The 225,878-nt window shown below is 75.3% G+C and carries 210 protein-coding genes, 1 other RNA gene and 2 pseudogenes (1 of these 213 running past the window's edge); 81 read left to right on the top strand and 132 right to left on the bottom strand.

The window, feature by feature from the left end; genetic code table 11:
- Both WHI96_RS10945 and WHI96_RS10940 read right to left on the bottom strand, forming a co-directional pair.
- A protein-coding gene (locus WHI96_RS10945) for an ABC transporter permease (protein WP_345649673.1) crosses the window boundary here: on the bottom strand, positions 1-99 show its 5' end (the start). 669 nt of this gene lie to the left of the window's left edge; the window shows 99 of its 768 coding nt (coding positions 1-99); its start codon is at positions 97-99; its stop codon lies beyond the left edge, outside the window.
- Complete coding sequence (locus tag WHI96_RS10940) at positions 96-1,121, bottom strand: ABC transporter substrate-binding protein (protein ID WP_345649670.1); 1,026 nt, start codon at positions 1,119-1,121, stop codon at positions 96-98. The genes WHI96_RS10945 and WHI96_RS10940 overlap by 4 nt, the downstream gene beginning before the upstream one ends.
- Before the next feature lie 332 nt (positions 1,122-1,453).
- Between WHI96_RS10940 and WHI96_RS10935 the strand changes: the two genes are divergently transcribed.
- On the top strand, positions 1,454-2,176 hold the full coding sequence (locus WHI96_RS10935) for a hypothetical protein (RefSeq protein WP_345649668.1): 723 nt from the start codon (positions 1,454-1,456) through the stop codon (positions 2,174-2,176).
- A 6-nt stretch (positions 2,177-2,182) separates the two neighbouring features.
- Here WHI96_RS10935 and WHI96_RS10930 read toward each other — a convergent pair whose 3' ends face one another.
- Positions 2,183-2,608, bottom strand: coding sequence for a hypothetical protein (locus tag WHI96_RS10930; protein ID WP_345649666.1), 426 nt, complete (start codon positions 2,606-2,608; stop codon positions 2,183-2,185).
- Between the two features lie 118 nt (positions 2,609-2,726).
- On the opposite strand from WHI96_RS10930, the gene WHI96_RS10925 reads away from it, so the two are divergent.
- Positions 2,727-4,430: a choline dehydrogenase gene (locus WHI96_RS10925; protein ID WP_345649662.1), complete on the top strand. Its 1,704-nt coding sequence runs from the start codon at positions 2,727-2,729 to the stop codon at positions 4,428-4,430.
- Between the two features lie 91 nt (positions 4,431-4,521).
- Here WHI96_RS10925 and WHI96_RS10920 read toward each other — a convergent pair whose 3' ends face one another.
- Positions 4,522-4,707: a DUF7455 domain-containing protein gene (locus tag WHI96_RS10920; protein ID WP_345649660.1), complete on the bottom strand. Its 186-nt coding sequence runs from the start codon at positions 4,705-4,707 to the stop codon at positions 4,522-4,524.
- A gap of 362 nt (positions 4,708-5,069) precedes the next feature.
- On the opposite strand from WHI96_RS10920, the gene WHI96_RS10915 reads away from it, so the two are divergent.
- Positions 5,070-5,936 (top strand): EamA family transporter, encoded by an 867-nt coding sequence (locus tag WHI96_RS10915; protein WP_345649759.1) that lies wholly within the window; start codon positions 5,070-5,072, stop codon positions 5,934-5,936.
- Positions 5,937-6,201: 265 nt separating this feature from the next.
- Here WHI96_RS10915 and WHI96_RS10910 read toward each other — a convergent pair whose 3' ends face one another.
- Both WHI96_RS10910 and WHI96_RS10905 read right to left on the bottom strand, forming a co-directional pair.
- The gene (locus WHI96_RS10910; protein WP_345649658.1) at positions 6,202-7,929 is read right to left on the bottom strand and encodes a DEAD/DEAH box helicase; all 1,728 of its coding nucleotides are present in this window, start codon (positions 7,927-7,929) and stop codon (positions 6,202-6,204) included.
- Between the two features lie 167 nt (positions 7,930-8,096).
- On the bottom strand, positions 8,097-8,738 hold the full coding sequence (locus WHI96_RS10905) for a class I SAM-dependent methyltransferase (protein WP_345649655.1): 642 nt from the start codon (positions 8,736-8,738) through the stop codon (positions 8,097-8,099).
- Between the two features lie 114 nt (positions 8,739-8,852).
- Here WHI96_RS10905 and WHI96_RS10900 point away from each other — a divergent pair, with 114 nt between their 5' ends.
- From WHI96_RS10900 to WHI96_RS10890, 3 genes are all read left to right on the top strand, one after another.
- Complete coding sequence (locus WHI96_RS10900; protein WP_345649652.1) at positions 8,853-10,652, top strand: polyhydroxyalkanoate synthase family protein; 1,800 nt, start codon at positions 8,853-8,855, stop codon at positions 10,650-10,652.
- 75 nt (positions 10,653-10,727) lie between these two features.
- On the top strand, positions 10,728-11,573 hold the full coding sequence (locus WHI96_RS10895) for an alpha/beta fold hydrolase (protein WP_345649649.1): 846 nt from the start codon (positions 10,728-10,730) through the stop codon (positions 11,571-11,573).
- A 58-nt stretch (positions 11,574-11,631) separates the two neighbouring features.
- On the top strand, positions 11,632-12,192 hold the full coding sequence (locus WHI96_RS10890; RefSeq protein WP_345649646.1) for a GNAT family N-acetyltransferase: 561 nt from the start codon (positions 11,632-11,634) through the stop codon (positions 12,190-12,192).
- Positions 12,193-12,198: 6 nt separating this feature from the next.
- On the opposite strand, the gene WHI96_RS10885 is transcribed toward WHI96_RS10890, so the two are convergent.
- From WHI96_RS10885 to WHI96_RS10875, 3 genes are read right to left on the bottom strand one after another with little or no spacing between them, the layout of a single operon-like run.
- Positions 12,199-12,453, bottom strand: a complete 255-nt coding sequence (locus tag WHI96_RS10885; protein WP_062404655.1) for a DUF3039 domain-containing protein — start codon at positions 12,451-12,453, stop codon at positions 12,199-12,201.
- A gap of 26 nt (positions 12,454-12,479) precedes the next feature.
- Positions 12,480-12,878, bottom strand: coding sequence for a DUF3099 domain-containing protein (locus WHI96_RS10880; protein WP_345649642.1), 399 nt, complete (start codon positions 12,876-12,878; stop codon positions 12,480-12,482).
- Positions 12,871-13,770 (bottom strand): alpha/beta fold hydrolase, encoded by a 900-nt coding sequence (locus tag WHI96_RS10875; RefSeq protein WP_345649639.1) that lies wholly within the window; start codon positions 13,768-13,770, stop codon positions 12,871-12,873. The genes WHI96_RS10880 and WHI96_RS10875 overlap by 8 nt, the downstream gene beginning before the upstream one ends.
- Before the next feature lie 40 nt (positions 13,771-13,810).
- Between WHI96_RS10875 and WHI96_RS10870 the strand changes: the two genes are divergently transcribed.
- Entirely contained in the window at positions 13,811-15,556 is a 1,746-nt protein-coding gene (locus WHI96_RS10870) for a GNAT family N-acetyltransferase (RefSeq protein ID WP_345649636.1), read from the top strand.
- Positions 15,557-15,581: 25 nt separating this feature from the next.
- Here the strand turns inward: WHI96_RS10870 and WHI96_RS10865 are convergent, their stop codons facing one another.
- From WHI96_RS10865 to WHI96_RS10855, 3 genes are read right to left on the bottom strand one after another with little or no spacing between them, the layout of a single operon-like run.
- Positions 15,582-16,772 (bottom strand): AMP nucleosidase, encoded by a 1,191-nt coding sequence (locus tag WHI96_RS10865; RefSeq protein ID WP_345649633.1) that lies wholly within the window; start codon positions 16,770-16,772, stop codon positions 15,582-15,584.
- Positions 16,769-17,176 carry an ArsR/SmtB family transcription factor gene (locus WHI96_RS10860; RefSeq protein ID WP_062402532.1) on the bottom strand — a complete coding sequence of 136 codons (408 nt, stop codon included), beginning with the start codon at positions 17,174-17,176 and terminating at the stop codon, positions 16,769-16,771. The genes WHI96_RS10865 and WHI96_RS10860 overlap by 4 nt, the downstream gene beginning before the upstream one ends.
- Before the next feature lie 27 nt (positions 17,177-17,203).
- A complete protein-coding gene (locus tag WHI96_RS10855; protein ID WP_251786297.1) occupies positions 17,204-17,794 on the bottom strand; it encodes an HhH-GPD-type base excision DNA repair protein in 591 nt (196 codons plus the stop codon).
- Positions 17,795-17,804: 10 nt separating this feature from the next.
- Here WHI96_RS10855 and WHI96_RS10850 point away from each other — a divergent pair, with 10 nt between their 5' ends.
- The 3 genes from WHI96_RS10850 (at position 17,805) to WHI96_RS10840 (ending at position 20,197) form a co-directional block, all read left to right on the top strand.
- Positions 17,805-19,385, top strand: coding sequence for a DUF7782 domain-containing protein (locus WHI96_RS10850; RefSeq protein ID WP_345649626.1), 1,581 nt, complete (start codon positions 17,805-17,807; stop codon positions 19,383-19,385).
- A complete protein-coding gene (dtd, locus tag WHI96_RS10845; RefSeq protein ID WP_345649623.1) occupies positions 19,382-19,843 on the top strand; it encodes a D-aminoacyl-tRNA deacylase in 462 nt (153 codons plus the stop codon). Before WHI96_RS10850 ends, dtd begins: the two co-directional genes overlap by 4 nt.
- Before the next feature lie 69 nt (positions 19,844-19,912).
- Positions 19,913-20,197, top strand: coding sequence for a YggT family protein (locus WHI96_RS10840; protein ID WP_345649620.1), 285 nt, complete (start codon positions 19,913-19,915; stop codon positions 20,195-20,197).
- A 12-nt stretch (positions 20,198-20,209) separates the two neighbouring features.
- Here WHI96_RS10840 and WHI96_RS10835 read toward each other — a convergent pair whose 3' ends face one another.
- The 4 genes from WHI96_RS10835 to WHI96_RS10820 form a co-directional block, all read right to left on the bottom strand.
- Positions 20,210-21,520 (bottom strand): patatin-like phospholipase family protein, encoded by a 1,311-nt coding sequence (locus tag WHI96_RS10835; RefSeq protein ID WP_345649617.1) that lies wholly within the window; start codon positions 21,518-21,520, stop codon positions 20,210-20,212.
- Between the two features lie 102 nt (positions 21,521-21,622).
- On the bottom strand, positions 21,623-21,985 hold the full coding sequence (locus tag WHI96_RS10830) for a hypothetical protein (RefSeq protein ID WP_345649615.1): 363 nt from the start codon (positions 21,983-21,985) through the stop codon (positions 21,623-21,625).
- 108 nt (positions 21,986-22,093) lie between these two features.
- Positions 22,094-22,591 carry a helix-turn-helix domain-containing protein gene (locus WHI96_RS10825; protein ID WP_345649613.1) on the bottom strand — a complete coding sequence of 166 codons (498 nt, stop codon included), beginning with the start codon at positions 22,589-22,591 and terminating at the stop codon, positions 22,094-22,096.
- 219 nt (positions 22,592-22,810) lie between these two features.
- Positions 22,811-24,601, bottom strand: a complete 1,791-nt coding sequence (locus tag WHI96_RS10820; protein ID WP_345649610.1) for a PHA/PHB synthase family protein — start codon at positions 24,599-24,601, stop codon at positions 22,811-22,813.
- A 336-nt stretch (positions 24,602-24,937) separates the two neighbouring features.
- Between WHI96_RS10820 and WHI96_RS10815 the strand changes: the two genes are divergently transcribed.
- The 4 genes from WHI96_RS10815 (at position 24,938) to WHI96_RS10800 (ending at position 28,917) form a co-directional block, all read left to right on the top strand.
- Positions 24,938-26,224 (top strand): alpha/beta fold hydrolase, encoded by a 1,287-nt coding sequence (locus WHI96_RS10815; RefSeq protein WP_345649607.1) that lies wholly within the window; start codon positions 24,938-24,940, stop codon positions 26,222-26,224.
- 203 nt (positions 26,225-26,427) lie between these two features.
- Positions 26,428-27,576 (top strand): sigma-70 family RNA polymerase sigma factor, encoded by a 1,149-nt coding sequence (locus WHI96_RS10810; RefSeq protein ID WP_345649604.1) that lies wholly within the window; start codon positions 26,428-26,430, stop codon positions 27,574-27,576.
- Positions 27,577-27,832: 256 nt separating this feature from the next.
- On the top strand, positions 27,833-28,375 hold the full coding sequence (locus tag WHI96_RS10805) for a flavin reductase family protein (protein WP_345649601.1): 543 nt from the start codon (positions 27,833-27,835) through the stop codon (positions 28,373-28,375).
- Positions 28,372-28,917 (top strand): NAD(P)H-dependent oxidoreductase, encoded by a 546-nt coding sequence (locus WHI96_RS10800; protein WP_345649596.1) that lies wholly within the window; start codon positions 28,372-28,374, stop codon positions 28,915-28,917. Before WHI96_RS10805 ends, WHI96_RS10800 begins: the two co-directional genes overlap by 4 nt.
- Positions 28,918-28,969: 52 nt before the next feature.
- On the opposite strand, the gene WHI96_RS10795 is transcribed toward WHI96_RS10800, so the two are convergent.
- The 4 genes from WHI96_RS10795 to WHI96_RS10780 all read right to left on the bottom strand — a co-directional run bounded on the left by WHI96_RS10795 (position 28,970) and on the right by WHI96_RS10780 (position 32,702).
- On the bottom strand, positions 28,970-29,326 hold the full coding sequence (locus WHI96_RS10795) for a hypothetical protein (protein ID WP_345649593.1): 357 nt from the start codon (positions 29,324-29,326) through the stop codon (positions 28,970-28,972).
- Between the two features lie 333 nt (positions 29,327-29,659).
- Entirely contained in the window at positions 29,660-30,334 is a 675-nt protein-coding gene (locus tag WHI96_RS10790) for an HAD family hydrolase (protein ID WP_345649590.1), read from the bottom strand.
- An 86-nt stretch (positions 30,335-30,420) separates the two neighbouring features.
- Positions 30,421-30,969 carry a GNAT family N-acetyltransferase gene (locus WHI96_RS10785; RefSeq protein WP_345649587.1) on the bottom strand — a complete coding sequence of 183 codons (549 nt, stop codon included), beginning with the start codon at positions 30,967-30,969 and terminating at the stop codon, positions 30,421-30,423.
- Positions 30,970-31,004: 35 nt separating this feature from the next.
- Positions 31,005-32,702: an L-lactate permease gene (locus tag WHI96_RS10780; RefSeq protein WP_345649584.1), complete on the bottom strand. Its 1,698-nt coding sequence runs from the start codon at positions 32,700-32,702 to the stop codon at positions 31,005-31,007.
- A gap of 178 nt (positions 32,703-32,880) precedes the next feature.
- On the opposite strand from WHI96_RS10780, the gene WHI96_RS10775 reads away from it, so the two are divergent.
- Together WHI96_RS10775 and WHI96_RS10770 are read left to right on the top strand one after the other, a co-directional pair.
- The gene (locus WHI96_RS10775) at positions 32,881-34,095 is read left to right on the top strand and encodes a cytochrome P450 (RefSeq protein ID WP_345649581.1); all 1,215 of its coding nucleotides are present in this window, start codon (positions 32,881-32,883) and stop codon (positions 34,093-34,095) included.
- Positions 34,096-34,117: 22 nt separating this feature from the next.
- On the top strand, positions 34,118-34,738 hold the full coding sequence (locus tag WHI96_RS10770; protein WP_345649578.1) for a TetR/AcrR family transcriptional regulator: 621 nt from the start codon (positions 34,118-34,120) through the stop codon (positions 34,736-34,738).
- A gap of 120 nt (positions 34,739-34,858) precedes the next feature.
- Here the strand turns inward: WHI96_RS10770 and WHI96_RS10765 are convergent, their stop codons facing one another.
- Together WHI96_RS10765 and htpG are read right to left on the bottom strand one after the other, a co-directional pair.
- Complete coding sequence (locus WHI96_RS10765) at positions 34,859-35,905, bottom strand: ABC transporter substrate-binding protein (protein WP_345649575.1); 1,047 nt, start codon at positions 35,903-35,905, stop codon at positions 34,859-34,861.
- 81 nt (positions 35,906-35,986) lie between these two features.
- A complete protein-coding gene (gene htpG / locus WHI96_RS10760; RefSeq protein ID WP_345649756.1) occupies positions 35,987-37,867 on the bottom strand; it encodes a molecular chaperone HtpG in 1,881 nt (626 codons plus the stop codon).
- A gap of 224 nt (positions 37,868-38,091) precedes the next feature.
- Between htpG and WHI96_RS10755 the strand changes: the two genes are divergently transcribed.
- A complete protein-coding gene (locus WHI96_RS10755) occupies positions 38,092-38,460 on the top strand; it encodes a hypothetical protein (protein ID WP_345649572.1) in 369 nt (122 codons plus the stop codon).
- 95 nt (positions 38,461-38,555) lie between these two features.
- Positions 38,556-40,862 carry a protein translocase subunit SecD gene (secD, locus tag WHI96_RS10750; protein ID WP_345649570.1) on the top strand — a complete coding sequence of 769 codons (2,307 nt, stop codon included), beginning with the start codon at positions 38,556-38,558 and terminating at the stop codon, positions 40,860-40,862.
- Positions 40,863-40,873: 11 nt separating this feature from the next.
- Here the strand turns inward: secD and WHI96_RS10745 are convergent, their stop codons facing one another.
- The 3 genes from WHI96_RS10745 to WHI96_RS10735 all read right to left on the bottom strand — a co-directional run bounded on the left by WHI96_RS10745 (position 40,874) and on the right by WHI96_RS10735 (position 42,893).
- Positions 40,874-41,350 (bottom strand): hypothetical protein, encoded by a 477-nt coding sequence (locus WHI96_RS10745; RefSeq protein WP_345649568.1) that lies wholly within the window; start codon positions 41,348-41,350, stop codon positions 40,874-40,876.
- Positions 41,351-41,414: 64 nt separating this feature from the next.
- Positions 41,415-41,924: a hypothetical protein gene (locus WHI96_RS10740; RefSeq protein WP_345649566.1), complete on the bottom strand. Its 510-nt coding sequence runs from the start codon at positions 41,922-41,924 to the stop codon at positions 41,415-41,417.
- A gap of 51 nt (positions 41,925-41,975) precedes the next feature.
- Complete coding sequence (locus tag WHI96_RS10735; RefSeq protein WP_345649563.1) at positions 41,976-42,893, bottom strand: LysR family transcriptional regulator; 918 nt, start codon at positions 42,891-42,893, stop codon at positions 41,976-41,978.
- Between the two features lie 87 nt (positions 42,894-42,980).
- Between WHI96_RS10735 and WHI96_RS10730 the strand changes: the two genes are divergently transcribed.
- On the top strand, positions 42,981-43,394 hold the full coding sequence (locus WHI96_RS10730) for a VOC family protein (protein ID WP_208820245.1): 414 nt from the start codon (positions 42,981-42,983) through the stop codon (positions 43,392-43,394).
- Positions 43,395-43,410: 16 nt separating this feature from the next.
- On the opposite strand, the gene WHI96_RS10725 is transcribed toward WHI96_RS10730, so the two are convergent.
- Entirely contained in the window at positions 43,411-44,115 is a 705-nt protein-coding gene (locus tag WHI96_RS10725) for a hypothetical protein (RefSeq protein ID WP_345649558.1), read from the bottom strand.
- Between the two features lie 62 nt (positions 44,116-44,177).
- Entirely contained in the window at positions 44,178-44,771 is a 594-nt protein-coding gene (locus WHI96_RS10720) for a DinB family protein (protein WP_345649556.1), read from the bottom strand.
- Between the two features lie 49 nt (positions 44,772-44,820).
- Between WHI96_RS10720 and WHI96_RS10715 the strand changes: the two genes are divergently transcribed.
- Positions 44,821-45,309: a LysE family translocator gene (locus WHI96_RS10715; protein ID WP_345649553.1), complete on the top strand. Its 489-nt coding sequence runs from the start codon at positions 44,821-44,823 to the stop codon at positions 45,307-45,309.
- A 28-nt stretch (positions 45,310-45,337) separates the two neighbouring features.
- On the opposite strand, the gene rnpB is transcribed toward WHI96_RS10715, so the two are convergent.
- From rnpB to WHI96_RS10700, 3 genes are all read right to left on the bottom strand, one after another.
- Positions 45,338-45,740, bottom strand: an RNA gene (gene rnpB / locus WHI96_RS10710) — RNase P RNA component class A.
- A gap of 19 nt (positions 45,741-45,759) precedes the next feature.
- The gene (locus tag WHI96_RS10705) at positions 45,760-47,049 is read right to left on the bottom strand and encodes an NAD(P)/FAD-dependent oxidoreductase (protein WP_345649550.1); all 1,290 of its coding nucleotides are present in this window, start codon (positions 47,047-47,049) and stop codon (positions 45,760-45,762) included.
- A 76-nt stretch (positions 47,050-47,125) separates the two neighbouring features.
- Entirely contained in the window at positions 47,126-48,589 is a 1,464-nt protein-coding gene (locus WHI96_RS10700; RefSeq protein WP_345649547.1) for a protein adenylyltransferase SelO, read from the bottom strand.
- Positions 48,590-48,663: 74 nt separating this feature from the next.
- Here WHI96_RS10700 and WHI96_RS10695 point away from each other — a divergent pair, with 74 nt between their 5' ends.
- Positions 48,664-49,428, top strand: a complete 765-nt coding sequence (locus WHI96_RS10695) for a sulfite exporter TauE/SafE family protein (protein WP_345649544.1) — start codon at positions 48,664-48,666, stop codon at positions 49,426-49,428.
- Complete coding sequence (locus WHI96_RS10690; RefSeq protein WP_345649541.1) at positions 49,425-50,681, top strand: SLC13 family permease; 1,257 nt, start codon at positions 49,425-49,427, stop codon at positions 50,679-50,681. The genes WHI96_RS10695 and WHI96_RS10690 overlap by 4 nt, the downstream gene beginning before the upstream one ends.
- Positions 50,682-50,751: 70 nt before the next feature.
- On the opposite strand, the gene WHI96_RS10685 is transcribed toward WHI96_RS10690, so the two are convergent.
- From WHI96_RS10685 to cobC, 5 genes are all read right to left on the bottom strand, one after another.
- Positions 50,752-50,919: a hypothetical protein gene (locus WHI96_RS10685; RefSeq protein ID WP_020622575.1), complete on the bottom strand. Its 168-nt coding sequence runs from the start codon at positions 50,917-50,919 to the stop codon at positions 50,752-50,754.
- Positions 50,920-51,106: 187 nt separating this feature from the next.
- Positions 51,107-52,285 carry a bifunctional RNase H/acid phosphatase gene (locus WHI96_RS10680; RefSeq protein ID WP_345649536.1) on the bottom strand — a complete coding sequence of 393 codons (1,179 nt, stop codon included), beginning with the start codon at positions 52,283-52,285 and terminating at the stop codon, positions 51,107-51,109.
- Positions 52,255-52,980 (bottom strand): zinc ribbon domain-containing protein, encoded by a 726-nt coding sequence (locus WHI96_RS10675; RefSeq protein WP_345649533.1) that lies wholly within the window; start codon positions 52,978-52,980, stop codon positions 52,255-52,257. The genes WHI96_RS10680 and WHI96_RS10675 overlap by 31 nt, the downstream gene beginning before the upstream one ends.
- Entirely contained in the window at positions 52,977-54,104 is a 1,128-nt protein-coding gene (locus WHI96_RS10670; protein ID WP_425571660.1) for a Nif3-like dinuclear metal center hexameric protein, read from the bottom strand. The genes WHI96_RS10675 and WHI96_RS10670 overlap by 4 nt, the downstream gene beginning before the upstream one ends.
- A gap of 56 nt (positions 54,105-54,160) precedes the next feature.
- Positions 54,161-55,252 (bottom strand): Rv2231c family histidinol phosphate aminotransferase CobC, encoded by a 1,092-nt coding sequence (cobC, locus tag WHI96_RS10665; RefSeq protein WP_345649527.1) that lies wholly within the window; start codon positions 55,250-55,252, stop codon positions 54,161-54,163.
- 107 nt (positions 55,253-55,359) lie between these two features.
- On the opposite strand from cobC, the gene WHI96_RS10660 reads away from it, so the two are divergent.
- Together WHI96_RS10660 and WHI96_RS10655 are read left to right on the top strand one after the other, a co-directional pair.
- Positions 55,360-55,818: a low molecular weight protein-tyrosine-phosphatase gene (locus tag WHI96_RS10660; RefSeq protein WP_345649524.1), complete on the top strand. Its 459-nt coding sequence runs from the start codon at positions 55,360-55,362 to the stop codon at positions 55,816-55,818.
- Positions 55,815-56,672 carry a fructosamine kinase family protein gene (locus WHI96_RS10655; protein WP_345649521.1) on the top strand — a complete coding sequence of 286 codons (858 nt, stop codon included), beginning with the start codon at positions 55,815-55,817 and terminating at the stop codon, positions 56,670-56,672. The genes WHI96_RS10660 and WHI96_RS10655 overlap by 4 nt, the downstream gene beginning before the upstream one ends.
- 10 nt (positions 56,673-56,682) lie before the next feature.
- Here WHI96_RS10655 and WHI96_RS10650 read toward each other — a convergent pair whose 3' ends face one another.
- On the bottom strand, positions 56,683-57,960 hold the full coding sequence (locus tag WHI96_RS10650; RefSeq protein WP_345649518.1) for a class I SAM-dependent methyltransferase: 1,278 nt from the start codon (positions 57,958-57,960) through the stop codon (positions 56,683-56,685).
- Positions 57,961-57,995: 35 nt separating this feature from the next.
- Positions 57,996-59,360, bottom strand: coding sequence for an FAD-binding oxidoreductase (locus tag WHI96_RS10645; protein ID WP_345649515.1), 1,365 nt, complete (start codon positions 59,358-59,360; stop codon positions 57,996-57,998).
- Between the two features lie 120 nt (positions 59,361-59,480).
- On the opposite strand from WHI96_RS10645, the gene WHI96_RS10640 reads away from it, so the two are divergent.
- Positions 59,481-60,185, top strand: a complete 705-nt coding sequence (locus tag WHI96_RS10640; protein WP_345649513.1) for a dienelactone hydrolase family protein — start codon at positions 59,481-59,483, stop codon at positions 60,183-60,185.
- 4 nt (positions 60,186-60,189) lie between these two features.
- On the opposite strand, the gene WHI96_RS10635 is transcribed toward WHI96_RS10640, so the two are convergent.
- From WHI96_RS10635 to WHI96_RS10610, 6 genes are all read right to left on the bottom strand, one after another.
- Positions 60,190-61,176 (bottom strand): aldo/keto reductase, encoded by a 987-nt coding sequence (locus WHI96_RS10635; protein WP_345649511.1) that lies wholly within the window; start codon positions 61,174-61,176, stop codon positions 60,190-60,192.
- A gap of 49 nt (positions 61,177-61,225) precedes the next feature.
- Positions 61,226-62,728, bottom strand: a complete 1,503-nt coding sequence (locus tag WHI96_RS10630; RefSeq protein ID WP_345649753.1) for an AbgT family transporter — start codon at positions 62,726-62,728, stop codon at positions 61,226-61,228.
- A 50-nt stretch (positions 62,729-62,778) separates the two neighbouring features.
- Positions 62,779-63,804, bottom strand: a complete 1,026-nt coding sequence (locus WHI96_RS10625; RefSeq protein ID WP_345649509.1) for a CE1 family esterase — start codon at positions 63,802-63,804, stop codon at positions 62,779-62,781.
- A gap of 319 nt (positions 63,805-64,123) precedes the next feature.
- Positions 64,124-64,888, bottom strand: coding sequence for a creatininase family protein (locus tag WHI96_RS10620; protein WP_345649506.1), 765 nt, complete (start codon positions 64,886-64,888; stop codon positions 64,124-64,126).
- A complete protein-coding gene (locus tag WHI96_RS10615) occupies positions 64,885-65,547 on the bottom strand; it encodes a FadR/GntR family transcriptional regulator (RefSeq protein ID WP_345649503.1) in 663 nt (220 codons plus the stop codon). The genes WHI96_RS10620 and WHI96_RS10615 overlap by 4 nt, the downstream gene beginning before the upstream one ends.
- 393 nt (positions 65,548-65,940) lie before the next feature.
- A complete protein-coding gene (locus WHI96_RS10610) occupies positions 65,941-67,047 on the bottom strand; it encodes an alpha/beta fold hydrolase (protein WP_345649500.1) in 1,107 nt (368 codons plus the stop codon).
- A gap of 84 nt (positions 67,048-67,131) precedes the next feature.
- On the opposite strand from WHI96_RS10610, the gene WHI96_RS10605 reads away from it, so the two are divergent.
- Complete coding sequence (locus WHI96_RS10605; RefSeq protein WP_345649750.1) at positions 67,132-68,280, top strand: acyl-CoA dehydrogenase family protein; 1,149 nt, start codon at positions 67,132-67,134, stop codon at positions 68,278-68,280.
- Here the strand turns inward: WHI96_RS10605 and WHI96_RS10600 are convergent.
- The 4 genes from WHI96_RS10600 to WHI96_RS10585 are packed head-to-tail and all read right to left on the bottom strand — an operon-like array spanning position 68,270 to position 72,540.
- Positions 68,270-69,493, bottom strand: coding sequence for a trans-sulfuration enzyme family protein (locus WHI96_RS10600; protein ID WP_345649497.1), 1,224 nt, complete (start codon positions 69,491-69,493; stop codon positions 68,270-68,272). The genes WHI96_RS10605 and WHI96_RS10600 overlap by 11 nt on opposite strands.
- A gap of 7 nt (positions 69,494-69,500) precedes the next feature.
- Positions 69,501-70,397 carry an ABC transporter ATP-binding protein gene (locus WHI96_RS10595; protein WP_345649494.1) on the bottom strand — a complete coding sequence of 299 codons (897 nt, stop codon included), beginning with the start codon at positions 70,395-70,397 and terminating at the stop codon, positions 69,501-69,503.
- Complete coding sequence (locus WHI96_RS10590) at positions 70,394-71,497, bottom strand: FecCD family ABC transporter permease (RefSeq protein WP_345649491.1); 1,104 nt, start codon at positions 71,495-71,497, stop codon at positions 70,394-70,396. The genes WHI96_RS10595 and WHI96_RS10590 overlap by 4 nt, the downstream gene beginning before the upstream one ends.
- Entirely contained in the window at positions 71,494-72,540 is a 1,047-nt protein-coding gene (locus tag WHI96_RS10585) for a FecCD family ABC transporter permease (RefSeq protein ID WP_345649747.1), read from the bottom strand. The genes WHI96_RS10590 and WHI96_RS10585 overlap by 4 nt, the downstream gene beginning before the upstream one ends.
- Before the next feature lie 139 nt (positions 72,541-72,679).
- Here WHI96_RS10585 and WHI96_RS10580 point away from each other — a divergent pair, with 139 nt between their 5' ends.
- From WHI96_RS10580 to ligD (WHI96_RS10505), 16 genes are all read left to right on the top strand, one after another.
- Positions 72,680-73,402, top strand: coding sequence for a dihydrofolate reductase family protein (locus WHI96_RS10580; RefSeq protein ID WP_345649488.1), 723 nt, complete (start codon positions 72,680-72,682; stop codon positions 73,400-73,402).
- 98 nt (positions 73,403-73,500) lie between these two features.
- Positions 73,501-73,995, top strand: a complete 495-nt coding sequence (locus WHI96_RS10575) for an Asp23/Gls24 family envelope stress response protein (RefSeq protein ID WP_345649485.1) — start codon at positions 73,501-73,503, stop codon at positions 73,993-73,995.
- Between the two features lie 2 nt (positions 73,996-73,997).
- Positions 73,998-74,378: a hypothetical protein gene (locus WHI96_RS10570; protein WP_345649482.1), complete on the top strand. Its 381-nt coding sequence runs from the start codon at positions 73,998-74,000 to the stop codon at positions 74,376-74,378.
- A gap of 18 nt (positions 74,379-74,396) precedes the next feature.
- Positions 74,397-74,744: a hypothetical protein gene (locus WHI96_RS10565; RefSeq protein ID WP_345649479.1), complete on the top strand. Its 348-nt coding sequence runs from the start codon at positions 74,397-74,399 to the stop codon at positions 74,742-74,744.
- Positions 74,741-74,917 (top strand): hypothetical protein, encoded by a 177-nt coding sequence (locus tag WHI96_RS10560; protein ID WP_345649476.1) that lies wholly within the window; start codon positions 74,741-74,743, stop codon positions 74,915-74,917. Before WHI96_RS10565 ends, WHI96_RS10560 begins: the two co-directional genes overlap by 4 nt.
- Positions 74,914-75,342, top strand: coding sequence for a hypothetical protein (locus tag WHI96_RS10555; RefSeq protein ID WP_345649473.1), 429 nt, complete (start codon positions 74,914-74,916; stop codon positions 75,340-75,342). The genes WHI96_RS10560 and WHI96_RS10555 overlap by 4 nt, the downstream gene beginning before the upstream one ends.
- 43 nt (positions 75,343-75,385) lie before the next feature.
- Positions 75,386-75,934: a DUF6286 domain-containing protein gene (locus WHI96_RS10550; RefSeq protein WP_345649471.1), complete on the top strand. Its 549-nt coding sequence runs from the start codon at positions 75,386-75,388 to the stop codon at positions 75,932-75,934.
- On the top strand, positions 75,934-76,611 hold the full coding sequence (locus tag WHI96_RS10545; protein WP_345649469.1) for an alkaline shock response membrane anchor protein AmaP: 678 nt from the start codon (positions 75,934-75,936) through the stop codon (positions 76,609-76,611). The genes WHI96_RS10550 and WHI96_RS10545 overlap by 1 nt, the downstream gene beginning before the upstream one ends.
- 67 nt (positions 76,612-76,678) lie before the next feature.
- On the top strand, positions 76,679-77,431 hold the full coding sequence (locus tag WHI96_RS10540) for a 3-hydroxybutyrate dehydrogenase (RefSeq protein ID WP_345649467.1): 753 nt from the start codon (positions 76,679-76,681) through the stop codon (positions 77,429-77,431).
- A 51-nt stretch (positions 77,432-77,482) separates the two neighbouring features.
- Entirely contained in the window at positions 77,483-79,063 is a 1,581-nt protein-coding gene (locus WHI96_RS10535; RefSeq protein ID WP_345649463.1) for an alpha/beta hydrolase, read from the top strand.
- Between the two features lie 409 nt (positions 79,064-79,472).
- On the top strand, positions 79,473-80,156 hold the full coding sequence (locus WHI96_RS10530; RefSeq protein WP_224386546.1) for an ABC transporter permease: 684 nt from the start codon (positions 79,473-79,475) through the stop codon (positions 80,154-80,156).
- Positions 80,149-81,222 (top strand): ABC transporter ATP-binding protein, encoded by a 1,074-nt coding sequence (locus WHI96_RS10525; RefSeq protein ID WP_425571657.1) that lies wholly within the window; start codon positions 80,149-80,151, stop codon positions 81,220-81,222. The genes WHI96_RS10530 and WHI96_RS10525 overlap by 8 nt, the downstream gene beginning before the upstream one ends.
- Positions 81,219-82,025, top strand: coding sequence for an ABC transporter permease (locus WHI96_RS10520; protein ID WP_345649455.1), 807 nt, complete (start codon positions 81,219-81,221; stop codon positions 82,023-82,025). The genes WHI96_RS10525 and WHI96_RS10520 overlap by 4 nt, the downstream gene beginning before the upstream one ends.
- 53 nt (positions 82,026-82,078) lie before the next feature.
- Positions 82,079-83,050: a glycine betaine ABC transporter substrate-binding protein gene (locus WHI96_RS10515; RefSeq protein ID WP_345649452.1), complete on the top strand. Its 972-nt coding sequence runs from the start codon at positions 82,079-82,081 to the stop codon at positions 83,048-83,050.
- 162 nt (positions 83,051-83,212) lie between these two features.
- Positions 83,213-84,187, top strand: coding sequence for a glycine betaine ABC transporter substrate-binding protein (locus WHI96_RS10510; protein ID WP_345649449.1), 975 nt, complete (start codon positions 83,213-83,215; stop codon positions 84,185-84,187).
- A 3-nt stretch (positions 84,188-84,190) separates the two neighbouring features.
- On the top strand, positions 84,191-85,153 hold the full coding sequence (gene ligD / locus WHI96_RS10505) for a non-homologous end-joining DNA ligase LigD (protein WP_345649446.1): 963 nt from the start codon (positions 84,191-84,193) through the stop codon (positions 85,151-85,153).
- A gap of 57 nt (positions 85,154-85,210) precedes the next feature.
- On the opposite strand, the gene WHI96_RS10500 is transcribed toward ligD (WHI96_RS10505), so the two are convergent.
- The gene (locus WHI96_RS10500) at positions 85,211-85,405 is read right to left on the bottom strand and encodes a hypothetical protein (protein ID WP_345649443.1); all 195 of its coding nucleotides are present in this window, start codon (positions 85,403-85,405) and stop codon (positions 85,211-85,213) included.
- 71 nt (positions 85,406-85,476) lie between these two features.
- Positions 85,477-86,271 carry a hypothetical protein gene (locus WHI96_RS10495; RefSeq protein ID WP_349302367.1) on the bottom strand — a complete coding sequence of 265 codons (795 nt, stop codon included), beginning with the start codon at positions 86,269-86,271 and terminating at the stop codon, positions 85,477-85,479.
- A 189-nt stretch (positions 86,272-86,460) separates the two neighbouring features.
- Here WHI96_RS10495 and WHI96_RS10490 point away from each other — a divergent pair, with 189 nt between their 5' ends.
- From WHI96_RS10490 to WHI96_RS10480, 3 genes are read left to right on the top strand one after another with little or no spacing between them, the layout of a single operon-like run.
- A complete protein-coding gene (locus WHI96_RS10490; protein WP_345649437.1) occupies positions 86,461-87,057 on the top strand; it encodes a hypothetical protein in 597 nt (198 codons plus the stop codon).
- A 7-nt stretch (positions 87,058-87,064) separates the two neighbouring features.
- On the top strand, positions 87,065-88,246 hold the full coding sequence (locus tag WHI96_RS10485) for a sensor histidine kinase (RefSeq protein WP_345649435.1): 1,182 nt from the start codon (positions 87,065-87,067) through the stop codon (positions 88,244-88,246).
- The gene (locus tag WHI96_RS10480) at positions 88,243-88,917 is read left to right on the top strand and encodes a response regulator transcription factor (RefSeq protein ID WP_226356316.1); all 675 of its coding nucleotides are present in this window, start codon (positions 88,243-88,245) and stop codon (positions 88,915-88,917) included. Before WHI96_RS10485 ends, WHI96_RS10480 begins: the two co-directional genes overlap by 4 nt.
- Before the next feature lie 6 nt (positions 88,918-88,923).
- Here WHI96_RS10480 and ligD (WHI96_RS10475) read toward each other — a convergent pair whose 3' ends face one another.
- Positions 88,924-89,931 (bottom strand): non-homologous end-joining DNA ligase, encoded by a 1,008-nt coding sequence (ligD, locus tag WHI96_RS10475; protein WP_345649741.1) that lies wholly within the window; start codon positions 89,929-89,931, stop codon positions 88,924-88,926.
- 57 nt (positions 89,932-89,988) lie between these two features.
- Here ligD (WHI96_RS10475) and WHI96_RS10470 point away from each other — a divergent pair, with 57 nt between their 5' ends.
- Both WHI96_RS10470 and msrB read left to right on the top strand, forming a co-directional pair.
- Positions 89,989-90,270 carry a hypothetical protein gene (locus WHI96_RS10470; protein WP_345649429.1) on the top strand — a complete coding sequence of 94 codons (282 nt, stop codon included), beginning with the start codon at positions 89,989-89,991 and terminating at the stop codon, positions 90,268-90,270.
- 42 nt (positions 90,271-90,312) lie between these two features.
- Entirely contained in the window at positions 90,313-90,762 is a 450-nt protein-coding gene (gene msrB / locus WHI96_RS10465; protein WP_345649426.1) for a peptide-methionine (R)-S-oxide reductase MsrB, read from the top strand.
- Positions 90,763-90,871: 109 nt separating this feature from the next.
- Here msrB and hemQ read toward each other — a convergent pair whose 3' ends face one another.
- Genes hemQ through hemE form a run of 3 tightly spaced genes read right to left on the bottom strand, consistent with a single transcriptional unit; the run spans position 90,872 to position 94,284 of the window.
- The gene (gene hemQ / locus WHI96_RS10460) at positions 90,872-91,567 is read right to left on the bottom strand and encodes a hydrogen peroxide-dependent heme synthase (protein WP_345649423.1); all 696 of its coding nucleotides are present in this window, start codon (positions 91,565-91,567) and stop codon (positions 90,872-90,874) included.
- 33 nt (positions 91,568-91,600) lie between these two features.
- Positions 91,601-93,193 (bottom strand): protoporphyrinogen oxidase, encoded by a 1,593-nt coding sequence (gene hemG, locus WHI96_RS10455; RefSeq protein ID WP_349302366.1) that lies wholly within the window; start codon positions 93,191-93,193, stop codon positions 91,601-91,603.
- Positions 93,190-94,284: a uroporphyrinogen decarboxylase gene (hemE, locus tag WHI96_RS10450; protein WP_345649417.1), complete on the bottom strand. Its 1,095-nt coding sequence runs from the start codon at positions 94,282-94,284 to the stop codon at positions 93,190-93,192. The genes hemG and hemE overlap by 4 nt, the downstream gene beginning before the upstream one ends.
- A 95-nt stretch (positions 94,285-94,379) precedes the next feature.
- Between hemE and WHI96_RS10445 the strand changes: the two genes are divergently transcribed.
- The 3 genes from WHI96_RS10445 to WHI96_RS10435 all read left to right on the top strand — a co-directional run bounded on the left by WHI96_RS10445 (position 94,380) and on the right by WHI96_RS10435 (position 97,247).
- Positions 94,380-95,000, top strand: coding sequence for a DUF3000 domain-containing protein (locus WHI96_RS10445; protein WP_100880307.1), 621 nt, complete (start codon positions 94,380-94,382; stop codon positions 94,998-95,000).
- A 325-nt stretch (positions 95,001-95,325) separates the two neighbouring features.
- Positions 95,326-95,979, top strand: coding sequence for a LuxR C-terminal-related transcriptional regulator (locus WHI96_RS10440; RefSeq protein ID WP_033199956.1), 654 nt, complete (start codon positions 95,326-95,328; stop codon positions 95,977-95,979).
- A gap of 86 nt (positions 95,980-96,065) precedes the next feature.
- Complete coding sequence (locus tag WHI96_RS10435; protein WP_345649733.1) at positions 96,066-97,247, top strand: HRDC domain-containing protein; 1,182 nt, start codon at positions 96,066-96,068, stop codon at positions 97,245-97,247.
- 98 nt (positions 97,248-97,345) lie between these two features.
- Here WHI96_RS10435 and WHI96_RS10430 read toward each other — a convergent pair whose 3' ends face one another.
- From WHI96_RS10430 to dxs, 3 genes are read right to left on the bottom strand one after another with little or no spacing between them, the layout of a single operon-like run.
- Positions 97,346-98,512: a sensor histidine kinase gene (locus WHI96_RS10430; protein ID WP_345649412.1), complete on the bottom strand. Its 1,167-nt coding sequence runs from the start codon at positions 98,510-98,512 to the stop codon at positions 97,346-97,348.
- A gap of 4 nt (positions 98,513-98,516) precedes the next feature.
- Positions 98,517-99,194: a response regulator transcription factor gene (locus WHI96_RS10425; RefSeq protein WP_043278510.1), complete on the bottom strand. Its 678-nt coding sequence runs from the start codon at positions 99,192-99,194 to the stop codon at positions 98,517-98,519.
- Positions 99,194-101,134 carry a 1-deoxy-D-xylulose-5-phosphate synthase gene (dxs, locus tag WHI96_RS10420; protein WP_345649405.1) on the bottom strand — a complete coding sequence of 647 codons (1,941 nt, stop codon included), beginning with the start codon at positions 101,132-101,134 and terminating at the stop codon, positions 99,194-99,196. The genes WHI96_RS10425 and dxs overlap by 1 nt, the downstream gene beginning before the upstream one ends.
- 669 nt (positions 101,135-101,803) lie before the next feature.
- Between dxs and WHI96_RS10415 the strand changes: the two genes are divergently transcribed.
- Entirely contained in the window at positions 101,804-103,183 is a 1,380-nt protein-coding gene (locus WHI96_RS10415) for a GGDEF domain-containing protein (RefSeq protein ID WP_345649402.1), read from the top strand.
- A gap of 198 nt (positions 103,184-103,381) precedes the next feature.
- On the opposite strand, the gene WHI96_RS10410 is transcribed toward WHI96_RS10415, so the two are convergent.
- From WHI96_RS10410 to WHI96_RS10395, 4 genes are all read right to left on the bottom strand, one after another.
- Positions 103,382-104,692 (bottom strand): GGDEF domain-containing protein, encoded by a 1,311-nt coding sequence (locus WHI96_RS10410; protein WP_345649399.1) that lies wholly within the window; start codon positions 104,690-104,692, stop codon positions 103,382-103,384.
- Between the two features lie 208 nt (positions 104,693-104,900).
- Positions 104,901-106,217 (bottom strand): MFS transporter, encoded by a 1,317-nt coding sequence (locus WHI96_RS10405; RefSeq protein WP_345649397.1) that lies wholly within the window; start codon positions 106,215-106,217, stop codon positions 104,901-104,903.
- A 291-nt stretch (positions 106,218-106,508) separates the two neighbouring features.
- On the bottom strand, positions 106,509-107,105 hold the full coding sequence (locus tag WHI96_RS10400; RefSeq protein WP_345649395.1) for a histidine phosphatase family protein: 597 nt from the start codon (positions 107,103-107,105) through the stop codon (positions 106,509-106,511).
- A 4-nt stretch (positions 107,106-107,109) separates the two neighbouring features.
- Positions 107,110-107,535 carry an HIT family protein gene (locus WHI96_RS10395; RefSeq protein WP_345649393.1) on the bottom strand — a complete coding sequence of 142 codons (426 nt, stop codon included), beginning with the start codon at positions 107,533-107,535 and terminating at the stop codon, positions 107,110-107,112.
- Positions 107,536-107,614: 79 nt separating this feature from the next.
- Between WHI96_RS10395 and WHI96_RS10390 the strand changes: the two genes are divergently transcribed.
- The 3 genes from WHI96_RS10390 to treY all read left to right on the top strand — a co-directional run bounded on the left by WHI96_RS10390 (position 107,615) and on the right by treY (position 112,790).
- Positions 107,615-108,082: a PPOX class F420-dependent oxidoreductase gene (locus WHI96_RS10390; RefSeq protein WP_345649391.1), complete on the top strand. Its 468-nt coding sequence runs from the start codon at positions 107,615-107,617 to the stop codon at positions 108,080-108,082.
- 169 nt (positions 108,083-108,251) lie between these two features.
- Positions 108,252-110,420 (top strand): glycogen debranching protein GlgX, encoded by a 2,169-nt coding sequence (gene glgX, locus WHI96_RS10385; RefSeq protein ID WP_345649389.1) that lies wholly within the window; start codon positions 108,252-108,254, stop codon positions 110,418-110,420.
- Between the two features lie 3 nt (positions 110,421-110,423).
- The gene (gene treY, locus WHI96_RS10380) at positions 110,424-112,790 is read left to right on the top strand and encodes a malto-oligosyltrehalose synthase (RefSeq protein WP_345649387.1); all 2,367 of its coding nucleotides are present in this window, start codon (positions 110,424-110,426) and stop codon (positions 112,788-112,790) included.
- Between the two features lie 58 nt (positions 112,791-112,848).
- On the opposite strand, the gene WHI96_RS10375 is transcribed toward treY, so the two are convergent.
- A complete protein-coding gene (locus tag WHI96_RS10375) occupies positions 112,849-113,301 on the bottom strand; it encodes a DUF5709 domain-containing protein (RefSeq protein WP_345649385.1) in 453 nt (150 codons plus the stop codon).
- An 83-nt stretch (positions 113,302-113,384) separates the two neighbouring features.
- Between WHI96_RS10375 and treZ the strand changes: the two genes are divergently transcribed.
- A complete protein-coding gene (gene treZ / locus WHI96_RS10370) occupies positions 113,385-115,130 on the top strand; it encodes a malto-oligosyltrehalose trehalohydrolase (RefSeq protein ID WP_345649383.1) in 1,746 nt (581 codons plus the stop codon).
- Here the strand turns inward: treZ and WHI96_RS10365 are convergent.
- Positions 115,123-116,397, bottom strand: a complete 1,275-nt coding sequence (locus WHI96_RS10365) for an XRE family transcriptional regulator (protein ID WP_345649381.1) — start codon at positions 116,395-116,397, stop codon at positions 115,123-115,125. The two genes, treZ and WHI96_RS10365, sit on opposite strands and share 8 nt — an antisense overlap.
- A gap of 916 nt (positions 116,398-117,313) precedes the next feature.
- Positions 117,314-118,300 carry a malate dehydrogenase gene (locus WHI96_RS10360; RefSeq protein ID WP_345649379.1) on the bottom strand — a complete coding sequence of 329 codons (987 nt, stop codon included), beginning with the start codon at positions 118,298-118,300 and terminating at the stop codon, positions 117,314-117,316.
- 99 nt (positions 118,301-118,399) lie between these two features.
- Here WHI96_RS10360 and WHI96_RS10355 point away from each other — a divergent pair, with 99 nt between their 5' ends.
- From WHI96_RS10355 to WHI96_RS10345, 3 genes are all read left to right on the top strand, one after another.
- Positions 118,400-119,641 (top strand): DUF418 domain-containing protein, encoded by a 1,242-nt coding sequence (locus WHI96_RS10355; RefSeq protein WP_345649377.1) that lies wholly within the window; start codon positions 118,400-118,402, stop codon positions 119,639-119,641.
- A 112-nt stretch (positions 119,642-119,753) separates the two neighbouring features.
- Positions 119,754-120,233 (top strand): hypothetical protein, encoded by a 480-nt coding sequence (locus WHI96_RS10350; protein WP_345649375.1) that lies wholly within the window; start codon positions 119,754-119,756, stop codon positions 120,231-120,233.
- A gap of 610 nt (positions 120,234-120,843) precedes the next feature.
- Positions 120,844-121,068, top strand: a complete 225-nt coding sequence (locus tag WHI96_RS10345; RefSeq protein WP_345649373.1) for a hypothetical protein — start codon at positions 120,844-120,846, stop codon at positions 121,066-121,068.
- Positions 121,069-121,386: 318 nt separating this feature from the next.
- On the opposite strand, the gene WHI96_RS10340 is transcribed toward WHI96_RS10345, so the two are convergent.
- The 5 genes and pseudogenes from WHI96_RS10340 to pyk all read right to left on the bottom strand — a co-directional run bounded on the left by WHI96_RS10340 (position 121,387) and on the right by pyk (position 126,292).
- Positions 121,387-121,866, bottom strand: a complete 480-nt coding sequence (locus WHI96_RS10340; RefSeq protein WP_345649371.1) for a CoA-binding protein — start codon at positions 121,864-121,866, stop codon at positions 121,387-121,389.
- Positions 121,863-123,199, bottom strand: a pseudogene (locus WHI96_RS10335) (O-acetylhomoserine aminocarboxypropyltransferase/cysteine synthase family protein). The gene WHI96_RS10340 and the pseudogene WHI96_RS10335 overlap by 4 nt, the downstream one beginning before the upstream one ends.
- Before the next feature lie 18 nt (positions 123,200-123,217).
- Positions 123,218-123,928, bottom strand: a complete 711-nt coding sequence (locus WHI96_RS10330) for a dienelactone hydrolase family protein (RefSeq protein ID WP_345649369.1) — start codon at positions 123,926-123,928, stop codon at positions 123,218-123,220.
- Positions 123,925-124,842, bottom strand: a complete 918-nt coding sequence (locus WHI96_RS10325) for an acyl-CoA thioesterase (RefSeq protein ID WP_345649366.1) — start codon at positions 124,840-124,842, stop codon at positions 123,925-123,927. Before WHI96_RS10325 ends, WHI96_RS10330 begins: the two co-directional genes overlap by 4 nt.
- Before the next feature lie 25 nt (positions 124,843-124,867).
- The gene (pyk, locus tag WHI96_RS10320) at positions 124,868-126,292 is read right to left on the bottom strand and encodes a pyruvate kinase (protein WP_345649363.1); all 1,425 of its coding nucleotides are present in this window, start codon (positions 126,290-126,292) and stop codon (positions 124,868-124,870) included.
- Between the two features lie 110 nt (positions 126,293-126,402).
- Between pyk and WHI96_RS10315 the strand changes: the two genes are divergently transcribed.
- The gene (locus WHI96_RS10315; RefSeq protein ID WP_345649361.1) at positions 126,403-126,753 is read left to right on the top strand and encodes a VanZ family protein; all 351 of its coding nucleotides are present in this window, start codon (positions 126,403-126,405) and stop codon (positions 126,751-126,753) included.
- A 55-nt stretch (positions 126,754-126,808) separates the two neighbouring features.
- On the opposite strand, the gene WHI96_RS10310 is transcribed toward WHI96_RS10315, so the two are convergent.
- The 6 genes from WHI96_RS10310 to WHI96_RS10285 all read right to left on the bottom strand — a co-directional run bounded on the left by WHI96_RS10310 (position 126,809) and on the right by WHI96_RS10285 (position 132,883).
- On the bottom strand, positions 126,809-127,840 hold the full coding sequence (locus WHI96_RS10310) for a M28 family peptidase (RefSeq protein ID WP_345649358.1): 1,032 nt from the start codon (positions 127,838-127,840) through the stop codon (positions 126,809-126,811).
- Positions 127,841-128,118: 278 nt separating this feature from the next.
- Positions 128,119-128,757 carry a DUF2461 domain-containing protein gene (locus WHI96_RS10305; protein ID WP_345649355.1) on the bottom strand — a complete coding sequence of 213 codons (639 nt, stop codon included), beginning with the start codon at positions 128,755-128,757 and terminating at the stop codon, positions 128,119-128,121.
- The gene (gene lgt, locus WHI96_RS10300; protein ID WP_345649352.1) at positions 128,754-129,695 is read right to left on the bottom strand and encodes a prolipoprotein diacylglyceryl transferase; all 942 of its coding nucleotides are present in this window, start codon (positions 129,693-129,695) and stop codon (positions 128,754-128,756) included. The genes WHI96_RS10305 and lgt overlap by 4 nt, the downstream gene beginning before the upstream one ends.
- Positions 129,696-129,697: 2 nt before the next feature.
- Entirely contained in the window at positions 129,698-130,567 is an 870-nt protein-coding gene (trpC, locus tag WHI96_RS10295) for an indole-3-glycerol phosphate synthase TrpC (protein WP_345649349.1), read from the bottom strand.
- A gap of 49 nt (positions 130,568-130,616) precedes the next feature.
- A complete protein-coding gene (locus tag WHI96_RS10290; RefSeq protein WP_345649346.1) occupies positions 130,617-131,267 on the bottom strand; it encodes a Trp biosynthesis-associated membrane protein in 651 nt (216 codons plus the stop codon).
- The gene (locus tag WHI96_RS10285) at positions 131,264-132,883 is read right to left on the bottom strand and encodes an anthranilate synthase component I (RefSeq protein WP_345649343.1); all 1,620 of its coding nucleotides are present in this window, start codon (positions 132,881-132,883) and stop codon (positions 131,264-131,266) included. Before WHI96_RS10285 ends, WHI96_RS10290 begins: the two co-directional genes overlap by 4 nt.
- 57 nt (positions 132,884-132,940) lie before the next feature.
- Here WHI96_RS10285 and WHI96_RS10280 point away from each other — a divergent pair, with 57 nt between their 5' ends.
- The gene (locus WHI96_RS10280; protein WP_345649341.1) at positions 132,941-133,588 is read left to right on the top strand and encodes a TetR/AcrR family transcriptional regulator; all 648 of its coding nucleotides are present in this window, start codon (positions 132,941-132,943) and stop codon (positions 133,586-133,588) included.
- On the opposite strand, the gene WHI96_RS10275 is transcribed toward WHI96_RS10280, so the two are convergent.
- Positions 133,546-134,214 (bottom strand): response regulator, encoded by a 669-nt coding sequence (locus WHI96_RS10275; RefSeq protein ID WP_345649339.1) that lies wholly within the window; start codon positions 134,212-134,214, stop codon positions 133,546-133,548. The two genes, WHI96_RS10280 and WHI96_RS10275, sit on opposite strands and share 43 nt — an antisense overlap.
- A 192-nt stretch (positions 134,215-134,406) precedes the next feature.
- Between WHI96_RS10275 and WHI96_RS10270 the strand changes: the two genes are divergently transcribed.
- Entirely contained in the window at positions 134,407-135,324 is a 918-nt protein-coding gene (locus WHI96_RS10270; RefSeq protein WP_345649336.1) for an oxygenase MpaB family protein, read from the top strand.
- Positions 135,325-135,342: 18 nt separating this feature from the next.
- Here WHI96_RS10270 and WHI96_RS10265 read toward each other — a convergent pair whose 3' ends face one another.
- Genes WHI96_RS10265 through priA form a run of 4 tightly spaced genes read right to left on the bottom strand, consistent with a single transcriptional unit; the run spans position 135,343 to position 137,468 of the window.
- The gene (locus tag WHI96_RS10265) at positions 135,343-135,540 is read right to left on the bottom strand and encodes a hypothetical protein (RefSeq protein WP_345649333.1); all 198 of its coding nucleotides are present in this window, start codon (positions 135,538-135,540) and stop codon (positions 135,343-135,345) included.
- Between the two features lie 43 nt (positions 135,541-135,583).
- Entirely contained in the window at positions 135,584-135,949 is a 366-nt protein-coding gene (gene hisI / locus WHI96_RS10260) for a phosphoribosyl-AMP cyclohydrolase (RefSeq protein ID WP_345649330.1), read from the bottom strand.
- Positions 135,946-136,719, bottom strand: a complete 774-nt coding sequence (gene hisF / locus WHI96_RS10255) for an imidazole glycerol phosphate synthase subunit HisF (protein ID WP_345649327.1) — start codon at positions 136,717-136,719, stop codon at positions 135,946-135,948. The genes hisI and hisF overlap by 4 nt, the downstream gene beginning before the upstream one ends.
- Positions 136,719-137,468 carry a bifunctional 1-(5-phosphoribosyl)-5-((5-phosphoribosylamino)methylideneamino)imidazole-4-carboxamide isomerase/phosphoribosylanthranilate isomerase PriA gene (gene priA / locus WHI96_RS10250; protein ID WP_345649324.1) on the bottom strand — a complete coding sequence of 250 codons (750 nt, stop codon included), beginning with the start codon at positions 137,466-137,468 and terminating at the stop codon, positions 136,719-136,721. The genes hisF and priA overlap by 1 nt, the downstream gene beginning before the upstream one ends.
- Positions 137,469-137,505: 37 nt before the next feature.
- On the opposite strand from priA, the gene WHI96_RS10245 reads away from it, so the two are divergent.
- Genes WHI96_RS10245 through WHI96_RS10235 form a run of 3 tightly spaced genes read left to right on the top strand, consistent with a single transcriptional unit; the run spans position 137,506 to position 139,961 of the window.
- On the top strand, positions 137,506-138,288 hold the full coding sequence (locus WHI96_RS10245; protein ID WP_345649321.1) for a DNA-formamidopyrimidine glycosylase family protein: 783 nt from the start codon (positions 137,506-137,508) through the stop codon (positions 138,286-138,288).
- Between the two features lie 37 nt (positions 138,289-138,325).
- Positions 138,326-139,033, top strand: coding sequence for an SDR family NAD(P)-dependent oxidoreductase (locus WHI96_RS10240; RefSeq protein ID WP_345649317.1), 708 nt, complete (start codon positions 138,326-138,328; stop codon positions 139,031-139,033).
- A 55-nt stretch (positions 139,034-139,088) separates the two neighbouring features.
- On the top strand, positions 139,089-139,961 hold the full coding sequence (locus WHI96_RS10235) for a DUF1707 SHOCT-like domain-containing protein (RefSeq protein ID WP_345649314.1): 873 nt from the start codon (positions 139,089-139,091) through the stop codon (positions 139,959-139,961).
- 13 nt (positions 139,962-139,974) lie between these two features.
- On the opposite strand, the gene hisH is transcribed toward WHI96_RS10235, so the two are convergent.
- From hisH to hisD, 7 genes and pseudogenes are all read right to left on the bottom strand, one after another.
- Entirely contained in the window at positions 139,975-140,610 is a 636-nt protein-coding gene (hisH, locus tag WHI96_RS10230; protein WP_345649311.1) for an imidazole glycerol phosphate synthase subunit HisH, read from the bottom strand.
- A 113-nt stretch (positions 140,611-140,723) separates the two neighbouring features.
- Entirely contained in the window at positions 140,724-142,163 is a 1,440-nt protein-coding gene (locus WHI96_RS10225) for a hypothetical protein (RefSeq protein ID WP_349302365.1), read from the bottom strand.
- 480 nt (positions 142,164-142,643) lie between these two features.
- A pseudogene (locus tag WHI96_RS27835) lies at positions 142,644-142,883 on the bottom strand (MmyB family transcriptional regulator); the annotation flags it as partial.
- A gap of 442 nt (positions 142,884-143,325) precedes the next feature.
- Positions 143,326-144,378, bottom strand: a complete 1,053-nt coding sequence (locus WHI96_RS10220; RefSeq protein ID WP_345649306.1) for an LLM class flavin-dependent oxidoreductase — start codon at positions 144,376-144,378, stop codon at positions 143,326-143,328.
- 36 nt (positions 144,379-144,414) lie between these two features.
- Positions 144,415-145,014 (bottom strand): imidazoleglycerol-phosphate dehydratase HisB, encoded by a 600-nt coding sequence (gene hisB / locus WHI96_RS10215; protein ID WP_345649303.1) that lies wholly within the window; start codon positions 145,012-145,014, stop codon positions 144,415-144,417.
- A complete protein-coding gene (locus WHI96_RS10210; protein ID WP_345649301.1) occupies positions 145,011-146,132 on the bottom strand; it encodes a histidinol-phosphate transaminase in 1,122 nt (373 codons plus the stop codon). The genes hisB and WHI96_RS10210 overlap by 4 nt, the downstream gene beginning before the upstream one ends.
- Positions 146,129-147,454, bottom strand: a complete 1,326-nt coding sequence (gene hisD, locus WHI96_RS10205) for a histidinol dehydrogenase (protein ID WP_345649298.1) — start codon at positions 147,452-147,454, stop codon at positions 146,129-146,131. The genes WHI96_RS10210 and hisD overlap by 4 nt, the downstream gene beginning before the upstream one ends.
- A 93-nt stretch (positions 147,455-147,547) precedes the next feature.
- Between hisD and WHI96_RS10200 the strand changes: the two genes are divergently transcribed.
- Entirely contained in the window at positions 147,548-148,738 is a 1,191-nt protein-coding gene (locus tag WHI96_RS10200) for a winged helix DNA-binding domain-containing protein (protein ID WP_345649295.1), read from the top strand.
- A gap of 79 nt (positions 148,739-148,817) precedes the next feature.
- Here WHI96_RS10200 and nadC read toward each other — a convergent pair whose 3' ends face one another.
- Genes nadC through nadA form a run of 3 tightly spaced genes read right to left on the bottom strand, consistent with a single transcriptional unit; the run spans position 148,818 to position 152,286 of the window.
- Positions 148,818-149,705: a carboxylating nicotinate-nucleotide diphosphorylase gene (gene nadC, locus WHI96_RS10195; protein ID WP_345649292.1), complete on the bottom strand. Its 888-nt coding sequence runs from the start codon at positions 149,703-149,705 to the stop codon at positions 148,818-148,820.
- Positions 149,702-151,291: an L-aspartate oxidase gene (locus WHI96_RS10190; RefSeq protein WP_345649289.1), complete on the bottom strand. Its 1,590-nt coding sequence runs from the start codon at positions 151,289-151,291 to the stop codon at positions 149,702-149,704. The genes nadC and WHI96_RS10190 overlap by 4 nt, the downstream gene beginning before the upstream one ends.
- Positions 151,288-152,286 (bottom strand): quinolinate synthase NadA, encoded by a 999-nt coding sequence (gene nadA, locus WHI96_RS10185; protein ID WP_345649286.1) that lies wholly within the window; start codon positions 152,284-152,286, stop codon positions 151,288-151,290. Before nadA ends, WHI96_RS10190 begins: the two co-directional genes overlap by 4 nt.
- 166 nt (positions 152,287-152,452) lie before the next feature.
- On the opposite strand from nadA, the gene WHI96_RS10180 reads away from it, so the two are divergent.
- Positions 152,453-153,163: an NUDIX hydrolase gene (locus WHI96_RS10180; protein WP_425571656.1), complete on the top strand. Its 711-nt coding sequence runs from the start codon at positions 152,453-152,455 to the stop codon at positions 153,161-153,163.
- A 13-nt stretch (positions 153,164-153,176) separates the two neighbouring features.
- Positions 153,177-153,848 (top strand): LON peptidase substrate-binding domain-containing protein, encoded by a 672-nt coding sequence (locus tag WHI96_RS10175; protein WP_345649727.1) that lies wholly within the window; start codon positions 153,177-153,179, stop codon positions 153,846-153,848.
- Between the two features lie 2 nt (positions 153,849-153,850).
- On the opposite strand, the gene WHI96_RS10170 is transcribed toward WHI96_RS10175, so the two are convergent.
- Together WHI96_RS10170 and WHI96_RS10165 are read right to left on the bottom strand one after the other, a co-directional pair.
- A complete protein-coding gene (locus WHI96_RS10170; RefSeq protein WP_345649283.1) occupies positions 153,851-155,479 on the bottom strand; it encodes an ABC-F family ATP-binding cassette domain-containing protein in 1,629 nt (542 codons plus the stop codon).
- Positions 155,480-155,606: 127 nt separating this feature from the next.
- Positions 155,607-156,167, bottom strand: a complete 561-nt coding sequence (locus WHI96_RS10165) for a type II toxin-antitoxin system PemK/MazF family toxin (RefSeq protein ID WP_345649280.1) — start codon at positions 156,165-156,167, stop codon at positions 155,607-155,609.
- An 81-nt stretch (positions 156,168-156,248) separates the two neighbouring features.
- On the opposite strand from WHI96_RS10165, the gene WHI96_RS10160 reads away from it, so the two are divergent.
- Positions 156,249-157,286 (top strand): zinc-dependent alcohol dehydrogenase family protein, encoded by a 1,038-nt coding sequence (locus tag WHI96_RS10160; RefSeq protein ID WP_345649277.1) that lies wholly within the window; start codon positions 156,249-156,251, stop codon positions 157,284-157,286.
- 179 nt (positions 157,287-157,465) lie between these two features.
- On the opposite strand, the gene bsaP is transcribed toward WHI96_RS10160, so the two are convergent.
- The 6 genes from bsaP to WHI96_RS10130 all read right to left on the bottom strand — a co-directional run bounded on the left by bsaP (position 157,466) and on the right by WHI96_RS10130 (position 162,417).
- The gene (gene bsaP, locus WHI96_RS10155; RefSeq protein WP_345649274.1) at positions 157,466-157,699 is read right to left on the bottom strand and encodes a biotin synthase auxiliary protein BsaP; all 234 of its coding nucleotides are present in this window, start codon (positions 157,697-157,699) and stop codon (positions 157,466-157,468) included.
- Complete coding sequence (gene bioB / locus WHI96_RS10150; protein WP_345649271.1) at positions 157,696-158,703, bottom strand: biotin synthase BioB; 1,008 nt, start codon at positions 158,701-158,703, stop codon at positions 157,696-157,698. Before bioB ends, bsaP begins: the two co-directional genes overlap by 4 nt.
- A complete protein-coding gene (gene bioD, locus WHI96_RS10145) occupies positions 158,700-159,404 on the bottom strand; it encodes a dethiobiotin synthase (protein WP_345649268.1) in 705 nt (234 codons plus the stop codon). The genes bioB and bioD overlap by 4 nt, the downstream gene beginning before the upstream one ends.
- Entirely contained in the window at positions 159,401-160,582 is a 1,182-nt protein-coding gene (locus WHI96_RS10140; RefSeq protein ID WP_345649266.1) for an 8-amino-7-oxononanoate synthase, read from the bottom strand. The genes bioD and WHI96_RS10140 overlap by 4 nt, the downstream gene beginning before the upstream one ends.
- Before the next feature lie 72 nt (positions 160,583-160,654).
- On the bottom strand, positions 160,655-161,044 hold the full coding sequence (locus WHI96_RS10135) for a thioredoxin family protein (RefSeq protein ID WP_345649263.1): 390 nt from the start codon (positions 161,042-161,044) through the stop codon (positions 160,655-160,657).
- A gap of 431 nt (positions 161,045-161,475) precedes the next feature.
- Complete coding sequence (locus WHI96_RS10130) at positions 161,476-162,417, bottom strand: GlxA family transcriptional regulator (RefSeq protein WP_344869347.1); 942 nt, start codon at positions 162,415-162,417, stop codon at positions 161,476-161,478.
- A 107-nt stretch (positions 162,418-162,524) separates the two neighbouring features.
- On the opposite strand from WHI96_RS10130, the gene WHI96_RS10125 reads away from it, so the two are divergent.
- Entirely contained in the window at positions 162,525-162,836 is a 312-nt protein-coding gene (locus tag WHI96_RS10125; RefSeq protein ID WP_154076176.1) for a putative quinol monooxygenase, read from the top strand.
- Positions 162,837-163,612: 776 nt separating this feature from the next.
- On the top strand, positions 163,613-164,938 hold the full coding sequence (locus tag WHI96_RS10120) for an ISL3-like element ISPfr2 family transposase (protein ID WP_345649253.1): 1,326 nt from the start codon (positions 163,613-163,615) through the stop codon (positions 164,936-164,938).
- Between the two features lie 23 nt (positions 164,939-164,961).
- On the opposite strand, the gene WHI96_RS10115 is transcribed toward WHI96_RS10120, so the two are convergent.
- Both WHI96_RS10115 and WHI96_RS10110 read right to left on the bottom strand, forming a co-directional pair.
- Entirely contained in the window at positions 164,962-167,274 is a 2,313-nt protein-coding gene (locus WHI96_RS10115; RefSeq protein WP_345649250.1) for a SulP family inorganic anion transporter, read from the bottom strand.
- 279 nt (positions 167,275-167,553) lie between these two features.
- The gene (locus WHI96_RS10110; RefSeq protein ID WP_425571659.1) at positions 167,554-168,777 is read right to left on the bottom strand and encodes an adenosylmethionine--8-amino-7-oxononanoate transaminase; all 1,224 of its coding nucleotides are present in this window, start codon (positions 168,775-168,777) and stop codon (positions 167,554-167,556) included.
- Between the two features lie 155 nt (positions 168,778-168,932).
- Between WHI96_RS10110 and WHI96_RS10105 the strand changes: the two genes are divergently transcribed.
- A complete protein-coding gene (locus WHI96_RS10105) occupies positions 168,933-169,871 on the top strand; it encodes a PaaX family transcriptional regulator (RefSeq protein WP_345649247.1) in 939 nt (312 codons plus the stop codon).
- Between the two features lie 433 nt (positions 169,872-170,304).
- Here WHI96_RS10105 and dnaE read toward each other — a convergent pair whose 3' ends face one another.
- Positions 170,305-173,853, bottom strand: coding sequence for a DNA polymerase III subunit alpha (gene dnaE / locus WHI96_RS10100; protein ID WP_345649244.1), 3,549 nt, complete (start codon positions 173,851-173,853; stop codon positions 170,305-170,307).
- A 344-nt stretch (positions 173,854-174,197) separates the two neighbouring features.
- On the opposite strand from dnaE, the gene WHI96_RS10095 reads away from it, so the two are divergent.
- A complete protein-coding gene (locus WHI96_RS10095) occupies positions 174,198-174,824 on the top strand; it encodes an HAD-IA family hydrolase (protein WP_345649241.1) in 627 nt (208 codons plus the stop codon).
- 374 nt (positions 174,825-175,198) lie between these two features.
- Here WHI96_RS10095 and WHI96_RS10090 read toward each other — a convergent pair whose 3' ends face one another.
- From WHI96_RS10090 to WHI96_RS10070, 5 genes are read right to left on the bottom strand one after another with little or no spacing between them, the layout of a single operon-like run.
- Entirely contained in the window at positions 175,199-175,921 is a 723-nt protein-coding gene (locus WHI96_RS10090; protein ID WP_349302364.1) for a hypothetical protein, read from the bottom strand.
- The gene (locus WHI96_RS10085) at positions 175,918-176,832 is read right to left on the bottom strand and encodes an RluA family pseudouridine synthase (RefSeq protein WP_345650580.1); all 915 of its coding nucleotides are present in this window, start codon (positions 176,830-176,832) and stop codon (positions 175,918-175,920) included. Before WHI96_RS10085 ends, WHI96_RS10090 begins: the two co-directional genes overlap by 4 nt.
- A gap of 10 nt (positions 176,833-176,842) precedes the next feature.
- Positions 176,843-177,391 (bottom strand): signal peptidase II, encoded by a 549-nt coding sequence (lspA, locus tag WHI96_RS10080; protein ID WP_345650577.1) that lies wholly within the window; start codon positions 177,389-177,391, stop codon positions 176,843-176,845.
- Positions 177,392-177,434: 43 nt separating this feature from the next.
- Positions 177,435-178,928, bottom strand: a complete 1,494-nt coding sequence (locus WHI96_RS10075) for a potassium/proton antiporter (protein WP_345650574.1) — start codon at positions 178,926-178,928, stop codon at positions 177,435-177,437.
- Positions 178,929-178,941: 13 nt separating this feature from the next.
- The gene (locus WHI96_RS10070; RefSeq protein ID WP_345650572.1) at positions 178,942-179,751 is read right to left on the bottom strand and encodes a class I SAM-dependent methyltransferase; all 810 of its coding nucleotides are present in this window, start codon (positions 179,749-179,751) and stop codon (positions 178,942-178,944) included.
- A gap of 66 nt (positions 179,752-179,817) precedes the next feature.
- Here WHI96_RS10070 and WHI96_RS10065 point away from each other — a divergent pair, with 66 nt between their 5' ends.
- Positions 179,818-180,432: a hypothetical protein gene (locus tag WHI96_RS10065; protein ID WP_345650569.1), complete on the top strand. Its 615-nt coding sequence runs from the start codon at positions 179,818-179,820 to the stop codon at positions 180,430-180,432.
- 23 nt (positions 180,433-180,455) lie between these two features.
- On the opposite strand, the gene ileS is transcribed toward WHI96_RS10065, so the two are convergent.
- From ileS to mraZ, 20 genes are all read right to left on the bottom strand, one after another.
- The gene (gene ileS, locus WHI96_RS10060; protein WP_345650563.1) at positions 180,456-183,641 is read right to left on the bottom strand and encodes an isoleucine--tRNA ligase; all 3,186 of its coding nucleotides are present in this window, start codon (positions 183,639-183,641) and stop codon (positions 180,456-180,458) included.
- 267 nt (positions 183,642-183,908) lie between these two features.
- Positions 183,909-185,486: a hypothetical protein gene (locus WHI96_RS10055; RefSeq protein WP_345650560.1), complete on the bottom strand. Its 1,578-nt coding sequence runs from the start codon at positions 185,484-185,486 to the stop codon at positions 183,909-183,911.
- 87 nt (positions 185,487-185,573) lie between these two features.
- Positions 185,574-186,428, bottom strand: coding sequence for a DivIVA-like cell division protein Wag31 (gene wag31 / locus WHI96_RS10050; protein ID WP_345650557.1), 855 nt, complete (start codon positions 186,426-186,428; stop codon positions 185,574-185,576).
- Positions 186,429-186,475: 47 nt separating this feature from the next.
- Complete coding sequence (locus WHI96_RS10045) at positions 186,476-186,772, bottom strand: YggT family protein (protein ID WP_373324230.1); 297 nt, start codon at positions 186,770-186,772, stop codon at positions 186,476-186,478.
- A gap of 3 nt (positions 186,773-186,775) precedes the next feature.
- Positions 186,776-187,525, bottom strand: coding sequence for a cell division protein SepF (locus WHI96_RS10040; RefSeq protein ID WP_345650554.1), 750 nt, complete (start codon positions 187,523-187,525; stop codon positions 186,776-186,778).
- Positions 187,526-187,653: 128 nt separating this feature from the next.
- On the bottom strand, positions 187,654-188,412 hold the full coding sequence (locus tag WHI96_RS10035) for a YggS family pyridoxal phosphate-dependent enzyme (RefSeq protein ID WP_425571671.1): 759 nt from the start codon (positions 188,410-188,412) through the stop codon (positions 187,654-187,656).
- A 64-nt stretch (positions 188,413-188,476) separates the two neighbouring features.
- Entirely contained in the window at positions 188,477-189,259 is a 783-nt protein-coding gene (pgeF, locus tag WHI96_RS10030) for a peptidoglycan editing factor PgeF (protein ID WP_345650550.1), read from the bottom strand.
- 5 nt (positions 189,260-189,264) lie between these two features.
- Positions 189,265-190,671 (bottom strand): cell division protein FtsZ, encoded by a 1,407-nt coding sequence (gene ftsZ, locus WHI96_RS10025; RefSeq protein WP_345650548.1) that lies wholly within the window; start codon positions 190,669-190,671, stop codon positions 189,265-189,267.
- Positions 190,672-190,895: 224 nt separating this feature from the next.
- Complete coding sequence (locus tag WHI96_RS10020; RefSeq protein WP_345650545.1) at positions 190,896-191,930, bottom strand: cell division protein FtsQ/DivIB; 1,035 nt, start codon at positions 191,928-191,930, stop codon at positions 190,896-190,898.
- Positions 191,931-191,964: 34 nt separating this feature from the next.
- The gene (gene murC / locus WHI96_RS10015) at positions 191,965-193,329 is read right to left on the bottom strand and encodes a UDP-N-acetylmuramate--L-alanine ligase (protein ID WP_425571673.1); all 1,365 of its coding nucleotides are present in this window, start codon (positions 193,327-193,329) and stop codon (positions 191,965-191,967) included.
- A gap of 47 nt (positions 193,330-193,376) precedes the next feature.
- A complete protein-coding gene (gene murG, locus WHI96_RS10010) occupies positions 193,377-194,453 on the bottom strand; it encodes an undecaprenyldiphospho-muramoylpentapeptide beta-N-acetylglucosaminyltransferase (RefSeq protein WP_345650583.1) in 1,077 nt (358 codons plus the stop codon).
- Positions 194,454-196,979: 2,526 nt separating this feature from the next.
- Positions 196,980-198,260 carry a putative lipid II flippase FtsW gene (gene ftsW / locus WHI96_RS10005; protein WP_345650539.1) on the bottom strand — a complete coding sequence of 427 codons (1,281 nt, stop codon included), beginning with the start codon at positions 198,258-198,260 and terminating at the stop codon, positions 196,980-196,982.
- The gene (gene murD / locus WHI96_RS10000; RefSeq protein WP_345650537.1) at positions 198,257-199,675 is read right to left on the bottom strand and encodes a UDP-N-acetylmuramoyl-L-alanine--D-glutamate ligase; all 1,419 of its coding nucleotides are present in this window, start codon (positions 199,673-199,675) and stop codon (positions 198,257-198,259) included. The genes ftsW and murD overlap by 4 nt, the downstream gene beginning before the upstream one ends.
- On the bottom strand, positions 199,672-200,742 hold the full coding sequence (mraY, locus tag WHI96_RS09995; protein ID WP_062404548.1) for a phospho-N-acetylmuramoyl-pentapeptide-transferase: 1,071 nt from the start codon (positions 200,740-200,742) through the stop codon (positions 199,672-199,674). Before mraY ends, murD begins: the two co-directional genes overlap by 4 nt.
- Positions 200,739-202,184, bottom strand: coding sequence for a UDP-N-acetylmuramoyl-tripeptide--D-alanyl-D-alanine ligase (locus WHI96_RS09990; protein WP_345650534.1), 1,446 nt, complete (start codon positions 202,182-202,184; stop codon positions 200,739-200,741). Before WHI96_RS09990 ends, mraY begins: the two co-directional genes overlap by 4 nt.
- 94 nt (positions 202,185-202,278) lie before the next feature.
- Positions 202,279-203,889, bottom strand: coding sequence for a UDP-N-acetylmuramoyl-L-alanyl-D-glutamate--2,6-diaminopimelate ligase (locus WHI96_RS09985; RefSeq protein WP_345650531.1), 1,611 nt, complete (start codon positions 203,887-203,889; stop codon positions 202,279-202,281).
- Positions 203,890-204,257: 368 nt separating this feature from the next.
- Positions 204,258-206,084: a peptidoglycan D,D-transpeptidase FtsI family protein gene (locus tag WHI96_RS09980; RefSeq protein ID WP_345650528.1), complete on the bottom strand. Its 1,827-nt coding sequence runs from the start codon at positions 206,082-206,084 to the stop codon at positions 204,258-204,260.
- Positions 206,084-206,770, bottom strand: a complete 687-nt coding sequence (ftsL, locus tag WHI96_RS09975; protein WP_345650526.1) for a cell division protein FtsL — start codon at positions 206,768-206,770, stop codon at positions 206,084-206,086. The genes WHI96_RS09980 and ftsL overlap by 1 nt, the downstream gene beginning before the upstream one ends.
- Before the next feature lie 64 nt (positions 206,771-206,834).
- Positions 206,835-207,833: a 16S rRNA (cytosine(1402)-N(4))-methyltransferase RsmH gene (gene rsmH, locus WHI96_RS09970; RefSeq protein ID WP_345650524.1), complete on the bottom strand. Its 999-nt coding sequence runs from the start codon at positions 207,831-207,833 to the stop codon at positions 206,835-206,837.
- Positions 207,834-208,225: 392 nt separating this feature from the next.
- Positions 208,226-208,657 (bottom strand): division/cell wall cluster transcriptional repressor MraZ, encoded by a 432-nt coding sequence (gene mraZ / locus WHI96_RS09965; RefSeq protein ID WP_043276508.1) that lies wholly within the window; start codon positions 208,655-208,657, stop codon positions 208,226-208,228.
- A 662-nt stretch (positions 208,658-209,319) separates the two neighbouring features.
- On the opposite strand from mraZ, the gene WHI96_RS09960 reads away from it, so the two are divergent.
- From WHI96_RS09960 to WHI96_RS09950, 3 genes are read left to right on the top strand one after another with little or no spacing between them, the layout of a single operon-like run.
- A complete protein-coding gene (locus WHI96_RS09960; protein ID WP_345650521.1) occupies positions 209,320-210,273 on the top strand; it encodes an AAA family ATPase in 954 nt (317 codons plus the stop codon).
- 1 nt (position 210,274) lies between these two features.
- Complete coding sequence (locus WHI96_RS09955; protein WP_345650518.1) at positions 210,275-211,627, top strand: DUF58 domain-containing protein; 1,353 nt, start codon at positions 210,275-210,277, stop codon at positions 211,625-211,627.
- The gene (locus WHI96_RS09950; protein WP_345650514.1) at positions 211,624-213,975 is read left to right on the top strand and encodes a transglutaminase TgpA family protein; all 2,352 of its coding nucleotides are present in this window, start codon (positions 211,624-211,626) and stop codon (positions 213,973-213,975) included. Before WHI96_RS09955 ends, WHI96_RS09950 begins: the two co-directional genes overlap by 4 nt.
- A gap of 398 nt (positions 213,976-214,373) precedes the next feature.
- Here WHI96_RS09950 and WHI96_RS09945 read toward each other — a convergent pair whose 3' ends face one another.
- Together WHI96_RS09945 and WHI96_RS09940 are read right to left on the bottom strand one after the other, a co-directional pair.
- Complete coding sequence (locus WHI96_RS09945) at positions 214,374-214,784, bottom strand: SCO2097 family morphological protein (RefSeq protein ID WP_020623751.1); 411 nt, start codon at positions 214,782-214,784, stop codon at positions 214,374-214,376.
- 312 nt (positions 214,785-215,096) lie between these two features.
- Entirely contained in the window at positions 215,097-215,855 is a 759-nt protein-coding gene (locus WHI96_RS09940; protein WP_345650507.1) for a class I SAM-dependent methyltransferase, read from the bottom strand.
- Positions 215,856-215,983: 128 nt separating this feature from the next.
- On the opposite strand from WHI96_RS09940, the gene WHI96_RS09935 reads away from it, so the two are divergent.
- Positions 215,984-216,814, top strand: a complete 831-nt coding sequence (locus tag WHI96_RS09935) for a ParA family protein (protein WP_073573930.1) — start codon at positions 215,984-215,986, stop codon at positions 216,812-216,814.
- A 95-nt stretch (positions 216,815-216,909) separates the two neighbouring features.
- Here WHI96_RS09935 and WHI96_RS09930 read toward each other — a convergent pair whose 3' ends face one another.
- Complete coding sequence (locus WHI96_RS09930; RefSeq protein ID WP_345650505.1) at positions 216,910-217,677, bottom strand: SAV_6107 family HEPN domain-containing protein; 768 nt, start codon at positions 217,675-217,677, stop codon at positions 216,910-216,912.
- Positions 217,678-217,719: 42 nt separating this feature from the next.
- Positions 217,720-218,046, bottom strand: a complete 327-nt coding sequence (locus WHI96_RS09925; RefSeq protein WP_308819801.1) for a hypothetical protein — start codon at positions 218,044-218,046, stop codon at positions 217,720-217,722.
- Between the two features lie 319 nt (positions 218,047-218,365).
- Between WHI96_RS09925 and WHI96_RS09920 the strand changes: the two genes are divergently transcribed.
- Both WHI96_RS09920 and WHI96_RS09915 read left to right on the top strand, forming a co-directional pair.
- Positions 218,366-218,977: a GNAT family N-acetyltransferase gene (locus tag WHI96_RS09920; RefSeq protein WP_345650497.1), complete on the top strand. Its 612-nt coding sequence runs from the start codon at positions 218,366-218,368 to the stop codon at positions 218,975-218,977.
- A gap of 37 nt (positions 218,978-219,014) precedes the next feature.
- On the top strand, positions 219,015-219,695 hold the full coding sequence (locus WHI96_RS09915) for an LppM family (lipo)protein (RefSeq protein WP_345650495.1): 681 nt from the start codon (positions 219,015-219,017) through the stop codon (positions 219,693-219,695).
- A gap of 366 nt (positions 219,696-220,061) precedes the next feature.
- On the opposite strand, the gene WHI96_RS09910 is transcribed toward WHI96_RS09915, so the two are convergent.
- The 3 genes from WHI96_RS09910 to WHI96_RS09900 all read right to left on the bottom strand — a co-directional run bounded on the left by WHI96_RS09910 (position 220,062) and on the right by WHI96_RS09900 (position 222,722).
- A complete protein-coding gene (locus tag WHI96_RS09910; protein ID WP_345650493.1) occupies positions 220,062-220,682 on the bottom strand; it encodes a DedA family protein in 621 nt (206 codons plus the stop codon).
- A 79-nt stretch (positions 220,683-220,761) separates the two neighbouring features.
- On the bottom strand, positions 220,762-222,000 hold the full coding sequence (locus tag WHI96_RS09905) for an LCP family protein (protein WP_345650491.1): 1,239 nt from the start codon (positions 221,998-222,000) through the stop codon (positions 220,762-220,764).
- Between the two features lie 371 nt (positions 222,001-222,371).
- Positions 222,372-222,722, bottom strand: a complete 351-nt coding sequence (locus WHI96_RS09900; protein WP_345647497.1) for an ArsR/SmtB family transcription factor — start codon at positions 222,720-222,722, stop codon at positions 222,372-222,374.
- An 86-nt stretch (positions 222,723-222,808) separates the two neighbouring features.
- Between WHI96_RS09900 and mgtA the strand changes: the two genes are divergently transcribed.
- Positions 222,809-225,544, top strand: a complete 2,736-nt coding sequence (mgtA, locus tag WHI96_RS09895; protein ID WP_345647494.1) for a magnesium-translocating P-type ATPase — start codon at positions 222,809-222,811, stop codon at positions 225,542-225,544.
- The gene (gene tatA / locus WHI96_RS09890; RefSeq protein ID WP_345647492.1) at positions 225,541-225,789 is read left to right on the top strand and encodes a twin-arginine translocase TatA/TatE family subunit; all 249 of its coding nucleotides are present in this window, start codon (positions 225,541-225,543) and stop codon (positions 225,787-225,789) included. The genes mgtA and tatA overlap by 4 nt, the downstream gene beginning before the upstream one ends.
- Positions 225,790-225,878: the final 89 nt, after the last annotated feature.

Here is a 225,878-nt window from a genome sequence, read left to right as displayed (position 1 = left end):
CAGCACCTGGGGGCGGGCGCCGGCGACGGTGACCGCGACCTGCCAGGCGACCAGCAGGGCGGTGACCAGCGCGGCGGCCGGCCACAGCCGGCGGGTCACGGTGCCAGGTAGTCGTTGGTGAACCAGGTCGAGAAGTCCGGCTTCTGCCGCACCGGGGCGCCGTCCGGCCCCGCGACGGTGCCCGTGTCGTAGAGGAACCCGGAGAACCCGGCCCACCGCTGCGGGGTCTGGAACCCGACACGGCCCTGCGCGTCGCGCAGGAAGCGCTCGCCGAGCATCTGTGCGCCCCGGTCGACCAGCGCGTCGGAGGTGAACGCGCCGGGGTTGGCCTCCTTGAGCATCCGGGCCGCGGTCGCCGGGTCCTGCGCGGCCAGCGCGTAGCCCTTCTGGACGGCCTGCACGAACGCGCGGGCCCGGTCGGGGTTGTCGCGCAGCCAGGTCGAGTTGCCCAGCAGCAGCACGTTGTAGGAGTCCGGGAAGCCGTAGTCGGTGTAGCGGAAGGTGCGGATCGGCTCGCCGCGCAGCTGCGCCTCGATGCCCTCGACGTTGACGAACGGCTCGGTGAAGTCGGCCTGACCGGAGTACAGCGCCTCGTAGGCGGCGGTGCTGAGGACCTCGGTGCGGAACTCGCCGCGCCCGCCGTCGGCACGGATCACGGCCTGCATCTTCTGGTTCTCACCGGGCCCGCCGAACCCGGCGTAGATCTTGCCGTCGAGGTCGCGCGGGGACCGGAGGTCGGTGCGGTCGGCGCGCACCGCGATCTCGGTCGCCCAGTGCTGCAGGATCGCCATGACCGAGGTGATGTCGGCGCCCGCGGCCTTCGAGAACGTGAACGAGTCCTGGAAGCCGATGCCGAAGTCGGCCGCCCCGGAGTCGACGAGGGTGTCCGGCGAGGTCTGGTTGTAGGGCAGGAACTCGACGTCGAGGCCGGCGTCGCGGAAGTAGCCCGCCTGCTGGGCGGCGAACAGCCCGATGTGGTTGGTGTTCGGCGTCCAGTCCAGCGCGACGCGGATCGGCCCGCCCCCGGCGGAGCCGCCGGAGCCGTCGCCCGCGGCGCAGCCGGACAGGGCCAGCGCGAGCGCCAGCGCGACGGCGAGCGGACGGAGAGCACGTGACAGCACGGAGCGGCCTCCCTACGCCGGTGTGACCCGGATCAGGTTCGAACGGTCGGCGGCCGGTCCTGCCGCCCTCTCAGCCTCGGTGCGCGGGCTCCCGCGGTACGTCCGTGAACCTTACGCGGCCCGCCCGGTCCTGCCGGGGCGACGTCCGTCGCACCGGGGCCGGCCGGACACCGGCGGTCACCGGAGCCTCCGGTTCCGTCACCTGCGGTGATCGTCGGGCGGGCCGGGCGAGCCGCCGTCCGCGGCGGCGACCACGATCGTTATCCTCGCCACCACACCCGCGACGCTGTGTCACGAACCCCCGCTCGCGGGAGCTGACGCGGAAGGACGAGATGGCGGCCTCGCTCTGGACCTCCGGCACGACCGGGCGCCCGACGCCCGACCCGGCGCCCGCCCTGGTGCGGGTCGCGTTGCAGGCCGGCGCCACCTCCGTCGCGCACGCCGACGTCGCCGCGATGCTGTCCGGGATCTGCGTCGCGGTGGTGCCCGCCGCCCGGGTCGGGGGCGCGGCGCTGCTGCTGCGCGAGCCCGCCGACCCCCGCGACCCCGAGGCCCGGCGGGTGTTCGGGTCCGACACCGCCGCCCTGCGCCTGGGTGAGCTGCAGCGCCGGGCCGACGCCGGTCCGGGCCCCGCCGCCGAGCGCGGCGACCGCGCGCTGACCACCCCGGACCTGACCCGGTCCGGGCCGCCCGAGCTGGCCGCCGCCGCGGCCGACTGCGGCCTGGTCCGCTCGCTGTCGGTGCCGGTCCCGGTCGCCGGGCGGACCGCGGGCGCCCTGCAGCTGTTCGCCCGGGGCGGGCCCGACGACCCGCTCGGCGAGCGGCTGGTCGTCGCGCTGGCGCCGGTGGTCACCGCGCTGGCGGCCCGGCTCGCCGACGTCCGCGAGCTCGCCCGGCTGCAGCTGCGCGCCGCGCGCCCGGCGGTGCCGGAGCAGCCCGACGCGATCGACCGCACCGCGCTGATCCCGGCGGCCCGCCGCTCCCCCGTGGTGCCGGTGGCGCCGCGGGTTCCCGCCCAGCGGCAGGCGCGACACCGCCGGCACGACCAGGGCTGACCCGGGTCAGGACTCCGGCCGGTCCTCGCGGGCCGCGCACCGTTCGAGGAGCTGCTGGTGTTCCTGCAGGTAGGCCGACACGCGCTGGCGGCTGACCCCGAACAGCCTGCCGATCCCGGCGATCGTCTCGCCCTCCCCGTGCAGCGCGACGGCCTCCTCGCGGCGGAAGCGGCCGCCGACGGCGCCCAGCCCGTCGAGGGTGCGGGTGAGGGTCTCCACGATCAGCGGCCGCGCCTCGCGCGGGACGATCGCCCGCCAGCTCAGCCCCTGTGACCGCAGCTCCTGCAGCTCGGCCACCCGTTCGCGGGCCGAGGACAGCTCGGCGACCGACGCCTCCAGCTGGGCGGCGAGGGCGGTCAGCGCGGCGTCGGCGTCGTCCGCGGAACCGTCGCGGAGGTCCGCTCCGTCGTTCGCACGCTCGGTCGTCGTCACACCATCGAGCCTACGGGGGCGGCGGCGACGGCCGGTGGGTGCGGCGTACCGTGATCCACGCAAGGGGGGTTGCTCCCTCGAACAGGGCAATCCCGACAGTGGGTGTGGAGGGCGCGCAATGGGCCGGTACGACGTCGTCATCGTCGGCGGGGGATCCGCGGGGGCGGTGCTGGCCGCCCGGCTCACCGAGGATCCCACGCGCCGGGTGCTGATGCTCGAGGCGGGTCGCCCCGACCACCGCTGGGACCCGATCATCCGGATGCCCGCCGCGCTGTCCAAGGCGTGGGGCAACCCGCGCTACGACTGGTGCTACGTCACCGAGCCCGAGGCCGGTCTGGCCGGGCGCCGGATCGCCGTCCCGCGCGGGAAGGTCCTCGGCGGCAGCAGCAGCATCAACGGCATGGTCTACCAGCGGGCCCATCCGGGCGACTACGACCGCTGGTCCCGCCTGCCCGGCTGCGAGCAGTGGAGCTCGGCGCACCTGCTTCCCTACTTCCGCCGCCTGGAGCGGCGGGTCTCCGAGCACGGCACCCCGCTGCCCGGCGGCGGGCACGGCCCGCAGGTCCTCGAGCGCGCCCCGGCCGCGGGCCCGCTGAACGCGGCGTTCCTGGCCGCGGCGCAGCAGGCCGGGCACGCCCTGCTCGACTCGACGAACGGCCCGGTCCAGGAGGGCTTCTCCCGCACCGAGCGCACGATCTCGCGCGGGCGCCGCTTCTCGGCCACCGACGCCTGGCTGCACCCGGTCGCCGCCTCGCGGCCCAACCTGACCGTCCACACCGGCGCGCTGGTCCGGGCGCTGCGCACCGACGCCCGCGGCACCCGGGTCATCGGCGTCCGCTACCGCGCCGCCGACGGCACCATCCGCGACGTCGACGCCCGCGAGACCCTGCTCGCCGCCGGCTCCATCGCGACCCCGCAGCTGCTGCAGGTCTCCGGGTTCGGCGACCCGGAGCACCTCGCGCAGATCGGGGTCGAGACCCGGGTGGCGCTGCCCGGGGTCGGCGCGAACCTCCAGGACCACCTCGCCGTCCACCTGCAGAACGCGTGCTCGCAGCCGATCTCGCTGGCCCCGCACCGGGCCCCGCACCGGCTCCCCGCCGCCGCGGCGCGCTGGCTCGTCTCCGGGACCGGGATCGGGGCGAGCAACCATTTCGAGATCGGCGGGTTCGCCTCCACCTCGATGGCCGGGGGCATCCCGGACGTGATGATGCTGTTCGCGCCGGTCGCGATGCGCTTCGCCCCGGACGTCCCGCCGGTCGGGCACGGCTACGAGATGCACGTGTCGGTGATGGCGGGCGACGTCCGCGGGAGCGTGCGGGCGGTGTCCCGCGACACCGCGGTCCCGCCGCGGCTGGTGCAGAACTACCTGGTCACCGACGGGGACCGGCGCCGCTGGGTGGAGGCGATCGGGCTGGCCCGGGAGATCCTGGCCCAGCCCGCCTTCGCCGACCTCGACGCCGGGGAGACCTTTCCCGGCCCGGGTGTGCGCAGCGACGAGGAGATCCTGGACTGGGTGTCCCGGCGCGCCCAGAACGGCCTGCACCCGACCAGCACCGCGCGGATGGGCACCGACGCCGACGCCGTCGTGGACCCGTCGACGCTGCGCGTGCACGGCACCGAGGGCCTGCGGGTCGTCGACGCGTCGATCTTCCCCGACGTGCCCAACGCCAACACCTACGGCCCGGTGGTGATGGTGGCCGAGCGGGCCGCCGACATCGTCACCGGCGCCACCCCGCTGCCCGCCGACCCGGCGCCGTCACGACCGGCCGGGGCGCACGGGGCCCCGGGCACCGGTCCGGACCCGCTCGCACCGGTGTCCTGAGCACCCCTGACACGTCGAACGGGGCGGGGATCCGATCGGATCCCCGCCCCGTTCGCGGGTCTGTGTGGGGGCGCGGGTGGCGCCCCGGGTGTCACTCCCCGGACTGCACCTGCACCCCGGACTCACGCAGCTTGGCGGCGTGGGCGTTGCCGTGGTGGTTGCAGAACAGGAGTTCCCCACCGGAGGGCAGGATCGCGCGCACCTTGGCAGCCGCACCGCAGCGGTCGCAACGGTCGGCAAGGGTCAGTTCGGGCCGGGTCAGCGTTTCGGGCTGCATAGCGGTCTCCCTCCGTCGCGGCGGCGGGCTTCGGGCGCTCGCCGCCGTATCACTGTGACGACCGCACGAGCGGTTCGCCCACACCTGTACAGACGCTCGAGGCCCCTGTACGTGTTCCCGGGATGCGTCGCGACGTCCGTCACGTGTGGCGTGCGCCGCACGGTTCGGTGGCGCCGCGATGTACCCGCGGTGACCGATTGCGTATGAAGTTGACTGCGTGTGAATCATGCGGGCAACTCGGCCGGCGTGCAAGCGCGCCACGGTAAATACAGTGTGTCGCGGACTACCGTGGCCGGGTGAGTGCCCGCCCGTCCCCCGACCGTGTCCCCGCTCCGCTGCTGTTCCTGGCCGGTGGCACCTCGATGTACGTGGGGGCCGCCCTGGCCGTCGGGCTGTTCGACCGGCTCGCGCCGGCGGCGGTGGCCGAGCTGCGGCTGATCGGGGCGGCCCTGGTCCTGCTCACGTGGCGGCGCCCCGGCCGCGACGCCTGGCGCGGCGTCCGGCTACTCCGGGCGGGGGCGTTCGGGCTGGCCACGGCCCTGATGAACGTCGCGTACTACGAGGCGATCGCCCGGCTGCCGCTGGGCACCGCCGTGGCCATCGAGTTCACCGGCCCGGTCCTGGTCGCGGCGCTGGCGTCGCGCCGGTTCCGGGACGTCGGCGCGGTCGGCCTGGCCGCGGCGGGCGTGCTCCTGATCGCCGACGTCCGCTGGTCCGGCAGCCCGGCCGGGGTGCTGTGGGCGCTGGGCGCGGCGGCGATGTGGGCCGCCTACATCCTGCTCGGCAAGCGGGTCGCGCGCGCCGGGTCCGGCATCGACGACCTCGCGACCGGGTTCACCGTGGCGGCGGTCGTGCTGGTCCCGCTGCTGTTCACCGGCGGTGCGGGCGCCGCGACCGGGTTCGGCGCGGCGAACCTGGCGCCGCTCGCCGATCCGGCGGTGCTGGGCCTGTCCGTCGGGCTGGGTGTGCTCAGCTCGGTGGTCCCCTACGTGCTGGACCAGGTCGTGCTGCGCCGGGTCGGCCAGGCCCGGTTCGCGGTCCTGCTGGCCCTGCTGCCGGCCACCGCGGCGCTGGTCGGGCTCGTCGTGCTGGGGCAGCTGCCGGGGACGCTGGAGGCGGTCGGGATCGGCCTGGTGGTCCTCGCCGTGGCCCTGCGGTCCCGCGACGGCGACGACGTCCCCGTCCCCGTCCCCGTCACGTCCGCCCGGGATCGGGCCGCCCCGTCCTGACCACCCCGGTGGCGCGACGGCCGCACGGTGATCCGCACTTCGCGCGCCGATCCGCAGTCCGCGCGCTGATCCGCAGCCCGCGCGTGTCCGGACGCACGCGCCGGGCGGATCAGCGCGCGCGGAACGGATCACCCCGTGCCCGGCCGCGCCGTCGCCGCCGTGGCGCTGCGGTCCCGCGACGGCGACGAGCCGCCCCCACCGCCCCCGCACGGCCGCGTCGCCCACACCGGTCCGGCGGCGCCGTGGCGGCCCGCCGGAGCGGCGCTCAGCGCCAGGAACGCAGGGTCGCGATCCGCTCCTCGAGCTGCTCGATGGTCGCCATCGCCACCGGCGGGCCGCCGCAGTGCGCCCGCAGCTCGTTGTGGATCTTCCCGTGCGGCTTGCGGGTCTTGTGGTTGTGCAACGCGACCAGGGTGTTGAGCTCCTTGCGCAGCGTCTGCAGCCGTTCCCGCACGCTCTGCCCGCGCTCGGCGGCCGGTGGCGGGGTGGGCTCGGTCGCCGGGGTGGCGCGGGCCTGGGCGCCGGTGCGCGGCGAGCCCTTCGCGATCCAGTCGGCCTGCCGCTGGGACAGCAGGGTGCGCACCTGGTCGGGCTCCAGCAGCCCGGGCAGCCCGAGGTAGTCCTCCTCGTCGGCGGAGTAGGTGGCGCCCTCGTAGATGAGCTGGTCCAGCTCGGCGTCGGCGCCGAGGGAGGTGAACGCCTGCTCCTGCTCGCCGGGCTCGTCCTCGACCTTGTTGGCCTCGTTCAGCTCGGCGTCGTTCCAGACCTCCTCGGGCCGCTGCGGCTTGCCGAGGACGTGGTCGCGCTGGGCCTCCAGCTCGCTGGCCAGGCCGAGCAGGACCGGGACGCTGGGGACGAACACCGACGCGGTCTCGCCCTGCCGCCGCGACCGCACGAACCGCCCGATGGCCTGGGCGAAGTACAGCGGGGTCGAGGCGCTCGTGGCGTAGACGCCGACGGCGAGGCGCGGCACGTCGACGCCCTCGGACACCATCCGGACCGCGACCATCCAGCGCTCGGTGGAGCGGGAGAACTCCGCGATCCGGTCCGAGCCGCCCGCCTCGTCGGACAGGACGACCGCGGGCCGCACACCGGTGATGCCCTGCAGCAGCGCGGCGTAGGCGCGTGCCGCTGTCTGGTCGGTGGCGATGACCAGGCCGCCCGCGTCGGGCATGCCGCCGTCGCGGTGGCTCTGCAGGCGCCGGTCGGCCGCGGCGAGCACCGCCGGCATCCAGTCCCCCGAGGGGTCCAGCGCGGTCCGCCAGGCCATCGCGGTCTGCTCGCGGGTCAGCGGCTCCCCCAGCCGGGCCGAGATCTCCTCGCCCGCGCTGGTGCGCCAGTTGGAGGTACCGGAGTAGGCCAGGAAGACGACCGGCCGGACCACGTTGTCGGCGAGTGCCTCGGCGTAGCCGTACTGGTGGTCGGCCCGGCTGCGCGGGGCGCCCTCGGCGTCGGGGACGTACTCGACGAACGGGATCGGGTTGTCGTCGGAGCGGAACGGCGTACCGGTCAGGGCGAGCCGGCGGGCGGCGGGCTCGAACGCCTCGTAGACGCCCTCGCCCCAGCTCTTCGCGTCGCCGGCGTGGTGGATCTCGTCGAGGATCACCAGCATCCGTCGGTTCTCGGTGCGGTTGCGGTGCAGCATCGGGTGCGCGGCGACGCCGGCGTAGGTGATGGCGATGCCCTGGTAGTCCCGCGAGGTGCCACCCGCGGAGTTGCGGAACTCGGGGTCGAGGGCGAGCCCCGCGGCCGCGGCGGACTCGGCCCACTGGTACTTCAGGTGCTCGGTCGGGGTGACGACGGTGATCGCGTCGACGACCCGGTCGCGCAGCAGCTCCGACGCGACGCGCAGGGCGAAGGTCGTCTTGCCCGCGCCCGGGGTCGCGACGGCGAGGAAGTCCCGCGGCGAGGTCGCGAGATAGCGGGCGAGCGCGCTGCGCTGCCAGGCGCGCAGCGGGCGGGTCTCGGGCGACACGAGCTGGGTCTGCGACACACGTCTCCCCTGGTCCGTGGGTCGTTCCCGGGTGGGAACCGGCGGGCCCCCGCGGTCCGCGCGTCGACGCCGACCCGGCTGCCGGGGCGCGGATCAGGGTAGCCCGGTGCCGCCGCGTCGCCGCCCGGTGGGCGGGCCCGCGGGCGCCGCGGGGGCGACGGTCCAGGTCAGCCGCGGGGCGGCCGCGGGCGGCGCGCGGTGAGGACGAACGCGGGCGGGACGTTGGCGAGCACCGCGCGGCCGTGCACGACCTCCTCGAAGGCCGCGGCGAGCCGCCGACGGAGCCGTCGGGCGGGCGGCAGGGCCCGGGTCACCGAGTAGCCGAACTGGGTCAGGGCGCCGTCGGGGTGCAGGCAGCCGGCGACGACGTCGGTCAGCCACGGCTCGTCGCGCGGGTAGGCCGCCCACGGCAGCCCGGAGACGACGACGTCGGCGCGGGCGAGCCCGCGGTCGGCGAGCAGCGCGGGCAGCTCGGCCGCGTCGGCGACGGCGACGTCGAGCCCGGGGTGGCGGACCCGCAGCAGCGCGGCCAGGCGCGGGTTCAGCTCGACGGCCAGGTGGTGGCCGCGGCCGCCGAGCCGCTCGGCGATGACGTCGGTGAACGCCCCGGTGCCCGGCCCCAGCTCGACGACGACCGGATCCCCGGTCGCGGGGACCGGTGCGGTGGCGGCGCGGGCCAGTGCCCGGGAGCTCGGCAGCGCCGACGCCGTGCGCAGCGGGTCGCGCAGGAACTCCCGCAGGAACGCACCCGTCCCGGCCGGGGACGCCTGCGGTGCCGGGGGCGGGGTGGACGGTGCGGCGGTGCTCATCGGGCTCCGGGGTCTCGTGCGGCGCGACCGGGTCACCGTGCCGGTCCGGTCCGAACGCCGCCCGACGACGGGGTGAACGCGCCACGACCGACGGCGGTGGGGATGATGGAGGCGATGAGCGAGCGCGACCGTCCCCCAGCCGACGCCGGCCCCCTCGCCCTGCCCGCCGCGGGGCTGCGGCTGGCGGCCGCGGTGTCCGCCCGGCCGCTGCTGCTCCTGCGCCGCGGCGGCGGCTGGGTCGCCGAGCTGGGCCGGGTCGGGCTGGGCCGCTCCGCCCTGGCCCCGGACGTGCCGGCCGGGCCGCTCCCGCCGGTGGCGCGGTGCGCGGCCCAGGTGCTGCTCGCGACGACCGGGGCGGTCGCCGGGCTGCTCGACGACGCCGTCGCGGGCCCCGACGTGCCCCTGCCCGCCGCGGACGCCGAGCGGCTGCGCGCGGCCCTCGCGGGGCTGACCGCCCTGCTGCTGCCCGGCGCGGGCCCGCTCATGGTCACCGGATCGGACGGGGACGGTGCCACCGACGGCACCGATCGCCACCGAGGTGACGATCGTGGCCGGGGCGCCTCGGACGCGCCGGAGAGCACCGGTCCCGTCCCGGACGACGATCACGGTCGGGTCGCCCTCGGGACCGCAGGCGCCCCGGACCCCCCGGCCGCGGCCGAGGTCGCCGACCGGGTCTTCACACAACCCGGCGCCGACACCCCCTCGGTTCCCTTCGACACCGGCGCCCGCGACGCCCGGGGCGGCCCCGTCCCCGGCCGCGACGTCGCCGCCACGCCCGGCGCGGTCGTCCTGCGCACCCCGATGTTCGAACTGCTGCAGTACCTGCCGCGGACCGAGAAGGTGCGCGACACCCCGGTGCTGGTCGTCCCGCCGCTGGTGCACCGCTACTGGCTGGCCGACCTCGCGCCCGGGTACTCGCTGGTCGAGCACCTGCTCGGGAAGGGCCTGCAGGTGTTCGCGCTGTCCTGGCGCCCGGCGGGCCCCGCCGACTCCGACCGCGACCTCGACGCGCACGCCGCCGCCGTCCTCGACGCCGTCGACGCCTGCGGGCGCATCACCCGTGCCCCGCGGGTGTCGCTGCTGGGCGTGCGCACCGGCGGGTTGCTGGCCGCGGCGGTGCAGGCCCACCAGGCCGCGATCGGGCTCGACGACCGGGTCGCCGCCGTCGCCTACCTGGCGACCGTCCTCGACCAGTCCGACGCGCTGCCCGGCTTCGCCCCCGACCCGGCGACCGTCGCCGAGACCGCGGGCCTGGCCGCCCGCGACGGCGTCCTCGACGGCGCGACGGCGGTACGGGCGTGGGCGTGGCGGCGCGGCCCGGACCGGGTGCTGCCGTGGGCGGTGCCGCACGGTGGCGGGACCGCCGACCTGGACGGACGCGCCGCGCGGGCGATGCGGGCCTGGGTGGCCGACCTGCTGCCGCTGCCCGCCGGGCTGCACACCGACCTCGCCGCGCTGGCCGCGGCCTCCGGCGACGGCACGGACCCGGACCGTCCCGACGTCCGGGTCCTCGGCACCCCCGTCCGGTTCGCCGAGCTGCGTCGCGACAGCTACCTCGTCGCCGCCGACGACGACCCGGTGCAGCCCTGGACGGGCGGGTACCGCACCGCGCAGCGCCTCGGCGGCGGCTGCCGGCTCGTCCTGGCCCCCGGCGACCAGGCGGGCGCGCTGATCGCGCCGCCGTCGGTGGCGACCGGGTTCCGCGCGGCTCCCTGCTCCACCGGCGACGGCGTGGCGCAGCGCTGGCGGGCCGGGGCCGAGGCCGTCGAGGGCTCCTGGTGGGACGACCTGGCCTCCTGGCTGGTCGAGCGGTCCGGCACGACGCGCGACGCGCCACCGGAGCTGGGCGGACGCCGCCTTCGTCCGCTGTTCCCCGCGCCGGGGACCTATCTGGGCGAGCCCGCCCTCGTCTGAGGGTGGGGTCCGGGATCGTCACACCCGGGCTTCCGGCACCCCACCGCCCGGCCGCGGCACCTACTCTCGGCGGTGATGACCACTTCCAGCTCACGGCCCGTCGGCGGCGCCGGCCTCGAGGAGCACGACGTGCTCGTCGGCGGCCGTGCCCTGCGCGTCGTGCGACGCCCCGCGTCCGGCCCGGGCCCCCGCCGCACCCCGCTGCTGCTGTGCAACGGCATCGGGGCAGCCACCGACGTGCTCGACCCGCTGGTCGAGGCGCTGCCCGCGGACCTCGACGTCATCCGGTTCGACCCGCCGGGCATCGGTGGGTCGGCGGTGCCGCGGATGCCGTACCACCTGACGTGGATGGCGCACCGGCTCGGGCAGGTGCTGACGAAGCTGGGCGTGCGGGAGGCCGACGTCCTGGGGTTCTCCTGGGGCGGGATGCTGGCCCAGCAGCTGGCGATCAGCCGTCGCCGCCGGGTGCGCAAGCTCGTGCTGGCCGCGACCGGGCCGGGGGCACTGATGATCCCCGCGTCGCCGCGGGTGATGGCGGTCATGACCTCGCCGAAGCGCCACCAGGACCCGTCCTACGTCGACGCCGTCGCCGCCCGCATCTACGGCGGCTCGCTGCGCGACCACCCGGAACGGGCCGCGGAGGCGCTCGGCGCGGGGGCCCGGCGCGGCCCGATGCGCGGCTACTACTACCAGCTGATGGCGCTCTCGGGGTGGACCAGCCTGCCGCTGCTGCCGTCGATCACCGCGGACACCCTCATCCTCGCCGGCGACGACGACCCGATCGTCCCGCGCGGCAACGCCACCATGCTGCACCGCGGGATCCACCGCTCCCGGATCAGCCGCTACCCGGGCGGCCACCTGGAGCTGCTGCTCGACCCGGAGCCGTTCGCCGCGGAGATCGACGCCTTCCTGCGGTCCTGACCCGCCACCGTGCGCCCCCGGCCGAGCGGGACCGCTCGGGTGGACGCACGATGGCCGGGTGGCGCCTCCCGCACGGACGACCGGTGAACGCACGACGCCCGTACGCCCGACCCGGGACGCCGTCCTGCGCCCGTGGCGCGGCCCGGCGGACTCGGCCGCACTGGCCGCGCTCGACGACGGCGCCCCGGGCATCGGCGTCGCCGCCGGACCGGAGTGGCACGACGACGCCGCGGCCGACCCGGCGCGGCTGCACCTGCTCCTGGAACGCCCGGGCGAGCCCGGCCCGGCGGGCTACGTCGTGCTGGCCGCACCACGCGGCCCGGAACCGGGCGTCGAGCTGCACCGGCTCGTGGTCCACCCCGACCGGCGCGGCACCGGGGCCGGACGGGCCCTGCTCGGTGCCGCCCTCGCCGTCGCCGGGGTGCCCGGTGCGACCGGCGACATCCCGGACGGGCCGCCCTGGGCGGGCCCGGGACGGCTGTGGCTCGAGGTGGCCGCGGACAACGTCGCGGCGCTGGCGCTCTACCGGTCGGCCGGGATGGTCACCGAGACCGTGCTGCGCACGGTGCCCGGCGACCCGTCCTCCACCCCGCTGCGGCTGCTGCTCGCGCGGGGCTGAGGGGTCTCACTCCCCGTCGCCGCCACCCGGGGGGAGCCCCTCGAAGATCTCCTTGCACTGCGGGCAGACCGGCGACCCGGGCTTGGGCGACTTGGTCACCGGGAAGGTCTCGCCGCACAGCGCGACGACCATGTTCCCCAGGACCGCGCTCTCGGCGATCCGGTCCTTCTTGACGTAGTGGAACATGTCCGGCCGGTCGTCACCGGTCTTGTCGGTGGTCTCCGGCCGGGTGTCGACCTCGGGCAGCGTCGTCGTGGACATGGCGCCCATGATGCCCGAGAGCGACCTCAGGGCGGGGAGGCGGTGCCGCCTCCTGTGGTCCCCGTGGGCTGCTCGTCGTCGGTGGTGGGCCGGGGGCCGGCGGGATCGTCGCCACCCTGGTCGATCACCTGGTGCGGACGGGCCTCGATGGCCCGGTGGTGCTGCCGGTGCCGGTGGGGCGTCTCCGCCTTACGCGGCAGCCGGTCGTTCGCGATCAGCACCGCGATCCACGGCAACGGCACCGAGATCGCGAGCAGGGTCACCGCGACCCACGGGATCTGGTAGAAGACGCCGGCGAGGATCATGCACGGGATCCGCATGCCCATCGTCCACTTGTAGCGCCGCTTGCGGATCTCCAGTTCCTCTTCGTAGGACATCTGCGCGTCCGTGATGAGAACGGGGTCCTCGCGTCGCTGGTCAGCCACTGTCGAACCACCTCCCTTTCCATGGTGACACCCCTACGCGATCCCCGCGCGGGCGCCCGCCGGTCACCTCGCGCACATCGGCGGGCCCGCGGTCGACGGTGGGGTCGAGCGTCTCCCAGCGGCGCAGCCGCGCGGCAAGCAACCGCGACCACCAGACGACGTCGTCGGGGGTCGCCGCGATCGACAGCCCGGCCGCGGGCAGCCGCTCCCGCAGGGTCTGCGCGGTGGACTCCGGATGCCCCGGATCCCCGGTCCAGGCCAGTACCTGCACCGGCACCGTGATCCGCTCCAGCTCCTCCGGTGCGGGGAGGTCGGTGACGGCCGCGCCGCGCAGGATCGCCGGGAGCAGCTCGGCGCGCACGTCGGGCTCGGTCCGGGGGCGGCCCCGGGCGGCCGGGGGCAGGTCCGCGTCGTCGGCTCCGGCGTCGAGCGCCGCGACGCCGTCGGCCTCCACGGCCGTCGCGGACCGCTCGTAGTCGCGGGACCGGGCGCGACGGGTGCCCCAGGCGGTCGGCGGCAGCATCAGGGTGAGGCTGGCGAACCGGCCCGGGTCGGCCAGCGCGGCGTGCAGCAGCGTCCCGGCGCCCATCGACGGCCCGACCCCGTGCACCCGCTCCCCCGGTACGACGTGGTCGAGCAGCCCCAGCAGGTCCCGGGCCAGCGCGGGCCACCGGTAGTCCGCGGGGTCGGTGGTCCCCCCGGAGCGGCCGTGGCCGCGCGCGTCGTAGCGCAGCAGCCGGACCCCCTCGACCCGGGAGGCGATGTCGAGCCGCATCCGGGCCTCGCGGCGGCGGCTGGAGGTGAGGCCGTGCAGCGCCACCACCGCCGGACCGCCGGGGGTGTCGCGGACGTCGAAGTCCAGTGTCGCCCCGGCGATCCCGAACGTGGCCATGCGTGACGCCTCCCGATCTTCGTCGGCCTAGGTTATGTCCATGCGGTTGACGAGCGTGACGCACCTGCGCCTGCCCTACGGGACGCTGCTCGGCTACGACGTCGCCGTCGGCCGGACCGGGCACCCGGTCCCGGTCTCGTTCGACCAGCGCCGCCACGTCGGCCGCGGGGACCGGCCGGGCTCGTGGATGGCGATCACCTGCCGGCTGCCCGCGGTGGACCTCGACGCGCTGGCCGGGGCCTGGCTGGCGGTGCTGCGCCGGCACGGGACGCTGCGCACGGTCTTCTCCCCTGGCCCGGACGGTCCCCGGCTGCACGAGGTGGACCTGCGTCCCGGCCGCTGGGTCACCCACCCGGTCGCGCCCGGCCAGGCCGTCGACGACGCCGTCCGCCGGATGCTCGACGAGCGCTGCACCCCCTACGCGGCGCCGTCGCACCGGCTCTGCGTGATCCTCACCGCGGACCGGCCGACGCTCGTCGTGGCCGCCGACCACGCCCACGTGGACATGTGGTCGCTGCTGGTGGTCCTGCGCGACCTCGTGCAGGGCCTGGGCGGGACGCTGCCGCCCGGGACCGTGCGCCCCTTCGCCGAGCACACCGCCGCCCTGGCCGGCCGGGAGCCCGCGCCCGACGAGGTCCGGCAGCGCTGGGCCGAGATCCTGGCCGCGGGCGGCGACGTGATGCCCCGCTTCCCGCTGCCGCTGGGCGAGCTCACCCCCGCTCCCCCGGAGCGCGTCGAGGTGCGTGACGTGCTCGGCGTCGACGACTGCGCGCTGTTCGAGCGCCGGGCCCGCCGGTCCGGGGTCTCGACGCTGGCCCTGGTCACCTCGGTCATGACCCGCACCACCCGGGAGCTGGCGCACGCCCCGCTGCGCGCGGTGTTCCCCGTGCACAGCCGCTACGACGACCGCTGGCACGGCTCGGTCGGCTGGTTCATCACCAACGCGGTGATCGACGCGCGCGACCCGGATCCGCGGGCCTGCGCCGACGCCGTCCGCGAGGCCGTGCGGCTCGGCTCCTGGCCGCTCGACGACGTGCTGGCCCCGTGGGGCGGGATGCCCGAGGCGCCCGGCATGTTCGCGATCTCCTGGCTGGACCTGCGACGGCTGCCGGTGCGCATCGACCACGCCGGGCTGGACGCGCAGTACGTCAGCTCGGCGGGCGACGCCGACGGCGTGATGGTGTGGTTCATCCTCGACGAGGCGGGTCTGCACCTGCGCTGCCGCTACCCCGACACCGACGAGGCGCGGGAGAACGTCGGCGCCTGGCTGGACCGGGTCGTCGACGGCGTCCGGTCCAGCGCCCACCCGGCGGGCGCGGACGTCGTGCTGGCCGGGGACCGGCTCGTCGTCGACCGGGCCACCCGGGCCGACGTCGCGGCGGTCGTCGCGCTGCTGTCGGGTTCCGGGGACGCCGACGCCGACGACGACGACCCGGACCTGGCGCCCTACGAGGAGGCCTTCGACGCCCTGGACCGCGACCCCGGCCGGTTCCTCGCGGTCGCCCGCGCCGGCGACGGCCGGGTGGTCGCGACCGTGCAGCTCACGATCCTGCCCGGGCCCGCCCTGCGCGGCGCGACCCGGCTGCAGGTCGAGGGGCTGCGGGTCGCCGTCGGGTGGCGACGGCGCGGGGTCGGCTCGGCGCTGGTGGAGTGGGCGCACGAGCACGGGCGGGCCCGCGGCGCCGTCCTGGCGCGGGCCGGGGACACCGCCGGGGACGGGCCGCACCGGTTCCTGGCGCGGCTGGGCTACGAGCCCGACCGGGCCGGGTACACGCGGCCGCTCTGACCCCCGCCGTCGCCCGGGCCGTCGGTCAGGCGCCGTCGGGCCCGTTGCCGAGCAGCGGCTCGTCGGCGGAGCGGACCTCGGAGCCGGGCAGGCCGTCGGGGTGCTCGGCGCGGACCCGGTCCAGCGCGTCCAGCGCGATCCCGAGGTGCTTGCGCTTGCTCGCCTCGTAGAACGCCCGCGCGCCGCCGGCCAGCTTGGGCTCGGCGTGCAGCGGCTTGTCCGACACGCACAGCAGGGTCGCGTTCGGGATCCGGTAGCGGAACCCGTTGGCGGCGATCGTCGCGGACTCCATGTCCACCGCCACGGCGCGGGCCAGCCGCATCCGGTGCAGCGTCGCGGCCTGGTTGAACTCCCAGTTGCGGTTGTCGGTGGTGTGCACGACCCCCGGCCGCCAGGTCGCCTCGGCCGCGCCGAGCGCGTCCATCAGGTAGCCGTTGAGCCGGATGCTCGGGATGACCGGCACGTCGGCCGGGAGCACCTCGTCGAGCACGTGGTCGGCCCGCTGGTAGGCGGTGGCCAGCACGAAGTCGCCCAGCTCCTGGCGGTTCCGCAGGCCCCCGCAGTGCCCGATCATGATCATGGTGTCCGGGCGGAGCACGGCGAGGTGGTCGGTGACGGTCTTGGCGTTGGCCGGGCCCACGCCGATGTTCACCAGGGTCACGCCGTCGCCGTCGGCGCCCGGGTGGTGGTAGGCGGGCATCTGGACGCCGGCGCGGTCGGGCCGCTCGGCGTCGGGGAAGCGCTCCAGGAACGACTCGACGTGCATCGCGTAGTTGGTGAACAGCACGTGCCGCTGGAAGGACTCGGCGGGGGTGCCGGTGTAGTGCGAGAGGCGGTCCAGCGAGAGCGCCATGCGCTCCGGGCCGAACAGGAACAGCTTCTTGACCCGCAGGTCGAAGCGGTCCTCGTCGAGCGCGGCGAAGAACTCCGGGTCGGTGAACGCCCGGGCCGGGCGGGCCGCGCGGGCGGTGACGGTGGCCCCGGCGGCGAGCAGGCCGCGCAGCTCCCGGTGCAGGTAGCGGCGGATCGCGCACGGCCGGGCGAACTCCCCGGAGATGCGCGGGTTGTGCGTCGACCAGGGGCGCACGACCTCGAGCTCGGGGTACCAGCCGTCGTCGTAGACCGACTGGAGGGCGTCGAGCAGCCGGGCGATCTCGTGGTCGACCTTCTCGGCCGGGACCGGCGGACGGACCTGTTCGATCATCGCGGGCGTCACGACGCGTCCCCGTCGTCGGCGCCGTGCGCATGCAGCGCGCCCGGGGCGACGGCGACCGCCGACACGATCTCCAGCACGCGGCGGGCGAGCCCGTCGGTCAGCCGGTAGCGGACCAGCCGCCCCTCGCGGTGGGCGGTGACCATGCCGTGCGCGCGCAGCAGGCGCAGCGCGTGCGAGACGGCCGAGTCGCTCATCCCGACGGCGACGGCGAGGTCGGAGACGCAGAGGTCCCCGGCGTGCTGCAGCGCGAGCAGCAGCGACAGGCGGTTGACCTCGCCCAGGACGTCCAGGACGGTCGCGACCTCGGCCACCTTGGTGGCGTCGGCGAGCACCGCGACGGCGTCGCAGACCTGGTCCGGGTCGATCACGCGTGCGCCGGCGAGCGCCTCCGGAACCTTGTGCACGCCTGTGATGCTAGCCCTGTCGGCGGATCACTTCGCCGCAGCGGCCTTCTTCTCGCGCGCCGCGGCCTTGATCGCCTTCTTCGTGTCGCGCACCTCGAGCAGGGTCCGGGAGTCGACGACGTCGGCCGCGGAGAGCCGGGTGCCGTCGGCGCCGTAGTCCCCGGCGGCCTCCCGCCAGCCGTCCGGGGTGACCCCGTACTGCTTGCCGAGGATCGCGACGAAGATCTTCGCCTTCTGCTCGCCGTAGCCGGGCAGCGCCTTGAGCCTGCGCAGCACCTCGCGCCCGTCGGGGTCGTCGCGGGTCCAGATCGCGGCCGGGTCCCCGTCCCAGTCCTCGACGATCGCGCGGCACATCTCCTGCACCCGCCTGGCCATGGAGCCGCCGTAGCGGTGGATGGCGGGCGGGGTGGTGGCCAGCGCCGCGAACCCCTCGGGGTCGTGGTCGGCGATGACGCGCACGTCGAGCCCGCCGAGGCGCTCGTGCAGCTTCAGCGGGCCGCGGAACGCGACCTCCATCTGGATCTGCTGGTCGAGCAGCATGCCGATCAGCAGCGCGAGGGGCTCGCGTTCCAGCAGCGCGTCGGCCTCCGGTTCCTGGGCGATGCAGATCCCGCTCATGCCGCACAGGATGGCACGCGACAATGGGCGGGTGCTCCCCCATCTCGACGCCGGTGACATCGAACGCGTCCGCGGCTGCCTGCTCGACGCCGGCTACACCCCGGACGGTGTGCGCGCCCTGTTGGGCCGCTCCGCGCACGACGCACTGACCCGCGGCGAGCCGGAGCCCGCGGCCCGGGCCAGCCGCGACGGCGGGGAGCTCGGCACCCTGGTGCGGCTGTTCCTGCTGGAGGACACCGAGCCCGAGCCGGCGGTGACCGCGGCGCTCGGCGACCTGGACCCGCTGCTGGCGGGCCGGATCCTGCGCCGCACCCCGGAGGGCATCCGGGCCGCGCTGGACGTGCGCCCCTACGGCGAGGGCCCCGGCGCCGACGGCGAGCCGGGCACCGACTGGTGGGTGGTGTCCGACATCGACACCCCGGCCGCGCGGCAGGACCGCGAGCACGTCACCGGCGTCGGCGGGGCGTCGCTGACGCTGGCCGCGGCGACCGTCCGCCGCCCGGTCGGCACCCTGCTCGACCTGGGCACCGGCTGCGGGGTGCAGGCGCTGCACGGCTCCCGGCACGCGCTGCGGGTCACCGCGACCGACGTGCTGCCGCGCGCGCTGGCGCTGGCCCGGCTGTCGCTGGGGCTGTCCGGGGTGGAGGTCGACCTGCGCGAGGGCCCGTGGTTCGCCCCGGTGGCCGGGGAGCGCTTCGACCAGGTGGTGTCCAACCCGCCGTTCGTGCCGGGCCCGCCGCGGGTGGACTACGTCTACCGCGACTCCGGTGCCGCCGGGGACTCCGCGCTGGCCGCGCTGCTGGGCGAGCTGCCCGGCCTGCTCAACCCGGGCGGGGTCGCGCAGCTGCTGGGGTCGTGGCTGCACGTGCGCGGCGAGGACTGGCCGGACCGGGTGCGGTCCTGGCTGCCCGACGGCGTCGACGCCTGGGTCCTGCAGCGTGAGGTCGTCGACCCGGGCCTGCACGTCGGCACCTGGCAGCGCGACGCCGGGCTGGTCCCGGGCTCGCGGGCGGCCCGGGGGCAGGCCGGGACCTGGCTGGACTGGATGGCCGCCGAGCGGGTGGAGGGGGTCGGGTTCGGGTTCCTCATGCTGCGCCGCACCGACAGCGAGCCGACCGTCGTGATCGAGGACCTGCCCGGCGAGCTGGGCGAGGGCCTGGGCCGGGAGATGACCGGCTGGCTGGACCGGGTGGACTGGCTGCGCGCCCACACCCGCGACGAGGACCTGCTCGGCGCACGGCTGCTGCTCGCCCCGGAGACGGTGCTGGAGTCGGCCTCGTCGGTCGACCCGGACGGCGGCTGGGCCGAGCTGTCGACGACCGTGCGCCGCTGGGGCGGCCCCGGCTGGGAGCACCCCGTCGACGCCCCGGCCGCGGCGCTGCTGGCCGGCTGCCGCGGCGACCTGCCGCTGTCCGAGCTGCTGGCGCTGCTGTCCTACGCCCACGACCTGCCGGTCGACGCGCTGGTCGCGGCGACGCTGCCCGCGGTGCGGGAGTTCGTCCGGCACGGCCTGCTCCAGCCGGTCCACGGCTGGCCGCACCCGGTGCCCGCGCGGACCGCGGCCGCGTCGCCGTCCGGGCCGGTCGGGTGAGGGCCGTCGTCGCCCGCGTGCGGCGGGCGTCGGTGACGGTCGAGGCGCCCGACGGCACACCGCCGCGGGTGTCCGGGGAGATCGGGCCCGGGCTGCTGGTGCTGCTCGGCGTGCACGCCGACGACGTCGGCACCGACCCCGCCGCGACCGCGCGGAAGGTCGACACGATGGCCCGCAAGCTGCACGAGCTGCGCATCCTGCGCGACGAGCTCTCGTGCGCGGACTCCGGCGCCCCGCTGCTCGTGGTGAGCCAGTTCACCCTGTACGGCGAGACCCGCAGGGGACGCAGGCCGTCCTGGTCGGCGGCGGCCCGCCCGCAGGACGCCGGGCCGGTCGTCGACGCGGTGGTGGCCGCGCTGCGCGGACGCGGCGCCACCGTCGGGACCGGGGAGTTCGGCGCGCGGATGGCCGTGGAGTCGGTCAACGACGGCCCGTTCACGGTCCTGGTCGAGGCCTGAGGCCGGTACCGGGCCCAGGTCTCAGCCGTCTCTCACCGGACTCTCAGCCGGAAAGGGGACGATGGGGACATGGTCGCCTCCCTGCTGTCCTGGCTGTTGGGCCTGTTCCAGCTCGTGCTGGTCGCCCGGGTCGTCGTGGACTGGATCGACGTGCTCGGCTCCGGACGCGGCGGCGCCGTGCTCGACACCGCCCGCCGCATCACCCACGGCCTGACCGAGCCGGTCGTCGCCCCGATCCGCCGGCGCGTCCAGCCGGTCCGGATGGGCGCGGTCGGGCTCGACCTGTCGGTGCTGATCGTGTTCGTGGCCGTGCTGCTGGCACGCCTGGTCGTGGTGCCGCTGATCCCGTTCTGATCCCGCCGGCCGTCAGCGGGCCGGGCCGAGCCGCAGCGCGGTGACCCGGCCGTCCTCGTCGAGGCCGGCCTCGGCCAGCCCGTCGGCGACGACGCCGTCGCGGCGCACCCGCACGGCCCACTCCGCGGTGTCGCGGGCGACCTGCTTGCGGGTCGGGTCGACGGTGAACTCCCCGTCGAGCAGCTCGCCGAGGTGGGCGAGCAGCGGCACCGGGGACGGTCGCTCCCGGAACGGGGCGGTCGAGGTCAGGGTCGCGTCCGGGGTGACGGCGGCGGCGACCGCGGCCGGGTCGGCGTCGCGCACGGCCCGCTCGAAGGCCAGCGCGCCGAGGAACCGGTCGGCCGCGGCGGCGCCCCGGCGCTGCAGGTGGTCGAGGAAGGCGACGTCGCGGTCGATCTTGGAGGCGGCACCGAGCAGCCGGGACCGCACCGTGCTGGCCGGCATCTCCAGCACCCGGACGGTCACCTGCCGGTAGCCCGAGTCCGGGCCGAGGCTCCCGTCGGCGAGCAGCCGGTCGATGGTCTCGATGAACCCGAGCTCCTGGTTGAGCGACAGGTTGCCGGCCAGTGCGTTGCGCCGGTCGGCGATCTCGATCGGGCTGCGCGGCTCGCTGTCGGTCTCCGACGGGTTGATCTGCACGACCCACAGCTCGTCGGGGTCGGTGTCGAGCAGGTCGCGGGTGGGCGGGTTCTGCGAGAACAGCCCGTCCCAGTAGACGCCGCCCGCGGTGTGCACCGCGCGGAACAGGGTGGGGATCGCGGCCGAGGCGAGCACGGTCTCGGCGGTCAGGGTGTCGGTGCGGCTGGAGAACGCCCGGAACTTCCCCGTCAGCACGTCGACGGCGCCGAGCAGCAGCAGCGGCGCGGTACCCGCCGGGTCCGGACCGATGGCGGCGAAGTCCACGTGCCGGGAGACCAGGTCGAGGAACTGGCGGGTGCCGTCGAACGGGCGCGGCACCAGGTACGGGGTGCCCGCCGGGACGAGCCCGAGCCCCTGCAGCGCACCCGCCGTCACCACGCCCAGGTTGGTGAGGCGTTCCAGCGGGGTGCGGGCGGCGTTGTCGGCCCAGAACTCCTCCAGTGCCCTCGCCGCGGCCTCGCGCCGGTCGGGGGACTGTCCGTCGCGCAGCCGGTCCCAGGCGACGAGTGCGCAGATCGCACCGCCGGAGGTGCCCGAGATCGCGACGACCTCGGCCGGGTCCTCGGTGGATCCGAGGACGTCCGAGCGCAGCAGCCGAGCCAGGACGCCCGCGGTGAACGCGGTGTGGCTGCCACCGCCCTGGCAGGCGATCGCGATGCGGCGGGGCCGGGTGCGGGGACTCATGCCGCCACCCTCGCGCGGACCGGTGGGTAGGGACAGCGCGACCCGGTCACACACGACGACGGCCCCCACCCGTTCCCGGGTGGGGGCCGTCGTCGGACGGGGTCACTTGCCTGCGGTGCTCCGGGTGGGGCGCGCGGTCTTCTCCGCGGCGGCCTCGGTGCTGCGCCCGGCGTGCTCGGTCACGGCCTCGGCGGCCTTGGTCGCCTGCTCGGTGACCTGGTCGAACACCGAGGTGCCCGCGCCCACGACCGTGCGGGCGAACTCGCGCTGGTGGCCGAGCACCTGCTCGTAGAAGTCGAAGGCGCGCTCGACGGCGGCGCCCGCGTCGGGCAGCTGCGGGCGGTCACCGGCGCCGAACTGGCGGGCCAGGCCGCTCGCGGCCTCGGTCCACCCGCGGACGGACTCGGTGACGAGGTCCTGGCCGCGCTTGGCGATGTCGACGAACTGCTCGGTGGAGGCGGTCATCGGTATTTCCCTCCCGGGAGATGGTTCTCGGTGTGGACGGGGTGCGGACGAGCACCCCGGCATGCCAAGAAAACTACGCACTCCCGTTAAGTATGTCAAGCACGATGCTCAGTCCCGCTGCACGAAGCTCCGGTACACCCCCAGCAGAGCCGACTTCTGCTCGTCGGACAGCCGCGCGTCGGCCTCGATCGCGGCCTCGACACCCGGCGGCGGCACGGCCGCGGGAGCGGCCTCCTCGGCCGGATCGGCGTCGCCGGCGGTGTCCGGGTCGCCGACCGACCAGCCTGCCCGGCTGAGCATCTGGTCGGTGTTGAGGTGCAGCGCGTCGGCGATCGAGCGCAGCACCTTCAGCGACGGCTGGTGCAGCCCCCGCTCGACCTGGCTGAGGTAGGCGTTGGACACCTTGGTCATCGCCGCCATCTCGCGCAGCGAGAGCTTGGCCATCTGCCGCTGCGCCCGGATGAACCCACCCAGGGCGTTCACCTGCGCACTCCAGGCGTCCTCGGCGGCCCGACGGCCGTTCTCGCGCAGCTCGTCGGCGGCGGTCTCCCCGGCGCTGTGCGGCCGGCTCCCGCCGTGCGTGCGGGCCTCCCCCGCGCGGCTCACGGCGTCACCGCCCGGAGGGGCCCGCGCGGCGGTCGCCGGCGCGCGGGCACAGAACGTACGCGGTCCATGGCGTCGCATTCTCCCCGCCGGACGGCGGTTGCGCACGCATCCGATGCCGTATCGACAGTGGACAGAGCCGACCACTGTCCATCGTGGACACAGGTCCGACCCGGTGACCAGCGGTGATCACCGGGTCGGATCCGGGGTCCGCGTGGTGGATCAGCCCCGCAACACGTAACGGCCGGGGGCGGGCTCCAGCGGCGGGTGCGCGTCCGACCCGATCCTCTTCGGCGCCGCGACCTCCTTGCCCGCGCGCTCGGCGATCCACGGCGTCCAGTCCTCCCACCAGGAGGCCTTGCGCTCGGTGGCGTCGTCGCGCCAGTCCTCGGCGCGGGCCGGGAGTTCGCCGCTCTCGCCGAACCAGTGACGCGACTTCGGCGACGGCGGGTTGACCACGCCGGCGATGTGCCCGGAGTTCGACAGCACGAAGCGCACGGTACCGCCGATCTTCGACGCCCCGGTGTAGACCGACTTCCAGGGCGCGATGTGGTCGGACTCCGCGGTGACGATGTAGCTGTCGGGCCGGATGTCGGCCACGTCGAGCCGCTCCCCCGCGAGCTCCAGCTTGCCCTCGGCGAAGCGGTTCTCCAGGTACAGCGTGCGCAGGTACTCGGTCTGCATCGCGGCCGGCATGCGGGTGGAGTCGGAGTTCCAGGTCAGCATGTCGAACGGCTTCGGGTCCTCGCCGAGCATCCAGTCGTTGACGACGTAGTTCCAGACCAGGTCGGTGGACCGCAGCAGGTCGAAGGTCGTCTTCATGCTGGTGGCGGGCAGGTACCCGTCCTTGCGCATGCTCCGCTCGAGCCGGTTGACCGTCTTCTCGTCGGTGAACACGCCCAGCTGGCCCGGGCCGGAGTAGTCGAGCAGCGTGTTCATCAGGGTGAGCGAGTTGACGCGCTGGTCGCCCTTGGCCTCCAGCCACGCCGTCATCGCCGCGGACAGCGCGCCGCCCAGGCAGAGCCCGGCGACGTTGACCTTCTGCCGGCCGGTGATCTCGCGGACGACCTCCAGGGCCGTGACCGGGCCCTCCTGCAGGTAGTCGCTCATCGTCACGTCGGCCAGCGACGAGTCCGGGTTGCGGTAGCTGATCATGAAGACGGTGTGGCCGTGCTGCACCGCCCACTCCACCAGCGACCTCTGCGGCGCGAGGTCCATGATGTAGTACTTGTTGATCCACGGCGGGCTCATGAGCAGCGGGACCTCGTGGACCTTGTCGGTCTGCGGCTCGTACTGGATGAGCTCGATCAGCCGGTTGCGGAAGACCACCTGGCCCGGTGTGACCGCGAGGTCCTTGCCCACCTGGAAGGCGCCGGGGGTGACCTGGCTCGGCATCCCGTGGTTCTGCACGGCGTCGCGCAGGATGTTGCGCGCGCCCCGCACGATGTTCAGCCCGCCGGTCTCGACGATCTTCTTCGGCCAGGCCGGGTTGGTGAGGACCGCGTTCGGCGGGGCCAGCGCCTCGACGATCTGGCCGACGAGCCAGTCCAGCTTGCGGCGCGCGGTCGGCGAGACACGGGCGGCCTGCGACAGTTCGGTCAGCCGGTCGGCGATCAGGGTGTGCTCCTGGCGGGCCAGGTAGTACCAGGCGTTCCCCTCCCAGGCCGGGTCGGCGTAGCGCTTGTCCTTCTCCGGCAGCGACGCCGGACCGGTGGTCGTCCCGCCGACGGCGCGCGCGGCCGCGGCGGACACCGCCCTGGCCGAGTCGACGCCGAAGCCCAGCCCGGTGCGCAGCACCGCGCCGGGCCGGGTGACCAGCGAGCGGGCCGCCTCGCCGAGCGCCCCGCCGAAGCCGACCGGGTCGACCTTCGCGGCGAGCCCCGCGGGGCTGGCGAGCTCGCGCAGGTCGCGCACGAGACCCGCCGCCTGCCGTCGCAGCACCTCCGCGGCCTGGTTCGACGCGGCGGCGCTGCCGTTCTCGGACTCGGGCTGGGGTACGGGCTGCGTGGTCACTGTTCGTCACTCCTGACGGCCGGTTCGGTCTCCGTGGCAGGGGTTCCCGTGGTCCCACAGGGAACGGGAGGCGCAACGGGATGGAGACATGGTGACCGCGTACTCGCCGGTAGGCAGCCCCGGATTGTTGTAAGGCCTCTCACCTGCGCTAAGCGAAGCAAGCACTACTCAAGAGTAGGTCTGCGCTTGCTTGACATACCGATCACGCTTTACCGTCGTGTAACCCGGACAGCCGCCGGTCAGCAGAGTTGATGGGAGAGGCCCATGAGCACGGCGACCACCCGACGGTCCGCACCCCCCAGGGCGCAGGGACCGCATGCCCTTCCCGAGACTCCCGTGGCCGCGGCCACCGGGAGCGACGACCGGCCGGACCCCCTCCGGTACCTCGTGTCCTACAACGCCCGGAACCTGACCAAAGTGGTGGCCGAGGTCGGCCGCGCCACCGGCGCCTACTGGATCGACGCGGTCCAGCGGGTCGCCCGGCCCGGCGACGCCGCCCGACGCGGGCTGCTGTGGATCTCGGCGATGGCCGACCGGCGCGAGCCGACCTGGCACCTGGCCAACGAGGTCGTGCTGTCGACGCCGTTCGCGTCGCTGCGCGACTTCACCGCCGCCGAGCACCGCGACGACGACGTGGTCCCGACCCTGGTGCTGCCGCCCCAGGCCGGGCACTCGTCCACCGTCGTGGACTACTCGCCGCAGCAGAGCCAGATCGCGATGATCCGCGCCTCGGGCCTGACGAAGGTCTACGCGCTGGACTGGCGGCCCGCGACGACCGCGACGAAGAACGTCACGATCACCGACTACCTCGAGGTGATCGACCGGTCCATCCGGCGGATGGGCGGGAGGGCCAACCTGGTGGGCGACTGCCAGGGCGGCTGGCTGGCGACGATCTACGCCGCGCTGCACCCGGACCGGGTCAACACCCTGACCCTGGCCGGGGCCCCGATCGACTTCCACGCCGGCGAGTCGGTGATCGCCGCCTCGACCCGGCTGATGGCGGGGACGATGGGGATGGCGCCCTACAAGGCGCTGGTCGCCGCGGGCGGCGGCAACATGCCGGGCTCGGCGGTCCTGTCGAACTTCATCTCGATCCAGCCGCAGTCGGAGATCTCACGGCAGCTGCAGCTGCTGGAGAACATCGACGACCCCACCCACGTCGAGCGCTACCGGGTGTTCGAGGACTGGTTCAAGTACACCCAGGACATCCCCGGCACGTTCTACCTGTGGCTGGTGGAGAACCTGTTCTGGAAGAACCGGCTGATCAACGGCACGCTCACCGTCGACGGCCGGACCGTCGACATGGGGGCGATCGACTGCCCGCTGCTGCTGCTGGCGGGCTCCGCGGACCACATCACCCCTGCCCCGCAGCTGTTCGCCGCGGCGGAGAAGGTCGGGACCCCGGCCGCGGACGTCACCTACCGGACGGCGACCGCGGGCCACCTGGGGCTGTTCATGGGCCGCGACGCGCTGCGCCACGACTGGCCGGTGCTGATGGAGGCCGTCTACGGCCACTCGGTGCCGGGGAAGAAGGACACCGGGGCCGGCAAGGCGTCGCGGCGGCGCAGCAGCGTCCGCGCGGTGGCCGACCCGCGGGACACCCCCCGGGTGCCCGCACCCTGACCGGCTCGCCCGGACTGGTCGCTCTCTAAGAGGACCCTGAGAGAACCGCAACTGCATGTGACCGAGGACACGGCCCCGCAGGCACATTTCCCGGCCTGCGGGGCCGCGTCGTGGGAACGATCCCCGGAACGGATGCGTTGACCCCGTACAGGGCAAGCGGCGAGGCCCATCAATCGCCCGCCGCAGCCCGAGCAGGGGAGGAAATGCACATGACGGTGACCACGACCGCTCCGGCCGTACCCGGCCCGCGCCTCACGACCGAGGCCCCCGCTCGCGCCACCGTGTCGTCGTCCGGCGCGAAGCGGACCGCCCCCCAGGTCGCTCGCAGCTCCCGCCGTCGCACCGACGGCGACGGAGGCACCGCACTGGACACCACCGTACCCGGTGCCGCGGCCGCCGTGGCGGAGGATCTCGACGCCCAGAGCCCCGCCGCGGACCTGGTGCGCGTCTACCTCAACGGCATCGGCAAGACCGCGCTGCTGACCGCGGCGCAGGAGGTCGAGCTGGCCCGTCGCATCGAGGCCGGCGTGTTCGCCCAGCACCGGCTGGACACCGCCGCCGCCGACGGCACGCTCGACGGGCTGGACCTGCAGTACCGCCGCGACCTGCGCGCGGTCGTCCGCGACGGGCTGCTGGCCAAGAACCACCTGCTGGAGGCGAACCTCCGCCTGGTGGTCTCGCTGGCCAAGCGCTACACCGGGCGCGGGATGCCGCTGCTGGACCTGATCCAGGAGGGCAACCTGGGCCTGATCCGCGCGGTGGAGAAGTTCGACTACACCAAGGGCTTCAAGTTCTCGACCTACGCGACCTGGTGGATCCGGCAGGCCATCACGCGGGGCATGGCCGACCAGGCCCGCACCATCCGGCTGCCCGTGCACCTGGTGGAGCAGGTCAACAAGCTGGCCCGGATCAAGCGGGACATGCACCAGCGCCAGGGCCGCGAGCCGAGCGAGGCCGAGCTGGCGGCCGAGTCGGGCATCCCGGAGCACAAGATCCAGGACCTGCTCGACCACGCCCGCGACCCGGTGAGCCTGGACATGCCGGTCGGATCCGAGGAGGAGGCACCGCTCGGTGACTTCATCGAGGACGCCGAGGCGACCGACGCCGAGAACACCGTGATCTCGAGCCTGCTGCACGACGACCTCCGCCGGGTGCTGTCCACCCTGGAGGACCGCGAGCAGAAGGTCATCCGGATGCGCTTCGGCCTCGACGACGGCCAGCCGCACACACTCGACCAGATCGGGCGCGCCTTCAAGCTCTCCCGCGAGCGGGTGCGCCAGATCGAGCGCGAGGTCATGTCGAAGCTGCGGGTCGGCGAGCGCGCCGACAAGCTGCGCGCCTACGCGAGCTGACCCGGGCCGGCCGGGCGTCCCCCCACCCGGCCCCGGTGAAGGACGGCCGGCGGAGCGATCGCTCCGCCGGCCGTTGCCGTCTCGGGCACCCCGGGGCTCCCCACGAGTTCGGGGTGCACGGCACGGGGATGTCTACCGGATCGATTCCGGACCCGATACGGCGACACGGTCCCCGACCGCGTCGGACCGCGGTGGCGCGTGCCACCCCCGGCCGTGATCGTTGTCCCGCGCGGCGCGGCGCGCCTACAGTCGGGTCATGTCCCGCTCCTCCACCGGACCGGCCGTGGGCGCGCACTCCGACGCCCCGGTGACCCCCTCGGTGACCCCGGAGACCATGCGCGACGTTCTGGGCGCCTTCGCGTCCGGCGTCGTCGTGGTGACCGCGATCGGTCCGGACGGGCCGATCGGGTTCACCTGTCAGTCCTTCGCCTCGCTGTCGCTGGACCCGCCGCTGGTGAGCTTCGCGCCCTCGCGCGGGTCCTCGACCTGGCCGCGCATCCGCGAGGTGGGCCGGTTCTGCGTGAACGTGCTGGCCGCCGACCACGAGCACCACAGCGCCGGGTTCGCCCGCTCCGGGGTCGACAAGTTCGCCGGGGTGTCCTGGGCGGCGGCGCCGTCGGGCTCGCCGGTCCTCGACGGCGTCGGCGCCTGGGCCGACTGCACCCTGTGGAACGAGTACGACGGGGGCGACCACACGATCGTCGCCGCCAGGGTCGACGCGCTCGGCGCGGACCCGGAACGGCTGCCGCTGCTGTTCCATCGCGGCACCTACGCCCTCACCCCGCGGGCCGCGTCGTGAGCGGCACCGCGGGCCGGATCATCGGGGTCGTGGCCGGACCGGAGCCGGGCGGGCGCACGGCGGCCGCCGTCGCCGGGATCCTCGCCGGAACCGGGGCCGACACCGCGCTGATCGAGCTGTCGCAGACCCCCGTCGCCGAGATCACCGCGGCCTTCTCCGACGCCGACGCCGTCGTGTTCGGCAGCCCGGTCTACCGGGCCGGGCACACGGCGTCGCTGCGGGCGCTGCTGGAGGCCACCGAGCGCGGGAGGTGGGGCGAGAAGACCGCCCCGCTCCAGGGCAAGGCGGCCGCGGTCGTGCTGACCGGCGCGAGCGGGCACCACTTCCTCGCCGTCGACGGGCTCCGGTCGGTGCTGGCCGGGTTCTTCGCGGTCCAGGTCCTCTCCCCCGGGCTCTACCTCGACCACTCCGGCTACGTGGACCGCAACACCCTGACCGAGCAGTCCGCGGAGCTCGCCGCGGCGCACGGGCGGGCACTGGCCGACCTGACCGCGGCGGTGCGGGGCTCCGAGGCGCTGCGCGCGATCACGCCCGTCGTCTGAGGCGGCACCGGGCGGCCGCGGGCCAGGGCGTCGGCGGCCCGCTCCCGCGCCCTCACGCGGCGGCCAGTGCGCGCAGGGCGGCCTCGGCGCCGTCGACGGGTGAGGTGTTGAACGCGATCACCGAGTCCGGGGCGTGCCGGTGCACCAGGTTCACCACCCGCTCGAACAGCACCAGGCACTCCGGGGGCGTGCGGAGCCCGCCTCCGACGAGCACGCAGTCGTAGCGGCGGGCGGTGAGCGCCGCGGTGATCCGCGCCGGCTCGCCGTCCGGGCCGACGAGGACCTCGGTCGCCTCGATCCCGGCCGCGCGGTAGGCGTCGCGGCCCCGTTCCAGGGCGGCGAGCACGGGTGCCGGGTCGTACCCGGGGATCCGCGCCGGATCGAAGCCGATCACCAGCAGTGTCGTCACGAGACCGCACGCTGCTCGTCACGGCACCGGCCGTCAACCCTGCGGCGCCGGTGCCGGGGTGCGCACGGCCGAGCGGGCGCAGGCCGGCGCGACGAGTGCGCCGAGCAGGCTGGACGCGGTCGCGACCAGGACGCGACGTGCCGGCCCGCCGGCGGCACCGGCACCGGCACGTCGCCCGCCGGTGCGGCCGGCACCGAGGTCACCCTGACGGCGGCGGCGCCCGGGTGGCGGACGGTGTCGTCGATGCCGCTGCCGGTACCCGCCCGGTGACCCGTTCGCTGGTCCGCGGTGAGCAGCCCGGGTGGGCTGCGATCGGGGCCGGGGGTCGGCGACTCAGCTGGGGAGGCCGAGCAGCGCGGGCAGGTCCGCGACCGAGTCGATGACGGCGTCCGCGCCCGCCGCGCGCAGCCGCGGCTCGCCGTGCGCCCCGCCCCGCACCCCGACGGCGAGCCCCGCCCCCGCCCGGACGGCGGCGTCGATGTCGGCGGTGGCGTCGCCGGCCACCGCGACCCGGGCGGGCTCGGTCCCGGCGCGCCGGGCGGCGGCGTGGAGCAGGTCGGGCTCGGGCAGGCCGCGGCCGTCGACGTCGGCGGGCGACAGGACCATGTCCGCGCGCTCGCCGAACCCCAGTGCCGCCACCAGCCGGTCCCGCAGTTCGGGTTCGAAACCGCAGGTCAGGGCTACGCTGAGACCGCCGTCGCGGAGCGCGTCGAGCGTGTCGGCGGCACCCGGGACCGGCCGGACGCGCCCTGCGTCCAGCGCGGCGTGCAGGTGCTCGGCGAACGCGGAGTGCGCGCGGCGGGCGCGGTACATGTCGCCGTCGAGCAGCTCGCCCAGCACCGACATGACCGGGCGGTCCATCGTCGCGCGGGCCTGCCGGTGCAGCGCGGGGTAGCAGGGACCGTCGACGCGGACCCCGGCGGCGCGCAGGCCCGCCCGCAGTCCGGCGAGCACGAGCCCGTCGTCGACCATCGTCGTCCCCGCCAGGTCGAGCACCGCCAGTTGCACAGGGGAACTCCACCGGCGCCGGGTTGCGATCACCCGACCCCGGGGCGACATCCGGGTGAACCGGCCGCGTCACTCCGGGGCGGGCGTCACCACAGCTCGCCGTCGCGCCAGTCGCAGACCAGCGCGCGGGCCGGATCGAGCGGCGCGTCGACGGGCAGGACGTGCACGGCGCCGCGCTCGTCCGGGGTGTCGACGACGCCGTCCGGGGTGAGCGCGGCCAGCGGCCCGGACCAGCGCCGCCAGCCGTGCCTGCGGTAGAGCCGGGCGGCGCGGTCGGCGGCGCCGAGGGCCCCGAGCCGGAAGCCACCGCGCACGATCCGGTCCACCTCGGCCATGAGCAGCCCGCCGAGCCCGCCGCCCTGCCTCCCGGGACGTACGGCGACGGCCTCGACGTAGCCGGTCCGGAGCGCGACACCGCCGTGCAGCACCCGCCGCGCGACGACGGCGGCGTGCCCGACCGGCTCGTGCGGCGGGCCGGCCAGGACGTGCACCCCGCCCAGGGCGTGGTCGAACGAGGTGTCGTCGAACCCGCCGGTCCCGTCGGCGCCGGCGGGGAAGGCGGCGTCGAGCAGGGCACGCAGGGCGCGGAGCCCGTCCGGCCCGAGATCGGCGGTGGGCAGGACGGTGAGACGCACTCCGGTGATCCTTCCGCAGTGCCCGGCGGTGCGCCCTAGAAGGTCGGGAGCATCCATCCGAGCACCGGGGTCGACTGCAGGAACACCAGCACGCACAGCACCGCGAGCAGCCCGACGCTCCACAGGATCGTCCGCCGGAACAGTTCGGACTCCCGGCCCGCGATGCCCACGGCCGTCGCCGCGATGGTGAGGTTCTGCGGGCTGATCATCTTCCCGACGACGCCGCCGGAGGTGTTCGCCGCGACCATCAGGTGCGGGTCCAGGCCCGCCCGCTCGGCCGCGGTCTGCTGCAGCGTCGCGAACAGGGCGTTGGCCGAGGTGTCCGAGCCGGTGACCGCGGTGCCGAGCCAGCCGAGGATCGGCGACAGGAAGGCGAAGGCCGCACCGGTCCCGGCGATCCAGGTGCCGATGGAGATCGTCTGCCCGGACAGGTTCATCACGTAGGCCAGCGCGAGGACGGTGGCCACGGTGAGGAAGGCGAACCGCAGCTTGTACGCGGTGGCGGCGAACTCCCGGACCGCCGTCGCGGGCGAGAGCCGGTACATCACCGCGACGCCGATGCCGCAGATCAGCAGCAGCGAGCCGGGCGAGGACAGCCACTGGAAGCTGTAGGTCGTGGTCGACACCGGGTCCCCGGACGCGCCGAGGACCTGTCCGTCCAGCCCCGGCCAGCCGATCTTGAGGTCGGTGCCGGCCAGGAAGGTCGACACCGGGCCGACCAGCTTCGCCACCGAGAACACCACGATGATCAGCAGGTACGGCGCGAAGGCCATGAACAGCCTGCCGACCGACAGCGCCTGCGAGCGCTCGGCGAGGGTGCGCTGCTCGGTCGCGACGGACCCGCCGCCGTCGCCGCCCGGGTCCTCGACGGGCGCGTCGGCGGTGCGCTCGATGCGCAGCGTCTCCATCGCCTCGGCGCCGCCGCGCGGCTGCCAGAAGCGCAGCAGGACCACGCCGGCGGCCAGCCCGGCCAGCGAGGCGACGATGTCGGTGAGCTCGACCGACAGGTAGGTGGCGGCCAGCCACTGGGCGACGGCGAACGCGAGCCCGATGACGAGTGCGACCGGCCAGACCTGGCGCACCCCGCGCTTCCCGTCGACGAGCAGCACCAGCAGCGTCGGGACGACGAACGCGAGGACCGGGGTCTGGTGGCCGACCACGGCACCGATCTCGTTGTACGGGATCCCGGTGAGGGTGCCCGCGGTGATGATCGGGGTGCCGACCGCGCCGAACGCGACCGGGGCGGTGTTGGCCAGCAGCACGACGACCGCCGCCCGGACCGGGGAGAACCCGAGCGCCATCAGCATGACGCCGGTGATCGCCACCGGGGCGCCGAACCCGGCGAGGGCCTCGAGCAGCCCGCCGAAGCAGAACGCGATGATGATCGCCTGCACCCGGGGGTCGTCGGAGATGAGCCCGAACGCGGCGCGCAGGTCCTCGAACCGGCCCGCGGCCACGGTGAGCTGGTAGAGCCAGATCGCGGTGAAGACGATCCACATGATCGGGAACAGGCCGAACACCGCTCCCTCGGTGGCCGAGAGCAGCGCCAGGTGCACCGGCATCCCGAAGGCCGTCACCGCGACCACGACCGCGACGACGAGCGCGGCCAGCCCGGCCCAGTGCGCCTTCCAGCGCAGGGCACCCAGCGTCACGAAGATCGCCACCAGCGGGAGCAGTGCGACGAGCGCGGACAGCCAGACGCTGCCGAGCGGTTCGGGATCTTGCTGGAACACGGGTCCACCCCGGGAGTCGTCGCCGATGACGGTCGCAGCCTGTCACGGTTCGCCCGGATTCACCGGTTCGGCGGTCATCCGGGGCGTACCGGACAGGACGCCCGAAACGAGAGCACACTGTCGTTTGAGCGGTTACCGTGGAGTGCGACGCGCCCGCGACCCTCCGGAGGCCAGCACCATGACCGACACCGCCACGGACTTCACGCTCCCGCTGCACATGCGCCGCGACCGGTTCCTGCCCGACGCCGAGCTGGAGCGCATCCGCGACTCCGGCGACGTCCCGCGGGTGCGGACCGCCTTCGGCGCCGAGGCCTACCTCGTCACCCGCTACGACGACGTGCGGCACGTGCTCGGCGACGCCGCAACCTACTCCAACGCCGGGAGCGCCGAGCTGACCCGCCCGGACGCACCGCCGCTGTCGGAGCGCGAGCAGGAGCAGATGCGGGCCGGCCAGCTGCTGCTGCAGGACCCGCCGGAGCACACCCGTCTGCGCCGCTTCCTCACCCGCGAGTTCACCCAGCGCCGGATGGCCCGCCTGGAGCCGCGGATCACCGAGATCGTCGACACCCACCTCGACGCGCTGGAGGCCGCCGGGCCGGGTGCCGACCTGGTCCCCCTGTTCGCCCTGCCGGTGCCGTCGATGGTCATCTGCGAGCTGCTCGGGGTGCCCTACACCGACCGCGACGAGTTCACCGCCCGCTCGACGCGCCTGCTCGACGTGTCCCTGCCCGCCCGGGAGCGCCTGGCCGTGGGCCGGGAGAACCGCGCCTACATGTCCCGGCTCGTCGATGCGGCGCTGGTCGACCCGGGCGAGGACATCCTCGGCATGCTGATCCGCGAGCACGGCGAGGAGATCGGCCACGACGAGCTGGTCGGGATCGCGTCGCTGCTGCTGATCGCCGGGCACGAGACGACGTCGAACATGCTGTCGCTGGGCACCCTGGCGCTGCTGGAGGACCCGGGGCAGGCCGCGCTGCTGCGCGGCGACCCCGAGCTGGCCCGGCCCGCCGTGGAGGAGCTGCTCCGGTGGCTGTCGATCGTGCACACCGGAGTGGTCCGGGTGACGACGACCGACACCGTCCTGCGCGACACCCCGATCCCGGCGCGGTCGCTGGTGATGTGCTCCCTGCCCACGGCCAACCGCGACACCGGGTCCGGGTTCGACGACCCCGCCCGCCTCGACCTCACCCGCGGCGCGGCCGGGCACGTCGCGTTCGGGCACGGCGTGCACCACTGCCTCGGCGCCCCGCTGGCCCGGATGGAGATGGCGACGGCGTTCCCCGCCCTGCTCCGCCGCTTCCCCACGCTCGCCCCGGCCGGGCCGGTCCCGCCCGAGGCCTTCCGGGCCTACCACTTCGTCTACGGCATGCACACGCTGCCGGTGACCTGGTGAGTCCGGGCGATACCGTGCAGTGATGACCGCTTCGTCGCTCGACGGCTCCCCGGCGGGCCGTCCGCTGCGCGCCGACGCCGCCCGCAACCACCGCCGGATCGTCGACACGGCGGCCGCGGCGTTCGAGTCCGACGGAGCGGACGTCCCGCTGGAGGAGATCGCGCGCCGGGCCGGGGTCGGCGTCGCGACGCTGTACCGCCGGTTCCGGACCCGCGACGTGCTGGTGCGGGCGGTGCTGGACCAGGTGTTCGTCGCCGAGATCGAGCCGACGGCGGCCGCCGGGGACGGCGACCCCTGGGCCGACCTGGCAGGGTCGCTGGGCCGGGCGGTGGAGGCGATCGCCGGACGGCGGACGATCCTGCAGCTGGCCCGCGAGACCGGTGCGTTCGACGTCGAGTCCGCCGAGCGCTACGGCCGGACGCTGACCCGGCTGCTGGACCGGGCGCGCGACGCGGGCGCGGTGCGCCCGGAGCTCACCCCGCGGGACCTGTCGGCGGTGCTGGTCATGGCGCTGGCCGTCGCCGAGGGGTCGGACGCGGCGGAGACGGCGTCGGGCGAGGACCGCGCCCGCTATCTGGCGCTGCTGCTCGACGGGCTGCGGCCGGGCAACCCGCCGCTGCCCCCGGGCTCCGAGGAGCACTAGCAACGATCGGGGCACGGTCGCTGTCGCGGGCGGCGCGGACCCGCTACGGTTCCGGTCGTCCGCTCGGCAACGGCGCCGGGCGGATCCGTACTCCTCCCCCGACCCGCCCGTCGCCGGGACTCAGCCGCCGAACCGGTCGGGGTGCAGCCGCCGGGCGAGCGTCGCGACCGCGTCGGCGTTGCGGATGCCGGGGCTGACCTCGGCGAAGGTCGTGGTGAACACCTTCCCGTGGCGGACCGCGGGGACCGTCGCCAGCGCCGGGTCGTTGCGCAGCCGCTCGGCCAGCGGCTCCGCACCCTCCGGGCCGATGTCGCGCCCGCAGCAGGCCGGGATCACGATCACGTCCGGGCTCGCCGCGACGATGCCCTCCAGGGACACGGTGCGCTGCCGGCCGGCGATGGTGTCGAACGCCTGCCGCCCGCCCGCGGCCTCGACGATCGTCGTCGCGACGTCACCGGTGCCGAAGACCCGCAGCTCACCGGTGCTGCCCGGGGAGTTCAGCATCGCCACCCGCGGACGGTCGGTGACACCGTCGAGCCGGCCGGCGACGTCGTCGAGGGTGCTGCGCATGCCGGCGACGACCTGAGCGGCCCGGTCCTCGGCGCCCAGCAGCCGCCCGAGGTCGGTGAGGTCGCGCTCGACCCCGGCGAAGGACACGTCGTTGTCGCCGATGCTCTGCTGGTTGCCGCCGTCGGCGGTCGGGCAGTAGGCGCTGAACAGGAAGGTCTCCGTGCCGGTGGCGCCGAGCTCGGCGCGGGTGCCGAGGCCCTCCCGGGTGAAGGCGCCGGTGAAGCCGGAGACGACCAGGTCCGGGGCGACCCGCAGCACCTCCTCGCGCGACGGGTATTCCTCGGGCCAGTAGTCCTGCGGCCGGAAGTCCGGGTCGAGCTGTGCCGGCAGCGGGTTGTCCAGGTAGGCCGCGCCGACCAGCCGGTCCCCCGCTCCGAGCGCGAGGACGGCCTCGATGCCGTTCTGGAACATCGCGACGACCCGCTCCGGGCGCTGCACGGGCACGTCGACGCCGCAGTTGACGACCGCGTCCGCCGCGGGGTCCGTGCCGTGGTCGCCGTGCCCGGCGGGTGCCGTGACCGGGTCACCCGCGCCGCACCCCGCGAGGAGCACCAGTCCGGCGAGCAGTGGCGCCCAGCGGCGCGGGTTCCCGATCACCGCGACAGCATAGCCACGACACCTGAGTGGTTCTTCAGATGTGCGGCTCTCGTCACGGCACGGTCCCCGCGCCGCCCGGCGTCAGAGCGCGTGCTGCAGGCGTTCCGCGAGCAGCCCCACGAACCGGGACGGGTCGGCGAGCTCGCCGCCCTCGGCCAGCAGCGCCATCCCGTGCAGCAGCTCGACGGTGCCGCTCTCGTCCTTCCCCGCGGCGCGGGCGTCGCGCAGCCCGGTGACCAGCGGGTGCGACGGGTTGAGCTCGAGGATCCGCTTCACCTTCGGCGGCTCCTGCCCCATCGCCCGGTACATCTTCTCCAGGGTCGGGGTCATGTCGAACTCGTCGCCGACGAGGACGGCCGGGGAGGTGGTGAGGCGGGTGGAGAGCCGCACCTCCTTGACGTCGGAGGTCAGGACCTCGGCCATCCAGGTGCAGAGGTCGGCGAACTCGGTCTGCTTCGCCGCCGCCTCCTCCTTCTCCTCGTCGGTCTGCAGGTCCACCTGGCCCTTGGCGATGGAACGCAGCGGGGTGCCGTCGAACCCGTCGACGGCGTCGACCCACACCTCGTCGACCGGGTCGGTCAACAGAAGGACCTCGTAGCCCTTGTCCCGGAACGCCTCCATGTGCGGGGAGGCCTCGATCGCGGTCCGCGAGTCCCCGGTCATGTAGTAGATCGCGTCCTGGCCCTCGCGCATCCGCTCCTTGTAGGCGGCGAGCGAGGTCGGCGCGTCCGCGTCGTGGGTGGTCGCGAACGCCGAGACCCCGAGGATGGTGTCGCGGTTGTCGGCGTCGGACAGCAGGCCCTCCTTGAGCGCCCGGCCGCACTGCTCCCAGAAGGTCGCGTACTTCTCCGGCTCGTTGTCGCGCAGCGAGCCGAGCACCGACAGCACCTTCCTCACCAGGCGCCTGCGGATCGCCGAGATCTGGCGGTCCTGCTGGAGGATCTCCCGCGACACGTTCAGCGAGAGGTCCGCGGCGTCGACGACGCCCTTGACGAACCGCAGGTACTCGGGGACGAGCGCCTCGCAGTCGTCCATGATGAACACGCGCCGGACGTAGAGCTGGACGCCGCGGCGGGCGTCGCGCAGGTAGAGGTCCATCGGCGCGACCTTCGGCAGGAACAGCAGCGCCTGGTACTCGAAGGTGCCCTCGGCGGCGAGCCGGATCGTCTCCAGCGGCTCCTGCCAGTCGTGGCTGACGTGCCGGTAGAACTCGGCGTACTCCTCCTCGGTCACGTCCTTCTGCGGGCGGGCCCACAGCGCCTTCATCGAGTTCAGCGTCTCGGGGCCGGTCTCGGATTCCGGCTCCGACCCGGACTCCGGTTCCGCCGCCTCGGCCGCCATGCGGACCGGCCAGGTGATGAAGTCGGAGTAGGTCTTCACGATGCGGCGCAGCACCGCGGGGTCGGCGTAGTCGTGCAGCTGGTCCTCGGCGTCGGACGCCTTGAGGTGCAGGGTGACCGCGGTGCCCTGCGGGGCGTCGGCGACCGGCTCGATCGTGTAGGTGCCCTCGCCGTCGGAGCTCCACCGCACGCCCTCGCCCGCGCCTGCCTTGCGGGTCACGAGCTCGACGCGGTCGGCGACCATGAACGAGGAGTAGAAGCCGACGCCGAACTGGCCGATCAGCTCCTGGCGGGCGTCGTCGCCGGCCTCCCGGAGCGTCGCGAGGAGCTCCGCGGTGCCCGACCGCGCGATGGTGCCGATCAGGTCGACGACCTCGTCGCGGGTCATCCCGATGCCGTTGTCGCGGACGGTGAGGGTGCGCGCCCCGGCGTCCGGCACGAGCTCGACGTGCAGGTCCTCGGTGTCGGCGCCCAGGTCCTTGTCCTGGTAGGCGGCGAGGCGGAGCTTGTCCAGCGCGTCGGAGGCGTTGGAGATCAGCTCGCGCAGGAAGACGTCCTTGTTCGAGTAGATCGAGTGGATCATCAACCGCAGCAGCTGCCGGGCCTCGGCCTGGAACTCGATCGTCTCGCCGCCGGTCGGCCTGCCGCCGGTCTCCGCGGAGTCGGTCTTCTGGCTGGTCGACGGATCCGTGCTCACGTCAGTCGTCCTCTCGGGTCTTCGCGGGGTGGTGCGGTCGCGATTGTGCCGAACCGGGACGGCCCCGCGACCTCCAGCCCGCCCCCTGCGCCGTCGCGGTGACCGGTACCGTCGCCGCAGGAAACCCCCGAACCGGACGGATCACCCTCGTGCGCACGACCCGCAGCCCGGCCCGCCGCCTCGTCGCGGTGCTGCTGCTGTCGCTGGTCGCCGCACTCGCCCCGATCGCCGGGTCGCTGACCGCCGAGGCCGTCCCAGCGACGGCGGCGGCCTCGGTCGGGCAGGACGTCGCGCCCGCCGAGGCGCCCCGGCCCGCGCTGCTGGGGCGCTCCGCCCACGACGGTCCGGTCGCCCCGGACGGGGCCTGCCGCCCCGGGCCCGTCCTGGACGTGCTGGTCCTCGACGCCGCCGGGCTCGGGCACGACGCGCCCGCGCCCGTCGACGACCGGACGACGGCCGCCGCCCCGGAGCCCGGGACCGGCGCGGACATCGGGTCCCGGGGGCCTCCGCGGGCCTGACCGGACGACCCCAGCGGTCGCCACCGCCCGCCACTCCCCCGCACCACCCCGCCGTGCCCCGGTCCCGACCGGGGTGCCCGCCGCCGAGGATCCCTGTGAAGCCACGCCCCGTGCTCTGGCGGGCGCTCATCGCGCTCGCCGTGCTCGCCCTGTCCTCCGTCGTCGCGCTCACCACCGCCCCCACGCTGGGCCTGGACCTGCGCGGCGGTACCCAGATCGTCCTGGAGACCCGCGACACCCCCGAGGTCGCCGCCGACGGCGAGGCCACCGACCGCGTGCTGGAGGTGCTGCGCGGACGCATCGACGGGCTCGGTGTCGCCGAGCCCAGCCTGGCCCGGTCCGGAGAGAACCGGATCATCGTCGAGCTCCCCGGGCTGACCGACCCCGCCGAGGCCGCGGAGACCCTCGGCCGCACCGCGCAGCTCACGATGCACCCCGTCCTCGGGGTCGGCGACCCCGCTGCCGGGGGCGCCCCCGGCCTCGACGAGCAGGGCCGGCCGCTGCAGCTCGGCCCCGCCGCGCTGTCCGGCGACCTGGTCGGTTCCGCGATGTCGACGCCCAACCCGCAGGGCGTCGGGCACGTCGTGAACATCGACTTCGACGGTGAGGGCCCCGCCCGTTGGCAGGCCCTCACCGGCCAGGCGGCGTGCGCCCCGATCGGCGATCCGCAGCGGCGCGTCGCGATCGTGCTCGACCAGCAGGTCATCTCCTCCCCGCAGGTCACCGAGCAGACCGCGTGCAACGTCGGCCAGATCGGCGGGCAGACCCAGATCAGCGGCAACTTCTCCCCCGAGCAGGCCTCCGAGCTGGCCGTGCTGATCGAGGGCGGCGCCCTCCCGCTGCCCGTGGAGATCATCGAGCAGCGGACCGTCGGCCCGACCCTGGGTGCGGACGCGATCTCCGCGAGCGCCTGGGCCGCGATCATCGGCTCCGCGCTGGCCGGGGCGTTCCTCATCGTGGTGTACCGGCTCGTCGGGCTCGTCGCCGTCGTCGCGCTCGGCGGGTACGCACTCGTCGCCTACTCGGTGCAGACCGGGCTCGGTGCCACGCTGACGCTGCCCGGCCTGGCCGCGTTCGTCCTGGCGGTCGGCATGGCCGTCGACGCGAACGTGCTGATCGCCGAACGTTCCCGTGAGGAGTACGCGGCGAAGCCGCGCCTGGAACGCGCCTCGGAGATGGGCTACGCGAACTCGCTGTCCGCCGTCGGCGACGTCGCCGTGACCTCGCTGCTCGCCGCCGTGCTGCTGTTCGGGCTCGCCTCGGGCCCGGTCCGCGGGTTCGGCGTCACGCTGGTCATCGGTGTGGTCGTGTCGCTGTTCTCGGCGCTGGTGCTGTCGCGGCTGCTCACCCTCGCCGTCCTCACGATCCCCGCGGTGAAGCGCAGGCCGAGGATCACCGGTATCACCGAGATCGGCCCGGTCCGGCGCAGGCTCGAGGCGAGCGACCCCGGGTTCCTGCGGCGGTCGGCGCGCTATCTCGCCGTCGCCGGGGTCGTCGTGGTCGTGATGGTGTCCGGGCTGTTCGTGCGCGGCCTGGAACTCGGTGTCGAGTTCACCGGCGGCCGGCTGGTCGAGTTCACGACGTCGAACCCGGTGAGCGTGGAGCAGGTCCGCGACGCCGTCGGCACCACCGGGATCGGCGGACTCACCGTCACCGAGACCGGCGACGGCGCGGTCGCGCTGCGCTCCGGCGAGCTCACCGACGCCCAGGTCGGACAGCTGCGCGAGGTCGTCGGCGCGGCGGGCGGCGGCGCGGAGGTGCTGCGCGACGAGCTCATCGGCCCCAGCCTCGGGGCCGAGCTGGCCCGCGGCGGCATCATCGCGCTGGGTGTCGCGCTCGCCGCGCAGTTCCTCTACCTGGCGTTCCGGTTCCGGTGGACGCTCGGTGCCGGTGCGGTCGCGGCGCTGCTGACCAACGTGCTCGTGGTGGTCGGGGTGTTCGCCTGGACCGGGCGCACCGCCGACGGCGTGTTCCTCGCGGCGCTGCTCACCGTCATCGGCTACTCGGTCAACGACACCGTGGTCGTGTTCGACCGCGTGCGCGAGCACTGGGCACGCAACGCGAAGGTGCCGTTCCACAGGGTCGTGGGGTCGGCGGTGCTCTCGACGCTGCCGCGGACGGTCAACACCGGCATCTCGACGCTGACGATCCTGGTCGTGCTGCTGTTCCTCGGCGGGGCGACCCTCGGGGACTTCGCGCTGGCGCTGATCGTGGGCATCGTGGTCGGGACGGTGTCGACGATCGTCGTCGCCGGGCCGGTGTCGATCCTGCTGCAGCAGCGCTGGACCGGACCCGCGCCGCGGACCTCCGGAGCGAAGCAGCCGGTCGGCAAGGCGGGACGGCGGCACCCCTCGAAGGCCGACCGCGCACGGCGCCGCGCCGGCGACGGCGCCGTCGTCTGAGTGCGCGTGGCTCACGTGCGGTCCCCGAGGTCGAGGCGTTCGCCGCAGCGGTCGATCCCGGCGCGGATCATCGCGCCGTAGCCGTCGTCGGGCAGCGCCCCCACCCGGTCCCGGGCCCGGGTCAGGTGGTGGCGCGCCCGGTCGTCGTCGCCGAGGCGGCGGTGCACGTCGGCGAGGTTGAGGTGCAGCGACGGCAGGAACCCGCCGACGCTCAGCGACGCGTGGTGGCGCTGCGCCCGTTCGTCGGTCAGCTCGTCGGCGGCGGCCAGGGCGCGCTCGTCCCACAGCAGCTCGGCGTGCGGGTCGTCCTGCACGTCGGCGGCGTAGTGGGCCAGCGTGCACCGGTGGAACGGGTCGCCGTCGGCGGTCACCTGCTCCCACAGGGCGTCGAACCGGGCGCGGGCCCCGGACCGGTCACCGGCACGGCCCGCCTCGACGGCGGCGCCGACGGCGTCCATGACGGGGTCTGCGGTGGCGGGCCGGTCCACGGGGACCTCCGATGCTCGGGGGTGGGTCGGCACGCATGCTGCACCGGACCCCCGACAGTTCCGCTCAGCCGCGCGGCAGCTCCCGCCAGCGCGCCTCGACCGCGCGCCACTCGCGGTCCAGCCGTCCCGCCGCCCGTGCGCGGCCGGCGACACCGGCGGCCGCGTACACCGCCACCAGGCCGAACCCGCCGACGACCAGCACCGTCGCCGAGCGCAGGATCCCGGCCGTCCGGACCTCGGTCGGGTGCTCCGGGGCGGCCGGGTCACCGTCGGGGCCGACCCACAGCCCGACCGTCCGGCCGGGGGCGACCCGCCCGCCGACGGTCACCGTGGCGGTCCGCACGACGCCGCGGTCGTCGGTCCAGCCGACGTCGACGGGCCCCGGTCCCGCGGTCGTCCCGAGCACGGTCGCGCTCACCCGGGTGGTCCCGGCCGCCCGGGCGGCGGCGGTCTCGGCGGCGTCGCCGACCGCGATCGCCAGCAGCAGGAGCAGTCCGGCCGCGACGGGCACGACGACCCGCCGGAGCCCGGTCAGGGCCCGCTCGACACCGTCGGGCTCGTCGGTGGGGTTCACGGGTCGAGGGTCGGCCCGTCCGGCCCACCGGACAATGCGGAAGTTCCGCTCTCAGCCTTCGGCTGTGACAGAGACGGCGTGGATGTGGTCCGCGAGCGCCAGCACCGCGGGCCATCCCGGCGAGCTCGGCTCCAGGGCCGCGCCCCGGCACAGCGACAGCCTGCGCCGGGCCCACGGCTCCCCCAGCGCGACCACCTGCAGACGCCCGGCGCGGGCCGGGACGGCGGCCGCGCGCCGGGGCACGACGGCGATCCCGGCGCCCGCCTCGGCCAGCGCGACCACCGTGCCCAGGTCCGCGGCGCGGGTGCGGTACCGCGGCGCGAGCCCGGCGTCGGCCGCCTGCGCGTCGAGCGAGAGCTGCAGCGGCGACGACGCGGCCAGCCCCACCATCGGGTGCTCGGCCGCCTCGGCGAACGCGATCGTGTCCCGGCCGTCGAGCACACCCTGCCCGGCGCCGACGACGACCAGCGAGTCGTCGCACAGCGGCTCCGCCCGCAGCCCCTGCCCGGCGGCCACGTGGTCGAGCACGATCCCCAGGTCCGCTCCGCCGTCGGCGAGGGTGCGGGCGGTCTCGACACTGCGCCGCAGGGTGACGTCGACGTCGGAGTGCGGCCGGGCCAGCAGGAACGCCGTCACCGCGCGCGGCACGAGGTCGTGCATCGCCGAGCTCCCGGCGAGCAGCGACAGCGGCGCGCTCGCCGGCCGGGAGTAGGAGGCGATCGCGCCGTCGAGGCGCGCCGCCCGGTCGAGGACCTCGCGGGCGTGCCGGGCCAGTGCCCGCCCGGCCGGGGTGGTGCGGACCCCGCGCCGCTCCCGGACCAGCAGCCCGACCCCCGCGTGGCGTTCCAGGGCGCGGACCCGTGCGCTCGCCGACGGCAGGCTCAGGTTGGCCCGCGCGGCACCGCCGGTGATGGACCCCTCGGCGACGACGTGCAGGAACAGCCGCAGGTCGGTGAAGTCGTACTGCACCCGTCGAGCCTATGGCAGATCCGTACTCCGGGTCGACACGTCCGATGCGGACGGACGCTGTCCGCATCGGGGGCCAGGATCGTCGCCGTGACCCCGACCCTGCAGATCGCGTTCGACGCCGCCGACCCGCACGCCCTCGCGCGGTTCTGGGCGGCCGCCCTCGGCTACGAGGTGGAGGACCACACCGCGGTCGTCGACGGCCTGCTGGCCGCCGGCCACCTCGGCGAGGCCGACGTGCTCGTCGACGGCGACCGCCGCGGATTCCGCGACGTCGCCACCGCCCGCGGACCGGGGCCGCGGCTGTTCGTGCAGCGGGTGCCGGAGCCGAAGTCGGCCAAGAACCGGGTGCACCTGGACCTGCAGGTCGGCCCGGAGGAGGCGCCCGCGGAGGTGGAGCGACTGGTCGCGCTCGGCGCCCGGGTGCTGTGGACGACGGCCGACCGCGGCCCGGTCACCACCACCCTGTGCGACCCCGAGGGCAACGAGTTCTGCGTGACCTGAGATCGCCGCGACCGGCTCAGCCGGGCTCGAAGTCGTAGGTCCGCCCGCCGACCCGGAGCAGGTCGACGGCCGAGACCAGCCCGGCGTCGCCGCCGCCCTGGTTGAACCCGGCGGCGTAGGCGGTCATGTCCGGGTACGCGGCCACAATGTCGGACAGCGTGCGCTGCTCGCCGCCGTCGCGACACTGCCGGTGGGCGTCGACCCGGCCGATCTGCCGGGTCGTGCAGAAGATGCCGGACCCGACGTCGTAACGGGTCCAGGTGCCGGCCGGTGCGCGGTCGGGCAGGTAGGTGAGGACGTGCAGGTCGCCGGCCTCCAGGGTGCCGCCGTCCACGTCGACGGCGATCACGAACGACGGCATCGCCCCGCTCGACGACGACGGGTCGCGGTAGGCCCAGTAGCTCGCGTCGGTGAACCGGGACAGCGGCCCGGCGACCTCGTCGGTGACGTACTGGCGCTTGTCCCCGTCGCCCGGGGTGCGCAGCTCGAGGGCGCCGCTTCCGCCGTCGGGCGGGGCGCCGTGGCGGGCGGTGAACCCGCGGCTGCCGGAACCCTCGTCGAGGGTCCCGGCGAACCGGTTCGACGCCGCCGGGGTGACGGTCACCCGCCCCGAGGGGGCGAACGGGCCGACCGCGACGGCGGGCTGCAGCGAGGCGAGCCCCACGAGCGCGACGACGGCCGCGGCCGTGGCGGTCAGTCCGTTCCGTCGTCCTCGACGCATCCGTCCTCCCCGAGCCGATCGTGGAGATCAACGACCGGGCACGCCCGGGGATACCGCCCGCCTCAGGCCAGCAGGGTGCCCGGCGCCGCCTCGTAGGGCTGGAAGAAGTCGTTGGCGGGCGCCCCGGCGAGGGTGAGCACCAGCGCGGGCACCGCGACGCCGTCGATCTGCTCGCGGAGGATGTCGGCGTGCCCCGCGTGCCGGGCGAACTCCTCGACCAGGTGCACCAGGTAGAAGCGGGCGTGGATCGGGCGCGCGTCGTGGATCCCGTGCCAGGGGGCGGGCGGGGCGGTCGAGTCGCCGGCCGGGTCGGTCTTCGCGACGGTGGCGAGCAGCTCGGCCCGGGCCCGGTCGAACTCCTCGACGGTCGCGGCGACGGTCTCGTCGTCGCCGACGGTGAAGCTCCCGGTGAACTGCGCGAACGCGGCCGCGTCGAGCGGCTGCTCGGTGACGTCGCTCGTCAGCCGGTCCACCGCGCCGCGCATGCAGTAGGAGGCGTGCTTGACCAGGCCACCGACGGACAGCGCGCTGCGGCACGGGGTCGCACGGGCCTGTTCCTCGGTGAGACCGAGGAGCGCGGAGCGGATCGCCGTGAGCTGTTGGTCGATGTAGTTCAGGAGGCCGGTGATCTCGTCGTGGCGAGCGGGTGCGTACATGGTGTCCTCCGGGTGCGCGGGAGCGGCTCGAGGACGACTGTGCCGCCCGATGCGGTCAGGTCCGGTCCTCGACGGCCGGGCTCTCGGCGCTGTTCGTCGCCGTCCCCGCCGCCCACACCGCGGTGAAGATCGCGGGGCGCTCTACCTCGCCTGGCTCGCCCGGGGCATGCTGCGCCCCCGCGGCACGTCGCCGTTCGAGGCCCGCGACCTCGCACCCGAGCGTGACCGGCGCCTGTGCGGTATGGGACTGCTCACGAACCTGCTGAACCCGAAGATCGCCCTGATGTACGCGGCGCTGCTGCCGCAGTTCGTCGACCCCGCCGACGGCGCCACCGGGAGCCGGCTCCTGCAGCTCGGGTCGGTCCAGATCGCCGTCGCGGTGACCGTCAACGGGCTGATCGTCCTCACCGCCGCGTCCGTGTCCGGGTTCCCGGCCGCGCGGCCGCGGGCGATGAAGGTCCAGCGGCGGGTCGCCGGCACCGTGCTCGGCGGGTTCGCCGTCAGGACCGCGCTCAGCCCGGGGCCGGCGACGACCTGACCCGGCACGGTGCGCAGACCGAGGGGTGCGGACGAGTCGGTCTGTAAGCCGGATCCTGTTCCCGGGCACCTCGCGGTGCTCCGTTCGGCGACCATCCATCTCGGCCTGCCGTCGCCGGCAGGCTCCAGCGGTCCACCCGCAGGCTCGGGCGGGCAGCCCTCGAACGCCTGCGCAGCCGTACACGTACGGCCTCTCGACCTTGCTCCGGGTGGGGTTTACCGAGCCACCCCGGTCACCCGGGGTGCTGGTGGTCTCTTACACCACCGTTTCACCCTTACCCCGCGGCTCCGGGGAGCCGCGTGGCGGTCTGTTCTCTGTGGCACTGTCCCGCGGGTCGCCCCGGGTTGCCGTTGACAACCACCCTGCCCTGTGGAGTCCGGACTTTCCTCGGCGGGACCCGGAGGCCCCGCCGCGGCCGCCCGACCGACTCGTCCGCACCGACGAGGGTAGTCAGGAGGCGGCGGTGCGCCGCAGGAGGGTCGCCAACTCCTCCCGGGTGGGCCCGGCGGCGGGGGCGGGGCGCCAGCCACCGGCGTAGACGGCGTGGGCGAGCGGCTCGACAGTGTCGAGGCTCGCCGGACCGGCCAGCATCGCGAGATAGGGCCCGAGCGCGGCCCCGATCCGGCCGTCGACCTCGGCGGCCGCCATGATCAGGGGCGACGGCAACGGGCCGGTGAGGTCCACGTCGCCGCCCGCCCAGGCCCGGCGGGCGTGGTCGTCGGACCGCACGTGGTCCTCCACCCAGGGGCGCATCTCGGCGTCGCACCAGGCCCCGAAACCGCCGATCTCGCCGGTGTCGATGCGCCGCAGCAGCTCGCGGCACTGCATCATCGTGGTGGCGAGGCCGCGGCCGAACATCGGTGTCGTGGTGCAGACGGCGTCGCCGACGAGCACCAGCCCGTCGACGTCGGGCTGGGAGCGGTAGTGGTTGTACAGCCGCCCGCCGGGCAGCACCGGGGTGATCGGGACGGCCCGCCCGGGGTCGGTCCACGCGTCGAGCCCGGGGATCGCCCGGCAGGCCGCGTCGAAGACGGCCTCGTGCCGCAGCTCCCGTAGGCTCCCGGCCGGCCGGACCAGCAGCACCGAGAACACACCGGCCTCGTGCCGGAAGACGATGACCTGGTAGCCGTCGAGGTCGGCCTGCCAGGCCAGCGGGTTGGTCATCGGGCCGGGGTCGGCCGGGTCGTGCAGCCGGTACTGGCGGCTGACGTAGGCCGCACCGGTGTCGCCCTCCACGGCCGGGCCGCCGGTGAGGTCGCGGGTGGCCCGGCCGGACCGTCCGGAGGCGTCGACCACCAGGTCCACCGGCTCTCCCACCCCGTCGACGACGAGGCCGCGGGCCCGGCCGCCGGAGACGGCCACCCCGTCGACGTGCCCGCGGCGGATCTCCAGGCCCGGCTCGCGGGTGGCGACGTCGCGCAGCGCCCGTTCGAACGTCGCGCGGCGCGACCGCATCCCCCCGGTCATCCGGCGGCCGTCCGGGAGGACGAACACGATCGGTTCCGCGCCGGCGGCGACCCACGCCGCGTGGGCCTCGGGCAGCTCGGCGAGCAGCCCCTCCCCCACCTGGGGACGGACCCCGTGCGGGTGGTGGAACTGCATCACCCCGCGGCGTGCCCACGTCCCGTCGGGGTCCGGGCCGGTGTCCCGGTCCACGGCGAGGACGGCGTGCCCGCGCCGCGCGAGCGTCGCGCCGAGGAACAGCCCGGCCGGGCCCGTACCGATGATGCCGATCCGCATGGTGGCCTCCGCGCGCCGTGGGCGCCGCCCAGGGTGCACCCGGATCCGGGCGGAGTCCATCGCCCGGATGCCGGGGTCAGGTCCCGCAGAACGTCGTGAACGGCGGCGAGTCCGGCCCGGCGGGCCGGGCGTAGCGCTCGTAGCCCTCGCGCTCGGTGAACGGGTCGGCCAGGACCTGCAGCAGCCACTGCACCGGTTCGAGGTCGCCGTCGACGACCGCGGCCCCCAGCGCCTCCTCGACCAGGTGGTTGCGCGGCACGTACACCGGGTTGACCCGGTCCATCGCGCCGGCGTCCGGGCCGGCGGCCCGCCAGGACTCCAGCCACGGGTCGAACGCGGCCGGGTCGGACAGCAGCGCCCGGACCGGGCCGGCGTCGCCGCGGGCGGCGTCGGAGAGCCGCCGGAAGAACAGCGTGTGGTCCGGCTTCTGCGCCTCCAGCAGCGCGAACAGGTCGGTGAGCAGCTCGGGGGTGCCGACGCCGATCTTGGCGAGGTACCCGCGGTCGCGGGCGGCGAGGTACAGGTCGGCGAAACCCCTGAGCTCCCCGGTGGCCAGGGCCACCGCCTCCTGCTGGTCCTCGGCGAGCAGCGGGAGCAGCGCCTCGCCGAAGCGGGCGAGGTTCCACTGCGCGATGCCGGGCTGGTTGCCGTAGGCGTAGCGTCCGCCCGAGTCGATCGAGGAGTACCAGGTCGTCGGGTCGTGGGCGTCGAGGAACGCGCACGGGCCGTAGTCGATGGTCTCGCCGGAGATCGTCATGTTGTCGGTGTTCATGACGCCGTGGACGAACCCGATCTGCATCCACCGCGCGACCAGCTCGGCCTGGGCGGTGATCACCGCGCGGTAGAGCTCGAGCGCCGAGGACGCCTGCGGGTGGTGCCGGGCGATCGCGTACTCCGCGAGCCGGCGCAGCACGTCGACCTCGCCCGTCGCGGAGCCGCTGCGCGATCCGCCTGCGCTACTCGCGGCGGCGAACTGGAACGTCCCGACCCGCAGGTGGGACGACGCGGTGCGGGCGAGCACGGCGCCCGGCTCCGGACCGCGGTCGCGCAGCACGTGCTCGCCGGTCGCGGTAACCGCGAGCGAGCGCGTGGAGGGCACCCCGAGCGCGTGCATCGCCTCGGAGATCACGTACTCGCGCAGCATCGGGCCGAGCGGGGCCTTCCCGTCGCCGCCGCGGGCGAACGGGGTGCGCCCGGAGCCCTTGAGGTGCAGGTCGCGGCGGGCGCCGTCGGGGGTGACGAGCTCGCCGACGAGCAGCGCCCGGCCGTCGCCGAGGCGCGGCGAGTAGTTGCCGAACTGGTGCCCGGCGTACGCCTGCGCGACGGTCGTCGCCGAGTCGGGCACGGTCGTGCCGGTGAGCAGCGCGACGCCCTCGGGGGTGCGCAGCTGCGCCGGGTCGAGGCCCAGCTCACCGGCCAGGGACTCGTTGAGCAGCACCAGCCGCGCGGCCGGCGCCGGGGCGGCCTGCCAGGGCAGGTAGAGCCCGTCCAGGTCGCGGACGAAGGTGTTCTCGAACGCGATCTCGGTGGCAGCGGTCATGGGTTCCAGGCTACGGACCCGCAGGGTCGGCCGCCGGGGACGACCGCGGCGTTGCACCGGGATACCGTCCGGTGGTGATCGACCCCTCCCAGCCGTGGGCGCTGGTGTTCCTGCTGGTGGCCGGGCTGCTCGCGGGTGCGGTGAACGCCGTCGCGGGCGGCGGGTCGCTGCTGGTGTTCCCGGCGCTGCTCGGGGTGGGGTTCCCGCCGCTGGCGGCGAACGTCACCAACTCGGTCGCCCAGTGGCCGGGCTACGCCGGGCTGGTGCTCGGGGCCCGCCGCGAGCTGCCCGGGCAGGGCGGACGGATCGCGGTGACCGCGGTCGCCGCGGCACTGGGCGGCGGAGTGGGCTGCACCCTGCTGCTGGTGCTGCCCGGCAGCGTGTTCGACGCCGTGGTGCCCGTCCTGGTGATCCTGGCCAGCCTGACGATGGCGGTCGGGCCGTGGCTCAAGCGCCGGATCGGCGACCCGGCCGACCGGGGGCGGGACCGCACCCCGGCGCTGCTGGCCGCGATGTTCCTCGCCGCGGTCTACGGCGGCTACTTCGGCGGGGCCCTGGGCGTGGTGCTGATCTCGACACTGTCGCTGTTCGCCCACGACGAGCTGCGCAGGCTCAACGCGCTCAAGGGCGTGCTGTCGCTGGTCGTCGCGACGGTGACGGTCGTCGTGTTCGCCCTCGGCGCCCCGGTCGACCGGCTCGCCGTCGCGCTGCTCGCCCCGACCACGCTGGTCGGCGGCTACGTCGGCGCCCTGGTCGCGCGGCGGATGCCGGAGACCCTGCTGCGCTGGGCCGTGGTCCTGCTGGGCCTGGCCGTCGGCGTCGCGCTGCTGTTCACGTGAGCCTCCTGCTGGCGGTCGCGCTGCTGGCCGCGGTCCTGGCCGCCGCGACGCTGCGTCCGTTCGGGCTGCCCGAGGCCGTGGTCGCGGTCCCGGCGGCGCTGGTCGCCGTCGCCGCCGGGCTGGTGACCCCGGCCGGGGCGTGGACCGAGATCGGCGAGCTCGCCCCGACCGTCGGGTTCCTCGCCGCGATCCTGCTGCTCGGGCACCTCGCCGACGCCGAGGGCGTGTTCCGCTGGCTGGGCGCGCGGCTGGCGACGGCGTCGGCCGGGTCCCCGCGACGGCTGCTGGTCGCCGTCTTCGCCGCAGCGGCCGGGACGACCGCGGTGCTGAGCCTGGACGCGACGGTGGTCCTGCTGACCCCGGTCGTGCTGGCGACGGCGGCCCGTCTCGGGGTGGCGTCGCGGCCGCACTCGTTCGCCTGCGCGCACCTGTCGAACTCGGCGTCGGGGCTGCTGCCGGTGTCGAACCTGACGAACCTGCTGGCGTTCTCGGCGTCGGGGGTGGGGTTCCTGACCTTCGCCGGGCTGATGGTCGGACCGTGGGTGGCGGTGATCGTCGTCGAGTACCTGGTGCTGCGGTGGGTGTTCCGGCGCGACCTCGCCGCGGCGCCGGAGCCCGCCCCGGCCGATCCCGCGGTGCCCGCCCCGGCGGCACCGGTCGTCGCGCTGGCGGTGCTCGGGCTGACCCTGGCCGGGTTCGCGGTGGCCTCCCCACTGGGCGTCGAACCGGGCTGGGTCGCCGCGGCCGGGGCCACGGTGCCGGCGGTGCGGGCGCTGGTGCGGCGCGAGACCGGGCCGCTGCGCCTGGTCGCCGCGGCCTCCCCCGGGTTCTGCCTGTTCGTGCTGGCCCTGGGCGTGGTCGTCGCCGGGCTCAGTGCGCAGGGGCTGTCCGGCTGGATCGGTGCGCTGCTGCCCGCCACCCCGGACCTGACCGGGCTGCTGGTCACCGCGGCCGTCGCGGCGGTGCTGGCGAACCTGGTGAACAACCTGCCCGCGACGCTGGTGCTGCTCACCGCGCTCGGCCCGGCCGCGCACCCCGGGCTGGTGCTGGCGATGCTGCTGGGCGTCAACATCGGGCCGAACCTGACCTACGCCGGGTCGCTCGCGACGCTGCTGTGGCGGCGCATCGCCACCGGCCACGGCGACCCGCCCCAGCTCGGCACGTTCCTGCGGCTGGGGGCGCTTACCGTCCCGCTGGGCCTGCTCGCCGCGACGACCGCGCTCTGGGCCGCGCTCGCGGTGCTGCCGCAGTAGCGGCACGGCCCGGACAGCACGACGGCCCCGCCCGGAAGGGGCGGGGCCGGTCGCGGACGGTGGGCAGGGATCAGAACTCGTGGGCCATGTCGTGGCCGAGGTCGGTGTCCGGGTCCATCTCGCGGGCCGGGACACCCATCGGGCGTGAGCTGCCGCGCCGCTGCTGGGGCAGCCGCGCGATCACCTTCATCTCGTGTGCCAGGTCGTAGCCGTAGTCGTGCTCGTGGATCTGCGACATCGCTGTCCTCACCGTCTCCCTGTTCCCCGCCGACACCGAGACTGTCGTTCACGCTCCGTAGGTTGACCACCCCGTACGGTGCACGCGAAGCATCGCTCAGGTGAGGAACGGGGACAACTGTCCGGAGTCGACACCGCCCGATCGGGTCAGGACGGTATCGATCCAGCAGGCGGTGACGGACCGGTGGCTACCGGACGTCGTCCAGGTACGAGGTCTCGTTGACCAGACGCACCGAGGCGCCCCCGTCGGGGTAGAAGTCGGCGATGTTGAGGCAGGCCAGGTCCAGGTGCATGCGGTAGAGCACCGCGTCGCCGGCGCCGAGCGCGGTGCGGAGCAGCATCTTGATCGGCGTGACGTGGCTGACCAGGACCACCGTCCGCCCGGCGAACTCCTCGACGATCCGGGCACGCTCGGCCTCGACCCGCTCCCCCACCGCGCGGAAGCTCTCGCCGCCCGGCGGTTCGACGTCGGCGGAGCCGAGCCAGCGGCCGTGCAGCTCGGGGTCGCGCTCGCGGGCCTCGGTGAAGGTGAGGCCCTCCCAGCCGCCGAAGTCGGTCTCGATCAGGCCGTCGCGGACCTCCAGGTCCGCCCCGGTCGTCTCGGCGACGGCGGCCGCGGTCTGGCGGGCCCGGCGCAGCGGCGAGGACAGCACCACGGCCGGCTCGACGCCCTGGCCCGACAGCCGCGTCGCCAGCGCGCGGGCCGCGGCGGCGGCCTGCTTCTGGCCCAGCTCGGTCAGCTCGGGGTCGCCGTGGCCGGAGTAGCGGCGCTCGACCGACAGCTCGGTCTGGCCGTGGCGCAGCAGGATCAGCCGCGTCGGGGAGCCCGCCTGGCCGGTCCACGCGGCCGCGGCGGCCGCGGAGTCCGTCGACGCGGTCGCCTCCGCGGGCGGCTTCGGCGCCGGTCCCGCCGCCCCGGACGGGTCCAGGGTGGGGCTCGACTCCCCGTCCATCGCGCGGTTGGCGAGCGCGTCGGCGCGGGCGTTGTCCTTGCGCGGGATCCACACGAAGGTGACCGCGTCGAAGTCCGCCGCCAGCTCGCGGGCGGTGTCGGCGAGCTCCTGCAGCGGCGGGTGCTTGATCTTCCAGCGCCCGCTCATCTGCTCGACGACGAGCTTGGAGTCCATCCGGGCCTCGACCTCGGTGGCCCCCAGGTCGCGGGCGGCCCTCAGCCCGGCGATCAGGCCGCGGTACTCGGCGACGTTGTTGGTGGTGGTCCCGAGGCCGTCGTAGACCTCACCGAGCACCTGGCGGGCGCCGGCGTCGAGCACGACCGCGCCGTAGCCGGCGGGCCCGGGGTTGCCGCGGGAGCCGCCGTCCGCCTCGACGACCAGCTTCACCTGCCACGCACCAGGATCGCGCCGCACTCCTCGCAGTGGACGACCTCGTCGGCGGCCGCCGTGCGGACCTGCCCGAGGAAGGTCCGGTCGAGCTCGAGCCGGCAGGCGCCGCAGCGGGACTCGCTCAGCTGCCCGGCCGCGACCCGGCCGCCGGCGCGGATGCGCTCGTAGTCGGCGAGCAGGTCCGCGGGCAGCGCGGCGACGACCTCGGTGCGGGCGCGGTCGCGCCCGGCGCGGGTGGCGTCGATGTCGCCCTCGGCGGACTCGCGCTTGGCGGTCACCTCGCCGACCGCGGTCTCGGCCTCGGACAGCTCGCCGCGGGCGTGGTCGAGCTCGATGCCCACGGCCTCGCGCTCCTCCATGATCCCCAGCTGCTCGTCCTCCAGGACGCCCTGGCGGCGGGCGAGGGTGTCGAGCTCGTGCTGCAGCTCGGTGGCCTGCTTGGCGGAGATGCCCGAGCCGGCGAGCAGGGTGTGGTCGCGCTCGGTGCGGGCACGGACGCCGTCGATGTCGCGTTCGAGCCGGGCGATGTCGCGGTCGAGGTCACCGGCGCGGGTCTCGGCGCGGACCAGGGCGTCGCGCGCCGCACGGACCCGCTGCTCGGCCTCGTCCAGCTGCGCGAGCTCGGGCAGCGTCGAGCGCCGGTGGGTGAGCCGGCCGATCTCGGCGTCCACCTCGGCCAGCGTCACCAGCTTCGCCTGCGCGGTGGGATCGGCCTTCATGCACTCGCCTCCGGTTGTCCTGCTGTCGTGTCGGAACCGCGGCTCGGGGCGGCGGTGGTCCAGGGGTCGGTACGGGCCCGCGAGACCGCGACCGAGACGCTACCTGCGAGGGCCTCGGCCACGACCCCGGCCGCCTGCCCGCACCACGGCCACTCCGAGGCCCAGTGGGCGACGTCGACCAGCGCGGGGGTCGGGCCACCGGGACCGGTCCCGGCGAGCGCGTGCTCGGAGGCGGGGTGGTGGCGCAGGTCGGCGGTGACGAACGCATCGACGCCGGCCCGGGCGGCGGAGTCCAGGGCCGAGTCCCCGGCACCGCCGCAGACCGCGACCCGGCGGATCGGGCGCTCCGGGTCCCCGGCACCGCGCACCCCCCATGCGGTGGCGGGCAGCGCCGCGGCGACCCGGCGGGTGAACGCCGCGAACGGCTCGGCGCCGGCGAGCTCGCCGACCCGGCCCAGCCCCAGCGACGACGGCAGCGGCGCCATCTCGAGCAGGTCGAAGGCCGGTTCCTCGTAGGGGTGCGCGGCCCGCAGCGCGGCGACGACGTCGCGGCGCCGCGACCGCGGCAGCACCATCTCCAGCCGGGTCTCCGCGACGCGCTCCAGGCGGCCGACCGATCCGATGACCGGGGCGGCGCCGTCGAGGGGCCGGAACTGGCCGGTCCCGGCGGTGGCGAACGAGCAGTGCGAGTAGTTGCCGATCGCGCCGGCACCGGCCTCGGACAGGGCGGTGTGCACGGCGGCGATGGACGGGCCGACCGGTACGAAGGTGACGATCTTGTCCAGGGCCGGGCCGGGTTCCGGTTCCAGCGGGCCGGACACGGTCAGCCCGAGTGCGGCGGCGAGCGCGTCGGAGACGCCCGGGTCGGCGACGTCGGCGTTGGTGTGCGCGGTGAACAGCGCGACCCCGGCGCGGATCAGCCGGTGCAGCAGGGCACCCTTGGGGGTGTCGGCGCCGACCCCGTGCACCCCGCGCAGCAGCAGCGGATGGTGGGTGACCAGCAGCTGGGCGCCGGAGGAGATCGCCTCGTCGACGGTCTCCGGGGTGGGGTCGACGGCGAACAGCACCCGGGAGACGGTGTCGTCGGGGTCGCCGCAGACCAGGCCGACCGCGTCCCAGTCCATGGCGAGCCGGGGCGGGTAGGCGGCGTCGAGGGCGGCGACGACGTCGCGCAGCGTGCTCACGCCGACACCGCCAGCCGGCGCAGCACCGCGTCGAGGGACTCGACGAGGCGGCGGACCGTCTCCGGCGGGCGGACCGCGACGCGCAGATGGTCGGGCCCGAGACCGGGGAAGGTGTCGCCGCGGCGCACCGCGATCCCGGCCTCGCGCAGCATGCGCCGCACCGCCTCGCCGGTGCCGTCGGGCAGGTGCAGCAGCAGGTACGGGGCGGGCCCAGCCGAGACGCCGACGCCGTCGATGCCCGACAGCGCCGCGGCCATGGAGACGCGGTGCGCGGCGAGCCCGCGGGCCTTCCGGTCCGCGGCGGAGACCGCGTCGGGCTCGCAGCAGGCGATGACCGCCTCCAGGGCGGGGGTGGAGACCGGCCACGGCGGGCGGCTCGCGGCGAGCCGGGCCAGCAGCTCGGGGGCGCCGAGCGCGTAGCCGGCGCGCAGCCCGGCCAGTGCCCAGGTCTTGGTCAGCGAGCGGAACACCAGCAGGCCGGGCACGCCCGCGTCGCCGGCGAGGGTCTCCGGCTCGCCGGGGACGGCGTCGGCGAACGCCTCGTCGACGAGCAGGGTCCGCCCCGGGCGGGCGAGCGAGCGCAGCGCGGCGGCCGGGTGCAGCACCCCGGTGGGGTTCGTCGGGTTCCCGACGACGACGAGGTCGGCCTCCTCGGGCACCGCGGCCGGGTCGAGCGCGTGCCCGGTCGCGGCGTCGGTCAGCACCCGCACCACGTCCACCCCGCCGCCGCGCAGCGCGGCCTCCGGCTCGGTGAACCCGGGGTGCACGACGGCGGCGAGCCGGGGGCGCAGCGTCGGGAGCAGCGCGAAGCCCTCCGCGCTGCCCGCGAGCACCAGCACCTCGTCCGCGTCGCGACCGTGCCGCGCCGCGACGGTGGCGCGGGCGCGGGCGTCGTGGTCGGCGCGCGGGTAGCGGCCGAGTCCGTCCAGGGTCGCGACGAGCCGGTCCCGCAGCCAGGGCGGGGGGCCGTCGCCGATCACGTTGACGGCGAAGTCGACGAGCCCGTCGGCGGCCTCGGCGTCGCCGTGGTGCCGCAGGTCGTGCCCGCCCGCGTGATCCGTCCCGGCCGCATGGTGATCGAACGGCATCGGGACACCCTACGGCGCGCACCGGTGCGCGGTGGACAATGGCCCGGCCACCCACCCGAGGCGTCAGGGTCGACGTCGGTGCCCCCGCTCCCCGGAGGAACGTCGCAGTGAACGTCGTCTTCGTCTGTACCGGCAACATCTGCCGGTCCCCGATCGCCGAGAAGATCCTGGCCGCCGAGGTCGAGGCCGCCGGGCTGGCCGACCGGGTGCGGGTGACCAGCGCCGGGACCGGTCACTGGCACATCGGGCAGCCGATGGACTCCCGCGCCGCCCAGGTGCTGGCCGAGCACGGCTACGACACCGCCCACAGCGCCCGGCAGGTCGACTCGGAGATCCTCTCCGCGGACCTGCTGGTGGCGCTGGACATGGGGCACCTGCGGACCCTCGAGCAGTCGGTGCCCGATCCCAGGCGGGTCCGGCTGCTGCGCTCGTTCGACCCGGCTGCCCCCGCGGGCGCCGAGGTGCCCGACCCCTACTACGGCGGCCCGGACGGGTTCGCCGAGGTCCACGCCATGATCGCCGCGGCGGTGCCCGGCCTGGTCGAGCACGTCACCCGGAACGCATGAGGGACCGCGTCGCCCGGCTGACCGGCCGCGCGGTGCGGGAGGGGCCGGCCGGGCACCCGCCGCGCGCGACCCTGGACGACGGCACCGTCGTCGTGGTCAAGGACTCCTCGGCCGACCCGGGGGCGGCCACCGCCGAGGCCGCGGGGCTGCGCTGGATCGCGGTGCCGGGCGGTCCGCCGGTCCCGCGCGTGCTGGGCGCCGACGACGCGCTCCTGGTCACCGGGCTCGTCGCCCCCGGCCGGGCGACGCCGGCCGCCGCGGAGCGGTTCGGCCGGGAGCTGGCGACGCTGCACGCCGCCGGGGCCGACGCGTTCGGTGCCCCGCCGCCGGGCGGGCCGGCGCGGGCGTGGATCGGGCACACGCGGATGGAGAACCGTCCGCACGACGGACCGTGGGGCGACTGGTTCGCCGCCGACCGCGTGCTGCCCTACCTGCGGGCCGCCCGGGACCGCGGCGCCCTCGACCCGGCCGGGGCCGCCTCCGTCGACGACGTGTGCGGGCGGATCGGCGTCCTGGCCGGGCCGGACGAGCCGCCGGCCCGGCTGCACGGCGACCTGTGGTCGGGCAACGTGCTCTGGGGTCCGCGCGGCGACGGGGACGGGGACGGCGCCGCGTGGCTGATCGACCCGGCCGCGCACGGCGGGCACCGCGAGACCGACCTCGCGATGCTGGACCTGTTCGGGCTGCCGCACCTCGACGTCGTCCTCGCCGCCTACGACGAGCACTCCCCGCTCGCCGACGGGTGGCGCGAGCGGGTCGACCTGCACCAGCTGTTCCCGCTGCTGGTGCACGCCGTGCTGTTCGGGGGCGGGTACGGCGCGCGGGCCGTCGCGGCCGCGCACCGTCTCCGCTGATCCCCCGGTCTCAGTACGCCCCGTGCTCCCCGCGCAGCGGGAACCCGGCGGCGCCGCCGTCGGCGAGCTTCACCCCCAGCACCTGGTGGAGCTGGATGTTGTTCAGCTCGAAGCCCAGCCGGCACGCGGCCATGTAGAGCCGCCACACCCGGGCCCGGCCGACACCGACCTCGGCGACGGCGTCGGTCCAGTTGCGCTCCAGGTTCGCACCCCAGTCCCGCAGCGTCATGGCGTAGTGCTCGCGCAGGTTCTCCTCGTGCCGGATCTCGAACCCGGCCTCGTTCATCGCGTCCACCAGCGCCGCGACCGGCTCCAGCTCCCCGTCGGGGAACACGTAGCGGTGGATGAACGGGTCGGTGTGGCGGTGGTCGGGCCGGTGCGGCTGGGTGATGCAGTGGTTCAGCATCCGCCCGCCCGGCCGGAGCTTGGCGTACATCGACGCGAAGTAGGAGTCCAGGTTGGCCTTGCCGATGTGCTCGGTGAGGCCGATGGAGGACACCGCGTCGTAGACGCCGTCGGGGACGTCGCGGTAGTCGAGGTGGCGCACCTCGGCCAGCTCGGACAGCCCCTCGCGGGCGATCGCCTCCTGCGCCCAGGCGGCCTGCTCCTTGGACAGGGTCACCCCGAGCGCGCGGACGCCGTGCTCGCGGGCGGCGTGGCGGACCATGCCGCCCCAGCCGCAGCCGACGTCGAGCAGGCGCCTCCCCGGCTTCAGGTCCAGCTTGGTCGCGACGAGCGAGTACTTGGCGGCCTGCGCGGTCTCCAGCGACGCGTCGGCGTCGGGGTAGGCCGCGCAGGTGTAGGTCATCGACGGTCCGAGCACGAACTCGTAGAACCGGTTGGACACGTCGTAGTGGTGCGAGATGGCCTGCGAGTCGCGCCGCTTGGAGTGCAGCAGCCCCTTGGGGCGCGCCTCCAGGTCGGGCGGCGGCATCCGGTGCTCGCGCCAGTAGGGCAGCAGCCGCCGCGCGAGCCACAGCTGCTCCCGTCGCGGGATCGAGTGCAGCGTCACCTCCGACATTGCGCGCAGCGCGGTGTGGAGGTCCCCGTCGACGTCGATCTCCTCGGTGACGTAGGCCCGGGCCAGCCCGAGCGAGCCGGGGGCGCTCACCAGCCGGGCCAGTGCCCGGGGCGAGTTCACCCGCAACGTGACCGGGGCGTCGTCGGGTCCCGCCCGTGACCCGTCGAACGCCTCCACCCGCAGCTCACGCGCGGAGCCCAGGACGTGGGACAGGATCCCCGCCACCGGCTCGATCGTCGTGGTCCGCCGCTCCAGCACTCCTGTCATCGCCGATCCCTCCCCAGTCGATCCCCGCGATGCCCTCAGCGGCCGGTGACCTTCCGGAACAGGTCGGCTGCCCGACCGTCCGGGTCGTACCGCTGCTTCACCGCCCGGTAGGCCGCACCGTTGTAGTGCGCCCAGAACTCGTCCTCGCCGTAGTGCACGGTCGAGTACAGCGACTTGTGCCCGCCCAGGTCGGCGACGCACTCCTCGATCAGCCGGTTGTGTGCCCACCGGTCGCCCGGTTTCTCCGCCACCGACGACCAGAACCCGACGTTGACGTAGAGCCGGCCCGGCTCCATCGGGTAGAGCGGCCAGGTCCGCTCGCCGCGCAGCTGCAGCGGGCAGAGCCAGACCGGCTCGATCGGGATCTCCCGGTGGAAGAACTCCAGGAACTCCGGGAGCCGCTCGACGGGAATCTCGACGTCCTGCACGACCATCTCCTCGGCCGTCCCGCCGAGGGCCTCGCGGACCCGGTTCGACGCGCCGTGGCGCTGGTCGAGGGCGACGAGGCGGCGGTAGACGTCCGAGCGGCGCCAGCGGCGCGGCCAGAACCGGCGCACCGCCGGGTGCTGCACGCCGAACGCCCGCGAGCACCAGAACCAGTCGGTGTCCCAGCGCCACAGGTAGTCGTGCACGGTGAGGTGGTCGACCGGGCGGCGCTGCAGCGACCGGTAGAACACCTCCTGGCCGGTGTAGTCGGAGATCCGCGCGCCCGGCATCGGGGCGTCGACGAACTCGCCGGTGGTCAGGTACTGCTCGTCGGGTCCGAACACGACGCCGTCGAGGAAGTCGACCTCCCCCGCGGCGACGAACCGCTCGATCGCCGCCGACGCGGCGGACGCGCTCGCGTACCGGTGGTGGGTGAGCTTCACGAACGGCTTCACCGGGGCCAGCTCGACGACCAGGCGGACCGCGTAGCCGAGCGTCCCGTAGGAGTTGGGGAAGGCCGCGAACAGGTCGGCGTGCTCGCCGTCGGGGGTCACGTGCAGCAGCTCCCCGGCCGGGGTGAGCACGTCCATCTCCAGCACCGACTCGTGCGGCAGCCCGGCGCGGAACGACGTCGACTCGACCCCGAGACCGGTGACCGCTCCCCCGAGGGTGATCGTCTTGAGCTGCGGGACGACCAGCGGCATCAGCCCGTGGACGAGGGTGGCGTCCACGATGGTCTCGTAGGTCGCCATCCCCTGGACCTCCGCGGTGCGGCGACCGGGGTCCACTCCGAGCACACCGTCCAGGGCGGAGGTGTCGAGGCGGCGCGCGGCGGCACCGGTGTCGCGGTCACCGAACCGGAACAGGTTCGACGACGGCTTCCCCAGCTGGACGGCGCCGGCGCCGGTTCGCGCCCGGCGCAGGGCTTCCACCGCGGCGTCGTGCGCGGTTCGGGTGGCGGTCCCGGCGGACATGACCGCGACGATAGACCCATATCGTTTGCGAGGCTCATGATTAACGGAGGGTCCTCCGTCACACGCTGCAACGATCTTCCCGGCGGGCGGCACCGGCACCGTCGTGATGTCATCGCGCGCGTGGCACACACCAACGAGAACCCCGCGCAGAACGTCACCTTCCCCTCCGGCGACGGCACCGCGCACGGCTACCTGGCCCTCCCGGAGTCCGGGTCCGGGCCCGGCCTGATCGTCATCCAGGAGTGGTGGGGCCTGACCGACCACATCGTGGCTGTCACGAACCGGTTCGCCGCCGAGGGCTTCGTCGCGCTGGCGCCCGACCTCTACGGCGGTCGGACCACCCACGACTCCGACGAGGCCGGGGCGCTCATGGGCGAACTGCCCGTGAACGGCGCGGCGACCGACCTGGCCGGGGCCGTGGAGTTCCTGCTCGGGCGCGACGACGTCACCTCCTCCGCCGTCGGTGCGGTCGGCTTCTGCATGGGCGGCGGCTTCGTGCTGGTCCTCGCCGCGCAGCAGGGCGACAAGGTCGCGGCCGCGGTGCCGTTCTACGGCGTGCTCAAGGAGGACTACCCGTCGTTCGCGGACCTGACCGCGGCCGTGCAGGGCCACTTCGGGTCCGAGGACACCATGGCCCCGCCGGACGCGGTGGAGGCACTCGCCGACCGCATCCGGGCCGAGTCCGGCACCCGTCCCGAGTTCCTGCAGTACCCGGCCGGGCACGCCTTCTTCAACGACGAGAACCACCTGGGGACCTACGACGTCGAGCAGGCCGAGATCGCGTGGGCCCGCGCGACGCAGTTCCTGCGCGAGCACGTCAAGTAGCGGCTCAGCGGGAGCGCAGCAGCTCCCGGGCCACGGCGGGCAGCGTGGCGGGTCCGGTCCGCAGCCGGACCCGCTGCGCGGCCGCGGTGAGGCCGACGTACTCGTCGGAGGTCAGCGCGATGTCGGCCGCGGCCACGTTGGACTCCAGCTGCGCCACGCTCGACGCACCGGGGATGGCCACCGTGTTCGGGTGGGACACCACCCACGCCAGCGCGACCTGCGACGGCGTCGCGTCGTGCGCGGAGGCGACGTCGCGCAGGGCGTCGGTGAGCGGGGCCAGCGCGGCCAGGTTCTCCGGCAGCCACTCCGGCTTGCTGCGGCGCACCGCGTTCGTGGGCCGGTGGCCCGCGTCGTAGCGGCCGGTGAGCAGGCCCTGGGCGAGCGGGCTGTAGGCCATCACGATGCGGCCGTGCGCGGCGGCGTGCGGGACCAGCGCCGCGACGGGCCGCCGGCGCAGGAGGCTGAACTCGACCTGGTTGGACAGCACGGGTCCGCCCAGCGCCTCCTCCGCGGCCCGCCAGCGGTCCAGCGTGTACGACGAGACGCCGGCGTCGCGGACCAGCCCGGTCCGCTGCAGCTCGGCCATCCCGCGCATCGCCGAGGCGTCGCCGACCAGCGGGTGCGGCTTGTGCACCTGGTAGAGGTCGATCTCGGTCACCCCGAGCCGGGCGGCGGAGGCGGCCGCGCGCCGGCGCAGCACCGGACCCAGGGGCAGGACCGGGAAGAACTTCGTCGCGATCACGACGTCGTCGCGCCACCCGGGGCCGCCGCAGGCGCGCAGCGCGTCGCCGAGGATCCGTTCGCTGCGCAGCGGGCCGTAGAGCTCCGCGGTGTCGAACACGGTGACGCCCAGCTCACGGGCGCGGGCGACGATCCGCCCGGCCTCCAGCGCGTCGCCGTAGCCCCACTCGCTCGTGCCGAACTGCCAGGTGCCCAGGCCGATCACCGACCAGCGTCGTGGACCGGGACCGGGGCCGTCGAGGTAGCGCACCTGCGCCAGTGTCCCCGACCGCCCCGGTCCCCGCCCCGCGTCCGTCCCCTCAGCGGACCGGGGCCCCCGGGCCCAGCGGGATCCCCAGTGCCCACCAGGCGAAGAACAGCAGCGTCCAGACCACCGTCATGGCGACGGCCAGCGGCAGCGTGTACGACGCGAGCGTCCCGATGCCCGCATCCTTGCGGTAGCGCTGCAGGAACCCCAGCGCCATCACGAAGTACGGGCTCATCGGGGTGATCGCCGTCGAGCCGGAGTCGGCGATCCGGAACAGCGCCTGGGTGGTCTCCGGCGGCACCTCGACCAGCATCAGCATCGGCACGATCACCGGCGCCGCGATCGACCACATCGCCGTCCCGCTGGTGACCATCACGTTCACCACGGTGAGCACGGCCAGCACCATCAGGAACACGACCGGGATCGGGACACCGGTGGTGCGCAGCGCGTCCGCGGCGACGACCGCGAGCACGTCCCCGACACGGGTCCAGTCGAAGTAGGCCAGGAACTGGGCGATCGCGAAGAACAGCGCCAGCACCGGGGCCATCTGCCGGATCCCGTCGGCCATCAGCTTCGGGACGTCGGCGGCGGTGGTGATCGTCCCGACCGCGCGGCCGAAGACCGTGCCGAGCAGGCCGAACAGCAGCGCGATGACCGCACCGATGCCCTCGACCAGCGGGGACTCGACGACCGAGCCGTTCTCGCCGCGCAGCGGGGACCACTCCGGGGCCATGACCGCGACGAGCAGGACGGCGCAGCCGAGCAGGACCCAGCCGGCGCGGCGCAGTCCGGTCCGCTCGGCCGGGGACAGGCTCAGCCCGGCGAGGTCATCGGAGACGGCAGGGTCCGGGGCATGAGGGTCCGGGGGGTCGGGGTCCAGGTCGGGCCGCTCGGCCAGGACGACCCGGGTGACCAGCGTGATCACCAGGGCGAGCACGACCGACGAGGCGATGGTGAAGAACCAGTTGCCGACCGGGGTCACCACGACCGCCGGGTCGACGATCCGGGCCGCCGCGGTGGTGATGCCGGCGAAGATCGCGTCGTTCGGGGTGGGGACCGGGCTGGCGTCGTAGCCGGAGGCGATGGCGGTGTAGGCGACGACGATCCCGAGGATCGGCGAGCGCCCGACCGCGCGGAACGCGAGCCCGCCCAGCGGCACCAGGATCACGTACGCCGCGGCCGACGCGACGTGCGCGACGGTCCCGGCGAACGCGACCGCGAACACCACCAGCGACGCGGGCACCCGGGCGACCCCGGCCCGCATGGCCGCGGCGAGCAGCCCGCTGCGCTCGGCGACCGCGACGCCCATGATCACCGTGACGATGGTGGCCATCGGCGGGAACTGCGCGAAGTTGTCGATCATCGACGAGACGGCCATCGCGAGGCCGTCGCCGGAGAGCAGGTTCCGCACCGCGACGGGCTCGCCGTCGGGTGCGACGACCGCGACGCCCGCCGCCGCCAGCCCGGCGCTGACCACGGCGAGGATCGCCGACAGCACCCAGAACAGCCAGAACGGGTGCGGCAGCGCGTTCCCGACCCGTTCGACGACGGCCATCGCCCGCACCAGCCGGGGCAGCTCCCGGTCCTGGGTGGCGGCGGGCGTGCTCACCGCGGTCCCCCGAGGCCGAAGAAGTCCCCGACCAGCGCGGTGGCGCGGACCGTCTGCGTGGTGGCGCCGCCGCCGGAGTAGGCGGTCGCGCCCGGCCAGGTGTGGCCGCCGCCGTCGACGGCGACGTGCTGCACCCGGGCCCCGTCGCGGCAGCCGCGCCAGGTCGCGATGGTCACGTCGGGCTCGATCCGGCGGGTCTGCGGGCGGGCACGGCAGCCGTCGCGGGCGACCCACTCGGCGACCTTCGCCGGGATCGCGGGCAGGCCGCGGTCGGCGTCGCCGGTGTAGGGGATGGTCGCGTCGCCGGTGCCGTGCACGAACAGCGCCGGGACCGGACGGCCGGGCCGGCACGGCGGTTCGCCGTCGCGGTAGTAGGCGCCCGCGACCGGGGCGATCGCGGCGATCCGGTCGGACATCCGGCAGGCCAGGATCTCGGTGAAGCCGCCGCCGTTGGACTTGCCGGTGGCGAAGACCCGGCCGGGGTCGACGCAGAGGCCGGCCTCGAGGTCGTCGAGGAGGTCACCGGTGAAGGCGACGTCGTCGACGCTCGGCGCCGAGTACGGGGCGCCCTGCCAGGAGCGCTTGCCCTCGCCGCCGGGGACCCCGTCGGGGTAGGCGACGACGGCGGGCAGCCCGGACAGGCCGGAGAAGTCCTCGGTGGTGGCGCCGTCGTTGCCGCGGCCGTGGAAGACCAGGACGACCGGGGTGGGCCGGTCGGGGCGGTAGCCGTCGGGCAGGTGGACCCGCACGGTGCGGGCCAGGCCGCCGCTGTCCACGGTGCGGACGGCGGTGGTGCCCGGTGCCTGCGGTGGGGTGACGCCGCAGCCGGGGCTCCGCGCTCCGGCCGGGCCGCCCGCCGGTCCGGCGGCCGCGCCGGGGACGGCAGGTCCGGCGGGTGCGTCGGAACCGGCGGGTCCGGCCGGCGCCCCGGACGCGGCCGGGACCACGGCGGCGTCGGACGGTGTCGGGGCGACGGCGGCGCCGGTGGTCAGAGCGGCCGCGGCCAGGCAGGCCGCCGCCACGGCACGCAGGCGGCGTCCCCCGGGACGTCGCGTCGGGCCCACGGTCGGGCGTCCCGGAACGGACGGTGTCGCTGCGGACGATGTCGCTGCGGACGATCTCGGTGCGGACGATCTCGGTGCGGACGATCTCGGTGCGGACGATCTCGGTGCGGACGATCTCGGTGCGGACGATCTCGGTGCGGACATGGGGTTCCCTTCGGACGGCGTCGTCGACGGCCGGTGCTGTCGCCCCGCCCGGGTCGCGGGCAGGGTCGTGCGACGGGGCACCGGGTGGCGCCACCGCGGGAGTGCTGTGGGTCCGTGCGGGTCGGAGGGGGCGTCAGGCCGTGAGCCAGGCCGTCACGAAGTCGGTGATCCGCTCGACGATCGCGGCGATGATCGCCTCGCCGTGCTCCGGATCGGCCCGGCGGGGGTCGCCGAGGACCCCGTTGCCGGACAGGCGGTCGTAGGGCGCGGTGAGCGCCGGACCGCCGCGTCGCCGGGCCAGTGCGCCGAAGGCGTCGAGCTCGGCGAGCCGGGTGGTCCCGGCCGCGAGCCGGTCGGTGCGCACCAGGTGCGGTGCGACGGCGAGCATCTGCGCCGTCTCGGCCTGCCCGCTGTGCCCGCTGACCTCGGGCGGCCCGGCCGCGGCGACGACGTCGGCGGCCAGCGGCGTGAGCGGGCTCCGGGCGAACTGCAGGTCCGGACGGGCCGCGAGGAGGTCCTGCGCGACCGTCGCGAGGGTGGCGTCGTTCCCGCCGTGCCCCGTGACCACGCAGATCCGGCGCCAGCCGTGCCGGTACAGGCCGTCGACGTACTCGCGCACGAGCGTGGCGAACGTCGTGGTGGTCAGGCTGACCGTTCCGGCGAACGCCAGGTGGTGCGGTGACACCCCGACCGGCAACGACGGCCCGACGACCGCGGTGCCGCCCAGCGCCTCCGCGACCCGGTCGCAGACCGCCTCGGCGCGGATCAGGTCCGTCGCGAGCGGCAGCCCCGGCCCGTGCTGTTCGAAGGCCCCGGCCGGCAGCAGTACGACCGGGCTGTCGACGACGGCGGCCGCGGCCTCGACCGTCGTCATCTCCCCCAGGCGCCGGGTGCTCACGCGCCCACCGCCGTGGCGATCGAGGCGAGGTGCTCGCGACACAGCCGCTCGGCCAGGTCAGGGTCGCCCCCGCGGACGGCGTCGAGCAGTGCGACGTGCTCGGCATGGTCGCGCTCGCGGTCGTCGTAGCGGTGCCGGATCTCGACCTGGTCGTGCGCACGGACGTGCAGCAGCGCCTCCACCGTCTCCCGGAGCAGCGCGTTGCCGCTGGTCGCGGCCAGTGCGACGTGGAAGTGGACGGCCGGACGGAGGTCACCGACCGGCGGGTGCAGGGCGTTGGTGACGCTCTCCGCGAGCATCGCCAGCCCCGCGGCGTCGCGCTCCCGGGCCGCGGCGGCCGCGATCGGCGGCTCCAGGACGAGCCGGGCGCGGATCAGCTCGTGCACGCCGTCGGGGGTCCGGGACGGCCGGTGCGGGTTGGCGAGCAGCCGCCGCCCGACCCCGGCGCCGACGTAGGTGCCCGAGCCGTGCCGGAACTCGACCGCGCCGGTGGCCTCCAGACGTCGCAGCGCCTCGCGGACGGTCGGGGTGGTGACCTCGAACCGTCGCGCCAGGTCGCGGGAGGACGCGAGCTGGTCCCCCGGGCCGAGGTTCCCGGTCCGGATGATGTCCATGATGTCGTCGGCCAGGCGCTCCGACAGCGTCTCCCCTGCGGTCATAAAGTGACTAAATCACTTAGAGACCTGGGCGGTCAACCCTCCCGTGATCTCACCCCGCCACCTCCCCACCCTGGTGATCGCGAGTCCGCGCGGTGATCCGTCGCTCGCGTGCGTCCGGACGCACGCGGACAGCGGATCACCGCGCGCACCGTGGATCACCGCGCGCACCGTGGATCACCGCAGCCTCATCCCGCCGCCTCACCGCACCGCCTCACCGCACCGGTGATCGCGAGCCCGCGCGCTGATCCGTCACTCGCGCGCGTCCGGACGCTCGCGCCCAGCGGATCACCGCGCGAACTCGCGATCACCGTGCGTTCGGGGCTGGGGACGGTCAGGCGCCGTCGGCGGCGGACGAACCGGGCCGCTCGAGCGGCAGCGGGCGGGGCGGGCCGGTCAGGCCCCGGCGGCGACGGTCGGGCCGTCGGCGTCGTCGGGGGTGTCCGCGGCGGCGTCCCAGTCGGCCAGGGCCCGGTCGAGCTCGGGCCAGGTCGTGTCCCGGGCCCGGCGCCCGGTCAGCACGCCCAGGTGCCCGCCCGGCGACGTCGTGAACCGCACCTCCGGGCTGCCGGTCAGCAGCGGCACCCCGGCGCGCACCGCCCGCAGCGGGGCGATGACGTCGTCCCGCCCCGCGACGACGAGCACCGGCACGTCGACCTCGGCCAGCTCCACGTCGCGCCCGCCCAGGCGCAGCCCGCCGCTCGCGAGGTCGTTGCTGCGCAGGAGCAGGTGGAAGATCTGCCCGAACACCCGGCCCGGGTAGCCGTGCATGTTGCCCATCAGGTGGTCGACGGCCTCGATCTGGGCCAGGCAGTCCCGGTCGTCGATCCGCGACGCGATCGCCAGCGGCCTGGTGACGAGCTTGTCCACCGCGGTCAGCTGGAACGCCCAGCTCACCATCGGCGCCGGGAAGCTGCCGACGCCCCGGTAGATCGAGGAGATCAGCCGGCCACCGGTGATCTGCGCGAGCGGCCGGATGGGCGCCACCAGCGGCACCCGGGAGATGTCGACCGGGGTCCCGATCGCGACGACCGAGCGCACCGGCAGCGGGTCGCGGGCCTGCACGGCTGCGGCCACGGTCAGCAGGGCGAAGATCCCGCCGAGCGACCACGCGACGAGGTGCACCTCCTCACCGGTCTCCTCGGCGACCCGGCGGACCATGTCCGGCAGCAGCTCGTCCACCCAGCTCTCGATGCCCAGGGTGCGGTCGGAGAACGACTTGGGGCCGTAGTCGACCAGGTAGACGGTCCGGCCCTGCTGCAGCAGGTGCTCGACCAGGGAGCAGCCGCGGCGCAGGTCGTAGGCGAAGTCGGGGGCGCCCAGCGGCGGCACGAGCAGCACCGGGGCACCGCCGGAGGGGTCGACGCCGGACAGCGGGCGGTACCGGAACAGGATCCCCTGCGGGGAGCCGACCACCGCGTCGCGCGGCATCCGGCGCAGGTCGGCGAGGTGACCGACCACGGCCCGGTCCCACACGTTGGCGGCGGCGTCCACGAGATCCACGGCCGCACCCTACCGGCACGCGCGGGTCACCGACGGCCCGTGAGGACGACCGGAGTTACCGACGGGTATGTGAGACTGCCGACCATGCAGCGCGACATCTTCGACGACGAACACGACGCGTTCCGCGACCTGTGCCGGACCTTCATCGCGAAGGAGGTCACCCCGCACCACGAGCAGTGGGAGGAGGACGGCCAGGTCGACCGGGCGGTCTGGACCGCGGCGGGGGCCGCCGGCCTGCTCGGCACCGCGGTCCCCGAGGAGTACGGCGGCGGCGGGGTCGACGACTTCCGCTACAACGCGATCCTGGCCGAGGAGATCGTCGCCGCCGGGGCCAGCGGGATCGGCTTCCCGCTGCACAACGACGTCGTGCAGCCCTACCTGCTGCGGCTGTGCACCGACGAGCAGAAGCAGCGCTGGCTGCCCGGCTTCTGTTCCGGCGAGCTGATCACCGCGATCGCCATGACCGAGCCCGGCACCGGCTCGGACCTGCAGGGCATCGCCACCAACGCCAGGCAGGACGCGAACGGCGACTGGATCCTCAACGGCTCCAAGACCTTCATCACCAACGGCATCCTCGCCGACCTGGTGGTCGTCGTCGCCAAGACCGACCCGGACGCCAAGCACCTCGGCTTCACCCTGTTCGTGGTGGAGCGCGGGATGGAGGGCTTCGAGCGCGGCCGCCGCCTGAAGAAGGTCGGCATGAAGGCCCAGGACACCGCGGAGCTGAGCTTCACCGACGTCCGGGTGCCCGACGCCAACCGGCTCGGCGAGGTCGGCCAGGGCTTCATCTACCTCATGCAGAACCTCGCCCAGGAGCGGCTGTCGATCGCCGTCGCCTCGGTGGCCGGCGCCGAGGCCGCGGTGGCGATGACGCTGGAGTACACCAAGGAGCGCAAGGCGTTCGGCCGCCCCGTCGCGAACTTCCAGAACACCCGCTTCGAACTCGCCGAGATGGACACCGAGGTCTCCATCGCGCGGGTCTTCGTGGACCGCTGCATCACCGAGCACAACGGCGAGGGCGAGCTGTCGGTGCCCGACGCGGCCAAGGCCAAGTGGTGGTGCTCGGACCTGCAGAACCGGGTCGTCGACCGCTGCGTGCAGCTGCACGGCGGCTACGGCTACATGCTCGAGTACCCGATCGCCCGCGCGTTCGTCGACTCCCGCGTGCAGGCGATCTACGGCGGCACGAACGAGATCATGAAGGAGATCGTCGGCCGGTCGCTCATCGGCTGACGGGGGCCCCCGCACCGTCCAGGGCCCGCGCGATGTCGGCGACGAGATCGCGCGGGTCCTCCAGCCCCACCGACAGCCGCAGGTGCCCGAGACGGCGGAACTCCGGCGGGAAGTGCGCCGCCCGGCCCTGGTCGCCGGCGCCGACGTGCACGATCAGCGACTCGTCGTGGCCCAGCGACACCGCCGAGGTGATGACCCGCAGGCCCGCGACGAAGCGGTTCTGCCGCTCCGGCGGCCCGTCGAGGGCGAAGGCGAGCATGCCGCCGTACCCGCCGTCGAGCGTCCTGGTCGCGAGCGCGTGCTGCGGGTGCGACGCCAGCCCCGGGTAGGCGACGTACGCGACCTCCGGACGGGACTCCAGGTACTCGGCCACCTGCAGCGCGCCGGCGCAGTGCGCGCGCATCCGCATCGGCAGGGTCACCGCGCCCCGGGCGATCAGCCAGGCGTTGAACGGGCTGATCACTCCCCCGGCGTCGACCATCGCGTCGGCGCGGATCCGCTCGACGAGCTCGCGGCGGCCCAGCACCGCGCCGCCCATGGCGTCGCCGTGGCCGTTGACGTACTTCGTCAGCGAGTGCACGACGAGGTCCGCGCCCCGCTCCAGCGGCCGTTGCAGCACCGGCGTCGCGAAGGTGGCGTCCACGCTGAGCAGGGCGCCCGCATCGTGCGCGACGACGGCGACGGCGTCGACGTCGGTGATCCGGGTCGTCGGGTTCGCCGGGGTCTCGACGTGCACCAGCCGGGTCTCCGGGCGGATCGCGGCGCGCACCGCGTCCGGGTCGGAGGTGTCGACCAGGGTGGCGGTGATCCCCCACCGGTCCGGGAGCAGCTCGGTGAGCAGCCGGTGGGTGGCGACGTAGGTGACGTCGGAGCTGACGACGTGGTCGCCGGTCCGCAGGAACGTGAAGAACACCGCGTGCAGCGCCGCGACGCCCGAGGCCAGCGCGACCGCGCCGCAGCCGCCCGGCGACACCCCGGACGGGTCCTCCAGGGCGACGAGCTTGTCCTCCAGCCAACCCTGGTTCGCCCCGCCGTTGCGGGTGTAGAGCCGGGTCGCGGTGCCCGACCAGTCCAGCTCCGAGGGATCCTCGGGCAGGGCGTAGGAGTTGGCCGCGACGATCGGGCGGCGGATCGCGCCGGTCCCGGGGTCGACGTCGTTGCCCGCGTGCACCGCGCGGGTGGCGAGGAAGGGCGGTCGGTCGCCGGAGGTCACGCTCCGATCATGCCTCGGCGACCGGCTCCGGCGCGCGCAGCGACGGGCCCGCGTCCGGCACGACCAGCGGGGTGCCGGTGACCGGGTCGGGCAGCACCCGGGCCCGCAGCCCGAACACGTCGGCCAGCAGCTCCTCGGTGACGACCTCGGACGGCGACCCCGCCGCGACGATCCGGCCGTCCTTCATCGCGACGAGCCGGTCGGCGTAGCGGGCGGCCAGGTTGAGGTCGTGCAGCACCATGACCACGGTGCGGCCTGCCTCGGACTGCAGCCGCCGCACCAGCTCCAGCACGTCGACCTGGTGGGCCAGGTCGAGGAAGGTGGTCGGCTCGTCGAGCAGCAGCAGGTCGGTCTCCTGCGCCAGGGCCATCGAGATCCAGGCGCGCTGGCGCTGGCCGCCGGACAGCTCGTCGACCGGGCGCTCGGCGAGGTCGGACAGGCCCGTCCAGGCCAGCGCCTCGGCGACGGCGCGCTCGTCGTCGGAGGACCACTGCCGGTACCAGGCCTGGTGCGGGTGTCGCCCGCGGGCGACGAGGTCGCCGACGGTCAGGCCCTCGGGCGCCAGCGGCGACTGCGGCAGGATCCCCAGCACCCGCGCGACCTCCTTGGTCGGGGTGCGGTCGATCCGCTTGCCGTCGAGCAGCACCTGACCGGCCCGGGCGGGCAGCAGCCTGCCGAGCGCGCGCAGCACGGTGGACTTGCCGCAGCCGTTGGGGCCGATCACGGTGGTGACCGCGCCGGGCGGCACCTCCAGGTCGAGCCCGTCGACGATGGTGCGGTCGCCGTAGCCGAGCGTGACCTGCTCGGCCGACAGCCGGACCACGCCGGGACGGACGGGGTCGCCCGCCGTCGTCGTCCGGGAGGCGGTGGCCTCCGCGACGCTGATGTCCTCGACGGTGCTCATCGACGGGCCTCCTGGCGGGTGCGGGCGAGCAGGTACAGCAGGAACGGGGCGCCGAGCACCGCGGTCACGATGCCGACCGGGAGTTCGACGGACCCCAGCGCGGTGCGGGCGATCAGGTCGGACAGCACGGTCAGCGCCGCGCCCAGCACGAGCGAGACCCCGATCGGCGGGGTCCCGACGCGGCAGAGCCGGCGCGCGATCTGCGGGGTGACCAGTGCGATGAAGGCGATCGGGCCCGCGGCCGCGGTCGCGACCGAGGCGAGCCCGACGGAGACGAGCAGCAGCGCGGTGCGGGCGCCGTTCACCCGCACGCCGAGGCCGCGGGCGGTGTCGTCGTCGAAGCGCAGGGCGCCCAGCAGGTGCACCAGGGCCAGCGCCGCGGGCACCAGCACGAGCATCGCGATCGACAGCGGGACGACCTCGTTCCAGCTGCGCGCGTTCAGGCTGCCGTTGAGCCAGACCTGCGCCTGCGCGGCCTGGTAGATCTGCGCGACGGTCAGCAGCCACTGCACCGCCGCGACGAGCACGGCCTGGATGCCGATGCCGATCAGCACCAGGCGGAAGCCCTGGATGCCCTTGCGCCAGGCCAGGACGTACACCGCGACCGACGCGACGAGCCCGCCGACCAGCGCGGCGAGGGGGATGCCGAGCGAGGCGAACGCGCCACCGACGCCTGCCGCGCCACCCCCGAGCACGATGACGAACACCGCCGCCGCGCTGGCGCCCCACTGGACGCCGATGATGTCCGGGCTGGCCAGCGGGTTGCGGGCGACCGACTGCAGGATCGCGCCGGAGACGGCCAGGGCGCCGCCGACCAGGGCGCCGACCAGGGTGCGCGGCAGCCGCAGCTCCAGCACGACGAGCTGCTGGCCGGCGTCGCCGCCGCCGAACAGCGTCGCCAGCACGTCGGTGATCGCGATCGGGTAGTCGCCCCGGCCCATGTTGACCGCGGCCGCGAGGAGCAGCGCGACGGCGCAGGCGAGCAGCACCACCGCGGTGCGGACGCGCAGCACGCCGGAGAAGCGGCCCGCGCGGACGGCGCGGCGGCCGGGGACGGCCACCGTGCCCGGCGCGGGAGCGGGTTCGGTCACGGTGCTCACACGGCCCCCAGCTTGCGACGGCGGACGAGCGCGATGAAGAAGGGCCCGCCGATCAGCGCGACCACGATGCCGACCTGCAGCTCCCCGGGGCGGGCCACCACCCGTCCGACGACGTCGGCGAGCAGCAGCAGCACCGCCCCCGCGAGCCCGGAGGCGGGCAGCAGCCAGCGGTGGTCGGGCCCGGTGAACACCCGCACGACGTGCGGCACGATCAGCCCGAGGAACACGATCGGCCCGCAGGCGGCGGTGGCCGCCCCGGCGAGCAGCGTGATCGCGACGACGCCGACGACCCGGGTCCGGCGGACCGAGTGCCCCAGCGAGGTGGCGACGTCGTCGCCGAGGGAGAGCGCGTTGAGGGCGGGCGCGCTGGCCAGCGCCAGCGCCGTGCCCGCGAGGATGAACCACACCACCTGGCCACCGACCGCGGCGTCGCGCCCGGCGAGCGAGCCGACCACCCAGAACCGGTAGGCGTCGAGGCTGGTCTCGTCGAGCAGCACCACCGACGACGTGCCCGCCTGCAGCAGGAAGCTCACCGCCGCGCCGGCCAGGGCCAGCGACACCGGGGTGGCGCCGCCGGGTGCCCGGGTGCCGATCACGAACACCACGACGCTGGCGACCAGCGCGCCGGCGAAGGCGAACCAGACGTAGCCGAACAGCGTGCTGACACCGAAGACGTAGATGCCGATGACGACGAAGAACGCCGCACCCGCGTTGACGCCCAGCAGGCCCGGGTCGCCGAGCGGGTTGCGGGTGAAGCCCTGCACGAGCGCGCCGGCCAGACCGAGCGCGATCCCGACCAGCACCCCGAGCAGGGTGCGTGGGATCCGCAGGGAACGGATGACCACGTCGTTCTCGCTGCCGGTCGGGGCGACCAGCGCGGAGAACACCTCGTTCACCGGGATGACCTTGGTCCCGATCGCGATGCTGGCGAGCACCGCGAGCAGCAGCGCCGTGGTGAGGGCGGCGAGGCCGAGCAGCCGCCTGCGCCGCAACGACCGCCGTGGGGGCGCCGGCTGCTCCACCGACGGTGGTCGGACGCGGATCGCGTTCACCTTGCTCGTGGCCCCCTGCTCGACCGGACGCCCCACCCGTCCGGTGCGGCTCCGCTCACCATAAGTGAGGCTGCCCTACGACAGAACACCCCCGTGCGTCACGTCGCCCGCACGACGGGATGCTCGGGAGGTGCCCACCGAGCCCTCCGCGTCCGGTCCCCCGCCCGTCCGGCCGCGGGTCACCGCGGTCATGGTCAGCTCCGCCGACGGGGCCGTGACAGCGGGCGGAGCGGGGTCCGGCGGCCTGTCCACCCCGGCCGACCGGGACCTGTTCCGCACCCTGCGACGGTCGGCCGACTGCGTGCTCGTCGGGGCGGGCACCGCGCGGGACGAGGACTACCGGGGCGTCCGGCCGCGCCGTCCCGGACCGGACGGGCGCCCGCCCGGGCCGCCCCCGCCGGTCGTCGTCGTGAGCGGGTCGGCCGGGCTGGACCCGGGTGCGCGGCTGTTCACCGACACCGTCACGGCACCGGTCGTGCTGACCACGGCCGCCGCCCCCGCGGACCGCCGCGCCGCGCTCGGCGCCGCGGGTGCCGAGGTCGTGCTGCTCGACGACCTCTCCCCCGCCGCGTTGCTCACCGCGCTCGCCCACCGCGGCCACACCTCCGTGCTCTGCGAGGGCGGGCCGACCCTGCTCGGGGCGCTGGTCGGCGCCGACGTCGTCGACGAGCTGCGCCTCACCCTGGTCCCGGTGCTGGTCGGGGGCCCCGAGGGGCGGATCGCGACCGGGCCGCGGTCACTGCCCGTGCCGCGCGCCCTGCGCCTGGCCGGCCACGAGGCGGCCGCCGACGGGACCCTGCTGCTGCACTACGTCCGCGCCACCCCCGGGACCCCGGTTACGCCGAACGAGTGAACCACCGTGAGGGAGGGCCGCGGACGGGCATCCCACGGGGGACCACACACGCACCGCGGCGGGCCCCCACCCGGGGCCGGCCCGTGAGAGGAGCACCGATGACCTCCGGCACCCCGACCACCACCCCCGCCACGACCCCGGCCGCGGCACCCGCGGGACGCCTCGCCGAGGGCACCGGCCAGGGCCGCACCACCATCGCCGCGTCCGTCGTCCAGAAGATCGCCGGCATCGCCGCGCGCGAGGTCTCCGGCGTGTACTCCATGGGCTCCGGCGCGTCGCGGGCCTTCGGTGCGCTGCGCGAGCGCATCCCCGGCGGCGGCACCAGCGGCGCCTCCACCGTCGCGGGCGTGGCCGTCGAGGTCGGCGAGAAGCAGGCCGCGGTCGACCTGGACGTCGTCGTCGAGTACGGCGTCGCCATCGCCGACCTGGCCTCCGCGGTACGCCGCAACGTCGTCGGCGCCGTCGAGCGGATGACCGGGCTGGAGGTCATCGAGGTCAACATCTCGGTGAACGACATCCACCTGGCCGGCGAGGACGACAACCGCGACGAGGTCCCGGTGGCTCCCGCCCCGACCGGCCGCGTCGTGGAGTGACGGTGCCCGAGCCGACCCCGCGGGACGCCCGGTCCCCCGCCGCCGTCGTCACCGGCCCGCCCGGTGCGGCGGAGGTCGCCGCGCAGCGGCGCCGGGAACCGGCACCGGCCGCGCTGGCCGAGCTGGTCGCCGAGGCGGTCGTCGCGCACCCGTCGGTGGTGCGCCTCGACGGCGGCGCCTTCGGGACCGTCGCGACCTGGCTGTCCGGGCGGCGGCTGGTCGGCGTGCTCGTCGGCCGTACCGACGAACCGGTCGAGATCGGGGTGGTGCTGCGTCTGGACCGGCCGATCCCGGCTACCGTCGCGGCGCTGCGGGCGTCCCTCGCGCCGTTGCTCGACGGAGCTCCCGTCGACGTGACGGTCGCGGACGTGGAGGTCCCCTGAGGTGGAGGTGGGAACGGGATGGACGAGCCGGATCCCGGCGGGCACGGGGGGCTGACCCCCGCGCAGCGATCGGCCTACCGCTCGTTCGTCCGTACCCACCACCCCGACCGCGGCGGTGACCCGGAGGTCTTCCGCGCCGGGCTGGCCCGCTTCCGCGCGCTGGCGGCCGACCCGCACTCCGGCCGGACGACCGACCCGGACGACCGCCGCTACGACGCACCGATCGAGATCGTGCCCGACCTGCCGCTGCCGACCCGGGTCCTGGTGGCCCTGATCCGCACCGTCCGACGTCGCACGCACCCCCGGGTCGACCGGCCCGGCCGGCACGCCCACCGCTCCACCCGTCCCGGAGAGGACATCTCATGAACGCCACCCAGACCGGCCTGCTCGCGGGCCTCCTGCTGGGCGTCGCCGGTGCCACCGGCGGCTTCCTGGCCTTCGTCATCACCCTGGTGCTCGGCATCATCGGCCTTCTCGTCGGCCGGCTCCTCGACGGCGAGCTGGACCTGTCCGGCCTCGGCCGGGGCCGCGACCGGTGAGCACCCTCCCCGACCCCGCCGAGCGCGGTGTCCTGGAGATCGACCCGTCGGTGCTGCGCAAGATCGTCGAGTACGCCGCGGACACCGCATCGGCCACCCGGCACCGCGCCCGGCGGGTCGCCGGGCTCGACGTCGGCGAGTCCGGGCCGACCGCCCGGGTGACCCGGCGGCCCGGTCCGGCACGCGGCACGGTCGGGGCCGCCGTCGGCGCCGCGACCGGCGACGCCGGTGAGGTCGACGTCCGGCTGCGGCTCACCCTGGCCCACCCCGGGTCGGTGCGGGCCGCCGTCGCCGACGTCCGGGAGCGGATCGACGCCGACCTGCGTCGCACCACCGGGCACCGGCTGCGCGGCCTGACCGTCGAGGTCGAGGCCCTCCGGCCCGAGGACGCCGGGCCGCGCCCGGACACCCCGCGCGTGCAGTAGAACCGTCGGATCCTGAACGAGTCGGAAGAGGGAGGCCGGGCCCGTGCGTGTCCTGCTCCGCGTTCTCGCGCCGCTGCTGAGCCTGGTGGTGGCCGCGATCGGCGTGCTCGTCGTCGTCGAGGTGGTGGCCGCCTGGATCGGCCGGGTCTCCGGCGCCGGGCTGCTCGTCCCCTGGCGGGACTGGCGCACCACCGTCCAGAACACCCTGTGGACCGCCCAGCCGGTGCTCTGGATCGCCGTGGGGGTGATCGTCGTCGGCGCCGTGCTGCTGCTCGTCGGGCTGCTCGCCCGCCGCCACGACGTCGCCCTCGACGCCCCCTCGCCCGGACTCACCGTCGCCACCGCGCCGCGGGTCCTGGCCCGGCTGGTCGGCACCCGGGTCCGGGCCGCGGACCCGGTGACCGCGGCGTCGGTGACCGCGTCGGCCCGGTCGGTCGTGGTGAACGCCCGCGGCCGCGGCGACACCGACGCGCTGCGCGAGGCGGCCCGCGGTGCCGCCTCCGGCGTCCTCGACGCGCTGCCCCTCGCGCGGCGCCCGCGCCTGACCGTGCGCGCCACCCCGGAGCAGCCGGGCTCGAAGGGAGTGCAGTGATGGCCGACGCCGCGACCTCGACGGGGAGCACACCGGGGACCTCCGGCCCGAACCCGCGTCGCGCCGCCCGGACCGCGCGACGCGCCCAGTACCGCTCCGCGGGCGGCGCCCGCGGCGGGCTCGTCCTGCTCGGTGTGGTGCTGCTCGCCGTCGGCGTGCTCACCGTCCTGCTGGTGACCGGGGTCTTCGGGCAGGGCCGCCCGCAGCGCCCGCTGCTGGACCCGATGGTGGAACAGTTCCTCGTGGCCAACGGCACCGCCGCCCGCCTGGTCGCGATCCTGGCCGGTCTCGTGCTGGTACTGCTCGGGCTCTGGTGGACCGCGCGATCGCTGCGCCCGGAGACCCGGCCGGACCTGGTCCTGGACGGTGGCCCCGACACCGAGATCCGGATCGGCGCCTCCGCCGCGGCCGACGCCGTCGCCGACGGGGCCGCCACGCTGCCCGGGGTGACCCGGGCCCGCGCCCGGATGGTCGGCAGCGTCTCCGCGCCCGCGGTGCGCGCCACCGTGTGGGTCGGCGAGGACGTCGCCGACGGGGAGGTCGCCGAGATCTGCCGCCGCCTCGACGCCGAGATCCTCCCCGGGATCCGCGACGCGCTGGGCATGGCGGACCTGCCCGTCGCGGTGCGCCTGGAGCTGGACGCGGCCCGCCGCGACGACCGCCCGCGGGTCTCCTGACCGACCGGCCGGGTCCGTGACCCGGCTCACAGGGGCCGGGCCGGTCGGCGACCGTACGGTCGTCGGCATGAGCGCAGTGCTGGACGGCAGGACGGCCCTCGTCACCGGGGCGGGCAGCGGGATCGGGGCCGCCGTGGCCCGCAGGCTCGTCGCCGACGGGGCGAGGGTGTACGCGGTGGACCTCGCCGAGGACCGGGTGGCCCCGCTGGCCGCCGAGAGCGACCTGGTCACGCCGCTGGGGTGCGACCTGTCCGACCTCGACGCCGTGGAGCAGCTGCCCACCGACGTCGACATCCTGGTCAACAACGCCGGCCGCCAGCACGTCTCGCGGCTGGAGGAGTTCGACCCGGAGGTGTTCTCGAACATCCTGCGCCTGATGCTGGAGTCGCCCTTCCGGCTGATCCGCCGGTCGCTGCCGCACATGTACGCCCGCGGCTGGGGCCGGGTCGTGAACATCTCCTCGGCGCACGGTCTGCGGGCCTCGCCGTACAAGTCCGCCTACGTCTCGGCCAAGCACGGGCTCGAGGGCCTGTCGAAGGTCACCGCGCTGGAGGGCGCCGAGCACGGCGTGACCAGCAACTGCATCAACCCCGCCTACGTGCGCACGCCGCTGGTCGAGGCGCAGATCGCCGACCAGGCCCGCACGCACGGGATCTCCGAGGACGAGGTCGTCACGAAGATCATGCTCACCCCCGTGGCGGTGAAGCGGCTGATCGAGCCCGCCGAGACCGCGGAGCTGGCGGCACTGCTGTGGGGGCCGGCGTCGGCGTCGATCACGGGGACGTCGCTGTCCCAGGACGGCGGCTGGACCGCGCGCTAGGGGTGGGCCGCTCACCGCGGCCACACCCCGGTACGGGCATGATCGGTGCTCGTGCGGCGGTGGAGTGTGCTCGGGGTACTGCTGCTCGCCGTACTGCTGCTCGCCGGGTGTGCGGTCGGGCCGTCGCAGCGGCCGCCGGTGGCGGTGCGCGGCGAACAGCTGCCCGCCGCCCCCCCGACGTCGGCCACGGGCCCGCCCGCCGACCCCGACCTGCTGCCCGACTCCGACCCGGTCCGCACCACCGGGTTCATCGACTGCACCGCCGACACGGCCGCGGCGCTGACCGCGGCGGGTACCCCGCTGCCCGCCGGGCGTGTGCTGTCCGTCGGCTGCGCGCGGCTCACCGTGCCCGCCGACCGGGACCGTCCCGAGCTGGGCCCGGCCCGGCTCGGTCTGACCCGGGTCACCGCACCCGGCGCGGCGGACGGGCGCCCGGCGCTGGTCGTGCTGGGTGACACCGGCACCGACGGGTCCGCGCGGGCCGCGGTGAGCCTCGCCGCCCGGCTGCCCGCCGCCGTCCTCGACCGCTACCAGGTGATCGGCATGGACCGCCGCGGCGCCGGGGAGGACCTGCTCGACTGCGCCCCGGTCGACGCCCGCGCCGCCCTGCTCGACGCCGGACCGGACCGCCGCGACGAGCCCGCCATGACGGCACTGCTGGAGCGCGCCCGCGAGGTCGTGCAGGACTGCAACCTGCTGCTGTCGGGCACGGTGAACAGCTACCGCGCCGCGAGCGGCGCCGACGACCTGGAGTCGCTGCGGTCCGTGCTGGGCGCGGCCCGGCTGGACCTGCTCGCCGTCGGCGACGGCGCCGACGCCGCGGCCGCCTGGATCGGCGCCCACCCGGGCTCCGCCGGGCGGGTCGTGCTCGACGGCCCCGGTGACCCCACCCTCGACGAGCCGGCCCGGACCGAGACCACGACCGCGGCCGCGGAGAAGGCCTTCGACGCCTTCGCCGGGGCCTGCACCGCCTCGCCGACCTGCCCGCTGGGCCCCGACCCGCGCGGCTACGTCGGCGAGCTCGTGTTCCGCCTGTCCCGCACCGCGCTACCCGTCGGCGACGGCGACGCGGTCACCGCGGGCGCGACCCTGCGCGCGGTCCGCTCGGTCATGTCCCAGCCCGCGCGCTGGCCGGAGCTGCAGTCCGCGCTGGTCGCGGCGGGCGACGGCGACCCGGCGGGCCTGGTCCGCATCCTCGCCCCGCTCGGGGGCCCGCAGGGCCGCTTCGACGCGACCCTGGCCACCCGCTGCAACGACAGCCGGGTGCGGGTCACCCCCGGTGAGGCCGCGGACCTGGCCGGGCAGTGGGCGCAGCGCTTCCCGCTGTTCGGGGTCGCGGCGGCGCAGGAGCTCGTGGCCTGCGGGCCGTGGCCCTCGGGCGGGCCCGTCACCCCGGCGGCGCCGCGGGGCGCTCCCCCGCCCCCGGTCGTCGTGATCGGGACCGCGCAGGACCCGCGGTCGCCGCAGAGCGGCGCCGAGCGGACCGCCCAGCAGCTCGCGACGGGGCGGCTGGTGCGCTGGCAGGGCAGCGGGACCGGGGCCTACCCGCGCACCCCGTGCGTCACCGACGTCGTCGACCGGGCTCTGCTGACCGGCCGGGCACCGTCCCAGCCCGTGGTCTGCCCGCCGTAACCGCGTGCTCCGGGCGGCTCACCCTGGGTAGGGCCGGACCGTGGTCGGGATGCGACGAAACCGGCGCAGAAGGTCACGATTGCGTATCCACCGTTTTCCGTTGTGGTTGCGGGAACAGCGTTGTCGCCCATCCCCACCTGCGACAACGGGCGTACGAAACGTTTCCGGAATGGCTACGCCATCGTCGCGGAACGGTCCGTTCGGCTTACCGGGGCCACCGTTCTGCGGCTAGGCTCCGTCCGGCGAGCGGGACACCGCAGGTCGTGCCCACCGCGCCGGTGGGCTGACGCGAACTCCCGGTCACGTCGTTCGGGTGGGTGTAACGCCGAACGGACCCGACGACGAGTGGTGCGGAAGGACCGTGCTCCTGCCCCACACGGCGGGCACGGACCCGGGCGGAAGGAGCACGGTGGATTTCTTCACCTATGTCGGCACCCAGCTGAGCCAGTTGGTGTTCTACGGTCAGCAGCATTTCCTGCTGGTCGCGATCTCGGTCGGAATCGCGGTCGTCATCTCGTTGGTCGCGGGCACGCTGCTGCACACCAACCGGCTGACGCCCGAGTCCTGGAGCCGGCCGGTCCGGGCGGGGTCCCGCGAGGCGCTGCTGATCGTGTTCTCCGCCGCGCTGACGATCCCGTCGCTGGCGCTGTTCGGTCTGCTGCAGCCGATCCTGGGGCTCGGCGTCACGCCGTCACTGACGGCACTGACGATCTACGCGATCTACCCGGTGCTGCGCAACGTCGTCGCCGGGCTCTCCTCGGTGGACGACGCCGTACTCGAGTCCGCCCGCGGGATGGGGATGGGCTCGGTCCGGCGGATGTTCACCATCCAGCTGCCGCTGGCCTGGCCGGTGATCCTGTCCGGCATCCGGGTCGCCGTCCTGATCATCATCGGTATCGCGGTCGTCGCCGGCGCCATCAACGGCCCGGGCTTCGGCTCCTCGCTCTTCCTCGGCCTGCAACGGCTGGGATCGGTCAACTCGTTCAACCAGGTTCTGGCGGCCACGCTCGGCTGCCTCGTCGTGGCTGCGGTCTACGAGGTCGTCTTCTGGATCGTGCAGCGTTTCACCACCCCGAGGGGGATCCGTGTCTGATTCCGGCAAGCCGATGATCGCTCTCGAAGGCATCAGCAAGACCTATCCGAAGTCCACCACCCCGGCCGTGCAGGAGCTCGACCTGCACGTACCCGAGGGCACCATCTCGATGTTCATCGGGCCGTCCGGCTGCGGCAAGACGACCACGCTGAAGATGATGAACCGGCTCATCGAGCCCACCACCGGCCGCATCCTGCTCGACGGCGACGACGTCACCGACGTCAACGCCGACGAGCTGCGCCGCCGCATCGGCTACGTCATCCAGCAGGTCGGCCTGTTCCCGCACTTCACGATCGGCGACAACATCGCCGTCGTCCCGCGGATCCTCGGCTGGGACCGCAACCGGATCACCGCCCGGGTCGACGAGCTGCTCCACCTGGTCGGGCTCGAGCCGAAGACGTACCGCGACCGCTACCCCCGCCAGCTCTCCGGCGGCCAGCAGCAGCGCGTCGGCGTCGCCCGCGGGCTCGCCGCGGACCCGTCGGTGATGCTGATGGACGAGCCGTTCGGCGCCATCGACCCGATCACCCGCGAGCGCATCCAGGACGAGTTCCTGGAGCTGCAGCAGCAGATCGCCAAGACCATCTGCTTCGTCACCCACGACCTCACCGAGGCGGTCAAGCTCGGCGACCGGATCGCGGTGTTCGGGCCCGGCGGCACGCTGCAGCAGTACGACACGCCCGACATGATCCTGACCCACCCGGCCAACGAGTTCGTCGCCGAGTTCGTCGGCGCCGGCGCCGCGGTACGACGGCTGTCGCTGCTGGAGCTGTCCCGCCTGGAGCTGCAGTCGGTCGACCTCGACGGCACCGCCGCCCGCAACGGCTCCCCCACCTACGAGGCCGACGCCGAGGGCCGCCCGGTGCGCTGGGCGTACCTGCCGGGCACCGCCGACCTGCCGAAGCTGGTGACGGTGCCGCGCACCGGGACCGTCTACGACGCCGTCGACGTCATGCTCGACTCCCAGACCGAGCTGGTCGGTGTGGTCGACGAGCAGGAGAAGCTGCAGGGCGCGCTCTGGTGGCGCGACCTGGTCGAGGGCCTCAAGACCAAGGCCGGTTCGTGAGCGCCCCCGCCGCCGAGGAGACCGGCGCGGCCGCGCCGTCCGGGTCGCCCTCGGCCGAGCCGGTCGCCCGCACGACGCGGCGGCTGGACCGGTCGCTCGTCGTCAACCCGCTCATCGCCGTCGCGGGCGTGGTGCTGGTCATCCTCTACGCCGCGTCCCAGGGCCTCGACGACGTCGAGGCCTCGGTGATCAACGCGGGGTCGCTCGGCCAGCGGCTCGGCGAGCACCTGATCCTGACCGGGCTGTCCACCCTCGTCGTGATCATCGTGGCGATCCCGGCCGGCATCGCGATCAGCCGCCCGGCGGCGCGTCGCATCCAGCGTCCGATCCTGGCCTTCACCGGGTTCATGCAGGCGCTGCCCGCGTTCGGTGTGATCGTGCTGCTCGCGTTCTCCCCGCTCGGGCTCGGCCTGCCGACCGCCGTCGTCGCGCTCGCGCTGGCCGCGCTGCTGCCGGTGCTCACCAACACCGTCGTCGGACTCCAGCAGGTCGACAAGGCGCTGATCGAGGCCTCCCGCGGCATCGGGATGTCGGCCCGGCAGACGCTGCTGCGCGTCGAGCTGCCGCTGGCGACGCCGGTCATGGTCGCCGGTGTCCGCGTCGCGCTCGTGCTGAACGTCGGCACCGCGGCCCTGGCCACCTACGTCGGCGCCGGCGGTCTCGGCGAGCCGATCAAGGGGATGCTCGAGCTCGGCCGTCCCACCGGAACCCTCGTCGCGGCGACCATCGTCGCCGCGCTGGCCCTGATCGTGGACTGGCTCGCCGGTCTCGCCGAGTACGCCGTCCGCCGCAACGCCGGCTGACGCCGCCCCGCTCGCCCCCGCATCCCCGCAGTACCGCATTCCCTGGAGGACACGTGAAGTTCGGACGATCCCGGCGTCTCGCCCTGACGGCGATGGCCGCCGCGGCGGCGCTCGCCCTCGCGGGCTGTGGCGGCCTGAGCGGCAGCGGCCCCTCGGCCTCCGGCGGCTCCCTGGCCCAGGCCGGCAACCTGAGCGGACAGAACTACGTCGTCGGCGGCAAGAACTTCGACGAGCAGCTGGTGCTCTGCCAGATCACCGTCGCCGCGCTCGAGTCGGCCGGCGGCAGCGTCACCGACCGCTGCAACACCGGTGGCACCGACGTCACCCGCCAGGCGCTGCTGGCCGGGGACATCAACATCTACTGGGAGTACACCGGTACCGCCTGGGCGTCCTTCTTCAAGGAGACCCGCCGGATCACCGACGACAACGAGCTCTACAACCTCGTCGCCCAGCGCGACCTGGAGCAGAACAAGATCCAGTGGCTGGACAAGGCCAACTTCAACAACACCTACGCCTTCGCCATGACCGAGGCGAAGTCGCAGGAGCTCGGCATCACGACGCTGTCGCAGATGGCGGACTACATCAAGGCGGGCAAGGCACCGGCCGGCTCGGTGTGCGTGGAGACCGAGTACAACTCGCGTGACGACGGCCTGCGCGGCCTGGAGCAGACCTACGGCTTCACCGCCCAGAACCCGCAGGTGCTCGCCACCGGTGTGATCTACCAGGCGACCGCCGACGACAAGTGCCTGTTCGGCGAGGTCTTCACCACCGACGGCCGCATCCCCGGCCTGAAGCTCAAGGTCCTCGACGACGACAAGCGCTACCACGTCACCTACAACGCGGCGCCGACCATCAAGGCCGACGTCTACAACGCCAACCCCGCCGTCCGGCAGGTGCTGGCGCCGATCGCCCAGGCCCTGGACTACAACACCATCCTCGACCTGAACGGCAAGGTGTCCTCCTTCGGCCAGAACGAGCGCGACGTCGCCCGTGAGTGGCTGACCCAGAAGGGCTTCATCGGCTGAGGTGTCCCGGTACGCCCACCGCGGTCCCGCCCCCGGCTCCACCGGGTGCGGGGCCGCGGTGTGTTCCGGGTCGATCACCGTGTGCGCGTGGGCGTTGCGCCGACGGACGGATCGTGGTCGGCTGGCCGGACCACCCCATCCCGTGCGAACCAGGACGATCCCGTGAGCCCCTTTCCCTGCCGCAGGCTGCGGACGCTGGTCCCGGCCCTGCTCACCGTCGCGCTGCTGGCGGGCGGCTGCACCGGGCTCGCCGGAGGCGGGCCGCGGGCCTCCGCCGGGTCGCTCGCCACGCGCGTCGACCTGTCCGGCGCGACCTACGTCGTCGGGTCGAAGAACTTCGACGAGCAGCAGATCCTCTGCCAGATCTCGATCGCGGCGCTGGAGTCCGCCGGGGCGTCGGTGACCGACCGGTGCAACGTCGGGGGCTCCGACGTGACCCGGCAGGCGCTGCTGTCCGGGGACATCTCGACCTACTGGGAGTACACCGGCACGGCGTGGGCGTCGTACCTGCGCGAGACCCGCACCCTCCCCGACGACCGGGTCCTCGCCGAGCTGCGCACCCGCGACCGCGCGCAGAACGGCGTGGTGTGGCTGGACCGCGCCGGGTTCGACAACACGTACTCCTTCGTCGTCGACGGGGCGACGGCGGCGCGGCTGAACCTGAACACGATCAGCGACATGGCCGCCTACGTCCGCTCCGGGCAGCCCGGCGACGTCTGCGTCGAGACCGAGTACGCCTCCCGCGCCGACGGCCTCGCCGGGCTCCAGCGCGCCTACGGCTTCGAGCTCCCCCGCGACCGCCGCGAGACCCTCGAACAGGGCCTGATCTTCCAGTCCACCGCCGACGGCGTCTGCCTGTTCGGGGAGGTCGCGGCCACCGACGGCCGCATCCCGGCGCTGGGCCTGAAGGTCCTCACCGACGACCGCGGCTACCACATCACCTACAGCGCGGTCCCGGTCTTCCGGGCCGACGTGTTCGACCGGGCCCCGCAGGTCGCCGACCTGTTCGCCCCGATCACCGCGGCCCTGGACCAGCAGACCATGCAGCAGCTCAACGGCCGGGTCTCCGCAGGCGGGCAGAGCCCCCGTGACGTCGCGCGGGCCTGGCTGTCCGAGCGCGGGTTCATCGGGAGCTGAGCCGTGGCGCGCCGGCAGGTCGACGAGGTCCGCGACGGCGTGGAACTCACCAGCCTCGACGCCGAGGCCTTCGACGGCGCCGGCGTCACCAAGCGGGCCCTGCTCGACCACCTCGACGCCGTCGCCGCGCTACTGCTGCCCGCGCTGACCGACCGGCCCCTCTCGGTGGTGCGGGCCCGCCCCGGGCAGGCGCCGTTCATGCAGAAGAACCTCCCGCGCGGGGCGCCCGACTGGATCCCGACCGTGGACGTGTGGGCGGACTCGTCGCAGCGCACCGTGCACTACCCGCTCTGCCACGACCGCCGCACGCTGCTGTGGTTCGGCAACCAGCGCGCCGTCGAGTTCCACCCCACCCTCGTGCCGCACGGCGCGACGACCACCGGCGAGCTCGTCGTCGACCTCGACCCGCCCGACGGCGCCGGCTTCGACCGGGTCGTCGCCGCCGCGTACCCGGTCCGGGCGGCGCTGGCCGAGCTGGGTCTCGCCGCAGCGGTGAAGACCAGCGGTGCGACCGGCCTGCACCTGGTGGTCCCGCTGTCGGAGCCGCTCCCGATCGACGACGCGTTCGCCGCGACGCGCGCGGTGTGCGCCCGCGCCGCGGCGCTGGCCCCCGACGTCGCGACGACCGCGTTCATCCGGGACGACCGCGGCGGCCGGGTCTTCCTCGACCCGACCCGCGTGGGCGGGGCCACCCTCGCCGCGCCCTACAGCCCGCGGGCCCGCCCCGGCCTGCCGGTCTCGTTCCCCCTCACCTGGGACGAGCTGGACCGGGTCTCGCCCGCCGACTTCACGGTGGGCACGGTGGCCGGGCTGCTCGCGTGCCGTCCGACCTGGGGGGAGCTGCGGCCCGGGCCGGCCCCGCTGCCGGCGGTCCTGCTCACCGAGGGCCGGGCGATCCCGGTGCCGCGGGTCGCGGCCATGCACGAGGGGAAGCGCCGCAAACGCGCCCGCGAACGCGGTGAGTGATCACCCGTTGTGGAGGATCCGGCCCGCCTCGCGGGCGCTGTGCTCCACAACCGGTGATCACTCGTCGAGGTCGCCGCGGGCGCGCCGGTAGATCCAGCGGTCGGCGTCGGCGTGCGGTCCGACCAGGACGTAGCCCCTCGGGTCCCCGCCGGGGTCGGACAGCTCGATCGTCCGCGGCGGACGGCCGGTGGCGTCGGGGTCGATGCGCACCTGCTCGCCCGCGTAGGGGCCGTCGTCGAGGACCGCGTACATGGCAGACGATTGTGCCACCCCGGGCGTCCCGCCCGGCCCCGTCGGACGAGGGGGCCGGGCGGGACGTGGGCTCAGCAGTTGCCGTAGGAGTTGGTGGTGCCGGCGCGGGTCACCACCCCGGTGGCGGTGTCGACGACGACGACCGGGATCCCCAGTGGACCGTTGCCGTTGCGGTACACGTCGCGCAGCTTGGTCCAGGGGACGACCCCGGCGCCGTCGGCCCGCGCGACGCCCGCCCGGATCGTGCCGTACCCGGGGACCCCGACGCTCCAGAACCACTGCTCGGCACCGGGGGTGGCGCGCCCGCTGCCGTACATGTAGCAGGACAGCTGGTCACGGCTGTTGGTGATCGACACCCGCCCGGCCGGGACACCGGCGGGGTCGGCGAGGTTGAGCACGCCGTTGCGGTTCTCGTTCTTCACCCGGTCCCGGGCCGCGCCGGAGAACGACACGCACACGTGGTCGGACGGCTGGGCCTCCCGCCACACGAAGCCCGGCTTGCAGGTGTCCGGGCCGTACGGTCCGGACCCGGCGCGGTTCGCGGGGCCCGCCGCCGTCTCGGCGCGGGCGGTGGTGCGCGAGGCGACGCTCACGCACACCGGATCGCTCGGCCCGATCTCCCGCCACACGAAACCGCTCTTGCAGGTGTAGGGGCCGTAGGGCAGCGCGGCGGGCGCCGGACCGGCCGGGGCGGGCGCCGCCGGCGGGGCGGCGAGCGCGGTCCCGGCGCCGCCGGCGAGCAACGCGGCACCGAGCGCCGCGGTCACGCCGAGGCGACGGACGGCACCGAGCGCCGCCCGGGGCCGTCGGGTTCCGACCGGCCGGCCGGTGGTCGTCGCGGGTGTCGTCGTCGTGGGTGTCGTCATCGTGGGTGTCCCCTCACCCCGGGCGCTCCGCCGGCGGTGTCGCCGTGTCCCGGTGCCGTCCGATCCTGGGCACCGGCGGCGCCCGCGGAATCGGTGCGGCGCCGTATCCCGTCGCTGCCGCAGCGGTTCGACCGCACGTACCGCAGAGAGTTGATGACACCGGTCGGTGGGCCCGCGAGGCTGATCGACATGACCGACTCACTCGTGGCGATCCTCCTGCCGGGCGCCGACGGCCGTCCGGAGCTCGGCGGGACCGGGACGCTGGTGACCCCCTCCGCCGTCCTCGTCCACCCGCCCCTCAGCCGACGGCTGGGGACGGGCGAAGGCCCTGCGCCCGTCCGGGTCGCCGTGTGCGGCTGGGACCCGGCCGGGACCGAGGTGATCGACGTCGCCGGGGTGCAGGTCAGCGGGCGGTCCCCGGCCGGGGCGGACGAGCCGGTCGTCGGGCTGGTGCTGGCGACGCCGTCGTCGCGGGCCGGGACGGACGGCTTCGGCAGCGAGGAGGCGGTCGCGGCCCACCTGCTCGCCCCGCACGACGCCGTGGCCCGCCCGGCCGCCGTCCACCCGGGCCGCGTTCCCGGCGGGCGTACCACCGGGAACGGTGACCCGTCGCCCGGTCGCGGTGCCCCGGGCGATCGGCCCGCCGAGTCCGGCGACGTGGAGGAGGACGGCACGGGCGACGGCCCCGAGCCGCCGTTCGGCCCGGGTGACGGGGAGGGCGTGCGGCGGCCACCGCCGGAGTCCCCGTCGATCCTGTGCAGCTTCCTCGGGATCTTCTGCCGGTAGGGACGCGATGACCACCCGGCGCCGCGCGGTCGGCGAGATCGTCGTCGTCGGGCTGGCGATCGGGGCCGACCTCTACGTGCACGGCGGCGACAGCAGGCTGCGCGGCGGCGGGGAGCTCCCGCCGTGGGTGGTGCCGGTCGTCGAGGTGGTCGTGCTGGCGACCCTCCTGCTCCGGTGGCGGTACCCGTACCGGGTGGTCGCGGTCCAGTGGTGCTGGGCGCTGGCCGGGCTGGTGCTGCCCGGGTTCGCCCCGTTCGCGGGACTGCTCGTGGCACTGCACGCCGTCGCCTGCCGGGCCTCGGCCCGGTACTCGCTCGCGGTGCTCGCGGCGGGCCTGGTACCGCTGGCGGTGAGCAACGCCAACGCCGCCGGCGGGGTGGGGACGCGCTTCTTCGCCGCGCTCTGCCTGGCCTGGGCCGTCGTCCTCGCAGCGGTCTGGGCGGTCGGCCGGTGCACCCACCTCGCCGAGCGGCGGACCCGGCTGCTGGAGGAGCTGCGCGAGCGCGACGCCGCCGACGCCGTCCGGGCCGAGCGGCTGCGCCTGGCCCGGGAGCTGCACGACATCGTGGCGCACACCGTCAGCGCGATGGTCCTGCAGACCGCGGGGGCCCGGGCCCGGCTGACCGCGGACCCCGGGGACGCCCCGGCACGCGCCGAGGTGGTCGCAGCGCTGGCGGCGGTGGAGGCGAGCGGGGTGACGGCGATGACCGAGATGCACCGGATGCTGGGGCTGCTGCGTGCGCACGTGCCCGACCCGGACCCGGCCGGGGACGGCGTCGTCGCACCGCGGCTGGCCGACGTGCCGCACCTGCTGGAGACCTCCCGGGCGTCCGGGCTCGACGTCGAGCACGTCGTCGACGGCACTCCCGGCCGGGCCGACCCGAGCGTGGAGCTGACCGCCTTCCGGGTCGTGCAGGAGGGGCTCGCCAACGCGATCAAACACGGCGGCGCCGGGGCACTGGTCCGGGTGCACGAGCTGTGGGAGCCCGGACGGCTGCGGATCACCGTGCGCAGCACGCCGGGGATCACCGGCCCGGACCACGGGCTGCCGGTCGGCGGGCACGGGTTGCGCGGGCTCGCCGAACGCGCCGCGCTGGTCGGCGGGCACATCGAGTCCGGCCCGGGTGGCGACGGGTTCGTGCTGCGTGCCGAGCTCCCGCTCGACGGCTCCGGGGCGGGGGCACGGTGACCGTCACCGTGGTCGTCGCCGACGACGACCCGCTCGTGCGCACCGGCGTGGGCATGCTCCTGCGCAGCGCCCCGGACCTGGCCGTGGTCGGTGAGGCCGCCGACGGCGCCGCCGCGGTCGGGCTGGTGCGGCGCGACCGCCCGGACGTCGTCGTGATGGACCTGCGGATGCCGGGTACCGACGGGACGGCCGCGACCCGGGCGATCACCGCGGACCGGGCCGACGACCCGGACCTGCTGACCCGCGTGCTGGTGCTGACCACCTTCCACGACGACGACGCCGTGTACGGCGCCCTGCGCGCGGGTGCCAGCGGCTACCTGCTCAAGCACGCGGCCCCGGCCGACCTGGTCCCGGCGGTGCGCCGGGTCGCGGCGGGCGACGCCTGGCTGGACCCGGCGGTCGCGAGCCGGGTGATCGCCGCGCTGGTGGACACCGACCCCGACCGCGACGACCCGCCCCAGCTCCTGGCCCGGCTCACCGCGCGTGAGCGCGAGGTGCTGACCCTCATGGCGCACGGACGGTCCAACGACGAGATCGCCGCCGGGCTCGTGCTGTCCGGCGCGACCGTCCGCACCCACGTCAACCGGATCCTGATGAAGACCGGGTCGGGGAACCGGACGAACGCGGTGATCCTGGCCTTCCGCAGCGGGCTGGTGGACCCGCGGCGGTGAGGGCGCTCAGTCCTGCCTGCGCGCCCGGCTGGGCTGCACCCGCAGCGGTTCGCCGGGCATCTTCGGGTACTCCGGCGGGTACGGCAGGTCCCCCAGCCCCCGCTCGGCCTCGTCCTCGGCGTACCACTCCAGCGCGGTCGCGCAGCTCCCCCGCTCCTCGCCCGCACCGGCGTGCGGGTCCCCGTGGCGCTCCAGCAGCCCGGGCACGGTGCGCAGGGTGAACGCGGCCGGGTCGACCTCGCCGAGGTCGTCCCAGGTGACGGGCATGGAGACCGTCGCGGCGGGCAGTCCGCGCACCGACCAGGCCGAGGCGATGGTGCGGTCGCGGGCGGCCTGGTTGTAGTCGAGGAACACCCGCTCGCCGCGCTCCTCCTTCCACCAGTCCACGGTGGCCAGCTCCGGGATGCGCCGGCAGACGCGGCGGGCGAGCGCGATCACGGCGTGCCGGACCTCGACGAAGTCCCACTCGGGCCGGATCGGGCAGGCGACGTGCACGCCCCGCCCGCCGGAGGTCTTGGCCCACCCGGTCAGCCCGGCCTCGGTGAGGACCTCGCGCAGCGTCTGCGCGACGACGACGGCGTCGCCGAAGTCGGTGCCCGGCTGCGGGTCGAGGTCGATGCGCAGCTCGTCGGGGTGGTCGGTGTCGGCGCAGCGGACCGGCCACGGGTGGAAGTCGAGGGTGTTGAGGTTCGCCGCCCACGCGATCGTCGCGGGCTCGGTGATCGACACCGACTCGGCGGTGCGCCCGCTGGGGAAGGTGACCGTGCAGGTGCGCACCCAGTCCGGGGCGCCCTTCGGGACGCGCTTGACGAAGAACGGCTCGCCGTCCACCCCGGAGTTGAAGCGCTTGAGGTTGGTCGGGCGGTCCCGCAGCGCGGCGGCCATCGGCTCCCCCACCGCGACGTAGTACTCGACCACCTCGCGCTTAGTCATGCCGAGCTCGCCGAACACGACCTTGTCCGGACTGGTCAGGCGGACGTCGCGGGGGCCGTCCGGCCCGTCCACCTGCAGCATCACGACCTCACGGCTCTCCACGCGGGCGAACCTACTCCTGACGACTATCGTGTGCCCATGACCTCCGACCGGTCCCCCCGGTTCGACGACGACCTGCTGGGCCTCGACCCCGAGGACCCGGAGGCGCGAGCGTTCGCCGAGCACCTCGACCGCATGCAGCGGGTGCCGTCGTGCTCGGTCGAGGGCTACATCCGCGGCGTGGGGGACTTCGCGGAGTCGGCGAACCGGCTCCGGGGGCCGCACCGCGCCGCCGCCGTCGGGGTGACGGTGCTGCTGCTGCTCGTCGCGGCCTGGGTCATCGCGAACGCGGCCGGGTTCGTCGTCGCCACCTGGGTCTGACGACCAGCGGCACACGACCGATCAACGGGTTACCGTGGATGCATGGGTCTGTTCAGCCGCAACACCACCACCTCCGACGCCGAGCTCCCGGCGGCGCCGGTGCAGAAGACCGACGAACAGTGGCGGGCCCAGCTCAGCCCGGAGGAGTACCAGGTGCTCCGCAAGGCCGGGACCGAGCGCCCGTTCACCGGTGAGTACACCGACACGACCACCACCGGCGTCTACCGCTGCCGGGCCTGCGGGGCCGAGCTGTTCCGCAGCGACTCCAAGTTCGAGTCGCACTGCGGGTGGCCGTCGTTCTTCACCCCGCTCGCGGGCGAGGCCGTCATCGAGCGCACCGACTCCACCCTCGGCATGACGCGCACCGAGGTGCTGTGCGCCACCTGCCACGGCCACCTGGGCCACGTGTTCGCCGGCGAGGGCTACGGCACCCCCACCGACCTGCGGTACTGCATCAACTCGGTGTCGCTGACCCTGGAGCCCGCCGAGTAACCCCCTGCGTCGCACTCATGGAGCTTCGGTTCGGCGGCACCGAACCAAAGCTCCATGAGTGCGATGCCGGGGCGGGCGCGGCGGGGCGAACGGGCAGGACCTCGAGGGCTCAGGGCAGGGACGCGACCAGGTCGCCGACCTCGACCCTCGGGCCGGTGTAGAACGGGATCTCCTCGCGCACGTGGCGGCGGGCCTCGGTGCCGCGCAGGTGCCGCATGAGGTCGACGATGCGGTACAGCTCGTCGGCCTCGAAGGCGAGGATCCACTCGTAGTCGCCGAGGGCGAAGGCCGGGACGGTGTTGGCGCGCACGTCGGCGTAGTCCCGGGCCTCCTTGCCGTGGTCGGCGAGCATCTTCCGCCGGTCCGCGTCGGGCAGCAGGTACCACTCGTAGGACCGGACGAACGGGTAGACGCACACGTAGCGCTTCGGGTCCTCGCCGGCCATGAACGCCGGGACGTGGCTCTTGTTGAACTCCGCCGGGCGGTGCAGCGCGGTCTGGCTCCAGACCGGCACGCTCGCCCGGCCGAGCGCGGTGGTGCGGCGCAGGTCGGAGTAGGCGGCCTGCAGCGACTCGATCTCCGAGGCGTGCCACCAGATCATGTAGTCGGCGTCGTGCCGCACACCGGCGAGGTCGTAGACGCCGCGGACGGTGACGTCCTTGTTGGCGAGCGAGTCGAGGTACTCGGTCGCCTCGCGGGCGGCGGCCGAGCGGTCGTCGCCGAGGCGGCCGGGCTCGACCCGGAAGACCGACCACATGGTGTAGCGGATGGTGTCGTTGATCGCTCTGACGTCCACGCGGGCCATGTCCGGCATGGTACGCGGCCGGTGAGGGTGCCCTCAGCGACCGGTGGCCACTGCGGGTGCGAGCCGCTCCGCGGCGGCCCGGGCGGTCGCGACACAGGCGGGGACGCCGACCCCGTGCAGCATCGACCCGGCGACCTCCAGGCCCCCGACGGCGGCGACGGCCGACTCCAGCGTGTTCACGACCGCGCCGTGCCCCACGCCGTACTGCGGCAGTCCGCCGCCCCAGCGCTGCACGACCGACGCGACCGGGACGGCGTCGACGCCGTCGAGGACGGCCAGGTCGGCACGCACACGGGCGACGAGTTCGGCGTCGTCGACCTGCAGGCTCGTCTCCTCGCCGAACCGGCCGATCGAGGCCCGGAGCCGGACCAGGCCGTCCTCGCCGAGGTGGGCCCACTTCGTCGACGCGTGGGTGACGCCCTTGACCGACAGCGGCTCGTCCGCGGCGACCAGGCAGCCGGAGGTGCCGGGCATGCCGGCCACGTCGGCCGCCCGGAAGGCGAGCGCGACGACGGCGGAGGAGGCGAGCTCGATCCGCCCGGCCGCGGCGGCGGCGGCCGGTGCGACCGGCTCCAGCAGCCGGCGGGCGGCGGGTGCGGGGACGGCGAGGACGACGGCGTCGACGTCGAGCGCCTCCGGCTGCGGGACCGGTCCGAGGACGAGCCGCCAGCCTTCGGGGCGGCGGTGCAGCTCCCGCACGGTGACGCCGGTGCGCACCCGGGCCCCGGACGCCGCGACGAGTGCGGCGACCACCTCGCGGTAGCCGCCGCGCACCGCGCCGAAGACCGGTCCGGCGGCCACCGGCTGCGGCACCGCGGACGGCTCGGCCCCGGTGCCGTACCCGGCGGCCGGCGGCCCGGTGGTACCGGCCCCGGCGGCCGGCGGCCCGGTGGTACCGCTCCCGGCGGCCGGCGGCGCGGTGGTGCCGCTCCCGGCGGGCGGCGGCGCGGTACCCCCGGTCCCCGCGGCGGGCGTCCCGGCGGCGAGGGTCCCGCCGCGCTGGCCGGACCCGGCCATCCCCGCGCTGGCGGCCTCGGTCAGCGACCCGGCCCCGGCGTCGAGCGCGGCGGCGAGCGCCGGGACGGTGGCGCGCAGGCCGAGCCGGTCGACCCGCCCGGCGTAGACACCGCCCAGCAGCGGGTCGGCGATCCGGTCGACGACCTCGGGTCCGAACCGGCGGCGCAGCAGCGCACCGAGCGCGACGTCGGTGCCGGGCTCCCAGTCCAGCGGCATGGACGGCTCGGCGGCGACCGCGGCCCGTCCGGCGTCGGACAGCACTCCCCCGAGGTCGGCGTCACGACCGGGCACGCCCATGAGGGTGCCGCGGGGCAGGCCGACGGTGCGTCCGCCGGCACGGATCGTCGCCGTCGCCGCGGTGGGGTGGGTGAGCGCGTCGGCCAGCCCGATCTCGGCCAGCAGCGCGGGGACCTCGGGGCGACGGGCGAGGAAGGCCTCGGCGCCGACGTCGAAGGGTGCCCCCGCGAGGTCGACGGTGCGCAGCACCCCGCCGAGCCGGTCACGCTGCTCCAGGACGACGATCTCGGCGGCCGGGCCGAGCAGCGTGCGCAGCCGCTGCGCGCAGGACAGACCGGAGACACCGCCGCCGACGACGGCGACGCGGGTCATCGTGACGGACGGTCGCCCGTCGGCCCGGCCACGGGCTGGGCGTGCACCGTCTCGACGGTCCGGGTGATCACGTCCGGGTCGGTGGGCGGCAGGACGCCGTGGCCGAGGTTGAACACGTGCCCGCGGGTGCGGGCCCCCTCGGCGGCGATCCGCACGACCTCGGCGTCGACGGCGTCCTGGCCGGCGAACAGCACGGCCGGGTCCAGGTTGCCCTGCACGGGCACCGCGCCACCGGCCCGGCGGGCCGCGACGTCGAGCGGGGTCCGCCAGTCGACGCCGATCACGTCGGCGCCGGCGTCGGTCATCGCGCCCAGGAGCTCGGCGGTGCCGACCCCGAAGTGGATCCGCGGCACGCCGGCCCCGGCGAGCGCGCCGAGCACGGCGGCGGAGTGCGGCAGCACGAACTCGCGGTAGTCGCGCTCGGACAGCGCGCCCGCCCAGGAGTCGAACAGCTGGACCGCGTCCACCCCGGCGGCGACCTGCTGCTGCAGGAACGTGCCGGTGAGCACGGCGAGCTTGCCGAGCAGGGCGTGCCACACGTCGGGGGCCGAGCGCATGAGGGACTTGGTCCGCTCGTGGTTGCGGCTCGGGCCGCCCTCGATGAGGTAGGAGGCGAGGGTGAACGGGGCGCCCGCGAACCCGATCAGCGGGACGCGGCCCAGCTCGGGCAGCAGCAGGCCGATCGCCTCGGTGACGCGCGCCACCTGCTCGGGCGCCAGCTCGGGCAGCGCCGCGACGTCGGCGGCGGTGCGGACCGGCGAGTCCACGACGGGCCCGGTGCCCGGCACGATGTCCACCCCGATGCCCGCCAGGTACAGCGGCACCACGATGTCGGAGAACAGGATGGCCGCGTCCATGTCGTGGCGGCGGACCGGCTGCAGGGTGATCTCGCAGGTCAGGTCCGGGGTGAGACACGCCTCGAGCATCGCGTTGTCCCGGCGCAGGGCCCGGTACTCCGGCAGCGAGCGACCCGCCTGGCGCATGAACCAGACCGGCAACCGCGACGGCGTCGCACCGCGCGCTGCGTCGAGGAACGGTGCTCCCGCGAGGTCGCGGCGGGCGGGGGGCGCGGAGACGATGCCTGCAGTCATGACCTCCTGATGATCCCACGCGGACCGGGCCGGTGCTCGGGCGCCCCGGCGCGCCTGCCAGGGACGACGGGTATCGCACCCTAGAGTCCGACGCCGTGCCGGACCCGAACTCACCACCACCAGCAGCGTTCCGCAGCGCGGTCCGCTCGCTCGCGTCGGTCCGACCGCGCCCCGAGCTCGTGGTGCGGCCGCTCGAGGCCCCGCCCCGGCTCGCGCCGTACAGCTGGGCGACCAGCGTCGAGGCCGACATCGGGCACCGCGGCGACGGGACCGACGACCTCGACGAGCCGGACACCTCCGGCCGGTTGATCCTGCTCCACGACCCCGACGGCCAGGAACGCTGGGAGGGCACCTTCCGGCTGGTCTGCTTCGTGCAGGCCCGGCTGGAGCCCGGCCAGCTCGGCGACGACATGCTGCCGCGGATCGGCTGGTCCTGGCTGACCGACGCGCTCGAGCACGCCGGCGCCGGGTTCACCGCGCTCGGCGGGACCGTCACCCAGACCTCGTCGGTCCGCTTCGGCGGGCTCAGCGGCGGCGGTGTCGGCCCCGGCGAGGGGCCGCCGCGGGAGGACGACGTCGAGCTGCGCGCCTCCTGGTCGCCCACGGAGAGCGACGGTGATCTGTCCCGACACGCCGTCGCGTTCGCGTCCCTGGTGTCGACCGCTGCGGGTCTGCCGCCGGTCGGCGCAGTGCCGTTGAGCCGATCACCCGGCTGAACGTCGCAGGTCAACGGCATGCGTCGGAGATCTTTCACCCGGAGGGGTGGGACCGCGCCCACATGCATGTAACTTTCCAGGCCGGAAAGACGAATGCACACCAGACGTTAGGCCGCATGGAGGGATACCATCTCTTCCATGGCACCCGCCCGGGCGGCCGAGCGCCACTCTCCGTCCCTCGGGTTCCGGTGTTGGTCGGGGGCGTACGACCGACTCCAGGAAGGTTGACGACGTGGCTGTACTTGGCCAGCAAGTGCCGGCGCAGAGCTCCGGCAGCACCACCCCAGGTGGCGCTCCGATCGGTGGAGCAGTGCTCTCGCCGGGGATCGTCCCGCAGCCGCGGGAGGAGCTGTTCACGGTTCTCGTCGTGGACGACCACCCGCTGCTCCGGGAGGCGATCGCCGGACGGCTGCGCTCCATGGGAGCCGGCACCGTGCACGAGGCCGCCTCGGTCACCGAGGCGCGGGCACGCGCCCACGCCGCGGGTCCCTGCGACCTCGCGATCCTCGACCTGACCCTGCCGGACGGCAGCGGGCTGGACCTGGTCAGCGAGCTCCGCTCGCTCGGCTGGAACCGGCTGGTCGTGCTCGCCTCCTCCGACGACCCGTACGCGGTCCGCTCGGCGTTCCAGGCCGGCGCGCAGGCGTACCTGCTCAAGTCGGCGTCGCCCTCGGTCGTGACCGACGGCGTCAAGCGGGTGCTCGACGGCGGCGTCTACGCCGACCCGACGGTCGCCCCGCTGCTCGCCACCGGGTCCCGCGTGCCGGGCACCGACAACACCCCGCGGGAGCTCTCGGCCCGCGAGGTCGAGGTGCTGCAGCTCGTCGCGGACGGCCAGTCGAACAAGGAGATCGGCGAGGCCCTGAACCTCTCCGCTCTCACGGTGAAGAGCCACCTCTCCCGGATCGGCCGCAAGCTCGGCACCGGCGACCGCGCCCAGATGGTCGCGCTCGCCATGCGCGCGGGGGTCATTCGCTGACTTCCGGAACCGGCGCCGCCGGCGGTACGGACACGACCCGGCCGCCGGTCTCGGCGACTCCGGACGGTTCACCCGATCCGGTACCGCTGCTCCGTCCCGCCGACGGCCTCCCCCCGGTCACCGCGACCCCCGACGACCTCGCCCGCGTGGCGGCGGCGATCGCCGGGGGCAGCGGCCCGGTCGCCGTCGACGCGGAGCGTGCCTCCGGCTTCCGGTACTCCCAGCGCGCCTACCTGGTGCAGCTGCGGCGGGCCGGGGCCGGGTCCGCGCTGGTGGACCCGATCCCGCTGCGCGGCGAGCTGGGCCCGCTCGCCGAGGCCCTCGGCGGTCCGGAGTGGGTCCTCCACGCGGCCTCGCAGGACCTCCCGTGCCTGGCCGAGCTGGACCTGCGGCCGGCGTCGCTGTTCGACACCGAGCTCGCCGGCCGGCTCGCCGGGCTGCCCCGGGTCGGGCTCGGCCCGATGGTGGAGAACCTGCTGGGCCTCGGGCTGGAGAAGGGGCACGGCGCGGCCGACTGGTCACGCCGCCCGCTCCCCGAGGACTGGCTGGTCTACGCCGCGCTGGACGTCGAGGTCCTCGTCGACCTGCGCGCGGTCCTGACCCGGATGCTCGACGAGCAGGGCAAGCTCGAGTGGGCCCGCCAGGAGTTCGAGGCGGTCCGCACGGCTCCCCCCGCGGCGCCGCGCGCGGAGCCGTGGCGGCGCACCTCCGGCATCCACAAGGTCCGCCGCCCCCGCCCGCTCGCCGCGGTCCGGGAGCTGTGGCAGGCCCGCGACTCCCTCGCCGCCGAGCGCGACATCGCCCCCGGCCGGGTCCTGCCCGACGCCGCGATCGTCGACGCCGCGGTGCGCAACCCCGACTCCCCGCAGGCACTGGCCGAGCTGCCGGTGTTCCGCGGACGCTCCCAGCGCAGGCTGGCCCGCTACTGGTTCGACGCCCTGCGCCGGGCCACCGACCTCCCCGAGGCCGAGCTGCCCCGCGGCGCCGCCACCACCGACGGCCCGCCGCCGGTGTCGCGCTGGGCCGACCGGGACCCCGACGCCGCGGCCCGGCTCGCCGCCGCCCGCGCGGCGCTGACCACGGTGTCCGAGCAGCACGACGTGCCGGTGGAGAACCTGCTGCAGCCCGACCTGCTGCGCCGGGTCTGCTGGACCCCGCCCACCGACGGCGACCTGCCGGCCGCCCTGGTCGCCGGCGGCGCCCGCCCCTGGCAGGTCGATCTCCTCGCCCCCCTGCTCGAACCGGCCCTGGCCACCCGCGCGAGCTGAGCCACCCGAGCGGCCGAGCCACCCGAGCGGGCCGAGCCCGCATCCCGGTGGAGCCACCCGCCCCGGGTGCCCCACGCCGGAACGGGTCGGCCCCCGGGTCAGCGGGCGAGGACCGGGGCCCCGCCGGAGGGCGCCGGGACGGTGCTGTCGTCGGGCAGCGTGACGTGCACCGCCAGTCCCCCTCCGAGTACCGCCTCGGCGTGCACGGACCCGCCGTGCGCGGTGGCGACCGACCGCACGATCGACAGCCCCAGCCCGGAGCCGCGGGTGTGGGCGGTGCGGGCCACCGGGCCCCGCCGGAACGGCTCGAACAGCTCGGCCACCCTGTCCGGGGCCAGCTCCGGCCCCGACGACGCGACCCGCAGCACGACCCCCGGCTCGGGCGTCCCGGTGCCGCAGCCGACCTCGATCCAGCCGCCGTCGCGGTTGTGCCGGACCGCGTTCTCCAGCAGGTTCGCCACCATCCGGCGCAGCAGCGGCTCGTTGCCCCGGGTCGTCGCGGGCCGTGGGTCGGTGCGCACGACCAGCCCGCGGACGGCGACGTCCCCGGTCACGGCCGCGAGCTCCGCGGCGACGAGCGCGGCCAGGTCCACCGGCACCCGGTCGGAGCCCGGCATCGCTCCCCCGGCCTCGGTGCGGGCGAGCAGCAGCAGCCCGCTGACCAGCTCGTCGCAGCGGCGGCCCGCCTCCCGGACGACCCCGGCCATCCGGCGCAGCTCGTCGGCGTCGGCGTCGGGCTCGGCCAGGGTGACGTCGATCTCGGTGCGCAGCACGGCCAGCGGGGTGCGCAGCTCGTGCCCGGCGTTGGCGACGAACCGCGACTGCGCGTCGAACGCGGCCTGCAGCCGGTCGAGCATCGCGTCGACGGCGGCGGCCAGCTCGGCGACCTCGCCGCGGGCACCGGCGAGCGCGACCCGTTCGTCCAGCGAGCTGGCCGAGAGCCGCGAGGTGGTCTCGACGACCCGGCGCAGCGGGTGCAGCACCCGCCCGACGAGCACCCACGACGTGACCGCTCCGGCCGCGACGACCAGCGGGAACGCGATCAGCCCGGCCCGCAGCACCTCCGCGCGGGCCGCCGCGGCGACCGCGTCGCGGGCGGTCTCGGCCGGTACCGCGACGCCGCCGACGACCACCGTCCCGGGCAGCGCCGGGGTGCCCGCGACCACCGCTCCGACCAGCATCCAGCCGAGCCAGAGCAGCAGCGCGGCGACCGCGGCGACGAGCGCGGTCGCGAGCAGCGTCAGCCGCGGCCGGAGGGCGCCCACGCCGTCACGCCGTGGGGGTCCCGTCGGCGGGCACCCGGTACCCCGCACCGACGACGGTGTCGATCAGGCCCGGCGCGCCGAGCTTCTTGCGCAGGGTCATGACGGTGACCCGCACCGTGGTGGTGAACGGGTCGGCGTTCTCGTCCCACACGCGTTCGAGCAGCTCCTCCGACGACACCACGGCCCCGCCCGCGGCGAGCAGGACCTCCAGCACGCCGAACTCCTTGCGGGTCAGCTCGACCGGCCGCCCGGACCGCAGCACGGTGCGCCGGGCCGGGTCCAGCACGACGTCGCCGGCCCGCAGCGTGGGCGGCACCGCCGGGGTCGCCCGACGACCGAGCGCCCGGACCCGGGCGACCAGCTCGGGGAAGTCGAACGGCTTGGCCAGGTAGTCGTCGGCGCCGCGGGACAGGCCCTCGACCTTGTCGGCCGGGGTGCCCGACGCGGTGAGCATCAGCACCCGGGTCAGGCCGCCCGCGGCGACGAGCTCGTCGCACAGGTCGTCGCCGCTGCGGCCGGGCAGGTCCCGGTCGAGGACGGCGACGTCGTAGCGGGTCACCGACAGCTTCTCCGAGCCCTCGTCGCCGTCGTAGGCCACGTCGACGGCCATCCCGTCCCGGCGCAGGCCGCGCACGACGGCGTCGGCCATCGCCGGCTCGTCCTCGACGACGATGACGCGCATCAGCGGGTGCGCTCCCGCCCGGGAACGGCACCCTCGGGGGTCGAGGGGACCGCGGCGGCCGCCCACTCGATGATCCGGCGGGCCATGTCCTGCTCGGTCAGCCCGGTCGCGGCGAGCACGTCGTCGCGGCTGCCGTGCTCCAGGTACTCCTGGGGCAGCGCGAGGTCGCGCTGGCGCACGTCGAACTCGGCGGCGCGCAGCGCGTCGGACAGCGCGGAGCCGAACCCGCCGTGCGTGCCGCAGTCGGAGACGGTGACCACGAGCTGGTGGTCGGCGGCCAGGGTGAGCAGCTCCCGCGGGACCGGCAGCACCCACCGCGGGTCGACGACGGTGACGTCGACGCCCTGGTCGGCGAGCCGCCGGGCGACGGCGACACCGGACGTCGCGAACGCCCCGACGCAGACGAGCAGCACCTGCGAGCGCCCGTCGGACGGCTCGTGCAGCACGTCGACCCCGGCCGGCCCGTCGAGGCGGCGCACGGCGGGCACCGACGCGACGACCGACCCCTTGGGGTAGCGCAGCGCGGTGGGGCCGTCGGTGACCGCGGTGGCCTCGCCGAACTCCTCGCGCAGCGTGGCCTCGTCACGCGGGGCGGCGACCCGCATGCCGGGCACGATGCCCAGCAGCGACAGGTCCCACATCCCGTTGTGCGACGGGCCGTCGCTGCCGGTCACCCCGGAGCGGTCGAGAACCAGGGTGACGCGCTCGCGGTGCAGCCCGACGTCCATGAGCAGCTGGTCGAAGCCGCGGTTGAGGAAGGTCGAGTACAACGCGACGACGGGGTGCCGCCCGGCCCGGGCGAGCCCGGCGGCGGTGGTGAGCGCGTGCTGCTCGGCGATCCCGACGTCGACGATCCGGTCCGGGTGGGCGGCCGCGAACGGCGCGAGCCCGGTCGGGCCGAGCATCGCCGCGGTGATCGCGACGACGTCGGTGCGCCGGGACCCCAGCGCCACCATCTCCTCGGCGAACACGTCGGTCCAGCCGGTGACCGGGGTGCCGGTGGGCAGGCCGGTCTCCGGGTCGAACGCGGCCGGGCTGTGCATCTGCTCGGCCTCGTCGTTCTCCGCGGGCGGGTAGCCGTTGCCCTTGCGGGTGACCGCGTGCACGATCACCGGGCCGCCGAAGCGCTTGGCCCGGCGCAGCGCGGACTCGAGCTGGCCGATGTCGTGGCCGTCGACCGGACCGAAGTACTTGAGCCCCAGGTCGGAGAACAGCTCCTGCGGGGCGAGGGCGTCCTTCACCCCGGCCTTGAAGGCGTGCAGGCCGGCGTAGAGCGCGGGCCCGACGACGGGGGTGCCGCGGACGGTCCGCTTGCCGGCCTCCAGCACGCGCTCGTACCCGGGCCGCAGCCGCAGCGACGCGAGCCGGTCGGCGAGACCGCCGATGGTCGGCGAGTAGGAGCGGCCGTTGTCGTTCACGACGATCACCACGTTCCGGTCCTCGCCGGCCGCGATGTTGTTGAGCGCCTCCCAGGCCATGCCACCGGTCAGCGCGCCGTCCCCGATCACGGCGACGACGTGCCGGTCCACACCGGTCAGGGCGTGTGCCCGGGCGATCCCGTCGGCCCAGGACAGCGACGACGACGCGTGGCTGGACTCCACGTGGTCGTGCTCGGACTCGACGCGGCTCGGGTAGCCCGACAGCCCGCCGGCCTTCTTCAGCCGGTCCCAGCCCTCCTGACGGCCGGTCAGCAGCTTGTGCACGTAGGCCTGGTGTCCGGTGTCCCAGATCAGCGTGTCCTGCGGGGACTCGAAGACCCGGTGCAGGGCGATGCTCAGTTCGACCACACCCAGGTTGGGCCCCAGGTGACCACCGGTGCGGGACACCGCCTTGATCAGGAACCCACGGATCTCGGCCGCGAGCGAGGTCAGCTCCTCCGGCCCGAGGCCGCGCAGATCGGCCGGGCGCCGGATCGCCGAGAGTCCCCGGTTCGTCGTCACGTACTGCCTCCTCGCCGCCGGCCCTGCTCGGGCGTCCTCCACCACGGAGGACCGGCATCGACTCGTGGTCCCACTCTACGGACCGGTAGCCGAGGCGACCCGATGGCACTGCCGGGCGCGGCGGGCGTCGTCCGTCACCCGAACGGGGCCCGCCGCGTCCCGTGCTGCGACGCGGTACGTCCACGGTTCTCACCAACCCCAGTTGCGCATTGTCGATCTCCTTTCGCACTCGGACCCACAGTTGATCGACACAATGGCCGCGGCACTTACCACGGACGCGTTCACCAACCCCAGTTGCGCATGGAGCACCCCTTTCCTGATCGACATCCCGCACGTCGTGGCGCCGTGGTGACGTGACGACACGGCAATTACCGGCATACCGACATGGTCTCGCACGTATTCGCCGGTGCCGCCGCCGAAAAGGGTGACCCGCCGTCGACGGACGAACAAACCAGGGGGCACCATTGCGATATCAACAATCACCGGCTCGGCCGTACGGCCTGTACCGAGCGTGATCGGAACACTCGTTCGAGCTGCTACGGCGCGATGACGAAGCCGTATCGATCACTGAAAGCGACGGGTGCGGCTAGGATCACGGAGGACCGGGACGCCCGTCCCGGTCGCGGACGGGCAGGATCGGGTGGAACGACGCCGGCGAGGGAGGGACGTATGGCCCCGGAACCGGTCCGGTTGCACCACGTCACCCGCTGGCCCGTCTGGTCCATCCCCGGACGGCTGCTCGGACCGGTCCTGGCCGTGGAGCTGCTGGCGGTCTGCCTCGTCCTCGCCGGGCTGCTGGACCCGCCGCGGCTCGACCACTCCACGCTGGTGCTGCTGGCCACGCTGACGGTGGCCGGGATCCTGCACACCGAGGTCGTGGCCGGCGTCGAACGCATCCGGCGCTACACCGCCGAGACCCACCACGTGAACCTGACCTCGGTCTGGACCTTCGCCTCGGCCCTTCTGCTGCCACCGGTCCTGGGCGCCTTCGTGGTGGTCGTGGTCTACACCCACCTCTACGTCCGGGTGCTGCGGCCGGTGCCGCCCCCGGACCGCAGGCCGGTCTACCGCGAGGTCTACAGCACCGCGACGGTGATCCTCTCCGTGCACGCCGCGGCCGGGGTGCTCGCCGCGACCCGGCCCGGTGAGCTCTACGGCAGCCTGCCCGGCACCGTCGCACTGCTGCTCGCGCTCCTGACCTACACCGTCGTCAACACCTGCCTGGTGCTCGGCGTGGTCGCGGTGGCCAGCCCGGACACCCGGGTGGTGCGGATCCTGTTCGGCGGCGACGAGCTCACCCTGGAGCTGGCGACCCTCTGCCTGGGGGCGCTGACGGCGGGAGCGCTGGCCGCGAGCGGCCCGTTCGTCGCGCTGCTCGCGGTGCCGCCCATCCTGGCTCTGCACCGCACGATCCTGGTCAGGCAGCTGCGCGAACGCGCCGACACCGACTCCAAGACCGGGCTGCTCAACCATGCGGCCTGGCACCTGCGCGGGACCCACGAGCTGACCCTCGCCGAACGCGAACGTCGGCCCGCGGCGCTGCTGATCCTCGACCTGGACCACTTCAAGGAGATCAACGACACCCACGGCCACCTCTACGGCGACCAGGTCCTCGCCGCCACCGCCCAGCTGCTGCGCGAGGAGCTGCGCGACCACGACCTCGTCGGCAGGTTCGGCGGGGAGGAGTTCGTCGTGCTGCTCCCCCGGCTCTCCGGGCACGACGGGCGCGAGGAGGTCCGGCAGATCGCCGAGCGCCTGCGCAGGCGGATCGCGGGCGACTCCGGTTCGGTGGCACCGCCGGACGGGGTCCCGGCCCAGCGCCTGCCCGCACCGTCCGCGGGCGTTCCCGGGACCGACGGTCGTCCGTCCCCCCGGACCGGGACCGGGATCACCGTCTCGATCGGCGGGGCGCTGTTCCCCGACGACGGCCACGCCCTGACCGGCCTGCTCGAGGTCGCGGACTCCGCGCTCTACGCGGCCAAGCGGGCCGGGCGCGACGCCGTGCGGATCGGGCGTCACACCTTCCCGGCCGAGCCCGAGCACGCCTGACGCTCCCCCGACCGACGCCGGTCCCGTCCGGGACGGCGCCGACCGGCCGTCACGACCCGGCGGCCGCTGCGACCCGGCGGCCCGGCGGCCGCTGCGACCCGGCGGCAGGGCAGCCCGGCCTGCACGGTGACCGGCCTGCACGGTGACCGACCTGCACGGTGGCCCGGCGTCTGCCACGGCCGACCCGGTCGCCGGAGGTCAGCGGCCGGGGACGCTCCCGTCGCGCCCGGTCCGGACCTGGTCGCGCCCGGCCCGCTTGGCCGCGTAGAGGGCGTGGTCGGCGATCTGCAGCAGCTCGTCGAGGGACTCGCCGTCGCCGCCGGTGACCGCGACCCCCACCGACACCGACAGGTCGCAGATGGTGATGCCGCCGCCCGGGCCGTCGACGTGCACGGCCAGCGACCGGACGGTCCGCCGGATGCGCTCGGCCGCGTTGTGGGCCAGCTCGCGCCCCTCCGGCCCCACCGGCAGCCCGGCCAGGAGGACCACGAACTCCTCCCCGCCGAAGCGCCCGACCGGGTCGACCTCGCGGACCTGTGCCTTCAGCGTCCCGGCGACGGCGGAGAGCACCTGGTCGCCGGCGAGGTGGCCGTAGCCGTCGTTGACGGCCTTGAAGTGGTCCAGGTCGAGGATCAGCACCGCGACGGCACCGCGCTGGCGCCGGGCCCGGGCGAGCGCCCGGTGCGCCCGGCCGCGCCACGCGACGGCGGTGAGCAGGTTGGTCTTGGCGTCGGTGTTCGCCCGCTCCTCCAGCTGCCGGATCAGCACCGCCCGGTGCAGCACCAGCAGCGGCGGGAGGACCAGCAGCACGAGCAGCACCTGGCGCTGCACGGCGAGCGCGGCCAGCACCGCCAGGCACAGCGTCGCACCCTCCAGAACGTAGTCGTCCCCGTCGCCGACCAGGAGTCGCCAGTCGGGGCGGTGCGGCGAGGACAGCGCCAGCGCGGTCGCGACGAGCAGCTGGTTGACCAGTCCGTAGACCACCATGGCCAGCAGCAGCGACAGGTAGCCGACCACCTGGCTCCCGCCGCCGACCCCCGCGGCCGCGGTGAGCGACTCGGGCGGGACGAGGACCGAGGCGGCCATCGCGGCGAGCACGACGGTCGCGGTGGTGTAGGCGTGCCGGTACAGCTGCGCACCGGCGGGGCGCCAGACCCGCCACCACAGGTGGCCGTAGACCACGACGACCACCAGGCCCGCCACCCCCGGCGGCAGCAGCAGCGCGGCCGCGAAGGTCCAGACCGTCGACAGGTCGAAGTAGGAGACGTGCGCGACCCGCCGGCGCACCCGCTCGATGCCGGTCGCCATCTCGGTGTGCACCGCGCCGAGCGCCGCGAGGCCGAGTGCGCCCAGTGCCAGCAGGCCGGTGTCGCGGTCCCACGGCAGCCGGGCCACGTCGGTCACGACGAGCACCACGGCGGTGAGCTCGACGAGCACCACCACGGCGAGCACCCGCGCCGGCAGGCCGCGGAAGGGCCAGCGGGGACGTTCGGGGGCCCCGCTCCGCATCCCGGTCACGGAGAGGTGGCCGAACGGACGGGTCCGGTGGGCACATCGCGTGCGTCCGACATCGTCGATGTCACCCGAACGGGTATGCTGGTTGTCGATTCGTCACGATGAGTGACGAGAAAGGCAGCGGTGCTGCCAGACCGGACGACAGGAGGTGACGTCGTGCGCAACCGAGGCTGGTGACCACCGGGAACCACGCGTGCCCGGGTCATGCGACCGCCCCCGGACCGGCCGACCGGAGCATCCGGACGGCACCGAGGGCGAGCAGGATCCCCACCGCACCGAACACACCGAGCGCCGTCGCGGGGGCGGTCCACTCGGCCAGCATCCCGCCGACGAGGACCGCGACCCCCTGGGTCGCCACGAGCCCGGCCGCCGCGACGCCCACGGCGCTCCCGCGCACCGCGCTCGGCGTGGCCCGAGCGAAGCCCGACTGGGCCGCGATCAGGCAGGCCGTGGCGCAGGCTCCCGACACCGCCCAGAGCGCGACCGCCTGCCACAGGCCGACCGCCAGCGGCGTCAGCGCGAGCGGCAGCGCCGCCCCGACGGCCAGCGGCACCAGGCCGCGCTCGCGCAGCCGGGCCGGCAGCACGTAGGCGACGACCAGAGCCCCCACCGCGCTGCCCGCCGGGTCGGCCGCCATCAGGAGCCCGGTCGACGCCGGACCCGCCCCGATCGCGACGGCGTAGGCCGCCGCCAGCGCCTCGGGCAGCACGAAGATGCCGAGCATCCAGGCCATGAGGGCCAGCGAGCGCCGCCGGGGGTGGCCGAACACGACCGGCAGGCCGGCCAGCGCCGACCGCCACCAGGCGCCGGACCGGGCCGCCCACAGCGTCGCCGACCCGGGCCCCGCGGCGGCCGCGACCGCCGCGGACGCCGCGACGGGTCCGGCCGCGACCGCCGCGTGCCGGGACCGGACACCGAGGGCGACGAGCACCGCCGAGCCGACGAACGTCGCGGCGTCGACCAGCAGTGCGCCGCGCGGGGTCAGCGTCGCGACGAGCAGACCGCCCCCCGCGAAGCCCACCACCTGCGCCACCTGCACCGAGACCTGGCGCAGCGCCAGGCCGCGGGCGAGCAGGTCACCGGACAGCAGGTCGGGCAGCAGGGCCGAGCGGGCCGCGGTGTGCGGGCCGCCCAGCAGGACGACCAGCACCAGCAGCGCCCCCAGGACCGGCAGCCCGGGACCGGGCACGGCCATGGCGACGACGAGACCGGCCCGGACCAGGTCGGTCCCGATCAGGAGCCGGCGACGGGGCCACCGGTCGGCGAGGTGCCCGAGCAGCAGCCCGCCGAGCAGAGCGGGCAGGAAGGTCAGCGCGTAGACCCCCGCCGACCATGCGACCGAGCCGGTCTCGTTCAGGACCAGGACGGTCAGCGCGACCCGCGCGACCTGGTCGCCGGCCACCGAGAGGACCTCCGCGGTCCACAGCGCACGGAAGTCGCGCACCGAGAAGGGGCCGCGGGCGGCGGCGGGGCCGCGACGGCCGTCGTCCCCCGTCCCGGAGCCGCCGCGCTCGGCCATCGGCGTGGGGTCCCTTCGGAGTCCGGCGTGGGTGGCCCGCCGCGGACCGGCACCCGACCTCGGCGCGGGGCCTACCACCTCGGCGTCGGCGGCGGGCAGGAGTTCCCGTCGAGACTAGGTACCCCCCGCCCGGTCGTCGCCCCGGATCATCCGCGTGAAGCCGGGCGGCGCAACCACGGCGGCGAACGGCGTATGAGCGGCGTCACAGATCCGCCACGTGCGCCGCCCTCGACGGCGGACGGTCGACGGCAAGCGGTCGACGTGATCGTCACGCCACGGTCCGCACCGGACTCAGAGCAGGTCCGCGACGTGGACCGTCTCGTTCACCGTCCGGACCCTGCGCATCCCGTCGCGCGCGCACACCACCCGCGAGATCCCGACGTAGTCCAGCGGGAACGGCAGGTCCCGTCCGACGCCCAGCACCTCGGCGAGGTAGGCGTTGACCACACCGGCGTGCGCGACGACGACCACCGTCGCCCGACCCGGGTGCGCCGCGACGACCTCCTCGATCCCGGCGCACACCCGGGACCGGAACGCGGCGCCGTCGACGTGCTCGGGCAGGTGCCCGGCCCGCATCCGCCCCCACGCCGCCGGATCGGCCTGCGCCATCCGGGCGACCGGGATGTAGAGCGAGCGTTCGGCGTCGTACTCGCGCAGGTCGGAGCGGGTGTGCGGGGTGAGACCGCGCTCGCGTGCGAGCGGCTCGGCGGTCTGGACCGCGCGGAGCATCGTGCTGGTGTGCAGCGCGTCGACCGGGGTGCCGGCCAGCGCGTCGACCAGCCGGGCCGCCTGGTCCCGGCCCCGCGGCGCGAGGCCCGGGTCGGCGTGGGTGCCGTCGTCGTGCTCGACGGCCTCGGGCAGCGCGTGCCGGACGAGCAGCAGGTGCACCCGCTCAGCCCGGGACGTGCGCGTCGTTCCCGGCGGCCCGCAGCGCCGAGCGCAGGGCCTCGGCGTGCCCGTCCTGCTCGGCGCCGTCGACGGTGGCGGCCGCGTTCGCGAAGTCGAAGGCCCGCATGTCCCAGGCCGGGAACACGTGGACGTGCACGTGGGGCACCTCGAACCCGGCGACCAGCAGCCCGACCCGGGGCGGCGACCAGATCTCCCGCACCGCGAGCCCGACGGTCCGCGACACCTCGGTGAGGTGGGCGACCAGGCCGGCGTCGGCGTCGACCCACTGGTCGACCTCCGCGCGCGGCACGACGAGGGTGTGCCCCGGGCCGAGCGGGTTGATCGACAGGAACCCGACGCACTGCTCGTCGGCCCAGACGAACCGGCCCGGGATCTCGCCGTTGATGATCTTCGTGAAGACGGTGGTCACGGATCCGGACCCTAGTGGCCCGCGGCGCCGGGTGAGGAACGGCGGGCGCGGGCCCCCCGGCCGCCCTAGGATTTCGGGCATGCCCCGCACCATCGCCCGCAGTGACCGCGTCGACCGGGACGAGCTGCTCGAGTTCGTCCGTCCCCGGCATCACATGGTGCTGATGACCACCCGATCCGACGGCGGCGTGCAGGCCTCCCCGGTCACCGGCGGCGTCGACGACGACGGGCGCATCGTGATCGCCACCTACCCCGAGCGCGCCAAGTCGGCCAACGTCGCGAAGGCCGGCAGGGCCGCGGTCGTCGTGCTGAGCGAGGAGTTCGACGGCGCCTGGGTGCAGGTCGAGGGCGACGCCGAGCTCATCACGCTGCCGGACGCGCTCGAGCCGCTGGTCGACTACTTCCGTGCCGTCTCCGGCGAGCACCCGGACTGGGACGAGTACCGCCGCGCCATGTCCGACCAGGGGAAGGCCCTGATCCGCATCACCCCGACCCGGTGGAGCCCGGTCGCCACCGGCGGCTTCCCCGCCCGACTCGCCGACTCCTGACCGTTCCTGGGACGATCGACCGCCCCCGTCCGGAGCTGCTGCGGACGCGGAGGTGATGTGGCGTGGACCGCCGACGGTCCCGTCCACCATGTGGCAACGGTGCCCGCCCGACACAGTGTGAGCGTGCCCGCGGCCTGCGGCCGGGGCGCGCGACGAGAGGACGCAGACGATGCAGGCCTGGCCCGGGCACGCCTACCCGTTGGGTGCCAGCTACGACGGCACCGGCACCAACTTCGCGCTGTTCTCCGAGGTCGCCGAGGCCGTGGAGCTGTGTCTCTTCGAGCCCGACCCGGACGCCCCCGGCGGCCTCGCCGAGACCCGGGTGGCGCTGACCGAGGTCGACGGCTTCGTCTGGCACGGCTACCTGCCCGGCATCGAGCCCGGCCAGCGCTACGGCTACCGCGTGCACGGCCCCTACGACCCCGCCCAGGGCCTGCGCTGCAACCCGAACAAGCTGGTCATCGACCCCTACGCCAAGGCCCTCGACGGCCCGGTGGACTGGGACGAGGCCGTGTTCGGCTACAACTTCGGCGATCCGGACTCGCGCAACGACACCGACTCGGCGCCGCACGTGCCCAAGTCGGTCGTGGTGAACCCGTTCTTCGACTGGGGCTCGGACCGCCCGCCGAAGATCCCCTACAACGAGACCGTCGTCTACGAGGCGCACGTGCGGGGCCTGACGATCCGGCACCCGGACGTCGAGGAGGACCTGCGGGGCACCTACTCCGGCGTCGCGCACCCGGCGATGATCGAGCACTACAAGCGGCTCGGGGTCACCGCCGTCGAGCTGATGCCGGTGCACGAGTTCGTGCAGGACCACCACCTCACCGAGAAGGGCCTGTCGAACTACTGGGGCTACAACACCATCGGCTTCCTGGCCCCGCACCACGCCTACTCGGCCGGCTCGGTCCGGTCCGGGTCGCAGGTCGCGGAGTTCAAGGCGATGGTCCGCGACCTGCACGACGCGGGCATCGAGGTCATCCTCGACGTGGTCTACAACCACACCGCCGAGGGCTCGGACATGGGTCCGACGCTGTCCATGCGCGGCATCGACAACCACGCCTACTACCGGCTGGTCGACGACGACGCCCGCTACTACATGGACTACACGGGCACCGGGAACTCGCTCAACGTCCGCAACCCGCACACCCTGCAGCTGATCATGGACTCGCTGCGGTACTGGGTGACCGAGATGCACGTCGACGGCTTCCGCTTCGACCTCGCCTCGACCCTGGCCCGCGAGTTCTACGACGTCGACCGGCTGTCGACCTTCTTCGACCTCGTCCAGCAGGACCCGGTGATCTCGCAGGTCAAGCTGATCGCCGAGCCGTGGGACGTCGGTCCCGGCGGCTACCAGGTCGGCAACTTCCCGCCGCTGTGGACCGAGTGGAACGGCAAGTACCGCGACACCGTGCGCGACTTCTGGCGCGGCGAGGCCGGCACGCTCGGCGAGTTCGCGTCCCGGATCACCGGCAGCTCGGACCTCTACCAGGCCGACGGGCGCCGCCCGTTCGCCTCGATCAACTTCGTGACCGCGCACGACGGGTTCACCCTGGCCGACCTCGTCTCGTACAACGACAAGCACAACGAGGCCAACGGCGAGGACGGCAACGACGGCGAGAGCCACAACCGGTCCTGGAACTGCGGCGTCGAGGGCCCCACCGACGACGAGACCGTGCTGGAGCTCCGCGCCCGCCAGCAGCGCAACTTCCTGGCGACGCTGCTGCTCTCCCAGGGCACCCCGATGCTGCTGCACGGCGACGAGGCCGGCCGCACCCAGGGCGGCAACAACAACGTCTACTGCCAGGACAACGAGATCGCCTGGCAGGACTGGGAGGTCGCGGGCAAGCACGACGAGCTGACCACCTTCACCGCGGGCGTCGCCGCGCTGCGGCACGCGCATCCGGTGTTCCGACGGCGCCGCTTCTTCGCGGGCCGCCCGATCGGCCGGTCCTCCACCAGCGAGGACGTCGCCGACATCGGCTGGTTCACCCCGGCCGGGCGGGAGATGAGCGAGGAGGACTGGGACAACGACCTGGGCCGCTCGGTGGTCGTGTTCCTCAACGGCAGCCAGATCGCCGACGTCGACCAGCGCGGCCAGCGGATCGCCGACGACTCGTTCCTGCTCTGCTTCAACTCCTTCTGGGAGGACATCGACACCACGCTGCCGCCCGCCGAGTTCGGGCAGGCGTGGGAGATCGTCGTCGACACCCACTCGGGCGAGGTGCACCCGCCGAACGGCACCGGGGTCACCGCGCCCGACCTCGACCCGGTCTCCGCGGGCTCGGTGCTGACCCTGCCCGCCCGTTCCCTGCTCGTCCTGCGATCGAAGGGCTGAGGCGTGACCCGCCTTCCGGGATCGACCTACCGGCTGCAGCTGTCGGCCGACCAGACCTTCGCCGACGCCGCCGCGCTGACCGGCTACCTGGACCGGCTGGGGATCGGGGCGCTCTACGCCTCGCCCCTGCTCGAGTCCACGGCCGGCTCCACCCACGGCTACGACGTGACCGACCCGACCCGGGTCTCCGGTGAGCGCGGGGGCGAGCAGGGGCTGCGGTCGCTGCTCGGGACCCTGCGCGAGCACGGGCTGACGATGCTGATCGACATCGTGCCCAACCACGTCGGCGTCGCGAAGCCCGCGGAGAACCCGTGGTGGTGGGACGTGCTCACGCACGGCGAGGCGTCGCGGTGGGCGGGGCACTTCGACGTCGACTGGGGCGCCGGGCCGATCCTGCTGCCGGTGCTCGACGCCGACGAGGAGAAGGCGCTCACGGAGCTCTCGGTGACCGACGGCGAGCTGCGCTACTACGAGCACCGCTTCCCGGTCGCGCCCGGCACCGGCGAGGGCACCGCGCAGGAGGTGCACGACCGCCAGCACTACCGGCTCGTGTCCTGGCGGCGCGGCGCCGCCGAGCTGACCTACCGGCGGTTCTTCGACGTCAGCGACCTCGCCGCGGTCCGGGTCGAGGACCCGGCGGTGTTCGCCGACGCCCACCGCACCGTGCTCGACCTGGTGCGTTCCGACGACACGATCGTCGGGCTGCGGGTGGACCACCCCGACGGGCTGTCCGACCCGGGCGGCTACGCGCGCCGGCTGCGCGCCGAGCTCGGCCCGGGCCGGTGGCTGCTCGTCGAGAAGATCCTCGGGGTCGGCGAGGAGCTGCCGATCTCCTGGCCGGTCGACGGCACCACCGGCTACGAGGCGCTGCGCGAGGTCTGCGGGGTGCTCGTCGACCCGGACGGGGCGGGGCTGCTCACCCAGTTCGCCGCCGAGCACACCGGGGAGAAGCGCTCCGCGCACGCCGTCGAGGACGACGGTCGCCACCTCGTCGTCCGGGAGGTCCTGGTCGCGGAGGTGCGCCGGATCGCCGACGCCTTCCGCGCGGGCCCCGGCGCCGACTCCGGCACCACCGGGCTCGACCTCGCCGACGTCGCCGCCGAGGACCTGCACGACGCGGTCGCCGAGCTGCTGTGCGGGTTCCCGGTCTACCGCTCCTACCTCACCCCGGAGATCACCGAGGGCCGGGCGGCCGCCGACACCGCGGTCGCGGTGGCGCGCACCCGTCGCCCCGACCTGGCCGCCGTGCTGGGCGCGCTGCACTCCGGGCTGGTCCGCGAGCCCGGGTCGGACTACGCGACCCGGCTGCAGCAGACCTCCGGGATGGTCACCGCGAAGGGCGTCGAGGACACCGCCTTCTACCGGTACAACCGGCTCGTCGCGCTGAACGAGGTCGGGGGCGACCCGGCCCGGTTCGGGGTGACGCCCGGGGAGTTCCACACCGGGCTCGCCCGCCGGGAGGCCGGGCGGTCGCGCACCATGACCTCGCTGTCCACGCACGACACGAAGCGCTCCGAGGACGTCCGGGCTCGGCTCGCCGTGCTCGCCGAGCGTCCCGCGTCGTGGGCGGCGAAGGTCCGTGAGTGGTCGGTGCGCCACCCGCTGCCGGACCGGTCGCTGGAGCTGCTGGCGTGGCAGTCGCTGGTCGGGGCGTGGCCGATCCCGGCCGACCGGCTCGCGGGCTACCTCGGCAAGGCCGCCAAGGAGGCCAAGCTGGTGACCTCGCACATCGACGCCGTCGCCGAGGTCGACGAGGCGGTGGCGGCCTGGCCGGGGCAGGTGCTCGCCGACACCGAGCTCGTCGCCGAGATCGAGGCGTTCGTCGCGGAGATCGCCGAGCCCGGCTGGTCCAACTCGCTGGCCCAGAAGCTGCTGCAGATGGCCGGGCCCGGCGTGCCGGACGTCTACCAGGGCACCGAGCTGTTCGAGTACTCGCTGGTCGACCCGGACAACCGGCGCCCGGTCGACTGGGACGCCCGGCGCGCGATCCTGGAGCGTCTCGACACCGGCGAGCAGCCACCGGTCGACGGAGGCGGTGCGGCGAAGCTGCTGGTCACCTCGGCGACGGCGCGGCTGCGACGGTTCCGCCCGGAGCTGTTCAGCGGCTACGGCCGGGTCGACGCCCAGGGCACCGCGGCGGAGCACGCCGTCGCGTTCTCCCGCGGCGGGGGCGCGCTCGTCGCCGTCGCGACCCGGCTGCCCGAGGGGCTGGCCCGTCGCGGCGGGTGGGGCGACACCCGGCTGCCGCTGCCCGGCGGCTTCGACGACTGGCACGACATGATCGCGAACCGCCCGGTGGACGGTCCCGCGCCCGCGCTGTCGGACCTGCTCTCGCGCTACCCGGTCGCGCTGCTGGTGCGCCCGGCCTGACCCGCGACCACCGTGCCCCGGCCGCCGTCGGCGACCGGGGCACGCGCGTGTCCGGGGCTCAGGGCTCCTCGACGACGTGCACCGCGGCCTCCTCGGCCGAGGCACCGGCGCCGTCGATGCCGGCGTCACCCGCGACGAGGTCCTTCTCGCCGCCGTCGCTGCCGTCGAAGGACGCGTCGTCGACGGTGAGCCTGCCCGCCCGGGCGTCGCCGACCTCGTCGTCGCGCAGCTCGCCGTCGGTGCCGGGGGCGTCGCCGAGGTACTCCCCCGTCGCGTCGTCGACGTCGCGGTCCGGGCGCTCGGGGGCCGCCGGGTCGGTGGTGTCCCACGCGTCGGGGACCTCGTCGGCCAGCCGCTCGTCGAGGCTCTCGTCGTCGCGGGCGTTCCACGGCCGCTCGGGCGGCGAGTAGCCCTCGTCGAGCACGTCGGTCACGCCGCCGTACTCCAGCGTGTCCTCGGGCTGGAGCTGCGCGTCCTGGTCGAGGTCGTCGCCTGCGTCGGGGTCGCTCATCGGGGCAGCCTAGCGGCGCGTGACCCGGCCCACCCCCCGCCGGGCGCGCGCGGACCCCACCGGGTGCGGAAGGATCGTCGTCCGTGACGGAGTTCGCCGTGTGGGCACCCGACAGGAACCGCGTCAGCGTGCTGGTGGGTGAGCAGCGGATCGCGCTCGACCCCGCCCCGGGGGGCTGGTGGCACACGGACCAGCCCGACCACGGGCACGGGACCGACTACGCGTTCCTGCTCGACGACGACGCCACGCCGCTGCCCGACCCCCGCTCCCGCTGGCAGCCGAAGGGGGTGCACGAGCGCTCCCGCGTCTACGACCACGACGCGTTCTGGTGGACCGACGAGACCTGGACCGGCCGGGCGCTGGCCGGGTCGGTGCTCTACGAGTGCCACATCGGCACCTTCACCGACGGCGGCACGTTCGACGCGGCGATCGGCCGGCTCGACCACCTGGTCTCCCTCGGGATCGACCTGGTCGAGGTGCTGCCGGTCAACGCCGTCGACGGCCCGGTGAACTGGGGCTACGACGGCGTCGGCTGGTACGCCGTCACCGAGAACTACGGCGGCCCGGACGCCTTCAAGCGCTTCGTCGACGCCTGCCACGCCCGCGGCCTGGGCGTGGTGCTCGACGTCGTCTACAACCACCTCGGCCCGTCCGGGGCCTACCTCGACCGGTTCGGCCCGTACTTCGCCGGCTCCAACATCTGGGGCCCGTCGCTGAACCTCGACGCCGCGGGCTCCGACGAGGTCCGCCGGTACATGATCGACAACGTGCTGATGTGGCTGCGCGAGTTCCACGTCGACGGGCTGCGCATCGACGCCGTCCACGCGCTGCGCGACACCCGGGCCCAGCACGTGCTGGAGCAGCTCGTCGTCGAGGTGACCGCGCTGGAGGCACACGTCGGCCGCCCGCTGTCGCTGATCGCCGAGTCCGACCTCAACGACCCGAGGATGATCACCGCCCGGGAGGGCGGCGGGCACGGCCTCGACGCCCAGTGGGCCGACGACGTCCACCACTGCCTGCACACCGTGCTCACCGGCGAGTCCCAGGGCTACTACGGCGACTTCGCCGAGGCGGGCCTCGACGGGCTCGCGCACGTGCTCACCCGCGGGTTCCTGCACGAGGGCACCTGGTCGTCGTTCCGGCGGCGCAGCCACGGCGCCCCGATCGACACCGCCCGCATCCCCGGCTCGCGGCTGGTCACCTACCTGCAGAACCACGACCAGATCGGCAACCGCGCCACCGGCGACCGGCTCACCCACACGCTGTCCCCCGGCCTGCTGGCCTGCGGCGCGGCGCTGCTGTTCACCTCCGGGTTCACCCCGATGCTGTTCATGGGCGAGGAGTGGGGCGCGCGGACGCCGTGGCAGTTCTTCTCCCGCTTCGGCGACCCGGGCCTGCAGAAGGCCGTCCGCGACGGCCGTCGCGCCGAGTTCGCTGACCACGGCTGGGACGACGCCGCCGAGGTGCCCGACCCGAACGCCGGGTCCACCTTCACCGACTCCCGGCTCGACTGGTCCGAGCCCGAGCAGGAGCCGCACGCGACGCTGCTGCGGATGCACCGCGAGCTCATCGCGCTGCGCCGCGCCTGGCCGGAGCTGTCGGACCCGTGGCTGGACCGGATCGGCGTCGACGTCCACGAGCAGGCGCGGACGCTCGTCGTCGCCCGCGGCCGGATGCGGGTGGTGGTGAACCTCGGTCCGGAACCGGTGACGCTGTCGCTCGGGTCGGAGATCACCCGGATCCTGCTGGCGTCCGAGCCGACGACGAGTGACGGCTCCTCGTTCACCGTTCCGGCGGAGGCGTTCGCCATCTGCCGCGTGGCTAGCTAGCCGAGTCCGCCTGCGGCGCGCCGCGCCCGGTCGTCGCGCGAACGACTGTGCTGTTCATCGTCGCAAAGGTTCCGGGTCTGACCCCGGAGCGCATGTAGTCCCTCAACGGACCTCCTACAGGAACCGGCGGCCGCCCGTGATCCAGAAGAATCATTCTCGCCAGGGAGAGCGCCAGTCTGCCGACGGTGTCGTTGAGAAGGTGTCGGTCGACGACCCCGCACACCTCGACATCCGCGTCAGCGATGTGGACGGCATAGTAGGGGCTGCCCGCAGGAAGCTCTTCCAACGCTGTCGCGATATTGCCGATGACGGTCCGCACGCCCGCCTCGGGAGATCTTGCGAGCTCGCGTAAGGCGTCAGCATAGACGACGGCCGCGCGACGTTCGATATTCGCGCCGTAGGAGATGACCACGACTACTCGTCCGTCGAGTTGGCGACGACCGAGCTGTAGGCCCTCCAACAGACTCAGGGGCGGAATTCCGATCACATGATCTCTTGTCGTGCCGTCCACATCAGCCTGGATGGTCGCCACCCTCTTCGAAGCGTCGTCAGGGATCCCGCCCCGATACCTGAAGTCGACATTCCCGTGACCGATGGCATCCGCCACCATCGACCCCAGTAGCTCACCGTATCCCCACGGTGGAGAGCAGACGAGGATCGTCCGTTCGCCCATCATGGGACTCGTCACCAGCGGGGGCCGGCACGCCTCCTGCTCGGGAACTTGAATCACGAGATCGGGAGGATTTGGCCAGTCATGCACCTCGGCCACTCTCCAGTACAATCCCAGTGAATCCCAGACGTGGCCGAGCAGGTCGCTCTGGACATACGACCTGGTCTCCTCGTACGTCCAACTATCCAGCTCGTCCGGACGGATCAGGCCAACATAGTGGTGATACGTCACCCGAAAAGCCCTACCTCGATGGGCGGACCGGAGTCGGATCTCCCATTCCACGCCTGACAAGGACAACTCGTTGACCACCTGCGCGACAAGCGACGAGTGCACGAGCATGGATGCTTGAGAAAGCGACTGTCGCGTGCGCTCTAGGCCGTCACGCAATTCGCGCGCAGCCTGACTGAGCGAAATCGCATTGATGACCTGCTCAGGCACCACGCCCGCGGTGGCCAATAGTTCGACCTCCGACATGCGAGCCAGGTCAGCCAAGCCGGTCCAATAGTCGAAGATCGAGACTTTCGGTACATGACGTCCATCGAGCCAGGAACGGAAGGTGCCCGTAGCGATCCCCAGCCGCCGAGCGGCTTCTTCCATCGAGACGTTCCTGCTCCGCATTCCGCGACGTACGGCGTCGGCCCAGCTCTGCCCTCTCCACACCGCTCAGCAAAGTAGCCGTCGCGGCAGGAACCTGCCAGGTTCGACACGCTGTCACTGGGCTGACTCTGATGAGACCGAACGCTCACCCGATCGAAGGGCGTTGAGCGGCGGATCCCGGGAAGGAGAACCCGACATGATCGTCCTGGTACCACTCCGCACCATCATCAGATGCACCGCATGGCTGACGTTGATCATCGCCCTGCTCTTACTGCTGTTGCTGTCGTGATCACGTCCGTGGTGGGGGTGGCCAGTCAGCACCCCCACCATGTCGACGCCCATGTCCTCGACGGATACGCGGCAGGGCCGGTCTGTCGACAGACCGGCCGATCTCCAGTTCAACCTGCCCGACTCGAACAGACCAGGACCGGACCGGACCGATTAACAGCATCTCGCCCGGCAGCCCATCGAGGCCATCCGCGCCGACAGGATCGAACTCGGCGGCCTGGGGGGGTGTCGTCCGGGCCTGACCGAGAGAGCTTGAGACCCCTGGGAGCGGAGCGGTGCACCCCGACCACTGGCCTCGGCGATCGTGCGCAGGCATCCCCGCCGCGAGGATCCTCGAACCGCGGAGCTGCCGGACCACACGCCGCGGTCGGCGTCAGGTGGGCTGCGTCGGCGGGTCCTGATGGGCCGCGTGATTGTCTGCGGCTCCGCCACGTCATGCGGCGACGAGCAGCTGACCGTCCGGGTCAATGCGCGCCCCCTCCGGAGTGCGGGATCCCCGCGCCTGGGCCCAGACCCGGACTGCACCCACCCGCTCGACGACGGCACCGACGCTCGCTTGGCATGACCTGGACGCACCGCGGCCCCGCACCCGTGACGGGTGCGGGGCCGCGGTCCGTGTGCGGTCGGCTCAGATGAGGCCGAGCTTGGCGACGGTGTCGCGCTCCTCGACCAGCTCCGCGACGCTCGCGTCGATCTTCCCGCGGGAGAACTCGTCGATCTCCAGGCCCTGGACGATCTTCCACTCACCGTTCTCGGAGGTGACCGGGAACGAGGAGATGATGCCCTCGGGGACGCCGTAGGAGCCGTCCGACGGGATCGCGGCGGAGGTCCAGTCGCCGGCCGGGGTGCCGTTGACCCAGTCGTGGACGTGGTCGATGGCGGCGTTCGCGGCCGACGCGGCCGAGGACGCGCCCCGGGCCTCGATGATCGCGGCGCCGCGCTTGGCGACGGTCGGGATGAAGTCGTTCTCCAGCCACTCCCGCTCGACCTGCTCGGCGGCGATCTTGCCGCCGACCTCGGCGTGGAAGAGGTCCGGGTACTGGGTGGCCGAGTGGTTGCCCCAGATCGTGAGCTTGCTGATCTCGTCGAGGCCGACGCCGAGCTTCGTCGACAGCTGCGCCAGCGCGCGGTTGTGGTCGAGGCGGGTCATCGCGGTGAACCGCTCGGCCGGGACGTCGGGCGCGGAGGCCTGGGCGATCAGGGCGTTGGTGTTGGCCGGGTTGCCGACGACGAGGACGCGCACGTCGTCCGCGGCACCGGCGTTGATCGCCTTGCCCTGCGGGCCGAAGATGCCGCCGTTGGCCTCGAGCAGGTCGCCCCGCTCCATGCCCTTGCTGCGGGGACGGGCGCCGACGAGCAGCGCGACGTTGGTGCCGGAGAACGCGGCGTTCGCGTCGTCGAAGATGTCGATGCCGCGCAGCAGCGGGAAGGCGCAGTCGTCGAGCTCCATCGCGGTGCCCTCGGCGGCCTTCACGGCCTGCGGGATCTCCAGCAGGTGCAGCTTGACCGGGGTGTCGGGCCCCAGCAGCTGCCCGGAGGCGATCCGGAAGAGCAGCGCGTAACCGATCTGGCCAGCGGCTCCGGTGACGGTAACGGTAACGGGGGTAGCAGACACGCCACGGACCTTAGCCCTGATCGCGCCCGCGTACCGCGACGGGGAGCACACCCACCGCCGCGCGTGGCGGGAACCACACCGCCGGTAGCGTGGGCCGGGATGCGTGACGTCCCGGTGACCGGTCGTGCACCGGCGCCGGATCTGGCCCGCGGTGCGGCGCTGCTGCTCATCGCCGTCGCGAACGTGCACACCTTCGTCACCCACCGCGGCATCGGGGTGCGCGCCTACCCGCTCGACCCGACCGGCGTCGACGCCTGGCTCGCCGCGGCGCAGCCGACCCTGGTCGACGGCCGGGCCTACCCGCTGTTCGCGCTGCTGTTCGGCTACGGCATCGCCGGGCTCGCCTGCCGTGCGGTCCACGCCGGTGCCGGGCCCGACCAGGTCCTGGCGTTGGTGCGACGCCGGGGCGGGGCGCTGTTCGCCGTCGGTGCCGTGCATGCGGTGCTGCTGTGGCACGGGGACTTCGTCGCCGCCTACGGGCTGATCGCAGTGGTGCTCGCGCCGGTGCTGGTCCGCGGGTCGACCGCGGTGCTGGTGCTCACCGGGGTGGCGGCGACGACACTGCTGGCGCTGCTCTACGCCCCCGTCGCGCTGACCCGGTCCGACGCGGCGTCGGCGTCGCCGTCGCTGGTCGCGCCGGACGTGCTGGCGGCGGCGGTGGAGCGCTTCGGCGAGTGGCTGTTCGGCAACCTGCTGATCAGCGCGGTCGGGCTCCTGGGGGCGGCGGTCGCGGGGGTCCTCGTCGCCCGCGCCGGGTGGCTCGACGCCCCGGCCCGGCACCGTCGCACGCTGCGCCGGGTCGCCGTCGCGGGGATCGGGGCCGGGGTCGTGGGCGGCCTGCCGCTGGGGCTGGTCGCCGCCGCGGTGTGGACGCCGTCGGAGCCGGTGGCCCTCGCGGTCGGGGTGCTGCACGCGGTGACCGGCTACGCCGCGGGCGCCGGGTACGCGGCGCTGGCCGGGCTGGTCGTCGCGCGGTGGACACGGTCCGCCGGCGCGGTGCCGGACGGCCCCGGGGCCGTGTACCGGTTCCCGGGCGACGCAGGACCGGTGCCGGGCGGGTGGGTCGCCCGCGCGCTGGTCGCGCTGGGGCGGCGCTCGCTGAGCGGGTACCTGGCGCAGTCGGTGGCGTTCGTGACCCTGTTCCCGGCCTGGACGCTCGGGCTCGGTGCGGGCCTGCCGCTGTGGGCGGCGACGCTGTGCGCGGCCGGGGTGTGGCTGGTGACCGTCGTCGTCGCCGTGGTGGCGGAGCGCCGTGGCCACCGCGGCCCGGCCGAGGTGCTGCTGCGCCGGCTCACCTACGGCCGATCCCCGGCTCCGGCACGCCGCCCCGCCGGACCATGATCGCCGGGAGTGGAGCGCCGGACGCACTCCGCTGCGCTCCGCACTCCACTCCCGGCGATCATCGTGCGGCGCGGCCGGGCTCGCGGGGCGGGTGGCGGTCTAGGCTCCCGACATGAGCGGCACCGACCCCGCCGACCGGCCCGGACCGGACGAGCCGGCGCGGCCGGACCCGCCCGGGGCGGCCGGAGCGACGCCGTCGTGGCAGGGCGCCCCGGGGTTCTCCGGGGTCGACCCCGGTTCCGTCCCGCCGCACGCCCCGCTGCCGGGGGCGCCGCCGTACCCACCGGGTACGGAGCCGGAGCGTGCCGCGGTCGCCGACCGGTCCCCGCAGCCCCCGGGCGTCGCCGCCGTGCTCCCCCGCTGCGTCGCCACGGTGGCCGGTTGGGTCGCGGTGGCGCTCCTGCCGGCCCTGTTCACCGGGGTCGGGTCGTGGCCGCTGCGTGGGCTCGCGCTGGTCGTGCCGTGGGGGCTCGCGGCCCTGGCGCTGGTGTTCCCGGCGCGGCGCGGGGTCGGCCCCGGTGGGCTGGTGGCGCTGGCGTTCGCCCCGTTCTGGCTGGTCCACGCCCTCCTGGTCGGTCTGCTCGGCTGGTGAGACCGGCCCCCCGGGGCCGGCGCACCGGCCGACCTCGGCGGGACCCCGCCGGGCCCGGTCGCACCGTGCCCTCCGGAGCCGGCCCGGGGACCCGCGACGATCCAACCGACCGCACGCTGACGTCCCCGCCGCGGGCGCCCCGCCCTCCGGGGACGCAGCACCCCACCGGGGCACCGCACCCGGGCGGGAGCACCGCACCCGGGCAGGAGCGCCGCACTCCGCACTCCACCAGGGACACCGCACCCACACAGGGGCCGCGCTCCACCTGGGACACCGCACCCCGCGCGGGGCCGTCGCACCCACCGGGGAGGGTGCGACGACCGCACGAGCGGTGCGCCGGCGCACCGGACGCGGGCGGTGCGCACCCCGCCGCTCCCCACGCCCGGTCCGGCGGGTCACCCGCGACCCCGGCGTCGGGCGTCGCGGTCCGGTGGTCGTGACCACGCGGACGCAACGCCCCGCGCCGCACCCGCCGAGGCGGCCGTCGCACGGGAGATGCCGCAGCTCGTCGCGCCCGGACCGTCGGCCGACGACCCCCTGCCACGGATGGCGCCGGGATACTGCGTCGCGCAATGATGCCGATCACTCATTCATCGCCGAGGAGGTCCTGGTGGACGGTCACGACCCGCAGGTGCTGCAGATGGCCGACGTCGCCGACCGGTGGGTGGTGCGGTGCGACTGCGGGTGCGGGGTCCTCACCCAGTACGCCTCACGGGACGAGGCCGAGGACGCGGCGGAGCGGGCCCGCGCCGAGATCGACCCGCCGACCGGGCCGGAACCTGCGATCGACGACGTCATCGAGGACGACGGCGGGCGGGCCCCCGAGCGCATCTGACCGCAGCGGCAGGGCCGGTCCCGGCCGGTCGGCACACCGGGCCGGTCCCGGCCGGTACAGCACGCCGGTCCCGGCCGGGTCGGCACACCGGGTCGGTTCCGGCCGGTAAAGCACGCCGGTCCCGGCCGGTCGGCACACCGGGCCGGTTCCGGCCGGTACAGCGCGCCGGTCCCGGCGGGCCGATCACACCGGACCGGCCACAGCCGGCGGATCGCGACGGGCCGCCCGCGACGGGCAGGCCGAGTCGGGCAGGCCGAATCGGGACGTCACATCGGGACGGCCGCGACCGGCCGATCGCCGTCGGCCGGTCGCGACGGGTCAGTCCCGGCGCCGCGCGGTGATCACTCCGGTGTCGAACCCGGCCAGGTGCAGCCCGCCGGCGAAGCGTGCGTGCTCCACCTTGAGACACCGGTCCATCACCACGGTCAGGCCGGCGGCCTCCGCGCGGCGGGCCAGCTCCTCGTCGAACAGACCGAACTGGAGCCAGAACGTCGACGGTGCCGGGTCCAGGGCGAGCACCTCGTCGAGCACCCCGTCGAGGTCCTCGGGGCGGCGGAACACGTCGACCAGGTCCGGCACCACCGGCAGCTCGGCGAGCGAGGGGTACACCGGGCGCCCGAGGATCGTGGTCGCGTTCGGGTTGACGAAGTAGACCTCGAAACCGGTCGAGGCCAGCAGGTAGGTGGCGACGAAGTTGCTGGCCCGGGCCGGGTTCGGGCTCGCCCCGACGACGGCGACGGTGCGGGTGTCGCGCAGGATCTGCTGCCGCCGCCACGCGGGCGGGTTCTCCCAGGTCACGCGGTCTCCTTCTGCGAGGCGGTGAGTGCCTGGTCGAGGTCCCAGACGATGTCGTCCGGGTCCTCCAGCCCGACCGAGATCCGGATCATGTCCTCGGGGACGCCGGCGTGCTCCAGCTGCTCGGTAGTCAGCTGCTGGTGGGTGGTGGACCCGGGGTGCAGGACGAGGGTGCGGGCATCGCCGACGTTGGCGAGGTGGCTGCACAGCTGCACCGACTCGATGAACCGCGCCCGGCCGCCCGGCCACCACGCACCCCGAACGCGAACACCGCGCCCGGCCCTGCGGGCAGGTACCGGCGAGCCCGCTCGTGGTGAGGGTGCGACGGCAGGCCGGGGTGGGTCACGTACTCCACCCGCGGGTCGGCCTCGAGCCACTCGGCGACCTTCTGCGCTCCTCCGACGTGGGCCTCCATCCGCTGCGGCAGCGTCTCGACGCCCTGCATCAGCAGGAACGCCGAGTGCGCGGACAGCGTGGCGCCGACGTCGCGCAGCTGCTCGGCACGCAGCTTGGTGAGGAACCCGAGCTCCTGGAAGTTGCCCCACCAGGTGAGCCCGCCGTAGGACGGGACCGGCTCGGTCATCCCGGGGAAGCGGCCGTTGCCCCAGTCGAAGCGGCCGGACTCGATCACGACGCCACCGAGGGTGGTGCCGTGCCCGCCGAGGAACTTGGTCACGGAGTGGATCACGATGTCCGCGCCGTGCTCCAGCGGTCGGCACAGGTAGGGCGTCGCCAGCGTCGCGTCGATGATCAGCGGGAGCCCGGCCGCGTGCGCGACCTCGGCGAGCCCGGCGATGTCGGCGACCTCGCCGCCCGGGTTGGACACGACCTCGGCGAAGACGAACTTGGTGTTGTCGCGGATCGCGGCGGCGTAGTCGGCCGGGTCGGTGCCCGGCACGAAGGTCGTGTCGACGCCGAAGCGGCGCAGCGTCACGTCGAGCTGGGTGATGGTGCCGCCGTACAGCCCGGCCGCGGCGACGGCGTGGTCCCCCGCCCCGGCGAGCGCGGCGAAGGTGAGGAACTCGGCGGCCTGCCCGCTGGCCGTGCACACCGCGCCGATGCCGCCGTCGAGGCTGGCCAGGCGCTCCTCCAGCGCCGCCACCGTCGGGTTGGCGATCCGGGAGTAGATCAGCCCGTACTTCTGCAGCGCGAACAGCGCCGCGGCGTCGTCGGTGTCGCGGAAGACGTAGCTGGTCGTCTGGTGGATCGGCACCGCCCGGGAGCCGGTCGCGGCGTCCGGCACCGTCCCCGCGTGCACGGCCCGGGTGCGGAAGCCCCAGGTCCGGTCCGGTCGGTCGCCGCGCGGTCCCGACGGTTCGCTCGCAAGCTCGCTCACACCCCCATCCTGCCCCGGCTACAGGTGGTCGCGCAGGAAGGCCCGCACCCGCTCCGTCGCGTCCGTCGCCGACGGCTCGTGGTACTCGGCGTGCAGCGGTGTCCGGCGTGCCACCGCGCCCTTCACACCCGGCGTGCGCGTCATGAACGAGTGCCCGGCCTCGGGGTAGACGACGACGTCGTGCGGGATCCCCCGCTCGGTCAGGTCGGCCTCCAGGCGCTGCGGGTAGCCGTCGGCGAACTGCGCGTCCCGCCCACCGAAGCTGGCGACGACCGGACAGACCGGCTCCACCTCGACGCCGGCGCGGCCGTAGAACGGCACCGCGACCCGGTACAGACCGCTCTGGGACAGCAGCATGGCGAACCCGCCGCCCATGCAGAACCCCATGACCCCGATCCGGTCGGCGTCGACGGTGGGTTGGTCGGCCAGCCAGCGCCGCGCGGACTCGCAGTCGCCGAGCGCGGCGCCGCGGCCGGTGGCCGTCGTCGCCACCGTCGAGGCGACGCACAGCGGCGTCACCCGGCCGCGGGCGAACAGGTCCGGGATCAGCACGGTGTAGCCCTCGCGGGCCAGCTCGCGGGCGACCCGCCGCATCTCCGGGGTCATCCCGAAGATCTCGTAGATCATCACGATCGCCGGGCCCGGGGTGGTGGCCTCGGGGCGGGCCAGGAAGCCGGGCAGCCTGCCGCCGTTGACGCTGGGCAGTGAGATCTCGGACTCGACCGTCATGGGCGTGCGTCCCTCCCGGCGCGCGGGACCCGGACGAGTCCCTCCTGCATGGTGGTGGCGACCAGACGGCCGTCGGCGGTGAAGAAGCGGCCGCTCGCGAGGCCGCGCCCGCCGGACGCGGCAGGCGAGAAGCACGAGTAGAGCAGCCACTCGTCGGCGCGGAACGGCGCGTGGAACCACATCGCGTGGTCCAGGCTCGCCATCTGCAGCCCGGTCCGGGGCACGTCGTGGCGGGCGACGACCGACCCCAGCAGGGTCAGGTCGCTGGCGTAGGTGAGCAGGCACACGTGCAGCAGCGGGTCGTCGGGCAGCTCGCCGTCGGCGCGCAGCCACAGCCGCATCGGGTCGTCGGACGGACCGGGGTGGTCCTGCGACCAGGACGGCTCGTCGATCAGCCGGATGTCCAGCGGGCGCGGCAGCCCGGCCATCCAGCCGCCGTCGCCGCGGGCGGCGCGGGTGCCGAGGTCGTCGACGGCGTCCGGCGCGGGGAGGTCCGAGGGCATCGGCTGGGAGTGCTCCAGACCGTTCTGCGGCAGCTGGAACGACGCCGACAGCGAGAAGATCGGCTCGCCGCGCTGGATGGCGAGCACCCGGCGGGTGGTGAACGACCGGCCGTCGCGGACCCGCTCGGTCTCGTAGACGATCGGGATGCTCGGGTCCCCGGGCCGGACGAAGTAGGCGTGCAGCGAGTGCACGCCCCGCTCGGCCGGCACCGTGCGGCCCGCGGCGACCAGCGCCTGGGCCGCGACCTGCCCGCCGAACACCCGCGGCAGCGACACCGGCGGGCTCACCCCGCGGAAGAGGTTGTCCTCCAGCCGCTCCAGGTCCAGCAGCGCGACCAGGTCGTCGAGGACGGCCTGGCCGCGCGGTTCACCGTCGGCTGCGGTCTGCGCGGTTGCGGAATCGGCGCTCACGGTCGGTGAGTATGCCCAACCGGGCTCAGGCGTGGTCGTCCTCGCCCAGGCGGTGCACCCGGATCAGGTTGGTGGAACCGACCGTGGAGGGCGGCGTCCCGGCGACGACGACCACCAGGTCACCCGGCTTGAACCGGCCGATCGACAGGATCGCGTGGTCGACCTGGCGGATCATCGCGTCGGTCGAGTCGACCTTGTCGACCAGGAACGTCTCGACGCCCCAGGTCATCGCGAGCTGGCTGCGCACCGCGGGCTCCGGGGTGAACGCCAGCAGCGGGAGCCGGGAGTGCAGCCGGGCCAGGCGGCGCACCGTGTCACCGGACTGGGAGAACGCGACCAGCGCGCGCGCCGAGAGCCGCTCGCCGATGTCGCGGGCGGCGTAGGACAGCACGCCACGCTTGGTGCGGGGCACGTGGTTGAGCGGCGGTACGTCGGCCGGGCCCGCCTCGACGGCCTCGACGATCTCGGCCATCGTCCGCACGGTCTTGATCGGGTAGCGGCCGACGCTGGTCTCACCGGACAGCATCACGGCGTCGGTGCCGTCGAGGACGGCGTTCGCGACGTCGGAGGCCTCGGCGCGGGTCGGGCGCGAGCTGGTGATCATCGACTCCAGCATCTGGGTCGCGACGATGACCGGCTTGGCGTTCTCCCGGGCGATCTGCACCGCGCGCTTCTGCACCAGCGGCACGTTCTGCAGCGGCAGCTCCACGCCCAGGTCACCGCGGGCGACCATGATGCCGTCGAAGGCGAGCACGACGGCCTCGAGGTTGTCGACGGCCTCCGGCTTCTCCAGCTTCGCGATCACCGGGACGCGGCCGGCGCCGGTGTTGTCCATGATCTTGTGGACGAGGTCGATGTCGGCGGGGCTGCGCACGAACGACAGCGCGACGACGTCGACCCGCAGCGACATCGCGAACTCCAGGTCCGCGATGTCCTTGTCCGACAGTGCGGGCACCGAGATGTTCATCCCGGGCAGCGACAGGCCCTTGTTGTCCGAGACGGGGCCGCCCTCGGTGACCCGGCAGACCACGTCGTTGCCGTCGACGGCGGTGACCCGCAGGCCGACCTTGCCGTCGTCGACGAGCATCCGGTCGTCGACCTGGGCGTCCTGGGCGAGGCCCTTGTAGGTGGTGGAGACGCGGTCGCGGGTGCCGGCCACGTCGTCGACCGTGATCCGCACCTCCTCGCCGGTGGCCCACTCGGTGGGCCCGTCGGTGAAGCGGCCGAGCCGGATCTTCGGGCCCTGCAGGTCGGCGAGGATGCCGACGGCGCGCCCGGTCGAGTCGGCGGCGTCGCGGACCATGTCGTAGACGCGCTTGTGGTCGGCGCGGTCCCCGTGGCTGAAGTTGAGCCGGGCCACGTCCATGCCCGCTTCCACGAGGTCACGGATCCGGTCCGGGTTCGCCGTGGCCGGACCGATGGTACAGACGATCTTGGTTCGACGGGTCACGGCTATCAGGGTAGCGCTGTCTGGAACGATCAGGACGACGGGAACCCGGCCCGTCGGGTCCGGTCCGATGGTGTTCGTCCCGGCGGTCACCGGTGGAGCAGACTGGGGGCGTGCGCGTCCAGCCGTTCGTCCTGTCGGTCCTGTTGAGCCTGGTGGTCCTGTTCACTCCGGCGTCCGGGGTCCCGACGGCACCTCCGGGCACCGACAAGCTCGTCCACCTGCTGCTGTTCGCGTTGCTGGCGTGGACCGGGCGGGCCGCCGGGATCCGGGTGTGGCCGCTGCTGGGCGGGCTGGTCGTCTACGCCGCGGCGTCGGAGGTCGCGCAGGCCCTGCTGCCGATCGGGCGCAGCGGGGACGTCCTCGACGCGCTCGTCGACGTCGCCGGGGCGGCGCTCGGGGTGGGGCTGGCCGTGCTGGTGGCGCGCCGCCGGCCGGGCCACGAGACGTCGTCGCGGCTCTGAGGAGGGCCGGCCTCCCCCGGCCCGGCGGCCGCGCGCGGGACCCGGTCGGGCCGGCTCAGCCGGAGGGGCGCTGGGTGGCGTCGGCGAACCGGGCCAGGGTCGCCGCGATCGCGCGGGTGTAGCGGTCCAGCTTCACGGTGTCGACGTTGCCGATCCGGTCGCAGGCCGCGTGGTAGCAGCCGTCGTAGGCCTGGCCCGCCTCACCGCCCCAGAGCTGGGCCTGGGAGCGGGACTTGGTGTCCTCGTCGCCGGTGACCGCGCCCGCCACCGGGATGCCGACCTCGGCGAAGGGGCCGTCGTCGTCGCCGTAGAGGCCGATGGTCTCCGGCTGCGGGGCGCCCGCCGCGGCCAGCTCCTCGGCCAGCACCGAGGCGACGACACCGGAGCCGGACGGGCCCCGTTCCTCGTCGTCCTCGCCGCGGCCGCCCTGCACGAAGTAGCCGCCGTTGGGTGAGCCGAGCATGTCGGCGTTGAGGTAGAGCAGGTGGTGCTCGCGCTCCTCCTCCGACAGGGACCGTACGTAGCCGGTCGAGCCCTGGAGGTCGTCCTCCTCCGAGCCCCAGAACCCGAAGGAGACGGTGGCGCCGACGCCCGGCTGCGGACCGAGCGCGGTCGCCGCGGCGAGCAGCCCGGCGATGCCGCTGCCGTCGTCGTTGATGCCGGGGCCGGCCCGCACGGAGTCGAGGTGGGCGCCGGCGAGCACGATCCGGGCGGGGTCGCCGCCGCGGGTGCGGGCGACGACGTTGCGCAGCTCACGGCCGTCCCCGGCGTCGTAGGTGGGGGTGGTGACGTCGAACCCGGCGTCGCGCAGCACGCCGGCGACGTAGTCGACCGTCGCGTCGTAGCCGGGTGTCCCGGCGGCGCGGTTGCCGCCGTTGTCGTCGGCGATGCGTTCCAGGACCTGCAGGTGCGGCGCCGCGGCCTCACCGGTCGCGGCGCCCGTGACCTGCTCGGACAGCGCCCCGGCGGGCGGCGGTGCGGTGGCGGGCCCGGCGGCGGTGCACCCGGCGACGACGAACGCCGCCGTCACCAGCGCCAGCAGCACGTCACGGGTGTGCCGGTCCCGCGTCCGCCCCTGCACTCCCATGGCCACTCCCCCGTGCGTCGACCCGGACGACGCCCGTCCGTCCTCGGTGTTCGTACCCCGGCCGTCGTCCGGATCACCGCGCCGTTGTCGACCGTGTCACGGAAGACCGCCCGGCGCTGTCCGGACCGTCCGCGCGGCACGGCGGCACGGCCCGGCGACACGGCCCGGCGACTCGGTCCGGCGACACGGCCCGGCGGCGGCGCGGCAGCAGCCCGGCGGCGGCACGACCGGCCCGACGGCGCAGGGAACGGCACGGGGAACGGCACGGCCGCGGCGGGTCAGCGGCGCGGGAGCTCGCTGGGACCGACGTGGTCGTCGAGCCACTCGGTGACCGGCCGGGACGCCCGCCACACCGTGCGGACCCGGTCCCGGGCCCGCGGGCCGTGCAGCACGTCGCCCGGCGGCCACCGCCGGGACACGTAGATCCCCTTGTGCCGCAGCAGGTCCAACCGGGGGTGGTCGGGGGCCGTCCCGCGCGGGCGGGTCTTCAGGGTCGTGCCGTCGACGGTGAGCCCGGTGGCGCGGGCGGCGTCGAGACGGGCCCGCAGGTCCTCGCCGCGGCGCTCGTCGTCGACGCTCTCGCGGTAGCGGGTCAGCTGGTCGGGCGCCATGTAGTAGTAGCCGCCCGCGGCGAGCATCCCGTCGGCGGACACCTCGACGTAGAACGGCTCGGTGAAGCCGCCGCAGTGGGTCTTGTACGGCGTCTTGTCCGCCGCGAAGCGGACGTCGCGGTACGGGCGGAACACCGTGCCCGCACCGAACTCCGGTTCGAGGTCGGCGAGCAGGGCCGTCATCGGGCCGCGGACGTCGTTCTCGTAGACCGCGCGCTGGTCGGTCCAGTACGCCCGGGAGTTGTCGGCGAGCAGGCCGTCGTAGAACTCGACGGCGCCCTCGCCGAAGCCCGCGAAGGCGCTCACGCGTCCTCGCGCTCCTGGGGCGTGTCCGGGCCACCGCTCGACACCCCGGCTGCGTCCGGCTCCGGGTCGGGCGGGGTGTACTCCTCGCGGCCCCGCCGGGCGAACGCGACGTACAGCACCGCCCCGACGAACACGACGGCCGCGACGACGACGTTGATCCGGATGTCGCCGAACACCCGGGTCGCCGGGTCGGTCCGCATGATCTCGATGAAGAACCGGCCGAGGGTGTAGCCCGCGACGTAGAGCGCGAACACCCGGCCGTGGCCCAGCCGGAACCGGCGGTCGGCCAGCACGATCAGCGCGGCGACGACGAGGTTCCACAGCAGCTCGTAGAGGAACGTCGGGTGCACGACCGCGATCGGTGTCGGGTCGAGCGCGACCCCGCCGAGCGGGTCCTCCAGCCCGGTTGCCGGGTCGACCCGGCGGTAGATCTCCAGGCCCCAGGGCAGGGTGGTCGGGCCGCCGTAGAGCTCCTGGTTGAACCAGTTCCCGAGCCGCCCGATCGCCTGGGCGACGACGATGCCGGGGGCGACCGCGTCGGCGAACAGCGGCAGCGGGACGCCGTGGCGGCGGCAGCCGATCCAGGCGCCGACCCCGCCGAGCGCGATGGCGCCCCAGATGCCCAGGCCGCCGTTCCAGATCTCGAGCGCGCCCCACGGGTCGCCGCCGGGGCCGAAGTAGGTGCGCCAGTCCGTCGCGACGTGGTAGAGGCGCCCGCCGAGCAGGCCGAACGGCACCGCCCAGACCGCCACGTCGAGCACCGTCCCGGCCCGCCCACCGCGGGCCTGCAGCCGGCGCTCGCCCCACCACAGCGCGACCGCGATGCCGGCGATGATGCACAGCGCGTAGGCCCGGATCGGGATCGGGCCGACGTGCCAGACACCGCGGTCCGGGCTGGGGATCGAGGCCGGCAGGCTCGCGGCGAGCGTGGCGAGCACGCTCAGCCGCCGTTGCGGCTGCAGGACGGGTGGAACCCGGCCGCGACCAGCCCGCGGACCGCGGCGGCCGGGTCGCCGCTGGTCACCAGGCCCTCGCCGACCAGCACCGCGTCGGCACCCCAGCCCGCGTAGGTGAGCAGGTCCCCCGGGCCGCGGACGCCGGACTCGGCGACCTTCAGCACGTGCGACGGCAGGCCCGGCGCGATCTCGCCGAAGACCGACCGGTTCACCTCGAGGGTGTGCAGGTTGCGGGCGTTGACGCCGATCAGCGTGGCGCCGGCCTCCAGGGCGCGGTCGCACTCCTCCTCGGTGTGGACCTCGACCAGCGGGGTCATCCCGAGGGACTCGATACGGTCGAGCAGCGAGGCGAGCACCGGCTGCTCCAGCGCGGCGACGATCAGCAGCACGACGTCCGCACCGTGCGCACGGGCCTCGTGGACCTGGTACGGCGTGACGACGAAGTCCTTGCGCAGCAGCGGGGTGTCGACCCGGGCGCGGACGGCGTCGAGGTCGGCCAGCGAGCCGCCGAAGCGGCGCTGCTCGGTGAGCACGCTGATCACCCGCGCGCCGTTGGCGGAGTAGGCCTCGGCGAGGTCGGCCGGGTCGGGGATGTCGGCGAGCGAGCCCTTCGACGGGCTGGCCCGCTTCACCTCGGCGATCACGCCGACACCCGGCTCGCGCAGGGCCGCCATCGCGTCCCGCGGCGGCGGCGCGGCCGCGGCCCGCCGTTTGATCTCGGCGAGGTCGACGACGCTCTCGCGCCCGGCGAGGTCCTCCCGGACCCCGTCCACGATGGACTCGAGGACGCTGGGTACGCGACCCGGCGTCCCGTTCGGGTGTCCGGCAGTACCGGCAGTGCCCGTAGTGCTCACAGGGCCGACTCCTCCTCCGCTCGCGCGTCGCCCGGACGTCGAGGTCATGCTAGTTCTCCCCCTCACGCGGGCCGACGGTCGGGTCGCCGCCGGCGTCGAGCCGTTCCCAGGCCGCCCGGTCGGGGTCGGTCGGTGTCGTGGCCGCCTGCGTCCCCGGTGCGGCGTACCGGGCGCCGAGTCGTGGCAGCCGCGGCTCGCGGACCACCAGCAGCACCGCCGCGGCGAGCGCGACGACCCCGCCGGCGACGGCCAGCCAGGGCCACGGCGTCGCCGAGACCGCGCCGGAGCCCGCGGGGGCGTTCGGGGCGGTCAACCCGGAACGGGCCGAGGCCAGCTCCACCGCCGACGGCGGCACGGCGACCAGCCGCAGGGTCAGCACCACCGCGGCCACCCCGGCGAGCCCGACCAGCACGCCCAGCACGCGGCGGGCGATCCCGGACAGCGCGACCAGCGCGGCGACGGCCGCCACCAGCAGCGCCGCGACCGCGGTGACCGCGGGCTGCAGCTGCGCGCCGGTGGCGCCGAGCTCGACGGTGCCGCGGGTCGTGGTGGGCACCTCCAGCACGAACCACTCGGCCGCCCCGGCGCCCCACAGCGCCCCGGCGCTGAGCAGCAGCCCGAGCACGGTCAGGCCGAGTGCCCGCCGGTCGGTGCGGTCCGCCGCGGGCGCGGTGGCCCCGTCGTCGCCGGGCGCCGTCACGCGCTGCCCAGGGCCGGCGGGGGTGACACGGACCCGGCCGCGGCGACGGCCGAGAGCACCGCCCGGGCCTTGTTCAGGCACTCCATGTCCTCCGCGGCCGGGTCGGAGTCGGCGACGATCCCGCCGCCCGCCTGCACGTACGCGGTCCCGTTGCGGATCATCGCGGTGCGGATGGCGATCGCCGTGTCGGCGTTGCCCGCGAAGTCGAGATAGCCGACGATGCCGCCGTACTGGCCGCGCCGGGTCGGTTCCAGCCGGTCGATGACCTGCATGGCCCGCACCTTCGGCGCCCCGGACAGGGTGCCGGCCGGGAAGCAGGCGACGACGGCGTCGAACGCGGTGCGGTCGCCGCGCAGCAGCCCGGTCACCGTCGACACCAGGTGCATGACGTGGCTGTAGCGCTCGATCTCGAAGAAGTTCCGCACGGTCACCGTGCCGGGCTCGCACACCCGGCCCAGGTCGTTGCGGCCGAGGTCGACGAGCATCAGGTGCTCGGCGCGCTCCTTCTCGTCGCCGCGCAGCTCCTTCTCCAGGAGCCGGTCCTCCTCGTCGGTCGCGCCACGCCAGCGGGTACCCGCGATGGGATGGGTGGTGGCGCGCCCGTCGAGCACGCTGACCAGCGCCTCCGGGCTGGACCCGACGATGGAGAACGGCGGCCCGCCCGCCGCGTCGTCGAGACGCAGCAGGTACATGTACGGGCTCGGGTTCGTGGTGCGCAGGATCCGGTAGACCTCGAGCGGGTCGGCGTCGCACTCCATCTCGAAGCGCTGCGACAGCACGATCTGGAACGCCTCACCGGCGCGGATCTGCTCCTTGGCGTCCTCGATCGCGGCGTGGTGCTGCTCGGGGGTGCGCCGGCGGAGGAACTCCGGGCGGGTCGGGGTGTACACCGCGACCGAGCTGGGCGCGGGCACGGCGAGCTCCCCGGTCATCCGCTCGAGCCGGGCGACGGCGTCGTCGTAGGCCTGGTCGACGCGCTCGTCGGTGGCGTCCCAGTTGATCGCGTTGGCGATCAGGGTGACGGTGCCCTCGTGGTGGTCGAGCGCGGCCAGGTCGGTGGCCAGCAGCATGACCAGCTCGGGCAGCGCCAGGTCGTCGACGGCCGGGTCGTCCGGGTCGGCGATGCGCTCGACGCGGCGGACGATGTCGTAGCCGAGGTAGCCGACCATGCCGCCGGTCAGCGGCGGGAGCCCGGGCAGCGGCTCGGAGTGCAGCTCGGTGACCACGGTGCGCAGCGCGTCGAGCGGGTCGCCGGTGGTGGGCAGGCCGTCGGGCACCTCCCCGGTCCAGACCAGCTCGCCGTCGACGGCGGTGAGCGCGGCGGCGCTGCGGGCCCCGACGAACGACCACCGCGACCAGGACCGGCCGTTCTCGGCGGACTCCAGCAGGAACGTGCCCGCGGTCCCGCCCGCGAGCTTGCGGTAGACCCCGACCGGGGTCTCGTCGTCGGCCAGCAGCCGCCGGGTCACCGGGATGACCCGGTGCGCGCGCGCCAGCTCCCGGAACTCCTCACGGGTCGGGCTCACCGCGCCCAGGGCGGCGGCCGCGGGAACCGCGGGGGCGGGGGCCCCGGTCGTCGTCGCGCCACCGGATGCGTTCTGGGTCCGCTGGGTCATGCGACTCATTGTCCCCGAGCAGTGACGGCCGCCCTCGCGCGGGTGAGGATGGGGCGCATGACCGAACCGAGCGCCACCGCACCCCCGGACCCGGGGGCGCCGCCACGGCGTCGTGGCCGCCGGTCCGGCGGCGCGGACACCCGGGCCGGGCTGCTCGCGGCCGCCCGCGCCGAGTTCGCCGACCGCGGCTTCGACGGCGCCACGGTCCGCCGGATCGCCGAGCGGGCCGGGGTCGACCCGGCCATGGTGAACCACTGGTTCGGCGGCAAGGAGAAGCTGTTCCTCGCCGCGCTGGACCTGCCCATCGAGCCCGAGCAGGTCCGTGAGCGCGTGCTGCGCGGTCCGGACGACGCCGTCGGCGAGCGGATCGTGCGCACCTTCCTGACCGTGTGGGACACCGGCGGCGGCGCCCCGATGGCGGCGATGCTGCGCAGCGTCGCGGGTCACGAGGCCGCGGCCCGGATGCTGCGCGAGTTCGTCGGCAAGGCGATCCTGGTGCCGGTCACCCGCGTGCACTCGCCCGACCGGCCCGACGAGCGGGGCGCACTCGTCGCCGCGCAGCTGATCGGGATCGGCATGATCCGCTACGTGGTGCGGCTGGAGCCGCTGGCCTCGGCGCCGCGCGAGGACGTCGTCGCCGCGGTCGGGCCGACCGTGCAGCGCTACCTGACCGGGAACCTGGGGTCGACGAACCCCGAGGAGTAGGCGGCGACGACCGCCTGGGTCCGGCCCCGCGACCCGGTCTTGGCCAGCACCGCGGCGACGTGGGTCCGCACCACCGCCACACCCAGTGCCAGCTCCCCGGCGATCTCGGCGTCGGACAGCCCGCGCGCCATCAGCCGCAGCACCCCGCCCTCCCGTGCGGTCAGCCCGGCGGCGGTGAGCCGGTCGCCGTCGTCGGCGGCGAACCCGGCCACGAGCTCGCGCACCGCCGCCGGGAACAGCAGCGACTCCCCCGCGGCGACGGTGCGCACCGCCCGGAGCACGTCGCGCGGCGGGGTCCGCTTCAGCAGGAAGCCACCGGCCCCGGCGCGCAGCGCGTCCAGGACGTACCGGTCGTGGCCGAAGGTGGTGAGCACCAGCACCCGGGGCGGGTCGGGGCGGCGCAGCAGCACCCGGGCCGCGGTGCCGTCGTCGTCGGCGGGCATGCGGACGTCGGCCAGCACGACGTCGGGCCGCAGCCGGGTGACCAGGCCGGGGACCGCGGCGCCGTCGGCGGCCTCGCCGAGGACGGTGATGCCGGGGTCGGCGTCGAGCACCGCGCGCAGCCCGGCGCGGACCGGTTCCTCCTCGTCGGCCAGCAGGACGCCGACGCTCGCGTCGCTCGTCATCGCTCCCCTCCGTACGCCGGTCACCGTCCTACCGCGCCCGTCGGCGTGTCCCCGCATCGCCTCGCCGACCGACCGGTGAGCACGCCACCCCGGGAGCAAGACTGTCACCCGGCTGCCGGAGCCGTCCTGCCTGCGGGACCGCCGGATGCCGACCCGGTGGCCGCCGCCGGGGTGCGACCGCACACTGGGGCCATGGTCGATCTGTCCGCCCGGCTCCCCGACGCCGTCACCGACGGGCTCGCGGCCCTGCGCTCGCGGATCGGCTCGGCGGTGTTCAGCCGGGTCGCCGGGGACGAGGGCTCCGGCCGCCGGGCCCGCGTCCTCGGCGCGGAGGGCCCGCGCTGGTTCGCCGAGGACGCCGCGATCCGCACCGTGCACGGCGACGCGTCGATGTTCGTCGGCGGGCTGCGGGCGCTGCTGCTGCAGTCGCTGCACCCGCTGGCCATGGCCGGGGTCGCCGGGCACTCCGGGTTCCGGGGCGACCCGTGGGGACGGCTGCAGCGCACCTCGTACTTCCTGGCCGCCACGACGTTCGGCCCGGCCGAGGAGGCCGAGCGGGTGATCGCCCGGATCAGGCGGGCCCACGTCCACGTCCGCGGGACCGCGCCGGACGGGCGCCCCTACTCGGCGTCGGACCCGCACCTGCTGCGCTGGGTGCACATCGCCGAGATCGACAGCTTCCTCACCGCGCACGACCGCTACGGCAGCACCCCGCTCGACGCCGCCGGCCGCGACGCCTACGTCGCCGACACCGCACGCGTCGCCCGTGAGCTGGGCGTGCCGGACCCGCCGGAGTCCACCGCCCAGCTGCGGGCGCAGCTCGACGGGTACCGGCCCGAGCTGGCCGGGACCCCCGCGGCCCGCGACGCCGCCCGGTTCCTGCTGTGGGAGCCGCCGCTGCCGCTCTCCGCGCGGGTCCCGTACTCGGTGCTGGCCGCCGCGTCGGTGGGGCTGATGCCGCGCTGGACGCGGATGCCGCTGCGGCTGCCCTGGCTGCCCGTCGCCGAGGCGACCGTCGTGCGGGCCGGTGGGCATGCGATCACCGCCGGGATCCGGTGGGTCACCTCGGCCCCGGCCCGGCCGCCGCCGATGCCGCCCGCACATCCGTGACCCGGTGGCCCTGCGGGCTCAGCCGCCGGCCCCGCCGCGTTCGATCAGCCACCGACGCTCCTCGGACTCGCGCCGGGCCTCGGCGTCGCGGACCGAGCCGGGCACCGGGTCGGTGTCGTGCTCGGCCACCCACTGCTCCGGGCGGACCGGCTCGGGCATGGTCCGCCACCGGGCGCGGGGGTCGTCGCCGTCCTGCCGTTCCTTCTCGGAATCCATGTCCCGAGGATGCCCGGTGCGGCCGGTCGGCGCACCGGGGAACTCAGTCCCCCAGCAGGACGTCGGTGTCGAAACAGGTCCGGGTCCCGGTGTGGCAGGCCGGCCCCTCCTGGTCGACGACCACGAGCACCGCGTCGCCGTCGCAGTCCAGCCGGACCTCGTGCACGTGCTGCACGTGCCCCGACGTGTCGCCCTTGACCCAGTACTCCTGCCGCGACCGCGACCAGTAGGTCCCCCGGCCGGTGGTCAGGGTGCGGTGCAGCGCCTCGTCGTCCATCCAGCCGACCATCAGCACCTCACCGGCGCGGGACTGGACGACGGCGCAGACCAGGCCGTCGGCGTCGCGCTTGAGGCGGGCGGCGACCGCCGGGTCAAGCGCGGACTCCGCCGCCGTGAGCCGGGCCGTCACCGGATCTCGACCCCCTCGCCCCGCAGTGCGTCCTTGACCTCGCCGATCCGCAGCTGCCCGAAGTGGAACACGCTGGCGGCGAGCACCGCGTCCGCCCCGGCGCGCACCGCGGGGGCGAAGTGCTCGACCGCGCCGGCGCCGCCGGAGGCGATCACCGGGACGTCGACGACCTTCCGCACCGCGGTCAGCATCTCCAGGTCGAACCCGGCGCGGGTGCCGTCGGCGTCCATCGAGTTGAGCAGGATCTCCCCGACGCCGAGCTCCTGGCCGCGCTCGGCCCACTCGACGGCGTCGATCCCGGCCGACCGGCGCCCGCCGTGCGTGGTGACCTCCCAGCCCGACGGCTGCGGCTCCCCGCCCTCGGGGACGCGACGGGCGTCGACCGACAGCACGATGCACTGGCTGCCGAAGCGCCGCGACATCTCGTGCAGCAGCGTGGGCCGGGCGATCGCGGCGGTGTTCACCGAGACCTTGTCCGCGCCCGCGCGCAGCATCCGGTCGACGTCGTCGGGGGTGCGGATGCCGCCGCCGACGGTCAGCGGGATGAACACCTGCTCGGCGGTACGGCGCACCACGTCGATCATGGTGCCGCGCTCCGACGACGACGCGGTGACGTCGAGGAAGGTCAGCTCGTCGGCGCCCTCGGCGTCGTAGACCCGCGCCATCTCGACCGGGTCGCCCGCGTCGCGCAGCTCCTTGAAGTTGACGCCCTTCACCACGCGCCCGGCGTCGACGTCCAGGCAGGGGATGACGCGGACCGCGACGCCCATCAGGCGCTCACCTCCCGGACCGCGGCGAGCGCCTCGGGCAGGGTGAACCGGCCGGCGTAGAGCGCCTTGCCGATGATCGACCCCTCGATGTTCACCCCGGTCGCGGCGACCTCGGCGAGCCGGGTCAGGTCGGCGACCTCGGAGATCCCGCCCGACGCGATCACCGGGGCGGTGGTGGCCTTCGCGACCTCGGTGAGCAGCTCGACGTTCGGGCCCTGGAGGGTGCCGTCCTTGGAGACGTCGGTGACGATGTAGCGGGTGGCGCCGTCGGCGTCGAGGCGGGCGAGGACCTCCCAGAGGTCGCCGCCGTCGGAGGTCCAGCCGCGGCCGGCGACGCGGCGCCTGCCGTCGATCATCTTGACGTCGAGGCCGATCGCGATCCGCTCGCCGTGCTCGGCGAGGACCTTCCGGCACCACTCGGGCTGCTCCAGCGCGGCGGTGCCCAGGTTGAGCCGGGCCGCGCCGGTGGACAGCGCACGGTCGAGGGACTCGTCGTCGCGGATGCCGCCGGACAGCTCGACCGCCACGTCGAGGCGGCCGACGACCTCGGCCAGCAGCCCGGCGTTCGAGCCGCGCCCGAACGCGGCGTCGAGGTCCACCAGGTGGACCCACTCGGCGCCGCCGGACTGCCAGGTCAGGGCCGCCTCCAGGGGCGAGCCGTAGCCGGTCTCGGTGCCGGCCTCGCCCTGCACCAGCCGGACGGCCTGCCCGTCGACGACGTCCACCGCGGGAAGCAACGTGAAGCTCACCGCGCCAGGGTATCCGCGCCGCTCGTAGCCTCCGGGGGTGGCCGAGGGGGACAGCATCTTCCGGCTCGCGGCGCGGCTGGACGCGGCCACCGCGGGCGCGGTGGTCGCACGCTCGGACGTGCGCCACCCCCGCTTCGCCGGCGCCGACCTCGCCGGGGAGCGGATCACCGGCTGGGTGCCGCGCGGCAAGCACCTGCTGGCCCGCACCGCCGGCGGCTGGACCGTGCACTCGCACCTGCGGATGTCCGGGCGGTGGTCGGTGCTGCGGCCCGGGCGGCGGCTTCCCCGCGCCGTCGCGGCCGACCTGCGGATCGCGCTGCACCTCACCGACGGCCGCACCCTCGCCGGGATCGGGCTGCCGGTGCTGGCGGTGCTGGCGACCCGCGACGAGCACACCGTCGTCGGGCACCTGGGCCCCGACCTGCTCGGCGACCCCTTCGACGGCGACGCGGCGGTCGCCCGGCTGCTCGCCGAACCCGACCGGGCGGTGCTGGCGGCGCTGCTGGACCAGCGCGTCGTCGCCGGGCTGGGGAACATGTGGGCCCAGGAGCTGCTGTTCCTGGAGCGGGTCTCCCCGTGGCGGACGTGCTCCGCGGTCGGCGACCCCGGCGCGGTCCTCGGGCACGGCCGCGCGCTGCTGCGCGACGCCGTCGTGCGCAACCCGGCGCAGAACACCACCGGCCGGGTCCGGCCGCGGCACTTCGTCCACGGGCGCTACCGGCGGCCCTGCCTGCGGTGCGGCACCGCGGTGGCGTTCGCGCCGCCGGAGCGCACCCCGCACGGCCGCGAGACCTGGTGGTGCCCGCGCTGCCAGCGGTGAACGCGCGGCCCGCGCCGGTTCGCCCTACCGTCGGATCATGGAACTCTCCGGGGCGCGGACGCTGGTGGTCGGGGCGACGGGTGTGCTGGGCGGCGCGCTCACCGAGGCCCTGCGCGAGCAGGGCGCGACGCTCGCGCTCGCGGGCCGCACCGAGCCCTCCGGGGCCGACGGCGAGCCCACGTTCCGCTTCGACGCACTCGACCTGGAGCGCTGCGCCGCCGTCGTCGACGAGGCCGCGGACGCCCTGGGCGGGCTGGACCTGGTGCTCGTCGCGATCGGGGTGGCCGGGTTCGGCGAGGAGTCGGAGAACGACGTCGTCACCGAGCACCTCCTGACGGTGAACGCGCAGGCCCCGATGGCGGTCGGCCGGGCCGCGCTGCGCCGCTTCCCGCCGAGGTCTTCCTCCGACGGCCGGGCCGGCGGGACGCTCGCGATGATCTCGGCGATCCTGGCCGACGTGCCGACCCCGGGGATGGCGGCGTACTCGGCGTCGAAGGCGGCGCTGTCGGCGTGGCTGACCGCCACCCGCGGTGGCGTGCGCAAGCAGGGCGTGCGGGTGCTCGACGTGCGGCCGCCGCACATCGAGACCGGGCTGGCCGACCGTGCCGTCGCCGGGACGGTGCCCTCGGGGATCGCCGCGGGCTCCGACGTCGCGACGCTCGTCGGGCAGGTGCTCGAGGCGCTGCGCTCGGACAGGCGGACGGTGACGTTCGACCTGCGCTCCGGGGAGTACGCGCTGGGCTGAGGCGCGTTCCGCGGAACGGCCACGGTCGTCGTGCGCGACCGTCACACTCGCCGCCGTGCCTTCCCTCCGTTCCCGCAAGCGGGCCCGTGACTCCGACCGGACCGCGACCTGCGACCGGCTCGACGTCGCCTTCGCCGAGGGCCAGATCGACGGCGTCGAGCACCGGACCCGGGTCGCCGCCGCGCTGCGGGCGGCGCACATCGGTGACCTCACCGCGCTCACCGCGGACCTGCAGCTTCCCGGGGTCGCGCGAGTCCGGCGCGGGCCGTCGCCGGCCCGGAGCGTGGCGGCCTCCCCCACACGGCCGGACCGGGACGCGCCGGGCTACTGGCCGGTGCGGGTCGGTGTGACCGTCGCGCTGGTCGCGGCGATGGCCGTCGCGCACGCCGTCGTCTCCCGTCCGGTGCACCAGCCGCCGGTGCCGCCTCCCACGGCAGCCGCGCCCGTCCCCGTCACCGCCCCGGCCGTCGTCGAGTCGGTCGACCTGCGGACCGACCGGGGCCTGACCGAGCTGGTCGCGGCCGTCCGCCGCGTCTCGGGTGGCACCGTCGTCGACTCGCTGTCGGTACGCGGTTCCGACGACGGCGGGGTTCAGATCGCCGAGCCGGGGAACCCGCGCGCGGACCGGACCTACACCTGGACGCCGGGGGCCGGGCTCACCAGGCTCGACGTCGTGTCCGCGATCGCCCGTGACCCCGATCAGCGCACCGTCGACCTGGGCGACCTCGACACGACCGCCCTCGCGGGGCTACTCGCCGACGCACCGCGCGCGACCGGTGTCCCCGGCGCCCGCTCCGTGCGGCTGATGGTGTTCGACCCCGGCTCGGGCCCGGCCGTCGAGATCACCTGCACGGACGGCTCGGCTCGGCGCGGCACGGTGACCGCGCGGCCCGACGGCAGTGGGGTCGCGGTGTTCGCCGCGTCCTGACCCGGCGGCCCGCTCAGCCCCTGACCGAGCGCAGCCAGTTCTCCAGGACCGCGGCGCCGGCGTCGCCGGACTTCTCCGGGTGGAACTGGGTCGCCGACAGCGGCCCGTTCTCCACCGCGGCGACGACGTCCTCGCCGTGGTGGGTCCAGGTCACCTTCGGCGGGGCGATCGCGTGCGAGGGCTCCAGGGTCCAGCGCCGCACGCCGAACGAGTGCACGAAGTAGAAGCGGGTGTCGGCGTCGAGCCCGGCGAACAACGTGCTGTCGGGCGGGGTCCGGACGGTGTTCCAGCCCATGTGCGGCAGCACGTCGGCCTGGATCCGCTCGACGGTGCCGGGCCACTCGCCGCAGCCCTCGGTGTCCTCGTCGAACTCGACGCCGCGCTCGAACATGACCTGCATGCCGACGCAGATCCCGAGGACCGGGCGCCCGCCGGCGAGGCGACGCCCGATGATCTGCGGGCCGCGGACGGCGTGCAGGCCCGCCATGCACGCCGCGAAGGCGCCCACCCCGGGGACGACGAGACCGTCGGCCTCGGTCGCCGCGTCGAAGTCGGACGTGACGGTGACGTCCGCGCCGACGCGTTCGAGGGCGCGCTCGGCGGAGCGCAGGTTCCCGGAGCCGTAGTCGAGGACGACGATGCGTGCCACGCGACCAGCGTAGTCGCCGCCCCCGCGGCCCCCGTGGCCCCGGGTCTGCGCCATGATCATCAGTACCCTGGGGGCTGCTCGGGCCACCGGTGACAGCGCCCAGGTACTGATGATCATGGTCGGACCGCCCGTGCCGCGGTCACCGCACCGGCGAGGACGGCGACGAGCACGCAGGTTCCGGCGGCGAGGACGGTCACGCCGACGTCGGGCACGGGGGCCACCGCGGTGCCGGTGGCCGCCGACAGCCCCGATGCCACCGCGGCCAGGGGCGGCACGGCCACCGCCAGGCCGAGCAGGCTCCCGAGCGTCGCGGCCGCACCGGTCTCGGCGGCGACGGTCGCGACGATCCGGCCCCGGGTCGCCCCGGCCGCGACGAGGACGGCCAGGTCGGCCCGCCGGGTCCCGGTCGCCGCGCCGACGCCCGCCGCCACGCCCAGCGCGCCGTAGCCCGCCGACACCGCGACCAGCAGCGTCGCCAGCAGGCCGGTCAGCCGGGCGTCGACGGCGTACTCGGCGGCCGCGTAGGCCGCCGCGTCCCGCACGGTGACCCCGGGCGGTGCCGGGTCGGGCACCGCGCCCGCCGGCAGGAACGCGGTGCGGGTGAGCGCCGCCGGGTCGTGCGCGCGCACCTGGGAGCGGTCGACGACGAGGTCCCCGCGCCGCTCGTCGGGCGGCAGGACGCGCGCGACCCGCAGCGGAACGACACCGCCGTCGGCGAACCGGGCGTCGAGGGTCGCACCCCCGGCGAGGCCGAGCGCGTCGGCCGTCGGGGTGGACAGGACCACCTCCCCCGGCCGCACCAGGCCGGGGTCGGCCGTCCCGACCGCGTCGACGGCGGTCGGTCCCGCAGGTCCTCCGACGACGAGCACGGTCGGCAGCGGGATCCGGGCGCCGGGGACGGCGAGGGCGCGGGCGACGTCGTCGGGCAGGCCGGGCGTGCCGTCGCGCTCCACGGTCACCTGCCCGGCGAGCTGCGCGGTCCGCTGGGCCGGGTACGCGGCGGCGGAGGTCGCGACGAGCCCGCCGAGCAGCACCGCGAACCCGACCGCGACGACCACCGGCGCGACGACCGCGCCCGCCCGCTCCGGGTTCGTCCCGAGCTCGGCGCGGACCAGCGCCACGGTGACCCGACCGCCCGGGCGAGCGGTGCCGGCCCGCGCGAGCACGCCGACCAGCGCCGGGGCGAGCAGCGCGGACGCGACCACCAGCGCGGCACCGGCCGAGAGGGCGAGCCCGACGCGGCCGTCGCCGGTCACCGCGGCGGTCCGGACCGCGAGCAGGACCCCGGCGGCGAGCGCGAGCAGCCCGCCGACCAGCCGGCCCCGCGCCGGTCCGCGTCCGGGACCGGTGTCGTGGACGACGTCCAGCGGCGCCCCCCGGGCCGCCCGGCGCGCCGCGGCGAGACCACCGGTGACCGCGAGCAGCACCCCGGCGGCGCCCGCGACGGCGAGCGGCCCGGCGACGGCGGGTACCCGGGCCGGCCGTACGGCGTCGGCGGCGACGAGCACGGCGTGCAACGGTGCGGCCGAGACGACCGCGAGCACCGTGCCCACTGCCGCGCCGAGGACCCCGACCAGCGCGGACTCGGTGAGGACGAGGCGGCCAGGTCGTCGGGGTCGCCCACCGGGCGAGAGATCGTCGTCGGGGCGATCGCCTCCCCCGAGCAGGCCCCGTCGACCGGGGCCCTCGCAGGGCCCCACCGGTGATCCGCAGCCCGCGCGCAGATCCGCCGTCCGCGTGCGTCCGGACGCGCGCGAGGGGCGGATCTCCGCGCGGACCCGCGATCGGCGGCACGAGATGGGCGAGCTCGGCGTCGTCGCCGCCGGGTGCGGCGAGGTACACGACCAGCACCTGGCCCCGGGTGCCCGGGACCGGGTAGTCGACCCGGCGCAACGCCGGGCCCGGCCCGTGGGTGCTCCCAGCGCACGACGGCCCGGTGAGCAGGTCGACGTCGTCGCGTCGCCAGACCTCGCGGAACGTCGCGCTCGCCGCCGACAGCTCCTCGGCCTGGGCGGCGACGGCGGGGTCGCGGGTTCGGGACCGGGCGACGCCCGGAACTCGGCCACCGTCGTCGCGGCGTCGCGGTCCCGGTCCGGGTGCAGCGCGCGCTCGGCGTCGCCGAGGAACATCGAGCGGAGCCGGTTGGCGCCGGGCCGGATCGCGGGACAGAGCGCCCCGGCGATCCGGTTGACGGCGAGCACGTCGAAGGCCCGGCGCTCGACGAACGCGGGGAGGCCGACGGCGTCGAGCAGCGGCCGGCTGCCTTCGGGCACCTCCTCGCCGGCCGGTCCCGGGGCGTCCGTCGTCCCCGGCCGGACGAGGCCGTGCAGGTGGGCCGTGGCCGCGGCGTCGCGCTGCAGGACGCGGGTGAGCCCGGTGAGGACCTGGGCGACGGGTTGGTGTCGCGCCCCCTCTCCGGCCGCACGTGGTGGTCGACGCTGACCTCCGCCGGCGTCGCCACCTCCTCGCGGCTCAGCCGGGGGTCCGCCGCGCGCCGGTGTCGGGCAGTCCGACCCGGGCCGGGTGACGAGCGCCCGCCGCGCCTGCAGGTAGGCGCTCAGCCCAGTGGGTCCTGCCACGGCCCCACCCTGGGACGCCCGCACCCCGGGTCCCCGGGAACGGCGACCATCGAGCTGCGCACCGCCGACGGGCCGGCCGTCGAACCTGTGCTCACCCCGGGGTTCGACGGCCGGACGCGCCGGTGCCCGGGCCGCCTCAACTGCCGATGACCGCCGCCGCGACCCGGTGACCGGCCGGCGCCCAGCCGATCGCCGGGGCGACCCGCTCGGCGATCGAGCGGAGCAGGTGCGCGTTGTACTCCACTCCGAGCTGGTTGGGCACGGTGAACAGCACGTAGTCCGCCTCCCGCACGGCGACGTCGTCGGCGAGCTCGGCGGCGATCCGGTCCGGGTCGCCGACGTAGCTGCGGCCGAACCGGGACCGGGCGCCGTCGAGGATCCCGACCTGGTCGTCCTCGCCGCGCTCACCGAAGTAGCGGCGGTCCAGGTCGGTCGTGATCGGGATGACGCTGCGCGACACCGACACCAGCGGGGTGCGCTCGTGCCCGGCGGCGGCCCAGGCCTCGCGGTAGCGCAGGATCTGCTCGGCCTGCAGCCGGTCGAACGACTCTCCGGTGTCCTCGGTGAGCAGCGTCGAGCTCTGCAGGTTCATGCCCTGGGTCGCGGCCCACTCGGCGGTGGCCCGGGTGCCCGCGCCCCACCAGACGCGGTCGCCGAGGCCCGGGGACTGCGGCTGCACCGGGAGCGCGACGTGCCGGCCGCGGGTGCGGGCCGGGTCGGCGGGTGCCACCCCGGCACCGCGGATCGCGGCGAGGAACACCTCGGCCTTGGCGCGGGCGGCGTCGGCGTGGGTCTGCCCGTCGGCGGGTCGGTACCCGAAGGCCTCGGCGCCGTTCAGCGCGATCTCCGGCGACCCCCGGCTCACGCCGAGCTGCAGCCGTCCGCCCGAGAGCAGGTCGGTCGCGGCGGCCTCCTCGGCCATGTAGAGCGGGTTCTCGTAGCGCATGTCGATCACGCCGGTGCCCATCTCGATCCGGCTGGTGGTCGCCGCGATCGCCGCGAGCAGCGGGAACGGGGCGGCCAGCTGGCGCTCGAAGTGGTGCACGCGCACGAAGGCGCCGTCGATGCCGATGTCCTCCGCGGCGCGGGCCAGCTCCACGGTCTGGCGCAGCGCGTCGGCGGCGGTGGGGGTCCGGGACCCGGGGACCTCCCCGTGGTGCCCGAACGACAGGAACCCGATCTTCGTCATGCCCTCTGCAACAGAAGTTGAGGGCTCAACATTCCCCTAGAGGGCGCCCTTGGTGGACGGCACCCCGGTGACCCGCGGGTCGGGCTCGGTCGCGGCCCGCAGCGCGCGGGCGACGGCCTTGAACTCGGCCTCGGTGATGTGGTGCGGGTCGCGGCCGTCGAGCACCCGGACGTGCAGCGCGAGGTGCCCGTGGAAGGCCAGGGACTCGAACACGTGCCTGTTCAGCACGGTCGGGTAGTGCCCGCCGACGACGAAGCCGCGCATCATCTCCGGCTCGCCGGTGCACACGGTGTAGGGCCGGCCGGAGACGTCCACGACGGCCTGGGCGAGGGCCTCGTCCATCGGGATCCAGGCGTCGCCGAAGCGGCGGATGCCCTTCTTGTCCCCCAGCGCCTGGCGGATCGCCTGGCCCAGCACGATCGCGACGTCCTCCACGGTGTGGTGGGAGTCGATCTCGATGTCGCCCTCGGCGTGCACCGACAGGTCGAAGCTGCCGTGCTTGCCGAACGCGTCGAGCATGTGGTCGAAGAACGGGACCTTGGTGGCGATGTCGGTGCGCCCGGTGCCGTCGAGGTCGATCTCGACGACGATCCGGGTCTCCTTGGTGACGCGCTCGACGCGTCCGATGCGGCTCACAGCAGCTCCTTGGTGGCGAGGTCGGTGGCGGCGGTGAGGAAGGCGTCGTTCTCCTCCGGCGTGCCCACGGTGACCCGCAGCCGCTCGGGGATGCCGACGTCGCGGATCAGCACGCCCTGGTCGAGGAAGCCCTTCCAGGCGCGGCCGGCGTCGGCGAAGCGCCCGAAGAGCACGAAGTTGGCGTCCGAGGGCACCACGTCGTACCCGGCGGCGGCGAGCTCGTCGCAGACCCGGTCCCGCTCGGCGGCGAGCAGCGCGACCGAGCCGAGGGTCGCGTCGGCGTGGCGGAGCGCAGCGCGCGCGGCGGCCTGCGACAGCACCGAGAGGTGGTACGGCAGCCGCACCAACTGCAGCGCGTCGATGACCGCGGGCGCGGCGGCGAGGTAGCCCAGGCGCCCGCCGGCGAAGGCGAACGCCTTGCTCATCGTCCGCGACACCACGAGCTTGTGGCCGTGGGTGCCCAGCAGGGTCGTGGCGCTCGGGCGGCCGGTGGCCTCCGCGAACTCGGCGTAGGCCTCGTCGACGACGACCACGCCGGGAGCGGCGTCGACCAGCCGCGCGAGGTCCTCCGGCGCGATCGACTGCCCGGTCGGGTTGTTCGGGCTGGTCACGAACGTGATGTCCGGGGCCTTGGCCGCCAGGACGGCGACCGCCGCGTCGACGTCGAGGGTGAAGTCCGCGCGGCGCGGCACCGGGACGAACTCGGTCTGCGTGCCGGAGGCGAGGATCGGGTGCATCGAGTAGCTGGGCACGAAGCCGAGCGCGGTCCGACCGGGCCCGCCGAAGGTCTGCAGGATCTGCTGGAGGATCTCGTTGGACCCGTTCGCGGCCCACAGGTTCGCCGTGGTCAGCTCGACCCCGGTCTGCCGGGAGAGGTAGGCGGCGAGGTCGCTCCGCAGCGCGACGAGGTCGCGGTCGGGATACCGGTGCAGCTCGCGGGCGGCGTCGGTCACCGATGCGGTGACGTCGGCGACCAGCTCCGGCGGCGGCGGGTACGGGTTCTCGTTGGTGTTGAGCCGCACCGCGACGTCGAGCTGCGGCGCGCCGTACGGGCTCTTCCCGCGCAGGTCGTCGCGCAGCGGCAGGTCCGACAGCCGCACGCCCTCCCCCGCGGTCACGCGCCCGTCCCGAACCGGGCGGTGACGGCCTCGCCGTGCGCGGGCAGGTCCTCGGCGTTCGCCAGGGTCACGACCCGGTCGGCGACCTCGGCCAGCGCCTCGCGGTCGTAGTCGACGACGTGGATGCCGCGCAGGAACGTCGCCGTCGACAGCCCGCCGGAGTGCCGCGCGCAGCCCCCGGTCGGGAGCACGTGGTTCGACCCGGCGCAGTAGTCGCCGAGCGACACCGGCGACCAGGCCCCGACGAAGATCGCGCCGGCGTTGCGGACCTGCGCCGCGTCGCCCGCGGAGTCGGCGGTCTGGATCTCCAGGTGCTCGGCGGCGTAGGCGTCGACGACGGCAACCCCGTCGGCGGTCGAGGACACCAGGATGACCCCGGACTGCGGCCCGGTCAGCGCGGTGCGCACCCGCTCGGTGTGCTTGGTCGTGGCGACCCGGGCCTCCAGCTCGGCCTCGACCCGCTCCACCAGCGCCTCGGAGGTCGTGACCAGCACCGATGCGGCGTTCGGGTCGTGCTCGGCCTGCGAGATGAGGTCGGCGGCGACGTGCGCGGCGTCCGCGGTGTCGTCGGCGAGGATCGCGATCTCGGTGGTGCCGGCCTCGGCGTCGATCCCGACCAGGCCGCGCAGCATCCGCTTGGCCGCGGTGACGTAGACGTTGCCGGGGCCGGTCACCATGTCGACCGGCTCCAGCTCGGCGCCGTCGGTGTCGGTGCCGCCGTAGGCCAGCAGCGCGACGCACTGGGCGCCGCCCACGGCCCACACCTCGTCGACGCCGAGCAGCGCGGCCGCCGCGAGGATCGTCGGGTGCGGGCGTCCGCCGAACTCGGCCTGCGCCGGAGAGGCGACGACCAGCGACTCCACGCCCGCCGCCTGCGCCGGGACCACGTTCATGACCACGCTCGACGGATAGACCGCCAGCCCGCCCGGGGCGTAGAGCCCGACCCGGCGGACCGGGACGAACCGCTCGGTGACGGTGCCGCCGGGGACGACCCGGGTGACCACGTCGGGCCTGCGCTGCTCGGCGTGCACGACCCGGGCGCGCTCGATCGAGGTCTCCAGCGCCGCGCGCACGTCCGGGTCGAGGTCGCGCAGGGCACCGGAGACCGCTTCGGTCGGGACGCGCACGGTCTCCGGGCGGACCCGGTCGAACCGCTCGGTGGCGTCCAGCGCGGCGGCGGCGCCGCGGTCGCGCACGTCCTCCACCAGCGGGCGGGCACGCTCCAGAGCGGCGTCGATGTCCAGCTCGGCGCGCGGCATCATGCCGCGCAGGGTGGCCGGACGGGGCAGCGGTTCGGCTCGCAGGTCGAGGCGGCGGAGCATGGTCCCCAGGGTACGGCGGGGCTCCGACACGCTCTCATCCCGGCGGGGTGAGCTGCGTCCTCGTCGTCGGGGGGTCGTGGCAGTCTGCGCGGCGTGACCCGCCACGTGAGCGACGCCGAGCGCCGGGCCCGGCTGGTGACCCGCCACCGGCTGGCCCCGCACACCCGCACCGACGACGTCGTCGCGATCAGCGACGACCTGGTCGCGCTGCACTCCACCGACCCGGTCACGGTGTACCTGTCGGCGGCCGCGCGGATGGCGGCCCCGTCGCTCGACCCGGTCGACGCCGCGCTGCACACTGACCGCACCCTGCTGCGCCACCACGCGATGCGCCGCACGCTCTGGGTGTTCGGCCACGCCCACGCCGCGCTCGCCCACCACGCCGCCACCGTCGACGTCGCCGCCGCCCAGCGCCGTGACCTGCTGCGCCAGGCCGCCGCGGCCGGCCACGCCGACCCCGAGGCGTGGTACACCGAGGCCGCCGGGCAGGTCCTGGAGGCGCTCGCCGACCGGAGCCCCCTCGCCGCCCGCGACGTCGCCCGCGCACTGCCCGACCTCGCCGGGCAGCGGCTCGTCCTGCCCGGCGGGGGCCCGCAGCCCGCCCACACCCGGGTGCTGCTCGTGCTGGGGTTCGAGGGGCGGGTGCTGCGGACCCGCCCGATCGGGACCTGGATCAACGGCCAGTACCGCTGGGCCGCCGCCGACGACTGGGTCCCCGGCGGGATCGGCCCCGCACCCGGCCCGGACGGCGACGCCCGTCGCGCCGCCGCGGCCGGGCTGGCCCGCGCCCAGCTGCGGGCGTTCGGGCCGGTCCGCCGCGACGACCTGAAGTGGTGGGCGGGCTGGACCGTCGCCACCACCACCACGGCGCTGGCCGACGTCGGCGCGGTCGAGGTGACCCTCGACGGCGGGGGCACCGGGTTCCTGCTCCCCGACGACCTCGACCCGGTCCCCGACCCCGGGCCGTCGGTGGCGCTGCTGCCGGGCCTCGACCCGTCGACGATGGGCTGGAAGGCCCGCGACTGGTACCTGCCCGCCGAGGTGGCCCCGGAGCTGTTCGACCGCAACGGCAACGGCGGGCCGACGGTCTGGGTGGACGGGCGCATCGTCGGGACCTGGGCGCAGCGCCCGGACGGCGGGATCGCGACCCTGCTGCTCACGCCGGTCACGGCCCGGGCGCGGGCGGAGGTGGCGGTCGCGGCGCGCGGGCTGCGGGAGCTCCTCGGCGACGCCCGGTTCTCCGCCCGCTTCCCCGCCCCCGCCCAGGCCCGGCTGCTCGCCTGACGGGACCCGGCCCGCCGGGTGGCACACCACGGACCCCCGGCACCCCTCCCGGAGTGCCCGGAGTGCCACCCGGCCGTGCTCACTCCAGGTCGAGCCCCAGGTCCAGCGCGGTGACCGAGTGGGTCAGCCCGCCGACGGCGAGGAAGTCCACGCCGGTGGCCGCGTAGTCCCGGGCGCTGCCCAGGGCCAGCCCGCCGGAGGACTCCAGCAGCGTCGCCCGGTCCCCGCGCCGCCGCACCGCCTCGGCCGTCTGCGCGACGGTGAAGTTGTCCAGCAGCACCAGCTCGGCGGCGAGCTCCAGGACCTCGTCGAGCTGGTCGAGCGAGTCGACCTCCACCTCGCACGGCAGGTCCGGGGCGAGCGCGCGGGCCGCGGCCAGCGCCGCGGACACCGACCCGGCCGCCGCGACGTGGTTGTCCTTGATCAGCACCGCGTCGCCCAGCCCGAGCCGGTGGTTCACCCCGCCGCCGCACCGCACGGCGTACTTCTCCAGCAGCCGCAGGCCCGGCAGCGTCTTGCGGGTGTCCCGGATCCGGGCCCCCGTGCCGTCGACGGCGTCCACCCAGGCACGGGTGGCCGTCGCGATCCCGGACAGGTGCGTGAGCAGGTTCAGCGCCGTGCGCTCGGCGGTGAGCAGCCCGCGGACCGGGGCCCGCACGGTGAGCGCCGGGGTCCCGGCGGTGAGCCGGTCACCGTCGGCGGCCGCGGCGAGCACCGCGTACCCGCCGGCGCCCAGCACCTCGTCGAGGACGGCGCGGGCGGCCGGGAGCCCGGCGAGCACGCCGCCGGCCCGCGGGGTGAACGACGCGGTCGCCACGGCCTCGGCGGGCACGGTCGCCGTCGTCGTCGCGTCCGGGCCGTACCGCAGGTCCTCCGCCAGCGCGGTGCGCACGACGCGGAGCAGGTCGTCGGGGTCGGGGACACCGACCTCGGTGACCCCGCCGACCCCGGCGGCGACGGTGCTCATGCGACACCCGCCAGCGCCTCGTCGGCCACGACGACCGGCCGTCCCGCGGCGTCGACCCGCACCTGCAGCGACGAACGCTGGTACGTGTCGTCACGGTCCGGGAAGTCGGTGCGCACGTGGCAGCCGCGGGTCTCCCGGCGGGTGCCCGCCGCGGCCAGCACGGCCTGGGCGATCAGGGTCAGCGCCGCGTCCTCCACCCCGGCGCGGTCGGCCGGGACCGCGGTGGCGGTGACGGCCTCGATCGCGTCCGACGCGCCGGCGAGCCCCGCGGCGTCGCGGCCGATCCCGGCGCTCGCCGACATCGCCCGCTGCACCACGGTGCGGTCGGCCACCGGCAGCGCCGGGACCGTCCCGGCCGGGGTCGACACCCCGGTCGGACCCGCGTCGGCGAGCACCGCGCGGACCACCCGCTCCCCCACGACCAACCCCTCCAGCAGCGAGTTCGACGCCAGCCGGTTCGCCCCGTGCAGCCCCGTCCGGGCGACCTCGCCCGCGGCGTAGAGGCCCGGCACCCCGGTCCGGCCGGACGTGTCGGTGACGACGCCGCCGCAGGCGTAGTGCGCGGCGGGGGTCACCGGGATCGGCTCGGTCAGCGGGTCGATCCCGGCGGCCCGGCAGGACGCGTACACGGTCGGGAACCGTGCGGCGAACCCGTCGAGCGCGGTGGCGTCGAGCCAGGCGCAGTCGCTGCCGGTCTCGGCCATCCGGCGGGTGATCGCCGCGGCGACGACGTCGCGCGGGGCGAGGTCGGCCCGCGGGTGCACCCCGGCCATGAACGCGGTCCCGGTCCGGTCGCGCAGGACCGCGCCCTCGCCGCGGACGGCCTCGGTGACCAGGGTCCGGCGGCCCGCGGTGTCGCTGGCGGGACCGGTCCACAGCACCGTCGGGTGGAACTGGACGAACTCCAGGTCCGACGCCGTCGCCCCGGCCCGCAGCGCGATCGCGACGCCGTCGCCGGTGGAGGTCTCCGGGTTGGTCGTCGAGGAGTACAGCTGCCCGTAGCCGCCGGTGGCCAGCAGCACGGCGGGGGCGCGGAGCACGCCCGCGTCGCCGTCGCCGGCCAGTACGGCGAGTCCGACGACCCGGCCGGTGACCTCGCGCAGCGCGTCGACGGCCACGTGCCCGTCGAGCACGGTCACCCCCGCGTCCCGGGTCGCGGCGACCAGGGCGCGCTCGATCTCGGCGCCGGTCGCGTCGCCGCCGGCGTGCACCACGCGGAACGCGGAGTGCCCGCCCTCCCGGGTCCGGTCGAGCCGCGGGCCGCGCGCGTCGAACAACGCGCCGCGCTCGCGCAGCCGCCGGACCGCCCCGGGCCCGCCGCGGACGACCGTGCCGACCGCGTCCGCGTCGTTCAGCCCGCCGCCGGCGGCCAGCGTGTCGGCGACGTGCGCGTCCAGCGAGTCACCGGCGACATCGCCGAGCACGACGGCCACCCCGCCCTGCGCCCAGCGCGTGGAGCCCTCACCGACGCCGTCCTTGGTGACCACCACGACGCGCAGCCCGGCCGCGGCCGCGTCGAGCGCGGCGGTCAGCCCGGCCACCCCGGACCCGACGACGACCAGGTCGGCGCCGGCCTCCCAGCTCACTCCCCGCTCCCCGGGTTGCCGATCTCGATCATCCGCTGCACGGCGGCGCGGCCGCGCGCGGCGAGGTCGGGGTCGACGTGGACCTCGTCGGTGCCCTCGCGGACCGACCGCAGCAGCGCCTCGGCGGTGATCATCTTCATGTAGGGGCAGGACGCGTGCTCGTTCACCGCGCGGAACTCGATCTCCGGGGCGGCCAGGCGCAGCTGGTGCAGCATCCCGACCTCGGTCGCGACGAGCACCTCCGTCGCGCCGGTGGCGCGGGCGGCGTCGATCATCCCGCCGGTGGAGAGGATCTTGACCTGTTCGGCGGGCACCGCGCCGGTTCCCGCCAGGTAGAGCGCCGAGGTCGCGCAGCCGCACTCGGGGTGCACGAACAGGTCGGCACCGGGGTGGGCGGCGGCCCGCTCGGTCAGCTGCTTGCCGTTGATGCCGGCGTGCACGTGGCACTCCCCGGCCCAGACGTGCATGTTCTCCCGCTCCAGGGTGCGCCGCACGTGCGCGCCGAGGAACTGGTCGGGCAGGAACAGCACCTCGCGGTCGCGCGGGATCGAGTCGACGACCTCGACGGCGTTGGAGGAGGTGCAGCAGACGTCGGTCTCGGCCTTCACCGCGGCGGTGGTGTTGACGTAGGAGACGACGACGGCGCCGGGGTGCTCGGCCTTCCACTCCCGCAGCTGGTCGGCGGTGATCGAGTCGGCCAGCGAGCAGCCGGCCCGCGCGTCGGGGATCAGCACGGTCTTGTCCGGACTGAGGATCTTGGCGGTCTCCGCCATGAAGTGCACGCCGCAGAACACGATCGTCGACGCCTGCGACTCGGCCGCGATCCGGGACAGCGCGAGCGAGTCCCCCACGTGGTCGGCGACGTCCTGGATCTCGGGCAGCTGGTAGTTGTGCGCCAGCAGGACCGCGTCCCGCTCGCGGGCCAGCGCACGCACCTCGTCGGCCCAGCCGGGGTCGGTCCCCGTGCCGCCGGGTGCCGTCAGCGTTCCGGTCATTGCGCCCTCCCGGGCCGTCTCGGGTTTTCGCCTAGCGGGCGGAAACTGACGGGATAGTAACACCGGTCGCGCGCCACCGGCACCTCCGTCGTGACCGGGACCTCACCTGACGGACACCCCGCCGTCACGTCCCGGTGCCGCGGGCGGACCGCCCTAGGCTGGACCCGTGACACCGCCACCCGCCCTGCACGAGGTCCTCGCCGTCGTGCTCAGGATCCGGGAGGGCCGGGCGGGCGCCCTGCTGTGGCAGCGTGCCCTGGACCCGGACGCCGGACGGTGGGCGCTGCCCGGCGGCACCCTGGGCCCCGACGAGGACGTCGAGACCTCCGTGCGCCGCCAGCTCGCCGAGAAGGTCGACGTCCGCGAGGTCGCCCACGTCGAGCAGCTGTCGGTGTTCTCCGACCCGGCCCGCGTGTCCGGCAAGCGCCGCATCGCCACCGCGTTCCTCGGCCTGGTCCCCTCCGACGCGGACCCGGAGCTGCCCGAGGACACCGCGTGGCACGAGGTCGAGGACCTGCCCGCGACCGCGTTCGACCACGCCGCGATCGTCGCGGCGGCGCGGGACCGCTTGCGCGCCAAGCTGTCCTACACCAACCTCGGGTTCGCGCTCGCCCCCGCGGAGTTCACGATCTCCGCGCTGCGCGAGCACTACGTCGCCGCGCTGGGCCACGAGGTGTCGGCGACGAACCTGCAGCGCGTCCTCACCCGTCGCGGCCTGCTGGAGCCCACCGGGGAGGTCGTCCCGTCGGGCCGTTCCGGCGGGCGGCCGGCCGCGGTGTTCCGGTTCACCGACCGCGGCATGCGGGTCACCGACGCGTTCGCCGTGCTCCGGCCACCTGCGCGACCCGGCGGGCCCCGCGACGGCGTACTACCGTGAGCCGGTGTCCGCCATGCTTCCGCTGTTCCCGCTGGGGACGGTGCTGATGCCGGGTGCGGCGCTTCCCCTCCACATCTTCGAGCCCCGCTACCGCCAGCTCACCGTCGACCTGCTCACCGGTGCCGTCCCCGACCGCGAGTTCGGTGTCGTCGCGGTGCGCGAGGGCCATTCGCCGGACCGCTCCGGGGCGGCCGGGATGCACGCCGTCGGCTGTACCGCGGTGCTCATCGACGCGCGCCGGCTGCCCGACGGCCGCTACGACGTCGTCACCCGCGGGGCCCGCCGCTTCCGGCTGCTCGACCTCGATGCGGGCTCGCACTCCTACCTCTGCGGCGAGGTCGAGTTCCTGCCCGACGACACCGGCGACGAGGCCGACCCGCGGCTGGTCGCCATGCTGGAGCGTTCCGCCCGCGCGGCGCACCGTGAGTACTGCGACACCGCGTGGCGTACCGGCGACTGGTCCGAGCCCGCCGAGGACACCCCCACCGCCGACCTCGCGCACCTGCTGGCCGGGGACTGCCTGCTGCCCCTGGGCGACCGCCAGCTCCTGCTGGAGCAGACCAGCGCGGTGCAGCGGCTGCGGGAGATCCGCCGCCTGCTCGCCCGCGAGCGCGGCCTGCTGGGATCCCTGCGGGCGGTGCCCGCGCCGCTCGGGTCGTTCCCCGACGAGCAGAGCCCGAACTGAGCTCACCCGCCGACGGCGAGGTGCAGCCCGTCCCAGCGGCGGCGCAGCCACCGGTCGTGCGAGGTGACGACGACGGTCCCCGGCGCGGTACCGAGCGCCGACTCCAGCTCCCCGGCCAGCCGCAACGAGACGTGGTTGGTCGGCTCGTCGAGCAGCAGCAGGTCCGGGGCGTCGGCGACGGCGACGGCCAGGGCCAGCCGCCGTCGCTGGCCGAGGCTGAGCTCCCCGACCGCGGTGCCGTGCTCGCGCGGGTGCAGCAACCCCAGCTCCCGCAGCGGGACGGTCTCCGCGCGCTCCGCGCCGACGGCGTCGGCGTAGGCGGCCGCGGCGCTGCGGCCGCGCGGGCCGACGTCGGGGTCCTGGGCCAGCAGCCCGACCCGGCGCGCCCGCACGTCCACGGTGCCCGCGTCCGGTGCGAGGTCGGAGTGCAGGACCGCCAGCAGGGTCGACTTCCCGGCCCCGTTCGGGCCGGTGACCAGCAGCTTCTCCCCCACGGCCAGGTCGAGCAGGTCGAGCCGCAGCCGGCCGTCGACCCGCAGGTCCCGGATGCTCACGGCGAGCCCGCCGGCCGGGGCGTCGCCGGTGAGGTGCCCGGCGAACTCCAGCGGCCGGGGCGGCCTGCGGACCGCCTCGCGCTCGGCGGTCTCCAGGCGGCGCTGCGCGTCGTGGACCCGGCGGGCCCGGGTGCGTTCGACGCCCGCCCCCTTGAAGGCGTGGATGAACTTGTCGTTGTCGCGCGGGCCGCGCCCGGGGGCGATCGTCGACAGGCCGGCCCGGCTCCGCTCGCGCAGCGCGGCGATCTCCTCCTGCTCCGCGGCGAAGCGCTCCTCCCAGCGGCGGCGGCTCGCCGCGGCGGCGTCGAGGTACTCGGTGAACGAGCCGCCGAACCGGCGTCCGCCGTACCCGTCGGTGCCGAGCTCCCCTGCGTCGAGGTCGAGCAGCTCGGTGCAGACCCGGTCGAGGAAGGTGCGGTCGTGGCTCGCCGCGACGACGACGCCGGGCAGCTCCACCAGCGAGCGTTCCAGCAGCTCCAGGGCGGCGTCGTCGAGGTGGTTGGTGGGTTCGTCGAGCAGCAGCACCGCGGGGCGGCGGACCAGGGCGGCGGCCATCGCGAGCCGGGTCCGCTCACCCCCGGACAGCGTCGCGACCGGCCGGTCCCGCTCCAGGTCGGCGACGCCGAGCGTGCCCGCGGTGACCTGGGCGCGCCGGTCTGCGTCCCACGCGTCGTGCGCGATCGCCCAGGCCAGCACCCGGTCGTAGGCGGCGGCGCCGGTGCCCTCGGCCAGGTCGGCGGCCAGTCGCTCCAGCTCGGCGACGGCGTCGTGCAGCGGGCGCAGCGCCGCGTCGAGCAGGTCGCCGACGGTCCCCCCGGCCCCCAGGTCGGGTTCCTGCGGCAGGTACACCCGGTCCGCGGGCACCGTGAGCGTCCCGCCGTCCGGGGTGTCGACGCCGGCGAGCAGCCGCAGCAGCGTGGACTTGCCCGAGCCGTTCTCCCCGATCAGCCCGACCCGGGTGCCCGGCGCGGCGACGACGTCGACGCCGTCGAGCACCGGCGGGCGGCCGGCGCGGGTGGCGTGGGAACGGACCAGCCCGCGGGCGGTGACGGCGTGGACCTGCTCGGTCGATGACATGACGACGGCTCCGGTGGAGACGGAGGAGGACCGCAGGGGCGTGTGCCGCGTCCGCGGTCGGTGGGGTCGTCAGTGCCTCATGATGACGGTGAGCCTACCCGGCGCGCCCGGACGGCGCACCCGGGTTTCAGTGCCAGCCGTAGCGCGACCGCAGCTCGGTCGCGATCCGGTCGAACCGCGCCCGGTCCAGCACCGCGCCCTCCCGGCGGATGCCGTGCTCCTCGACCTCCAGCACCCGGTCGAGCCGAATGTAGGAGCCGCGGCCCTCCCGGTCCCAGGCGCCGGAGCCGATCCCGACCCAGTCCGGGTCGTGGGCCCGCTTGTCCTGGCTGGACAGCATCAGCCCGAGCAGCTCGCCACCCGAGCGCCCGACGACGAGCAGCGGCCGGTCCTTGCCCTGGCTCGCGTCCTCCTCGTAGGGCACCCAGGTCCAGACGATCTCGCCGGGGTCCGCGGCGCCGTCGGGCTCGGGGGCGTAGGCGACCTTCCGGGCACGGTCGCCGGTCGGCGCGGTCCGCACCCGCCCGGCCGTCGACGGCGGACCGGGCCGCGGCCCGCCGTGACCATCCTGCCGACCCTGCCGCGGGCGCTGCTGCGGGCTCTCCCGCGACTCCTTCTGCGAGTCCTTCAGGAACTGCATCGCCACGTCCGCGGCCCTGCGCAGGACCGAGCCCCAGTTGATCGCCATGCCCGCCAGCCTGCCGCATGTGCGGCGCGTCACCGAGACCGGGCGCGCATGAACGGTCGTGCATGCGGGAATCCGTCCGTCATGAAGGCCACACTGATCCACGGCAAGCACGACGTCCGGGTGTCGTCGGACGTCCCCGACCCGACGCTCCGCGACGACACCGACGCGATCGTGCGGGTGCTGCGCTCCTGCATCTGCGGCAGCGACCTGTGGCCGTACAACGCGGCGGAGGACTCCACCGGGGGCAACCGCATCGGCCACGAGTTCCTCGGCGTCATCGAGGAGGTCGGGTCCGGCGTCCGGAACCGCACGAAGGGCCAGCTCGTCGTCGCACCGTTCGTGTGGGCCGACAACACCTGCGACTTCTGCGCCCAGGGCCTGCAGACCTCCTGCCGGCACGGCGGCGGCTGGGGCTCCGACGGCACCGACGGCGGGCAGGGCGAGGCCGTCCGCGTCCCGTTCGCCGACGGCACCCTGGTCCCCATGCCGGGCGAGCCGGACGACGCGCTGCTCGCCTCGATGCTGACCCTGTCCGACGTGTTCCCCACCGGCCACCACGCCGCCGTCTCGGCGCGGGTGCGGCGCGGCGACACCGTCGCCGTCGTCGGCGACGGCGCGGTCGGGCTGTCCGCTGTGCTGGCCGCCAGGCGCCTCGGCGCCGAGCGGATCATCCTGCTCGGCCGCCACACCGACCGCACCGACCTGGGCCGGGAGTTCGGCGCCACCGACGTCGTTCCCGAGCGCGGCGACGAGGGCATCGAGCGCGTCCGCGAGCTCACCGGCGGCGACGGCGTCGACGCCGCGCTGGAGTGCGTCGGCTACAGCGAGGCCGTCCGCACCGCCATCGAGATCACCAAGGACGGGCGTCTCGTCGGCCGGGTCGGGGTCTCCCAGTACACCGACGTCCCGCTGGGCGTCGGCGCGTTCATGCGCAACGTCGGCGTGCACGGGGGCGTGGCTCCCGCGCGCGCCTACATCGAGGAGCTCCTGCCCGACGTGCTGGAGGGCACCGTCCAGCCGGGGAAGGTCTTCGACCGCACGATCGGGCTCGACGAGGTCCCCGACGGCTACCGCGCCATGAACGACCGCGAGGCCCTCAAGGTCCTCATCAAGCCCTGACCCCGGCGGCCGGTCCCCCGCCCCGGCCGGCGCACCCGCCCGCCGTGCCCGCCCGCCGTGCCCGCCCGCCGTGCCCGCCCGCCGTGCCCGCCCGCCGTGCCCGCCCGCCGTGCACTCATGGAGCTTTGGTCCGGTGGCACCGGACCAAAGCTCCATGAGTGCCGGACCCGGGGGCGTGGTCAGCTCGACGACGTGCGTTCCCCGTGCCGGCTGCAGCGGGCGGTCCAGCCGACCGGGTCGACCTGCACCGCCATCCGGCGCGCGCAGTCCGGGCAGAAGCGCGGCGGCTCCAGCTCGCGCCGCGCGGCGCACCGCGGGTGGTCCGGAGTGCCCTCCGGGGCGCCGCACTGGTCGCAGTACGGCGCACCCGCCTCGCGCGGGTGCGCCCGCCCACCGGTCGCCGGCGCGCTCACAGCGTCTCGTTGAGGGCCTTGATCGGCATCTCCAGCTCGCCGAGCAGGTCGATGTCGGACTCGGCCGGACGCCCCAGCGTCGTCAGGTAGTTCCCGACGATCACCGCGTTGATCCCGCCGAGCAGGCCCTTGCGGGCCCCCAGGTCCCCGAGGGTGATCTCGCGACCACCGGCGAAGCGCAGGATCGTGCGCGGCAGCGCCAGGCGGAACGCGGCGACGGTGCGCAGCGCGTCCGGCCCGGACATCGGCTCCAGGTCCCCGAACGGGGTGCCGGGGCGCGGGTTGAGGAAGTTCAGCGGCACCTCGTCGGGCTCGAGCTCGGCGAGCTGTCCGGCGAACTCGGCGCGCTGGTCCAGGGTCTCCCCCATCCCGACGATGCCGCCGCAGCACACCTCCATGCCGGCCTCGCGGACCATGCGCAGGGTGTCCCAGCGCTCCTCCCAGGTGTGGGTCGTGACCACGTTCGGGAAGTGGCTGCGGGCGGTCTCGAGGTTGTGGTTGTAGCGGTGCACGCCCATCGCGGCGAGCTCGTCGACCTGCTCGGCCGTGAGCATGCCCAGCGAGCAGGCGATGTTGATGTCGACCTCGTCCCGGATCGCCTGGATGCCGGCGGCGACCTGGGACATGAGCCGCTTGTCGGGCCCGCGGACGGCGGCGACGATGCAGAACTCGGTGGCCCCGGTCTTCGCGGTCTGCTTGGCGGCCTCGACGAGCATCGGGATGTCCAGCCAGGCCGAGCGCACCGGCGAGGCGAACAGGCCCGACTGGGAGCAGAAGTGACAGTCCTCGGGGCACCCGCCGGTCTTGAGCGAGATGATCCCCTCGACCTCCACGTCCGGCCCGCACCAGCGCATCCGCACCTCGTGGGCCAGCTCGAGCAGGTCGTCGAGACGGTCGTCGGGCAGGTCGAGCACCTCGCGCACCTGGGTCACGGTGAGGCCGCGGCCCTGGTCGAGGACCTGGTCGCGCGCGACGGTGAGGACGTCGGTCCGGGCGGTCGTCATGCCCGTGGATCCTGCCAGTCACCCAGCTGGATCGGACCCAGTGTGTCCCGGGCCACCGCGGCGAAACGGTCCGGTGTCACCCGTCCGAGACCCTCGGGCAGCAGGCCGCGGACCAGCACCCGGGTGATCATCGGCAGGTCCTCGATGTTGCAGCGCTCGGCCAGGTCGGGCGCCGCGGGCCAGGCCCCGATCACGATCCCCGCGCAGGTCAGGCCGCGCGCCCGGAGCGCCTCGACGGTGAGCGCGGTGTGGTTGAGCGTGCCGAGTCCGGCCGCCGCGACCACCACGACCGGGGCGTCGAGCAGGCGAGCCACGTCGGCGAGGGTGCCGCCGTCGTCGGTGAACCGGACGAGCAGCCCACCCGCACCCTCGACGAGGACGAGGTCGTGGTGGTCGGCCAGCGTCCGCGCGGTCACCGCGGCCTGCTCCGGGGTCACCGGGCGTGCCCCGCAGCGCCGGGCCGCGGTCGCCGGGGCCAGCGGGTCGGGAAAGCGGGCCAGCTCCCGGGTGGTGACCTGGGGGACGAGGCGGGCGACCTCGTCGACGTCGCCGGGGTCGTCCGGACCGACCCCGGTCTGGGCGGGCTTGAGCACCGCCACCCGCTCCCCCGCCGCGACCGCGACGGCGGCCAGCGCGGCGGTGGCGACGGTCTTGCCGACCCCGGTGCCGGTACCGGTGACGACCAGGAACCGCCCGCTCACGCCGGGGCCCCCGTCCGGGCGTCGGCGAGCACCTCGGCGAGCACGCCGGTCGCGAACGACAGCTGCGCCCCGGTCAGCCCGGCGCGGGCGGTGAGCCGCAGCCGGGAGGTGCCCGGCGGGACCGACGGCGGCCGGAAGCAGCCCACCCGCAGCCCGCGCCGCAGGCAGGCGGCGGCCGCGGCGACCGCGGGGCCGGGCTCGCCCAGCACCACCGGGACGACCGCGGACACCGGCACCGCCGCGTCGCAGGCGGCGGCGAGCGCACCGGCGACCCGCAGCACGTCCGCGGCCCGCTCGGGCTCGGAGGCGAGCACCCGCAGCGCGGCCAGCGCCGCACCCGTCGCGGCGGGGGCGAGGCCGGTGTCGAAGATGAACGAGCGCGCCGAGTCGACCAGGTGCGCGGTGACCGCGGCCGGGCCGAGCACCGCGCCGCCCTGGCTGCCCAGCGCCTTGGACAGGGTCACGGTGGCGACGACGTCGTCCGCCCCGGCCAGCCCGGTCTCGGCGAGCAGGCCGCGCCCGCCCGGGCCGCGGACCCCGAGTCCGTGGGCCTCGTCGGCGAGCAGCACCGCGCCGCGGGCCCGGCAGACCCGGTGCAGCGCAGCGAGCGGGGCGAGGTCGCCGTCGGCGGACCCGACCGAGTCGGTGACGACGAGCGCGCGGGTCTCGGTGCGGGCGGCCAGCGCGGCGTCGACGGCGTCGACGTCGGCGTGCGGCACGACGACCACCCGGGCCCGGGAGAGCCGGCAGGCGTCGACCAGGGAGGCGTGCGCGGCGGCGTCGGACACGATCAGCGCGCCGGGGCCGGTGAGCGCGGTGACCACACCGAGGTTGGCGGTGTAGCCGGAGGAGAACACCAGGGCGTCGTCGTGGCCGCAGAACGCGGCGAGCTCGGCCTCCAGCTCGGCGTGCAGCGCTGTCGAGCCGGTGACCAGCCGCGACCCGGTGGCGCCCGCACCCCAGGTGCGCAGCGCAGCGGTCGCCCCGGCGACGACCCGCGGGTCGGCCGAGAGCCCGAGGTAGTCGTTGCCGGCGAGGTCGAGCACGGCCCCGCCCGCGGGGTCGGCCGGACGCGGGGACAGCCTGCGGCGCAGACCGGCCTCGGTACGGGCGCGGGCCTGGGTGTCGAGCCAGGCCAGCGGGCGGGGTCCGGGCGGCGTCGGGTCGGGACCGGTCACGCCCACACCCTAGGCACGACGGAGCCCCGCCCACCCGCAGGTGTGCGGGGCTCCGGAGACCGTGACGCCGGGTCAGGCCTGCGGCGCCTCGCCCTGCGGCTTCTCCTGCTCGGCGACGGCGGCACGGACCTCGTCCATGTCGACCGCCTTCACCTGGCCGATGAGATCCTCGAGGGCCTCGGCGGGCAGCGCGCCCGGCTCGGAGTAGAGCACCACGCCGTCGCGGACGGCCATCACGGTCGGGATCGAGGAGATCCCGAACGCGCCGGCCAGCGCCTGCTGGGCCTCGGTGTCGACCTTGCCGAAGGTCACGTCCTGGTGCTTCTCGGAGGCGGCGTCGTAGACGGGGGCGAACTGGGTGCACGGCCCGCACCAGGACGCCCAGAAGTCGATGAGCACGGTCGTCCCGGGCGCGCCCACGACGTCGTCGAAGTTGTCGGTGGTCAGTTCCACGGTGGCCATACGGTCCCCAACGACGTCGTGGGTGCGGATTGTTCCCGGCTCTTCCCAGATGAGGGTGTAGGTCGGCCGGACGCGTCGGTCCGCAGATAGACGTCGAGGTCTCCCGACGACGGAGGTTCCTACGCCATCCATCCGAAAGACCTCGACGTGACCGACGCTACCCCGCCGGCCGGCTTCGGCCGCCCTGACCTGACCGCCTTCGCGTCTCATCCCAATCGACCCTGATCGAGTCTGCTGACCCCCTCGACGAGAACGCAGCGACATCACAGCCACCCGACCCCGACCGTCCGGGAAGCCGGGGCACGTCACATGGCCTGTGCTGCGGGCGTGTCGAGTGGGTCGTCCAGGGGCGACGCAGGGGCGTCGACGCGACGTGCTGAGAGGTGGTTCCAACCGAGCGCTAGGACACCGGTTACAGGCATGGCGATAGGTCAGGAACGGCGTCGCTCCCTGCGCAGGAGGGAGCGCAGAGTCTCGGCGTTCGCGTAGCCGACCCGTCGCGCGATCTCGGCGGAGGTGAGGTCCGTGGTTGCTGAGAGGTGCCGAGCTCGTTCGATGCGAAGCCGTTGGACGAAGCCGAGCGGAGTGAGGTTGAGCGCCGCACGGACTCGTCGTTCGAGGGTGCGCCGGCTGGTGCCGAGCGACTGCGCGACGACGGCGACGTTGAACGGTTCGTCCAGGCGGACGCGCACGAAGCGTTCGAACTCGACGACGATCGAGTCCTCGTGCCGGAGATGTTCGTAGGCGACGAAGGCCGCCTGCGACGGGCGCTCGTCGATGATGAGGAGCTTGGCGACATGTTGGGCCAGGTCGGGGCTGATCGATCGCACGAGTGAGAGCGCGAGGTCGATGTGGGCGAAGGCGGCGCCGGCGGTGACGAGGTTCCCGTCGACCACGACCATGGTGTCGAGATCGAGGGCGACGGTCGGATAGCGCTTCAGGAACTCCGGCCCCAGGAACCAGCTGGTCGTCGCCCGCCGATGATGCATCCGTCCGGTCTCGGCGACGGCGAACACGCCGGTGCACGCCGCGGCGATCCGGGTGGTCGCGTCGTCGAGGCGCCCGAGTGAGGCGATGACCGAACGAGCATCTCGGCTCTGGAGGGCGTCGTGGGTCGCGGCGGCCGTCAGGGTTCCAAGCGCAGGGACGACGACCACGTCGAACTCTCCGGACTCCGACAGCGGGTGGTCCACCGACAGGGTCATCGATGCCGTCGTGGTCACTCGCCGTTTCGGTCCGAGGATGGCGAGTTCGATCGGGTCGATCCGCGGGTCGACATCGCCGCGGGCTCCGTCGGCCACCCGCACGATGTCGATGACCGACGCGACCGCCGAACCGAAGCAGCCGTCGATCGCGATCAGTCCGATACGCATGACGCGAACGATAGCAATACTGCCGTATACGCCACTCCCCACCGGCCCTGGCTCGTCATACGCTGAACTCGCCCCACGAAGAACCCCGACTTCAAGGAGAACCCCTCATGTCCACACCCGCATCACTTCCGTATGCCTTCGTCGCCAAGATCGTCGCGGCCGATGGACAGCACGACGCGCTCGCCGATCTGCTCGCCGGCGCTGTCGCACTCGCCAACGAAGAAGTAGGAACGATTGTCTGGTTCGCGGCTAGGACCCACGCCGACACCTTCTGGATCTTCGATGCATTCCCCGACGAGGCCGCTCGCGACGCCCACGCCAACGGCGCCATCGTCGCAGCCCTGATGGCCAACCAGCACCTCCTCGGCGCAGCACCCGAGATCCTGCCGGCCGACGTCCTCGCGTCCAAGCTCCCGTAGTCCGCCAACGCACGAGACGATCGCGCCCCGCCGAGCCGTCGGACCCGACCGCCTCGACACCCGCACCACGTTGACGATCCCCGACGGGCCGATCACGAGGAGGCCAGGCAACACCAGGCGCAAGCCTGGAGCGGCACTGTTTCACCGGTGGTCATCGAGAGAGCCAGAGCGGTTCCATGGCAGCGCAACTGTGTCAACTTGCCCTCCGTCCCGCGAGGCGCCGTGGGCGGGTCGTGGTTGCGATCCGTTGCCGTGACGGGAGACGCGTTGCGCGTCGCAGCGATGACCGGTCGTTGGCGTTCCGGGGCGTTGCGTTCGTGCGCGCCGCGCGTGCGGCATGGAGCATCTCGCTGCGCACACAACGATCGCTGCGCCGACGCACCGTTGACACCTCGCACGTCCAGGTCGCGACACAACGCCACGCTGCGTTGCCGAGCGGAGCGAGGCATATCGGCACACGGACAGGATGCCGGCCGCGAGCGCTCAGCCGGCGAGGGGTCCGTCGCAGAGGAGAGCGACGTCGGTGTCGGGCAGAGCCGTGAGGCCAGCGCATCGCGCGACCACCAGAACCGAACAGCCCCTGCCCTGCGTTTGCGCAGGTCAGGGGCTGTTCGCCGGAGCCGCCTGTCGGAATCGAACCGACGACCTAATCACGTCGGCTTTGCGGGCTCTTCCCAGATGAGGGTGTAGGTCGGCCGGACGCGTCGGTCCGCAGATAGACGTCGAGGTCTCCCGACGACGGAGGTTCCTACGCCATCCATCCGAAAGACCTCGACGTGTCCGACGCTACCCCGCCGGCCGGCTTCGGCCGCCCTGACCTGACCGCCTTCGCTCGACTCGACGGCCTCGTTCTGAGCGTGACCGGGCAACGACTTGAACCGGATCGTGCGGTCCTCGCGTGCCGCCTGGTGGAACCAGATCAGTCTTGCCGACGGTGCGGCAGCGAAGGCGCTGCTCGTGACACCGTGATCCGGCGGTTGGCCCACGAGCCGCTGGGCTGGCGACCGACCGTGCTGGAAGTTGTAGTGCGCCGCTACCGCTGTGCCGACTGCGGACACGTGTGGCGCCAAGACACCAGCGCCGCGGCGGAGCCACGCGCGAAGCTCTCGCGCACCGGGTTGCGGTGGGCGCTGGAAGGGATCGTGGTCGCACACCTCACCGTCGCCCGTGTCGCCGAGGGACTCGGGGTCGCGTGGGACACCGCCAACAACGCGGTCCTGGCCGAAGGCAATCGGCTGCTGATCAACGACCCCACGCGGTTCGAGGGCGTGAAGGTCATTGGCGTCGATGAGCACGTCTGGCGCCACACCAGGCGTGGCGACAAGTACGTCACCGTGATCATCGACCTCACCCCGGTCCGCGATGGCGCCGGCCCAGCAAGGCTGCTGGACATGGTCGAGGGCCGGTCGAAGGCGGCGTTCAAGACCTGGCTCGCCGACCGCGACGACGCCTTCCGTGACGCGGTCGAGGTGGTCGCGATGGACGGCTTCACCGGGTTCAAGACCGCCGCTGCGGAGGAGATCCCGGACGCGGTCACGGTGATGGATCCCTTCCACGTCGTGCGCCTGGCCGGTGACGCCCTCGACAGGTGCCGGCGCCGGGTCCAACTCGCGATCCACGGGCACCGTGGGTTCAGGGACGACCCGCTCTACAAGTCGCGGCGCACGCTGCACACCGGCGCGGACCTGCTCACCGACAAGCAGAGCGACAGGCTACGCGCGCTGTTCGTTGATGACGCTCACGTCGAGGTCGAGGCGACCTGGGGTGTCTACCAGCGCATGATCGCCGCCTATCGCCACGAGGACCGGCAACGTGGCCGCGAGCTCATGGAGAAGCTGATCACCGACCTCAGCGCCGGCGTCCCCAAGGTGCTCACCGAGCTCACCACCCTGGGCCGGACCCTGAAGAAGCGAGCCGCCGACGTGCTCGCCTACTTCGAACGACCCGGCACCAGCAACGGGCCGACCGAGGCGCTCAACGGACGGCTCGAACACCTGCGCGGCTCCGCACTCGGGTTCCGCAACCTGACCAACTACATCGCCCGAAGCCTGCTCGAGACCGGCGGCTTCAGACCCCAACTCCTACACCCCCGATTGGGATGAGCCTTGTTCCCGGATGCGCGGGCTCAGACCTTCAGCAGCCGGCGGGCCGCGGCGGTGGTGGCCCCGTGCCCGTGTCCGGCGGCGATCCGGTCGAGGTCCGAGCCCCCGGCGCCGAGGTCGGCGCGGGGCTCGACGAACCGGCCCGCGGCCTCGTCGAGGACGAGCACACGGGCGCTGCGGATGTCGTAGAACAGGCCCAGCACCTCGGCGCCGGAGTCCTGCGCCCGCAGCATCTCCAGCTGCATCGTGACGTTCACCATCGCCAGCTGGTCGGCCTCGCCGAAACCGTCCTGCGCGGCGGCGACGGCGACCGGGTGACCGTTCTCGTAGGCACGCAGCACCGGCCGCGCCTCGCGCAGCCACTGGCCGAGCGCGGAGTCCCCGTTCGCGCCGCCGGCGAGCAGCCCCTGCATCGCGCCGCAGCCGGAGTGGCCGCAGACGGCGACGATCGGGACGTCGAGGGTGCCGGTGGCGAACTCGACGGCGGCCGCGGTGCCGGGCCCGACGACGAGGTTGCCGACGTTCTGCACGGTGAACACGTCGCCCGGGCCGCTGTGGGTGATGACGTGCGGCAGCACCCGGGAGTCCGCGCAGGTGATCATCATCGCGGACGGGGACTGCCCGTCGGCGAGCCCGGTCATGGTCGGGAGGATCGCCTCGGAGGTGTTGTCGTGGTACGCGGCGACGCCCGCCATCAGCGTCCCCGACGCGCGCCCCTCGGTCTCCCTGCCCTGCCACTCGCCCCAGGTCAGGAAGCCGGCGCCGGGCGCGGCGGCGCGGCGGGCCTGCTCGGGCTCGATCACGGTCACGGTGGCGCCGGTGCCTTCGTGGCGGGCCTTCCAGGCGAGCAGGTGGTCGTAGGCGGCGTGGTCGAGGTAGTCGGTGACCAGCCGGACGGTGACGTCGCAGCCGCGCGGGACGGAGTTCAGCTCGCGGGACAGCCGCGGCACGGCCAGGAAGCTCAGCGAGCCCTCGACGACGAGCTCGCAGCTGCCGTCGTCGGCCTGCTCCAGGTGCGGGCGGGACCGGACGGCGCGCCAGAGCAGCATCAGCCCGGCCAGGACCAGCCCGAGGACGACGCCCTCGAGCAGGTTCAGGAACACGACGCCGAGCAGGGTGGCGGCGTAGATGACCAGCTCACCGTGCTGCCGCGCGGTGCGGATCTCGGCCGGCTTGACCAGCCCGACACCCATCATGACCAGCAGACCGGCCAGCGCGGCCATCGGGATGAGCTCGATGACGCCGATCAGCACGATCGCGAACAACGCGATCCAGACGCCGTGCAGCACCGCCGACGCGCGGGTCTCGGCACCGGCCTTGACGTTCGCGGCGGACCGGACGATCACGCCGGTGATGGGCAGGCCGCCGATCATGCCGGAGACGGTGTTGGCCGCACCCTGGCCGAGCAGCTCGCGGTCGGTGTCGGTGCGGGTCCCGGGCCTCATGCGCTCCACCGCGACGGCGGACAGCAGCGACTCGACGCTCGCGATCAGCGCGATGGTCAGCATGCCGAACAGCACGCTGCCCCAGTTCGACTCCGGCAGCGCGGGCAGCGACAGCGCGTCCAGGAGCGAGCCCCCCAACTGCACCCGGACGACGTCGGCGAAGGCGAGGGAGACGACGGTGGCCGTGACGATCGCGACCAGCGCGGCCGGGACGACGGTCACCTTCGCGGGCAGCCGGTTCCAGGTCAGCATGATCGCGATGACGATGCCGCCGAGGAGCAGCGCGGGCCAGGACAGGTTCGCGATCGCGCCGGGCAGCGCGGCGATCGAGTTGACGCCACCGGTCTGCGCCTGACCACCGAACACGACGTTCAGCTGGCCGAGGGCGATGGTGGCGCCGATGCCCGCGAGCATGCCGTGCACGACGGCGGGCGGGATGGCCTGGGCGAACCGGGACAGCCGGGTCAGCCCGAAGACGATCTGCAGGACACCGGCGCCCGCGGTGATCAGCGTGGTGACCTGCCAGCCGAAGGTGTTGACCAGCTCGGCGACGATGACGGTCAGGCCGGCGGCGGGGCCGGAGACCTGGAGCTTGGAGCCGCCGAGCAGACCGGCGACGACGGCACCGACGACGGCGGCGATGAGGCCGGCCAGGATCGGGGCGCCGGAGGCGACGGCGATGCCCAGCGACAGGGGCACCGCCACGAGGAACACGACGATCGAGGCGGAGAAGTCCGCCCGGGCGTGCGGGAACGTGCGGCCGAACCAGGAGCCGCCCGGCGGCGAGTGCTCACCGCGGCCGGACTCGGCCGGGGCGTGCTCGTGGTCCTGCACGCGGTGTTCGGAGTTACTGGTGGGGCTGGTGGTGCTGGAGTGACTGTGCGTGGGCACCGGATCCTCCGTATCGGTCCGTGGGGGGCGCCGGACCGCGACGGTGCGGTCGACTGGGGCGGGTCGCGCGATGCGCGACCGGCGGAGCGGGTGCGGCCGTCCGGACGAATGCGACCGGCCGACACCGTTTCACCCCGACCACGGAAACGGATCATGATGAGAACGCTTCTCATCGTTTCGGACGTCCACGACGAAACGCCCGGTCAGCGCCGTACACCTCTGCGTAGCGTGAGGTGGAACACACCGAAGTCCACCGGATCGGTGGTCCGGATCACGGACTCAGCGCTGGTCCCGCTGCCCGGCAAGGGCTGCGGCCCGCATCCCGGCGGTGATCAGCGCCACGTCGTCGCGGGTGCTGACGAACGGTGGCATCGCGTAGACGAGGTTGCGGAAGGGCCGTAGCCAGACCCCGGCGAGCACCGCGGCGGCGGTCGCGGCGGCGACGTCGACCTCCTCGGCCATCTCGACGACACCGATCGCGCCCAGGATCCGGACCTCCCGCACGCCCGGCAGCGACCGGGCGGGGGCCAGCCCGGCGCGCAGCCCGGCGGCGACGTCCTTCACCTCGCGCCGCCAGTCGCGTTCGAGCAGCAGCGACACCGAGGCGTGGGCGACGGCGGCGGCGAGCGGGTTGCCCATGAACGTCGGCCCGTGCATGAGCACCCCGGCCTCGCCGTCGGTGATGCCGCGGGCCACCCGGGTGCTGCACAGGGTCGCGGCCATCGTCAGGTAGCCGCCGGTCAGCGCCTTGCCGACGCACATCACGTCCGGGGCGACGGCGGCGTGGTCGGCGGCGAACAGCTCGCCGGTGCGGCCGAAGCCGGTGGCGATCTCGTCGAACACGAGCAACACGTCGTGGGTGTGGCACAGCTCGCGCAGCACGTGCAGGTAGCGGGGGTCGTGGAAGCGCATCCCCCCGGCGCCCTGCACCACCGGCTCGACGACCACCGCGGCCAGCTCGTCGGCGTGGGTCTCGACGAGCTCGGCGAGGTGGGCGACGTAGTCGTGGGTGAAGTCCTCGGGCGGGGCGTCGGCGAACACCTGCTGCGGGAGGACGTCGGACCAGAGCGAGTGCATGCCGCCGTCGGGGTCGCAGACGCTCATCGCGCCGAAGGTGTCGCCGTGGTAGCCGCGCCGCCACGTCATCAGCCGGTGCTTGCCGGGGCGGCCGCGGGACCGCCAGTACTGCAGGCACATCTTGATGGCGACCTCGACCGACACCGATCCGGAGTCGGCCAGGAACACGTGCTCCAGCCCCTCCGGGCTGACGTCCACGAGCAGCCGGGCCAGGTCGACGGCCGGGCCGTGGGTCAGGCCGCCGAACATCACGTGGCTCATCCGGCCGAGCTGGTCGCGCACCGCCGCGTCGAGCCGCGGGTGGCGGTAGCCGTGGATGGCCGACCACCACGACGACATCCCGTCGACGAGCTCACGGCCGTCGGGCAGCCTCAGCCGCACCCCCTGCGCGGACTCCACGACGATCGGCGCCCGGGTCGCCGGCATCGGCGCGTAGGGGTGCCAGACGTGGTCCCGGTCGGTGGCGAGCAGTGCCCCCGTGTCGAGCGGGGATCCGGAGCGGGTCGGGTCCGGGACACGCCCGGGGCCTGCGGTGGTCACGGACGCCCACGCTAGTGCCGACCCTCTACGCTGGCCCGACCATGGCCACGCCCGACTCCGTGTACGAGCCGGAGGGGCCCGACGGGTCGGCCCTGCGCCGTCGCGAGCTCGGGCAGACCTCCGCCCGATCGTTGCTGCTCACCGTGCTGGGCGAGTTCGTCCTCCCGGCCGGGGAACCGGTATGGACCCGGGCCCTGCTCGACGTGCTGGGCGCGCTCGGGGTGGAGGCCAAGTCGGCCCGCCAGGCGCTGGCCCGCACCGCCGGCGAGGGCCTGCTGACCTCCGACCGCGACGGCCGCCGGGTCCGCTGGTCGCTCACCCCCGCCGGGTCGGAGCTGCTGTCCGACGGCGCCGCCCGCATCTACGGCTTCGGCCGCCCGACGACCGGCTGGGACGGCCGCTGGCTGGTCCTGCTCGCCTCGGTCCCGGAGTCGCGGCGACGCCTGCGACACCGGCTGCGCACCCGGCTGGCGTGGGCCGGATTGGGCTCCCCCGCCCCGGGGGTGTGGGTCAGCCCCGACCCCGGCAAGGAGGCCCGGGTCGCGGCGGTGCTCGACGAGCTCGACCTCGCCGGGTCCGGGTACTCCTTCGTCGGGCACTACGGCGGCATCGGCCACGCCGACGACATCGTCGCCCAGGCCTGGGACCTCGACGTCGTGGAACGGGCCTACTCGGAGTTCCTCGACGAGTTCGGCCCCCACCTCGCGCCGCCCTCCGACGCTCCTGCCCCGACCGCCTCCGGTCGCGGTGCCGGCGGGCCCGTCGCGTCCACCGCCGACGACGGCTGCGACGTCCTCGCCCGCCAGACCCGGCTGGTCCACGCCTGGCGGCGGTTCCCGTTCCTGGACCCCGAGCTGCCCGCCGAACTGCTTCCCGAGCAGTGGGCCGGGTCCCGGGCGACGGAGCTGTTCACCACGCTCCACGAGCGCTGGGACGCCCCCGCCCGCGCCGCCTGGGCCGACCTGGCCCGCCGGGCCTGAGCCTCGCCCCACCGCGGCACCCGCCGCACCGTGCCACCCGTGCCGGGCGCGACCACGCCCCCGTCGCCCGGCACGCCCCACCGCACCCGTGCCCTGCCCGCCCACCGTCCGCTCCGCGGCAGCCCGGTTCTCACCGGCGGCGCATCGCGCCGGGGAGCCCACCGGTGCGGACGAGCACCTCGTGGCGCCCGCCGTCGCGGTGGCCCGCTCACACCCCGCACCCCCGTGGCGACCCCTGCCGACCCGTGGCCACCCGCGCGGAGGTCGCCACGCGTCGCCGACGGTCGCCAGGCCGCCCCGGGGTGACCGCCCCACGCCCGGAGCCCGCCCCGGAACGGCGGCGTTCCGGACCGGTCGGCGCACGTCCACACCCCGTCTCCGGCCGCCACACCCGTCGCAACGGGTGTGGGTGCAAGGCGAGGGGTGTGGCTGGTCAGCCGCCGAGGCAGCCGGGGCCCAGCAGGGCCTTCAGGTCACCCATCAGCGCCGAGGTGTGCATGACCTTGAGCGAGTCGTCCAGCCGCAGCGCGGTCATCTTGGTGCCGTAGACCAGGGTCAGGTGCACCTCGGAGGTTCCGGGGTGGTGGGTCAGCACCTCCTTGAGCTTCGCGACGCGCTCGGGGGTGCACTGGTCGGTGCGCAGGCTGACCCGGATCGGCAGCCCGGCCTCGCCGGTGGCCAGCTCGGGCACGGCGAGGTCGTTCGCGATCAGCGAGACGCGGTCGTCACGCTTGTTGACCCGCGCCTTGACCAGCACGATCGCGTCCTCCGCGACGTCGACGCCCACCACCTGGTAGGCCCGCGGGAAGAACAGCACCTCGATGCCACCGGCGAGGTCCTCGATCTGCGCCGACGCCCACGGCTCGCCGTTCTTGTTCACCCGGCGGTTGACGTTGGCGAGGATGCCGCCGACGGTGACCTGCGCACCCTCGGCGACCGAGCCCTCGACGATGTCGGCGATCGAGGTGTCGGACTTCGCGGCGAGGGCCTGCTCGAGGCCCTGCAGCGGGTGCCCGGACACGTAGAGGCCGAGCATCTCCCGCTCGACGGCGAGCTTGTGCTTGGTGTCCCACTCCTCGTCGGGCACCCTCACGTCGAAGATGCCGCCGAGGCCGCCGTCGTCGCCCTCGCCCGGGCCGTCCAGCGACCCGAACAGGTCGAACTGGCCCAACGAGGCGGCCTTCTTGGTGCTCATCACCGCGTCGATGGCGTCGGCGTGCACCAGCAGCAGGCCCTTGCGGGAGTGCCCGAGCGAGTCGAAGGCGCCCGCCTTGATCAGCGACTCGACGACCTTCTTGTTGCAGACGACCGCGTCGACCTTGCGCAGGAAGTCGGAGAAGTCGACGAAGTTCCCCTTCTCCCGCCGCGCGGCGACGATCGCGTCGACGACGTTGTGCCCGACGTTGCGGATGCCGCCGAGGCCGAAGCGGATGTCGTCGCCGACCGGGGCGAAGTTGCGCACCGAGTCGTTGACGTCGGGCGGGAGGACCGTGATGCCCATCCGGCGGCACTCCGCCAGGTAGACCGCGGCCTTGTCCTTGTCGTCGCGCACCGAGGTGAGCACGCCGGCCATGTACTCGGCCGGGTAGTTCGCCTTGAGGTAGGCCGTCCAGTAGGACACCACGCCGTAGGCGGCGGAGTGGGCGCGGTTGAAGGCGTAGTCGGAGAACGGGAGCAGGATGTCCCAGAGGGTCTTGACCGCGGCCGCGGAGTAGCCGTTGTCCTTCATGCCCTGGGCGAAGCCGGCGTACTCCTTGTCCAGGATCTCCTTCTTCTTCTTGCCCATCGCGCGCCGGAGCAGGTCCGCCTGGCCGAGCGTGTAGCCCGCCAGCACCTGCGCGATGGACATGACCTGTTCCTGATACACGATCAGGCCGAAGGTCTCGCCGAGGACGTCCTTGAGCGGCTCGGCGAGCTCCGGGTGGATCGGCGTGATCTCCTGCCGGCCGTTCTTGCGGTCGGCGTAGTCGTTGTGCGCGTTCGCACCCATCGGGCCCGGGCGGTACAGCGCGCCGACCGCGGAGATGTGCTCGAACTCGCTGGGTGCCATGCGGCGCAGCAGGTCCCGCATCGGACCGCCGTCGAGCTGGAACACGCCGAGGGTGTCACCACGGGAGAGCAGCTCGTAGGTCGGGCGGTCGTCGAGCTCGACCTCGTCCAGGTCGACGGCGGGCTTGCCGTTGAGCTCGATGTTCTCCAGGGCGTCGTCGAGGATGGTGAGGTTCCGCAGCCCCAGGAAGTCCATCTTCAGCAGACCGATGGTCTCGCAGACGCCCATGTCGAACTGCGTGATGATCGCGCCGTCGGACTCACGGCGCTGGATCGGAATCACGTCGATCAGCGGCGTCGAGGACATGATCACGCCCGCGGCGTGCACACCCCACTGACGCTTCAGTCCCTCGAGGCCCCGCGCGGTGTCGACGATCTCCTTGACCTGCGGGTCCGCCTCGTAGAGGGCACGGACCTCGGTCGCCTCGGAGTACCGCTTGTGCGACGGGTCGAAGATGCCCGACAGCGGGATGTCCTTGCCCATCACCGCGGGCGGCATGGCCTTGGAGATGCGGTCGGCGACGGAGTAGCCGGGCTGGCCGAAGAGCACCCGCGCCGAGTCCTTGATCGCGGCCTTCGCCTTGATCGTGGAGTAGGTGATGATCTGCGCGATCCGGTCCTCGCCGTACTTCTCGGTGACGTAGCGGATCATCTCGCCACGCCGGCGCTCGTCGAAGTCCATGTCGATGTCGGGCATCGACACACGGTCCGGGTTGAGGAACCGCTCGAAGATCAGCTTGTGCCGGATCGGGTCGAGGTCGGTGATGCCCAGGACGTAGGCGACCAGCGAGCCCGCCGCCGAGCCACGCCCGGGGCCGCAGCGGATGCCGACCGACTTGGCGTGCTGGATGAGGTCCGCGGTCACCAGGAAGTAGCCGGGGTAGCCCATCTTGATGATGACGCCGACCTCGTAGTTGGCCTGCCGGCGGTACTTCTCGGTGACGCCGTCGGGGAACCGCATGTGCAGTCCCCGCTCGACCTCCTTGATCAGCCAGGACTCCTCGGTCTCCCCCTCGGGGACGGGCGCCTTGGGCTGGAGGTCCTGGCCGGTGGTGAAGTCGATGTTGCAGCGCTCGGCGACGAGCAGCGTGTTGTCGCAGGCCTCGGGGTGGATCGGGTCCCAGAGCCGGCGCATCTCGGCGGCGGACTTGAGGTAGAAGTCCTGCGCGTCGAACTTGAACCGGTTGGGGTCCGCGAGGGTCTTGCCGGTCTGGACGCACAGGAGCACCTCGTGCGCCTTGGTGTCGTCCGGGTAGGTGTAGTGCAGGTCGTTCGTCGCGAGGCCGGGCAGGTCGAGCTTGTCCTTGAGCCGGAACAGGTCCTCCTGGACCCGCTTCTCGATCTCGATGCCGTGGTCCATCAGCTCCAGGAAGAAGTTGTCCTTCCCGAAGATGTCCCGGTAGTCGCTCGCGGCCTGGCAGGCGGCGTCGAAGTCGTGCTGCTGGAGCAGGCGCGCGACCTCACCGGACGGGCAGCCGGTCGTCGCGATCAGGCCCTTGCCGTACTTCTCCAGCAGCTCGCGGTCCATACGCGGCTTGTAGTAGTACCCCTCGAGGCTGGCCAGCGAGGAGAGCCGGAAGAGGTTGTGCATCCCCTCCGTGTTCTCCGCGAGCAGCGTCATGTGGGTGTACATGAGGTCGGGGTTGTTCTCGCTGCCGTTGCCCAGCGCGGTGCGCTTGCGCTCGTGCCGCGACCCGGGCGCGAGGTAGCCCTCCATGCCGATGATCGGCTTGACGTCGTGCGCCTTCGCCTTGCGCCAGAACTCGAAGGCGCCGTACACGTTGCCGTGGTCGGTCATCGCGATGGCCGGCATCTCGTGCTTGGCGGCCTCGGAGAACAGGTCGTCGAGCCGGGCGGCGCCGTCCAGCATCGAGAACTCGGTGTGCGTGTGCAGATGGACGAAGGAGCGACTCCCGGATCCGGCACTGCCCATGTGTGTCCCGCGCTCCTCTCCCGCGCCGCTGGGACGGCGCGGACCTCCGCTGGTGCGCACGCCCGTCGGGGCGGACGTGCCGACACCGGGCCGGTGGCGCGGACGGGCAGGGACGACGGCGCGGTCCGCGGACCTGGCGGGGCCCGCTCGCCGGAGCCGGTGGACCCTGCGGGTCCGGACCGACCGGATCGGTGAGGGCCCCAGCGTAACGGTGGGGTCCGACGCTTTCGGCGACGGCGGCCGCGCACGATCGGGCTCCGCGTGTCACTCCTGCTCACCCCCCGTCCACCCCGGACGACGGCGTGTCGCGGACTCCCCGTACGGCGGGTTAGGGTCGGGCCACGATGCCCACCACCCCCGAGCCGACGCCGCCGCCGAGCACGGTGGTGTTCGACCTCGGCGAGGTGCTGGTGCCGTCCGCGGGCCTGGAGCGCCGGCTGGCCGGGGTGTTCGCCGTGCCCGAGCCCACACTGCGCGAGGCGTACCGGCGCCACCGCGCCCGGCACGACCTGGGTGGCCCGCCGGACCGCTACTGGACCGCCGTCTGCGCCGACCTGGGCCTGGCGCCCGAGCGCGCCCGGATGGACGCCGCGGAGCGGGTGGACGTGAGCTTCTGGTCGACCCTGCCGCCGTCGTCGTCGATGCTGATCGCCGACCTCGCCCGGGCCCGGGTCCGCCTCGCCGTGCTGTCGAACGCGCCGCGCGGACTGGCGGCTGCGGTGCGCGCCGCGGCCTGGAGCAGCCCGTTCGACCGGCTGCTGTTCTCCGCCGACGTGGGCGCCGCGAAACCGTCGCAGGACATCTTCCGGCGCGCCGACGTCGAGTTCGGCACCGCACCGGAGCAGGTGCTGTTCTTCGACGACCGCGTCGACAACGTCCGCGCCGCGTCCGCGCACGGCTGGGACGCCCACCGCTGGGAGGGCGCCGCCCGGGCCGTGCGGGTGCTGCGCGAGCGCGGGGTGCTGGGCTGACCGGTCCCCCGGGACCCTGCGCCAGCCACGGTGCGGCCCCGTGGGCCCGCCGACCGCAGGCACCGTCGGCTCATGATCGGCACGCGTGCAGGGATCGGTGCCGGATGTGGCACCGATCCCTTCCATCACGGCGATCATGGCCGGGCTCGGGGCCGGTCGGCCGGGGCCGGGGCCGGGCGACCCCATGATCGACGTCTGTGCAGCGATCGGTGCCACATCCGGCACCGATCGCTTCCGTCACGGTGATCATGACCAGCCCCCGGGGTGGCCAGGGCCGCGCGGCCGGGCAGGGGCCGGGGTCGGACGAGGGCCAGGGCCGGACGAGGGCCGGGAGCGCGGCTCAGGGACGCGCTCGGCCCGGGGACGAGTGCAGCTCAGGGGACGGGACCGTCGTCGGGCGGCGGGCTCGCGGTGGTGGTCTGCTCGGGCAGCAGCGGCGACAGCGCCAGCTCCGGTGCGCCGGTCCCGGGCGGCGCGGCCTGCACGCCGCGTACCCCCGGCCGTGCGGCGAGCGCCTCGAGCCCGGCCCGGTCGGCGGTCACGACCAGCGCGACGACGCAGGCGCAGCCCGGGTCGGCGAGCGCGCGCCCCTCGGCGGCGGCGACGGCGGCCCGCCGGGCGAGCGCCGCGCGGGCCTCCGGGGTGGCCGCTCCCCCGCCGTCGCGGGCGGCGCGGTCGGCGTCGGCCTCGGCGGCGTGGGCGGCCCGCTCCCGGGCGACGCCGAGCGCGGCCGCCGGGTCCCCGGTGCCGGTGACCGGCTCGAACCGCAGCGCGGTCTGCACCCGGTCGAACGGCACCCGGAACACCGCGGTCGTGGTCTGCGTCCCGGAGCCCGCGGCCGCGGCCTCGGACGGGGTCAGCGGGCGCGTGAACTGCACGAGCGCGGGCACTGACACCCCCGGTGCGGGCAGGGTCGCGGGCAGCCCGGCGAGGTAGCCGGCGACGTCCTGGCCCGGGTCGGGGCCCAGCCGCACCGACCCCGTCGCCGCCGGGGCCCCGGCCGACGGCCCGGACCCGGCGGCCCAGACCGCACCGAGGAACACCACCGCCATGGCCGCGGCGATCCACGCCCAGGCCCGGGTGCTCAGCCCGGTCACGGGTCGCGGAGGGTGTCCAGCGCCGCGTCGAGGTCGGCCGGGTAGGGGCTGGTGAACTCGACGTGCCGGCCGTCGGCGGGGTGGGCGAACCCGAGTGTGCGGGCGTGCAGCCACTGCCGGGACAGCCCGACCCGCTTGGCCAGCGTCGGGTCGGCGCCGTAGGTGATGTCGCCGACGCAGGGGTGGCGCAGTGCGGAGAAGTGCACCCGGATCTGGTGGGTGCGCCCGGTCTCCAGGTGCACGTCGAGCAGGCTCGCCGAGCGGAACGCCTCGATGGTGTCGTAGTGGGTGACGCTGGGCTTGCCGCTCTGCATCACCGCGAACCGGTAGTCGTGGCGCGGGTGCCGGTCGATCGGGGCGTCGATCGTGCCCGACGACGGGTCCGGGTGCCCCTGCACGACGGCGTGGTAGCGCTTGTCGACGGTGCGTTCCTTGAAGGCCCGCTTGAGCTCGGTGTAGGCGTGCTCGGAGGTGGCGACGACCATCACCCCGGTGGTGCCGACGTCGAGCCGGTGCACGATGCCCTGCCGCTCGGCGGCGCCGGAGGTGGACAGCCGGAACCCGAGCGCGGCGAGCCCGCCGGTCACGGTCGGCCCGGTCCAGCCCGGGGAGGCGTGCGCGGCCACCCCGACCGGCTTGTCGACGACGACGACGTCGTCGTCGGAGTGCAGCACCGTCAGGCCCGCGACGACCTCCGCCGGGCCCTCGATGACCGCGGGCGCCGGGGCGTCGGGCAGCTCGACCTCCAGCCAGGACCCGCCGGGGAGCCGGTCGGACTTGCCGGCCTCGCGGCCGTCGACCGAGATCCGGCCGGACTCGGCCAGGGTGGCGACGACGGTCCGGGACAGGCCCAGCAGCCGGGACAGCCCGGCGTCGATCCGCATGCCGTCCAGCCCGTCGGGCACCGGCATGCTGCGTACCTCACCCACGTTCGCGACTCCCGTCGATCTCGATGCCGCGCACGGCCATCAGCACCAGCAGGATGCCGCCGCACACGATGCCGGTGTCGGCGATGTTGAACACGGGGAAGACGCTCCCGTCCGGGGAGAAGAAGGCCAGCATGTCCACGACGTGCCCGCGCATCGGTCCGGGAGCGCGGAAGAACCGGTCGGCCAGGTTGCCCAGCGCACCACCGAGGACCAGGCCGAGGCCGACCGCCCAGCCGGTCGAGGCGAGCTGCCGGGCGATCCGGATGATCACGCCGACGACGACCACCGCGACGATCGTCAGCAGCCAGGTGTAGCCGGTGGCCATGGACCAGGCGGCGCCCGGGTTGCGCAGCAGCGTGAGGTAGAAGAACCCGTCGATCACGGTGACCGGCCGCTGCCCCTCCAGCGTGGCGACGGCGGTGATCTTGGTGACGAGGTCGAGGGCCAGCCACACCGTGGCGATGCCCGCCAGCAGCGCCACACCGCGCCGTCGTACGGCGGGGTCGATCGGCGTGGCGGGGGGTGGGGGGTCGGCACTCACACCCCTGATTATGCGGGTCGCCCCGACACCGCCGACCGGCCGGTCAGCCGCCCCGCCCGCTCGGCCGGCCCCTGCCCTCGTGCCAGCGGACCAGCTTGCCGCCGCGGTCGACGTCGCGGATCCGCTGCTCGGTGTCCTCCCGGTTGTCCCGGGTGCTGACGACGAGGAACTGGTCGCCCTCGCGCAGCCGGGTGTCCCCGCCCGGGGAGAACGCCTCGGCGTCGCGCACGACCAGGCTGACCGTGGCCCCGCGGGGCAGTCGGAGCTCGCGCAGGTAGACGCCGTGCAGCCGGGACCCGGGGGGCACCTTCACCTGCAGGAGCTCGGCGTCGACCTCGTCGAGCGGGGCGGCGTCGACCTCGACGCCGCGGGTGTCGGTGCGCGAGACGACCCCGAGCAGCCGTGCCACCCAGGGCAGGCTGGTGCCCTGGACCAGGGTGAGGACCACGACCAGCACGAACACGACGTCGACCAGCCGCTGGTTCTGCCCGCCGCCCTCGGTGACCGCGACGAGGGCGAGCACGATCGGCACGGCTCCGCGCAGCCCCGCCCAGGACAGGAACGCCTGCTCCCGCCAGGGCACCCGGAACGGCAGGGCGGCGGCGGCCACCGACAGCGGCCGCGCAGCGAGCAGCACGACCGCGGCGCAGATCAGCGCGGGCACCACGGCGGCGGGTAGCCGTTCCGGCACCGCGTACAGGCCGAGCAGCACGAACAGCCCGATCTGGGCGATCCACCCGGTGCCCTCGGCGAAGGAGACGACACCGCCGCGGTGCGGCAGCCGGGAGTTGCCCAGCACGAGCGCGGCACAGTAGGTGGCGAGCAGCCCCGAGGCGTGCACGCCCTGCCCGGCGGCGAAGGCGAGCAGGCAGGACGCGATCGCCGCGAGCGGGTAGAGGCCGGTCGACGGGAGCGCGGCGCGGCGCAGCGTCCACGCCGAGCCCAGCCCGAGCAGCACGCCGACGACGGTGCCCGCGACGAGCTCGTAGACGATCAGCAGCGGCGTCGTCCAGCTGATGGCCTCGGTCCCGGCCAGGACGACGACGGCGATCACGACCGGCGCGTCGTTCATGCCGGACTCGAGCTCGAGGGTCCCGGCGAGGCGTTGCGGGACGGCGACCCCGCGCAGCACGGAGAACACCGCGGCGGCGTCGGTGGAGGACAGCACCGCGCCCCACAGCAGCGCGGTGCGCCACTCCAGGTCGAGCAGCAGGTGCAGCAGCCCGCCCGCGACGGCGATCGACACCAGTACCGACAGCGTCGACAGCAGCAGCCCGAGCCCGAGCGCGGGCCGCACCGCCGACCAGCGGGTGGTGAGCCCGCCCTCGGTGAGGATCAGCACGAGCGCGGTGAGGCCGAGGGACTCGGTGAGGCCGGTGTCGTCGAACGGGATGCCGAGCACGGACTCGCCGAGCAGCACGCCGATGCCCAGGTAGAGCAGCAGCGACGGCAGGCCGAGCCGCACCGAGACGCGCACCGCGAGCACGCCGAGCAGCAGCACCCCCGCGGAGATGCCGAGCAACAGTTCCAGACTCATCGGGGCCCCCTGCTCAGGGCGACCAGGTCAGGGTGACGGCGTCGGTGCGCCGCGGCGGGAGGTCCACCAGCGCGGCGGCGACCTCCTCGACGCGGTCGGCGGTCAGGCAGAGCCGGCGGGTGACCCAGGCCGCGTCGTGCGGCAGGCGGGCCGCACGGGTCCAGGTCAGGACCTCCGGGTCGACGCCCTGCTGTTCGCGCAGCACCGCGACGGCGTCGTCGTGGGTCGCCGACGGCGGCCGGACCACGTCGTGGAAGCGCGCCCACAGCGGGTCCAGCCAGGCCAGCGGGTGCTCGGTCAGCATCTCGACCACGACGCCGCCGATCCCGCCCCGGGTGCGGACGGCGTCGGTCAGCGCGGCGAGGAACGGGGGCAGGTCGACGACGTTGTGCAGCACGTGGTGGCAGACGACGACGTCGTGCCGCCCGGCGTCGGCAGCCGCCTCGGGCCAGGTGCCGTGCACGGTGCCGTGGGGCAGGTCCCGGGCGCGGGCCGCCGCGGTGAACACCGCGAGCATGTCGGTCTGCCGGTCGACGCCGACCACCCGCGCCACCGGCGACGGCTCGGGCCACGCCGCGCCGAACGCGGCGTCCCCGCCGCCGCAGCCGACGTCGAGCACCGACGCCCCGGCGCAGGTCCATGCGGCGGCACGCTCGGCGATCGCCCGCGCGACCCGGTGCGACGGCGTGTCCGCCGGCTCCGCGGGCGGGGTGAAGTCGGCGGGGTCGTGGGTCCACGGGTCGGCGGGGGCGTGGCGGAGGACGCGGTCGGGGATCCCGCGGCCGGTCTGGCGTTCCCGCCACCGTTCCGCCGCGTCACCCATGGGGTGAGGATAGGGCCCGGTGGTTCTGCGGAGTTCCGGCCGGTCCCGGTCGGCCAGACTGTCCCCGTGCCCGATCGATCCCGTCCGCCCCGGTGGTGGCTGCCGCTCGTCGTCGCCGTCGCGGTCGTCCCCACCGCGCTGGTGCTGTGGTCGCAGCACGAGCCGCTGCCGTCACCGGCCGGGGGCGCGGCGCTGCTGGTCGAGGCGGCGACGGGCCGGGAGCACTCCGGCGTCACCGCCGACTGCCGGGTCCTGGACGGTGACGACCCGGTCCTCGGCTGCCGGATGCGCGACGACGAGGGCCGCCACGGCTGGGGCACCGTGCGCGTCGACGAGGCGTGGGTGGAGGGCTACCGCGGGCGCACCCCGCAGGACGTCGTGCGGACCCGCTGGGACTTCCCGGTGTCCGCCGACGGCGTCGCGGAGCTGGACGTGGTCGTCCCCGGCGTCGGCCCCGGCCCGACCGGGCCCGACACGCTGGCCGGGGTCCTGATGTTCGCCGTGCGCGACCCGCTGCGCGCCGCGGGCCACGACGCGGTGCTCCTGTCCCCGCGCTGCCCGCCGGTGCCCGAGCGCGCGACGGTCGCGTGCCGGGTCGACGGGGTCCCGGCGACCGTCGAGGTCACCCGGGTCTCCGGCGCCGACCACCGCGTCCGTCTCACGGTGACACCCCGCCCCTGAGCGGTGGTCGGCGCCGGTACCGGTCAGGCGCGGGCGACCGCGGCCGACAGCGTGACCGCCGCGCCGTCGGGGCCGACGACCTGCCCGCTCGACGCGCCGCCGCCGGCCGCGCCGTAGGCGACCGAGGTCGCCAGCACCTCCCCGGCGACGAACGCCTCGTGGGTCCGGACGGCGTCGAGCACCGCGTCGGGCCCGTCGAGGGTCAGCGCGATCCGGTCGGACACGTCCAGACCCGCGTCGCGGCGGGCCTGCTGCACGACGCGCACGACGTCGCGGGCGGTGCCCTCCGCGGCCAGCTCCGGCGTCACCGTGGTGTCGAGGACGACGAGCCCCGCGTTCCCGGGCAGGGCCTGGGTCCGCTCCGGGTCGGCGGCGACGAGCTTCTCGGTGAACTCGCCGGGCTGCAGCGCGATCCCCGCGGCGACGACGGTGTCGCCCTCCTGGGTCCACTCCCCCGCCTTGACCGCGCGGATGCAGGTCTGGACGTCCTTGCCCAGGCGCGGTCCGGCGACCCGGGCGTTGACGGCGATCTCGAACCGGCCGTGCGTGGCGACGTCGTCGGTCAGCTCGACCGAGCGGACGTTGACCTCGTCGGCGAGCAGCCCGGTGAAGTCCTCCAGCGCCTTGGCGTCGGTCGCGGCGACGGTCAGCGCGGGCAGCGGCTGGCGCACCCGCACCTTCGCGGACTTGCGCAGCGACAGCGCCGCGCTCGCGACCTGCCGGATCCGGTCCATCCCGGCGACGAGGTCGGCGTCGTGCGGCAGCCCGGCCCCGGCCTCGCGGTGCGAGACCGACGGGTCGGACCCGGCGGGCCAGTCGGTGAGGTGCACCGACCGCTCCCCCGTGAGCCCGCGCCAGACGGCCTCGGTGGTCAGCGGCAGCAGCGGCGCCGCGATCCGGCAGGTCACCTCCAGCACGGTGTGCAGGGTGTCGACGGCGTCGCGGCGGACAGCGTCGTCGGAGGACCAGAACCGCTCGCGGGACCGGCGCACGTACCAGTTGGTGAGGGTCTCGGCGTGGTCGCGGATCCGGTCGCAGGCCCCGGCGATGTCGTAGGCGTCCATGGCCGCGGTGACGCCGTCGACGAGGTCGGCGGTCTTGGCCAGCACGTACCGGTCGAGCACGTGCGGGCTGTCGGTGCGGAACGTCCCGCGCTCCCCGCCGGCGTAGAGCGACAGGAAGTACCAGGTGTTCCACAGCGGCAGGATCGCCTGGCGGACACCCTCGCGGATGCCCTGCTCGGTGACGACGAGGTTGCCGCCGCGCAGGATCGGGCTCGCCATGAGGAACCACCGCATGGCGTCGCTGCCGTCGCGGTCGAAGACCTCGTTGACGTCGGGGTAGTTCTTGCGCGACTTCGACATCTTCGCGCCGTCGTCGCCCAGGACGATGCCGTGTGCGACGCAGTTGCGGAACGCGGGCCGGTCGAACAGGGCGGTGGCCAGCACGTGCAGCGTGTAGAACCAGCCGCGGGTCTGGCCGTTGTACTCGACGATGAAGTCGCCCGGGTAGTGGTGCTCGAACCAGTCGGCGTTCTCGAACGGGTAGTGGACCTGCGCGAACGGCATCGAGCCGGACTCGAACCAGCAGTCGAGCACCTCCGGCACCCGGCGCATGGTCGAGCTGCCGGTGGGGTCGTCCGGGTTGGGCCGGGTCAGCTGGTCGACGTAGGGCCGGTGCAGGTCGGTCGGGCGCACACCGAAGTCGCGCTCGATCTCGTCCAGCGAGCCGTAGACGTCGGTGCGCGGGTAGCGCGGGTCGTCGGACTGCCACACCGGGATCGGGCTGCCCCAGTAGCGGTTGCGGGAGATGCCCCAGTCGCGGGCGCCCTCCAGCCACTTGCCGAACTGGCCGTCGCGCACGTGCGCCGGCGTCCAGTCGATCTCCTGGTTGAGCTCGACCATCCGGTCCCGGAACCGGGTGACGCGCACGAACCAGGAGTCGACGGCGCGCTGGATCAGCGCGTTGCCGCAGCGCCAGCAGTGCGGGTACGGGTGGTCGTAGGTCTCGTGGCGCAGCAGGACGCCCTGCGCGTGCGCGTTGCCGTCCTTGAGGTCGCGGATGACCTGCGGGTTCGCGTCGAACACCTGCATGCCGGCGTACGGCGGGACCTCGGTGGTGAACTCGCCGCGGGAGTCGACCGGGTTGACGACCTCGATTCCGGCCGCGTCGGTGACCTCCTTGTCCTCCTCACCGAAGGCGGGGGCGATGTGGACCAGCCCGGTGCCGTCCTCGGTGGTGACGTAGTCCGCGGCCAGCACGCGGTGGGCGTTCTCGCGGCCGGTGAAGAAGTCGAACGGCGGGGTGTAGCTCGCGCCGAGCAGGTCGGACCCCTTCATGACCGTGACGACGTGCGGGTCCTCGCCCAGTTCGCGGGCGTAGGCGGCGACGCGGGACTGCGCCAGCACCCAGCGCTCGCCGTTCGCCTCGACCACGGCGTAGTCGACGTCGGGGTTCACCGCGACGGCGAGGTTCGACGGCAGGGTCCACGGCGTGGTCGTCCAGACCAGGGCGAGCGCTCCGTCGAGGTCCTCACAGCCCGAGTCCGACAGCCGCAGCCCGACGGTGACGGCCGGGTCCTGCCGGTCGAGGTAGACGTCGTCCATCTTGGTCTCGGTGGCGCTCAGCGGCGTCTCGCAGCGCCAGCAGTACCAGAGCACCCGGAAGCCGGAGTAGACGAGACCCTTGTCCCACAATGACTTGAACGCCCAGAGGACGGACTCCATGTAGTCCAGGTCGAGGGTCTTGTAGTCGTTGTCGAAGTCGACCCAGCGGGCCTGGCGGGTCACGTAGTCGCGCCATTCGCCGGTGTAGCGCAGCACGGAGGTGCGGCACGCCTCGTTGAACGCGGCGACGCCCATCTCGTCGATCTCGGACTTGTGCTTGATGCCGAGCTGGTTCTCGGTCTCGACCTCGGCGGGCAGGCCGTGGGTGTCCCACCCGAAGCGGCGCTCGACCCGGTGGCCGCGCATGGTGCGGTAGCGCGGGACGACGTCCTTGACGTAGCCGGTCAGCAGGTGGCCGTAGTGGGGCAGGCCGTTGGCGAAGGGCGGGCCGTCGTAGAAGACGTACTCGTCGGCCCCGTTCTCGCCGGCGGGACGCCGGTCGACCGACGCGCGGAAGGTGTCGTCGGTGTCCCACGACGCGAGCACGTCCTGCTCGAGCGTCGGAAACGACGGGTGCGCCGGGACGTCGGGATAGCCGCTCACGTGTGTCGCTCCTCGTGCGTGCTCTCGCTTCGCACGGGGACGACGACGGCCCTGGAGAGCCGTGCCGCGGTACCACCCCGCTTGCCCGTGCACGGGTGCACGGGCCACTCGTTCGACGGCGATGACGGGCCGCACCCGTCCGGTTCTACTCCGGCCCGGGGCCGTTTCTTCCGGAGGCTCCCCGGTGATTGCCGGATCAGTGCCTGTGGGACCAGGGTAGCGCGCAGGCGCACCCCGTTATTCCGTGGGGCGCGCCCCCGCTGCTGGTCAGCGGGCCTGGGCGGGGTGGCGCTCGCCGAGGGTCCGGTTCGGTGCGCACCAGCCGCACGGGGTGAACCCGAGCTCGACGGCCTCGCTGACGGGCAGCGGGATCACCGGGCGTCCGGTGAGGGCCCGGCAGGTCTGCACGTGGTAGCGGGGGTGTTCGTCGATGACGAGCACCTCGTCGGGCAGGCGCGCGGCGAGCGCGGCGAGGGTCGGGTCACGCGGCTCCTCCGGGGAGTCGCCGTCCGTCCCGGTGGGCGCGTCGGCCCCGCCGGTGTCGGCCGGGGTGCCGTTCGTGTCCGCGCCGGATCCGGCGGGCGTGCCCGCGGGTGTCCCGGCCCGGGTGTCGTCGGCCGGGGCGCCGGATCCCGCGGCGGCGGCGACCGCGGGCGCGGCGGCGTCGGGAAGGCCTGCGCCGGACGGGCCGCCCGCTCCGGCCGGTCCGCCGGGGCTGCCCCCGCCCGGGCCACCGGGCGCGCCCGCGGCGCGGGTCGCCGTGGTGGCGTCGGCCGCTCCGGGGGTGCGGGTCGCGGTGGTCGCGTCCGCCGCTCCCGGGGCGTGGTCCGCCGTGGTCGTGTCCGCCGCTCCCGGAACTCCGTTCGCGGTGGTCGTGTCCGTCGCGCCCGGGGTACGGGTCGCGGTGGTCGTGTCGGAGGGTCCGGGATCCTCCGGGATGTCCGGCCGGTCGGATCCGGCCGCGGGCTGGGTGCCCGCGACGGTGCCGCCCGAGCCGGTGCCCGACCCCGAGCCGAAGCCCGGGTCGTCGGCGCCGTCGTGGCCACCGGAGCGTGCTGCCGGGTCGGCGCCCGACCCGCTGTCGCGTCCGGCCGCCACGGCACCGACCGCCCCGGCGGCGACCGCACCCGTGGCTGCCGCCGTCACGGCCGACGTCGTCCCCGCGGCGCCGGCCCCGGTCGGCCGCGAGTCGGCCGTCCGCGTCGTCGCCTCGGCGGGCGGCTCCGCGGCACCGGGGGTGCCGGGCTCGGCGGGGCCGGACCGTGCCGGATCGCCGCCACGACCCGCACCGTCCTCCCCGTCCGGTCCCGCCGACGCCTCCGGACCCGCCGGGGCGCCCGCGTGCGACGCGGCCACCCCACTCGGGTCGGCCGCGTCCACGGCCTCGGAATCAGTCACCGTGTGTGACGAAAGTCCACCCGATCGAGATGCGCCGGGCGGTCGCTCCACAGAGCCGGACGGCCTGACGACCGGCATCTGGATGGTCCGGTCGGTCGCGTTCTGCGCCGCCTCGGGCGTACCCGAGGCCGCGCCGCCGTCCGGTCGGACGACCGGTAGGACCTGCGTCGCCGGCTCCATGTCGGCGCCGTAGCGCGCCTCCATGTCGGCCCGGTCGGCCCGGTCCGGCGTCGCAGGGGCACCGGTGCCACGTCCGGAGGCGTCGGCCTCCGCCCGGTCACCGGCCTTCACCGCGGCACGGGTCTGCCACCAGTCGTAGGCGAGCACCAGGCCCGCGATCAGGCTGATGACCACCGATGTCCACGCCAGTGCCACCACGTGCAGGAACCATCCTGCGAGCAGCAGCACCAGCGCGATGACCACGAGGATCAGGACCAGCACCAGCATCGGCGAACTCCGTCGGTCGGCAGCGGCACCTGTCCGCTACCCGGTCGTCGTCGGTCGTCCCCGGCGCCTCCGCGGCGCCGTGGGCGGTCAGCTCCCGGTGTCGGCTCGCTGGCCGTACCCGGAGGCGGCGTACCCGCCGTTCGAGCCCGACCTGGTGGCACCGGTGCCGTCCGACGGGGCAGCGGAACCGCGACCCTCCAGGTCACGCAGCTGCGACTCCAGGTAGGTCTTCAGGCGGGTGCGGTACTCCCGCTCGAAGGTCCGGAGCTCGTCGATCTTCTTCTCCAGAACGGACTTGTCGCGCTGGATCGCGCCCATGATCTCGTTCTGCTTGCGCTCGGCCTCACTGACCAGGCCGGACGCCTTCTCGCGCGACTGGCGCTCGAGCGTCTCGGCCCGCGTGCGGGCGTCGTTGAGCATGGTCTCGGCACGCGAACGTGCGTCGTTGACCAGGCCGTCGGCCTTCGTCCGGGCGTCCGACAGGAGCTGCTCGGACTTGTTCCGGGCGTCCGACAGCATCGTGTCGGCCTCGTTCTTGGCCTCCGCGGTCAGGCGGTCCGCCATCTCCTGGGCGAGGCCCAGGACCTTGGCGGCCTGCACGTGGTGGTCACCGCCGTCGGCATCGGCGGGGCCGGCACCGGCCAGCTGCGGCGCGGGAGCACCCGCACCACGGCCCATCGGCGACGGGGAGGCGGCCAGGGCCTGGGTCTGCGCCGGAGCCGACTGGCTCCGTGCCTCCTCCAGGTCGGCCTCGGCATCGCCGAGACGCTGCTCCAGCTGCGCGACCTGGTCGCGCAGGTCGTCGTTCTCCCCGATCAGCCGGGCCAGTTCGGCCTCGACCAGATCGAGGAAGGCGTCGACCTCGTCCTCGTTGTAACCCCGCTTCCCGATCGGGGGTTTGCTGAACGCGACGTTATGAACGTCGGCGGGCGTCAGCGGCATCGGATCACCTCATGCGGTCCTCGGCGGCACTCCCGGGTGACTGGGGCTCATCCCAGGAGCTGTGATCTGACGGCGCTCATCGAGATGAACACCACCAGCAACAGAACCATAATCGACAGGTCCAGTCCTACGCCTCCGATACGGACCACGGGGATCACTCTCCGCAGCAACTTGACCGGAGGGTCGGTCACGGTGAAGACGACCTCGAGCGCCACGGCGGGCGCTCCGGCGGGTCGCCACTGGCGCGCGAACGACCGGACCATCTCGACGACGATGCGGGCCGCGAGCAGCAGCCAGAAGAAGAACAGGACGTAGTAGATCAGCGTCAGGATCGGGTCGGCCACGACTCAATCCTGTCGGAAAGCTCCGCGCTCGGCGAGCCTCCGCGCGTCGTCCGCGGAGACCTCGACGTCGGCCGGCGTGAGGAGGAACACCCGGTCGGTGACCTTGTCGATGCTCCCGCGCAGGGCGAACGCCAGGCCCGCGGCGAAGTCCACCAGGCGTTTCGCGGCCGCGCCGTCCAGATCCGTGAGGTTCATGATGACGGGCACACCGTCGCGGTAGCGCTCGCCGATGGTGCGGGCCTCGTTGTAGCTGCGGGGGTGCAGCGTCGTGATCGACGCCGGTCCCGTGGCGGCCCGGTCGCGCTGCTCCGGCACCGGCGCGGGGGCCACGACGGGCTCGCTCCGCTCCTCGCGGGCCGGGCCCCGGAGGCTCTCCGGGTCCATCGCCAGCGCCCCGCGGACGGCCGCTCCCGCGCCCCCTCCGAGGGGTGTGGGGAGGCTCCCGCGCTCCGGGACCAGCCCGAGCGTCTCCCGCTCACCGCGTGGATCCTGCCGCACGGCGCGCGCCGGACGGAGGGTCTCCCGCGCCGGGCGGGCGCCCCATCCGTCCTCGTAACGGACCGCGGTCTCGTAGCGGTCGTCGTCGTAGGACGCCTGGTCGGCGAACCGACCGGCCCCGGCGGACCAACGGTCACCGCGCGGGCCGGCGTGGTGCTCGTGGCCGCCCCGGTAGTGATCCGGTTCGTCCACATAGTCCATCTCGTCGGCCGGGACCATGCCGAAGTACGCCTTCAGCCGGTACATCGCGCTCATCCGCTGTCCCCTCGCAGTACTGCTCGACTCCGTACGCGTCCCAACCGCACGCGCACCCCGCGTTCTGGCGACGGTCTCGCCGGCGGTGCGGTGCCCGCCACCTGCTCAGTACCCACACCCACCAGCGATTACTCGGAGGCTATCCGCCGATCCCCCACAAGGGCCGTACCGACACGCACCACCGTCGATCCGTGACCGATCGCCGACTCCAGGTCCCCGCTCATCCCGGCCGACAGGACCGTCGCCCCGGGGTGCCGTCCGACGGTCTCCCGGTGCGCCTCGGCGATCCGTCCGAACGCCGCGTCGGGCTCCCAGCCCAGCGGCGCGACGGCCATCAGCCCGGCCAGTTCCAGCCCCGGCAGCTCCGTGACCAGGTCCGTCAGCGCGACGAGCCCGTCCGGGGCGACGCCGCCGCGGTCGGCGTCGCCGTCGACGCTGTACTGCACGAGCACCGGCAGCGGGCCGTCGCGCTCCCCCGCGTCGCGGGCCTTCGCGACCTCCTTGTCGATCGCGCGGGCCAGCCGGGGCGAGTCGACGGAGTCGATCCGTGTCACCCACGGGAGCACCGTCCGTGCCTTGTTCCGCTGCAGCCCGCCGACGAAGTACCAGTCCGGGGCGGCGTCCGGGCGCAGGGCCCGGACCTCCTCCACCTTGACGGCCGCCTCCTGCGCGCGGTTCTCGGCGAAGGCGTCCAGCCCGAGGTCGACCAGCGCGGCCACGTCGGCGGCCGGGATCGTCTTGGTGACGGCGAGCAGCCCGACCTCGGAGGGATCGCGGCCGGCGGCGCGGCAGGCGTCGGCCACCCGCTCGCGGACGGCGGCCAGTCGGTCGGTCAGTTCGCCGACGCGGTCGGCGGTGGGGGTACGGGGATCGGACACGGCGTCCATCGTTCCCGCCCGCGCGGGCGCCCGCGAGCCCCGCGTGGCGTGGATCGCCGGACCGGGGCGCCGGTCAGCGCGGGTCGAGCCAGGTGAGGGCGGCCTGGCGGCCGCAGCGGCCGTCGCGGCGGTGGCTGAACAGGTCCGGGTCCTCGACGGTGCAGCGCGGGTCGGTCGCGACCTTCGTGACGCCGAGGTCGGCGAGGCGGCGGGTGAGGCCCGCGCGCAGGTCCAGACCGGCGGTCCCGGTGCGGGTGGTGGACGCGCTGCCCGGCAGCGCGGCGTCGACCTCGGCGCGCATGGCCGGGGGCACCTCGTAGCAGCGGCCGCAGACCGACGGTCCGAGCAGGACCTCCAGCCGAGCGGGCTGCGCGCCCAGTGCCGTCATCTCGGTCACGACGGCGTCGACGACGCCCGCCGCCGCGCCGACGCGGCCCGCGTGGGCCGCCCCGACGACGCCGGCGACCGGGTCGCCGAGCAGCACCGGCACGCAGTCGGCCGCGAGCACCGCGACGCCCAGCAGCGGCACGTCGGTGACGACGGCGTCGACGTCGGCGATGTCCGGGGCGACGCCTCCGGTGCCGGGGCGGGCCCGCGGGGGCTCGCGCAGCACGGCGACGTCGCGGCCGTGGACCTGGTTCAGGAACACCAGCCCGGACAGGCCGAGCTCGCGCACGACGCGGGCCCGGTTCCCGGTCACCGCGGCCGGGTCGTCCCCGACCCCGGACGACAGGTTGAACGAGGTGAACGGGCCCTCGGACCGGCCACCGGCCCGGGTGGTGGTGACCCGGCGGATCCGCGCGCGGCGGGTGCCGCCCGCGCGGGCCGCCGTGGCCGGTGTCGGTGAGTCCCGCACGCGGGTCAGCGCCGCATGAACGGCGGGACGTCCACCTCGTCCTCGACCGGCTCGGCCGGACGCGCCGCGGGGTTCCCGCCGACGGTCCCGTGCTGGGCCGGGGCCGACGTCGGCGGGGCCGGCGCGGACGTGGGACCGCTCGGGACGGACGCGCCGTCGCCGCCGTGGTGCTGGGTGTCGCCCTGGCGCGGAGCCGGGGCGGTGGGCTGCGCGGGCGGCAGTACGCCGGTGCGCTCGGGCGCCGGCGTGGTGGCGGGCAGGTGCGGCGCCGACGGGGTGGTCGCGGTCGTCGCGGCCCAGCGGGACTGGCCCTGCGGCTGCTGGCCCTGGTGCTGCTGGGTGTGGTGCTGCTGGGTCTGCTCGGCCTGCTGCGGCGCCGCGGGCGGCGCGGCCTGCGGAGCGGGCTCGGCGGGCTTCTGGGTGCCGCGGGAGAACACGGCGGGCTCGAGCTTCTTGTGGGTCGGCGTGCCGCCCTCGAAACCGGCCGCTATCACGGTGACCCGCACCTCGTCGCCGAGCGAGTCGTCGATCACGGTGCCGAAGATGATGTTCGCCTCGGGGTGCGCGGCCTCCTGGACCAGCGACGCCGCCTCGTGGATCTCGAACAGGCCGAGGTCCGACCCGCCCGCGATCGACAGCAGCACACCCTGCGCGCCGTCCATCGAGGCCTCGAGCAGCGGCGAGTTGATCGCCTTCTCGGCGGCCTGCACCGCGCGGCCCTCACCGCGTGCGGACCCTATTCCCATCAGCGCCGACCCGGCACCGGACATGACCGACTTGACGTCGGCGAAGTCCAGGTTGATCAGGCCGGGGGTGGTGATCAGGTTGGTGATGCCCTGCACACCGGAGAGGAGCACCTCGTCGGCGGAGCGGAAGGCGTCCATCAGCGAGACGCCGACGTCGCCGAGCTGCAGCAGCCGGTCGTTCGGGATGACGATGAGGGTGTCGCACTCGTTGCGGAGCGCCTGGATGCCCTCCTCGGCCTGCCCGGCGCGACGGCGCCCCTCGAAGGTGAACGGGCGGGTGACGACACCGATGGTCAGCGCGCCGAGCTTGCGGGCGATCGACGCGACGACGGGTGCGCCGCCGGTGCCGGTGCCGCCGCCCTCGCCCGCGGTGACGAAGACCATGTCGGCCCCCTTGAGGACCTCCTCGATCTCCTCGGCGTGGTCCTCGGCGGCCTTGCCCCCGACCTCGGGGTTGGCACCGGCACCGAGGCCGCGGGTCAGCTCGCGACCGATGTCGAGCTTCACGTCGGCGTCGGACATGAGGAGGGCCTGGGCGTCGGTGTTCACCGCGATGAACTCGACGCCCTTGAGGCCGACCTCGATCATCCGGTTGACGGCGTTGACGCCGCCGCCACCGATGCCGACCACCTTGATCACTGCCAGGTAGTTGTGCGGGGGCGTCATGCGCGGCACCTTCCAGTCGCTCGGGGTCCGGGGTTCGGGTGGGTCAAGCTCCGGGTGCCCCGGGCCTTCGGGTGCGCACGCTAAGTGGATTGCGGTGCCCGGGTCCAGCAGGCGCGCCGCACGAGGACAACACCCCGCCCGGGTGGTTCGACCTCGCCGCCGGTGGAAACCCGCACGGTCGTCGGACGGTCACCCGCCGCAACCATCGGGCCGGGTGCGGCGGGTCAGCGCTGCCGGACGGTGACCAGCGACGGGCTGGAGACGTCGTAGACGGCGCCCTCGCGCTGCAGCACCGGCCCGAGTACGCGGGCCCGGGCGGCGGTCTGGTCGGTGTCCGCCCACGGGCCCCACAGGACGCGCCTGTCCTCGGTCAGCCCCAGCTCGACGGTGGATCCGCCGCCGCCGAGCGACAGCGTCTGCACCTGGTCGCGGACCGGGACCGGCAGTGCCTGCAGGACGCCGACCGCGGCGAGGGTCGCGGGGTCGTCCGGGGCGACGCGCGGCAGCTGCAGCCGGGGCAGCCGCACGTCGGGCGGGGCGTCGCGGTAGACGAACCCGGTGACGTCGACGAGCTTCGGTCCGTCCGGGGTGTCGAGCAGCGCGGCCGGGGTGCGTTCGGTCACGGCCACCACCAGGGTGTCCGGCCAGGACCGGTCGACCTCCACCGCGGCGACGCCCGGGATGGCCGACACGCGGGCGGCGACGCCGTCGGTGTCGACCGCGGCGAGCGGCACACCGGTCTGGTCGCCCGCGGCGTCCTCGACGTCGCGGACGGGGATCTGGCGGGTGCCGTCGACCCGCACGGTGGCCACCGGGGGGCCGTACCGGCCCAGCGCCCACCAGCCGGCCGCGGACACCCCGAGGAGCACGACGGCGGCGGTGGCCAGCAGTGCGACGAGGCGACGGCGCCGGTAGCGGGGGTCGCGGCTGCGGGACCGTTCGGCCGCGCGGGCCGCGGTGCGCTCCCGGACGGCGGCGGCCGCGCCGCGTCCGCTCCCCCGGCCCGCCGGCCCGGCCGCCTCGTCGGTGTCGGCGGCCCGGTCGTCGGCGACGGCGGGGTCGTCGGCGACGGCGGGGTCGGCGGGGTCGTCGGCGTCGGCGGTGGGGGTCCCGGCGGCTCGGCGTTCGGCGGCGCGGCGCTCCCGGAGGCGACGGGCGCGGTCGGCGGCGCGCCGCTCCTGCTCGGGGTCACGGCGGCCCGGCGAGCGGGCACCGTCCCGGGCCCGGTCGTCGCCGGTGTCCTGCTCGTCGCTGCTCATCGTGCCCCCGCTGTGCCGCCGCCGTGTCGCGCGCTCACCCCTCGCCGGCGAGCTCCCGCAGGATCTCCGGCCCGAGCGCGGTGACGTCGCCGGCGCCCATGGTGATCACGACGTCGCCGTCGGCCGCGAGCGCGGCGATCGCCGCGGGTGTCCGCTCCCACGAGGGGGCGCGGTGCACCCGCCCGGCCGGCAACGTCACCGCGTCGGTGATGAGCGCCGGACCGACGCCGGGTTCGGGATCCTCCCGGGCACCGTAGACGTCGAGGACCATCACCTCGTCCGCCAGCGACAGCGACGCGCCGAACTCGGCGGCGAACAGCCGGGTGCGGGAGTACAGGTGCGGCTGGAACGCGACCAGGACGCGGCCGCGTCGGCCGTCCCGGACCGGCGCGGCCTCGCGGGCGGCGCGCAGGGTGGCGGCGACCTCGGTGGGGTGGTGGGCGTAGTCGTCGTAGACCGACACGCCGCGGGCGCGGCCCTTGAACTCGAACCGGCGCTGCACCCCGCCGAACCCGGCGAGACCCTCCAGCAGCACGGCGGGGTCGGTCCCGACGGCGACGCCGGCGAGGAACGCGCCGAGCGCGTTGAGGACCATGTGCTCACCCGGGACGCCGAGGGTGAGCTCGTGCTCGACGTCGCCGGTGCGGAACCGCGCGCGGCAGCCGGTGCCGTCCGGGGTGAACTCGAGCAGCCGGGCGTCGCGCGGGCCGGTCGCGGTGCGGCCGTAGCGCAGCACGGTGACGCCCGACTCCTCCGCCCGCACCGCGACCTCGGCGGATCCCGGGTCGTCGGCGCAGGCGACGAGAGTCGCGCCGGGGACGAGCCGTTCCAGGAACCGCGCGAACACCGCCCGGTAGGCGGCCTCGTCGCCGTGGTGGTCGAGGTGGTCGGGCTCGACGTTGGTGACGATCGCGACCGACGGGGCGAACGCGGTGAACGACCCGTCGCTCTCGTCGGCCTCGACGACGAACACGTCGCCGCTGCCGTGGTGGGCGCCCGACCCGGACACCGACAGGTCGCCGCCGATGGCGAACGACGGGTCGGCGCCGGCGTGCTGCAGGGCGACGGTGACCATCGACGTCGTCGAGGTCTTGCCGTGCGTCCCGGCGACGGCGACCAGCCGCCGTCCCTCGGTGAGCGCGGCCAGTGCGACCGCCCGGTGGACGACGTCGTAGCCGCGCTCGCGGGCGGCGGCCAGCTCCGGGTTGGTCCCCCGGATCGCGGTGGAGACGACCACGGTCGGCGGGGTCTCGCCGTCGTGGCGCAGGTGGCCGGCGTCGTGCCCGATCTCGACGCGGGCGCCGAGCGCACGCAGCGCGGTGACCGTGCGGGAGTCCCGCGCGTCGGACCCGGAGACGGTCGCTCCGCGGGCGAGCAGGATCCGCGCGATCCCGCTCATCCCGGCGCCGCCGATCCCGATGAGGTGGACGTGGTCGGAGAGCACGCTCACCGGCCCGCCACCTCCATGACGATGCGGGCGATCTTCTCGTCGGCCTCGCCGTGCCCGGCGGCGCGGGCACGGCGGCCCATCGCGAGGGCCAGGTCGGGGTCGGTGAGCATCGGCATCAGTTCGTCGATCGCGCGTTCGCCGTTCATGTCCTCGTCCTGCACGAGCTTGCCGCCCCCGGCCTCGACGACCGGGCGGGCGTTGAGCGCCTGCTCACCGTTGCCGTGCGGCAGCGGCACGTACACCGCGGGCAGCCCGACGGCGGTGAGCTCGGCGACGGTGGTCATGCCCGACCGGCCGAGGACGACGTCCGCGGCGGCGTAGGCGAGGTCCATCCGCTCGATGTAGGGCACCGGCACGTAGCCGGGCCGCGGGTCGGCGGGGGTGCCGTTCTTCCCGTACGCGTGCAGGACCGAGATCCCCCGCTCGGTGAAGGCGGGCAGGGACTCGGCGACCGCCTCGTTCAGGGTCCGGGCGCCCTGGGAGCCGCCGAAGACCAGCAGCACCGGGCCGTGCGGCGGGAGGTTGAAGTACGTCCGGGCCTCCGGCCGCAGCGACGCCCGGTCCAGGGTGGTGATCGAACGGCGCAGCGGCATCCCGACCACCTCCTCGTTCGCGAGCCCGGTGCCGGGCACCGCGACGCAGACGGCGGAGGCGAACCGCGCACCGACCTTGTTCGCGAGCCCGGCGCGGGCGTTGGCCTCGTGCACGACGATCGGCACCCGGCTGCGGGCGCCGAGGTAGGCGGGCAGCGAGACGAACCCGCCGAACCCGACGACGACGTCGGCCTCGGCCGCCTCGAGCACCTCCCGGACCCGCTTCACCGCGCCCCGGACGTTGCCGGGGAGCTTGAACAGGTCGGCGGTGGGCTTGCGGGGCAGCGGCACCGGCGGGATCAGCTCGAGCGGGTAGCCGCGGGCCGGGATCAGCTGGGTGTCGAGGCCCTTCTCGGTGCCGAGCGCGGTGACCCGGGCGCCCGGGACGAGCCGCCGGATCGCGTCGGCGACGGCCAGTGCGGGCTCGATGTGCCCCGCCGACCCGCCCCCGGCGACGACGACCGACAGGCCGCCCCGCACCGGTGCGGGCGCCTGCTCCCCCGCGGGTCGCGTGGTGGCGGGGCCGACGTTGCGGGTGGCGTCGGGGCCCGTGGGGCCGGGCGCGCCGGGTCCGGGCACGCCGTCGCCCTGCGGATTCTGCTGCGGGCCGTTCGGCCGGGGGCCGGGTCCCTGGAGGCCGGGCCCCTGGAGGCCGTGGGGCTGCGGGCCGCCGGGGCCCTGGGGGTTACCCGGGCCCTGCGGTCCGGGTACGACCGGGCCACCGGGGCCCTGCCACCCGGGTGCACCGGGTCCGCCGGGGCCGTACGGCCCGGGGGTGCCGGGGTTGGCCGGACCGAACCCGCCCGGGCCGACCGGGCGGAACGGGCCGGTTCCCGCGGGACCCGGCCGGGCGGGGCCCGCGTACCCGGGCCCCTGGCGTCCGGGACCCTGCTGACCCGGCGCCTGCGGACCGGGACCCTGCGGACCCGGGCCGGCGGTGCCGGGACCCTGCGGACCCGGGCCGGCGGTGCCGGGGCCCTGCGATCCGGGGCCCTGCTGTCCGGGGCCCTGCTGTCCGGGGCCCTGCTGCCCGGGGCCCTGCTGCCCGGGGGCGGTGGGCTGGTGCGGGCCGGTGCCGGTCAGGGCGTTCGGGCCCGCCGGGCCGGGACGCCCGAACTGCTGCGGGCCGGGGCCACCGGGGACCGGGCCGCGGGGACCGGCGCCGGGACGTCCGGGCGCGTACGGGCCGGGGGCGAACCGGCCGTGCGACGGGACCGGACCACGGGGGCCGGTCGCCGACAGCGCGCCCGGCTCGGGCCCGCTCTGCGGACCGGTGGCGGTGACGCCGGCGTGCTCGCGCTCGCCGAGCTGGGCCGGGCGCTGCTGCGGGGCCGACGGGGTCCGGGCCTGCTGCCGACCGGTGCCCGACGGCGCGTCCGCCGAGGCGGCGGCCGGGAGCCCGGCGGCGTCGCCCGCGGGGTGCGCGACGGTCGGCGGCTCGCCGGGGGCCGCCTGCGCGCGGCGGGCCGGGGTGGATCCGGTGGACTCCGGACCCGGGGTCGCCGGGCCGGTCCGCCGGGGCTCCTGCGGGCCGGGCTGCTGCGGGGTGCTCCGACCGGGGTCGGTCGCCGTGGGGTCCTCGGCCGCTGCGGTGCCCCGGCCGTCGGCGACGGGCTGCTGCGGGCCGGTCCCGGCGTCCGGTCCGGTCGTGTCGACCGTGTCCCCGCCGGTGGCGGCGTCGCTGCGGCCGCCGGGAGCCCGGGTGCCGTCGGTACCGGCGCCGGAAGGCGCAGCACCGTTCACACCGGCGCCGTGCGGGGCCGCCGCGTGCGGTCCGGTGGCGTGCGGCGTGGCGACGGTGGGTCCGGTGTCCGTCGCCGGCGTGCCGGGGACGTGCGGCCCCGGACCGGCGGGTGCGGGGTCGGCGGCGGGGCCGTCCTCCCCCGGGCCGGTGCGCGGCATGCCGTTCGCCGGGGCACCGGCCCGGGTCGGGTCCGGGCCGCTGCGTCCGGTGCTCCCACGGGGGGTGAACAGGTCGTCGGCCGCACCGGGACGCGACGGCATCGCTCCGGGCGGCACCGGTCCCCCGGGCCGGCGGCGCGGCAGGCCGCCCGGCTGCTGTCCGGCATCGTCGGCGGAGCGCGGTGCGCCGTTCAGGCCACGCGCCCCACCGTCCGGGGCGACGCCGTCCGGTCCGTGCGACACGCCGTTCGGGCCCTGCGGAACGCCCTGGTCCCCGCCCTCGGCAGCGCCGCGCGGGACACCGTTGCGCGGGGTGGCGTTCTGGGGGGCGCCGTTCTGGGGAACACCGTTGCGCGGGGCGCCGTTCTGGGGGGCGCCGTTCTGGGGGGCGGCGCTCTGCGGGGTCCCGTTGCGCGGGACACCGTTGTGCGGGACACCGTTGTGCGGGGCGTCGTGGCGATCGGCACCGTTGCGTGCGACGCCGTTCCGCGGGACGTCGGTGCGCGGGCCGTCGTGGCGGTCGGCGCGGTCGGGCCCGACGTCCTCGTGCGCGGCGCCGTCCGCCGGCCGGGCCGCGCCGCGGTCGCCGTGCGCGACACCGTTCGTCCCCTGCGGCCCGTCCCCGCTGCGCGGGGCGGGACCCGGGCGGCGGGACTGCGCGTGCGGGTCCCACCCGGTACCGGGCAGCCGCTGCGGACCACGCGGACCCGGCGCCTCCCCCGGCTCCGTGGACGGCTGCGCCGACGAGGACTCCGGAGCAGCGGAACGCGGGGCCGCGGACTGCGGCTCGGACTGCGGCGAGGACTGCGGCGAGGACTGCGGCGAGGACTGCGAGGGGGCGCCGAACAGGTCGGCGCCCGACGGGGACTCCGCAGGCCAGGCCGGGCGACCGCCCGTGCCACCCGCCCCGTCCGGGCCGCCGAAGACCACACCGTCCGGCCGGACCTCGTGGGGCCCGGGAGCACGGCCGCCCATGGTCGGACGCCGGCCGGGCTCCCGGCCCGAGCCGGTGCCGTCGTTCCCGCCGGTCTGATCCGTACCCGTCACGCTCTCGTGCCCCTTGCGTCGTCCGTCGTGTCCGCTCCCACCCGGAGTGGGAGCGCCCTAGCGCGCCGCCCACCGCGACACCGGTGCCGGTGCGCGGTAGGGCTGCGGCAACGGCAGGCGCAGCAGCTTCGCCAGCCGCCCCTGCCCGTCCTTCCGGAGCGCGGCGACCGCCTCCGGCTCGTGCCGGGCCGCGTTCGTGAGCAGCCCGAACAGGAACATGGTCACCACCAGCGAGGTGCCGCCGGAGGAGATCAGCGGGAGCTGCAGCCCGGTCACCGGCAGCAGTCCCACGACGTACCCGATGTTGATCGACGCCTGCACGACCAGGCCGGCCGTCGACGTCGCGACGACGATCCGCAGCCACGGGTCGGTGTTGCGGGCGGCGATCCGCATGCCGGTGTAGGCCAGCGTCGCGAACAGCGCGAGCACCGCACCCGCCCCGACCAGGCCCAGCTCCTCGCCGATGATCGCGAAGATGAAGTCGTTGTGGGCGTTGGGCAGGTAGTCCCACTTCGCCCGGCCCTGGCCGAGGCCGACGCCGAACAGGCCGCCGTCGGCGAGCGCGTACAGCGCCTGCGTCGCCTGGTAGGCCGGGCCCAGCGGGTCCGCCGACGAGGACAGGAACGCGGTGATCCGGCTGGCACGGTACCCGGCGGTCAGCCCGAGGATCACCGCACCGGCCAGACCGCCGCCCGCGATCAGCGCGAGCAGCTTCACCGGGGCGCCGCCGAAGTACAGCAGCGCGAACATGATGATCCCGACCGAGATCGTCATGCCGAGGTCGGGCTCCAGCACGAGCAGCGTGAAGATCACCAGCGTGACCGGGACGACCGGGTTGAGGGCGTGCTTCCAGCGGTGCATCACCGCGCGGCGGGCGGCGAGCACGTGGGCGCCCCACAGGGTCAGCGCGATCTTCACGCCCTCCGACGGCTGCAACGAGACCGGGCCGAACGCGAACCAGGACCGGGCGCCGCCGCGCACCGCGCCGATCCCCGGGATCAGCACCAGGACCAGCGCGACCAGGCCGATGATCAGCAGCACCGGTGCCGCGGCGCGCAGGCGGCGCGGGGGGACCCGCAGACCCACGTAGAACAGCACCAGCCCGACCGCGCAGAACATCAGCTGGCGGGTGAACACCGAGTACGACGAGCCGTCGCCGACCGACGACGCCGACAGCACCATCACCAGCCCGAACAGGGTCAGCAGCCCGAAGACGCCGAGGATGAGGTGCAGCGAGGTCAGCGGGCGGCGCAGCCAGCGCCGCAGCCGCCGCACGGCTCCGCGGGTGCCGGTGACGGCGGCCTGCCCGAGCGTGCGGTCCGGCGCGGCCGGGCTCACCGGGACGCCCCGGCGGCGGCCAGACCGGCGACGGCGGCGGCGAACGCGTCGCCGCGGTGGGCGTAGTCGCGGAACTGGTCCATCGAGGCGGCGGCCGGGGCGAGCAGCACGACGTCGCCGGGGCGGGCCAGGCCGGACGCGCGGCGGACCGCGGCCGGCATCGGGTCCTGCAGGTCGGAGGGCGCCATCGGACCATCGTGTCCCGGCGCGACCTCCTCGACCGGGAGGTCGGGCGCGTGTCGCGTCAGCGCCTCGACGATCGGTGTCCGGTCCGTCCCGATCACGACGATCCCCGCCAGCCGGTCGGCGTGCGCGGCGGCGAGCAGGCCGAGCTCGGCCGGGTCGACGCCCTTGAGCAGCCCGCCGACCACCCAGACGGCGCGGGCACCGGGCCGCCGGGCGGCGACGGCGGCCAGCGCGGCCCCGGCGGCGTGCGGGTTGGTCGCCTTGGAGTCGTCGAGGTAGGTGACACCGGCGTGCTCGCCGATCGGGGCGCTGCGGTGCGGGCCGGGGGTGAACGCCGCCAGGGCGGCTCCGATGTGCTCCGGGTCGACACCGTGCGCGCGGGCCAGCGCGGCCGCGGCGAGCGCGTCGGTGACCCCGGGCGGTCCCGGGGGGACGACGGCGTCGGCGTCGAGCAGCGCCCCGCCACCGAACGCGCGGTCGGTCAGCACCCCGTCGGCGACGCCGAGCTGGTCCGGTCCGGGCGGGCCGAGGGTGACCCCGACGCGTCGCGGCGCCGGGGACTCCCCGAGCAGCCGTGCGGCCACCGGGTCGTCGACCCCGCCGACCGCGACGTCGCCCCGCAGCGCGCGCGCCTTGGCCGCGGCGTAGGCGTCCATCCCGCCGTGCCAGTCCAGGTGGTCCTCGGCGACGTTGAGCACCACGCCGGCGGCCGGGCGCACCGACGGCGACCAGTGCAGCTGGAAGCTCGACAGCTCGACCGCGAGCACCGCGTGGCCCGCCGCGACCGCGGTGACCACCGGGTGGCCGATGTTGCCGCAGGCGACGGCGTCCACCCCGGCGCGCGCGAGGATCGCGGCGAGCATCTCGGTGGTGGTGGTCTTGCCGTTGGTGCCGGTCACGACCAGCCAGGACGGCGGTGTGTCGCGCAGCGCGCCGAGCCGCCAGGCGAGCTCGGGCTCCCCGATGACCTCGACGCCGAGCCCGGCGGCCTCGGCGACCAGCGGGTGGTCCGGCCGGCGCCCGGGCGAGGTGACGACGGTGCGGACCCCCTCGGGGATCCCGCCGCCACGCCACGGCTCGACGCCGTCGGGCAGCGCGGCCAGCGCGTCGGCGCGGTCGTCGGACAGGAGCACCCGGGCCCCTGCGTCCACCAGGGCCGTCGCGGCCGCGAGACCGGACACACCGGCCCCCGCGACGAGGACGGGGTCCCCGCCGAACGGGCCGCTCACCCGGACCCGGACATGGACAGCCACTCGGAGTAGAAGATGCCCAGCCCCATCGCCGCACAGATCGCGGCGAGCAGCCAGAACCGGATGATGACGGTCGTCTCGGCCCATCCGGCGAGCTCGAAGTGGTGGTGGAACGGGGCCATCCGGAACAGCCGGCGGCGCGAGGTGCGGAACACGATGATCTGCAGCGACACCGACAGCGCCTCGACGACGAACACGCCGCCGATGACGACGAGCAGCAGCTCGGTGCGGGTCACCATGGACAGCCCGGCGAGCAGGCCGCCCAGCGCGAGCGACCCGGTGTCGCCCATGAAGATGCGGGCCGGGGCGGCGTTCCACCAGAGGAACCCGATGCAGCCGCCCATCGCGGCGGCGGCGACCAGGCCGACGTCGAGCGGGTCGCGGACCTCGTAGCAGCCCGCGGTCGCGGCGATCGCGCAGTTGTTGCGGAACTGCCAGAACGCGATGATCACGTAGGTGCCGAGCACCATCGCGGCGGTACCGGCGGCGAGGCCGTCGAGGCCGTCGGTGAGGTTCACCGCGTTCGACCAGGCGGCGACGATCAAATTGCACAGCAGCACGAACCCGACGACGCCGAAGCTCAGCACCGTGATGTCGCGGACGAACGACAGGCTCTCCGAGGCGGGCGCGAGGTTGCGCTCGTTCACGAAGCGCACCGCGAGCACCCCGAAGATCGTCGCGGTCAGGACCTGGCCGACGATCTTGGAGGTCTTGTTCAGGCCGAGGTTGCGCTGGCGGCGGATCTTGAGGAAGTCGTCGAGGAAGCCGACGACGCCCAGCGCGGTGGTCAGGAACAGCACCAGCAGCGCCGAGGCCGTGATCGGCTCCCGGGTGAACGCGTGCGAGCCCAGGTAGCCCACCCAGATGGCGAGCAGGATCGCCACGCCGCCCATCGTCGGCGTACCGCGCTTGGACTGGTGGCTCTGCGGGCCCTCCTCGCGGATCTCCTGCCCGAAGCCCTGCCGCGCGAAGAAGCGGATCAGGTACGGGGTGAGCAGGATCGACACCGCGAGCGCGAGACCCGCGGCCAGGAACAGGCCCCTCACCGGTACACCAGTCCTTCGGTCGTCAGCAGGCCGGCGGCGAGCCGCTCCAGCCCGGCGCTGCGGGAGGCCTTGACCAGCACGACGTCGCCGGGGCGGGTCCGCTCCCGCAGCAGGGTCAGGGCGGCGGGCACGTCGGCGACGTGCTCGGCGCCCGGCCCGTAGTCGGGTGCGCCGACGGCGACCACCCGGGCCCCGGCGGCGCGGGCGTTCTCCGCGGCCGCGGCGTGCTCGGCGGCCGCGCCGTCCCCGATCTCGGCCATCGGCCCGAGCACCGCCCAGGCCCGGCGGTCCGGACCGGCGATCTGGGCGAGCGCGGCGATCGCGGCGCGGACGGACTCGGGGTTGGCGTTGTAGGCGTCGTTGACGACGGTCACCCCGTCGGCGCGGTCGGTGACCTCCATCCGCCAGCGCGAGGCCGGCGTCGCGGCGGACAGCGCGGCCGCGATCCCGTCCGGGGTGCCGCCCAGCTCGAGGGCGACCGCGGCGGCGGCGAGGGCGTTGGAGACCTGGTGCTCCCCCACCAGCCGCAGCGCGACGTCGGCCGACCCGGCCGGGGTGACCAGCCGGAACGACGCCCGGCCCGCGGTCAGGACGACGTCGGTGGCCCGCACGTGCGCGTCCGCGGCGCGGCCGAAGGTGACGACCCGGGCGGGGGTGCGGGTCGCCATGGCGGCGACCAGCTCGTCGTCGGCGTTGAGGACGGCGACGCCGCCCCGGCCGCCGGGCAGGTCACCCGGCGGCAGCGCCTCGACCAGCTCGCCCTTGGCCGTGGCGATCGCGGCGCGGGACCCGAACTCGCCGAGGTGGGCGGAGCCGACGTTGAGCACGACCCCGATCCGCGGTGGCGCGACCGCGCACAGCGCGGCGATGTGGCCGATCCCGCGGGCGGAGAACTCCAGTACGAGGTTGCGGGTGCCCGCGTCGGCGCGCAGCGCCGTGTACGGCGTGCCGAGCTCGTTGTTGAACGACTCCGGCGGCGCGACGGTCGGCCCCAGCGGGGACAGCACCGCGGCCAGCAGGTCCTTGGTGGAGGTCTTGCCCGCCGATCCGGTCACGCCGACGACGGCGAGCCCCGGCAGGGCGCCCAGCACGTGCCGGGCGAGGCGGCCCAGCCCGGCCAGGACGGCGGCGCCGGTCCCGTCGGGGTCGACCGCACCGAGGTAGGTGTGGCCGTCGCGGACCTCGACCGGCGGCACGACGACCGCGGGGGCGTCGACCTCGCGGCCCGCCAGCACCGCGGTCGCGCCCCGGGTGACGGCCTGCGCGGCGAAGTCGTGGCCGTCGGCCCGCTCCCCCGGCAGCGCCAGGAACAGCCCGCCCGGCCCGATCCGCCGGGAGTCGAACTCGACGGCGGTGACCGGCGCGGCGGCGGCCTCCTCGTCGATGCGGTGCAAGCGGCCGCCGGTCACGGCCGCGATCTCCGCCGGCGTCATCTCGATCATCGCCCGCTCGCCTCCACCGGTCCGATCCGTCCTCCTGCCCGTGCGCGGTCCGTGCCGGGTGCCGGCACGCCCTGCCGTGCCGCCCCGCGGCGCGTCACGTCGCCGCCCGGATCGCCGCCACCAGCTCGTCGGTGTCGTCGAACGGGTACTTGACGCCGTTGATCTCCTGACCGGCCTCGTGGCCCTTGCCGGCGACCACCACCGCGTCGCCCGGGCGGGCCGAGCGGACCGCGTAGACGATCGCGCTGCGCCGGTCGCCGATCTCGATGACGTCACCGCGGGCGGGCTCGCCGAACGCGCCGTCGAGCATCGCGCGGCGGATCGCGCCGGGCTCCTCGCTGCGGGGGTTGTCGTCGGTCACGACGAGCACGTCGGACCGGATCGCGGCGGCGGCGCCCATCAGCGGGCGCTTGCCGGTGTCGCGGTCCCCGCCGCAGCCGAGCACGGTGATCACCCGCGCGTGCGGGCGGACCTGGCGGCGCAGGGCGTCCAGCAGCGCGGCGACGGCGGCCGGCTTGTGCGCGTAGTCGACCACGCCCAGCCAGGGCTGACCGGCGTCGACGCGCTGCATCCGGCCCGGCACCGACGCCCGGGCGAACCCGGCCGCGGCCACCTCGGGGTCGATCCCGTCGGCGTCCAGCACGGCCAGCGCGACGAGCGCGTTCGCGACGTTGTAGCGGCCGGGCAGGCTCAGCGTGACCGGCACCGCGAGCCCGCCGGGGCCGACCGCGGTGAAGGTCTGGGTGCCGTCGGGGTGCGCGGTGAGGTCGCGGACCGTCCAGGTGGCGTGCGGGCCGCCCGGCTCGGAGGAGACGGTGACCGCGTCGGCGTGCCGGGCGGCCAGCCGGCGGCCCCACTCGTCGTCGACGCAGACGACGCCGTGCCGCGCGGCCTCCACGCCCGCCCCGCCGCCGCCGAACAGCCGGGCCTTGGCCTCGAAGTAGTCGGTCATCGTGGGGTGGAAGTCCAGGTGGTCCTGGGACAGGTTGGTGAAGGCCCCGGCGGTGAACCGGGACCCGCCGACCCGGCCGAGCGCGAGCGCGTGGCTGGAGACCTCCATCGCCACGTCGGTCACGCCGGCCTCGACCATGACCGCGAACAGCGCCTGCAGGTCCGGTGCCTCGGGGGTGGTGAACGCGCTGGGCAGCGCCCGGGCCGGGTGACCGGGGACCTGGACCCGGGTCCGCACGGTGCCGAGCAGGCCGGTGGCCCGCCCGGCGGCGGTCAGGCCCGCCTCCAGCAGGTGCGCGACGGTCGTCTTGCCCGAGGTGCCGGTCACCCCGAGCACCCGCAGGCGTGCGGTGGGCTCGCCGTAGACGGCGGCCGAGACCGGGCCGAGGACCCCGCGCGGGTTCGGGTGCACCAGCACCGGGAGCCGGGAGTGCCGGATCTCGGCGCGGTCCGCGCCGGCGGCGTCGGTGAGGATCGCGCCGGCACCCGCGGCGACGGCCTGCGCGGCGAAGTCGGCGCCGTGGGCGCGGGCGCCGGGCAGGGCCGCGAAGAGGTCGCCGGGGCGCACCGAGCCCGCCCGCAGGGTCGCGCCGGTGACGGTGTGCGGTCCGGCCGCGGGGTCGAGCAGCGGGCCGGGCCCGCTGCCCGCGGTGCGCGGGTTCAGCTCGGCGCCGGCGAGCCGACCGAGCAGGGCGACGTCGACCGGGCGCACCTGCGACGGGCGGTCCGGCAGCGACTCGAGGGATCCCGCCACGTCACCCGTCCCCGTCCGGTCGCCCTGCACACCACCCGGCCCGCCGCCGAGCGCGGATCCGCCGGTGCTCCGGGAGCGGGCGGTGGCTGCGGTGTGGAGGTCGGGCACAGGGCCGGAGGTTACCGACCGGCGCGGGCCGCCCCTCGTCCCGGTCAGGCGCCCGCGACCGCTCGCGGAGGCGGTCGCGGCGGGCGGCGGAACGACGACCGGCACACGGCCGTCCGACGAGCCGGGTACGGCCATCCGGCGCAGGTTCCGGGCCGGTGGGCGGCTCGTCGGGCGGGGTGCACGGCGGCCCGGCCGGCACCCGTACGGGTGAGCGGCGGCCGAGACCGCCCGACGCAGCCGGACCGCACCCGGCCGCGCCGTCACCTGATCTGCAGGGTCTGCACCGGGGCGGGCGTCGTCCGGACCGGCACGGCGTCGCGCTGGGCCAGGTAGGAGGCGATGTCGTGGAACAGCGGCGCCGCGCTCGTCCCGCCCTTCGGGGCGTCGAGCATGATCCCGATCACGAACCGCGGGTCCTGGGCCGGGAGCATCCCGGCGAAGGTGATCCAGTACTGGGAGCGCGAGTAGGCACCGGTCGTCGGGTCCACCTGCTGGGCGGTGCCGGTCTTGCCCGCCACCTCGTAGCCGGGCACCGCGGCGGCGGGCCCGGTGCCGGACTGGCCGTGCGCCTTCTGGGTGACGGCGGTGAGCATCGTCCGCAGCGTCTGCGCGGTCTGCGGCGACATCACCTGCACCGGCTCGGGGGCCTCGGTCGGCACCCGGACGCCGTCCGGGCCGGTCGTCGCGGCGATGATCCGCGGCGGCACGCGGACGCCGTCGTTGGCGATGGCCTGGTACATCCCGGCCATCTGCAGCACGGTCATCGACAGGCCCTGCCCGATCGGCAGGTTGCCGAAGGTGGAGCCGGACCAGGTCGCGCGGGCCGGGACCCGTCCGCCGCTCTCGCCGGGCAGCCCGACACCGGTCCTCTGCCCGATGCCCATCTTCGCGAGCATGTCCGAGAAGCGGTCCTCGCCGACCTTCTGCGCGGTCATCAGGGTGCCGACGTTGGAGGACTTCGCCAGCACACCGGTCAGCGTGTAGTGGTCGACGCCGTGCTCCCAGGCGTCCTTGATCGTGCGGTCGGCGACCTCGATGCTGCCGGGCACGTCCAGCACGTCGTCGGGTCTGGCGACACCGGCCTCCAGCGCGGCGGCCATGGTGACGACCTTGTTGACCGAGCCGGGCTCGAACGGCGTGGTGACACCCTTGTTGCCCAGCGAGTTCGGGTCCGCGGACAGCAGCTGGGCCGGGTCGAACGAGGTGTTGTCGGCGAGCGCGAGCACCTGCCCGGTGGCCCGGTCGAGGACGACGGCCGAGCCGCTGCGCGCGCCGGAGCGGCCCGCGTAGTCGGCCAGCATCCGCTGCACCTGGAACTGCAGGTCGGAGTCGATCGTCAGCTGCACGTCGGAGCCGGACACCGCGGCCTGCTCGGAGCGCACGCTGCCCGGGATGACGGTGCCGCTGCCCTCGGCGGTGTCGGCGATCTGGAAGCCGTCGCGACCGGCGAGCAGCCCGTCGTCGGAGGACTCCAGGCCGATCCGGCCGATCAGCTTCTGCGCGTCGGCGCTCCAGGTCGCGGCGCCGATGATGTTCGAGGCCAGCGTCCCGTTGGGGTACTGGCGCGCCTCGCGGCTCTCCTCGGCGATCTCCGGGAACCGCGTGCGCAGGTCACGGGCGGGCCCGGGGTCGACCGCGGTGGCCATCACGACATAGCCGCGGTCGCTGTTCAGCGCCCGCTTCAGCTCCTCGGGGTCGCCGTGGGTGACCGCGGCGACGGCGTCGGCCATCCGGTTCTTGTAGGCGACCGCCTCCGCGCCCTTGGTGGAGTTGATCAGACGCGGGTTGGTGACGAGCGCCTTGGACTCGGTGGAGAACGCCAGCACGGCGCCGTTGCGGTCGCTGATCGCGCCGCGCTCGGCCGGGATGACGATCCGGCTGGCGCGCTGCTTCTCCGCGTCCGCGGTCAGCGTGCCCGCCTGCACCGTCTGGACGACCACGAGCTTCGCCCCGGACACCAGCAGCAGGGCGGCCAGCGCCACCCAGGCCAGGCGCAGCCGGAACCGCGGGTCGTCGGCCGGGGACCGGCGCCGACCGCCCCGCGGACCCTGCCCCCGCGGCCGGGGGCGCGGCGGCGCGTAGACCATCAGTTCCCGCCCGCCGCCCGGGTGTCGGCCGGGACCTCGTGCTCGGTGCCCTCACCGGCACCGGCGGCGCCACCCCCGGCGGTGCCCGGAGCGGCGTCACCGCCCTCGGCGGCCGGGTCGGTGGTGGCCGCGCCCGGCTGCTGCGCCTGCTGCGCGGGCGGGGCCTGCGGGGCCGGTGCGTCGGCGGCGGGCGGGGCGGGCGGCGCCGCGGCGACGGCGGCACTCGGCTCCCCGACGACGTCGACGCGTCCGTCCGGTGCGACGACCAGGCGTGCCGGGTCGGTCACCCGGACCATGCCCTGGGCCGCGGCGCGGTCGGCGAGCGAGCCGGGGCTCTGCAGCACCGTGACCTCCTTGCGGAGCGCCTCGGACTGCTCGGTGAGCGACGCGGTCCGCTCCCGGGCCGCCTGCAGCGCGTAGGAGTCTGCCGCCGCGGCGGTCGACAGCCACAGCGTCGCGATCAGCCCCGAGACCAGCAGGACCATCACGACCAGCACGAACTTCGCGCGGCCGGTGTTCTCCCTGGCCGCGCTCCGGCGACGCTGGTCGGCCACCCGCCGGGCGTCGCCGGGGCCGCGTTGGGCCGGGATCCGCGGGGGTGCCGCGGTACGACGGCTCTGGCGGGTGTCGGGCCGCGCCCGGCCACCGCCCGGGGTACCCGGGCGCTCGATGACGGGTGTGCTCATCGGGGTTTCCTGCCTCTCCGCCGTGCCGGTACTGCCTGCGTGCTCGGGTCCGTGCCACGGGTGCTCACGGCCCGTCCTCCACGCGTTCCGCCGCGCGCAGCCGCACCGGGGCGGCCCGCGGGTTGCGGGCGATCTCGGAGTCGGACGCCTGCTCGGAGCCCCGGCTGAGCAGCCGGAACTCCGGTCCGTGTCCGGGGAGCTCCACCGGCAGGTCCACCGGGGTCCGCGAGCGGACGCGCTCGGCGAGCACGCGCTTGGTGATCCGGTCCTCCAGCGAGTGGTAGGACAGGACGACGATCCGCCCGCCGGGGGCGAGCGCGTCCAGCGCCGCGGGCAGCGCGTCGCGCAGCACCTCGAGCTCGCGGTTCACCTCGATGCGCAGGGCCTGGAAGGTCCGCTTCGCCGGGTGCCCGCCGGTGCGTCGGGACGCGGCCGGGACCACGCCGTAGAGCAGCTCGACGAGCTCGGTACTGCGGGTGAACGGGCGCTTCTCCCGGGTCCGGACGATCGCGTTGGCGATCGGTCCGGCGAACCGCTCCTCGCCGTACTCCCGCAGGATCCGGCGCAGCTCGCCCGCGGTGTAGGAGTTCAGGACGTCGGCGGCGGTCGGCCCGGTGGTCGGGTCCATCCGCATGTCGAGGTCGGCGTCGCGGGAGTAGGAGAAGCCCCGGGCGTCCTCGTCGAGCTGGAGCGAGGACACGCCCAGGTCGAACAGGATGCCGTCGGCGGCGGGCACGCCCGCCTGCTCCAGCGCGCCGGCGACGTCGTCGTAGACGGTGTGCACCCGGTGCAGCCGGTCGGCGTAGGCGGTCAGCCTGCGGCCCGCGAGCTCGAGGGCCTGCGGGTCGCGGTCCATGCCGACGACGGTCAGGCGGGGGTGCGCGGCCAGCAGTGCCGCCGCGTGGCCGCCCATGCCGAGGGTGGCGTCCACGTAGACGGCGTCGCGGTCGCGCAGGGCGGGGTCGAACAGCTCGGAGACGCGCTCGAGCAGGACCGGGGTGTGCCGGTCACCGGGCGCGCGCTCGTCGCGCGGGGTGGCGCCGTCGCCGGAAGTACCGTCCACGTCCCACCCCCCGGTGCGCCGTCCGTCCCCGTGTGGTGCGTGCGTGTCGTGCGGGCCGCCCGTCCGGCGGCCGTCCCCGGTCCCGGCCACGGGGGCCGGGACCGGGAGGGTCGATGTCCGTGGGTGCGGCGTGCCGGCTCCCACAACCGGTCCGCTCCACGCCCGAAGACGCGCGGGCTCCACCTCGCCACCCGAACTCCCCAGTCGGGGTGGGCGCCGGCGCCGTCCCCACCCGGGGGCCGTGCCGACCGGACCTGGCACCGGGGAAGGTGTGCCAGGGCCGGGCGATCACGGCACCCGGGTCGGGGCGGCGACGGTGGTGTCGTCCGCTGTCGGTCGTGCTGTCCTGCTCAGGTACTGCCGCCGTCCGTCGTCCCGCCCGCCAGCGGAACTCAGAACAGCCCGGGCAGAACCTCCTCCTGGGCCTTGGCGAACTCGTCCTCGTGCCGCTCCTGGTACTCCTGCCAGGCCTGCGCGTCCCAGATCTCGGCGCGCGTGAACGCGCCGATCACCACGCAGTCCTTGGACAGTCCGGCGTACCGGCGCAGCTCGGACTGGATCGCGATCCGGCCCTGGCCGTCGGGGTTCTGCTCGTCGGTGCCCGAGAAGAGGTTCCGCTGGAACACCCGCGCCGACTCGTTCGTCAGCGGGGCCGCGGCGATCTTGCGCGCCATCTCGGTGAAGGCGTCACGGGTGAACACGTAGAGGCAGTGGTCCTGCCCTTTCGTGATCATGCAGCCGCCTCGCAACTCGTCGCGGAATTTCGCGGGCAGCGTGAGCCGCCCCTTGTCGTCCAGCTTCGGGGTGTAGGTGCCGAGGAACACCGACCCCACCTCCACCTGGGACCCCTGTTCGCCCCAGCGATCACCACACTACCCCACACTCACCCACCGTCAACCCGAGACGGAGGTATCTTCGACCGTTCAACGGATGTTTCCGCAGGTCAGAGACGGTGGGGGACGGTGGGGGCGCGCGACGCGCCACCCGGTCGCGCGACGTCCGGAGGCCGTGTCCGGCTGCTCCGGCCGGACGGGCGTCCCACCGCTCCCCCACCGGCGTCGTCCCTGGTCAGGGACGGTTCCCGGGCCGATCGGGCCGCCCGGGGTGGGGACGGGTGGGGAGACGGTGGGAGGACCGTGGGGAGCCCGGGTGGGGGGCGGTGGGGGGCCCGGCGGACGCGCGGTGGGGCGGCGTGGGGAACCACCGTGGGGCGCCGTGGGGGACGTCGTGCCCGCGCCGCCGGGCGCGCCCCTCGGAGCGCGTGGCGTTCGGCCGTACGGAGCAGCAGCCGGGGGCGGGTGGCGGCGGCCGGTCCCGATCGGGGGACGTTTGACAGACTGGGGTCACCCGAGCCGTCTCCTGAGGAGGCCCGTTGTCGTCGAGCGCGCCGTCCGCGCCCTCCGTGCCGCCCGTCCCGTCGCCGTCCGGTGGTCCCCTCCGCCGGGCCGAGGCCAGCGGTGCGCACCCCGGTTACGCGTCCGAGCCGATGGACGCCGTCGCCGTCGCCGACGCGGCGGGCCGGATCGCCGCCGCGATGGCCAGGATCATCGTCGGCAAGCCGGACACCATCCGGCTGGCCCTGGTCGCGATGCTCGCCGAGGGGCACCTGCTCGTCGAGGACGTGCCGGGCGTCGGCAAGACCACGCTGGCCAAGGCGCTCGCCCGGGCCGTCGACGGGGCGGTGAGCCGGGTGCAGTTCACCCCGGACCTGCTGCCCGGCGACATCACCGGCTCGTCGGTCTACAACCGGCAGACCTCGGAGTTCGAGTTCCGGCCCGGCCCGGTGTTCGCCAACGTCGTGATCGCCGACGAGATCAACCGCGCCTCGCCCAAGACCCAGTCGGCGCTGCTGGAGTGCATGGCCGAGCACCAGGTCACCGTCGACGGCGGCACCTACCCGCTGGGTGACCCGTTCATGGTCGTCGCCACCCAGAACCCGGTGGAGATGGACGGCACCTACCCGCTGCCCGAGGCCCAGCAGGACCGGTTCACGATCCGCGTCTCGGTCGGCTACCCCGACCCGGCGGCCGAGCTGGCGATGCTCGAGGAGCACGGCTCGACCGACCCGCTGGAGCGGCTGCGGCCGGTGACCGACCTGCGCACGCTGCGGTCGATGATCGCCGGGGTCCGCGGCCTGCACACCGCGGCGGAGGTGCGCCGCTACTGCGTCGAGGTGGTCGGCGCGACGCGGCGGCTGCCCGATGTCCGCCTCGGTGCCTCGCCGCGCGCGACCCTGCACCTGCTGCGGGCCGCCCGGGCCTGGGCCGCGACCGCCGGGCGCGGCTACGTCGTGCCCGACGACGTCCAGGCCGTCGCCGTGCCCGTCCTCGCGCACCGGCTGGTGCTGGGCCCCGAGGGGGTCGCGGCCCGCCGGACACCGGCGGACCTGGTGCGGGCCGCCGTCGCGCGGGTCGCGGTGCCGTCCCCGCCGCGGGGCTGAGATGGCGCCGACCGCGCCGCCGGCCGGGCCACCGGCGCCGGCCGAGCCCGGTGCCCCGGAGGCGACCGGGTCGTCGGCGCCGCTCGCGACCGGCGGTGCGCCGCGTCGGGAACGGCGGGCAGGCCTGACCGTCCGCGGGCGCTGCCTGCTCGCCGGCGGCGCCGCGATGGTCGTCTCGGCGATCGTGCTCGACGAGCGCGACCTCGTCCGGATCGGGGCGTTCGTGCTGCTCCTGCCGCTGCTCGCGCTGGTCGTCGCGCTGCGCTCGCGCCGCTCGCTGCAGGTCGGGCGCACCCTGGAGCCGGCGCGGCTGGAGGCGGGCAGCGGCGGCACGGTGCTGCTGCGGATCGCCGGCGGCGCCCTGCTGGGTGCGCTGCGGATCGCCGACCACGTGCCCGACGCCGCCGGTCCCGCCGACCGCTACCCGCCGCGGTTCACCGTGCACCGGCTCGGCCGGCGCGGCGCCCGGGTCGGCTACCCGGTGCGGCCCGCGGTCCGCGGCGCGTACCGGATCGGTCCGCTGCGCGGCCGCGGCACCGACGCACTCGGTCTCGCCGAGTTCCGCCACGACCTGCTGCCGGCCGACCGGCTGCTGGTCCTCCCCCGGGTCACCCCGCTCACCGGACGCCCGGCCCTGACCTCCACCGCCGCCGGCCGCGGCGCCGAGGGCGGCAGCCGCCCCGGCCCCGGCACCCCGGACGTGCTGATCCGCCCGTACCGCCAGGGCGACGAGCTGCGCCGGGTGCACTGGCGCTCCAGCGCCCGACGCGACGAGCTGATGGTCCGCCTCGACGACCGTCCCGACCCGTCCGGCGTGACCCTGCTGATCGACCGGCGCGACAACGCCCACCGCGGGCACGGGCCCGCCTCCAGCCTGGAGTGGGCGGTGGCGTTCACCGCCAGCGTCGCGGTGCACCTGCTGCAGCGCGGCGAGGCCGTCGCGCTCGTCGACGAGTCCGGCGAGACCGTCGGCGACGTGCCGCCCGGTGTGACCGGTGCGGACGCCGTCCCCCCGCGGCTGGAGTCGCTGGCGGTGCTGCGGCCCTCGGCGAGCACCGGGTTCACCGCGCCCGGCCCCGGGCCCGGGCACCCGGAGGGTGTGCTCGCGGTGCTCGGCGGGACCGCGCCGCAGGACGTCACCGCGCTGGTCTCGGCCTGGCCGCGCGGCGGGCACGCGGTCGTCCTCGACGTCGACACCTGGTCGGCCGCGACGCGGTCCCCCGCGGCGTCGGTCGCGGCGGCCGCGCTGCGCCGCGCCGGGTGGCACGCCACCGTCGTCACCTCCGACATGACCGTCCAGCGGGCCTGGGCGGACGCCTGCGGCTCGCCCGGCACCGCGGGGGCGACCGGATGAGCGCGCCCACCCGGCCCCCCGTCCGGCCCGCGCCGCCGCCCGCCGCGCCCGTCGCCGAGGCCGCCCCCGCGGGCCGGACGCCGGGCGCCCCGGCCTGGACGGTCGTGCTGGGACCGGTCGCGACGGTCGTCGCGGTGCTGCTCGCCGGGACGGCGATGAGCTCGGTCGTGCAGGGCGCGGCCTGGTTCGCCCACGCCACCGTCGCGGTCGTGCTGGTCGCGCTGGTCGGCGGCCTGCTGCTGCCGCTGCGGGCCTGGCTGGTCGCGCCCGGGCAGCTGCTGGCCCTGGTCCTGCTGGTGACCGCGTGGTTCACCGGCAGCGGTGTGCTCGGGGTGCTCCCCGGGCCGTCGGCGTTCGGCGAGCTGTCGGGCCTGCTCGGGGGGGCCGGGCAGCAGATCGACAGCGGCCTGCCGCCGGTCGCGGCGAGCCCGGAGATCCTGCTGCTGGTCACCCTCGGCTTCGGCACGATCGCGATCGCGGTGTTCGGGCTCGCGGTGACCGTGGCCGCCCCGGCCGCGGCCGGGGTGCCGCTGCTGGTGGTGTTCGCGGTGCCGACGGCGCTGCAGCCGGACCTGCTGCCCTGGTGGACCGTGGTCGCGGCGACGCTCGGCTACGGCGTGCTGCTGCTCCTGCGCCCGGACCGGCTGCGGCAGATCCCGGCCGGGGCCGCGGTCGTCGCGGTCGCCCTCGTGGGCTCGCTGCTGGCGGGGCTGCTGGCGTCGTCGGTGGGAACCTCGGGTCGCTTCGACGCCACCGGCGGGACCGGGGGCGACGCCGACGGCTCGATCGGGCTGAACCCGTTCACCTCGCTGCGCGGGCAGCTGACCCGCAGCGAGCCGCGGCCGCTGTTCAGCGTCCGGGGTCTGCAGACCCCGACCTACCTGCGCGCGCTCACCCTCCGGTCCTACGTGCCGCAGGAGGGCTGGAAGGCGGGGCGCCCGCTGCCGGGTGTGCCGCTGACCGGGCCGCTGCCGCCGTCGACGTCCGGGCCGGCCGCCTCCCAGGACGTGCAGGTCGAGAACCTGGGCTTCCGCGACTACTGGCTGCCGGTGTTCGGCGACCCGACCCGGATCGGGGTGAACTCACCGAGCTGGGCCTACGACACCGACGGCGGCATCGTCTACAGCGAGCGCGCGCAGTCCGAGGACGGCTGGACCCAGTCGATGCGGCTGCCGGAGCCCTCGGCCGACCAGCTGCGCGCGGCGTCCGGGCCGACGACGGTCGACCGGGCCTACCTCGACACCGACGGCGTCGACCCGCGGGTCACCGCGATCGCCCGCGAGGTGACCGCCGGTGCCACGACGCCGTTCGACCGGGCGATGGCGCTGGAGGACCACTTCACCGGGCCCGGCTCCCCGTTCACCTACAGCCTGGCGACCGCGCCGGGCGGCAACGGCGACGCCCTGGTCGACTTCCTGACCCGCGGCCGCACCGGCTACTGCGAGCAGTACGCCTCGGCGATGGCGGTCATGCTGCGCGCCGTCGACGTCCCGGCGCGGGTGGCGGTCGGTTTCACCGCGGGTGACGCCGACGGCTCCGGGGCCCGCACGATCACCACCGAGGACGCGCACGCCTGGGTCGAGGCGTGGTTCCCCGGCTACGGCTGGCTGACCTTCGACCCGACCCCGCTCGCCGACGGCCGCACCGTCGACCCGGCCTACGTCCAGCAGGCCCGGGAGCAGGACGGCGGCACGCCCGCCGCCGAGCAGAGCCCGCAGCCCGAGCCGTCCGCGACGCCGCCGCCCCCCGAGGCCGGTGGCCCCACCCCGGAGCCCCCGCCCACCGAGGAGCAGGCGGCCGACCAGCCGCCGGCCGCGACCGGGTCCTGGTGGCCGCTGGTCGTGGCGCTGCTGCTGGTGGCCGCGGTGCTCGCGGTCGTGCTGACCCCGGGCCTGTGGCGCCGGCACCAGTACTCCCGCCGGGCCGGGCTGGCCCGGGCCGGCGGCGACGGCGCGGCGGCGGCGGCGTGGGACGAGGTCCTGGCCGCCTCCCGCGACCACGGGGTCCCGGTGCCGCCCGGGGACACCGTCCGCGCGGCCGCCGACCGCATCACCGAGCGGCACGGCCTGTCCGGGCGCCCCGCCGAGGCGCTGCGGGAGCTGGCGGGCCGGGTCGAGGCGAGCTGGTACGGCGGGATGCTGCCCGAGCCGGGCACGCTCGACGGCCTGGTGGACGAGGTGCGGACGGCGATCGCAGCCGGTGGGACGTCGTTGCGGGCCCGGGTGCTGCCGGCCTCGGTGGTGCCGGAGGCGGTCCGGCGCGGGCGCCGTCCGTCCGACGACGATCCGGCGGCCGACGACGGCGCCGCCGACACCGACACGGCCGGGGAGCCCGCCGAGCGCAGCTGATCCGCCCACCGCGGCGCGGGGTTCCCGGCCCGCGGCACGGGCGCGGAGCCCCGGGACCTGCAGCGCGGGCCGCGGGGGCCCGGCGGCCGGGTCGACTCGCCGTCCTGCCGCGCCCGGGTCGACGCCTCGGCCCGGTACGGCCCGGGTCGACGCCTCAGCCCCGCCGCGCCCGGGTCGGCGCCCGGCGTCCGGTCGGAGCCCGGTCGGCGCCCGGCGTCCGGTCGGCGTCCGGTCGGCGTCCGGTCGGCGTCCGGTCGGCGTCGTCGGCGGCGGCGGCGGTCGAACGGCACCGGTCCGTCCCGATCACCCGCGCCCCACACACGACGGCGGGGCGGGCCACCGAACCGGTGTCCCGCCCCGCCGGGCGTCGTGCGGACGGCCGCGAGGGCCGTCCGGTGTCATTCCTGCTCGAAGCGGCGCCGGAAGCGCTCCTCCATACGGCCGGTGAAGCCACCGCCGCTCTCGCCGGACTGCTTGTCCTTCGGGGCGGACCCGCCCTGACCGGTCGTCTCCTCGCCGCCGCGACGGGCGCCGATCGAGGTGACCGCCAGCAACGCGCCGCCGAGCATGGCGAGGAAGCCGACGATGCTCAGGATCGGCAGATCACCGAGCCAGAGTGCCCGGAAGGGGATCCCGGCGACGAGCAGCACGAGGCCCACCACGAACAGGACGGCGCCCTGGATGCGGCGGCGCCGGGCGGGCTTGCTGCGCCGGCTACCGCTGACCGAGGACGCGAACTTCGGGTCCTCCTGGTAGAGGGCGCGTTCGATCTGTTCGAGCAGGCGCTGCTCGTGCTCGGAGAGCGGCATGCCTTCACCTCCGGCACACGTAATCGGACGGTAGGCCGCATTCGACCCGGGCCTCCTCGCCCCGGCCGGTACGACGGGCGCCCCAACCTGGGCGTCTGATGTCCAGAGTACGAGGCGAATCGTGCCGCGACCACCCGGACCGTCCAACCCGCTCGGCTGATCGTCGAGCGGACGGCGTGGCGCGGCGTGTCGTCGCTCACCCGGACTGTCGCAGACCCACCCGGACGGGGGTGGGCACCCGGGTGAACGCCGGACGACCGGTCACCGACGGCAGCCGGACGGCGACCGTCGGACACCGGCCGCGGGTCGGCGTCAGTACCGCCGGGCGAGCAGATGCAGCCGCGGGGCGACCTCGGCGAGGGCGCCGACCTGCGACGCGAGCGCGTCCAGCTCGTCACGCTCGTCGCGGCCCGCCGTCTCGCCCTCCTGACCGGGACCGGGCAGCCACGCCTCGAGGGTGCCGTCACCCTGCAGGACCTCGGTCCGCAGCCGCCCGGTCTCGGCGGTGAGCTCCTGCAGCCGGTGCGCGTCGAACCGGCGCAGCAGCCGGTCGTCGGTACCGGTGCGGCCCTCGGGGTCGGTGAGCAGGGCGCGGGCCTCGACGAGCCGGCCGGTGGCCAGGCGCCCGATGAACGCCCCGTAGCGCCCCACCGTCAGCACCGACACCGCCCCGCCCGGGGCGGCGGCCGCGGCGAGCGCGGCGAGCACCCGGCCCGGGCCGTCGACGACCTCGAGCAGCCCGTGGCCCAGCACGAGGTCGGCGCCGTCGGCCGGGGCGACCTCGGCGAGGGTGTCGACGTCGCCGTTCACCGGGGTGATCCGGTCGGTGACACCGGCCTCACCGGCGCGTCGGGCCAGCGTCGCCAGCGCGTTGGGGCTGGTGTCGACGACGGTGACCGCGCAGCCGGCGATCGCCAGCGGCACCGCCCAGGTGCCGCTGCCCCCGCCGACGTCGAGCACCCGGGGCGCGGCCCCGGTGTCCCGGCGGACACGGTCGATCTCCCTGTCCAGCACCCGGAACACGGCGGCCCCGCGCGCTGCTCCGGCCTGCTCGCGTGTCGGCGATCCCACGGCACCGAGACTAGTGGCCCCTGCCGGTGGCCGGCCCGCCCGCCCGCCGGGACGCCCACGACCGGGCACCCGACGATCACGTGCACTCCGCCCGGCGACCGTGCCGGACCGCACGGTAGGTTGGGTGGGTGCAGGTCGTCGCCACGCTCAGTCTCAAGGGTGGCGTCGGCAAGACCACGGTCGCACTGGGTCTGGCCGGCGCGGCGCAGCGCCACGGCGTCTCCACCCTCGTGGTGGACCTCGACCCGCAGGCCAACGCCACCACCGCGCTCGACCCGGAGCCCACCACGGCCACCGTCGCCGACGTGCTGGACGAGCCGCGCCGCGCGGTCGTCGAACGGGCCATCGCACCGTCGGCGTGGGGCGAGGGCCTCGACGTGCTGGTCGGCGCGGAGCAGACCGAGCGGCACAACCACCCCGACCCGGGGGCGGCGCAGCTGTACCGGCTGGACCGCGCCCTGCAGCGGCTGGCCGGCGAGCTGATCACCGACGACTCCGGCGGCTCCGAGCACGCCGAGGAGCGCTACCGGCTGGTGATCGTGGACTGCCCGCCGTCGCTGGGGCAGCTGACCCGCAGCGCGCTGTCCGCCGCGGACCGGGCGATCCTGGTGACCGACCCGACGATGTTCTCGGTGTCCGGCGTGCAGCGCGCGTTCGACGCGGTCCAGACCGAGCGCGAGCGGTCCAACGACCGCCTGCAGCCACTGGGTGTGCTGGTCAACCGGGTGCGGCCGCGCAACACCGAGCACGAGTTCCGGATCTCCGAGCTGCGTGAGCTGTTCGGCCCCCTGGTGTTCAACAGCGTCCTGCCCGACCGCTCGGCGGTCCAGCAGGCCCAGGGCGCCTGCCTGCCGATCCAGGCGTGGGACACCCCGGGCGCACGGGAGATCTCCGCGGTCTTCACCGCGTTGCTGGGCCGGGTACTGCGCAGCGCCTCGCGCCCCGCCGCCTCGGCCTGACCGACCCCCTTCCGGTCCGTTCCCCGGCTCCGCCCGCTCCCCCGTCCCGGCCGATCCGCTGACCCGGAGCGGCCCGCCGCCCCGGCGGACGGACCTCACCGGGGCAGCAGGAGCTGCACCCGGGTCACGAACTGCTCGGCCTGGCGGAGCAGGTCGTCGGCGGCGCGCCGGTCGACGTGCCGCCCGATCCCGGCCTCGGCCTCGATCCGCAGCCGCGAGCAGCCGGCGAAGAACGCCGCCCACTCCTCCAGCTCCGGTGCGACCTCGGCGAGGAGCCGCCACACGTCGCGTGGGGCGCCCCGGCGGGTCCTGGGCCGGGCCCGCATCGCCAGCACCGCCGCCCCGGCACGCAGCGCGGCGAGGTAGGCGGCCGGGTAGCGACGCAGCGGCTCGGTCTCCCGGTGCGCCTCCGCGAGCTGCTCGGCGGCCTGGCGCAGCAGCCCGAGCGCGTCCCGCGACGGCGGGGCGGGCGCGGGCGACGGTGCCGCGCCTCCGGGGCGCTGCGGGGCGCCCCCGTCCGCCGGCACGGATGCCCCCGGCAGGGGGATCACCTGCCCGGACCGGCCGGCGGTCCCGGGCGCCCCGGCCCGACCCGGCCGGCCGGTGCACCCGGTGCCGGCCGGGTCCGCACCGGTCCGGCCGCTCCCCCGTCGGGACGGCGCCGCCCCGGCGGCGGGGCCCGCACGGTCGGCCGTGCCCCGTCCCGCGCTCCGGGCCGCGCCGCAGTCCAGCGGCCACAGCCCGTCGGCGACCGGCCGCACCCGTCCGGACCGCCGCTCCGGCCGCGCGGCGCCCACCGGGGCGTCGCCCGGCGGTCGCGCCCCGGCGGACCGCGGCGACGGCAGCGCCAGGTCCAGTTCCATCGTCCTGCTCCGCACGCGCACCTCCCGCATCTCCCGCACCTCTCAGTCGACCTTCACCAGGTCCCACACGCCCGGACCGGATCGCATCCGCAGCACCACCTCGCGCGGCGGCTCCTGCGGGTCCTGCACCGACCGGGCGAGCACCCGCCAGCAGCTCAGCCGGTCCCCGCCCACCGGCATCGGCGACGGGAACGGCCACGGGGATTCCTCGATCCACTGGTCTCGAACCCCGGTGACCAGGAAATGTTCCCCGCGGCGCGACGGACGCCGGGAGAACTCCACCGGCTCACCGTTCTGCCAGCGCACGTCGATCGCCGCCGGCTGGCGGGACCGGAACAAACGCGAGAAGCCGCCCACTGGCACCACCACGCCCTCCACCCGGTGGCCGGGCCTCGGTTCCCACCACCGGAATCGGTCTCCGGGACGCCCGGCGACGGGGTGCTTCCCCCACTCCGCCCACCGGACGCCCGGTGTCGAACGCGCGTTCGACGTACGTCAGTAGAACGCGCGTTCGATCGCCGCGTCAAGTCGGGCGCCCGGGTGGCGGCGCTCAGCCACCGGCACCGTGCCGGAGCACCCGGTCCGGACCCGCCGCGACGGGCCGGACGTGGTGTGATGGGGACATGTACCCGGACACCGACCCCGCCCCCGCGCGGGCGTGCGGTCCCCACCGGGGCCGGTGCTCGCGGTGACCGCCGCGCCGTCGCGTGCGCGCCTGGTCGGCCTCGGCCGCGGCGAGTTCGCCGACCGGCTGGGCGAGGCGATCGACGTCTACGTCACGGCGATGGGTTACCCGCGGTCGACCGCACGCCAGCGCCGCTCGCTGTGGCTCGAGCACTCCTACCGGCCCGGCTGGCGCTCGGTCGGCTGGCTCGACGAGCAGGACCGGCTGACCGGCGTCGGCTACGGCTACTGGGGCGGCCCCGGGCAGTGGTGGTTCGAGGAGGTCCGCCGCGGGCTGCGGGCCCGGCGCGGGGAGCCCGGCGCCGTGAGCGTCGACTGGCTGACCGACTACTTCGAGCTGACCGAGCTGCACGTCCACCCGCAGGCCCAGGGCTCGGGCATCGGCGAGTCGCTGCTGCGGGCGCTGGCCCGCGACGCCACCCGGGCCCGGATGCTGCTGTCCACCCCCGAGTACGGCCGGGCCGCACCCGGCCGGGCCTGGCGGCTCTACCGTCGCGCCGGGTTCGTCGACGTACTGCGCGAGCACCTGTTCACCGGGGACCCGCGCCCGTTCGCCGTGCTCGGGCGCGAGCTGCCGCTGCTGCCCACGCGTCACCCGACACACGCCCCCGAGTGACGCCGGGACCGCCGTACCCGGGTGGCACGATGACGTCATGCCGCCGCACCGCACCGCGCCACCCGCACGCCGTCGATCCCGGACGCGCGCGCTCGTGCTGCTCGCGGTGCTGGCCCTCCTCGCGCTGACCGGCTGCACCCGGGTCCAGGTGGCCCTCGCCGTGCAGCCGGACGACACCGTCGACGGCACGATCGTCGTCGCGACGCCCGAGGGCGCGCCGGACGGCCGCGGCCCGCAGCTGGAGGTCCCGGCCGACCTCGCGGGCGAGGTCGAGCTGGCGCCGTACGACCAGGACGGCTTCGTCGGCACCCGTGCGGCCTTCGAGGACCTGACCTTCGCCCAGGTCTCGCAGCTGAACCTGCTCGGCGGGAACGCGTCGGGCCGGGCGAACCTGGAGCTGCGCCGCGTCGGGGAGCGGATCGCCGTGCAGGGCCGGGCCGACCTGACCACGATGCCGGTGGACCGGGCCGACGTGCGGCTCGCGATGAGCTTCCCCGGCGAGGTCGTGGAATCCGACGGGGAGACCGACGGCGGCACGGTCACCTGGGAGTTCGTCCCCGGTGAGGTCTCACAGATCAACGCCTCGGTGATCTCGACCGATCCGAACGCGCCGTCGATCCTCGGCTGGTCGCTGCTGCTGGCCGGGCTCGTCGTCGTCGCGGCGGGGGCAGCCGTGCTGCTGGCCCGGCGCGACCGGAACCCGCCGATCCGGCGCTGAGGCCGCGCCGGACCGGCGGGGGTGGCCGACCGGAACCGGTCAGAGGTCGACCGCGACCGTGCCCGTCGTCGCCGCCTCGTGCACGGCGACGACGTCGTCGATCCCGAACCGGGTGACCGCAGCGGGGTCACCCGGACCTGGCCCGGACCGGGCTCCGGGGTGTCGAGCTCACCGACGGTCAGGACGACGCGGGCGGCGCCCTCACGGGAGTGGCCGACCGCCTTCACCCGGCCGTCCGGCCGTCGCCGGTCCGGCCCGCACCGGTGCCGGGACGACCGTGGCAGGGCGTGCCGCCTCCCGGCCGAGGGTCGGCCACCTGCCGGCAGGCGGTGCTCCTCCGTCACGCACGCGTCCGGCGGGAGCGGGTCAGGCGGAGTCGCGGCGCTCCTCGGCCAGGGCGGCGACGGTCTCGCGGGCGGCGGCCCGGCGGGCCTCGGCGCGCCGACGCCGCGCACGCCACCCGACGACACCGACGACGACCACGACCCCCAGGACCACCCAGCCGGCGATCCCGAAGGCCTTCTCGAACTGCTCGGCGGCCTCGCGCAGCAGGAACCCGGCGGTCACGTGCACGGCGGACCAGACCGTCGCCCCGACGACGACCGCCGGCAGGAAGCGCCGCAGCGGCAGCCCGGACGCCCCGGCCGCGGCGGGGGTCATCGTGCGCACCACCGGCAGGAACCGGGCGCCGAGCACCGCCAACGGACCCCGGCGGCGCAGGGTGCGGGCGGCGTCGTCCCAGGCGTCGCGGCCCATCCGGCCGATGATCCGCGACTCGCGCAGCCGCGGGCCGAAACGGCGGCCGATCGCGTAGCCGATCGAGTCGCCGCAGGCGGCGGCGACCGCGACCACCCCGGTGACCAGCACCGCGGCGGGGACGTCCGGGACGGCCATCGCGGCGGCGATGAGCACGGTCTCGCCGGGCAGGACCAGCCCGACGCCGATCGTGGTCTCGCCGAGGGTGACCAGCCCCGCGACGAGTACCACCACCCACAACGGGACGGAGGTCAGGAAGTCGATGATCTCGGCGATGGGAGGCTCCTCGGCCGGGGTGACGGGGGCCGCGTCAGTCGACGCAGGGCACCCCGTCGGCGGTCAGCTCGGGCTGGGTGTCGGCGGCCGGGGTCGGGTCACCCCGGGGCGCCGCGGCCCGTCCGGTCCCGCTCGCCGTCGTGGCCGGGGCCGGGGTCGCCGGCGCGGCGGCGTCCGCGTCGTCGCCGTCCCCGGGATCGGCCGGCGTCCCGGGCGCGGCCAGCCCGGCGAGGAACGCGGTGACCTGCGCCGGGTCGACCTTCACCGCGACGCCCTCGCTGCCGGTCCGGTAGTCGGCCCGGCCGGTGGGGATGGTGCGGAAGGTGACCCGGTCGCCGCGCAGCTGCGCGGCGTGGGCGAGCATCGAGGTGAGGTCCCAGCCCTGGTCGAGCACGACGGCACCGTTGACCGCCTGCATCAGGTCGGCGACGGCCGTCGGGTCGGTGAGGGTGCCCGCCGACAGGAGCCGGTGGGTCAGCCCCGCGAGGAACGCCTGCTGGCGGCGGACCCGGTCGAGGTCCCCCTCGGGCAGGCCGTGCCGCTGGCGGACGAACTGCAGGGCCCGGGCGCCCTGCACGGTCTGCGGGCCCGCGGCGAAGTCGGCGCCGGAGTAGCTGTCGCGCACCGGGGCCTTGAGGCACACGGGGACGCCGCCGAGCGCGCGGGTGATCTCGGCGAACCCGGCCAGGTTGACCTGGGCGTAGTGGTCGACCGAGACCCCGGTGAGCTCCTCGACGGTGCGCACGAGCAGCCTGCTGCCCGCGGCGTCGGCCTCCCGCTCCAGGTCCGGCCCGCCCAGCCCCTGCCGGACCAGGTCCGGCCGGGCGATCGCCGCCCCGCGCGCCAGCGCAGAGTTGATCTTGTGTTTGCCGAGGCCGGGGACGTCGACCCAGGAGTCGCGCGGGATCGACACCGCGGACGCGCCGAGGTCGGGGTCGTCCGGGATGCGGACCAGCATCAGGGTGTCGGTGTTGTCCTGGCCGTCGGCGTCGCCCGCGTCCAGGGCGTCGAGGACCTCGCGGGGCAGCGGGTCGCCGCGGGCGTCGACCCGGGAGTCGCTGCCGACCAGCAGGATGTCGGTCGCGCCGTCGGCGACGTGCGGTCCGGTGACGTCCGCGGTGGTCAGACCGCTGGTGCCGCCGACCATCGCCCAGCCGGCGCCGGTGGCCAGGAAGACCGCGACCGACAGGGCCGCGACGAGGCCGCGGACGCGGTGCCGCCGCGGGGCGGGGGTGCGCTGCTCGGCGCGGGGCCAGGGGGCGACCGGGCGCATCGGGGTGGTGGGGCGGGCGCCGGGGTCGCCGGGCCGGGACCGCTGGCCGGCCGACGCGGGGCGGTCGGCGGGCCGGCCCGACGGGGCACCGGGGACCGCGCGCCAGGGACGGGGACCGGCCGGGGCGCCGGGGCGGGACGCCGGCGGGCCGCCGGACCGGGGCCACGCCCCCGGCGACCGGGTGTCCCGCGGCGGCGCCGCACCCCGGGTCCCGGTCCGCGGCGCGCCCGGAGCCGTCGGGGTCGCACCGGGGGCAGCCCTCGCACCCGGCGCCGGAGGGGTCGCGGGGACCGGCGGGACGCCGGGGGTGCGGGGTGCGCCGGCCCGGTCCGGACGCGGACGGTCCGGGGGCACCGGACCCGGCGGTGGCGTCACGCGCTCCCCCGACCGCGGACGGCGTCCGGCTCACGCCTGCGGTCCTGCGCGGCCACCACGGTCCGGACCACCTCGACCATGCCGGCGTCGGCGATGACGTAGATCTGGTGGCGGCCCTCGCGGCGGGCACGGACCAGCCCGGCGAGCTTGAGCTTCGCCAGGTGCTGGCTCACCGCCGCCACCGGCTGGCCGAGGGTCGTCGCGAGGGTGCCGACGTCGCGCGGGCCGTCGGCGAGCAGCCAGACGATCTGCAGCCGCGAGGTCGCGGCGAGCGTCCCGAACGCCGCGGCCGCGTCGGCCAGCAGCTCGGGGTCGAGGGGCTGCGGGCCCTCGGGGGCGGTCTCCACCGGACCTCCAGACAGTTGCGTCACTTACGCAACTGTTACCGTACCGGGCGGCGCCGGACGCGGTGCCGGGGACCGGAGGGGCACCGTTGGACCGGACGATCGGGCGCGACGGTGCCGCGGCGCGGCCGCCGCCCCCGCCCGCCCGTCCACCCGCCACACCCGGCGAGCCCGCACTGCGGCACTGGGCGGGCGCCGACGCGTTCGCGCTGCTCAGGGGCCTGGGTTCCGCGCGCCGCGGACTGTGCGAGGACACCGCCGCACTGCGCCTGCACACCCACGGCGACAACGCCACCGACGCCGTCCGGCGCCCGGGCGCGGCCGTGTGGGCCCGCCGCGCGCTCGCCGGCCCGTTCTCCGGCCTGATGGCCGTGCTCGGGGTGCTGCTCGCCGTCGCGGGCAGTCCCGGCAGCGCGACGCCGGTGCTCGTCGTCGCCGCGCTGGGCGTCGGGCTGCGCCTGTGGCACGCCGCCCGCGGCGACCGGCTGTCGCGGGAGCTGCGCGCGCACGCCGCGACCACCGTGACGGTCCGCCGCCGCCCGGCCCCCGGGACCGCACCGCGGGACAGCGAGGTGCCGCCGGAGGACCTGGTGCCCGGCGACGTCGTGCTGCTCGGCGCGGGCGACCCCGTCCCGGCCGACGCGCGGCTGCTGTACGCCCGGGACCTGCTGGTCGACCAGTCGTCGCTGTCCGGGGAGCTGCTGCCGGTGGCGAAGGCGCCGCCGTCGTCGCGGGAGCCGCGCCCGGCGCCGCGGCGACGCCCGTGGCGGGCCGGGACCGACGACGGCCCGGTCACCGCGCACCCGGCGCTGCTGTTCGCCGGGAGCACCGTGGTGCGCGGCACCGCGACGGCGGCCGTGCTGGCCACCGGGGCGCACACCCACACCGAGGAGCTGGCCGGGCGCGGCCGCCGTCCCCGGCCGGCGTCGGAGGTGGACCGCGGCCTGCGGTCGGTGCGCCGGGCCCTGGTGCGCTGCATGCTGCTCGCGGCGCCGCTGGTGCTGCTGGTGAACGTCGAGGTGTCCGGCGACGTGCGGCAGGCGCTGCTGTTCGCCGTCGTCGTGACGGTCGGGCTGGCCCCGGAGCTGCTGCCGCTGATCGTCGGGACGACGCTGCTGCGCGGCACGGCCCGGCTGCGCGAGTCCGGGGTGCTGGTGACCCGCCCGGAGGCCATCCACGACCTCGGCTCGATCGACGTCGCCTGCCTGGACAAGACCGGCACGCTCACCGAGGACCGGGTGGTGTTCACCCACTCCGTCGACGTCGACGGCCGTCCCGACCCCGCCCCGGCCGACGCGGCCGCGGTCGCGGTGCGCTTCCAGACCACCCCGCGCGACGGCCTCGACGACGCCGTGTCCGCCGCCGACCGGGACGGGTCGGCGCTGCTGGCCCACGGCCTGCTCACCCGGGTCGAGGAGCTGCCGTTCGACCACACCCGGCGGCGCTCGGCGATGGTGCTGCGCGACGCGCACGACCCCGGTGAGCTGGTGATCGTGCGGGGCGACCCGGACACCGTGCTCCCCCGCTGCACCCGGGTCGCCCGCGACGGCGGGCCCGTGGAGCTGACCGAGTCGCTGCGGGCCGCGGCCGCCGACGCGGCGGCCGGGCACCGCGCGACCGGGCTGCGGGTCGTCGCCGTCGCCACCCGCCGGACACCGCTGCTGCGCCCGCTCGGCGCCGGTGACGACGACGACCCCGAGCGCGACCTGCTGCTGCTGGGCTTCGTCGGGATGGTCGACCCCGTGCGGGAGTCCGCGGCCCGCGCGGTGGAGCGCTTCGCCGAGCAGGGCGTCGCGGTGAAGGTCCTGACCGGCGACGACACCGCCGTCGCCGAACAGGTGTGCGCGCGGGCCGGGATCGCCGTCACCGGGGTGCTCGACGGCGCCGCGCTCGACGCGCTGAACGACGTCGCGCTGGCCCGCGCGGTGCAGCGCACCACCCTGTTCACCCGGCTCGGGCCGCTGCAGAAGGAGCGGGTCGTCGCCGCGCTGCAGGCCCGCGGGCACACCGTCGGGTTCCTCGGCGACGGCCTCAACGACGTCGGCGCGCTCCGGATCGCCGACGTCGGGATCGGCGTCGACGGGGCGGTGCCCGCCGCCCGGGCGGCCGCGGACATCGTGCTGGCCGACCGCAGCCCCGACGTCGTCGTCTCCGCGGTCGAGGAGGGCAGGCGGACCCTGGGCCGCGCCACCCGCTACCTGACCGTGACCGCCGCGCTGAACGTCGGCAACGCGCTGTCGGTGCTGGTCGCCTCGGCGGTGCTGCCGTTCCTGCCGCTGCTGCCCGCGCAGCTGCTGCTGCAGGGCGTGCTGTTCGGGGTGGCCGCGTTGTCGCTGTCGTTCGACCGGGTCGAGCCGGGCTGGACGGCGCGGCCCCGGCGCTGGGACACCCGCGGGATGCTGTGGTTCATGGCGGTCCTCGGGCCGCTGGCCTCGGCGTTCGACCTGGTCACGTTCTGGGCGGTGTGGCGCTTCCTGGGCCTGGACACCCCGCAGGAGCAGGCGGTGTTCCAGGCCGTCTGGTTCATGGAGGGGGTGCTGTCCCAGGTCCTGGTGCTGCTCCTGCTGCGGACCAGGGCCGGGCGCGCCGCGCGGCCGGTGGTGGCGACGGTGACGGCCGTGGTCCTGGCCGGGCTGGCGGTGCCGTTCACCCCGCTCGCCCCCCTGTTCGGGATGGCGGCGCCACCGCCCGCGGTGTGGCCGCTGCTGGCGGCCGTCGTGCTGCCGTTCCTGTCGTGTGTGGCCGCGACGCGGCCGCTGTACCTGCGTCACGTGCTGGGGATCCGCGCCGCGGGCCCCCGGCCGGAGAAGGAGAGGATCCGATGACCCCACCCGGACCGACCCAGCTGCTCGTCGTCCTACTGGTCGTCGTGCTGCTGTTCGGCGCGAAGAAGCTGCCCGACCTGGCCCGCTCGGTGGGCCGGTCCACCCGCATCCTGAGGTCCGAGCTGGGCGAGACCCGCGACGCCGGGGCGGCCCGCTCCGAGGACCGGGCCCTCGAGGAGCGGCCCGCCGGGGAACCGGCGGCCCGGGAGCGGGTCGCGGAGGAGCGGACCACCGGCGAGCGCTGACCGTCGCGGGGCCGGGGGCGCCCCTCCCCCCCCCCCCCGGCCGGGTCATAACACCGCCGACCATAAAGTCCAGAAACCCAGCACGAAAA

This window comes from Pseudonocardia tropica (assembly GCF_040105315.1).
In the GTDB taxonomy this organism is placed as follows: domain Bacteria; phylum Actinomycetota; class Actinomycetes; order Mycobacteriales; family Pseudonocardiaceae; genus Pseudonocardia; species Pseudonocardia alni.
This window is presented reverse-complemented; position numbering and strand designations above follow the sequence as displayed.

What these genes read in the sequence shown, in the direction of transcription:
- WHI96_RS10935 (WP_345649668.1), top strand. Translation starts at nt 1,454, where the DNA reads ATGGCGGCCTCGCTCTGGACCTCCGGCACGACCGGGCGCCCGACGCCC.
- WHI96_RS10925 (WP_345649662.1), top strand. Translation starts at nt 2,727, where the DNA reads ATGGGCCGGTACGACGTCGTCATCGTCGGCGGGGGATCCGCGGGGGCG.
- WHI96_RS10920 (WP_345649660.1), bottom strand. Translation starts at nt 4,707, where the DNA reads ATGCAGCCCGAAACGCTGACCCGGCCCGAACTGACCCTTGCCGACCGT.
- WHI96_RS10915 (WP_345649759.1), top strand. Translation starts at nt 5,070, where the DNA reads ATGTACGTGGGGGCCGCCCTGGCCGTCGGGCTGTTCGACCGGCTCGCG.
- WHI96_RS10905 (WP_345649655.1), bottom strand. Translation starts at nt 8,738, where the DNA reads ATGAGCACCGCCGCACCGTCCACCCCGCCCCCGGCACCGCAGGCGTCC.
- WHI96_RS10900 (WP_345649652.1), top strand. Translation starts at nt 8,853, where the DNA reads ATGAGCGAGCGCGACCGTCCCCCAGCCGACGCCGGCCCCCTCGCCCTG.
- WHI96_RS10895 (WP_345649649.1), top strand. Translation starts at nt 10,728, where the DNA reads ATGACCACTTCCAGCTCACGGCCCGTCGGCGGCGCCGGCCTCGAGGAG.
- WHI96_RS10885 (WP_062404655.1), bottom strand. Translation starts at nt 12,453, where the DNA reads ATGTCCACGACGACGCTGCCCGAGGTCGACACCCGGCCGGAGACCACC.
- WHI96_RS10875 (WP_345649639.1), bottom strand. Translation starts at nt 13,770, where the DNA reads ATGGCCACGTTCGGGATCGCCGGGGCGACACTGGACTTCGACGTCCGC.
- WHI96_RS10870 (WP_345649636.1), top strand. Translation starts at nt 13,811, where the DNA reads ATGCGGTTGACGAGCGTGACGCACCTGCGCCTGCCCTACGGGACGCTG.
- WHI96_RS10855 (WP_251786297.1), bottom strand. Translation starts at nt 17,794, where the DNA reads ATGAGCGGGATCTGCATCGCCCAGGAACCGGAGGCCGACGCGCTGCTG.
- WHI96_RS10850 (WP_345649626.1), top strand. Translation starts at nt 17,805, where the DNA reads ATGGCACGCGACAATGGGCGGGTGCTCCCCCATCTCGACGCCGGTGAC.
- WHI96_RS10840 (WP_345649620.1), top strand. Translation starts at nt 19,913, where the DNA reads ATGGTCGCCTCCCTGCTGTCCTGGCTGTTGGGCCTGTTCCAGCTCGTG.
- WHI96_RS10835 (WP_345649617.1), bottom strand. Translation starts at nt 21,520, where the DNA reads ATGAGTCCCCGCACCCGGCCCCGCCGCATCGCGATCGCCTGCCAGGGC.
- WHI96_RS10830 (WP_345649615.1), bottom strand. Translation starts at nt 21,985, where the DNA reads ATGACCGCCTCCACCGAGCAGTTCGTCGACATCGCCAAGCGCGGCCAG.
- WHI96_RS10810 (WP_345649604.1), top strand. Translation starts at nt 26,428, where the DNA reads ATGCACATGACGGTGACCACGACCGCTCCGGCCGTACCCGGCCCGCGC.
- WHI96_RS10805 (WP_345649601.1), top strand. Translation starts at nt 27,833, where the DNA reads ATGTCCCGCTCCTCCACCGGACCGGCCGTGGGCGCGCACTCCGACGCC.
- WHI96_RS10775 (WP_345649581.1), top strand. Translation starts at nt 32,881, where the DNA reads ATGACCGACACCGCCACGGACTTCACGCTCCCGCTGCACATGCGCCGC.
- WHI96_RS10770 (WP_345649578.1), top strand. Translation starts at nt 34,118, where the DNA reads ATGACCGCTTCGTCGCTCGACGGCTCCCCGGCGGGCCGTCCGCTGCGC.
- WHI96_RS10725 (WP_345649558.1), bottom strand. Translation starts at nt 44,115, where the DNA reads ATGCGTCGAGGACGACGGAACGGACTGACCGCCACGGCCGCGGCCGTC.
- WHI96_RS10720 (WP_345649556.1), bottom strand. Translation starts at nt 44,771, where the DNA reads ATGTACGCACCCGCTCGCCACGACGAGATCACCGGCCTCCTGAACTAC.
- WHI96_RS10715 (WP_345649553.1), top strand. Translation starts at nt 44,821, where the DNA reads ATGCGGTCAGGTCCGGTCCTCGACGGCCGGGCTCTCGGCGCTGTTCGT.
- WHI96_RS10705 (WP_345649550.1), bottom strand. Translation starts at nt 47,049, where the DNA reads ATGCGGATCGGCATCATCGGTACGGGCCCGGCCGGGCTGTTCCTCGGC.
- WHI96_RS10700 (WP_345649547.1), bottom strand. Translation starts at nt 48,589, where the DNA reads ATGACCGCTGCCACCGAGATCGCGTTCGAGAACACCTTCGTCCGCGAC.
- WHI96_RS10685 (WP_020622575.1), bottom strand. Translation starts at nt 50,919, where the DNA reads ATGTCGCAGATCCACGAGCACGACTACGGCTACGACCTGGCACACGAG.
- WHI96_RS10675 (WP_345649533.1), bottom strand. Translation starts at nt 52,980, where the DNA reads ATGAAGGCCGATCCCACCGCGCAGGCGAAGCTGGTGACGCTGGCCGAG.
- WHI96_RS10670 (WP_425571660.1), bottom strand. Translation starts at nt 54,104, where the DNA reads ATGGACTGGGACGCGGTCGGCCTGGTCTGCGGCGACCCCGACGACACC.
- cobC (WP_345649527.1), bottom strand. Translation starts at nt 55,252, where the DNA reads ATGCCGTTCGATCACCATGCGGCCGGGACGGATCACGCGGGCGGGCAC.
- WHI96_RS10655 (WP_345649521.1), top strand. Translation starts at nt 55,815, where the DNA reads ATGAGGGACCGCGTCGCCCGGCTGACCGGCCGCGCGGTGCGGGAGGGG.
- WHI96_RS10650 (WP_345649518.1), bottom strand. Translation starts at nt 57,960, where the DNA reads ATGACAGGAGTGCTGGAGCGGCGGACCACGACGATCGAGCCGGTGGCG.
- WHI96_RS10645 (WP_345649515.1), bottom strand. Translation starts at nt 59,360, where the DNA reads ATGTCCGCCGGGACCGCCACCCGAACCGCGCACGACGCCGCGGTGGAA.
- WHI96_RS10630 (WP_345649753.1), bottom strand. Translation starts at nt 62,728, where the DNA reads ATGGCCGTCGTCGAACGGGTCGGGAACGCGCTGCCGCACCCGTTCTGG.
- WHI96_RS10615 (WP_345649503.1), bottom strand. Translation starts at nt 65,547, where the DNA reads ATGACCGCAGGGGAGACGCTGTCGGAGCGCCTGGCCGACGACATCATG.
- WHI96_RS10605 (WP_345649750.1), top strand. Translation starts at nt 67,132, where the DNA reads ATGCAGCGCGACATCTTCGACGACGAACACGACGCGTTCCGCGACCTG.
- WHI96_RS10595 (WP_345649494.1), bottom strand. Translation starts at nt 70,397, where the DNA reads ATGAGCACCGTCGAGGACATCAGCGTCGCGGAGGCCACCGCCTCCCGG.
- WHI96_RS10575 (WP_345649485.1), top strand. Translation starts at nt 73,501, where the DNA reads ATGACCTCCGGCACCCCGACCACCACCCCCGCCACGACCCCGGCCGCG.
- WHI96_RS10565 (WP_345649479.1), top strand. Translation starts at nt 74,397, where the DNA reads ATGGACGAGCCGGATCCCGGCGGGCACGGGGGGCTGACCCCCGCGCAG.
- WHI96_RS10560 (WP_345649476.1), top strand. Translation starts at nt 74,741, where the DNA reads ATGAACGCCACCCAGACCGGCCTGCTCGCGGGCCTCCTGCTGGGCGTC.
- WHI96_RS10545 (WP_345649469.1), top strand. Translation starts at nt 75,934, where the DNA reads ATGGCCGACGCCGCGACCTCGACGGGGAGCACACCGGGGACCTCCGGC.
- WHI96_RS10540 (WP_345649467.1), top strand. Translation starts at nt 76,679, where the DNA reads ATGAGCGCAGTGCTGGACGGCAGGACGGCCCTCGTCACCGGGGCGGGC.
- WHI96_RS10500 (WP_345649443.1), bottom strand. Translation starts at nt 85,405, where the DNA reads ATGTACGCGGTCCTCGACGACGGCCCCTACGCGGGCGAGCAGGTGCGC.
- WHI96_RS10495 (WP_349302367.1), bottom strand. Translation starts at nt 86,271, where the DNA reads ATGACGACACCCACGACGACGACACCCGCGACGACCACCGGCCGGCCG.
- WHI96_RS10490 (WP_345649437.1), top strand. Translation starts at nt 86,461, where the DNA reads ATGACCGACTCACTCGTGGCGATCCTCCTGCCGGGCGCCGACGGCCGT.
- WHI96_RS10485 (WP_345649435.1), top strand. Translation starts at nt 87,065, where the DNA reads ATGACCACCCGGCGCCGCGCGGTCGGCGAGATCGTCGTCGTCGGGCTG.
- ligD (WP_345649741.1), bottom strand. Translation starts at nt 89,931, where the DNA reads ATGCTGCAGGTGGACGGGCCGGACGGCCCCCGCGACGTCCGCCTGACC.
- WHI96_RS10470 (WP_345649429.1), top strand. Translation starts at nt 89,989, where the DNA reads ATGACCTCCGACCGGTCCCCCCGGTTCGACGACGACCTGCTGGGCCTC.
- msrB (WP_345649426.1), top strand. Translation starts at nt 90,313, where the DNA reads ATGGGTCTGTTCAGCCGCAACACCACCACCTCCGACGCCGAGCTCCCG.
- hemQ (WP_345649423.1), bottom strand. Translation starts at nt 91,567, where the DNA reads ATGGCCCGCGTGGACGTCAGAGCGATCAACGACACCATCCGCTACACC.
- hemG (WP_349302366.1), bottom strand. Translation starts at nt 93,193, where the DNA reads ATGACCCGCGTCGCCGTCGTCGGCGGCGGTGTCTCCGGTCTGTCCTGC.
- hemE (WP_345649417.1), bottom strand. Translation starts at nt 94,284, where the DNA reads ATGACTGCAGGCATCGTCTCCGCGCCCCCCGCCCGCCGCGACCTCGCG.
- WHI96_RS10425 (WP_043278510.1), bottom strand. Translation starts at nt 99,194, where the DNA reads ATGCGCGTCATCGTCGTCGAGGACGAGCCGGCGATGGCCGACGCCGTC.
- WHI96_RS10415 (WP_345649402.1), top strand. Translation starts at nt 101,804, where the DNA reads ATGGCCCCGGAACCGGTCCGGTTGCACCACGTCACCCGCTGGCCCGTC.
- WHI96_RS10410 (WP_345649399.1), bottom strand. Translation starts at nt 104,692, where the DNA reads ATGCGGAGCGGGGCCCCCGAACGTCCCCGCTGGCCCTTCCGCGGCCTG.
- WHI96_RS10405 (WP_345649397.1), bottom strand. Translation starts at nt 106,217, where the DNA reads ATGGCCGAGCGCGGCGGCTCCGGGACGGGGGACGACGGCCGTCGCGGC.
- WHI96_RS10390 (WP_345649391.1), top strand. Translation starts at nt 107,615, where the DNA reads ATGCCCCGCACCATCGCCCGCAGTGACCGCGTCGACCGGGACGAGCTG.
- glgX (WP_345649389.1), top strand. Translation starts at nt 108,252, where the DNA reads ATGCAGGCCTGGCCCGGGCACGCCTACCCGTTGGGTGCCAGCTACGAC.
- WHI96_RS10375 (WP_345649385.1), bottom strand. Translation starts at nt 113,301, where the DNA reads ATGAGCGACCCCGACGCAGGCGACGACCTCGACCAGGACGCGCAGCTC.
- WHI96_RS10365 (WP_345649381.1), bottom strand. Translation starts at nt 116,397, where the DNA reads ATGGAAGAAGCCGCTCGGCGGCTGGGGATCGCTACGGGCACCTTCCGT.
- WHI96_RS10355 (WP_345649377.1), top strand. Translation starts at nt 118,400, where the DNA reads ATGCGTGACGTCCCGGTGACCGGTCGTGCACCGGCGCCGGATCTGGCC.
- WHI96_RS10350 (WP_345649375.1), top strand. Translation starts at nt 119,754, where the DNA reads ATGAGCGGCACCGACCCCGCCGACCGGCCCGGACCGGACGAGCCGGCG.
- WHI96_RS10330 (WP_345649369.1), bottom strand. Translation starts at nt 123,928, where the DNA reads ATGACGGTCGAGTCCGAGATCTCACTGCCCAGCGTCAACGGCGGCAGG.
- WHI96_RS10310 (WP_345649358.1), bottom strand. Translation starts at nt 127,840, where the DNA reads ATGGGAGTGCAGGGGCGGACGCGGGACCGGCACACCCGTGACGTGCTG.
- WHI96_RS10285 (WP_345649343.1), bottom strand. Translation starts at nt 132,883, where the DNA reads ATGACCCAGCGGACCCAGAACGCATCCGGTGGCGCGACGACGACCGGG.
- WHI96_RS10280 (WP_345649341.1), top strand. Translation starts at nt 132,941, where the DNA reads ATGACCGAACCGAGCGCCACCGCACCCCCGGACCCGGGGGCGCCGCCA.
- WHI96_RS10275 (WP_345649339.1), bottom strand. Translation starts at nt 134,214, where the DNA reads ATGACGAGCGACGCGAGCGTCGGCGTCCTGCTGGCCGACGAGGAGGAA.
- WHI96_RS10270 (WP_345649336.1), top strand. Translation starts at nt 134,407, where the DNA reads ATGGTCGATCTGTCCGCCCGGCTCCCCGACGCCGTCACCGACGGGCTC.
- WHI96_RS10265 (WP_345649333.1), bottom strand. Translation starts at nt 135,540, where the DNA reads ATGGATTCCGAGAAGGAACGGCAGGACGGCGACGACCCCCGCGCCCGG.
- hisF (WP_345649327.1), bottom strand. Translation starts at nt 136,719, where the DNA reads ATGGGCGTCGCGGTCCGCGTCATCCCCTGCCTGGACGTCGACGCCGGG.
- WHI96_RS10240 (WP_345649317.1), top strand. Translation starts at nt 138,326, where the DNA reads ATGGAACTCTCCGGGGCGCGGACGCTGGTGGTCGGGGCGACGGGTGTG.
- WHI96_RS10220 (WP_345649306.1), bottom strand. Translation starts at nt 144,378, where the DNA reads ATGACGAAGATCGGGTTCCTGTCGTTCGGGCACCACGGGGAGGTCCCC.
- hisD (WP_345649298.1), bottom strand. Translation starts at nt 147,454, where the DNA reads ATGCTCCGCCGCCTCGACCTGCGAGCCGAACCGCTGCCCCGTCCGGCC.
- nadC (WP_345649292.1), bottom strand. Translation starts at nt 149,705, where the DNA reads ATGAGCACCGTCGCCGCCGGGGTCGGCGGGGTCACCGAGGTCGGTGTC.
- nadA (WP_345649286.1), bottom strand. Translation starts at nt 152,286, where the DNA reads ATGACCGGAACGCTGACGGCACCCGGCGGCACGGGGACCGACCCCGGC.
- WHI96_RS10175 (WP_345649727.1), top strand. Translation starts at nt 153,177, where the DNA reads ATGCTTCCGCTGTTCCCGCTGGGGACGGTGCTGATGCCGGGTGCGGCG.
- WHI96_RS10170 (WP_345649283.1), bottom strand. Translation starts at nt 155,479, where the DNA reads ATGTCATCGACCGAGCAGGTCCACGCCGTCACCGCCCGCGGGCTGGTC.
- WHI96_RS10165 (WP_345649280.1), bottom strand. Translation starts at nt 156,167, where the DNA reads ATGGCGATCAACTGGGGCTCGGTCCTGCGCAGGGCCGCGGACGTGGCG.
- WHI96_RS10160 (WP_345649277.1), top strand. Translation starts at nt 156,249, where the DNA reads ATGAAGGCCACACTGATCCACGGCAAGCACGACGTCCGGGTGTCGTCG.
- bioB (WP_345649271.1), bottom strand. Translation starts at nt 158,703, where the DNA reads ATGACGACCGCCCGGACCGACGTCCTCACCGTCGCGCGCGACCAGGTC.
- WHI96_RS10135 (WP_345649263.1), bottom strand. Translation starts at nt 161,044, where the DNA reads ATGGCCACCGTGGAACTGACCACCGACAACTTCGACGACGTCGTGGGC.
- WHI96_RS10130 (WP_344869347.1), bottom strand. Translation starts at nt 162,417, where the DNA reads ATGCGTATCGGACTGATCGCGATCGACGGCTGCTTCGGTTCGGCGGTC.
- WHI96_RS10125 (WP_154076176.1), top strand. Translation starts at nt 162,525, where the DNA reads ATGTCCACACCCGCATCACTTCCGTATGCCTTCGTCGCCAAGATCGTC.
- WHI96_RS10110 (WP_425571659.1), bottom strand. Translation starts at nt 168,777, where the DNA reads ATGCCGGCGACCCGGGCGCCGATCGTCGTGGAGTCCGCGCAGGGGGTG.
- WHI96_RS10105 (WP_345649247.1), top strand. Translation starts at nt 168,933, where the DNA reads ATGGCCACGCCCGACTCCGTGTACGAGCCGGAGGGGCCCGACGGGTCG.
- dnaE (WP_345649244.1), bottom strand. Translation starts at nt 173,853, where the DNA reads ATGGGCAGTGCCGGATCCGGGAGTCGCTCCTTCGTCCATCTGCACACG.
- WHI96_RS10095 (WP_345649241.1), top strand. Translation starts at nt 174,198, where the DNA reads ATGCCCACCACCCCCGAGCCGACGCCGCCGCCGAGCACGGTGGTGTTC.
- WHI96_RS10085 (WP_345650580.1), bottom strand. Translation starts at nt 176,832, where the DNA reads ATGCCGGTGCCCGACGGGCTGGACGGCATGCGGATCGACGCCGGGCTG.
- WHI96_RS10075 (WP_345650574.1), bottom strand. Translation starts at nt 178,928, where the DNA reads ATGAGTCTGGAACTGTTGCTCGGCATCTCCGCGGGGGTGCTGCTGCTC.
- WHI96_RS10070 (WP_345650572.1), bottom strand. Translation starts at nt 179,751, where the DNA reads ATGGGTGACGCGGCGGAACGGTGGCGGGAACGCCAGACCGGCCGCGGG.
- WHI96_RS10055 (WP_345650560.1), bottom strand. Translation starts at nt 185,486, where the DNA reads ATGCTGGTGCTGGTCCTGATCCTCGTGGTCATCGCGCTGGTGCTGCTG.
- wag31 (WP_345650557.1), bottom strand. Translation starts at nt 186,428, where the DNA reads ATGCCGCTGACGCCCGCCGACGTTCATAACGTCGCGTTCAGCAAACCC.
- WHI96_RS10040 (WP_345650554.1), bottom strand. Translation starts at nt 187,525, where the DNA reads ATGAGCGCGATGTACCGGCTGAAGGCGTACTTCGGCATGGTCCCGGCC.
- WHI96_RS10035 (WP_425571671.1), bottom strand. Translation starts at nt 188,412, where the DNA reads ATGGACGCCGTGTCCGATCCCCGTACCCCCACCGCCGACCGCGTCGGC.
- ftsZ (WP_345650548.1), bottom strand. Translation starts at nt 190,671, where the DNA reads ATGACGCCCCCGCACAACTACCTGGCAGTGATCAAGGTGGTCGGCATC.
- WHI96_RS10020 (WP_345650545.1), bottom strand. Translation starts at nt 191,930, where the DNA reads ATGAGCAGCGACGAGCAGGACACCGGCGACGACCGGGCCCGGGACGGT.
- murC (WP_425571673.1), bottom strand. Translation starts at nt 193,329, where the DNA reads ATGAGCGGGATCGCGCGGATCCTGCTCGCCCGCGGAGCGACCGTCTCC.
- WHI96_RS09990 (WP_345650534.1), bottom strand. Translation starts at nt 202,184, where the DNA reads ATGATCGAGATGACGCCGGCGGAGATCGCGGCCGTGACCGGCGGCCGC.
- WHI96_RS09980 (WP_345650528.1), bottom strand. Translation starts at nt 206,084, where the DNA reads ATGGTCTACGCGCCGCCGCGCCCCCGGCCGCGGGGGCAGGGTCCGCGG.
- ftsL (WP_345650526.1), bottom strand. Translation starts at nt 206,770, where the DNA reads ATGAGCACACCCGTCATCGAGCGCCCGGGTACCCCGGGCGGTGGCCGG.
- WHI96_RS09960 (WP_345650521.1), top strand. Translation starts at nt 209,320, where the DNA reads ATGGACGCCGTCGCCGTCGCCGACGCGGCGGGCCGGATCGCCGCCGCG.
- WHI96_RS09955 (WP_345650518.1), top strand. Translation starts at nt 210,275, where the DNA reads ATGGCGCCGACCGCGCCGCCGGCCGGGCCACCGGCGCCGGCCGAGCCC.
- WHI96_RS09950 (WP_345650514.1), top strand. Translation starts at nt 211,624, where the DNA reads ATGAGCGCGCCCACCCGGCCCCCCGTCCGGCCCGCGCCGCCGCCCGCC.
- WHI96_RS09945 (WP_020623751.1), bottom strand. Translation starts at nt 214,784, where the DNA reads ATGCCGCTCTCCGAGCACGAGCAGCGCCTGCTCGAACAGATCGAACGC.
- WHI96_RS09930 (WP_345650505.1), bottom strand. Translation starts at nt 217,677, where the DNA reads ATGGAACTGGACCTGGCGCTGCCGTCGCCGCGGTCCGCCGGGGCGCGA.
- WHI96_RS09915 (WP_345650495.1), top strand. Translation starts at nt 219,015, where the DNA reads ATGCCGCCGCACCGCACCGCGCCACCCGCACGCCGTCGATCCCGGACG.
- WHI96_RS09905 (WP_345650491.1), bottom strand. Translation starts at nt 222,000, where the DNA reads ATGCGCCCGGTCGCCCCCTGGCCCCGCGCCGAGCAGCGCACCCCCGCC.
- tatA (WP_345647492.1), top strand. Translation starts at nt 225,541, where the DNA reads ATGACCCCACCCGGACCGACCCAGCTGCTCGTCGTCCTACTGGTCGTC.